Source organism: Nonomuraea sp. NPDC049625, assembly GCF_040675285.1.
GTDB lineage: Bacteria > Actinomycetota > Actinomycetes > Streptosporangiales > Streptosporangiaceae > Nonomuraea > Nonomuraea angiospora_A.
Map to the genome: position 1 here is coordinate 339,458 of NZ_JBFAOQ010000008.1, position 217,190 is coordinate 556,647.

General features: G+C 70.5%; 177 protein-coding genes and 1 pseudogene (1 of these 178 cut by a window edge). 71 read left to right on the forward strand and 107 right to left on the reverse strand.

Features of this window, described 5'->3' with window-relative positions:
• The 7 genes from AB0J87_RS33585 to AB0J87_RS33615 all read left to right on the forward strand — a co-directional run.
• Positions 1 to 48, forward strand: the end of a protein-coding gene (locus tag AB0J87_RS33585) for a LacI family DNA-binding transcriptional regulator (protein WP_363971642.1). It extends 924 nt beyond the left edge of the window; the window shows 48 of its 972 coding nt (coding positions 925–972); its start codon lies off the left edge, out of view; it ends in the stop codon at positions 46 to 48.
• Between the two features lie 131 nt (positions 49 to 179).
• Positions 180 to 1,547: an extracellular solute-binding protein gene (locus tag AB0J87_RS33590; RefSeq protein WP_363971644.1), complete on the forward strand. Its 1,368-nt coding sequence runs from the start codon at positions 180 to 182 to the stop codon at positions 1,545 to 1,547.
• A 77-nt stretch (positions 1,548 to 1,624) separates the two neighbouring features.
• Entirely contained in the window at positions 1,625 to 2,470 is an 846-nt protein-coding gene (locus AB0J87_RS33595; RefSeq protein ID WP_363971646.1) for a sugar ABC transporter permease, read from the forward strand.
• Positions 2,467 to 3,318 carry a carbohydrate ABC transporter permease gene (locus tag AB0J87_RS33600; RefSeq protein WP_355200511.1) on the forward strand — a complete coding sequence of 284 codons (852 nt, stop codon included), beginning with the start codon at positions 2,467 to 2,469 and terminating at the stop codon, positions 3,316 to 3,318. Before AB0J87_RS33595 ends, AB0J87_RS33600 begins: the two co-directional genes overlap by 4 nt.
• Positions 3,319 to 3,337: 19 nt before the next feature.
• The gene (locus tag AB0J87_RS33605) at positions 3,338 to 5,590 is read left to right on the forward strand and encodes a hypothetical protein (RefSeq protein ID WP_363971649.1); all 2,253 of its coding nucleotides are present in this window, start codon (positions 3,338 to 3,340) and stop codon (positions 5,588 to 5,590) included.
• On the forward strand, positions 5,587 to 7,785 hold the full coding sequence (locus AB0J87_RS33610) for an FAD-dependent oxidoreductase (protein ID WP_363971651.1): 2,199 nt from the start codon (positions 5,587 to 5,589) through the stop codon (positions 7,783 to 7,785). The genes AB0J87_RS33605 and AB0J87_RS33610 overlap by 4 nt, the downstream gene beginning before the upstream one ends.
• A gap of 8 nt (positions 7,786 to 7,793) precedes the next feature.
• Positions 7,794 to 8,624: an NAD(P)-dependent oxidoreductase gene (locus AB0J87_RS33615; protein WP_363971653.1), complete on the forward strand. Its 831-nt coding sequence runs from the start codon at positions 7,794 to 7,796 to the stop codon at positions 8,622 to 8,624.
• Between the two features lie 579 nt (positions 8,625 to 9,203).
• Here AB0J87_RS33615 and AB0J87_RS33620 read toward each other — a convergent pair.
• From AB0J87_RS33620 to AB0J87_RS33670, 11 genes are all read right to left on the reverse strand, one after another.
• Entirely contained in the window at positions 9,204 to 10,226 is a 1,023-nt protein-coding gene (locus tag AB0J87_RS33620) for a LacI family DNA-binding transcriptional regulator (RefSeq protein ID WP_363971655.1), read from the reverse strand.
• Positions 10,227 to 10,638: 412 nt separating this feature from the next.
• A complete protein-coding gene (locus tag AB0J87_RS33625) occupies positions 10,639 to 11,889 on the reverse strand; it encodes an alpha-L-fucosidase (RefSeq protein WP_363971657.1) in 1,251 nt (416 codons plus the stop codon).
• A complete protein-coding gene (locus AB0J87_RS33630) occupies positions 11,882 to 13,480 on the reverse strand; it encodes a hypothetical protein (protein WP_363971659.1) in 1,599 nt (532 codons plus the stop codon). Before AB0J87_RS33630 ends, AB0J87_RS33625 begins: the two co-directional genes overlap by 8 nt.
• A 3-nt stretch (positions 13,481 to 13,483) precedes the next feature.
• A complete protein-coding gene (locus AB0J87_RS33635) occupies positions 13,484 to 14,344 on the reverse strand; it encodes a carbohydrate ABC transporter permease (RefSeq protein ID WP_363971661.1) in 861 nt (286 codons plus the stop codon).
• A 29-nt stretch (positions 14,345 to 14,373) separates the two neighbouring features.
• Positions 14,374 to 15,303, reverse strand: a complete 930-nt coding sequence (locus AB0J87_RS33640) for a sugar ABC transporter permease (protein WP_363971663.1) — start codon at positions 15,301 to 15,303, stop codon at positions 14,374 to 14,376.
• On the reverse strand, positions 15,303 to 16,613 hold the full coding sequence (locus AB0J87_RS33645; protein WP_363971665.1) for a sugar ABC transporter substrate-binding protein: 1,311 nt from the start codon (positions 16,611 to 16,613) through the stop codon (positions 15,303 to 15,305). The genes AB0J87_RS33640 and AB0J87_RS33645 overlap by 1 nt, the downstream gene beginning before the upstream one ends.
• Positions 16,614 to 16,951: 338 nt before the next feature.
• Positions 16,952 to 17,239, reverse strand: a complete 288-nt coding sequence (locus tag AB0J87_RS33650; RefSeq protein WP_363971667.1) for a transposase — start codon at positions 17,237 to 17,239, stop codon at positions 16,952 to 16,954.
• A gap of 131 nt (positions 17,240 to 17,370) precedes the next feature.
• Positions 17,371 to 17,871 (reverse strand): S26 family signal peptidase, encoded by a 501-nt coding sequence (locus AB0J87_RS33655; RefSeq protein ID WP_363971669.1) that lies wholly within the window; start codon positions 17,869 to 17,871, stop codon positions 17,371 to 17,373.
• The gene (locus AB0J87_RS33660) at positions 17,868 to 19,712 is read right to left on the reverse strand and encodes an ABC transporter ATP-binding protein (RefSeq protein ID WP_363971670.1); all 1,845 of its coding nucleotides are present in this window, start codon (positions 19,710 to 19,712) and stop codon (positions 17,868 to 17,870) included. Before AB0J87_RS33660 ends, AB0J87_RS33655 begins: the two co-directional genes overlap by 4 nt.
• On the reverse strand, positions 19,709 to 20,221 hold the full coding sequence (locus AB0J87_RS33665; protein WP_363971672.1) for a hypothetical protein: 513 nt from the start codon (positions 20,219 to 20,221) through the stop codon (positions 19,709 to 19,711). The genes AB0J87_RS33660 and AB0J87_RS33665 overlap by 4 nt, the downstream gene beginning before the upstream one ends.
• A 204-nt stretch (positions 20,222 to 20,425) precedes the next feature.
• Positions 20,426 to 20,584 (reverse strand): hypothetical protein, encoded by a 159-nt coding sequence (locus tag AB0J87_RS33670; RefSeq protein ID WP_185067519.1) that lies wholly within the window; start codon positions 20,582 to 20,584, stop codon positions 20,426 to 20,428.
• Between the two features lie 338 nt (positions 20,585 to 20,922).
• Here AB0J87_RS33670 and AB0J87_RS33675 point away from each other — a divergent pair, with 338 nt between their 5' ends.
• Complete coding sequence (locus AB0J87_RS33675; RefSeq protein ID WP_363971675.1) at positions 20,923 to 21,096, forward strand: hypothetical protein; 174 nt, start codon at positions 20,923 to 20,925, stop codon at positions 21,094 to 21,096.
• On the opposite strand, the gene AB0J87_RS33680 is transcribed toward AB0J87_RS33675, so the two are convergent.
• Positions 21,075 to 24,368, reverse strand: coding sequence for a BTAD domain-containing putative transcriptional regulator (locus AB0J87_RS33680; protein ID WP_363971677.1), 3,294 nt, complete (start codon positions 24,366 to 24,368; stop codon positions 21,075 to 21,077). The genes AB0J87_RS33675 and AB0J87_RS33680 overlap by 22 nt on opposite strands.
• A 562-nt stretch (positions 24,369 to 24,930) precedes the next feature.
• Positions 24,931 to 26,514 (reverse strand): ABC-F family ATP-binding cassette domain-containing protein, encoded by a 1,584-nt coding sequence (locus AB0J87_RS33685; protein WP_363971679.1) that lies wholly within the window; start codon positions 26,512 to 26,514, stop codon positions 24,931 to 24,933.
• 807 nt (positions 26,515 to 27,321) lie between these two features.
• Between AB0J87_RS33685 and AB0J87_RS33690 the strand changes: the two genes are divergently transcribed.
• Positions 27,322 to 30,447 carry an amidohydrolase family protein gene (locus AB0J87_RS33690; RefSeq protein WP_363971681.1) on the forward strand — a complete coding sequence of 1,042 codons (3,126 nt, stop codon included), beginning with the start codon at positions 27,322 to 27,324 and terminating at the stop codon, positions 30,445 to 30,447.
• Between the two features lie 258 nt (positions 30,448 to 30,705).
• Positions 30,706 to 31,542 (forward strand): alpha/beta hydrolase, encoded by an 837-nt coding sequence (locus AB0J87_RS33695; protein ID WP_363971682.1) that lies wholly within the window; start codon positions 30,706 to 30,708, stop codon positions 31,540 to 31,542.
• Positions 31,543 to 31,874: 332 nt separating this feature from the next.
• On the opposite strand, the gene AB0J87_RS33700 is transcribed toward AB0J87_RS33695, so the two are convergent.
• On the reverse strand, positions 31,875 to 33,068 hold the full coding sequence (locus AB0J87_RS33700) for an SGNH/GDSL hydrolase family protein (RefSeq protein ID WP_363971684.1): 1,194 nt from the start codon (positions 33,066 to 33,068) through the stop codon (positions 31,875 to 31,877).
• A 134-nt stretch (positions 33,069 to 33,202) separates the two neighbouring features.
• On the opposite strand from AB0J87_RS33700, the gene AB0J87_RS33705 reads away from it, so the two are divergent.
• Positions 33,203 to 36,532, forward strand: coding sequence for a BTAD domain-containing putative transcriptional regulator (locus tag AB0J87_RS33705; protein WP_363971686.1), 3,330 nt, complete (start codon positions 33,203 to 33,205; stop codon positions 36,530 to 36,532).
• Between the two features lie 250 nt (positions 36,533 to 36,782).
• Positions 36,783 to 37,991 (forward strand): cytochrome P450, encoded by a 1,209-nt coding sequence (locus tag AB0J87_RS33710; protein ID WP_363971688.1) that lies wholly within the window; start codon positions 36,783 to 36,785, stop codon positions 37,989 to 37,991.
• A gap of 6 nt (positions 37,992 to 37,997) precedes the next feature.
• On the opposite strand, the gene AB0J87_RS33715 is transcribed toward AB0J87_RS33710, so the two are convergent.
• Positions 37,998 to 39,005, reverse strand: a complete 1,008-nt coding sequence (locus tag AB0J87_RS33715) for an NAD-dependent epimerase/dehydratase family protein (RefSeq protein WP_363971690.1) — start codon at positions 39,003 to 39,005, stop codon at positions 37,998 to 38,000.
• A gap of 88 nt (positions 39,006 to 39,093) precedes the next feature.
• Positions 39,094 to 40,716, reverse strand: coding sequence for an FAD-dependent oxidoreductase (locus AB0J87_RS33720; protein WP_363971692.1), 1,623 nt, complete (start codon positions 40,714 to 40,716; stop codon positions 39,094 to 39,096).
• A 261-nt stretch (positions 40,717 to 40,977) separates the two neighbouring features.
• Between AB0J87_RS33720 and AB0J87_RS33725 the strand changes: the two genes are divergently transcribed.
• On the forward strand, positions 40,978 to 41,181 hold the full coding sequence (locus tag AB0J87_RS33725; RefSeq protein ID WP_363971694.1) for a 2TM domain-containing protein: 204 nt from the start codon (positions 40,978 to 40,980) through the stop codon (positions 41,179 to 41,181).
• 4 nt (positions 41,182 to 41,185) lie between these two features.
• On the forward strand, positions 41,186 to 41,779 hold the full coding sequence (locus AB0J87_RS33730; RefSeq protein WP_363971696.1) for a methyltransferase domain-containing protein: 594 nt from the start codon (positions 41,186 to 41,188) through the stop codon (positions 41,777 to 41,779).
• On the opposite strand, the gene AB0J87_RS33735 is transcribed toward AB0J87_RS33730, so the two are convergent.
• From AB0J87_RS33735 to AB0J87_RS33760, 6 genes are all read right to left on the reverse strand, one after another.
• Positions 41,737 to 43,905, reverse strand: a complete 2,169-nt coding sequence (locus AB0J87_RS33735) for an AAA family ATPase (protein ID WP_363971698.1) — start codon at positions 43,903 to 43,905, stop codon at positions 41,737 to 41,739. The two genes, AB0J87_RS33730 and AB0J87_RS33735, sit on opposite strands and share 43 nt — an antisense overlap.
• A 131-nt stretch (positions 43,906 to 44,036) precedes the next feature.
• The gene (locus tag AB0J87_RS33740) at positions 44,037 to 44,849 is read right to left on the reverse strand and encodes an alpha/beta fold hydrolase (RefSeq protein ID WP_363971700.1); all 813 of its coding nucleotides are present in this window, start codon (positions 44,847 to 44,849) and stop codon (positions 44,037 to 44,039) included.
• Between the two features lie 72 nt (positions 44,850 to 44,921).
• On the reverse strand, positions 44,922 to 47,597 hold the full coding sequence (locus AB0J87_RS33745) for an AAA family ATPase (RefSeq protein WP_363971702.1): 2,676 nt from the start codon (positions 47,595 to 47,597) through the stop codon (positions 44,922 to 44,924).
• A gap of 69 nt (positions 47,598 to 47,666) precedes the next feature.
• The gene (locus tag AB0J87_RS33750) at positions 47,667 to 49,184 is read right to left on the reverse strand and encodes an RtcB family protein (protein ID WP_363971704.1); all 1,518 of its coding nucleotides are present in this window, start codon (positions 49,182 to 49,184) and stop codon (positions 47,667 to 47,669) included.
• A gap of 249 nt (positions 49,185 to 49,433) precedes the next feature.
• Entirely contained in the window at positions 49,434 to 50,885 is a 1,452-nt protein-coding gene (locus tag AB0J87_RS33755) for a GH25 family lysozyme (protein ID WP_363971706.1), read from the reverse strand.
• 72 nt (positions 50,886 to 50,957) lie between these two features.
• Positions 50,958 to 52,304, reverse strand: a complete 1,347-nt coding sequence (locus AB0J87_RS33760) for a CHAP domain-containing protein (RefSeq protein WP_363971708.1) — start codon at positions 52,302 to 52,304, stop codon at positions 50,958 to 50,960.
• A 129-nt stretch (positions 52,305 to 52,433) separates the two neighbouring features.
• Between AB0J87_RS33760 and AB0J87_RS33765 the strand changes: the two genes are divergently transcribed.
• Positions 52,434 to 55,442, forward strand: a complete 3,009-nt coding sequence (locus AB0J87_RS33765) for a BTAD domain-containing putative transcriptional regulator (RefSeq protein ID WP_363971710.1) — start codon at positions 52,434 to 52,436, stop codon at positions 55,440 to 55,442.
• Between the two features lie 102 nt (positions 55,443 to 55,544).
• Positions 55,545 to 56,201, forward strand: a complete 657-nt coding sequence (locus AB0J87_RS33770) for a M15 family metallopeptidase (protein ID WP_363971712.1) — start codon at positions 55,545 to 55,547, stop codon at positions 56,199 to 56,201.
• A gap of 60 nt (positions 56,202 to 56,261) precedes the next feature.
• Here the strand turns inward: AB0J87_RS33770 and AB0J87_RS33775 are convergent, their stop codons facing one another.
• Entirely contained in the window at positions 56,262 to 56,822 is a 561-nt protein-coding gene (locus AB0J87_RS33775; RefSeq protein WP_363971714.1) for a hypothetical protein, read from the reverse strand.
• A 187-nt stretch (positions 56,823 to 57,009) separates the two neighbouring features.
• Here AB0J87_RS33775 and AB0J87_RS33780 point away from each other — a divergent pair, with 187 nt between their 5' ends.
• Entirely contained in the window at positions 57,010 to 57,618 is a 609-nt protein-coding gene (locus tag AB0J87_RS33780; protein ID WP_363971716.1) for a TetR/AcrR family transcriptional regulator, read from the forward strand.
• Here the strand turns inward: AB0J87_RS33780 and AB0J87_RS33785 are convergent.
• A complete protein-coding gene (locus AB0J87_RS33785) occupies positions 57,594 to 57,920 on the reverse strand; it encodes a hypothetical protein (RefSeq protein ID WP_363971718.1) in 327 nt (108 codons plus the stop codon). The genes AB0J87_RS33780 and AB0J87_RS33785 overlap by 25 nt on opposite strands.
• On the opposite strand from AB0J87_RS33785, the gene AB0J87_RS33790 reads away from it, so the two are divergent.
• The 5 genes from AB0J87_RS33790 (at position 57,858) to AB0J87_RS33810 (ending at position 64,116) form a co-directional block, all read left to right on the forward strand.
• On the forward strand, positions 57,858 to 58,226 hold the full coding sequence (locus AB0J87_RS33790) for an aldo/keto reductase (protein WP_363971720.1): 369 nt from the start codon (positions 57,858 to 57,860) through the stop codon (positions 58,224 to 58,226). The two genes, AB0J87_RS33785 and AB0J87_RS33790, sit on opposite strands and share 63 nt — an antisense overlap.
• Before the next feature lie 28 nt (positions 58,227 to 58,254).
• Complete coding sequence (locus AB0J87_RS33795) at positions 58,255 to 59,481, forward strand: MFS transporter (protein WP_363971722.1); 1,227 nt, start codon at positions 58,255 to 58,257, stop codon at positions 59,479 to 59,481.
• Between the two features lie 605 nt (positions 59,482 to 60,086).
• Positions 60,087 to 60,323, forward strand: coding sequence for an SDR family NAD(P)-dependent oxidoreductase (locus tag AB0J87_RS33800; protein ID WP_363971724.1), 237 nt, complete (start codon positions 60,087 to 60,089; stop codon positions 60,321 to 60,323).
• 380 nt (positions 60,324 to 60,703) lie between these two features.
• The gene (locus AB0J87_RS33805) at positions 60,704 to 62,524 is read left to right on the forward strand and encodes an NAD(P)/FAD-dependent oxidoreductase (RefSeq protein WP_363971726.1); all 1,821 of its coding nucleotides are present in this window, start codon (positions 60,704 to 60,706) and stop codon (positions 62,522 to 62,524) included.
• A complete protein-coding gene (locus AB0J87_RS33810) occupies positions 62,521 to 64,116 on the forward strand; it encodes a hypothetical protein (protein ID WP_363971728.1) in 1,596 nt (531 codons plus the stop codon). The genes AB0J87_RS33805 and AB0J87_RS33810 overlap by 4 nt, the downstream gene beginning before the upstream one ends.
• Positions 64,117 to 64,240: 124 nt before the next feature.
• Here AB0J87_RS33810 and infA read toward each other — a convergent pair whose 3' ends face one another.
• From infA to AB0J87_RS33840, 6 genes are all read right to left on the reverse strand, one after another.
• On the reverse strand, positions 64,241 to 64,465 hold the full coding sequence (gene infA / locus AB0J87_RS33815) for a translation initiation factor IF-1 (protein WP_350734166.1): 225 nt from the start codon (positions 64,463 to 64,465) through the stop codon (positions 64,241 to 64,243).
• Between the two features lie 53 nt (positions 64,466 to 64,518).
• Positions 64,519 to 65,307, reverse strand: coding sequence for a GNAT family N-acetyltransferase (locus AB0J87_RS33820; protein ID WP_363971730.1), 789 nt, complete (start codon positions 65,305 to 65,307; stop codon positions 64,519 to 64,521).
• A gap of 232 nt (positions 65,308 to 65,539) precedes the next feature.
• Positions 65,540 to 67,186, reverse strand: a complete 1,647-nt coding sequence (locus tag AB0J87_RS33825; RefSeq protein ID WP_363971732.1) for a RecQ family ATP-dependent DNA helicase — start codon at positions 67,184 to 67,186, stop codon at positions 65,540 to 65,542.
• 133 nt (positions 67,187 to 67,319) lie between these two features.
• Entirely contained in the window at positions 67,320 to 68,225 is a 906-nt protein-coding gene (locus AB0J87_RS33830; RefSeq protein WP_363971734.1) for a carbohydrate ABC transporter permease, read from the reverse strand.
• Positions 68,222 to 69,136 (reverse strand): sugar ABC transporter permease, encoded by a 915-nt coding sequence (locus tag AB0J87_RS33835; protein ID WP_363971736.1) that lies wholly within the window; start codon positions 69,134 to 69,136, stop codon positions 68,222 to 68,224. The genes AB0J87_RS33830 and AB0J87_RS33835 overlap by 4 nt, the downstream gene beginning before the upstream one ends.
• Entirely contained in the window at positions 69,133 to 70,491 is a 1,359-nt protein-coding gene (locus AB0J87_RS33840) for a sugar ABC transporter substrate-binding protein (protein ID WP_363971738.1), read from the reverse strand. The genes AB0J87_RS33835 and AB0J87_RS33840 overlap by 4 nt, the downstream gene beginning before the upstream one ends.
• Before the next feature lie 177 nt (positions 70,492 to 70,668).
• On the opposite strand from AB0J87_RS33840, the gene AB0J87_RS33845 reads away from it, so the two are divergent.
• Genes AB0J87_RS33845 through AB0J87_RS33855 form a run of 3 tightly spaced genes read left to right on the forward strand, consistent with a single transcriptional unit; the run spans position 70,669 to position 73,398 of the window.
• Positions 70,669 to 71,343, forward strand: a complete 675-nt coding sequence (locus AB0J87_RS33845) for a GntR family transcriptional regulator (protein WP_363971740.1) — start codon at positions 70,669 to 70,671, stop codon at positions 71,341 to 71,343.
• Complete coding sequence (locus AB0J87_RS33850) at positions 71,330 to 72,265, forward strand: dihydrodipicolinate synthase family protein (protein ID WP_350734155.1); 936 nt, start codon at positions 71,330 to 71,332, stop codon at positions 72,263 to 72,265. The genes AB0J87_RS33845 and AB0J87_RS33850 overlap by 14 nt, the downstream gene beginning before the upstream one ends.
• The gene (locus AB0J87_RS33855; protein WP_363971743.1) at positions 72,262 to 73,398 is read left to right on the forward strand and encodes a mandelate racemase/muconate lactonizing enzyme family protein; all 1,137 of its coding nucleotides are present in this window, start codon (positions 72,262 to 72,264) and stop codon (positions 73,396 to 73,398) included. The genes AB0J87_RS33850 and AB0J87_RS33855 overlap by 4 nt, the downstream gene beginning before the upstream one ends.
• 209 nt (positions 73,399 to 73,607) lie before the next feature.
• On the opposite strand, the gene AB0J87_RS33860 is transcribed toward AB0J87_RS33855, so the two are convergent.
• Together AB0J87_RS33860 and AB0J87_RS33865 are read right to left on the reverse strand one after the other, a co-directional pair.
• The gene (locus AB0J87_RS33860) at positions 73,608 to 74,033 is read right to left on the reverse strand and encodes a DUF4267 domain-containing protein (RefSeq protein ID WP_363971744.1); all 426 of its coding nucleotides are present in this window, start codon (positions 74,031 to 74,033) and stop codon (positions 73,608 to 73,610) included.
• A 42-nt stretch (positions 74,034 to 74,075) separates the two neighbouring features.
• Complete coding sequence (locus AB0J87_RS33865) at positions 74,076 to 74,717, reverse strand: hemerythrin domain-containing protein (protein ID WP_363971746.1); 642 nt, start codon at positions 74,715 to 74,717, stop codon at positions 74,076 to 74,078.
• A 102-nt stretch (positions 74,718 to 74,819) separates the two neighbouring features.
• Between AB0J87_RS33865 and AB0J87_RS33870 the strand changes: the two genes are divergently transcribed.
• A complete protein-coding gene (locus AB0J87_RS33870; RefSeq protein ID WP_363971748.1) occupies positions 74,820 to 78,032 on the forward strand; it encodes a BTAD domain-containing putative transcriptional regulator in 3,213 nt (1,070 codons plus the stop codon).
• 235 nt (positions 78,033 to 78,267) lie between these two features.
• Here AB0J87_RS33870 and AB0J87_RS33875 read toward each other — a convergent pair whose 3' ends face one another.
• The gene (locus AB0J87_RS33875) at positions 78,268 to 78,594 is read right to left on the reverse strand and encodes a peptidase inhibitor family I36 protein (RefSeq protein WP_363971750.1); all 327 of its coding nucleotides are present in this window, start codon (positions 78,592 to 78,594) and stop codon (positions 78,268 to 78,270) included.
• Positions 78,595 to 79,103: 509 nt separating this feature from the next.
• On the opposite strand from AB0J87_RS33875, the gene AB0J87_RS33880 reads away from it, so the two are divergent.
• A complete protein-coding gene (locus AB0J87_RS33880) occupies positions 79,104 to 79,787 on the forward strand; it encodes a WD40 repeat domain-containing protein (protein WP_363971752.1) in 684 nt (227 codons plus the stop codon).
• A 34-nt stretch (positions 79,788 to 79,821) separates the two neighbouring features.
• Here AB0J87_RS33880 and AB0J87_RS33885 read toward each other — a convergent pair whose 3' ends face one another.
• The gene (locus tag AB0J87_RS33885) at positions 79,822 to 83,313 is read right to left on the reverse strand and encodes a WD40 repeat domain-containing serine/threonine-protein kinase (RefSeq protein ID WP_363971975.1); all 3,492 of its coding nucleotides are present in this window, start codon (positions 83,311 to 83,313) and stop codon (positions 79,822 to 79,824) included.
• Positions 83,314 to 84,010: 697 nt separating this feature from the next.
• Complete coding sequence (locus AB0J87_RS33890) at positions 84,011 to 84,337, reverse strand: hypothetical protein (protein WP_350734145.1); 327 nt, start codon at positions 84,335 to 84,337, stop codon at positions 84,011 to 84,013.
• Positions 84,338 to 84,935: 598 nt separating this feature from the next.
• On the opposite strand from AB0J87_RS33890, the gene AB0J87_RS33895 reads away from it, so the two are divergent.
• Positions 84,936 to 86,009 (forward strand): glycoside hydrolase family 43 protein, encoded by a 1,074-nt coding sequence (locus AB0J87_RS33895; RefSeq protein ID WP_363971754.1) that lies wholly within the window; start codon positions 84,936 to 84,938, stop codon positions 86,007 to 86,009.
• Between the two features lie 416 nt (positions 86,010 to 86,425).
• On the opposite strand, the gene AB0J87_RS33900 is transcribed toward AB0J87_RS33895, so the two are convergent.
• From AB0J87_RS33900 to AB0J87_RS33920, 5 genes are read right to left on the reverse strand one after another with little or no spacing between them, the layout of a single operon-like run.
• The gene (locus AB0J87_RS33900; RefSeq protein WP_363971756.1) at positions 86,426 to 86,812 is read right to left on the reverse strand and encodes a hypothetical protein; all 387 of its coding nucleotides are present in this window, start codon (positions 86,810 to 86,812) and stop codon (positions 86,426 to 86,428) included.
• Positions 86,806 to 88,620 (reverse strand): sugar-binding domain-containing protein, encoded by a 1,815-nt coding sequence (locus tag AB0J87_RS33905; RefSeq protein ID WP_363971758.1) that lies wholly within the window; start codon positions 88,618 to 88,620, stop codon positions 86,806 to 86,808. The genes AB0J87_RS33900 and AB0J87_RS33905 overlap by 7 nt, the downstream gene beginning before the upstream one ends.
• Positions 88,621 to 88,642: 22 nt before the next feature.
• The gene (locus AB0J87_RS33910; protein WP_363971760.1) at positions 88,643 to 89,521 is read right to left on the reverse strand and encodes a carbohydrate ABC transporter permease; all 879 of its coding nucleotides are present in this window, start codon (positions 89,519 to 89,521) and stop codon (positions 88,643 to 88,645) included.
• Positions 89,518 to 90,444, reverse strand: coding sequence for a sugar ABC transporter permease (locus AB0J87_RS33915; protein ID WP_363971762.1), 927 nt, complete (start codon positions 90,442 to 90,444; stop codon positions 89,518 to 89,520). The genes AB0J87_RS33910 and AB0J87_RS33915 overlap by 4 nt, the downstream gene beginning before the upstream one ends.
• Positions 90,441 to 91,493 carry a LacI family DNA-binding transcriptional regulator gene (locus AB0J87_RS33920; protein ID WP_363971764.1) on the reverse strand — a complete coding sequence of 351 codons (1,053 nt, stop codon included), beginning with the start codon at positions 91,491 to 91,493 and terminating at the stop codon, positions 90,441 to 90,443. The genes AB0J87_RS33915 and AB0J87_RS33920 overlap by 4 nt, the downstream gene beginning before the upstream one ends.
• Positions 91,494 to 91,638: 145 nt before the next feature.
• On the opposite strand from AB0J87_RS33920, the gene AB0J87_RS33925 reads away from it, so the two are divergent.
• The 3 genes from AB0J87_RS33925 to AB0J87_RS33935 all read left to right on the forward strand — a co-directional run bounded on the left by AB0J87_RS33925 (position 91,639) and on the right by AB0J87_RS33935 (position 96,250).
• Positions 91,639 to 93,099 carry an extracellular solute-binding protein gene (locus AB0J87_RS33925; RefSeq protein WP_363971766.1) on the forward strand — a complete coding sequence of 487 codons (1,461 nt, stop codon included), beginning with the start codon at positions 91,639 to 91,641 and terminating at the stop codon, positions 93,097 to 93,099.
• A gap of 17 nt (positions 93,100 to 93,116) precedes the next feature.
• Positions 93,117 to 94,577 carry a sulfatase-like hydrolase/transferase gene (locus AB0J87_RS33930; RefSeq protein ID WP_363971768.1) on the forward strand — a complete coding sequence of 487 codons (1,461 nt, stop codon included), beginning with the start codon at positions 93,117 to 93,119 and terminating at the stop codon, positions 94,575 to 94,577.
• A gap of 230 nt (positions 94,578 to 94,807) precedes the next feature.
• Positions 94,808 to 96,250, forward strand: coding sequence for a sulfatase-like hydrolase/transferase (locus tag AB0J87_RS33935; protein WP_363971770.1), 1,443 nt, complete (start codon positions 94,808 to 94,810; stop codon positions 96,248 to 96,250).
• A 59-nt stretch (positions 96,251 to 96,309) separates the two neighbouring features.
• Here AB0J87_RS33935 and AB0J87_RS33940 read toward each other — a convergent pair whose 3' ends face one another.
• From AB0J87_RS33940 to AB0J87_RS33950, 3 genes are all read right to left on the reverse strand, one after another.
• Positions 96,310 to 97,485, reverse strand: a complete 1,176-nt coding sequence (locus tag AB0J87_RS33940) for a hypothetical protein (RefSeq protein WP_363971772.1) — start codon at positions 97,483 to 97,485, stop codon at positions 96,310 to 96,312.
• A gap of 106 nt (positions 97,486 to 97,591) precedes the next feature.
• Entirely contained in the window at positions 97,592 to 98,629 is a 1,038-nt protein-coding gene (locus AB0J87_RS33945; RefSeq protein WP_363971774.1) for a LacI family DNA-binding transcriptional regulator, read from the reverse strand.
• 40 nt (positions 98,630 to 98,669) lie between these two features.
• Entirely contained in the window at positions 98,670 to 100,175 is a 1,506-nt protein-coding gene (locus AB0J87_RS33950; protein ID WP_363971776.1) for a sulfatase-like hydrolase/transferase, read from the reverse strand.
• A gap of 257 nt (positions 100,176 to 100,432) precedes the next feature.
• Between AB0J87_RS33950 and AB0J87_RS33955 the strand changes: the two genes are divergently transcribed.
• The 14 genes from AB0J87_RS33955 to AB0J87_RS34020 all read left to right on the forward strand — a co-directional run bounded on the left by AB0J87_RS33955 (position 100,433) and on the right by AB0J87_RS34020 (position 116,297).
• Complete coding sequence (locus AB0J87_RS33955; RefSeq protein ID WP_363971778.1) at positions 100,433 to 101,923, forward strand: extracellular solute-binding protein; 1,491 nt, start codon at positions 100,433 to 100,435, stop codon at positions 101,921 to 101,923.
• Between the two features lie 22 nt (positions 101,924 to 101,945).
• A complete protein-coding gene (locus AB0J87_RS33960; protein WP_355209310.1) occupies positions 101,946 to 102,890 on the forward strand; it encodes a sugar ABC transporter permease in 945 nt (314 codons plus the stop codon).
• Entirely contained in the window at positions 102,887 to 103,810 is a 924-nt protein-coding gene (locus AB0J87_RS33965; protein WP_363971781.1) for a carbohydrate ABC transporter permease, read from the forward strand. Before AB0J87_RS33960 ends, AB0J87_RS33965 begins: the two co-directional genes overlap by 4 nt.
• Before the next feature lie 49 nt (positions 103,811 to 103,859).
• Positions 103,860 to 105,476 (forward strand): alpha-L-arabinofuranosidase C-terminal domain-containing protein, encoded by a 1,617-nt coding sequence (locus tag AB0J87_RS33970; RefSeq protein ID WP_363971783.1) that lies wholly within the window; start codon positions 103,860 to 103,862, stop codon positions 105,474 to 105,476.
• Positions 105,473 to 107,302, forward strand: coding sequence for a sugar-binding domain-containing protein (locus AB0J87_RS33975; RefSeq protein WP_363971785.1), 1,830 nt, complete (start codon positions 105,473 to 105,475; stop codon positions 107,300 to 107,302). The genes AB0J87_RS33970 and AB0J87_RS33975 overlap by 4 nt, the downstream gene beginning before the upstream one ends.
• A 129-nt stretch (positions 107,303 to 107,431) precedes the next feature.
• A complete protein-coding gene (locus AB0J87_RS33980; RefSeq protein WP_363971787.1) occupies positions 107,432 to 108,394 on the forward strand; it encodes a DUF6772 family protein in 963 nt (320 codons plus the stop codon).
• 8 nt (positions 108,395 to 108,402) lie between these two features.
• The gene (locus AB0J87_RS33985; RefSeq protein WP_350734139.1) at positions 108,403 to 108,735 is read left to right on the forward strand and encodes a hypothetical protein; all 333 of its coding nucleotides are present in this window, start codon (positions 108,403 to 108,405) and stop codon (positions 108,733 to 108,735) included.
• 13 nt (positions 108,736 to 108,748) lie between these two features.
• On the forward strand, positions 108,749 to 110,266 hold the full coding sequence (locus AB0J87_RS33990; RefSeq protein WP_363971789.1) for an ABC transporter substrate-binding protein: 1,518 nt from the start codon (positions 108,749 to 108,751) through the stop codon (positions 110,264 to 110,266).
• Between the two features lie 21 nt (positions 110,267 to 110,287).
• A complete protein-coding gene (locus AB0J87_RS33995) occupies positions 110,288 to 111,343 on the forward strand; it encodes a LacI family DNA-binding transcriptional regulator (protein WP_363971791.1) in 1,056 nt (351 codons plus the stop codon).
• Positions 111,340 to 112,266 carry an ABC transporter permease gene (locus tag AB0J87_RS34000; protein ID WP_363971793.1) on the forward strand — a complete coding sequence of 309 codons (927 nt, stop codon included), beginning with the start codon at positions 111,340 to 111,342 and terminating at the stop codon, positions 112,264 to 112,266. Before AB0J87_RS33995 ends, AB0J87_RS34000 begins: the two co-directional genes overlap by 4 nt.
• Positions 112,266 to 113,120 (forward strand): ABC transporter permease, encoded by an 855-nt coding sequence (locus AB0J87_RS34005; protein ID WP_363971795.1) that lies wholly within the window; start codon positions 112,266 to 112,268, stop codon positions 113,118 to 113,120. Before AB0J87_RS34000 ends, AB0J87_RS34005 begins: the two co-directional genes overlap by 1 nt.
• Positions 113,121 to 113,122: 2 nt before the next feature.
• Positions 113,123 to 114,103: an ABC transporter ATP-binding protein gene (locus AB0J87_RS34010; RefSeq protein WP_363971797.1), complete on the forward strand. Its 981-nt coding sequence runs from the start codon at positions 113,123 to 113,125 to the stop codon at positions 114,101 to 114,103.
• Positions 114,096 to 115,115, forward strand: coding sequence for an oligopeptide/dipeptide ABC transporter ATP-binding protein (locus AB0J87_RS34015; protein ID WP_363971799.1), 1,020 nt, complete (start codon positions 114,096 to 114,098; stop codon positions 115,113 to 115,115). The genes AB0J87_RS34010 and AB0J87_RS34015 overlap by 8 nt, the downstream gene beginning before the upstream one ends.
• Positions 115,116 to 115,118: 3 nt before the next feature.
• Positions 115,119 to 116,297 (forward strand): phospholipase D-like domain-containing protein, encoded by a 1,179-nt coding sequence (locus AB0J87_RS34020; RefSeq protein ID WP_363971801.1) that lies wholly within the window; start codon positions 115,119 to 115,121, stop codon positions 116,295 to 116,297.
• Between the two features lie 29 nt (positions 116,298 to 116,326).
• Here the strand turns inward: AB0J87_RS34020 and AB0J87_RS34025 are convergent, their stop codons facing one another.
• Together AB0J87_RS34025 and AB0J87_RS34030 are read right to left on the reverse strand one after the other, a co-directional pair.
• Positions 116,327 to 117,238, reverse strand: a complete 912-nt coding sequence (locus tag AB0J87_RS34025; RefSeq protein WP_363971803.1) for an aminoglycoside phosphotransferase family protein — start codon at positions 117,236 to 117,238, stop codon at positions 116,327 to 116,329.
• A gap of 43 nt (positions 117,239 to 117,281) precedes the next feature.
• Positions 117,282 to 117,725 (reverse strand): ester cyclase, encoded by a 444-nt coding sequence (locus tag AB0J87_RS34030; protein WP_363971805.1) that lies wholly within the window; start codon positions 117,723 to 117,725, stop codon positions 117,282 to 117,284.
• Positions 117,726 to 117,950: 225 nt separating this feature from the next.
• Here AB0J87_RS34030 and AB0J87_RS34035 point away from each other — a divergent pair, with 225 nt between their 5' ends.
• The 3 genes from AB0J87_RS34035 (at position 117,951) to AB0J87_RS34045 (ending at position 120,229) form a co-directional block, all read left to right on the forward strand.
• Entirely contained in the window at positions 117,951 to 118,442 is a 492-nt protein-coding gene (locus AB0J87_RS34035) for a hypothetical protein (protein WP_363971807.1), read from the forward strand.
• A gap of 93 nt (positions 118,443 to 118,535) precedes the next feature.
• The gene (locus AB0J87_RS34040; RefSeq protein WP_363971809.1) at positions 118,536 to 118,976 is read left to right on the forward strand and encodes a cupin domain-containing protein; all 441 of its coding nucleotides are present in this window, start codon (positions 118,536 to 118,538) and stop codon (positions 118,974 to 118,976) included.
• A 188-nt stretch (positions 118,977 to 119,164) separates the two neighbouring features.
• On the forward strand, positions 119,165 to 120,229 hold the full coding sequence (locus AB0J87_RS34045) for a class I SAM-dependent methyltransferase (RefSeq protein WP_363971811.1): 1,065 nt from the start codon (positions 119,165 to 119,167) through the stop codon (positions 120,227 to 120,229).
• A gap of 13 nt (positions 120,230 to 120,242) precedes the next feature.
• Here the strand turns inward: AB0J87_RS34045 and AB0J87_RS34050 are convergent, their stop codons facing one another.
• A complete protein-coding gene (locus tag AB0J87_RS34050) occupies positions 120,243 to 122,129 on the reverse strand; it encodes a hypothetical protein (RefSeq protein ID WP_363971813.1) in 1,887 nt (628 codons plus the stop codon).
• Positions 122,126 to 123,082, reverse strand: coding sequence for a TIGR02996 domain-containing protein (locus AB0J87_RS34055; RefSeq protein WP_363971815.1), 957 nt, complete (start codon positions 123,080 to 123,082; stop codon positions 122,126 to 122,128). Before AB0J87_RS34055 ends, AB0J87_RS34050 begins: the two co-directional genes overlap by 4 nt.
• Positions 123,083 to 123,276: 194 nt before the next feature.
• Here AB0J87_RS34055 and AB0J87_RS34060 point away from each other — a divergent pair, with 194 nt between their 5' ends.
• Positions 123,277 to 124,479, forward strand: coding sequence for a DUF6745 domain-containing protein (locus tag AB0J87_RS34060; RefSeq protein WP_363971817.1), 1,203 nt, complete (start codon positions 123,277 to 123,279; stop codon positions 124,477 to 124,479).
• Between the two features lie 32 nt (positions 124,480 to 124,511).
• Positions 124,512 to 124,916 carry a hypothetical protein gene (locus AB0J87_RS34065; protein ID WP_350734113.1) on the forward strand — a complete coding sequence of 135 codons (405 nt, stop codon included), beginning with the start codon at positions 124,512 to 124,514 and terminating at the stop codon, positions 124,914 to 124,916.
• Positions 124,917 to 124,976: 60 nt separating this feature from the next.
• Here the strand turns inward: AB0J87_RS34065 and AB0J87_RS34070 are convergent, their stop codons facing one another.
• The 3 genes and pseudogenes from AB0J87_RS34070 to AB0J87_RS34080 all read right to left on the reverse strand — a co-directional run.
• Positions 124,977 to 125,108: a hypothetical protein gene (locus AB0J87_RS34070; RefSeq protein ID WP_350734111.1), complete on the reverse strand. Its 132-nt coding sequence runs from the start codon at positions 125,106 to 125,108 to the stop codon at positions 124,977 to 124,979.
• Between the two features lie 134 nt (positions 125,109 to 125,242).
• A complete protein-coding gene (locus AB0J87_RS34075) occupies positions 125,243 to 126,817 on the reverse strand; it encodes a choice-of-anchor I family protein (RefSeq protein ID WP_363971977.1) in 1,575 nt (524 codons plus the stop codon).
• Positions 126,818 to 127,099: 282 nt separating this feature from the next.
• Positions 127,100 to 127,288, reverse strand: a pseudogene (locus tag AB0J87_RS34080) (helix-turn-helix transcriptional regulator); the annotation flags it as partial.
• Between the two features lie 39 nt (positions 127,289 to 127,327).
• On the opposite strand from AB0J87_RS34080, the gene AB0J87_RS34085 reads away from it, so the two are divergent.
• Entirely contained in the window at positions 127,328 to 128,551 is a 1,224-nt protein-coding gene (locus AB0J87_RS34085) for a cytochrome P450 (RefSeq protein WP_363971820.1), read from the forward strand.
• Between the two features lie 34 nt (positions 128,552 to 128,585).
• Here the strand turns inward: AB0J87_RS34085 and AB0J87_RS34090 are convergent, their stop codons facing one another.
• The 11 genes from AB0J87_RS34090 to AB0J87_RS34140 form a co-directional block, all read right to left on the reverse strand.
• Positions 128,586 to 131,702 carry a BTAD domain-containing putative transcriptional regulator gene (locus AB0J87_RS34090; protein WP_363971822.1) on the reverse strand — a complete coding sequence of 1,039 codons (3,117 nt, stop codon included), beginning with the start codon at positions 131,700 to 131,702 and terminating at the stop codon, positions 128,586 to 128,588.
• A gap of 147 nt (positions 131,703 to 131,849) precedes the next feature.
• Complete coding sequence (locus tag AB0J87_RS34095) at positions 131,850 to 133,763, reverse strand: beta-L-arabinofuranosidase domain-containing protein (protein WP_363971824.1); 1,914 nt, start codon at positions 133,761 to 133,763, stop codon at positions 131,850 to 131,852.
• Positions 133,760 to 134,395 (reverse strand): DUF624 domain-containing protein, encoded by a 636-nt coding sequence (locus AB0J87_RS34100; RefSeq protein WP_363971826.1) that lies wholly within the window; start codon positions 134,393 to 134,395, stop codon positions 133,760 to 133,762. Before AB0J87_RS34100 ends, AB0J87_RS34095 begins: the two co-directional genes overlap by 4 nt.
• Positions 134,395 to 135,294 carry a carbohydrate ABC transporter permease gene (locus tag AB0J87_RS34105; RefSeq protein WP_363971828.1) on the reverse strand — a complete coding sequence of 300 codons (900 nt, stop codon included), beginning with the start codon at positions 135,292 to 135,294 and terminating at the stop codon, positions 134,395 to 134,397. Before AB0J87_RS34105 ends, AB0J87_RS34100 begins: the two co-directional genes overlap by 1 nt.
• Positions 135,291 to 136,241 carry an ABC transporter permease subunit gene (locus tag AB0J87_RS34110; RefSeq protein WP_355209366.1) on the reverse strand — a complete coding sequence of 317 codons (951 nt, stop codon included), beginning with the start codon at positions 136,239 to 136,241 and terminating at the stop codon, positions 135,291 to 135,293. Before AB0J87_RS34110 ends, AB0J87_RS34105 begins: the two co-directional genes overlap by 4 nt.
• On the reverse strand, positions 136,241 to 137,836 hold the full coding sequence (locus AB0J87_RS34115) for a hypothetical protein (RefSeq protein ID WP_363971831.1): 1,596 nt from the start codon (positions 137,834 to 137,836) through the stop codon (positions 136,241 to 136,243). The genes AB0J87_RS34110 and AB0J87_RS34115 overlap by 1 nt, the downstream gene beginning before the upstream one ends.
• Positions 137,837 to 137,976: 140 nt before the next feature.
• Positions 137,977 to 138,996, reverse strand: a complete 1,020-nt coding sequence (locus AB0J87_RS34120) for a LacI family DNA-binding transcriptional regulator (RefSeq protein WP_363971833.1) — start codon at positions 138,994 to 138,996, stop codon at positions 137,977 to 137,979.
• Positions 138,993 to 139,991: a LacI family DNA-binding transcriptional regulator gene (locus tag AB0J87_RS34125; protein WP_363971835.1), complete on the reverse strand. Its 999-nt coding sequence runs from the start codon at positions 139,989 to 139,991 to the stop codon at positions 138,993 to 138,995. The genes AB0J87_RS34120 and AB0J87_RS34125 overlap by 4 nt, the downstream gene beginning before the upstream one ends.
• A gap of 29 nt (positions 139,992 to 140,020) precedes the next feature.
• Positions 140,021 to 141,190, reverse strand: a complete 1,170-nt coding sequence (locus AB0J87_RS34130; RefSeq protein WP_363971837.1) for a cellulose-binding domain-containing protein — start codon at positions 141,188 to 141,190, stop codon at positions 140,021 to 140,023.
• 139 nt (positions 141,191 to 141,329) lie between these two features.
• On the reverse strand, positions 141,330 to 142,163 hold the full coding sequence (locus AB0J87_RS34135) for an SGNH/GDSL hydrolase family protein (protein ID WP_363971839.1): 834 nt from the start codon (positions 142,161 to 142,163) through the stop codon (positions 141,330 to 141,332).
• 73 nt (positions 142,164 to 142,236) lie between these two features.
• Complete coding sequence (locus tag AB0J87_RS34140) at positions 142,237 to 142,638, reverse strand: hypothetical protein (RefSeq protein WP_363971841.1); 402 nt, start codon at positions 142,636 to 142,638, stop codon at positions 142,237 to 142,239.
• 186 nt (positions 142,639 to 142,824) lie between these two features.
• Here AB0J87_RS34140 and AB0J87_RS34145 point away from each other — a divergent pair, with 186 nt between their 5' ends.
• From AB0J87_RS34145 to AB0J87_RS34155, 3 genes are all read left to right on the forward strand, one after another.
• Positions 142,825 to 143,073 carry a helix-turn-helix transcriptional regulator gene (locus AB0J87_RS34145; RefSeq protein ID WP_363971843.1) on the forward strand — a complete coding sequence of 83 codons (249 nt, stop codon included), beginning with the start codon at positions 142,825 to 142,827 and terminating at the stop codon, positions 143,071 to 143,073.
• Between the two features lie 264 nt (positions 143,074 to 143,337).
• Positions 143,338 to 146,055 carry an AAA family ATPase gene (locus tag AB0J87_RS34150; protein ID WP_363971845.1) on the forward strand — a complete coding sequence of 906 codons (2,718 nt, stop codon included), beginning with the start codon at positions 143,338 to 143,340 and terminating at the stop codon, positions 146,053 to 146,055.
• 392 nt (positions 146,056 to 146,447) lie between these two features.
• Positions 146,448 to 147,416, forward strand: coding sequence for a sigma-70 family RNA polymerase sigma factor (locus AB0J87_RS34155; RefSeq protein ID WP_363971847.1), 969 nt, complete (start codon positions 146,448 to 146,450; stop codon positions 147,414 to 147,416).
• Between the two features lie 2,510 nt (positions 147,417 to 149,926).
• Here AB0J87_RS34155 and AB0J87_RS34160 read toward each other — a convergent pair.
• On the reverse strand, positions 149,927 to 150,298 hold the full coding sequence (locus tag AB0J87_RS34160) for a DUF1772 domain-containing protein (protein WP_363971849.1): 372 nt from the start codon (positions 150,296 to 150,298) through the stop codon (positions 149,927 to 149,929).
• A gap of 330 nt (positions 150,299 to 150,628) precedes the next feature.
• On the opposite strand from AB0J87_RS34160, the gene AB0J87_RS34165 reads away from it, so the two are divergent.
• Positions 150,629 to 151,216: a hypothetical protein gene (locus AB0J87_RS34165; RefSeq protein WP_363971851.1), complete on the forward strand. Its 588-nt coding sequence runs from the start codon at positions 150,629 to 150,631 to the stop codon at positions 151,214 to 151,216.
• On the opposite strand, the gene AB0J87_RS34170 is transcribed toward AB0J87_RS34165, so the two are convergent.
• The 16 genes from AB0J87_RS34170 to AB0J87_RS34245 form a co-directional block, all read right to left on the reverse strand.
• Positions 151,190 to 151,702: a carboxymuconolactone decarboxylase family protein gene (locus AB0J87_RS34170; RefSeq protein WP_363971853.1), complete on the reverse strand. Its 513-nt coding sequence runs from the start codon at positions 151,700 to 151,702 to the stop codon at positions 151,190 to 151,192. The genes AB0J87_RS34165 and AB0J87_RS34170 overlap by 27 nt on opposite strands.
• Positions 151,703 to 152,010: 308 nt before the next feature.
• A complete protein-coding gene (locus AB0J87_RS34175) occupies positions 152,011 to 152,463 on the reverse strand; it encodes a hypothetical protein (protein WP_363971855.1) in 453 nt (150 codons plus the stop codon).
• Between the two features lie 88 nt (positions 152,464 to 152,551).
• Positions 152,552 to 153,778 carry an MFS transporter gene (locus AB0J87_RS34180; protein ID WP_363971857.1) on the reverse strand — a complete coding sequence of 409 codons (1,227 nt, stop codon included), beginning with the start codon at positions 153,776 to 153,778 and terminating at the stop codon, positions 152,552 to 152,554.
• Positions 153,775 to 155,010, reverse strand: coding sequence for an ATP-grasp domain-containing protein (locus AB0J87_RS34185; protein WP_363971859.1), 1,236 nt, complete (start codon positions 155,008 to 155,010; stop codon positions 153,775 to 153,777). Before AB0J87_RS34185 ends, AB0J87_RS34180 begins: the two co-directional genes overlap by 4 nt.
• A complete protein-coding gene (locus AB0J87_RS34190) occupies positions 155,007 to 155,567 on the reverse strand; it encodes a cupin domain-containing protein (RefSeq protein WP_363971861.1) in 561 nt (186 codons plus the stop codon). The genes AB0J87_RS34185 and AB0J87_RS34190 overlap by 4 nt, the downstream gene beginning before the upstream one ends.
• Positions 155,567 to 156,505 carry a hypothetical protein gene (locus AB0J87_RS34195; RefSeq protein WP_363971863.1) on the reverse strand — a complete coding sequence of 313 codons (939 nt, stop codon included), beginning with the start codon at positions 156,503 to 156,505 and terminating at the stop codon, positions 155,567 to 155,569. Before AB0J87_RS34195 ends, AB0J87_RS34190 begins: the two co-directional genes overlap by 1 nt.
• 4 nt (positions 156,506 to 156,509) lie before the next feature.
• Positions 156,510 to 156,965: a GNAT family N-acetyltransferase gene (locus AB0J87_RS34200; RefSeq protein ID WP_363971865.1), complete on the reverse strand. Its 456-nt coding sequence runs from the start codon at positions 156,963 to 156,965 to the stop codon at positions 156,510 to 156,512.
• Positions 156,966 to 157,880, reverse strand: coding sequence for a hypothetical protein (locus AB0J87_RS34205; RefSeq protein ID WP_363971867.1), 915 nt, complete (start codon positions 157,878 to 157,880; stop codon positions 156,966 to 156,968). It lies immediately after the preceding gene.
• Positions 157,881 to 158,159, reverse strand: a complete 279-nt coding sequence (locus AB0J87_RS34210) for a hypothetical protein (RefSeq protein WP_350734068.1) — start codon at positions 158,157 to 158,159, stop codon at positions 157,881 to 157,883.
• Positions 158,152 to 159,063, reverse strand: a complete 912-nt coding sequence (locus AB0J87_RS34215; RefSeq protein ID WP_363971869.1) for a chlorinating enzyme — start codon at positions 159,061 to 159,063, stop codon at positions 158,152 to 158,154. The genes AB0J87_RS34210 and AB0J87_RS34215 overlap by 8 nt, the downstream gene beginning before the upstream one ends.
• Complete coding sequence (locus AB0J87_RS34220; protein WP_363971871.1) at positions 159,060 to 159,983, reverse strand: amidohydrolase family protein; 924 nt, start codon at positions 159,981 to 159,983, stop codon at positions 159,060 to 159,062. Before AB0J87_RS34220 ends, AB0J87_RS34215 begins: the two co-directional genes overlap by 4 nt.
• Positions 159,980 to 160,210: an acyl carrier protein gene (locus AB0J87_RS34225; protein ID WP_363971873.1), complete on the reverse strand. Its 231-nt coding sequence runs from the start codon at positions 160,208 to 160,210 to the stop codon at positions 159,980 to 159,982. Before AB0J87_RS34225 ends, AB0J87_RS34220 begins: the two co-directional genes overlap by 4 nt.
• Positions 160,207 to 161,709, reverse strand: a complete 1,503-nt coding sequence (locus AB0J87_RS34230; RefSeq protein ID WP_363971875.1) for an AMP-binding protein — start codon at positions 161,707 to 161,709, stop codon at positions 160,207 to 160,209. The genes AB0J87_RS34225 and AB0J87_RS34230 overlap by 4 nt, the downstream gene beginning before the upstream one ends.
• Positions 161,699 to 163,051, reverse strand: a complete 1,353-nt coding sequence (locus AB0J87_RS34235) for a hypothetical protein (RefSeq protein WP_363971877.1) — start codon at positions 163,049 to 163,051, stop codon at positions 161,699 to 161,701. Before AB0J87_RS34235 ends, AB0J87_RS34230 begins: the two co-directional genes overlap by 11 nt.
• On the reverse strand, positions 163,048 to 164,646 hold the full coding sequence (locus tag AB0J87_RS34240) for a GMC family oxidoreductase N-terminal domain-containing protein (protein WP_363971879.1): 1,599 nt from the start codon (positions 164,644 to 164,646) through the stop codon (positions 163,048 to 163,050). Before AB0J87_RS34240 ends, AB0J87_RS34235 begins: the two co-directional genes overlap by 4 nt.
• Positions 164,647 to 165,483: a TauD/TfdA family dioxygenase gene (locus tag AB0J87_RS34245; RefSeq protein ID WP_363971881.1), complete on the reverse strand. Its 837-nt coding sequence runs from the start codon at positions 165,481 to 165,483 to the stop codon at positions 164,647 to 164,649.
• A gap of 326 nt (positions 165,484 to 165,809) precedes the next feature.
• Between AB0J87_RS34245 and AB0J87_RS34250 the strand changes: the two genes are divergently transcribed.
• From AB0J87_RS34250 to asnB, 5 genes are read left to right on the forward strand one after another with little or no spacing between them, the layout of a single operon-like run.
• Entirely contained in the window at positions 165,810 to 166,505 is a 696-nt protein-coding gene (locus AB0J87_RS34250) for a class I SAM-dependent methyltransferase (protein ID WP_363971883.1), read from the forward strand.
• A gap of 21 nt (positions 166,506 to 166,526) precedes the next feature.
• Positions 166,527 to 167,750, forward strand: coding sequence for a diaminopimelate decarboxylase (locus AB0J87_RS34255; RefSeq protein WP_363971885.1), 1,224 nt, complete (start codon positions 166,527 to 166,529; stop codon positions 167,748 to 167,750).
• Positions 167,747 to 168,571, forward strand: coding sequence for a 2,3,4,5-tetrahydropyridine-2,6-dicarboxylate N-succinyltransferase (locus AB0J87_RS34260; protein ID WP_363971887.1), 825 nt, complete (start codon positions 167,747 to 167,749; stop codon positions 168,569 to 168,571). The genes AB0J87_RS34255 and AB0J87_RS34260 overlap by 4 nt, the downstream gene beginning before the upstream one ends.
• A 12-nt stretch (positions 168,572 to 168,583) precedes the next feature.
• A complete protein-coding gene (locus tag AB0J87_RS34265; RefSeq protein ID WP_363971889.1) occupies positions 168,584 to 169,783 on the forward strand; it encodes an aminotransferase class I/II-fold pyridoxal phosphate-dependent enzyme in 1,200 nt (399 codons plus the stop codon).
• Positions 169,780 to 171,606 (forward strand): asparagine synthase (glutamine-hydrolyzing), encoded by a 1,827-nt coding sequence (asnB, locus tag AB0J87_RS34270; RefSeq protein WP_363971891.1) that lies wholly within the window; start codon positions 169,780 to 169,782, stop codon positions 171,604 to 171,606. The genes AB0J87_RS34265 and asnB overlap by 4 nt, the downstream gene beginning before the upstream one ends.
• Here the strand turns inward: asnB and AB0J87_RS34275 are convergent.
• The 8 genes from AB0J87_RS34275 to AB0J87_RS34310 form a co-directional block, all read right to left on the reverse strand.
• Positions 171,530 to 172,297 carry a polyprenol monophosphomannose synthase gene (locus tag AB0J87_RS34275; RefSeq protein ID WP_363971893.1) on the reverse strand — a complete coding sequence of 256 codons (768 nt, stop codon included), beginning with the start codon at positions 172,295 to 172,297 and terminating at the stop codon, positions 171,530 to 171,532. The two genes, asnB and AB0J87_RS34275, sit on opposite strands and share 77 nt — an antisense overlap.
• Positions 172,298 to 172,306: 9 nt before the next feature.
• Entirely contained in the window at positions 172,307 to 173,785 is a 1,479-nt protein-coding gene (locus AB0J87_RS34280; RefSeq protein ID WP_363971895.1) for a glycosyltransferase family 39 protein, read from the reverse strand.
• Between the two features lie 58 nt (positions 173,786 to 173,843).
• Complete coding sequence (locus AB0J87_RS34285) at positions 173,844 to 174,521, reverse strand: response regulator transcription factor (protein WP_363971897.1); 678 nt, start codon at positions 174,519 to 174,521, stop codon at positions 173,844 to 173,846.
• Positions 174,518 to 175,618, reverse strand: coding sequence for a histidine kinase (locus AB0J87_RS34290; protein ID WP_363971899.1), 1,101 nt, complete (start codon positions 175,616 to 175,618; stop codon positions 174,518 to 174,520). The genes AB0J87_RS34285 and AB0J87_RS34290 overlap by 4 nt, the downstream gene beginning before the upstream one ends.
• A 334-nt stretch (positions 175,619 to 175,952) precedes the next feature.
• Positions 175,953 to 176,555, reverse strand: a complete 603-nt coding sequence (locus tag AB0J87_RS34295) for a hypothetical protein (protein WP_363971901.1) — start codon at positions 176,553 to 176,555, stop codon at positions 175,953 to 175,955.
• A 32-nt stretch (positions 176,556 to 176,587) separates the two neighbouring features.
• Positions 176,588 to 177,064 carry a GntR family transcriptional regulator gene (locus tag AB0J87_RS34300; protein WP_363971979.1) on the reverse strand — a complete coding sequence of 159 codons (477 nt, stop codon included), beginning with the start codon at positions 177,062 to 177,064 and terminating at the stop codon, positions 176,588 to 176,590.
• Between the two features lie 81 nt (positions 177,065 to 177,145).
• A complete protein-coding gene (locus tag AB0J87_RS34305; RefSeq protein WP_363971903.1) occupies positions 177,146 to 177,679 on the reverse strand; it encodes an OsmC family protein in 534 nt (177 codons plus the stop codon).
• A gap of 157 nt (positions 177,680 to 177,836) precedes the next feature.
• A complete protein-coding gene (locus AB0J87_RS34310) occupies positions 177,837 to 178,745 on the reverse strand; it encodes a glutathione S-transferase C-terminal domain-containing protein (RefSeq protein ID WP_363971905.1) in 909 nt (302 codons plus the stop codon).
• Positions 178,746 to 178,855: 110 nt separating this feature from the next.
• Between AB0J87_RS34310 and AB0J87_RS34315 the strand changes: the two genes are divergently transcribed.
• Positions 178,856 to 179,806, forward strand: a complete 951-nt coding sequence (locus tag AB0J87_RS34315; protein ID WP_363971907.1) for a sulfotransferase — start codon at positions 178,856 to 178,858, stop codon at positions 179,804 to 179,806.
• Here AB0J87_RS34315 and AB0J87_RS34320 read toward each other — a convergent pair whose 3' ends face one another.
• The 5 genes from AB0J87_RS34320 to AB0J87_RS34340 all read right to left on the reverse strand — a co-directional run bounded on the left by AB0J87_RS34320 (position 179,807) and on the right by AB0J87_RS34340 (position 183,230).
• On the reverse strand, positions 179,807 to 180,706 hold the full coding sequence (locus AB0J87_RS34320) for a hypothetical protein (protein ID WP_363971909.1): 900 nt from the start codon (positions 180,704 to 180,706) through the stop codon (positions 179,807 to 179,809).
• A 77-nt stretch (positions 180,707 to 180,783) separates the two neighbouring features.
• Positions 180,784 to 180,948, reverse strand: coding sequence for a hypothetical protein (locus AB0J87_RS34325; RefSeq protein WP_350734028.1), 165 nt, complete (start codon positions 180,946 to 180,948; stop codon positions 180,784 to 180,786).
• 32 nt (positions 180,949 to 180,980) lie between these two features.
• Positions 180,981 to 181,586, reverse strand: a complete 606-nt coding sequence (locus AB0J87_RS34330; RefSeq protein WP_363971911.1) for a transporter substrate-binding domain-containing protein — start codon at positions 181,584 to 181,586, stop codon at positions 180,981 to 180,983.
• 19 nt (positions 181,587 to 181,605) lie between these two features.
• Positions 181,606 to 182,367 carry an amino acid ABC transporter ATP-binding protein gene (locus AB0J87_RS34335; protein ID WP_363971913.1) on the reverse strand — a complete coding sequence of 254 codons (762 nt, stop codon included), beginning with the start codon at positions 182,365 to 182,367 and terminating at the stop codon, positions 181,606 to 181,608.
• Positions 182,364 to 183,230: an amino acid ABC transporter permease gene (locus AB0J87_RS34340; RefSeq protein WP_363971915.1), complete on the reverse strand. Its 867-nt coding sequence runs from the start codon at positions 183,228 to 183,230 to the stop codon at positions 182,364 to 182,366. Before AB0J87_RS34340 ends, AB0J87_RS34335 begins: the two co-directional genes overlap by 4 nt.
• A 519-nt stretch (positions 183,231 to 183,749) precedes the next feature.
• Here AB0J87_RS34340 and AB0J87_RS34345 point away from each other — a divergent pair.
• Complete coding sequence (locus AB0J87_RS34345; RefSeq protein WP_363971917.1) at positions 183,750 to 184,151, forward strand: hypothetical protein; 402 nt, start codon at positions 183,750 to 183,752, stop codon at positions 184,149 to 184,151.
• On the forward strand, positions 184,144 to 188,637 hold the full coding sequence (locus AB0J87_RS34350; protein WP_363971919.1) for a hypothetical protein: 4,494 nt from the start codon (positions 184,144 to 184,146) through the stop codon (positions 188,635 to 188,637). Before AB0J87_RS34345 ends, AB0J87_RS34350 begins: the two co-directional genes overlap by 8 nt.
• A gap of 11 nt (positions 188,638 to 188,648) precedes the next feature.
• On the opposite strand, the gene AB0J87_RS34355 is transcribed toward AB0J87_RS34350, so the two are convergent.
• The 10 genes from AB0J87_RS34355 to AB0J87_RS34400 form a co-directional block, all read right to left on the reverse strand.
• Complete coding sequence (locus AB0J87_RS34355) at positions 188,649 to 189,173, reverse strand: hypothetical protein (RefSeq protein ID WP_363971921.1); 525 nt, start codon at positions 189,171 to 189,173, stop codon at positions 188,649 to 188,651.
• 92 nt (positions 189,174 to 189,265) lie between these two features.
• Positions 189,266 to 191,077: a DUF1996 domain-containing protein gene (locus AB0J87_RS34360; protein WP_363971923.1), complete on the reverse strand. Its 1,812-nt coding sequence runs from the start codon at positions 191,075 to 191,077 to the stop codon at positions 189,266 to 189,268.
• A 513-nt stretch (positions 191,078 to 191,590) separates the two neighbouring features.
• Positions 191,591 to 192,397: an alpha/beta fold hydrolase gene (locus AB0J87_RS34365; protein ID WP_363971925.1), complete on the reverse strand. Its 807-nt coding sequence runs from the start codon at positions 192,395 to 192,397 to the stop codon at positions 191,591 to 191,593.
• A gap of 15 nt (positions 192,398 to 192,412) precedes the next feature.
• Positions 192,413 to 193,240 carry a carbohydrate ABC transporter permease gene (locus AB0J87_RS34370; protein WP_363971927.1) on the reverse strand — a complete coding sequence of 276 codons (828 nt, stop codon included), beginning with the start codon at positions 193,238 to 193,240 and terminating at the stop codon, positions 192,413 to 192,415.
• The gene (locus AB0J87_RS34375) at positions 193,237 to 194,166 is read right to left on the reverse strand and encodes a sugar ABC transporter permease (protein ID WP_363971929.1); all 930 of its coding nucleotides are present in this window, start codon (positions 194,164 to 194,166) and stop codon (positions 193,237 to 193,239) included. Before AB0J87_RS34375 ends, AB0J87_RS34370 begins: the two co-directional genes overlap by 4 nt.
• Positions 194,163 to 195,458, reverse strand: coding sequence for an extracellular solute-binding protein (locus AB0J87_RS34380; RefSeq protein WP_363971931.1), 1,296 nt, complete (start codon positions 195,456 to 195,458; stop codon positions 194,163 to 194,165). The genes AB0J87_RS34375 and AB0J87_RS34380 overlap by 4 nt, the downstream gene beginning before the upstream one ends.
• Before the next feature lie 197 nt (positions 195,459 to 195,655).
• The gene (locus AB0J87_RS34385) at positions 195,656 to 196,657 is read right to left on the reverse strand and encodes a LacI family DNA-binding transcriptional regulator (protein WP_363971933.1); all 1,002 of its coding nucleotides are present in this window, start codon (positions 196,655 to 196,657) and stop codon (positions 195,656 to 195,658) included.
• 167 nt (positions 196,658 to 196,824) lie between these two features.
• On the reverse strand, positions 196,825 to 197,820 hold the full coding sequence (locus AB0J87_RS34390; RefSeq protein WP_363971935.1) for a LacI family DNA-binding transcriptional regulator: 996 nt from the start codon (positions 197,818 to 197,820) through the stop codon (positions 196,825 to 196,827).
• Between the two features lie 119 nt (positions 197,821 to 197,939).
• On the reverse strand, positions 197,940 to 198,617 hold the full coding sequence (locus AB0J87_RS34395; RefSeq protein ID WP_363971937.1) for a family 43 glycosylhydrolase: 678 nt from the start codon (positions 198,615 to 198,617) through the stop codon (positions 197,940 to 197,942).
• Positions 198,618 to 198,629: 12 nt separating this feature from the next.
• The gene (locus AB0J87_RS34400; protein ID WP_363971939.1) at positions 198,630 to 200,393 is read right to left on the reverse strand and encodes a cellulose binding domain-containing protein; all 1,764 of its coding nucleotides are present in this window, start codon (positions 200,391 to 200,393) and stop codon (positions 198,630 to 198,632) included.
• A 682-nt stretch (positions 200,394 to 201,075) separates the two neighbouring features.
• Between AB0J87_RS34400 and AB0J87_RS34405 the strand changes: the two genes are divergently transcribed.
• Complete coding sequence (locus tag AB0J87_RS34405; protein ID WP_363971941.1) at positions 201,076 to 202,365, forward strand: SpoIIE family protein phosphatase; 1,290 nt, start codon at positions 201,076 to 201,078, stop codon at positions 202,363 to 202,365.
• Positions 202,366 to 202,377: 12 nt separating this feature from the next.
• Here the strand turns inward: AB0J87_RS34405 and AB0J87_RS34410 are convergent, their stop codons facing one another.
• The 4 genes from AB0J87_RS34410 to AB0J87_RS34425 all read right to left on the reverse strand — a co-directional run bounded on the left by AB0J87_RS34410 (position 202,378) and on the right by AB0J87_RS34425 (position 208,088).
• The gene (locus AB0J87_RS34410) at positions 202,378 to 203,103 is read right to left on the reverse strand and encodes an alpha/beta hydrolase (RefSeq protein WP_363971943.1); all 726 of its coding nucleotides are present in this window, start codon (positions 203,101 to 203,103) and stop codon (positions 202,378 to 202,380) included.
• Between the two features lie 40 nt (positions 203,104 to 203,143).
• Positions 203,144 to 204,100, reverse strand: a complete 957-nt coding sequence (locus tag AB0J87_RS34415) for an alpha/beta hydrolase (RefSeq protein WP_363971945.1) — start codon at positions 204,098 to 204,100, stop codon at positions 203,144 to 203,146.
• Between the two features lie 103 nt (positions 204,101 to 204,203).
• The gene (locus tag AB0J87_RS34420; protein ID WP_363971947.1) at positions 204,204 to 205,190 is read right to left on the reverse strand and encodes an alpha/beta hydrolase; all 987 of its coding nucleotides are present in this window, start codon (positions 205,188 to 205,190) and stop codon (positions 204,204 to 204,206) included.
• Positions 205,191 to 205,238: 48 nt separating this feature from the next.
• Complete coding sequence (locus tag AB0J87_RS34425; protein ID WP_363971949.1) at positions 205,239 to 208,088, reverse strand: AAA family ATPase; 2,850 nt, start codon at positions 208,086 to 208,088, stop codon at positions 205,239 to 205,241.
• A gap of 191 nt (positions 208,089 to 208,279) precedes the next feature.
• Between AB0J87_RS34425 and AB0J87_RS34430 the strand changes: the two genes are divergently transcribed.
• A complete protein-coding gene (locus AB0J87_RS34430; RefSeq protein ID WP_363971951.1) occupies positions 208,280 to 208,891 on the forward strand; it encodes a hypothetical protein in 612 nt (203 codons plus the stop codon).
• A gap of 66 nt (positions 208,892 to 208,957) precedes the next feature.
• On the opposite strand, the gene AB0J87_RS34435 is transcribed toward AB0J87_RS34430, so the two are convergent.
• Positions 208,958 to 209,407 (reverse strand): nuclear transport factor 2 family protein, encoded by a 450-nt coding sequence (locus AB0J87_RS34435; RefSeq protein WP_363971953.1) that lies wholly within the window; start codon positions 209,405 to 209,407, stop codon positions 208,958 to 208,960.
• A 676-nt stretch (positions 209,408 to 210,083) separates the two neighbouring features.
• Between AB0J87_RS34435 and AB0J87_RS34440 the strand changes: the two genes are divergently transcribed.
• The 6 genes from AB0J87_RS34440 (at position 210,084) to AB0J87_RS34465 (ending at position 216,825) form a co-directional block, all read left to right on the forward strand.
• Entirely contained in the window at positions 210,084 to 211,280 is a 1,197-nt protein-coding gene (locus AB0J87_RS34440) for a hypothetical protein (RefSeq protein ID WP_363971955.1), read from the forward strand.
• Between the two features lie 58 nt (positions 211,281 to 211,338).
• Positions 211,339 to 212,175: an SGNH/GDSL hydrolase family protein gene (locus AB0J87_RS34445; RefSeq protein ID WP_363971957.1), complete on the forward strand. Its 837-nt coding sequence runs from the start codon at positions 211,339 to 211,341 to the stop codon at positions 212,173 to 212,175.
• A 139-nt stretch (positions 212,176 to 212,314) separates the two neighbouring features.
• Positions 212,315 to 213,259, forward strand: coding sequence for an RNA polymerase sigma factor (locus AB0J87_RS34450; protein WP_363971959.1), 945 nt, complete (start codon positions 212,315 to 212,317; stop codon positions 213,257 to 213,259).
• Between the two features lie 86 nt (positions 213,260 to 213,345).
• Positions 213,346 to 214,056, forward strand: a complete 711-nt coding sequence (locus AB0J87_RS34455; protein WP_363971961.1) for an alpha/beta hydrolase — start codon at positions 213,346 to 213,348, stop codon at positions 214,054 to 214,056.
• A 347-nt stretch (positions 214,057 to 214,403) separates the two neighbouring features.
• Positions 214,404 to 215,963 (forward strand): alpha-L-arabinofuranosidase B, encoded by a 1,560-nt coding sequence (locus tag AB0J87_RS34460; protein ID WP_363971963.1) that lies wholly within the window; start codon positions 214,404 to 214,406, stop codon positions 215,961 to 215,963.
• A 214-nt stretch (positions 215,964 to 216,177) separates the two neighbouring features.
• Positions 216,178 to 216,825, forward strand: a complete 648-nt coding sequence (locus tag AB0J87_RS34465) for a hypothetical protein (RefSeq protein WP_363971965.1) — start codon at positions 216,178 to 216,180, stop codon at positions 216,823 to 216,825.
• Positions 216,826 to 216,856: 31 nt separating this feature from the next.
• Here the strand turns inward: AB0J87_RS34465 and AB0J87_RS34470 are convergent.
• Positions 216,857 to 217,190, reverse strand: a 334-nt coding sequence (locus tag AB0J87_RS34470) for a D-alanyl-D-alanine carboxypeptidase family protein (RefSeq protein WP_363971967.1), incomplete at its 5' end; no start/stop codon positions are given.

The following is a 217,190-nucleotide window of genomic DNA, read 5'->3' on the forward strand; positions in this document are numbered from 1 at the left end:
GGCTCCCGGCTCATACCCAGATCCTCGACCGGTCCCGTCCACAGCTGACCGAAGACCTCGCGGTACCGTCCGCCCCTCAACGAAACCGACAACCCCGTGGTACGGCATGCCGTACCACCGCCCCGCCCTGCCGTCTTTAACACCCTTTTTAATGCTATGACCTGAACGCGGGAGTTCAGATGAAGAAGATCACCGCCTCCCTCGGCGTGGCCGTCCTGGCCACGGCCGTCGCCGCATGCGGATCGTCCTCCGGTGCCGGGCAGGAGTCCGGCACCATCACCCTCAGGGTCCAGGGCATGCCGCCGGCGACCGACAAGCCGAGCCTGGCCGCGTTCGAGAAGATGGTCGCCGACTTCGAGAAGCAGAATCCCGGCATCGCCGTTGAAGGCTCCTCGGCCGCTTACGACCCGCTGACGTTCTCCGCCAAACTGGCCGGCGGCAAGGTCGAGGACGTGATCAAGGTGCCGCTCACCGAGCCGCAGGGGCTCATCGCCCGCAAGCAGGTCAAGCCGCTGGCCGCGGAGCTGGCCAAGTGGCCGCACTACAAGGAGTTCAACCCGCAGGTCCTGCGGCCGCTGAGCGACTCCGCCGGTGAGGTGTACGGCGTGCCCCAATCGCCCTTCGCGATGGGACTCGTCTACAACCGGGAGCTCTTCACGAAGGCGGGCCTCGATCCCGACAAGCCGCCCACGACCTGGGACGAGGTTCGGGCCCAGGCCAAGCGGATCGCCGAGAAGACCGGCAAGGCCGGATTCGTGCACGAGTCCAAGAACAACCAGGGCGGCTGGCAGCTCACGAAGCTGACCTACACCTTCGGCGGCGACATGGAGAAGCCCGCCGGCGACACGTGGGTGGCGGCCTTCAACGCCGACCCGACCAAGCGGGCGCTGGCCCTGCTCAAGGAGATGCGCTGGACCGACGACTCCATGGGTGACAACCAGCTCAACGACCAGAACGACGTGATCAAGCGGTTCGCCGCCGGCGAGATCGGGATGTACCTGGGCACGCCTGGCACGTACCGGCTGGCCAAGATGACCTACGGCATGCCGGACATCGACGCGTTCGGCATCGGGCCGCTCCCGCAGGCGGGCGGGAACGCCACGCTGACCGGCGGTGACGTCTACATGGTGCCCAAGTCGGCCTCCGCCGGGAAGACGGCCGCGGCCGTCAAGTGGCTGCTGTTCGCCTACGCCCAGCCGCAGTACGACACCGGCGCCGCCGCCGAACGGGCCAAGGCGCTGGCGGCCGACCCGAACGCCGCCGTGGGCGTGCCGACGCTGCCGATGTTCGACGAAGCCCAGCAGGCCAAGATCGACGAAGCCGTCAAGCCGTACGTGAACGTCAAGCTCGAGCACTTCCGGCCGTGGATCGAGGGCACCCCCAAGCTCCAGCTCCGCGCCGAACCCCCGGTGCGGGCCCAGGCCGTCTACGCCGTGCTCGACAGCGTGGTGCAGGCCGTACTGACCGACCGGGACGCCGACGTCGACGCCCTCCTCACCAAGGCCGAAACCGACGTGAACGCCAAGCTCGCCGCGAGCCGGCAGTGACGCTCGCCCCGCGCCTCGCTCGCCGCGGACCGGCGGTGACGGTGGCCCCACGCGCCGGCAGGCGGGGGAACTCCGTCATGGCGTTCCTCTTCCTCGTCCCGGCCTTCGTCGCCTTCGGCGTTTTCTCCTACTGGCCGATGATCCGCGGGCTGCTGATCTCCTTCCAGGAGACGAACCTGGTCGACCCGGCCACGTGGGTGGGGCTGGGCAACTTCACCGCGCTCGTCCGGGACCCGCTGCTCTACACGGCGATGGCGAACACCCTGCTGTTCGTCGGGCTGGGACTGCTCATCGGGTTCCCGGCGCCGCTGATCCTGGCCACCGTCATGTCGACGGTGCGGAAGGGCGCCGGGGTCTACCGCTTCCTCGTCTATCTCCCGGTGGTGATCCCGCCGGTGGTGGCGATCCTGCTGTGGAAGTGGTTCTACGATCCCGGGCACGGCCTGTTCAACGAGTTGCTGGGCCTGATCGGCGTGGGCCCCTTCCCCTGGCTGGAGTCGCCCAGGACCGCGATGCTCAGCCTGGTCATCCAGTCGACCTGGGCCTGGATGGGCAGCACGGTCCTCATCTACCTCGCCGCCATGGTGACCATCCCCTCGGAGCTCTACGAGGCGGCGCAGACGGACGGCGCGTCGATCGGGCGCAGGCTGTGGCACATAACCCTGCCCCAGCTCCGCCCCACCATCGGCCTGCTGCTCCTCCTCCAGCTGGTCAGCACCACGCAGGTGTTCACCGAGCCCTACGTCTTCACCGACGGCGGACCGGAGAACAGCACGCTCACGATCCTCCTGCTGATCTTCAGGTACGCCTTCCGGGACGGCGCCTACGGCCAGGCCGCCGCGCTCGCGTTCCTCCTGGCGATCTTCCTGGGCCTGATGTCGGCGATCTACCTGCGGGCCACCCGCGCCTGGAGCTCCTCATGAGCCTGATCTCCCCCGTCGAGGAGCGCCGCCCGGCGGTCAGGGCGGCCGTGCGCGCGGTCCAGTGGCTCACCCTCGCGCTCCTCCTGGTGATCGGCATCGGCCCGCTCTACATGACCGTCAAGGGCGCGGTCTCCCCCGCCACCGACCTGATCGCCAAGCCGCTCGAACTCTGGCCGGGCGACCCCCGGCCGGAGAACTTCGGCACCGCCTGGAACGATCTGGGCATCGGCCACTACCTGCTCAACACGCTCCAGGTCGTCGGCGGCTCATGGGCCGTCCAGCTCATCGTGGCGATCACCGCCGGCTACTCCCTGTCGGTGCTGAAGCCCAGGCTCGGCAGGCTGATCTACGGCGCGATCCTGGCCACGATGTTCGTCCCCTACACGGTCTCGATGACCAGCCTCTTCCTGACCATCATCGACCTGGGCCTCGTCGACTCCTACTGGTCGATCTGGCTGCCCGCGGGGGCCAGCGCCTTCAACGTCCTGCTGGCCAAGCGCTTCTTCGACGCGCTTCCGCCGGAGCTCTTCGCCGCCGCCAAGGTGGACGGCGCCAACTCCTGGCAGCTCCTGACCAGGATCGTGCTGCCGATGAGCCGCCCGATCCTGGCCGTCATCAGCCTGATCGCGATCATGCACAGCTGGAAGGACTTCATCTGGCCGCTCGTGGCCATCACCGACCCGGACAAGCAGCCCGTCAGTGTGGCCCTGGCCACGCTGGCCGACCAGGCGCCGCAGGACGTGCTGATCGCCAGCATGGCGATGGCGCTGGCCCCGCCGGTCCTGCTGTTCCTGGTCTTCCAGAAGTACGTCGTCGCCGGGCTCGGTTTCACCGGTGTCAAAGGCTAATCACGAAAGGCAGACCCCCGTGCCTGAAGTCTCCCGTCGTACCCTCCTCCAGGCCGCCGCACTGACCGGCGCACTGACCGGCGCGGCCTCCGCGCTCACCGCCGCCCCCGCCCGGGCGGACGGCCTGTCGATCTCGGCCGACGGCATCGCTCTTGTCGCCGAGGCCGACGGCTCGATCGTGGTCCGCGACGGTTCGGGAACCGATCGTCTCAGGATCGGCCACTTCATGATCAAGGACAGCGTGCTCGGGCAGCAGCGTACGTTCGGCGGCACGCCGAGCCTGACCACCGTGGACGGGCAGCCCGCTCTCCAGGTCGTCTACAAGATGTCGGCGAGCGCCTCGACGGTGACCGTGCGCGGCACGTTCACCGTGGCCGCCCGCCGGGCGGGCCTGAAGTGGGAGGTTAGCGGCAGCGCCACGCTGACTCCCGCCGGCTACATGTTCGCCCGCACCCTGATCGGCAACACGGCGCCCGAGAAGTACGTGCCCGCCACCGCCTGGACCAAGGACGCGCGTGGCGGCGTGCCGTACGAGGTCAACGCCGGCTCGCTCTATCAGGAAACCTGGGCGGACACCCGAGCCTACTTCCGGCTGTGGAGCTCAAGGCCTGCCTTCACCAACGCCACCTGGATGCACGCACCCGCGGGCGAGGATGGGGCGACCCAGGTCGAGCTGGTCCTCGGCGACATGCGGCCGGGCGCGGCCAACGCCGTGGCGACCGCCGCGCCGCTCGGCGTGGACGTGTGGAGCGACCAGCCTTTCGGCCTCTACGAGCCGGGCGCGGCCCTGGCCGTGAACGCCCAGGTGGTCAACGGCGGCGCGGCGCCCAAGCCGGTGAGCCTCACCTGGTGGGCGCGCGACTTCAACGGCGCCGTGCTCGGCGGCGGCCGCCTCGACAGGACCGTGGAGCCCAGCGGCGCCTGGACCGAGGCGCTCACCGTGCCGGCGCCCTCGCAGGGCATCGTGTTCGTCGAGGTCAAGGCCGCCTCGGGCGGCGAGGAGGCGTTCGCGCGCACCAACCTGGCCGCGCTGAAGCCGCACGCCTACCAGAGCGAGGGCATCTTCGGCATCTCCAACTACACCTGGCTGCTCGTCCCGGGCAAGGAGCAGGTCGGCCGGTTGATGCAGAAGATCGGCGTCAAGTGGGTGCGCATCGCCTACGACGGCGCGCCGGGCATCCCGCCCGCCGAACTCGACGCGCTGGGCATCGGGCACAACGTCCAGCTCGGTGGGGTGATCTACAACGGCACGGCGGAGCAGGTCGCCGCCTGGGCGGACGACCGCGCCAGGATCGCCCGTGAGTCCGGCGCGACCTACTTCGAGGTGGCCAACGAGCTGAACCAGCCCTGGATGTCGGGGCAGAAGGCGGCCGAATACGTGCGCGACGGTCTGAAGCCGATCCACGACCGGCTCAAGGACTCCGGCATCAAGCTGATGAACTGCGGCCTCGGCGGCATGGACTACCGGTGGACGGCCAACTTCCACGCGGCCGGCGGCTGGGACCTGATCGACGCGTTCGCCTTCCACCCGGGCCGCGGCAACTTCACCGCCGACCACGCCCCGCCGCCGGAGGAGTGGGAGCAGGGCTCCAACGGCTCCTACTGGAACTTCCTCGGCTCGTTGCGCAAGGCCAGGCAGACGTTGGACGAGTACGGCGGGGACAAGGAGCTGTGGCTGACCGAGGCCTACGCCTGCACCCGGCCCAACGCCTGGTGGAACGACACGATCCGCCAGGCCGCGGAGAACACGCTCCTGCAGCTCGCCCTCTGCCTGTCGGAAGGGGTGGACGGGGTCAACTGGTACCAGCCGCACGACAGCACCATCCATCACCCGCAGGAGGCGGACCCGAACAACGCCGAATACCACCACGGGCTGCTGAACCGCGACACGAGCATCAAACCCACCCTGCTCGCCTTCGCCACGGCCACGCGCCACCTGGAGGGCGCGACCTTCAAGCGCTGGCTCACCTTCGCCGACCCCGATCTGAAGGGCCTGCTGTTCGACACGCCGCGGGGCAAGCTGGCCGTCCTGTGGAGCCGCAAGGACGGCTACATCCTCAACCGGGACCATGGTGAGGACCAGTGGTATCCGCATCCCGAGGCCTGGGAGGACCACTGGCCGACCAAGACCTGCCTGTCGCTGAAGACCTCCGGGCAGACGGTCCGGGAGATCGACTGCATCGGGCAGGAACGCACCATCACCGCCACCGGTCGCCGCGTGCGGGTCACCCTGGACGGCGCGCCGCGCCTCTACTACGGGCTGGAGCTATGAGATCGGAAACCCTTTCCCGCGACGTGACCGTGGTCGGCGGCGGCCTGGCCGGCGTCAACGCCGCCGTCGCCGCGGCCCGGCTGGGCCGTACGGTCGCCCTCGTCACCAACCGGCCCGTGCTCGGCGGCAACTCCAGCAGCGAGGTACGGGTCTGGGTGGTCGGGGCGACCGGACACGGCAAGAACCACAACGCCCGCGAGGGCGGCATCATGGGCGAGCTCTTCCTGGAGAACCAGTACCGGAACCCGCACGGCAATCCGTACTTCTGGGACACGACCGTCCTCGACCTGGTGCGGCAGGAGCCGAACATCGCGCTCTTCCTCAACACCGACGTACGGGAGGTGTCGTGCTCGGCGGGGCGGATCGACTCCGTGGCCGGTTGGATGATGGGCTCCGAACGGCTGATCACCTTCGAGTCGCCGATCTTCCTGGATTGCACCGGGGACGGGCTGGTCGGCCACCTGGCCGGCGCCCGCCACCGGATCGGCCGTGAGGGGCGCGCGGAGCACGGCGAGCCGTGGGCGCCCGAGGCGCCCGACGACATCACGCTCGGCAGCACGCTGCTCTTCTACACCAAGGACGCGGGCGAGCCGGTCCGTTACGTCCCGCCGGGCTTCGCCAAGGACATCACCGAAACCTCGATCCCCGAGCGGCGGATCATCAGGGCGGGCGACAACGGCTGCGCCTACTGGTGGATCGAGTTCGGCGGCGAGCTGGACACCGTGCACGACAACGACCGCATCCGGGACGAGCTGTGGTCGGTCATCTACGGCATCTGGGACTACATCAAGAACTCGGGGAAGTTCGACGCCGAGACCATGACCCTGGAGTGGGTGGGCGCGCTGCCCGGCAAGCGGGAGTACCGCCGCTTCCTCGGCGACCATGTGCTCACCCAGCATGACGTGCTGGGCCAGACGCCTTTCGAGGACCGGATCGCCTTCGGCGGATGGTCGATCGACCTGCACCCGCCGCAGGGCATGTACGCGAAGGAGGACGGCGCGAGGCAGCGCTACGCCGACGGGATCTACCACATCCCGTACCGGTCCATCTATTCGCAGAACGTGCCCAACCTGCTCATGGCCGGGCGGAACATCTCGGCGTCGCACGTGGCCTTCGGTTCGACCAGGGTCATGGCCACCTGCGCCACCATCGGCCAGGCAGCCGGCACGGCGGCCGCATTGTGCGTCGCCGACGGCGTCTCCCCCCGGGAACTGGAGGTGCGCGCTCTGCAGACGACCCTCCTGCGGGAGGACGGCTCGATCATCGGCCTGCCGTACGAGGACCCCGCGGATCTCGCTCGCGCCGCCACCGCCGCCGCGTCGAGCACGTTGTCCCGGCTGGAGGTGGAGACCTCGGCCGAGACCTGGCCGCTGGAGGCGGACGCCGGCCTGATCCTGCCCGTCGACCCGACCCTGGACTCGGTGGAGCTCATGCTCGACGCGGCGGCCGGGGCCGAGCTGGTCGTGGACCTCTACGATCCGATGCTGGGCCAGAACTACGTGCCGCGGGACCTGATCGCCTCGCACACCGTTCCGGTGGAACCGGGGAAGAACCAGTGGGTCCGCGTGGATCTGTCGTTCCGGCCTGCTCGGGCGCAGAACGCGTTCCTCCTGATCCACGCGAACCCCGACCTTGCCCTCCACGTCGCCGACCGGCCCACCCCCGGCGTGCTCTGCCTGACCCGGGTTCCGCTGCGCCCCCAGGACGAGGCACCCCAACTGCTGCGGGAGTGGTCCGACTCGGGCCTGCTGCGCCGTACGTTCTGCCATCGGACCGGCCCGACCGATGCCTTCGCGCCGTCCAAGGCGCTCGACGGCTTCCAACGCCCGCACGCGGGGCCCCACATGTGGGTGTCGGACCGGCTGCCCGCCACCCTCGAACTGTCCTGGCCCTCGCCGGTGACGATCGGCCGCGTGGACGTGCTGGCCGACGACGACGTGAACGAGGACCTGATCAACCTGCACCACCACCGCACGCCGTTCGAGGTCATGCCCACGCTGGTCCGCGACTACCGGTTGGAGGTGCGGCAGGGCGGCGGCTGGCGGACGGTGTCCGAGGTGCGCGACAACCGGCGGCGCCGCAACGTCCACGACCTCGAGCCGGTCACCACCGACGCGCTGAGGATCGTGGTGGACGCCGGCAACGGGACCCCGTACGCCCATGTCGTCGCGGTTCGCGTGTATTCGCCGGTATGAGTAGACCCATGAAGCGTGTCCTGGTCACCGGCGCTGCCGGCCGTATCGGCCGGGCCGTCCTCGACCTGCTCGGGCAGCAGGGGATCACGGCCAACGCCCTCGTGCTGGAAGATCCGGGAGATCTGAGGGCCGAGCTGGTCGTCGCGGGATCCGCGACGGACTCGCACGCCGTACGGAAGGCCCTCAAGGGGGCGGACGCCGTGATCCATCTCGCGGCGATCCCCACCCCCGAACGGCATCCGGCCGAGGAGGTCTTCGCCACCAACACCCGGGCCACCTTCACCGTGCTGGAACAGGCGGGCCGGGCCGGGATCAGGCAGGTGTGCACGGCCAGCAGCACGGCGATCTCGGGCCTTCCTTTCGCCGCGCGCACCCTCCACCCGCGATACGTCCCGGTGGACGAGGAGCAGCCGTCCCTTTCCGAGGATCCCTACGCGCTGTCCAAGCAGGTCGACGAGCTGACCGCCCGGATGATGTCGCGACGCCACCGCATGTCGGTGACCGCCCTGCGCCTGCCGTATGTCGGCGGCTTCGGCGAGCGCCTCCTCGACTTCGCAGGGAGGTGCGAGCTGGACCCCGGCCTGCACGCGGCCGGACTGTGGGCCTACCTCGAAACCCGGGACGCGGCCCGGGCGTGCCTGCTCGGCCTCGCCGTCGGCGGCTGCCACGTCATCACCGTGGCGGCCCCGGAAACCCTCGTCTCCCACCCCACCGAGGATCTGCTCCGCCGTTTCCATCCCACGACCGAGATCCGCCGTCCGCTGCCGGGCCGCACGGTCCCCCTGAACCTGGCCAGGGCGACCGGCGTCCTGGGCTTCAGCGCGGAATTTCACGTGTGACGGTGACCTGTGCGCAGATGGCCAGCGTGGGCCACCGTTGTGCTCTTCCGGGCCGACAGGGCGCGGGCGTCTTCGCGGGCGCGTCGGAGGTCAAGGTCCCACAACCTGACCGTTCCGTCGACACCGGCGCCGGCCGGCATCGCTTCGCGGGGGTGGAATGCGATGCCGACGGGCCACGCTGTGGGCTTCGCGGGTGAAGCGGGCGAGGGTCCGAAAGGCCAGGCTCCGTACGGCAATGGTGTGGATCCCGAGGAGCCGGTAGCCGACCGTGGGAGTCCCCGGCGGCGATGACGTTTCCGCTGCGGCTGACGGCCAGCTCGCAGACGCCGTTCCGGCCGGCCCCGGCCGGTGTGGGCTTCAGGAGCGCTTTCCGTGGCCGCCGAGTGACGGGGTCCCACAGGCGCAGGCTGCCGTCCCAGCTCGCGGTGGCCAGGACGCTGCCTCGGGGCGTCGCCGACCACGCGATATACCCCGTCGGTGTGGCCTTCGAAGGGTCCCTCGTGTTCCACATGCGCTCAGGACATGGACGTGGTGGCCGAGTTCGACCGGGCCATGGCGCACCTGGAGGCCGGGCTGCCTCTATGAGCCCGGCCTCCGGGCGGTGCTCTCGCGGACGATCAGCCGGGTCGCCAGCTCGACCCGCAGCGTCTCCGGCTGCTCGCCGTTGATGAGCTGGACGAGCAGCCTGACGGCCATGCCGGCCATGTTCTCCAGCGGCTGCCGAACGGTGGTCAGCGGCGGGGCGATCCACTGGGCGAACGGCAGGTCGTCGAAACCCACCACGCTGACGTCCTCAGGCACCCTCAGGCCGCACTCCTTCGCCGCCCGGTACGTGCCCAGCGCCTGAAGGTCGTTGCCCGCGAACACGGCCGTCGGCCGGTCGGGCAGCCTCAGCAGCTCCAGGGACAGCCGGTAGGCGGGCTCGTGGGAGTAGTCTCCGTGCCGGATCAGCTCGGGGGCGGGCTCGATCCCGGCCTGATCGAGTGCCGCGCGGTAGCCGTCCAGCCGCACCCGCGAGGTCAGCCGCCCCGCCGGGCCGGTGATCATCGCGATCCGCCGATGACCCAGCTCGATCAGGTGCCGCGTGGCCGAGAAGCCGCCCTGCCAGCTCGTCGAGCCGACCGCTGGGGTGTCCGGGCTCTCGTCCTCCGACGGCTGCACCACGACGAACGGGATGCCCATGCGTCCCAGCTCGCGTTCCTGCTCGGCGGAGAGCTCGGAGACGACCAGGATCGCGCCGAGCGAGCCCCGGTTGCCGAGCGCGTCGAGCCAGTGCCAGCTCAGCTTGCTCCGCCGGTGCACGGCCGACACGACCAGGCCCATGCCCTCGGCCTGCGCGGCCTCCTCGGCGCCGCGGATCAGCTCGATGGCCCAGGGGTTGTCCAGCTCGTTGATGACGAACTCGATCAGGCCGCCGGAGTGCTCGCCGTGGCCGGTCAGCGTGTAGCCGTGCTGGCCGAGCAGCCGCTGGATCCGGCCGCGGGTCTTGGGGGAGACATCGGACCTGCCGTGAAGAACTTTCGACACCGTCGAAGGTGAGACCCCCGCCTGGACGGCGATGTCCGCCATGGTGCTGCGGCGGGGGACGGTCACGTCGTCCACTTCAAGCCCTCCACTGGAACGCCTTCCCGATCAGAAATCTGCCTGCCCGCCGGACCCTTGACGACCTCCGACGCTCGTTTCGCAACGCTTCGTAACCTCTCGGGAACGGGAATGCGCAGTGCACCAGCCGCCGGACCGCACCCGTCACACGTACGACGCCGGCACCGGCGAGTGCGACATCAAGGTCGCGGCCGGCGCCCACGCCGTCCGCGTGATGCAGGTTTTCGGCGGCTCCGCCTGGGCCACGGTGTTCATGAGGCCGGCCATGAACACCGACGCCCTACGGGCCGATCTTCAACACGCACCTGCGGCTGAACATGGTGCACGAGAACGGCCGCGCCGGCATGGCGAGCAGGAACGACGTCCGCATCAAGAACAGCCAAAAGTCCTCATCGGAGGCTCGCCGGGAACCTCAGAGGAACAGCTCGATCACGGGGACGGCGACGTCCGGCGGCTCCACGGGCAGTTCCAGGGTCAGCGTGTCCTCGGGGATCGCGATCGAGTGCACGTGCCCGTTGTCGTACGCCGGGTCCGGCTCCCAGGTGCGGATCTCGGACCCGTCGTTCAGCAGTTGCGCGTACCGTACCTTGCCCGCCAGCCCCGGCAGGTGCAGGTGCCGGAACGGCCACGAGAAGACGTGCACGTACAGCCGGTCGCCGCGCTGCGTGTAACGGCAGTCCGCGGGCGCCTCGAACTCGCTGACTCCCGCCCCGTAGATCGACCGGCTGTGCGACCGCATCCAGTCGCCCATCTCGCGCAGCGTCTCCAGCGCCCGCGGCTCGAACTCGCCGCGGCCATTCGGTCCCACGTTGAGCAGCAGGTTGCCGTCCTTGGACACCGAGTCGACCAGCATCTTGATCAGCATGTCCGGTGACTTCCAGGTGTGGTTGTCCCGGTAGTAGCCCCAGCTCCCGTTGAGGGTCTGGCACGCCTCCCAGACCGCCCCGATGGGGCCGGTCGGCTGGTATGCCTCGGGTGTGGTGAAGTCGCCCGGCAGTTCCAGCCGGTCGTTGAGCAGGATGTCCGGCTGGAGGCCGCGGATCTTCTCGATGAGCTCCGCCGAGCGCCACTCGGCCTTGCCCTTGCCGCCGTACACCGGCTTGCCCTGCCTGATCCGCTTGCTGTAGGAGAAGTCGAACCACAGCGTGTCGATGGGGCCGTACCGGGTCAGCAGTTCCTCGACCTGACCGTGCAGGTAGTCGGCATATTTCGTGACATCGCGTTCGGGGAGGTTCCCGCCCTCGACGTACGCGGGGTGCAGCCCGTCGATGGGGAAGTCCGGGTGATGCCAGTCCAGCAGCGAGTAGTAGAAGCCGACGCCCAGCCCCCTCCTCCGGAACGCCTCCACGAACGGCCCGATCAGATCCTTGCCGTACGGCGTGCCGCTGACGCAGTAGTCGGTCAGCTCGGAGTCCCACAGGCAGAACCCGTCATGGTGCTTGGCGGTCAGCACCGTGTACCGCATCCCGGCCCGGTCGGCCGCCTCCGCCCAGGCCTCCGGGTCGTACAGGTCGGGGTCGAAGTGCTCGAAATAGCGCTGGTAATGCTCGTCGGAGAGCCGCTCGCGCTGCTTGACCCATTCGTGCCGGGCGGCCAGCGCGTACAACCCCCAATGGACGAACAACCCGAAACGCCGCTCCCTGAAGGTGTCGGTCCTAGACATGGCGGAAACCTCTTTCGTGGAGTTGGGCCGCGTACAGCGACGGGATCTGCAGGTCGGCCTCGCCGACGCCCTCGACGTGGCCGATCGGCTGCGCGAACGGACCGTTGGCGTTCACCACGGCGTTCCTCGCGCCGACGACGTAGTTCTGTGCGGTGGGCGGCTTCTGCACGACGATCTGGGTCCCGGACATGTCGCACCCCCAGGCCACGGAATGGGCCGCCGACCAGCCGTGCGACGTACCCCACCAGCCCCGGTTGTACAGGCCGAGCGTCAGCGTGCGATGCGGGTTGACCTCGCGGTGGCCGTCGAAGAGCAGGCCCGTGTTCCAGCGCCGATGACCCTCGCTGGTGTTGTAGGTCTCCTCGGAGGTCCCGCGCAGGAAGACGATCCCCGAGTTCGAGGCGGCGCCGTTGCAGATGAACGCGTGCCTGGCCTTCGTGGCGTGGCAGTCCTTGAAGAGCACGAGCTGGGCGAACGGATGGGCACAGAAGTTGTAGCGGTTCCCGCCCGCGGAGGTCGCGCCGGTCGGCTCCAGCGCGCGGCAGTTGTCGACCGTGACCCGGGTGGCTTCCCACGCCTCCATCCCGACCTGCCAGAACCGCAGTGCCGTGCAGTCGCGGATCCAGGCGTCCTCGGCGCGGAAGGCGCGGATGGCGTTCTGCACCGCCGACTTGTCCACGAACGGGTCGCCGGTGAACTCGACGTCCACCCGCAGCCGCTCGACGCCTACCTGGGTGACCACGCCGGCCCGGTCGGTCTTGTAGAGGTACGACTGAGACAACGACCGGTCCAGGTGGTTGTAGACCGGCGCGTCGACGGTCACCTGATTGCCCCGGATGTCGGTGATGTAGCGGTTGTAGAGGATGGGCTCCTCATCCACGTTCCACGGCCGGCCGGTGTCGTGCCCGCCGTAGCCGATGGCCTTCAGCCACCCCTCCGAGCAGGGGTGGAAGATGATGACGTTGTCGCCGGGCCGCAGCCCGCGGGCGTCGGCGACCTCGAACGAACGCTCCCCCACCTGGACGAAGCCGGAGACGATATCGGTACGGGTGCCCGGCACCTCGCCCCGCCAGGCCGACCAGTTCACCGGCCCCTCGCCACCCGCGACGATCACGGTGCGGTTCGCCGCTCCCGCCGCGGTGGCCATGATGACCGAGTTCTCCGCCGGATCCTCGCCGTCTCCCGAACCACGCAACACGGTCCTGCTGGAGCGCACGTAGATCGTCCCGGACACCAGGTAGCGGCCCGGCAGGAGCAGCAGCGCCCCGCGCCGGTGCTCAGGCAGCGCCGCGATCTCGTCCAGCGCGGCCTGGATGTGGGCGGTGTTGTCGCCCTCGATCGGCCTGATCGTCTTGACCACGGGCAGGCGCGGGAGCGGCCGCTCACCGTTGCGGTAACCGGCGTGGCTGAAGTCGGGGACGCGGTTGCGCTCGGCGTCCTCAGCGTAGACGAGCCTGCCGTGCCTGCGGTACACGAGCGTCGAGCGCCAGGAGCCGGCCTCTGCGTGGGCGGACGGCGCCCCGGCCATGCCGGTCAGCGCGAGTGCGCCGCCTGCCGCCAGCAGGGTGCGGCGGCTGAGATCGTGAGTCATGAGCTATCCCTTCACAGCCCCGGCCACCAGGCCGGACAGGAACGTACGTTGGAAGGCCAGATAGACGATCAAACTGGGCAACATGGCGACGAGCGCCCCGGCGAGCAGCGGGCCGGGCCCGATCTCCGGATTGGTGCGCAACATCGACAACCCCACCCCGATCGGGTAGTTGTCCGGGGTCTCGGCCACGATCAGCGGCAGCAGGTACTGGTCCCAGACCATGTTGAAGCCGAAGATCGTGATCACGCCGAGCGCCGGACGGCACAACGGCAGGATGACCTGCAGGAAGATACGCAGCTCACCGGCGCCGTCAACGCGGGCGGCCTCCTCCAGTTCGGCCGGGATCTCCTTCATGAACTCACTGATCACGAAGATCGAGAACCCCCACGCGCCCAGCGGCACGATCATGCCCAGCAGCGACCCCCTGAGCGAGACGCCCAGCAGCGGCAGATCGTTCAGCACCAGCGACAGCGGGATCGCGATGACCTCGTCGGAGATCATCATCGTGGCCAGGATGGCCACCAGCACGAACGCCTGCCCGCGAAACCTCTTCCGAGCCAGCGCGTACCCGGCGAAAACGCTCACCGTCACCTGCAGCAGCAGCCCGCCACCGGTGATGAACAGCGAGTTCATGAAGAACCGCCACAGACCCTGATCAGCCGCCACCTGGAAGTTCACCAGCGTGGGGTTCGACGGGAACAACGACATCCGGCTGGGGTCGTTGCTCCGGTCGAACGCCCCCGTGAAGATCGCCAGCAGCGGCCCGCAGAAGACGACGAGCACGACGGCGTAGATGAGGATCCGGGCCGCGGACGCCAGAGGGTGCTGGCGCCCCCAGGCCCAGCCGAGCGTGGTGTCAAACATCGAGCTCCCTCACCTGGGCGAGCGTGGTCTCAGACATTGAGCTCCTTCCGCCTGCGGTAGAGCGTGACCGCGGCCGTGAGCAGCAGCGTCGCCACGAACAGCACCACCGAGGCGGCGGTGGCGAAGCCCATGTCGCCCGTACGGAAGCCGGTGGCGAAGATCCGCGTCATGATCACGTCGGTGGCGCCCGCCGGACCGCCGCCGGTGAGCACGTAGATCTCGGTGAACACGCGCAGGCTGCGGACGCAGGCCAGGATGATGAGGATCGTCACGACCGGCCGGAGCGCGGGGATCGTGACGTACCTGATCCGCTGCAGCAGGCCCGCGCCGTCGATCGCGGCCGCCTGGTAGAGCTGCCGGTCGATCCCCGCCAGCCCGGCCAGGATGATCATCATGTCGTACGGCGCGCCCTTCCAGATCCCGACCAGGATCACCCACCCCAGAGCGCCGTTCGGGTCGTCCAGGAACTTCTGGGTGTCACTGCCGAACCAGCCGAGCAGGGTGTTGAGCATGCCCTCCTCGCCGGGGAAGTACAGCAACCGCCACACTTCCGCCACCACCGCGGTCGCCGTGACCACCGGCAGGAAGGCCGCCGTACGGACGAACCACAACGTCCTGGCCTTGCCCTCCAGCAGCAGCGCGAGCACGAACCCGAGGAGGATCGAGCCGCCGGTCTGGCCGACCGCGTACACCAGGGTGTGGGCGGTGGCGTCGCGGAAGGCCTCCTCGGCGAAGACCCGGCGATAGTTCTCCAGCCCCAGCCACTCATTGCCGAGGAACGGCTGCACCTTGAAGAAGCTCAGCCACATGCCCTCGGCCATCGGGATGTACTTGAAGTAGAGGAAGAGGATCAGCGCGGGCGCCAGGAAGAGCCACGGCACCAGGGCCGCGTTCCGCCTGCGCGCTGTTCCGGTCCGGCTCGCCGGGGCGACGGCGGCGCGCTCCGTGGTGAGCGTCATCAGCCGACCTTCTGTGTGGCCAGCTCGGTCTTGAAGCCCCCGGCCAGCTCGGTCAGCGCCGCCTGCACGTCGGTGCCGCAGTCGGCGAAGACCTTGTTGAGCGTCTCGGCCGACTTCTGCCGGAACGGCTGCCAGTTCGGCACGTTCGGGAAGTACTTGCCGTCCTTCTCGTAGATCTCCTTGATGGCCGTCCAACGGTCGTCCTGGCGTTCGGTGAACACGTCCACGCTCTTGTTCACGGGCAGCTTGACGATCGCACCGTCGGAGTTGCCCGCCATGCCGATCTTCTGCGCCTCAGGCGTAATGAGGTACTCCGCCAGCTTCTTCTGCTGGTCCTGGAGCTTGGAGCCGGCCATCAGGTAGACGTTCTCGCCCTCGGCCATCGAGGTCGCCCCAGCCGGGCCGGCCGGCGAGGGGATCACCTCGTACTTGTCCTTGCCCAGGCTCTTGTCGAACCGGCCGAACATGTACGGGCCGGTCAGGTAGATGCCGGCCTTGCCGGTCTCGAAGAACGGGTGGGCGTCCTTGGTGACCAGGGTGAGCGCGCCGGGGATGACGAGCTTGTCCTTGCAGAAGAGGTTCTGCAGCCACTTGACGGCTTCGACGGACTTCGGCTGGTCGATGGCAGGCGTGAACTTGCCGCCCGACTCGGTCAGGAACTCCCCGCCGGCCTGCCAGATGTAGGTGGAGGCCCACCAGGACGCGTACCCGCGCTCGGTGGAGGCCGGGACGACCATCCCGTACGTGTCGGCCTTGCCGTTGCCGTCCGGGTCCTTCTCCTGGAACGCCTTGGCCAGGGCGACCAGGTCCTCCCACGTCTTCGGGACCTCGGCGCCGACCTTCTCCCGCCAGTCCTTCCTGATGAGCGTGGCGACGGTCTGCACGGTGTACGGCACCGCGTAGTACTTGCCGTCGTACCCCTTGGCCTGCTCCCACGCGCGTTCGTGCAGCTCGCCCTGGCCCGCGATCTGGTTACGGTCCACCGGGCCGATCAGCCCTTGGCTGACGTTCGTCCCGAGCATGCCTGAGTCGTTGATGATGATGTCGGGCAGGTTGCGCGCGGCGACGGCCTCCTGCACTTTGCCGTCCCAGTTGTCGAGGACCGGCACGTACTTGGTCTTGATGCCGGTCTTGGCGGTGAACGCGGCCAGCACCTTCTTGGTCACCTCGGCGGACGCGGGCGAGGCCCGGTTCCAGACCTCGAGCAGATCGTCGTCGGCGGCCGATGAGGAACCTCCGCAGGCTGACGTCGAGGCGATGAGACCGGTGGTCAGTGCGAGGGTGGCGAGCGAACGGCGGGGGGAGGGCATACGGCACTCCATACCTCAAGCGAAGGGAGTTGCGAAAGCTTTCGCAACTTCGAGATGCCCGGTAACGTAGAGGAAACATCGGATGTAGGTCAAGATCTGGCGGCTCTGGATGGTGGTGAACCACATGCGCGCGGGACGGAGGTCGGATGTATTTCGCGCCGAAGGCCCGGCTACGCCGCCGCCCGCCGCCCGCCGGCCGCCCGCCCGCGTCACCGTGCGCATCGGCGCCGGCCGCCCGGGGGTCGCCTGCCGCGCCCAACGGCGCCGGCTCACCGCTTACCGGTGCCTGGCCTCGAAGCGGCGCCACCGTGTGCCGTCATGCCCAGCCGCACCTGCCATCACCAGGCGCGGCTGGTATCAGGGCGCGCATCACGCGGGCCCCGTACACCTACATGCCGGATAGCCCCGGTCTGCTCCACCACGGTGCGAACGGTCTGGAAGATCCGGTCCGGGTCCGACGAGCGGGCCAGCCGACGCCGGAAATACGTCAGCAGCGACGAATCGAAGCCCTGGTCATACAGCCCGAGCCCGCAGGCGGCCTTCCACCGCAGATCGAACCGCAGCGCCGCAACGGCCTTCTCATCCGACAGGCCGTGCAGCGCTTGCAGCATCACCACCGTCGCCAACAGGCCCGGCCGGAACCCTCCGACAGCCCATCATGACCTGAGTCTGAATCCCCGATCCCAGTCTGGCCAGACCAGCAAGATCTTCAGGACCCTCCTAGGGCTGACCACTTCCCGCGCCGTGACCGAGGCGGTCAGGGCGGTGCCAGGCGGCGCACCATCACGCCGACGAACTCGTCGCCTCGCACGAAACCGAAGTCCCGGGAGTCCCAGCTGGCGTCCGGATTGTCGCCCAGCACGACCAGGGCATGCCGGGGCACGACGGTCTCGGGCGCGTCGCGAAACGCTGGAAAGCCCTGTCTCGGTACGGGGTCTCCGGGAACCGCGACTGCCCGCTTTACGAGCAACCGCCAACCGGGATGATCCGGCTTCTCCGGCAACTCGTCCTCGCCACCCGGTTCCAGACCCGGCGGCAGCCCATCGATGGGCGGTGGGTCCTCGATCCGGACGACCACGATCTGACCCGCGTGGACCAGCTTCGTCCTGCGGACGAGCAGCGTGTCCCCGGAGCGCAGGGTGGGTTCCATGCTCGGCCCGTCGACGGTGGCGACCAGGTAGCGTCGGCGGATCCACCACAGCGAGGCTCCCAGCGCCAGCACGCCGCCTGCCAAAAGGAACAGCCTGCTCCAGGTCATCGCGACTCCTGATATCCCGCGGCTTGGAGCCGGAACAGGCGGGCGTAGTGGCCGTCCGCGGAGAGCAGTGCCTCGTGCGGCCCCAACTCGGCGATCCGCCCATCGTGGAGTACGGCGATGAGGTCGGCATCCCGAACGGCGCTGAGCCGGTGGGAGATCAGCAGGCTCGTACGACCCTGCCGGTACTCCCGAATACGGGTGTGGACCTCGTGCTCGGCCTCCGGGTCGAGGCCGGAGCTGGGCTCGTCGAGGATCATCAGATCCCTGCCATCGCGGACAAGGGCCCTGGCCAGTGCCAGACGCTGCCACTGCCCGCCCGAAAGCACCACCCCCGTTTCCGGATCGCCCTTGTCCGCCTCGGAGAAGAACATGCGCGTGAGCAGCGTGTCGTAGCCGCGCGGCAGCCCCGAGAGCGTGTCGTGCACTCCTGCGCGGACGGCTGCCGCTCTGATTCGGGCCGGCTCGTCCAGAGCGGACAGGTCGCCGAGCCCGATGTTCTCGGCGGCGGACATGTCGAAGTTCATGTGGTCCTGGAACACGGCGCTGATCCGCTCGCGGAGCGCGGGAGGCGGGATGTCCCGCAGATCCACGCCGTCCCACAGGATCTGGCCGCGCGTCGGATCGTACATCCTGCACAGAAGCTTGATGAGGGTGCTCTTGCCCGCGCCGTTCAACCCGACGAGGGCGGCCGAACGGCCGTGTGGAATCGCCAGATCGACGCCGCGCAGCACCCACGGATGATCGTCGTCGTAGCGGAACCAGACGTCTCGCAGCTCCAGGCCCCGGCGCAGCACGGGAGCCGTCCCCTCCGACACGCTCGGCAGATCAGGCTCGGCCCTGGTCACCGCGACGTAATGAGAGAAGGTGAGGAGCTGCTGGTGGAAGGACGCGATCGAGGAGACCAGCGTGTCCAGCGCGGCCTGCACACCACCGACGGCCGCGACGAACATGGCGACGTCGCCGACGCTGAGTGAGCCCTGACGGGCGGCCATGATCGCCCACCACAGCCCGGCGCCCGCGACGGCCGCGCTCAGTACCGTCAGTCCGCCCTGAGTGAGCAGTTCCCGGCGGTCCATCCGGCTCTCGGCGGCGTCGGCCTCGCGCCGCTCGGTCATCATCCGTGCGCGAAGGAACGCGCCGATGCCGAACAGCCGGATCTCCACGGCGGCCTGCACGCCGGTGAGCAGCCGGCTGTAGAAGAACTCGCGGCGGTGGATCTGCTCGGTGTCCCACTGCATGGCGGCCCGTCTGCGCGACAGGAGTAGTTCGGCGACAAGCGCCGGGATGGCGGCCAGCAGCACCAGCGCGGTCATGACGGGGCTGAGGATCAGCAGGGACCCCACGAACCCGATGAGGGACAAGACGCCGTGCAGGCTTCCACACAATCCGCTGACGAGATCGGCCGTGATCCCGGCGCCCTCTTGCGCCAGGCGCAGCCGGTCGAGGAACACCGGATCCTCGAAACGCCGGAGACCGACCTGCCGCTCGGCCGCCGCGAAGAGCCGGTCGGTCGCGACGGCTCCCGCACGGCGGCCGGTCTGAGCGCGCAGGTAGCGGCTGACCCCCGGAAGCGCGGCGGCGGACAGCCCCGCCGCCGCGAGCCCGAGCGCGAGCCCCGCGACCGCGCCTTCGGAGGTGGCCAGCCGGTCGATGACCGATTTGGTCAGCCATGCGGTGACAATCGGGGCCGCCGCCCCAGCGAACGTCACGAAGACATAGCCGGTCACCCCTCCTGAGGCTGACCGCCAGGTCAGAGACACGGCCTCCACCGCGGCCGAGACCAGTTCCCGCAGTCCAACCGGGCTGCGCGCCCCGGGCACCCCGATCTGGCCGCCGCTCATGCCGGCGACACGACGGGGAGGTCCTCCAGGCGACCGCCTGCGGCGACGACGCGATGATCGGAGCCGAGAAGGTAGACCGCCGGCGTCCATGTGTTCTGGAACGCGCCGGCCACCGGGCCGTCGAAGTCCTCCTCGAGCACCCGGGCCACCGGCGTGAGTGCTGCCACCATTTCGGCGTCGTCCCCGGCGACCACCGCCAGCACGTTCTGCCGTCCGAGGGCGCGGGCGTGCGTCACGAACTGGGGAAGGAGCTTGTGGCAGGGTTCGCATCCGGCGGAGAAGAACCCGACCAGCCCGGCGATCGAGTCGTGGGACACCGGTTCGCCGTCGACGGTGACGGCGGCGAACTCTCCGATGGTTGAGCCGGGACCCAGCACGAGCGGAGGCCCGGCATGCTGGACATTCTTCTCGCTCAGCTGTCGTATCCGGCGGACGAGGCCCAGGGTGAGCAGCAGGTTCAACACGCACAGCACGCCGATGAGAACGACAGCGGCGGTCAGGTAGGGCATCAGGGGTTCCTCACGAAGAGATCGACGATGTCGTCGAAGGGCGCGATCAGGTTCGCCCGGATCTGTCCCGTGGCGGCTGCAGCGGCCGTCCCATCGAGCGCTGGCGAGCCACCGGGCACCAGCAGGCCAAGCGAGGCGATCCGCGCGCCTCAACCGGTGCGCGGGCGGCGGCCGGCCGCCGCCCGCGGTGCTATGCCGACCGCGTCAGCAGGTGCCGACCCTGACCGTCTGGCACCCCTGGTCGAGGCAGCAAGAACGGAGGTACTTGACCCCGTCCTTGCAGTAGTAGGTGTTGGTGCAGGCGGCTTCCACGGTCACCTTGTGGGCGACGCGTGCAAGCAGACGATCTACGAGACCCATCATGATGTCTCCCTCTCCAGCCCTGCGGCCGAAACGATGATGATCACGATGATCTGGTCTTCCGAATTACGGCGCAACGGTCGAAATTAAATTCCCACCCAACGATAAGAGGGGCCAGGTTTCTGATATTTCAGACACAAAGCAATGTTCTTTGCATGGCCCGAAAAGGGCGTCCATGCGGATCGGGAGCATGATCGGGGGGACGTTCCACGACGATGGACGGGACCTTGTGCCTGCCGATAATTGCATCCGTCCAGGTCATGCCTCTGTGAGGGCTTCGAGTGGCGTACGCGAGCTTCTCCTCCCAGGATAGGGAGGCCGGTGCGGCATGATGATCGGCCATGCTCCTTCGCCTGGCCTACCTGACCGTAACGAACGCCTTCGCCGCGCTGTGGTTGCCGCCGATGGGCGATCGGGACAAGGACGTCGAGATCCTTGCCGTGCGCCACCAGATCAGCGTTCTTGAACGACAGCCCGGCGCGATGAGGCCGTTTCAGAGGGCCTCGGGCGCTTGACCCAGCAGTGCCGCGGACGTGGACCGCTCCGGTGCGCCGATGTCCGTGAACAAGGCATGGGCCCGTCCCCAAAGGCGTCGGGACTCCTCGCGCTCCGTGCCTTTCACGACATGGCCGAGTGTCATCAGGGCGCGGGCGTAGTCCAGCCGCTGTCCGGATCGCCGCGCCTCCTGCAGGGCCTGCTCGCACGCCTCGACGCACTGCTCCACGTCACCCACCGCCAGGTGGATGGCGGCGAGCAGGCCGTGCAGCCGCGGCACGTTCAGCAGATTGGACGTAAGCGCCAGCGTCAGCGACCGGTCCGCCTCGTCCCACGCTGTCGCGTACCTGCCTTGGCGGTAATGGAACTCCGCGCGGCCGAGCAACACCTCGTCCAGGTCGATGCCCGTGTGCTGGGCGAGGTCCAGCGCGGCGTCGAGGCGGGTGAGCGCGCTGTCCGCGCTGTCCGCGTTGCCGAGCTCCAGCTCCGCTCCCGCCATGCCGGTCAGCGAGGCGATCTGGCACCGCCGATTCCCGACTTCCCCGGCGATGGCCAGGCTCCGGCCGAAGACGTCGATCGCCCGCTCGTAGTGGCCGGCGTCGCGGTGCACCAAGCCGAACGTCTCGTACGTCACCGCCTCGGCGTACCTCAACCCGTCGGCCTCGGCCAGGGCCAGCGCTTCCTCCAGGGATTCCAGCGCCTCGGGGAACCGGGCCTGCCTCTTGCGCACCAGAGCCAGATTGACCAGTGTCAGCGTCTGGAGATGCCGGTCGCCGGACTCCCTGGTCAAGGGAAGGGAAGCCCGCAGGCATTCCTCGGCGCGATCCAGCCGCGCGAGGATGAGGTAGGCCGAGGCCAGGTTGTTCAGCCCGCCCGCCTCGCCGCGCACCGACCCGAGCGCGTGATGGATCTCCACCGACCGCCGATAACGCGGGATGGCCTGGTGCGGCTCACCCTGCTGTTTCAGCACCACGCCGCAGCCTTGGAGCGCCCTGGCCTTGCCCAGCGGCCAGCCCGCCCGGCGCGACAGCGCCAGCGCGCGCTCGTAGTGATCCATGGCGTCCTTGAGGTCGGCCATGCGCCATCGGGCGAGTCCGAGCGAATGGTGCATCGCCGCCTGCCCTCTGAAGTTCCGCTCGTCCTCGGCGGCGGCCAGCGCGATCTGCGCGAGACGCAGCCACTCCCCACGGGTCCGCCGGTGGTGCAGGATGTCCGTCAGGACCTCGACCAGCAACCACGCGTACGACCGCGGCCCGTGCGCGGCGGCGTACGACACGGCGGCCACGAGGTTGTCCCACTCGGTGTCGAGCCAGTCGAGGGCGTCGGCCGCGGCGTCGAAGGTCGTCGGCGTGGCCTCCGGCTGAGCCCCGTCGTAGGCGAGCTCCGCGACTTCGAAGGTCGTCGGCGTGGCCTCCGGCTGAGCCCCGTCGTAGGCGAGCTCCGCGACTTCGAAGCCGGCCGCCGCGGTGGCGCCGATGACCGTGGTCAGGTAGTAGTCGAGCAGCCGCTGGACGGCGGCCCGCCGCTCGCTCGCGGCGTCCTCGGCGAGGCTGCGCTGTGCGGCGTACTCCAGCACCAGGTCATGGGCGGCGAAACGGTGCGGCCCCGTTTCCTTGATCAGGTGGATCCGCACCACCGTGGCGAGCAGGTCCTCCGCGCGCTCGCGGCTGGTCCTCGTCAGGGCGGCCGCCGCCGCAGGAGAGATACCGCTCCCCCGCGCCAGTCCGAGCAGGCGGAACATCCGCTGCGCCGCCGGCGGCAACGCGTTGTGCGACAGGTCGAGGGCCGCCTGGACGGCCACGCTCTCGTCGCCCTCCACACGCAACCTCACCAGCCGCCCCCGGTCCGCGAGCTGGTGGACGTAATGGCCGATCATCCGGTGCCCGTGGTCGCCGATCCAGGACACGGCTATGGACAGCGCCAGCGGCAGCCGGCCGCAGAGCGCCACGAGCTCTTCGGCGGCGTCCGGCTCCCGCAGCAGGCAGTCCTCGCCGATGCCGTGGGCGAGCAGTTGGTGCGCCTCCTCGTGGTCCAGCACGTCCAGTGTGAGGCGCTCGATCCCGTCCATGGCCACCAGGCCGCCCAGCCGGTTGCGGCTCGTGATGACGGCCCGGCATCCGGGGTCCGCGGGCAGCAACGCGCGTACCTGCTCCGGGTCGGCCACGTCGTCCAAGACCACCAGCACCCGCCGTCCCGCCAGAAGCGAGCGGTAGAGCGCGATCTGAGCGTCCAGCTCGACCGGTATGTCCTTCACCGCCGCGCCGAGCCCCTGCAACAGCAGCTGCAGCGCCTCGGGGAGAGACATCGGCTCCCGCTGGTCGAAGCCCCGCAGGTCGAGGAACAACTGCCCGTCGGGGAAGCGATCGCTCGCGCGGTGTGCCCACCGGATCGCCAGCGCGCTCTTCCCCACGCCGGCGGGACCGACCACGAGCGTCACCCGGCCGGCCTCCATGCGCCGCAGCTCCGCGGAACGGCCCACGAAGCGGCTGGTGACGGGCGGCAGCTGGCGCGGCACGGGCGCCCGCCTGACCGTCTCGGCCGTCGGCTCCTGCTCCTCGAGCAGGCGCTGGTGAAGCCGCTGCAGCTCTCCGCTCGGTTCCACCCCGACCTCGTGTACGAGCCTCGTCCGGAAGTCCCGGTAGGCCTCCAGCGCGTCGGGGAGCCGGCCGTCGTCGCGCAGTGCCCGCATGAGCAGCGCGTGGGGCCGCTCACGGAGCGGCTGTTCGGCGACGAGCCGCGTCAGGCCGGCGATGGCCGCCCGGCTTCGCCCCATCCCGAGCAGCGCGGCGGCGTGGCCCTCGGCCGCCTCGCATCTGAGCTCCTCGAGCCGGTGCCGCTCGGCCTGGGCGACCGGGTCGGCCAGATCGGCGAAGGGGTCGCCGCGCCACAGCGCGAGAGCCTGATCGTACAGATCCAGCGCGGCCTGGTGCCGGTCGTCCCCGGCCGCGTGCCGTGCGTTCTCCACCAGCGAGGCGAACTCCTCGGCGTCCACCGCGGCCGCTTTGGCGGGGATCATGTATCCCGGGCTCCGGGTGAGGACGACGTCGCGTCCGTGGGGGCTGAGCGCCCGGCGGAGCTCCGCGATCAGCGCGCGCAGCCGTGCCGGGGCGGAGGGCGGCAGATCGTCGCCCCAGAGGCGGTCGGCCAGCCGTTCCACGGACACCACACCGCCGGTGTCCAGGAGCAGGGCCGACAGCAGCGCCCGCTGCCTGCCGGTCAGGTGGACGGGCCGGCCCTCGACGATGATCTCCAGAGGACCGAGGAGGAGGAATCGGACACCGGACAAGATCACGAGTTCGAGGCTAGTCCACCCCTCCGACAGCGGCAATTTGCTTCCGTGCGAGATCCATGCACACAGCTGCCATTGTGTTGCCAAAACCCATCTCCGATGAGGCCACAACTCAAAGGCATCTCCTGAGAGCGGGTCGGGGATGAGCTGCGGCTGGTCTATGACCCCTGCGACCAGCTGCTCCTGACCGACCCCGACGGGATCGTGGAAAACCTCGTGGGCGGGCTCATCGACTGGTGACGCCGGCCACCCTGCCGGCGCTTGGACGGCCCAGCAGGCCCGTAACCTGCTCACGGACCTCGGCGAGCGGCTCGACTCCTTCCGCTTCCTCATCCGCGATCGAGATGCCACGTACATCAGCATCTTCGCGGGCGCGGGCATGACGGTGGCCAAGACCCCGCCGCGCACACCGTCCTGCCGCCGGAGGGGCGGATCGAACGTCGGAAGGTGCCCTGCGGATTGACGGCAACCGCCGCCCCGGCCGGTCGTGTACCGGCGGGACGGCGCCTTCACAGCCGAGGTGCCCAGGATGGCGATCGAAACCGTGACCGAGGAGCCGGCGTGATCAGGCCAGGGCGATCAAATCGGCGTAGCCGTCGTTCCACAGGTCTTCGACCCCGTCGGGCAGCAGCAGCACCCGGTCCGGCCGAAGCGCTGCGACGGCCTCCTGGTCGTGCGTGACCATCACCACGGCACCCCGGTACGCGGCCACTGCCGCCAGCACTTCGGCCTTGGAGGCCGGGTCGAGGTTGTTGGTCGGCTCGTCCAGCAGCAGCACGTTGGCCTGGGAGCTGACCAGCCCGGCCAGCGCCAGCCGGGTCTTCTCCCCGCCCGACAGCACCCGGACGGGCTTGTCCACGTCGTCGCCGCTGAACAAGAACGACCCCAGCACCGTCCGGGCCTCGCCGTCGCTCAGGTGCGGGGCGGCGCCGGCCAGGTGCCGCCCGACCGTGTGCGCCGGGTCGAGCGTGTCGTGCTCCTGGGCGAAGTAGCCCAGCCGCAGCCCGTGCCCGTGCACGACCCGTCCCGAGTCGGGCCGCTCGTACCCGGCCAGCAGCCTGAGCAGCGTGGTCTTGCCCGCGCCGTTGAGCCCCAGGACCACGAGCCGGCTGCCCCGGTCGACGGCCAGGTCCACCCCCGCCAGCACCGGCCGCCCGCCGTACGACTTGGCCAGGCTGATCGCGCCGAGCGGCGTGCGGCCGCTCGGCGCGGGCTCGGGCAGCCGGATGCGGGCGACCTTCTCGGCGACGCGGGGCGGGGGAGTCTCGGCGAGCATGCGTTCCGCGCGCCGGGCCATGTCCCTGGCCCGGGTCGCGGTGGCCACGTTGGAGCGCATGCGGCCGGCCTGGGCTTGAAGCGCTGCGGCCTTGCGCTCGGCGGTGAACCGCAGGCGCGTCCTGCGACGGTCGTCGGCCTCGCGGTCGGCGAGGTAAGCGTGCCAGCCGGTGTTGCGCGCCTCCAGTGCGCCGTGCTCAACGTGCCAGACGCGGTTGACCACGTCGGCCAGCAGCCCGGTGTCATGGGTGATGAGGACCAGGCCTCCGGAATGGCCGGCCAGGAAAGAGCGCAGCCAGGCTATGGAGTCGCCGTCGAGATGGTTCGTCGGCTCGTCGAGCAGCAGGACGCCGGGCTCGGCGAACAGCACCCGGGCCAGCTCCACGCGGCGGCGCTGCCCGCCTGACAGGTCGCCCACCGGCCGGTTCAGCACCCGGTCGGGCAGGCCGAGCCCGGCGGCGACGCGGGCGGCCTCACCCTCAGCCGCATACCCGCCGCGGGCCTGGAACTCGGCCTCAACCCGGACGTAGCGGGCCATGGCCCGCTCGTCGCCGTGCTCGGCCAGGGCGGCCCCGGCGGCCCGCAGGTCGCGGACCGCCTGGTCGAGGCCGCGAACGGACAGGACGCGGTCGAGGACGGTGACGGCCGGGTCGGCGGCGGCCGGGTCCTGCGGCAGGTAGCCGACGGGGCCGGTGCGGACGATCTCGCCGGCCGCAGGCGGGAGCGCTCCGGCAAGGGTCTTCATGAGGGTCGTTTTGCCGGCGCCGTTACGGCCGACCAGGCCGACGCGGTCGCCGGGGGCGACGTGGGCGGTGACGCCGGACAGCAGGAGGTGGGCGCCCGCACGTACGTCGACGCCACGTAGGGTGAGCATAGGACTACACTCCGGATTTGCTAGAGGACACACGGGTGGCGTGGAAGCGGGTGTCCTGGCTAGGAAATTCGGGGCGTAGACATGAGGCCGAGTGTAGGGACAGGCCGTGATGGTCCGCCATCCATTTACCGGCCGTCCGTTCCCTCAATGGGGTAGCGATCTTTGGTCGCAAGGTCGACCATCACGAACCGTCATCACCTGCTGGCGAACCCATGCAGCGCGGGCATCTGCCTGAAAATACGCGGCAACCTCACCCGCATCGAACGTCCGGAACCCTCGGCTCAGGACCTGACCACGCAGGAGCGGACACGCCGACGACGGGAGTCGCCTACCGCCGGGTGGTTGACCATTCAGCGCGGTGTGTGCGCCGTGATGGTTGCAGCAGTGGCGGTCGTCGATCCAAGGTGCGCAGCCCGATCGAGTTCAGCCCGGCCGTCCGGTCCGACGCAGACCCACGACGCGATCCCGTCCCACCCGCCCCTCTTGACCAATTCTGTTGACCGACGTATGTACATTCCTATGCACATACTTTAGTCAAGCAGGTCCCACTGCCCTCAATGAGCACATCAGCCCGCCTCTGCTCGATGAGTTGGCGGGTGGTGGCGATGATCAACTGGACGAACGCCAGGCAGATAACGCGTTTCGCCTCGGACCATGAACAGCGCGTCATCACGTTCAGCCGTTCACTGACGCCTTCTCCGAAGGAGGGTGTCAGCTCGATGGCTGTCTGACCATGTGTGAATAGTGGAGTGAAAAGCCCCGATGTCTCACTCACCGGTTCCCCCCAGCGCCTCCACCTCCGGATCGATGTCACGCCCGTCCCGCCGGGCCGTCCTGGCAGGTGGCGGTGCCGTCCTCGCCACCGTGCTCGCCCCGGCCTCACCGGCGAGGGCCGGCGTAGCGGGGGACACCGGTAAGACATCCGTCGCCTCCGGCACCGACTTCGGCGTCGCGCCCTCGCCCGACGGCCGCCTGCTCGCCCTCGACCTGCTCGGTGTTCTGTGGGTCTGCTCCGCCTCCGGGGGCACCGCCCGCAGGCTCACCAGCGATCTGTACGACGTCGCCCAGCCCGACTGGTCCCCGGACGGATCCACCATCGTGTTCCAGTCGTACCGCGACGGTGTCTTCAACCTGTGGACGATCCGGCCCGACGGGTCCGCGATCACGCAGTTGACCACCGGCCCGTTCGATCATCGAGAGCCCCGCTACAGCCCGGACGGGCGCACCATCGCCTACTCCTCCGATGCGGGGGGCAGCTACGGGATCCACCTGCTCGACGTCGCCACCGGAGCGAGCCGCGTCCTGACCGACAGCTCCGCCGAGGAGTACGAGCCGGCCTGGTCACCCGACGGGAGCAAGGTCGCGTTCGTCGTGGCCGACACCAGGATCGACGTCATCGAGGTCGCCACCGGAACGCGCAGCACCGTGGTCACGGTGCCCGCCGGTCAGGTCATTCACCAGCCGTCCTGGCTGCCGAACGGCACCGACCTCGCCTACCACCTCTTCCACTCGGGCGCCAATGATCTGGCCGGCACGGCGGGCGCCCTCGTCACCGGCGAGGAGGTGTTCCCGTTCCGTGCCCGGTTCGCCCCGGACGGACGCTATTACTACACCTCCGCGGGCACCATCAAGGTCCGCCGCCTCAACTCCGCGTCCGTCGGCACCATCGGCTTCACCGCCGCGCTGACGACGACGACGCCGAAGTACAAGAAGAGGGTCCGCGTATTCGACGAGCCCGGGTCGTTCCCCGTCGTCGGAATCGGCAGCCCGGCCGTGTCCCCGGACGGGTCCGCCGTCGCCTTCCGCGCGCTCAACGACATCTATCTGATGCGCATCGGCGGCACGCCGGAACCGCTTTTCCGTGACCGCTGGTGGAAAGCCGACCCGGATTTCTCCCCGGACGGGCGGCAACTGGCGTTCGTCACCGACCGTACCGGCACCCTCAATGTCTGGATCCGCGACCTGAACACCGGCGCCGACCGGCAGGTGACCCATCTGACCGACTCCGCCGCCCTGTCGGTCCGGTGGTCGCCCGACGGGAGGGAGATCGCCTACCTGGACCAGGACGGCGCCCTGTGGGTCGTGGAAGTCGCCACCGGAGACATCCAGAAGGTCTTCGACGCCACCTTCGAACCAGGCCGCCCGACCTGGTCACCCGACGGCAGAACCCTTGCGCTGGCCGCGGTGGTGCCGTACTCACGACGCTACCGTGAGGGACTGTCCAAAATCCTGCTCGTCGACCGGGCCACGGGTGCCGGCACGTACATCGACCCCGCGCCGCACCGATCCCTGCAGACGCGTGGTGACGACGGCCCCGTCTGGTCCCCTGACGGCACCATGCTCGCCTTCGCCATGGAATCGCTCCTGTGGGTCCTGCCCGTCGACAGGACCGGACGGCCCACCGGCAGCGCCCGTCAGGTCACCCGGGAGGTCACCGACGCCCCCGTCTGGGCAGGCGACTCGGCCACCCTCCTCTACCTGAACGAGGGACGTCTCAAGAGTGTGCGCCTCGACGGCAAGCCCGCCCGGTCGATTCCGATGCGGCTGACCTGGCGCAACGACACCGGCCCCGATCAGGTCGTCATTCACGCCGGCCGCATGTGGGACGGCGTCTCGGGCAGCGTCGTCCGTGACGTCGACATCATCGTACGAGGCCAGCGCATCACCGCGGTCGAGCCGCACCGGGACGGAAGGCCCGGCACCCGGATCGACGCCCGCGACAGGTTCGTCATGCCCGGCCTGATCGACATCCACCATCACCGTGAAATGCAGGGCTACGCGTACGGATCGCGGCAGGGTCCGCTGTGGCTCGCCCTGGGCGTCACCACGACGCGCTCACCTGGCTCACCTGCGTACCACATGGTCGAGGAGCGCGAGTCGGTGCAGTCCGGCGCCCGGCTCGCACCGCGCTACCTGGGCACCGGCGAGGCCATCGACGGGGCGCGCATCTACTACAACTTCATGCGCCCGACGTACTCCCACGACCAACTGCGGCTCGAACTGCAGCGGGCCGCCGCCCTCGACTACGACATGATGAAGTGCTACGTGCGGCTGCCGGTCGCCTGGCACAGGGAGGTCATCGACTGGGCCCACCGCCAGGGCAAGCCGGTCAGCTCGCATTACCACTACCCGGCGATCGCCATGGGCGGCGACCAGACCGAGCACGTCGGCGCCACCAACCGGTTCGGCTACTCACGCACCGTCACGAATGTCGGCTCCGCCTACTCGGACGTCATCTCCATGTTCAACGCCTCGAAGATGGCCAGAACCCCCACCCTGTTCAACTCCTCGACCCTCTACAGGGAGGACACCTCGCTGGTCACCGACGAACGGGTTCGCCGGCTCTACCCGAACTGGCGGATGGCGCAGCTCCGGGCGACGGTCACCACGGCGCAGACCGCCGACCCGACGGCGGTCCAGGTGGTCCGGACGAACCTCGCCAACCAGGTCGCGCAGCTCACGGCGATGATCCGCGGCGGCGGCGTGGTCACCGCCGGCACCGACGCGCCGATCGATCACCTCGGGATCAGCCTGCACATGAACCTGCGCGCCATGGTCAAGTACGGCCTGACCCCGCGCGAAACTCTCACCGCCGCGACCAGCACGTCCGGGGCCTACCTCGGCCTCCCGCTGGGCAGGATCGCCAAGGGCATGTACGCCGACCTGGCCATCATCGACGGAGACCCGCTGTCCCGCATCGAGGACGCCGCCAACGTCACCGCCGTCGTCGTCGGCGGGAGACACCACACCGTCGAGCAGCTTCTCGCGCCTTACCCGTCCTCCACCACCACCGGCCAGGCGACACCTGCGGCCTCCGCACCTGCCGGCAAGGTCAAGGATCGCGTCCCCGTCCACCAGAGCACGGCGAGCCACTGGTGGAACGACCCCGCCCAGCTCGAGGGAGCCCGAACTGCCTGCTGCGACGATCACTGAGCACGAGTTCCCGTGTAACAGGGGTGCGAACGTCGACCGGATGAACGGCCTGGCCAAGCTCGTTCGACGCGGTCTCCTGGGCGGCCTCGTCCATCGCGCCGATCTCGGTGGACGCACTCGCACAGATCAGCACACCCGGGCGGTACCTTGTTGCGCGCGAACCTGATGGTCAATCCGATCATCCTGGGTGTCCTTCCGTACTACCGCCCGCAGGGCTGAGGGAGGGCGGCGAGCGTTGACCGCGGACAGGAGGATGAGATGATCGAGCTGGACGTCCAGGTGGGTGCGGGCCGCACGCTGCACGTCTACGACACCGCTTCGAAGGGGAGCGGGCGGCTGCCTGTTCTGTGGCATCACGGTACGCCCAACGTGGGGGCGCCTCCGGAGCCGCTCTTCGCCGCGGCCGACAGGCTGGGGTTGCGCTGGGTGTCGTTCGACCGGCCGGGCTACGGTGGCTCCAGCGTCGCACCGGGGCGCACCATCGCGTCGGTCGCCGCTGACGCGGCAACCGTCGCGGACGCGCTCGGCATCGATCGGTTCGCCGTCGCGGGGTACTCCGGCGGCGGGTCTTATGCTCTGGGATGCGCGGCGGTTCTGGGTGATCGCGTCCAGGGGGTGCTGAGTCTGGCCGGCATCGCCCCGTACGGCGCGGATGGACTGGACTGGTTCGCCGGGATGGTCCCGTCCGGCGTGGCCGCGCTGGGGACGGCGGCGGCGGGCCGCGAAGTGAGGGCGGCGCTGCAGGCGTCGGGCTTCGCCTACGATTGCCAGTTCACCGCGGCCGATCTGGCCTTGTTCGAGGGGCCGTGGGGGTGGCTGGGTAAGGTCGGCGAACCGGCTCTCGCCGCCGGACCGTACGGCCAGATCGACGACGACGTCTCCTACACCCTTGCCTGGGGCTGTGATCCCGGCACCATCAGCGCCCCCGTCCTGCTCCTGCACGGCACCGCGGACCGGATCATCCCCGCCGCTCACGGGTCATGGCTGGCGGCCCATTGCCCGACCGCCGAGCTGCGGCTCTGCGCGGGCGACAGCCACTTCACCATTGTCAACCACGCCGAAGAGGGCCTGGAGTGGCTTCGCCGGCAGATCTGACATCTCGGACCGCGCGGAGCCGCATCGTGGTCAGCGGCGGCTTCGGCCGCCGCTGACCTTGGCGTGGGCCCGCTTGAGCCCTCTCGGACCGCCGGCCCTCGCCACGGTGGGGCGCGCCCCCGCGGCAGGACCCGTCGCCGGCTTCCGCCACGGCGCTGCCCCGGTACGGCGGACCGCGGTCTCAGAGGGCTCCGGGATCCTGCCGAGATCGATACAGCCACCCCCCGACGGGCAGCACGTCCGACTCCCCTGCTCGCTGGTACTCGTCAGGATCTGCCGCCCAGCGCGCGAGGTCATGCGCCCATGGCATTCTCAGCGGCCGGCCGGCTGACTCAACTGAACAGCGACAGGTCTATGGAGTCGGCCAGGGCCCGGTAGCCCGCGTCGTTGCCGTGCAGATGGTCACCGGCGTGGAAGTCCGCCCTGATCCGGCTGGGGCGGCCCGGGTCGCGCCAGACGGCGTCGAAGTCCAGCACGGCGTCGAAGGCGCCGCCGGTGCGGATCCATTCGTTGACCGTCTGGCGCGCGCTCTCGCCCGCCGGCGTGTAGATCTCCGCACCCTCGTAGGGCGGGATCGTGGTGGCGTAGACCCTCACGCCGCGTTCGCGCGCCCGGGCGATCAGCTGCCGGTAGCCCGCGATGACGTCGTCCGTCGTCACCGGCGCGCCAGGGAACATCTTCAGGAAATCCGCCAGCGGACCGTCCTGTGGGGCGAAGGAGATGCCGAGGTCATTGCCGCCCACGGAGAGCACCACGTAGCCGAGGCCGGGCGTCGCCAGCACGTCACGGTCGAAGCGGGCCAGAGCGGCGGCGCCGATGCCGTCGTTGAGCATCCGGTTGCCGCTGATGCCCTGGTTGGAGACGTAGCCGGCGGCCGCGCCCCGCTCGGCGAGACGCTCGGCCAGCAGCTCCGGCCAGCTGTGGTTGGTGTCCGGGGTCGAGCCGGCGCCGTCGGTGCGGGAGTCGCCCACCACGACGATGGCCTTGGCCGGGGCGTCGGGGAGCAGCTCGACGGCGGAGATCAGGGCCCGCACCGGCAGGACCTCGGCGTTCTCCGGCAGGGTCGGGGCGGCGACGGCGTCGCCAGGGATCGTCCAGCCGGTCTCCAGGGCGGGGTCGTGGCAGGTGCAGGTCTCCACGCGCCCGGGGAGGTAGAGGCTGATGGACAGCTTGGCGAGGGCGGGCAGGGGCAGGTCGACCGGATCGCTGAGGATCGGCGCCCCCGCCGGGACGGTGACGGCCGACGCGCCGGAGAAGGTCAGCACGCGCTCGCTGCCCGGCCGCACCCCGCCGCCGGGCACCGCGAGGCCCACCTGCGCCGCGCCGATGGTGAAGGGCGCGGTCCCGAACTCGTTGGTGAAGCGGACGCGCACCCGGCGCCCGCCGCCGCTGATGCGCACCACCTGGCGCAGGGTCACGTCGGCGAGGGGCGGGTGGTCGTCGAGCGAGCCGAGCCCGTCGTGGGCCGCCTGGGGCGAGGCGCCCCAGCTCCGGACCCAGCTGCCGGCGTCGTTCGTCATGGTCATCTGTTGCCTCCGTTGTTCGTGATGGTGGTACGGCATGTCGAAGACTGGGGCGGGTCTCTGACACGGGACAAACACGGCGCTCACACGGCGGCCCTGCTTTGGGGTCTTGCGGTGGAGCGCGCGAAGATTGGGGAATGGACGGGGTTGCACGGCTTCGCGTCACGCTGCTCGGCGCGTTTCAGGTGTCTCGCGGTGACGCCGTCCTGCCCGTGCCGGGCGCGCGGTTGCAGGGCCTGCTCGTACGGCTGGCGCTCGCCGGCGGCCGGAGGGTCGAGCCGGGCGTGCTGGTCGACGCGATCTGGGCCGAGGAGCCGCCGTCCGGCCCCGCCCCCGCCCTGCAGACCCTCGTCTCCCGGCTGCGCCGCGCCCTCACCCCGGCCGACGCGGCCCGTGGCGTGGTCGTGCAGGTCGCGGGCGGCTACCGGCTGGCGGTGGACGCGGCCGACGTGGACGCGCTGCGCTTCGAACAGCTCACCGCTGCCGGCAGGGAGAGGCTGCGGGCAGGTGACCCGGAGGCCGCAGGCGCCGCGCTCGCCGAGGCCGTGGCGTTGTGGGGCGACCATCCTGGCGCCGAACCCGCGGTCATCGCCGCGGTCGCGCCCACGGTCGCGACACGGCTGGCACGTGTGTCGATCGAGGCGGTCGCCGACCTCGCCGACGCCGAGTTGTCGCTGGGGCGGGCCGAGGTGGCCGCTGCCCGGCTGACCGGGTTGCTGGCCGAGCACACGGTCCATGAGCGGGCGGCCGCGCTGCTGATGGACGCGCTCGCCGCTCAGGGGCGTCAGGCCGAGGCGCTGGCCGTCTACGAGCGGGTCCGCCAGACCCTGGCCGGCGTCCTCGGCGCCGACCCGGGCACCGCCCTGCGGGAGCGCCACCTGCGCCTGCTGCGCCCCGACCGGCCCGTCCAGGCGCCAGACGCCTCGGCTGGCGGTGCTCCGGCCAGGAGCCCCGCAGTTGTAACCGTGTCGCAGGCGGCCACCGAACCCGACCCGATCCGGCCGACCAACCTGCCCGCGCCGCTGACCAGCTTCATCGGCCGCGACGACGATCTCACCCGCGTCGCCGCCCTGCTCACCACCGGACGCCTGGTCACCGTCCTCGGCCCCGGCGGCGCCGGGAAGACCCGGCTCGCGCTGGAGGCCGCCCGCCGCCACCGCCACGAATACCGCGACGGCGCCTGGCTTATCGACCTCGCGTCCGTCACCGAGCCGGCGAAGATCGCCACGGCCGTGCTCGCCGGGACCGGGCTGCGGGGCGGCGCGATGCTCGACACCCGCAAGCGAGTCGAGGGTAACGAGCTGGACGTCCTCGTCGGCGAGCTCGGCGGCCGGGAGAGCCTGCTGCTGGTCGACAACTGTGAGCACCTGATCGACGCCGTGGCCCACCTGGTCGCGGCGCTACTCCCCCGCTGCCCCGGGCTGCGCGTGCTCGCCACCAGCCGCGAACCCCTCGCGGTCGACGGCGAGGCGCTCGTCCCGCTGGCCCCGCTCGCGCTCCCCGACCCGGACGACAGCGTCGAACAGGCCCGGAGAGCGGCCTCGGTGCGCCTGTTCACCGAGCGGGCCGCCGCCGTGCGACCCGGTTTCGACGTCGACGAGATCACGCTGCCGGACATAATGCGCGTGGTGCACGGCCTGGACGGCATGCCGCTGGCCCTCGAGCTGGCCGCCGCCCGGTTGCGGACGCTGTCCCTGCGCGACCTGGCCGACGGGCTCTCCGACCGGTTCCGGCTGCTCACCACCGGCAGCCGTACCGCACCACCCCGGCATCGCACCCTGCGCGCGGTCATCGCCTGGAGCTGGGAGCTGCTCAACGAGCACGAACGCACCGTCGCGGAACGGATCTCCATCCTGGCCGGCGGCGTCACACCCGCCTCGGCCACCGCCGTCTGCGCCGGCACCGCCGTACCCACCGCCGAAATCCCCGAACTGCTCGCCACCCTCGTCGACCGGTCACTGCTGCAGCTCGCGCCCGGCACCGGCCGCTACCGGATGCTCGAAACCATCCGCGAGTACGGCGCCGACCGCCTGACCGACACCGGCGACCTCGGCACGGCCCGTGGCCTGGCCGCCGCACACTTCACCGAGCTGATGGCCCGCCACGACCCTCAGCTGCGCGGGCCCGGCCAGCTGACTGCCATGAAGGTCATCAGCGCCGAGTACGACAACACGCTCGCCGCTCTGCGCCACCTGTGCGCCACCCGCGACTCCCCCGGCGCGACCGCCCTCGCCCTGCCCCTGACCTGGTACTGGCAGATGTTCGGCCGCCACCTCGACGCCGCCTACTGGCTGGGCGAGGCCCTGGCGGTGCCCGGCGGCGGGCCGACGCCCGAGCGCGACTGCGCCCGAGCCGTCTACCTGCTCAATCGGGCGGACATCCTGTCGGGGATCACCGCCGGGGAAGCCGCGGACGACCGGGCGGAGATGCGCGAGCTGGCCGACCGGCTGCTCGCGCATCCGGAGCTGCCGAGCCACTACCGCGTGTTCGGCCCGATCCTGCTCTTCCTGCAGGAGGAGCAGGCCGCGCTCGCGATCTTCCAGCGCCTGGCCGACGGCGACGACGTGTGGCTGTCCGGGCTGGCCCACATGTTCCAGGCCGAGATCGCCGAGAACGCGGGCGCGCTCGACCGGAAGCGTGTCCACGTGAAGGCGGCCCTGGCCCGCTTCCGGCAGGCCGGCGACCGCTGGGGCCAGGCCGCCACGCTGGCGATGCGCGCCCAGCTGCGACGGTACGACGACCTCGACGGCGCGCTGGCCGACCTGCTCGAGTCCCGGACGCTGGCGGGCGAGTTCGGCTCGCTCAGCCTCGGCGACCAGCTCTACAGCGACCTGCGCTGGATCGACGTGCACCTGCGGCGCGGCGACACCGACCGGGCGATGGCGATGATCGACTCCGCCCGGGAGCGTGCGCTGCACGCGTCCTCGGCGGAGATGCTGGTCCTGGTCGACGCGCGGGAGGCCGGTTTGCGGGTGCGGCTCGGCGACCTGGACAGGGCGGGCGACCTGCTCGATGACGCCGAACGGGGTCTGCGCGGCGACACCGCGTTCCCCGCGAACCATGCCCGGACCCTGGTCGGCAGCGCACGGGCCGCGCTCTGCCTGGCGCTGGGTGACCTGCCCGGCGCGGACAAGGCGCTGCGGGAGGCGTACGCGGCCGCGCTGGCAACCCGGGAACTGCCGATCCTGTCGCAGGTGACGGTGAACACGGCCGCGCTCGCCGAGACGCGCGGGCGGCAGCACGAGTCAGCCGTGCTGCTCGGGGTCGCCGCCCGGCTGCGGGGCGCGCACGACCACACCGATCCGCAGGTCCGCGAGCTCACCCGCCGGGGTCAGGCCGCGCTGGGTGGGGAAGAGTTCGCCGCGGCGTACGCGAAAGGCTGGGAACTGGACGCGAAGACGGCCGTGACCGCGGCCGACCCGGACGGCGAGGCGGCGCATGGGAATCTTCGGGACCTTCCAGTATGAGCGCCCATGTCTAGCAATTTTGAACCGCCCGATTTAGCATCGGCACTACCTGAACAGACGCATCTGCCAACACACGAGAAGCAGGACCGCGCTCCGGCCACTGTGGTCGGCAATCCGATGATTCTCCCAGCAAAGGTAGGTATGGCACAGGTCGCGGCACGGCGCGGGTACGCGGAGCCGGGCCAAGGTGTCGGCTCGTCGTTTCCGATCACATCGCCAGGGTGGCGTCCGGCTCGAACGGGGAAGCGCAATGAGTACATCCGAGCAGGAAATGACCGCGACGCCGACCTTCCCCATGGAGCGGACCTGCCCGTTCGCACCACCGGACGAGTATCAGCGGATGCGTGCCACCGCGCCGGTCGTCCGAGTCGCCCTGCCCAACGGCGCACCGGTCTGGGCGGTCACCCGCCACGCCGAGGCGCGGCAGATCCTCAGTGACCCGAGGATCAGCTCGAACACCGGACGCCCCGAACGGCCTCGCGGACCCGACGACGATCGCCCCGACGACGGCTTCTTCGTCGACATGGACCCACCGGAACACAGCCGGTTCCGGCGGTTGCTGATCTCGGAGCTCGGTGCCCGTCCGATGGACGCCATGCGGCCGGCCCTCCAGCGGATCGCCGATACGGCGATCGACGAGTTGCTGGAGGCCGGGGCACCCGCTGACCTCGTCGGTTCGTACGCGCGCCGCGTTCCGTCGCGAGTCCTCTGCGAGTTGTTCGGCATCCCGGCCGGCGACCACGAGTTCTTCGAGTCGCGGCTGCGGATGCTGTCGGTAACGAGTATGGATCCGAGTGTGGCGGCCCAGGCGTCCAGGGACGTTCGCGGTTATCTGCGAGAACTTATCGGCAGCGCCGAGCGTGAACCGCACAACGGAATGATCCGTCGGCTGGCCGCCAGGCACCTGCCCACCGGTGAGCTGACCACGGACGAGCTGATCAACATCGGTTTTCTCCTGCTGCTCGCGGGCTATGACTCGCCTGCGAACACGATCTCGCTAGGCGTACTCACGCTGCTGCGGCACCCGGCGCAGCTTGCCGCGCTGCGCGACGACCCGAGCCTGCTGCCGGGTGCGATCGAGGAGCTGCTGCGCTTCCACTCGGTGCAGGACTGGGTCAGCTTCGACCGGATCGCGACCGACGACATGGATATCGGCTCCGCGCGGATCCGCGCCGGTGATCGCCTGACGGTGCTGGCCGCATCCGCCAATCGTGACGAGCGGGCGTTCGAGGATCCCGACGAGTTCGACATCCGCCGGTCCGCCCACCACCACGTTGCCTTCGGCTACGGGGTACACCAGTGCATCGGCCGCAACCTCGCCCGCGCCGAGCTGCAGATCGCCTTCGGCACGCTGCTGACCCGGGTACCGACGCTGCACCTGGCGACCGGGTTCGAGGAGTTGTCCTTCGCCGACGATGCCCCGTTCTTCGGGCTGCACGCGATGCCTGTCGCCTGGTAGTGCCGCCTATGCGCCGGCGACGTACGCGTCCTCGGCCGCATAGGGGAACCAGACGTCGGGGCCGTGGCGATCGACGAGATCGGGGAAGACGTCCTGCCAGCCTCCGCCGCCCGCCTCGGCCTCGGACACGGCGAGGGCGGCCCATTCGATGTCCTGGCGCAGCGCGTCGTCGTAGGAGACGGCAGGGCGGTATCCGAGCTCGGCACGGGCTCTGTCCATACTGAACACGATCGGCTCCGGCACATTCCACGGATGGAAACCCAGGCCGTCCGGACGCGACGGGCCCGCGAAGGTGACGATCTCCGCCTCGTGGCCCATGACAGCGAAGATCCTGGCGCCGATCTCGGCGACGGTCAGCGGGTCGTCGGCGATGTTGAGGACCCGGGCCGCCGGGTGCTGCCCGCACAGATAGATCAGCTCGGCGACGTTCGCGACCGCCGTGGTGGGGAACCGGCTCCGCCCGTCCTGGGCGAGTACGACGTGCGGCCGCTTGTCCAGCGCCCGCTTGATGAACGACCAGTGATCCAGCGATTTGCCGTACGGGCCGTGCAGCACGCCCGTCCGCAGAATGCTGACCGGCAGGCCGGGCGTCGCCAGCAGGCAGCGCTCCAGCGCCGCCTTCCCCGCCGGATAGTCGTGGGCGTCGCGCTCGACCGTCGGCCACGTCTCCGGGATCGGCACCGGCAGGCCGGGAGCCTCGTAGACCGCTCCCGACGAGATGACCACCAGCGAGCCGACGCGGCCGGCCAACTGGGCGAGCTGCGCACCGTGGTAGGGGGTGAACGCGACCGTGTCCAGGACCAGATCGTGGCCGTCGAGGGCTTTGAGCAGCGCCTCGGTGTCGGCGCGGTCGACCTGGACCGACACCACCCCGTCCAGCTCCGCGTCGTCCGGACGGAGCCGGCGGTGCCCAAGGGTCACCGCATACCCGGCCGCGGCGAGCCGGGCGGCCGTGGCCCGGCCGATCTGCCCCGTGCCTCCGATGATGAAGGCGCTTCGATCTTGGACCGTCACGAGCCGATATTAACCCGCCACAAAGGAAACCGCCCGGCGGGTGGTGGCCGCCGCAGCCGCGCCCGGCCGGGACCTCAGCGCTGGACCGTCAGTCGCTCGCGAGCGCCGCGTGGACGGATGAGACCGCGCTCGCACCGTCGCCCACGGCGGTGGCCACTCGTTTCGTCGAGCCTGAGCGGAGGTCGCCGACCGCGAAGACCCGGGATGCGCTCGTCTGGAACGGCAGGGGCGTACCGGACGATCCGGCAGGCAGCCGGCTGTCCGTGAGGATGAAGCCGTCGTCGTCCTTGGCCACGCCGGTCAGCCAGCCCGACACCGGGTCAGCGCCGATGAAGCAGAACAGGCCGCGGCAGGCCAGCCGCTCCCGGCGTCCACCGGACCTCTCGACGGCGATCGACGCGAGAGTGCCGTCGCCCGCCAGTTCGCGGACCGTGCTGGCGGCGTGGACCTTGATCCGGGAATGCGCCTGGATTCGGTCGGCCAGGTAGGACGACATCCGAGCCCCGAGATCGGCACCGCGAATGATCAGATCCACCGTGGCGCCGCGGGCGGCAAGGGACAGGGCTGCCTGCCCGGCCGAGTTGGCGCCCCCGACGACCGTCACCGGCTGATTCTCGTACTCCCGGACGTCCAGGTCGGTCGCCGCGTACCGGATGCAGCCCGACTTCTCGAACGTCGCCCATCGCGGGATGTCGAGGCTCCGGTAGTGCGCCCCGGTGGCGGCGATCACCGCACGGCACTCGATGCGCGAGCCGTCCTCCAGCAGGACGGCCGGCCGTCGATCATCGGAGAGATCGAGGCCCGCCGCCGCACAGGGCGAGTAGATCCGCACGCCGAACTTGAGCGCCTGGACCATCGCCAGCCGGGTGAGATCCGCGCCGCTGACCCCGTGCGGGAAGCCCAGGTAGTTCTCGATCCTGGCGCTCTTGGCGGCCTGGCCGCCGAGCCCGCTTCGATCCAGCAATACGGTGACAAGGCCCTCGGACGCCCCGTACACGGCGGCGGCCAGGCCCGCCGGGCCCGCGCCCACCACGACGAGATCAACGGGACGTCCGTCGGGCCGGTAGGTGAGGCCGAGCACCTCCGCGAGCGTTCCCGGCGTCGCGCGTCGCAGCACCGAGCCGCCGGCAATCGCCGCCGGAAGTTCGTCCTCTGCGAGCTCGGCAGACGTCATCAGCGAGCGCCCGGAGTCCGAGGTCGCATCGAGCCAGGAATGCGGCAGGAGCAACTGCGTCACATAGGTGCGCAGCGCGAGTGTCTCGGCGGCGTCCGGCCGGCCGACGATCTCCAGGGCGTTGCCGGCCACCGAGCGGATGAACTCGCGCCGTTCCCGGAACGCCTCAAGCAACAGGTCGGCGATGTCGACCTGCTCGGCGAGGACCCGGCGCAACATCGCCGCACCGATCCGGACGAGTGTCCCGGCGGTCACCACTCGAGCGGTCAGGTAGACGTACTGACCGGTCAGGAGATTGAGCTCGCCGAGGTAGTCGCCGGGGCCGCCGTGGTAGATCAGACGTTCCGGCTCGATCGCCGTCGCGTTCCGGACGATGTCCACGCTCGCCGTCAGGAGCAGGAAGAAGTCGTAGGAGTCGTCGCCGGACGCGTACAGAACCTGGCCGGCCTTGACGTGCTCCACCTCGCCGTACTCGGCGAGCCGGCGGGACTGCTCGTCGTCCAGGACCGGACCGCGCTGCGCCGCACCGTCGCTCACGTGGTTCCTCCGTGTGGTCGCGCTGCCCTCGCCGGGACGGCATGGGCCCTTGTGGACAGGGATCTCATTCGGGCGGCCTCCTCTCTCGGCAGGTTCGATCGCGGGTCAGCGTAGGGCCGGGCACTTCACGAGTACTGCATGAAAGATCCACGGACAGTTCCGTCGTCGTCAAGTTGGCCGATCTAGCCTGGCACCGTCGTAAGGTCGGCATGGGAAACGGGGCGGCTGGTCGGAATGAGCACGAGAAGAAGTCCACAGCAAATGAAGCGGGGCTTGGCGGCTCACGTCATTTCCTATGTCGTGGTCAATCTGGCCCAGGTCGTGGTGTGGAGGCTCTTCACCCCGAAACACTTCTTCTGGCCTTTGTACTCGCTGGGCGTCTGGGGCGTCGGACTGGCGTGGCACATCTGGGCGGTCTGCTCGCCGTCCCGCCGGGTCCGGCACAGCCCGTCCCAGCGGGATTGACGCGATGTCGTTCTTCCTTGAGTTCGTACGCGATCCTCTGACGGTCGGCGCGGTCGCGCCGAGCGGCCCGGCACTGGCCAGGGTGGCCACCGCGGCCGTGCCCGGAACCGGCTCCCCGGTCGTCGTGGAGCTCGGCCCGGGTACCGGCTCGTTCACCGAGGCCATCCAGCGGCGCCTCGCCGGACGCGGCCGGCACATAGCGGTCGAGGTGAATCCACGATTCGCGCAGCAGCTGGCCGCCCTCTATCCGGCGGTCGACGTCGTACGTGCGGACGCGACCGACCTCGTCACGGAGCTGGCGCAGCGTGGGCTGCACCAGGCCGATGTCGTGGTCAGCGGCCTTCCCTGGGCGGCGTTCACCGAGGACCATCAACGCGACGTGTTGTCCGCGGTGGTGGAGAGCCTGTCGCCGCACGGCGCGTTCACCACGTTTGCCTACGTGCATGCTCGATGGGCGCCACCGGCCCGGCGCCTGCTGCGCTCCATGCAGTCGCGATTCGAGGAGGTGGTCATCAGCCGGACCGTGTGGGCCAATCTCCCGCCTGCTCTGGTCTACTACTGCCGTCGCCCTTTACGCGAGGCCGGCGATCGAGGTTGACCTGACATCACCCCTCCGCTGAACCCGATCAGCGGCCGGGCGTCCCTTCTGCCGGCCACATTTCCTCCTCGCGCACCCGCGGTCCGGCGCGACTCCACCAGGGGGCCGGCAGCCCACAGGTGACGGCTGAGGCGCTCGGCGACATGCTCGTCGTCCTGGGCGGCGGGCGCCAGTGCGTCCGCGACGCGCAGATGCAGCCGAGGCGCGTGCCGCTGTGGCATGGTCCTGACGACCGACTCGCGGACCAGGTCGTGCGGGAAGCGGAACGAGAACGGGTCGCCGGGAAAGGGCTCGAGCAGGCCGAGGTCCTGCAACGGCTCGAGACGGTCGAGACAGGTCTGCACGTCAAAGCCGGCGGCGCGCGCGAGCAGAGCGAGGTCGACGTCCCGGCCGATGAGAGCGGCGATCCGCAACACCTCTCGGGCAGCGTCGTCAAGGCCGGCCATCCGGTCCTTCACGACATCCCGCACGGTGAACGGGATTCCGGCCCGCGCCGCGGCATCCTCGGTGAGCTCACCGCTGTCGGCAAGGAACCGGGACAGCTCCCGTACGAAGAACGGGTTACCGGCGGTACGGGCGTGGATGCCGCGAGCGACGCCGGCCCCGGGCGTCCGGCCGGTCTCGTGGCGGACGAGTTCCGCCACCTCGGCCGGTCCGAGCGGGCCGAGCCGGACCCGGCGATGACGAGGCAGCCGGCTCGCCGCGGCGAGCATCCGCGCCAGCTCCGCGACCGGCATCGGCGCGCGGTCGCGGAGCGCGCCGATGACCACCGTGCCGCTCGGTAGCCGGGCCGCCAGCTGCCCGAACAGCTGCAGCGAGGCGACGTCGGCCCACTGGAGGTCATCGACGACAAGCACCACCGGCCGCAGCGCCGATACCTGGCCGACGAGGGCGATAGCCTGCTCGATCAGACGGAACCGGGCTCCGCTGTCCGGCGGCGGCTCCACGAGCCGGCCGAGCTCGCCCGACCGCCACTCCTCCCGCGCCGCAGCGGGCAACTCCTCAAGGACCGCGCCGACGGCCTGCACCCACAGCCACATCGACGGCGCGCCGTCTCCCTCGAGACAGCGCCCCCACACGACCAGCGCGCCGCGCCGGCCCGCCTCGGCGCTGATCTCCTCCAGCAGGCGGGTCTTTCCCACTCCCGGCTCACCCTCGACGAGGACGAGCGCCGTGCCTCCGGCACGTGCCGATTCCACCGCCTGCCGCAGCACCGCGAGCTCCTCCACCCGGCCGACCAGACCGCCGGTGGGCGGCTCCCCGAGGGTGGGGGCCGGCCGCTGCTCGGTGTGCGTCTCCTCGGCGCGGCCGGCGAGCGCGGCCCGTTCCTTCGGCGCGGTACCCGGCAGTGTGATGCTCGCCGTCCTCGCGTGCGCGTCGTACCCGCCGGCCGAGGTCAGGGGCTGACGCAGTACCCGCTGGTACGCCTCCAGCAGCGCCGGGCCGGGACCGATGCCGAGCTCTCCGGCGAGCCGGGCGCGAACCGTCCGGAAGACCTTCAGCGCCTCTGACCGGTGACCGGCGGCGCCCAGGACGGCGACGAGCCCGGCTTGCACGGTTTCGTGCAGCGGAGCCATCCCGGCGGCCAGGTACAGGGGCTGGAGCACACGCGCGGGCCGGCCCCGCGACACTGCGAGCTCGGCCGCCGCCGCACACGCGTCGAAGAACTCACCGTCCAGTGCGGCGAAGATCGACATCGCGGTCGATCCGTGGAAGAGCCCATCACCCGCCGGCCCGTGCCAGTACCCAAGCGCACGTACGTAAGAGTCGAGCGCCACATCGGGGCGCTGCTCCGCGAGGCTGACTCTGGCCGCCTCGACGAACTCCCGGAAGGCGAGGAGGTCCAGCATGTCGGCGCCGCCCGCGAACAGGTAACCGCTGGCGCGGCGCTCCAGGTACGTGCCGTTCGTGCGAGCCGGCAACGCCGGTTCGAGTAACCGCCGGAGCGAGCCCACGTACTTCTGGAGAATGTTGACGGCCGTGGCCGGGACGTCATCACCCCAGATCAGATCGATCAACTCGCTCGTGCTGATCGGCTTGCCCGCGCGTGCGAGGAGCAGCGCGAGCAGGTAGGACTGTTGCCGAGGCCCGGTGGCCAGCTCGACGCCCTCCCGCCACAGCCGCAACGGACCGAGAATCTGTAACCGCAGGTTTCCGCCGGAGGCGGACGACCGTCCTTCGCCATCGGCGTCACGAGGCGACGACGTCGCCATGCCTGTTCCCACCCCCGAACCGTCGATCAGATTGCCGACCGCGATCAACGGCCGACCTCCATCGGGCGGCGGGCCAGCCATTCCAGGGCATAGTCCGCGACCCGCCGCCACCCGCTGTCCACGACGAGCGAGTGCCCGCGCCCGGGGAACTGCTTGAGGTCGGTGATCGCGGGTGAGTCGCCATACAGTTTGTACGCCGCACGCGTGACCACGTCCGGCACCGTGTGATCCTCCTGACCGGAGATGAACAGCAACGGCCCCCGGGCGGCGTTGCCGGTCTCGACCGCGGCCGGCGACGTGCGGGTGAAGTTCGCCAGCGCGGCCTCGAAGAGCGGGCGGCCCGGTGAGGGGATGGTCCACCTGCCGAACAGTTCGTCGGACTCGTTCCGGCTGATCGCGTTCCCGAAGCCGTAGCGGAACTGGGCCGCGGTCAGCGACACCGAGCGGCGCCGGTTGGCCGGGTTGCCGAGCACCGGGAAGGCAGAGCGTAGCTGGGCGAACGGCAGTGGCTTGACCCCCTTGACCGGCGCCGGGTCGATGGCCACGGCGGCGCGCCCGAGGCCGAGACCGAGCAGCTTCTGCGCGAACAGCCCGCCGAACGAGTGGCCGACGAGCACCGGCGCCTCCGGCAGGTCACGGATGATGGCCGCGTAGTGGCCGGTGACGTCGTCGATGCCGAGCCCGGCCACGGCGAGCGGGTCGCGGCGGGCCGCCTCGACGGTGCCGGGTTCGCCGGGCCAGCCGGGCATGAGCGGCGCATAGCCGCGGGCGGCGAACCGGTCGGCCCATGGCTGCCACGAGCCGGCGTGCAACCAGAGGCCGTGGATGAAGACGACAGGGATTGCGGTGATGGTCATCGCGGGCTCCTTCATGGGGGCGATACGGCAAATATCGCCGGACAGCCGGTGCCCGCTGATCTGTCAGATGACCTAAGTCGTGTCCATCCGCAGCGCGTCGCGCAGAGAGGCGCGGGAGGTGATGCCGAGCTTCGGGAAGATCTTGTACAGGTGCGCGCCGACCGTACGCGGAGACAGGAACAGCCGCGCCCCGATCTCCCGGTTGCTCAGCCCGGTGGCGGCCAGCTCGGCGATCTGCCGTTCGTGCGGGGTCAGCGTGGCCACCGCGTCGCGGTGGGCCCGGGTCGGTTTGCCGGCCGCGCGCAGTTCGGTGCGGGCCCGCTCGGCCCAGGTCACGGCGCCGAGCCGGTCGAACGCGCCGAGCGCCTCGCTCAGCGCCTGGCGGGCCAGGACCAGCTCGCGGGCGCGCCGCAGCCACACGCCGTACGCCAGCCGGATGCGGGCCAGCTCGAACGGGAACGCCGCGCCCGCGGGGTGTGCGACCGCGGCGGCGAACAGCGCACCGGCCTCCTCCTGCGGCGCGGTGATCGCCAGCGCCCCTGCGGTGAGCAGCGCCAGGCGTGGGGAGAGTGCCGGCAGGCCCGCGTCCCGGGCGGCTTCGGCGTGCGCGCGGGCGGCGGCGTGCCGGCCCGTGTGCGTGGCGGCCTCGACCAGGTCGAGCAGGGTACGGGTGGCCTGCTGCGAGTACCGGGTGAACCCGCCAGGGGTGGTGATCCCGGCAGCGTAGGCGTACGCGGTCTCGTACTCACCCTCGCTGAGCGCGGCGGCGGCGCCGATCGCCTCCGCGTACTCGGTCAGGAACCCCACCCCGCGCGGCCGCCCCCAGGCGTCCACGGCCGCCTGCAGCTCGCGGGCCCGGGCCAGGTCGCCTCGGTACGCCGCCAGCAGCCCGAGGAATGCCCGGAACGCCTGGGCGAACAGCCCGTACCCGTGCTCGGTGGTGAGGTCCAGGCCGCGGCGGCCGGTCTGCTCGGCCTCCGCCCACGCACCGGTGGCGATCTGATCGAGCATCACCACCTGGAGCAGGGTCATCACGCTGGTGACCGCGCCGGACTCCGCCTCCCTGTCGACCATGCGCCGCAGCAACGCCCGATGTTCGCCCAGCACTCCCAGGTAGAACGCGGAGACCATCAGCCGCATCGCATGCCACGGCGCGACGGCGGCCGGCCCGGCGAGCACCTCGGCGATCCGCTCCGGCACACCGTGGCCGCGGTTCACGACGTCACCCCACGTGTCCCGCACGATCGCCGTCGACGGGCTGACCCCGTCACCGAACCGGTCGAAAAGCGCGTCGGTGCGCGCCCAGCGGACCGGGTCGACGGCGAACTGGCTGATCGCCAGCAGCAGGCTCAGCGCGCGTTCGGTCAGCCGGGCGTCGTCGATCCCGGACTCGAGCAGTGCCGAGATCCGCCGGTGATTCGCGGCGACATCGCCGTCGCGGTACAGCGCCACGAATCCGGCGGTGATCACCGCCGCCGGGCCGTCCACCGCGGCGTCCTCGGCCAGGCCCTGCGCCGTGTCGAGCAAGCCGGCCTGCCCGGCGACGAACGCCGCGTCGGCCAGCAGCCGGGACCGGTCGGCGGAGCGGCGGCTCAGTTCCGCGGCACGGGTCAGCCAGGTGATCGCGATCGCGGCGCCGCCGCGCCTGGTCGCCGAGACAGCCGCCACTTCGAGGGCCGCCGCGACGTCGTCGTCCGGGTCGACGGTGGCGGCGGCCAGGTGCACGGCCCGCCGTTCCGGGCTGTCGCGGTGCAGCCGGGCGAGGTCGGCGTGGGCGGCGCGGCGCTCGTTCGGCGTCGCGGCCTGGACGACGGCCGACCGCACGAGAGGATGCCGGAACACCGGCTCCCCGCCGGCCGGGTCCGGGGCCAGCAGGCCCGCCTCGACCGCCCGGCCGACGCCGCGCATCCGGTACCGGACCGCACCGACCCTGCGGGCCGATCCGGCACCCGCGCCGTCCAGCGCCGCCCGCAGCAGCTCGCCGCGCTCCTGCTTGGGCAGCTCGCGCAGCCGCCCGCCGTAGACCTGCTCCAGCCGCCGCGACAGCGTCATCGTGCCGGAGTCCAGCAACGTGGATCGGGGCAATTCGAGCAGCGCCAGCGGATTCCCGGCCGCGGTCCGCAAGATCAGATTCCGGCGGTACGGGTCGAGCCCGGCTTGCCGCAGGTCGAGCAACTCGGCGGCGGCGTGCTCGGTCAGCGGCTCCAGAACCAGCTCCGGCAGCCCGGCCCCGTCGAACGGTGACGGCACCTCCGCGCGCACCGCGATCGCCACGCGCACCGCGGTACCCGCGAGGCGCCGCGCGGTGAACGCGAGCACCTGCGCGCTCGGCGCGTCCAGCCATTGCCCGTCATCGACGACCAGCAGCAACGGCGTGGCCGCCGACACGAGCGTGAGCAGGTCCAGTACGGCGATGCCGAGCGCCATCACCTGCGGCGCGGCACCGGTGGTCCCGGTGAAGGCCGCGTCGATCGCCGCCCGGTGCCCGGGATCCAAGCCGGCCGAGTCCGGCAGCAGCGGGGAGATCAGCTGATGCAGCCCGGCGTACGCCAGGTCCCGCTCCGCCTCCGCCCCGGCGCCGCGCACCACTCGGAACCCGGCGGCCGCCGCTGCCAGCCCGTCCAGCAACGCCGTCTTGCCGAGGCCGGCCTCACCCCAGAGCACCAGGACCGGGCCGGCCTCGTCGCCCAGCAGCGCCACGAGCCGCAATCGTTCCTCGTCCCGTCCGACGAGCTCACCGTGGCGCACGCACGAACCCTATCCGGACGTCGGCAACCCGGGTCGTCGAGGTGCCTGTGCCGTGCGCGGGGAAGGCGGTCAGCCCTTGACGGTGAGGAGCGGGCGCAGCTCGGCCACCGGGTCCGCCACACCTCCCGCGTGCAGGCTCGACACCACGGGTCCGATGTCCTTGTACGCCCACGGAGCTTCCTGCTTGAGGTCGCGCCGCCAGGCCGCCATCACGTCCGCGCGGCGCGCCACGGTCGGATCGCGGTGGTCCAGCGGCGTGACCACGCGGAACTCCCGCAGGAACGCGTCGAGATCATGGTCGCCGCCCCGTGCGGTGGCGCCGCGCGGGACGCGCCGTCCGGCGCCGTGGCAGGCGCTGGCCAGCGTGCGGGCGTTGCCGTGGCCCCGCAGCAGGTAGCTGGACGCTCCCATCGACCCGGGCACGATCACGGGCTCGCCCCACATCGCGTACGGGCCGCCGGTCATCTGCTCGTGACCACCCGCCGGCGTCGCCCCTTTGCGGTGGATGACGCGGTCCTCCTCCTGCCAGAACAGGTTGTGCGGCGCGTCGTAGACCAGCCGCGCCGTCATCCGGCCGCATTCGGCGGCGAGCCCGGCCCGCATGGTGAGGGCGAGGAAGAACCGGTTGCCTGAGGCGAAGTTGGCGGCGTTGCCGAACGCGTCCAGGTAGCGGCGCCGGGCGGCGGCCGTGCGCTCGTTCAGCAGGAACGGCAGGATCTGGTTGCGGGGTCGCGACAACCCCGGCGGCCAGGTCTGACGCAGCCGGTCCAGCGCCGTGGCGTTGGCCTGGTGTCCCAGCGCCAGTGAGCCACTGTGCACCATCAGGACGACCGCGCCCGCTGTCAGGCCCCACGCGTACGCGGCGGCGGGATCGTGGATCCGTGCCACGTACTGCAGTTCGGCGAAGTGGTTGCCGCCGCCGATGCTGCCGATGAGGCTGTCGTGGCTGGCGGCCTCGGTGCCGCCCGCGCTGGTGATCCAGTCGGCGAACGCCTCGGCGGTGCCGGTCGGGTACGCCGGAGCGTGCATGCGGTCCAGGCAGTCCTCGGTGTCGGTCGGCTGGTGGCCCTGCCAGGGGGCGTCGCCGGTGAGCAAGAGCCCCGGGAGTCCGTCGCGCAGGAGTGCCTCCCGCTGGGCGGGGGTGAGGGCGATGCGGCGGCTGCCCTCGAAGAACAGGTGCCGCAGCCGCCGTTCCAGGGCGTCCAGGCGCGGCCGTACCTGCTCCACGGTGAGTGAGGTGACCTCCAGTCGCATGCCGCAGTTGACGTCGTTGCCGACTGCCTGCGGGAGCAGCGCGCCCTCGGTCTCGATGACCGTGCCGATCGGGATGCCCGCGCCCTTGTGGAAGTCGGGGGTGAGGACGAGGCGGATCAGGCGGGGCTGCGGGCCGTCGTGGCCGGGTACGGCCTCGGCGAGGCGGGCGAGGGTGTCGGCGGTCTCCAGGACGGACAGCACTTCGTCGACGGCGGCCGGTTCGAGAGGCACACGTTCGTCGGCGCAGATGTCGACGGGGACGTCCCAAGGGTTCGGGAGGGTGAGCCACTGCTCGTCTCGGCGCATGAGACGGCGGTCCTGACGGGTGCGCATGATGGTGAAGTCCTTCGGGCTGCTGAAAGCGATGCAAGAACGGGCGCGGTCGAAAGCGCGCCGGAGAGGGCGACGGATCGGGGCCGTCGCCGTGGGCCTCGTGGTTCAGCAGCCGCGAGGTGAAGGCGTGTCCGACTGTAGTACGGCACGCGCCGCCCACACCACGGATTTACGTCTCCGCTCACGGCGGCGGGGCGTGCCGCCTGCTGGCGGCACGCCCCACGCGCTATCCGGATCACCGGCTACCCGTTAGCGGACGATGCCCTGGGAGTCGATGTGGTTGCCGTCCCAGTCGCCGATGAGGGGCAGGTCGGAGGGGTCGCCGTAGCCGATGGAGGTGGTGGTCTCGGTGGCGCTGGTGACGGGGCTGGTACGCATGTAGAAGGTGCCGTTCATGCGGACCCCGACGTTGTCCTTACCGTCGCCGTCCCAGTCACCGACCAGCGGGGCGGCACCGGCGTCGCCGTAACGGAAGGTGTAGGCGGCCGCTCCGGTCTGAGGAGTGTTGGACAGGTAGAACGTGGCATTCGTGGCGCTGTAGGCGCTGACGGTGTCCTTGCCGTCACCGTCCCAGTCACCGACCAGCGGGACCATGTCGGCGTCACCGTAGGCGACGGAGGTCGTCGTTTCGGTGCCACTGGTGACGGGGCTGGTGCGCATGTAGAAGGTGTTGCCCATACGGACCCCGACGTTGTCCTTACCGTCACCGTCCCAATCACCGACCAGCGGGGCGGCACCGGCATCGCCGTAACGGAAGGTGTAGGAGGCCGCTCCGGTCTCGGGGGTGTTGGACAGGTAGAAGGTGGCCGTGGTCGGGTCGAAGCTGCTGACCGTGTCCTTGCCATCACCGTCCCAGTCACCACGGATCGGGACCATGGGACTGTTGCCGTACGCGATGACCGGGCGGGTGGCCACGTTCGAGCTCTGGCTGTCGGACAGGTAGAACTCCAGGACACCGAGACTCGGCGAACCGGCGAAGGCGGCCAGGTCGGCCAGGCTGCCGTTGAACACCGTCGGCGAGCCCGGAAGGGTGCTGGAGGAGCCGGCGTACTGCCAGGCGGTGAAGCGTGACCAGCCCGCGGGCAACGCCCCGGGGGACCCGCTGTAGTTGGAGGTCTCCAGAGGGTTGGCCGAGAACGACTTGTTGCTCCCCGTGCACTGGTTCCACCAGTTGGGATTGGTGTAGATGGCCGCTTCCCGGCCGGTCTGCGCCTTGACCTCGTTCACGAAGTCGCGAATCCAGGTCACCATCTGAGTGGTCGACAACCCGTAGCAGGGATACATCGGGGCGGACGTGGTCCACCAGGGCCACTCGATGTCGAGCTGCAGGGGGAGGGTCTTGCCGTCGTTGACGTACTGGGCATGGGAGATCAGCCAGTCCGCCTGGGCCTTTCCGGTGTTCACGCCCTTGTCCGGGCGGCCGAAGGCGTAGGCCCCGATGTAGACGCCGTTGGCCTTGGCATTGTGGTAGTTGGCGTTGTACGTCGCATCGACGAAGTCGAGGCCCTCAGTGGCCTTCGCCCAGCCGAACTTGACGCCCTTGGCCGCCGTCTGCGCCCAGTCGATCGTTCCGGCGTGGTTGGAGACGTCGGTGCCGCCGACCGTGTATCCCGCCGGGACGGCGGCCTGCGCCGGCTGCACCCCCAGGGCGATCACCGATACGAACGCGGCCACTCCGGCCATGACACGGACGGCCCGCATGGATCTGATCATGAGATTTCTCCGGTTCCAACGGGGGCGGGATTCCTGTCCGCCCCCGTGTCGGGGGGTTGGTCAGCGGACGATGCCCTGGGAGTCAATGTGGTTGCCGTCCCAGTCGCCGATGAGGGGCAGGTCGGAGGGGTCGCCGTAGCCGATGGAGGTGGTGGTCTCGGTGGCGCTGGTGACAGGGCTGGTACGCATGTAGAAGGTGCCGTTCATGCGGACCCCGACGTTGTCCTTGCCATCACCGTCCCAGTCACCGACCAGCGGGGCGGCACCGGCGTCGCCGTAACGGAAGGTGTAGGCGGCCGCTCCGGTCTGAGGAGTGTTGGACAGGTAGAACGTGGCATTCGTGGCGCTGTAGGCGCTGACGGTGTCCTTGCCGTCACCGTCCCAGTCACCGACCAGCGGGACCATGTCGGCGTCACCGTAGGCGACGGAGGTCGTCGTTTCGGTGCCACTGGTGACGGGGCTGGTGCGCATGTAGAAGGTGTTGCCCATACGGACCCCGACGTTGTCCTTACCGTCACCGTCCCAGTCACCGACCAGCGGGGCGGCACCGGCGTCGCCGTAACGGAAGGTGTAGGAGGCCGCTCCGGTTTCCGGGGTGTTGGACAGGTAGAAGGTGGCCGTGGTCGGGTCGAAGCTGCTGACCGTGTCCTTGCCATCACCGTCCCAGTCACCACGGATCGGGACCATGGGACTGTTGCCGTACGCGATGACCGGGCGGGTGGCCACGTTCGAGCTCTGGCTGTCGGACAGGTAGAACTCCAGGACGCCGAGGTTCGGCGAACCGCCGTCGATGCCGACCGGTGAGGAGTAACCGACGATGTCGATGTCCGATCGCGAGTAGCTGTGGGCCTTGATCGCGTCGCCGCTGTTGCCCTCGATCGTGTAGACGGTGCTCGCGTTGGACGAGGTGACGATGCCGACGTGGTCGATGTCCCCGCTCTGGTCCCAGTCGAACACCAGCGCGTCCCCGGGCTGAGGGGTGTAACCGCTGGAGCGGGCGTGCCAGGTGCCGTACGTGGTCCCGTAGTCCTTGAAGGAGGAGGCCCAGCCGGTCAGGATGCCCCCGCTGGTCTCGGCCACGTCCGCGTAGCGCACCCCGGCGGTCTTCCAGACGTACTTGGAGAAGTCGGCGCACCAGTCGCTGTTGCGGAACTGCACGCCGTCCCCCGAACCGCAGCCGGAGGCCGACTTCCACGTGCGGAAGACCCCTGTGTAGTAATTGCACCCGCTACCCATGGGGTTCTCCTTGTTGCGGGCCGCCTTGCCGGCTTCCGCCTGCGCGACCGAGACGATCGTGTCCCGGCTCGCCGCGGAGGCCGGGGCGGCGACGGCCGCCTGCAGCCCGACCACCGAGATCGTCGCCGACAGCAGGCAGGTGGTGGCGCGCTTGGCCATCGAGTTCTTCATGACGTCCCTCTCGCTTGCGTTGCTTGACGAGAACTGAGACTGGTCGGGGTCTCTCCAAATGGACTGCAATAGCGCTGTACCGGTCCGTACTGGCATGATCGGTGCGGGCACGAAACCTGGGAGATTCACATGGAGTTACGGCTCCTGGGACCGGTGGAAGTGTGGACCGGGGGACGGCAGGTGCTCCTCGGGGGCGCCAAGCCGCAGTCGCTGCTGGCCGCGCTCCTGCTGGAGGCGGGCCGCCTCGTCACGGTCGACAGGCTGATCGAGGCGATCTGGGAGGACGATCCGCCGACGACCGCCCGCGGCGTGCTGCAGACCTACGTCGCCTCGCTGCGAAGAGCCTTCACCGGCGCGGGGCTGCCCGACGTCATCGTCTCCCACCGGCTCGGCTACCTGGCCGAGATCCCCCCGGACGTCCTGGACCGGGACCTCTTCCAGCGGCTCGTCACCCAGGGCAGGCAGTCCTCCCAGCAGGGGCGGCACGAGGAGGCGGCCGAAACCTTCCGTACGGCTCTGCGGCTCTGGCGCGGCGAGGCCCTGGGCGGGATCGGCGGCGCCTACCTGCGCGCGGAAGCCGTACGGCTGGAAGAGCTGAGACTGGCGGTCACCGAGGAGCGGATCGCCGCGGACCTCGCGGCCGGGCAGGACGAGCGGCTCATCGACGAGCTGGCCGAGCTGGTCGCGCTGCACCCGACGCGCGAGCGGCTGCGCCGCGACCTCATGGTGGCCCTGTACCGCGTGGGCAGGCAGGCCGACGCGCTGGCCGTCTTCCAGAAGGGCCGCCGGGTGCTGATCGAGGAGATGGGCGTCGAGCCCGGGCCCGAGCTGCGCCAGGCGCAGGAGGCCATCCTGCGTTCGGACCCCGCGCTGGCCAGGCCGGTCAAGGCCGCGCCCCGCATGCCGCGCCAGCTGCCCTCCCCCGTGCCCGACTTCACCGGGCGCGAGAAGGAGATCCTGGCGCTGCGTGACCATCTCACCGGCTCCGGCGCCACCCCGATCTGCGTCATCTCCGGCCAGGGCGGCGTCGGGAAGTCCGCCCTGGCACTGCGTACGGCACACGAGATCGCGCACCACTATCCCGACGGGCAGCTCCACGTCGAGCTGCGCGGCACCACAGGCACGCCGGCCGGTGCCGAGGAGGTGCTCGGGCGGCTGCTGCGCGAGCTTGAGCCCACCGGCGCGCCGCTCCCGCTCACGCTGGAGGAGCGCGCCAGCCGCTACCGGACGCTGCTGGCCGACCGGCGCCGGCTGATCGTGCTGGACGACGCCGCCTCGGAGGCTCAGGTACGCCCGCTGCTGCCGGGCAGCGAGGGCTGCGCGGTGATCGTCACCTCCAGGAACCGGCTCGCCGGGCTGTCCGGCGCCATGCTCGTCGACCTCGGCATGCTGCCACCCGAAGCGGGCATCGACCTGCTCATCCGCATCGCGGGCGAGGAGCGGATCACCGGCGACCCGGAGGCGGCGGCGCGCATCGTCGGCCAGTGCGGGGGCCTGCCGCTCGCGCTGAGGGTCGCGGGCGCGCGCCTGGCCTCGCGGCGCCGCTGGTCGGCTCAGCGGCTGGCCGACCGGCTCGCCGACGAGCAGCACCGGCTCGACGAGCTGGCCGCCGGCGACCTGGAGGTACGCGCCAGCATCGCCCTCAGCTACGACATGCTCTCCGCCCAGGAGAAGCGGGCGCTGCGCCGGCTGGGCCTGCTCGGGCTGCCGAGCTTCCCCCTCTGGGTGGCCGCGACCGCCGTGGACATCGGCCCGCGCGAGGCCGACCAGCTGCTGGAGCAGCTCGTGGACACCTCGCTGGTCGACGAGGTGGACCCCGACGAGACCGGGCAGGCCCGTTACCGGCTCCACGACCTGGTCAGGCTGTTCGCCGGCGAGCGCGCCCGGGCCGAGGAAGGGGCCGAGGAGCTGACGGCGATGACCAGAAGGGTGCTGGGCGGCTGGCTGTGGCTGGTCGAGCAGGTCAGCAAGGTCGTCCCGACCGGAGCCGTACCCATGCGCGTCACCCCTGGGCTGCCGCACCCGGTCGGGGATGAGGCGGCCCACCCGGCGCTGGCCGACCCGCGGGGCTGGTTCCGGAGCGAGGAGGAGTCGCTGATCGCCGCCGTCGAGCTGGCCGCCTCGATGGACCTCGACCAACTGGCCGTCGACCTCGCCTCCGCGCTGTCCCTGGTGGCCCTCGGGAGCAGCCAGTACGTCGTCGACGACCCGTTCACCTCCTGGCACCGCACCCACGAGGCGGCGCTGGCCGCGGCGCGCCGCACCGGCAACGTGCTCGGCGAGGCGAGCCTGCTGGCGGGCCTGGGGCAGCTCTACTACGAGCGGGACTTCTACGCCGAGTCCCGCCAGTACCTCAGCCAGGCGCTTTCACTGTTCCGCGAGGCCGCGGACGTACGGGGGGAGGCCTCCACCCTGGCCGCCCTCGGCGCGGCGTGCCGCGAACAGGGCTACCTGGCCGAGGCGCTGCACTTCCTCGGCGAGGCCGAACCGCTCTGGGAGCGCCTGGCCGACACCGCCGCCATCGCCCACGTCAAACGGCTGACCGGCACGGTACGCCTCGAACGCGGCGACTACGCCGCCGCCTGGACCGACTTCACCACGGCGCTGACCCTCTACCAGGAGGCCGGCAGCCAGCGCGGCGCCGGGCTGACCCTGCGCAACATGTCGCTGCACCACCGCGCCAGAGGCGAGTACGACCTGGCCGAGAAGGTGTGCGAGCAGGCGCTGGAGATCTTCCGGCAGCTCGGCGACCGGCTCATGGTGGCCTACTGCTCCCGTTCGCTGGCCAAGGTCAGGCTCCGGCTCGGCGGGCACGAGCAGGCCCGGCGGCTGCTGGAGGAGGCGCTCGGCGTCACCCGGACCCTGCACGACCGCTGGGGCGAGGCCTGCACCCTGCGTACACTCGGCGAGCTCAACCTGGCCGAGGGTCGCCTCTACCAGGCCAAGGCTGATCTGGAGGAGTCCGTGCGGCTGTGGGAGGCGCTGCGCCTGGGCCTGTTCCGGGCCCGTACCCTGCGGGACCTGGCGCTGGTCCACGAGGCCCTCGGCGATGACGCCACCGCCCGTACGACCCGGGCCGAGGCGCTGGAGGTGTTCCGGCTGCACGGCGCCCGCGAGTACGAGGAGATGTCGCAGTAAAAACCGTTTCAGGGGGATTACAGCGGTCTTGGATCCCGCTCGTGAACCATGGCGACGGCACGCCTCATGTGGCGTGTCCATGGTTCACAACGGAGGGCTTCCATGCCGAAGATCGTGCTCCTGTCCGACCCGCGGATCGCCGCGGTTTCCGTCAAGGAGTGCGGGGAACCGCTCGTGGACCTGCGCACCGTGGAGGCCATCCGCGTCGATCCGAGGCTGGCCGACCGCGAGGGGGCCTACGCGCACGTACGGCTGAGCGTGGCCGACCGGCTGGTGGCCGCGCAGACCCGGTTGCCCCGCGAGCTGCGCCTGCTGATCACCGAGGGGTACCGCCGGGTGGGACTGCAGCAGCAGTACTTCGACTCATCGGTCACCCGTCACCGCGCCGCGCACCCCGACTGGGACGAGAACCGCGTTCGCGTCGAGGCCAGCAGATACGTCTCCCCGCCCGACGTGGCCCCCCACGTCACCGGCGGCGCGGTCGACCTGACCCTGTGCACCTCCAACGGCGACGAGCTGCCGATGGGCACGCCGGTCAACGCCACCCCGCCGGAGGACGGCGAGGCCTGCTACACCGCCTCGACCGCCATCTCCGCGGAGGCCACGGCGAACCGGCACATCCTGGGCACCGCCATGACCTCCATCGGCTTCGTCAACTACCCGACCGAGTGGTGGCATTGGTCCTACGGCGAGCGCTATTGGGCCTTCACCACGAGCGCTCACCACGCGCTGTACGGCGCCTGGGAGTTGCCGTCCTGAAGTGGACGGCGTGGCCGGCGGCAGCACATGACGACGACGTCGTACGTGTTGCCGTCCAGGTCAGTTTCCCTTCGCGGCGCGGCCGAGACGGAAGGCCGAGATGAGGAAGAAGATACCGCCGGGGATGGCGTAGCCGGCGGCGTTGGTCAGCGTCGGGCTGGCTGCGGAGGCGCCGAGGATGAAGGACGCACCGGCGAGTACGGAGATGCCGCCGCTGATGATCATCGGCCACTGGCCGCCCATCTTGCGGCGGGTGACGCCCACGATCAGCTGGACCAGCCCGGCCACGACCGCCCAGGCGCCCCACACGCGCAGCACGGCCGGGATACCGGACGCGCAGGCGACGGCCACGCCGACGGCGGTGATCAGGCTGACCGCGATGTTCACGTACAGCAGGGCAGGTGAGCCGGTGGCGCGCGACGCGCGGGCGTCGACGACGGCGGCGGCCACGTCGAACAGCGGGTAGAGCACGAGCAGGGTGACCGCGAGCGGACCCAGGTTCGAGGCGGTCGTGAACATCGCGAGGGCCCAGACGATGGCGAACGCGAACCGGACGAAGTACAGCCGCCGCAAAGCGGACGCGGTCCCGGAAAAACCGGGCGAAGCAGCGATCGTGCTCATGATGATCCTTTCGGTGGATGAGCGATGTGGGGAGCGGCCCGTGGCCGGCCTTCTCGTCCGGTGGGGGGTCCTGCCAGGCCGCCGCCTCGCTCGTGCCTAGCTAGACCGAACGTTCTGTCTCGGCACAGCATGGCAACCTGCGGCGCAGAAAGTCAAGACCGAACGTTCTACCCACTAAGATGGCCGTATGCCCAGCCAATCCGAAGGCCGACCGTCCGAAGCGCGGTCCCGGCTGCTCAACACGGCCACCCGGCTCTTCTACGCGGAGGGCATCCACGCCGTCGGCATCGATCGCATCGTCGCCGAGGCGCAGGTGACGCGGGCCACCCTCTACCGGCACTTCCCCGGCAAGGAAGACCTCGTCCTCGCCTACCTGAACGAGGTCGACCGGGCCATGCGAGGTCAGGCCGACGAGGCCGTCGCCGCCGGACTACCGGCCGACGGCACCATCCAGGCCCTCAGCGAGTCCATCGCCCAAGGCATCCGGTCCCCCGGCTTCCGGGGATGCGCCTTCCTCAACGCCGCCGCCGAGTATCCCGACCCCGAGTCCCCGGTGCACAAGGCCGTGCTCGCCCACCGCCAATGGTTCCTGGAAACCGTCACGGAGCTGCTGGCCAGGATCCAGGAGACCGGCGCCGAGCCCGCCGCCCGCCACTTCGTGATGATGCGCGACGGCGCCATGGCCGCCGGCTGCCTGTTCGACCCGGTGCTGATCTGCGAGACCTTCCTGCGCGGAGTCGAGAGACTCCTGCAGGTTTATGCCGTCACCGACTACAGCGGACCGGCGGGCGCCTGAAGCCGCAGGCCTCCGCCGGCGAACGCTCTCAGCGGAGGGAGGCGGAGGGAGCCGGGCAGCAGGTGCTCGTGCGCCGCGAGCAGCTCGTCGCAGAGCGCGGCGATCTCGGGCATCGGCGGCGTCGCCGAGGTGTTCGGGTCGAGCATGGCCCCGTGCCGGACGTGGTCCCGGCTGCCCGACAGCACGGCACGTACGGTCAGCTCGGTCACGTTGAGGAAGGTCCGGCAGAGCGCCGCGAGTTGCGGCGGCATCGGTCCGATGGCCGTCGGCGTCGCGCCGTCCGCGCCGACCGTGCAGGGCACCTCGACGCGTGGTCGGCCCGGTCCCGTAACTTCTTCACCCGAGCCGATCCTTCGGACCGTACGGACGCGACGCTGGTGCGGTGCTTCTACGGGCCGGAGAACTTCGAGCGGAAGCAGCGAGCCGAAAAGCTGGCCCGCGACCATGGCGTCTCACCCTCGGCGATCGCCATGGGCTACGTCCCGCACCAGCCTTTCCCGACGTTCGCCCTGTACGGGCCGAAGACGCTGGAGGGGTCGAGAGCCGGCTTCAGGGCCGGCGAGATTCACCTGTCCGCCGAGCAGGTCGCCTGGCTACGTGGCGGGTGAGTAAGATCGCAACCAGGATGATACTCTCGTGACGATTCCGGCGAACGGCAGCCGGCGGATGCCCGCCGGGCTCATCGCGCTGACCCTCGGCAGCTTCGGGATCGGCCTGACCGAGTTCGTGATCGCGGGCCTGCTCCCCCAGGTGAGCCTGAGCCTGGCCGTGTCCGAGGCCGCGGCGGGGTGGCTGATCTCCGGATACGCGCTGAGCGTCGCCGTCGGCGCGATCGTGGTGACCGCCGCCACCAGCGGGCTGTCCCGCAAGTCGGTCCTCATCGGGCTGGTGGCGCTCTTCGTCGCCGGCAACCTCCTGTCCGCCGTCGCGTCCGACTATCCGGTGATGCTGCTCGGCCGCGTCGTCGCCGCCCTGTGTCACGGTTCGTTCTTCGGCATCGGCTCGCTCGTCGCCCGGCGCATGGTGCCGCCGGAGCGGGCGTCGAGGGCGGTGGCGGTGATGTTCGCCGGGCTGACCCTCGCCAACGTCCTGGGCGTGCCGTTCGGCGCGCTGGTCGGCGAACGCTGGGGCTGGCGCGCCACGTTCTGGGCGATCACCGTGATCGGCGTGATCGCCCTGCTCGCCATCGCGGCGCTGGTGCCGGGCTGGGCCGGCGCGGTGGACCGTACGCATCCCTCGGCGGCTTCCGGCCTGAACGGGCTGCGCGTCCAGCTCCGCGCGTTCCGCTCCGCGCAGGTCTGGCTGACGCTGGCGGCCACCGCGCTCGGTTACGGCGGCATGTTCGGCGCGTTCAGCTACATCGCCTACACCTTCACCCAGGTCACCGGCTTCTCCAGCGCCGACGTGGCCTGGCTGCTCGTCGTGTACGGCACCGGCCTGGTGATCGGGAACCTGGCCGGCGGGCGGGCCGCGGACCGCAACCGGGACCGCACGCTGATCGCGTCCCTGGCCGGCCTCGCCGCCACGCTCATCGCGTTCGGCCTGCTGGCCGGCAGCCCCGCCGCGTCGGTGGTCCTGGTCTTCCTGCTGGGCCTGTTCGGGTTCGCCGCCGTCCCCGGCATGATCACCCGCGTCACCGACTACGCGGACGGCGTCCCGCTCGCCGCCAGCGCCAACGTCTCGGCCTCCAACGTCGGCAACGCGCTGGGCGCCTGGCTCGGCGGCCTGGCCATCAGCGCCGGCCTCGGCTACACCGCTCCCCTGTACGCCGGCGCCGCCATCGTCCTGGCCGGCCTCGCGGTGATGACGATCAGCGCACGACGGGCATCGGGCGAGCGCGAACAGACCGCCGTGCCTGGGTGAGCACCCACCGGTCGGCGTGACGCCGAGGAGTGGTGGCATTTCGACTACGGCAACCAGATCTGGGCCGTTCACTACAAGAGACCGGTTGCCCTCTACGGCGAGATCGACGATTACGGCTGATATTCGCCGGTTGGGTTGTGGTGCGTCCGCAGGATGGCCGTCATGGCGCGAAGACGGCCCTGGTCTGCCTGCCGCCGGTTCGGTGGGCCGGGCTTCTAGATCGGCGATCATCTGGGTCGGCAGGCTGTCGTTCTCGTGCCGGACCGCCTGCGGGCCGAGTGTGCCGACATGCCTTCCGCCATCCGGACCGGGTCGGAGCCGACTCCCGCAGTGCGAGCGAGCAGGCTGAGCGGCGCGTCGTAGCCGACGTTCGCGGACACTTCGCGGGCCGCCACGATCAGTGCCGCGCGATTGCGAGCGGCGACGCGGCGCCCCTTGCCCGCCGGACGTGCCACGGACATGGCTCTCACACCACCAACCGGACACCAGCGTCCGCATGCTCAACATCAGCATGCCCCGCATTCGACAATGATCAGTCAGACGGGCTACATTGTTACCGGACAGCATTGTCCGGTTGTGATACTCGCTCCTGACAGGAGAGGACGTTGAGCGCTTTCGACAGCAAGATCTGCCTGGTCACCGGCGCGGGCTCCGGCATCGGCCCGGCGGTCGCCTTCGCCAAGGCCGGCGCTCGCGTCGCGGTCTGTGATGTCAACGAAGAGAGCGCTCATCGCACCGCTGCTGCTGCCGCACTTGCTGAGGCAGGGCGGCGGCGCGATCGTGCCGGTGGGCGGCGGCTGGTCGGCGGCCTGACTCGATGCCGAGAAAGAAGCACGAGCTGACTGAGACCTTCCAGCAGGCACCGGAACTGGAGCCGCGCGAGGGCTGCCCGGTGGCGCCGATCCGGCCGACCAGTGCTGACCCGCTGGCAAGTTCGCGTACTGGTCCGACATGCTGGTCAGCCTGGCCGAGTTCACCTCTGAGAAGAAGGACGCCGCTCGGGCCGAGTTCGCCGCGTACATGAGCGCCCACGCCAAAATGATCGGGCATGCTGCTGGTCAACCGCGCCAAGCGGGACCGACTAGCCACCGGCCGCTCGCTCATTCGTACGGCCAGGAGCGCAGCCTGCCTGCCGCCGATCGCAACGAGAACGCCTTTGAGCACGCCGCCGAACTGAGCTTCACCCGCTCCCCACCTGATCACCCGAATCGGAAGGGCATCCATGGAACACTCTCCGACGCCGCCTGCCCGCCTCACAGTCGCGGACCTGGGCTTCGACCCGGACGTGCTACGCGCCAGGTACCGCCACGAACGCGACCGCCGGTTGCGGCCCGACGGCAACGCCCAGTACCAGGGCGCCCGTGGCGAGTTCGGCTACTATGCCGCCGACCCGTACACCGAACGCGCCGAGCGGGAACCGGTCCGTGACAAAGTCGAGGCGCTGGTGGTGGGTGGCGGCTTCGGCGGGCTGCTCACCGGCGCCAGGCTCCGCGAGGCCGGCGTGGACGGCATCCGGATGCTCGACGAGGCCGGCGACTTCGGCGGCACCTGGTACTGGAACCGCTACCCGGGCATCCACTGCGACATCGAATCATCAGTCTACCTGCCGCTGCTCGAAGAGGTCGGTTACCTGCCCACCATGCGGTACGCGCCCGGCGAGGAGATCCGCCGGCACGCCGTCGCGATCGCCGAACTCTACGACCTGTACCGCGACACGCTGTTCCACACCCGCGTCACGGAGCTGCGCTGGGACGACGCCGCGGCCGAGTGGCAGGTGCGCACCGACCGCGGCGACGACTTCCGTACCCGCTACGTCGTCATGTCCTCCGGCACCCTGACCCAGCCGAAGCTGCCCGGCATCCCCGGCATCGAGACGTTCCGCGGGCACACCTTCCACACCAGCCGCTGGGACTACGGCTACACCGGCGGCGACCAGAGCGGCGGCCTGCACCAGCTCGCCGACAAGCGGGTCGCGGTCGTGGGCACCGGCGCCACCGGGATCCAGGTCATCCCGCACCTGGGGCGGGACTCGCAGCACCTGTACGTCTTCCAGCGCACCCCCTCGTCGGTCGACGTGCGCGACAACCGCCCCACCGACCCGGCCTGGGCCGCCTCGCTCAAGCCCGGCTGGCAGCGGGAACGGATGGCGAACTTCCTCACCGTCGTCACCGGCGGGCCCGCCGGACAGGACCTGATCAACGACGGCTGGACCAGCACCGCACGGCTGCAACGCCACCTGATGGCCGGCACCGTCGACACCGACCTGTCACCCGAGCAACGCGAGTACCTCGACGAGATCGCCGACTTCCAGAAGATGAACCAGATCCGCGCCCGCGTCGACGAGATCGTCGACGACCCGGCCACCGCGGAGCTGCTCAAGCCCTGGTACCGCTATATGTGCAAGCGGCCCACCTTCAGCGACCACTACCTGCAGACGTTCAACCGGCCCAACGTCACCCTGGTCGACACCGCCGACCACGGCGGCGTCACCGCGATGACCGAATCGGCGGTCGTGGTCGGCGAGCACGAGTACGAGGTCGACTGCGTCATCTTCGCCACCGGCTTCGAGGTCGGCGTCTCCGGCATCCTCTCCGGCGCCCTGCCGGTGTACGGCCGGGACGGCGCGCCCCTGCTCGGCACCTGGCGGCAGGGCCCCCGCACGCTGCACGGCTTCTACGGCCACGGCTTCCCGAACCTGTTCCACCTGGGCCCGCTGCAGAACGCCTCCGCGGTCAACTTCGTGCACATCCTGCAGGAGCAGGCCACCCACATCGGCGCCGTGGTCGCCGAGGCCCGCCGGCGTGGCCTCGGTGTGGTCGAGCCGACCAAGGACGCCGAGGACGCGTGGGTCGCCACCATCCGGGAGCTGGCGCCGGACCACAGCCGGTTCCAGGCCGAGTGCACTCCCGGCTACTACAACAACGAGGGCAAGCCCCGCCGGGCCAGCCAGACGTACGGGCCCGGTCCGGTCGCCTTCCACGACCTGCTGCGCCGATGGCGTACCGAGGGCGGCATGGACGAGATCCTGGCGGGCAACCGATGAACCGCCGCAAGGCCGAGCTGCTGGTCCGGGCGAGTCCGCTGTGGGGGTCCAACGGCATGGCCTTCGGACCCGACGGGCGCCTGTACGTGGCCCAGTTCCTCGCCGGTCAGATCAGCGCCGTCGACCTGGCCACCGGCGACGTCGATGTGGTCGTGCCACCGGACGGGCCGCTGCACTCCCCCGACGACCTCGCCTTCGACAGCGACGGCGCGATGTACGTGACCGACCTGGTCCCGGGCCGGGTGTGGCGGCGGGGCCCAACCGGGGACTTCACGCTCGTCACCGGCGAGATCACCGCGCCCAACGGCATCGCCTGCGTCGGAACCAGGGTGTTCGCCAACGAGATGATCCCGGGTGGACGTCTGCTGGAGCTGTCCCCGGCCGGCGGCGAACCCACGGTGCTCACGGCGGGCCTCGCCATGGGCAACGCGATGCAGCTCGGCCCGGACGGGCAGCTCTACTACCCGCACATGCTCACCGGCGAGGTGTTCCGCATCCCGCTCGACGGCGGCGAGCCGGAGCTGGTGGCCGCGGACGTCCCGGATCCGGTTGCCGTGCGCTTCGACCGCGCCGGCGCCCTGCTGGTGCTCGCCCGCGGGGCGAGCGGGATCGTCACGCGCGTCGACCTGGCCGGCACCGGCGACCGGTCGGAAATCGTCAGCGAGCTCAACGCCCTGGACAACGCCGCCTTCGACGCCGACAACCGGATGTTCGTCTCCAGCTACGCGCATGGCGGCGTCGCCGAGCTCGCGGCCGACGGACGTACCCGCCAGATCGTGCCCCGCGGCCTCGGCGGCCCCTTCGGGGTGACCATCGATCTCGGCGGCGGCGTCCACGTGGCCGACCACTACCGCCTCACCCAGCCCGCCGACCGGCCGGACGAAGACGTCACCACCACCGAGCAGCTGACCTTCGTGCACGGCATCGCCGCCGACGGCGACCTGCTCCACACCACCTCCCAGTACGGGCACGTACGCACCTACGACCGCCGCTCCGGCACGGTACGCACCCGGGCCGACGGCCTGAACCGGCCGCTGGGCATCGCCGTGCGCGCCGACGGCACCCTGCTGGTCGCCGAATCCGGCGCCGGCCGCATCGTCGCCATCGACCACGACGACCAGGTCAGCGTGCTGGCCGAGGGCCTCGGCCGCCCGGTCGACGTGGCCGTCGACGCCGGCCGGCGCTGCTACGTCAGCGACGAGCAGCTCGCCGCGGTCTACCGCGTCGAGCACGGCGTGCCCGTGCTGCTCGCCGACGGGCTCGGCACCCCGCAGGGCATCACCGTCCACGACGGCACCATGTACGTCGTCGAGACCGCCCACCGCCGCCTGCTCGCCATCGACCTCGCCACCGGCGAGGTGGAGGTCGAAGCCGGCTCGCTTCCGGTCGCGGCCGCGGCCGGCCTGACCGGCCCGGAACCCGGCCTGTTCATCCCGCCCGGCCTGCCCGGAATGCCGCGGCCGTTCGCCGGGATCGCGGCCACGGCGGACGGCTCCCTGATCATCGCTGCGAACGGCGACGGCAGCGTCCTGCTCCTGCACCCCGAAGAAGCCGCACCTGGCCGGAGTGACCGCTGCGCCCGCGATGCCTGAACGCGGCTCAGATCCTGCGCAGGAGATCGCGGCCCTGGCCGTGAAGCGATGGCGGGGCATGACGGCGGGCGGCCGACGCGCGTGAGCGCGGCCGCCCGCCGATATCCGCTGCCCCGGGCGGTGACTACGTCCTGTAGCGGTACAGGATCCGGCCGCGGGTCAGGTCGTACGGGCTGAGCTCCACGAGCACCCGGTCGTACGGCAAGATCTTGATGTAGTTCTTCCGTATCTTCCCGCTGATGTGTGCCAGTACCTTGTGCCCGTTCTCGAGCTCCACCCTGAAGGTGGCGTTACGCATGCACTCGATGACCGTGCCCTCTATTTCGATACCGTCTGGTGATCTTGCCATCGTTCTCTCACCTCTTCATTACGAATGCCGTTGACGCGAGCCGCAGTGCCGTCTCAGCGGAGCACCAATTCCAGATTGCTGCTCGTATGCCGGGCCCCGACGCCCTCGAACAGCGCCATGGCCGCCCGGTTGGACTCGTTCACTTCGGCCGAGGCCGCTTCGGTGCCGCTGTGGTGCAGGGCACCCAGGACGTGGGCGAGCAGCGCCCGGGCGATGCCGCGGCGCCGCCGGTCGGACCGGACCGCGACCAGCCCGATCCGGGGCCGCCTGGTCACCGCTGCCAGCCGGACCAGGCCCACGTACTGATCGGGCCGGGCGGCCACCGCGTACTTCGACGGATCCAGCACGATCGGGCCGGGCACCACCTCGGCGGGCATCTCCTGCCAGCCGACGGTGGCCTCGACCTCGTCGCGAATCGCGCGGTCCAACGTACGCAGAGGGGCCTCTTCCACCCTGCCCGCGGCCACGATCGTCACGCCCTCCGGTGGTGGCGCCGAATCGAGACCCGTGATCCGCGGGTCGGTGGGCACGAGGTACTCCCACTCGCGGCGTCGGATCGCGAACCCGGCACGCTCCCACTGCGACGTCAGGTCAAGGTCGGCCTCGTCGACCACCGTGTGCAGCGGCCTCGGCAGGTCCGCCAGCATGGCGTCGGCGAGCCGGTCGAAGACCTCGCCGACCCACGCGTCGATGCTGAGGAACATCCGTCCGTCGGGCCTGCGTGACACGTCGCCGCGGCCGACCACCCGGTCGCCCTCGACGGCGTGCCATTGCCGCTCCGCCACCCGGCTGATCGCTACGGCATGCTCGCCGGTGCCTGACGGGAAACCATCAGAATTCATAGGTTGTCGCCTTTCGGGATCGCCTTGTCGAGGCGCTCCCGGCGACATCTATGTCAGTCGCCCGACCGTGACGACGAGGGGAGCACCCACATCGATACAGCGTTCATGGGTCTCACCTCCTCGTGCGGTGTCACGGTTCGCAGGACCCTATCAGCGCGCGGATCGTCCCGTCCAACCATTTTCCCGGGCCGCCCGGGCCATGGCCGAGCGGATCCACGGGACGGTGCGGAACCTACCCGCGGTGGAGGACGTCACCCACCGCGGCCAGCGACAGCGTCTTGTAGCCGACCGAGTCGAACAGCACGGTGATCCGGTCATGTTCGCGGCTCATGACCGTCCCCGCACCCCACATCTTGTGCGTCACCCTCGCCTGCACAGGTAGCTCCCCGCCGTCCGAGGCGGGCGCCGGTCCGGGTGCCGGGCCGTTCTCGCAGGTGTCGCAGGTGCCGCAGGTTCCGGTGTACGGTTCGCCGAAGTATGCGAGCAGGAACCGGCGGCGGCAGCCCCTGGTCTCCGCGTAGCCGCGCATCATGTCGATCCGCGAGTCGTCCACGCGTCGTCGCGCCTCGTCCAGCTCGGACGCCCGCGCGGCGGCCTGCTCCGGCGTCAGCGTGCGGGAGGCGTACCGCAGGTCGCCGGTGTGGGTCACGGTGAGCGCGCCCGCGCGTTCCAGCAGGTTGACGAGCCTGTCGAGGTTGGACGTGCTCACCTTGAGCAGCGCGGCCAGTTCGCCCGCGGGCACCGTGCCGGCGTGCTCGCGGACCAGGGTCGCCACGCGCAGCAGCGCCTCGGCGTCGGCTCGCCCGCCGGTGAAGAACCGGCGCAGGCCCAGATCCTCCTGCCGGTAGAACAGCACCGCCGAGGCCGGAGCGCCGTCCCGTCCCGCCCTGCCGATCTCCTGGTAGTACGCGTCGGGCGACTCCGGCGGCTCGGCGTGCAGCACGTAGCGCACGTCGGGCCGGTCGATGCCCATGCCGAACGCCGACGTCGCCACGACGGTGTCCACCTCGCCCCTGGTGAACAGCTCGTGCACGCGGGTGCGTTCGGTGGCCCGCATGCCGCCGTGGTACGGCTCGGCCCGGCGTCCCTTCCGCGTCAGCGCGGCCGCGTACTGCTCGGTCTCCTTGCGGGTGGCGACGTACACCAGGCCGAGACCGCTCAGGGAAGCGGCGTGCTCGACCAGCGCCCGCTGCTTGTCCTGGGCGGAGACGAAGCGGCGGACCTCCAGCGAGATGTTCGGGCGGTCGAACCCCCTGATGATCTCCACCGGGTCGGTCAGCCCCAGCGAGCGGATGATCTCCTCGCGGACGTTCGGGGCGGCGGTGGCGGTCATCGCCACCACCGGCGGATGCCCCAGGCGCTCGATGACCTTCCCGAGCCGCAGGTAGTCGGGCCGGAAGTCGTGGCCCCAGGACGAGACGCAATGGGCCTCGTCGATGACGATCAGCGAGGGCCCGGCCTGCGCGAGGCGTTCGACGACGTCGGCCTTGGCGAGCTGTTCCGGGGACAGGAACACGAACGCCGCGTCCCCGGCCGTCACCTTCTCCAGCCCGGCCGCTACGGAGGAGGTCGAGTTCACCGCCACGGCGCCGCCCGCGTCGGCCTTGAGCAGGTGGGTCACCTGGTCGCGCTGGAGCGCGATCAGCGGCGAGACGACGATCGCGGGGCCGTCGAGCAGCAGCGTGGGCACCTGGTAGACCGCTGACTTGCCGCCGCCGGTCGGCATGACGAGCAGCACGTCGCGGCCCTTGAGTAAGTGCTCCATCGCCTCCTGCTGGCCCGGGCGCAGCTCTGTCCAGCCGAAGCGCCGCAAGGCCGTGGCCCGCAGCTTCCGCCCCTGCCGCCCGAACCGGCCCTTCAACCTCGTCCACAAGCCCATGCCGCCCAACCCTCCGCTCGGTGGCGGTCATTACCCGCACTGGCGGGCCGCATGCCTGCGACCGATCGGGCCGCAGCTTACGGCAACTCGCCCGCCGGGCCGGGCGCTCCCCACATCGAACCGCACACCGGCGTCAGCCCTTGACCGCGCCGGCGCTCAACCCCTGGATGAGGAAGCGCTGGACGTACGCGAAGAGCACGACGACGGGCGCCACGGCGATCAGGCCCCCGGCGGCGAGAGCGCCGAAGTCGGTGCCGAACTCCCCCAGCAGGTAGCTCAGCCCGACGGGCACGGTGAACCGGTCCTGCGAGCTGATGAACATGATGGCGAACAGGAAGTTGTTCCACGCGCTGATGAACGCGAAGGACCCGACGGCGACGATCCCGGGCTTCAGCAGCGGCAGGACGACCGCGCAGAACGCCTGGATCCGGCCGCACCCGTCCACCTGAGCCGCCTCCTCCAGGGAGACCGGCACATTTCTGATGAAGCCCGCCATGAGGACGAGGGAGAGCGGCAGGTGGAAGACGGTGTCGGCGATGATCAGGCTCCACAGGCTGTTCGTCAGATAGAGCCCGTTGAAGATCTGGAAGAGCGGGATGAGCATCATGGCGCCCGGGATGAACTGCGTGCACAGCATGATGACCAGGAAGACGTTCTTGCCGCGGAAGGTGAGGCGGGCGAGCGCGTACCCGCCGAGCATGCCGATCACCGTCGACACGAGGAGGCTGGCGACCGCGACGACGATGCTGTTGCGGAAGTAGACGCCGAAGCCCGAGCCCTCCCAGACCCTGCGGAAGTTCTCCAGGGTGATGGGCCACGGCACGAGGGCCGTGGAACCCGGCGGCCGGAAGGCGAACAGCACCATCCAGTACAACGGGACGAGCGTGAAGAGCAGGAACAACGTCAGCGGCAACCACAGCATCAGGCGGCCGCCGGCCGAGCGCCGCCGCTTGCGGGCCGCGTGGGCGCCGGTCGCGTGCCCCCGGGTCGGTGGTGTCGCCGGGGCCCGCCCGACGTCGTCGCGGGTGGCGAGGCTCACTTGCCCTCCTTGGAATCGCCGGAGCTGATGCGCAGGTAGACCAGGGACGCGAAGGTCAGCAGCAGGAACGCCGTGACGGTGAGCGCGGAGCCGTAGCCGAAGTCCTGGTCGTGGATGGCGGTCTGGGCCACGTAGAGCGGCAGCGTGGTCGTCGAACCCGCCGGGCCGCCGGCGGTCATCGTGTACAGCAGGTCGACGTTGTTGAACTCCCACACCGCCCGCAGCAGCGTGGCGATGACCACGGCCCTGCGGATGTGCGGCCAGGTCACCGACGAGAACCGGCGCAGCGGCCCGGCGCCGTCGACGTTCGCGGCCTCGTACAGCTCCAGCGGGACCGACTGCAGGTCGGCGAGGATGAGGATGGCGAAGAACGGGATGCCCTTCCACAGCTCGGCGATGACCAGGGCCCAGAAGGTCGTGCCGGGATCCGACAGCAGGGAGGTCCCGTACTCGCCGATGCCCATGGACGCCAGGTAGTGCCCGATCCCGGTGGTGGGGTTGTAGAGCAGGATCCAGATCGTCGTCGTGAGGATGCCCGACACCGCCCATGGGCTGAAGGCCAGGGCGCGGGCCAGCCCGCGGCCCACGAAGGTGCGGTTCAGCACCAGCGCCAGCGCCAGGCCGAGCACGAACTGCAGCCCCACCTCCACGAACACCCACTGGGCGGTGAAGCGCAGGCTCCGCCAGAACCGCTCGTCGGCCAGCAGTGCCCGGTAGTTGTCCAGGCCGGCGAACCCGTCGTCGAGGGGCCGGGTGAGGTTGTGGTGGCGCAGGCTCTCCCAGAAGACGCTGAGCACGGGATAGAGCAGGAAGACCAGCACCAGCACGACGGCCGGCGCGATCAGCAGGTACGCGTGCCCGGCCCGGGACCCGGCCGGGCGGTGCACCGGTTCGGCGGTCGTGGAGCTCATCCGTGCTCCTTGTCGTACTTGCGCTTGGCCGTGGTCAGGGCCGTGGCCGCGGCGGTGAGGAAGTCACGGGGCGTCAGGCTGCCCTGCAGCACCTTCTGCCACTCCGGAAGCAGGTCGGTGACGGTGATGGAGGTGAATTCCGGCAGGTAGTAGGGCTGTTCCAGGGTCACGACGCCGGGCTTCGCGGCGGCGTCCAGCGCGGCCTTCATGGCGGCGTTCTCGGTCACCCACTTCTCTTTCGCGACCGTCTTGTTGCCCGGGAGGTATCCGGACTTCTGGGCCCAGAAGCTGTTGCCCTCGGGCTCCATCGTGTAGGCGAGGAACTTCCAGGCCTCCTCCTGGTGCTCGCTCTCCTGGAACATCGCGAACCCGGTCGTCATCCAGCCGGTCAGCACCTGGCCGTCCGGCCCGGGGAAGGGCGCGACGGCGCCGACCTTCTCGGCTCCCAGGGCGGCGACGTGGTTGGGGTAGGAGCCGATGCTGTGGCTCAACATGGCCGCGCCGCCGTTGCCGAACTGGGCCACCATGGTCTTGAAGTCTGCGGTCAGATCGCTGCGCGCGGTCTGCTTGCCGAACAGGGCCACGTACTTCTCGCAGGCGGCGATGACCGCGGGGTCGTCCAGCGTGGAGGACCCGTCCTCGCGGAAGAACGTGCTCACGCCCGCGCGTGGATAGACCATCTGCACGAACTGGCTGAAGAAGCCGTTGCCGCCGCGCAGCGTGTAGCCGAAGCGGCCGGAGGAGGCGTCGGTGAGGCGGCTCGCGGCCGCGTCGAAGTCCGCCCAGGTGGCCGGCGGCTTCAGCCCGGCCTCCTGGAACCAGTCGGCGCGATAGTAGATCACGTCGGCGAGGCTGGTGGTGGGCGTCAGGTAGAGCTTGCCGTCGGGGGCGGCGGCCCGGGTGGACTTGAGCATCTGCTCGGAGATGTGCTGTTCGAGGCCGGCCTTCTTCAGGCGTTCGTCCAGGGGGGCGAGCGCGTTCTGGGCCACCAGGGCCGCGAGGTCGGACGCCTTCGGGGTGAGCAGGTCGGGTGTGGAGCGCGTGGCGATCGCGGTGTTGATCTTCTGCATGTACTGGTCGGTGGGCAGGCCCAGGTAGTTGATGCGGATGCCGGGATTCTTGGCCTCGAACATCGAGATCAGCTTCTTGAGGTTGGCCGTGCGCTCCGGGCGGGTGTCGGTGTCCCACAACTGCAGCGTGACGCTGCCGCCGCTGCCGCCGCCTGAGCCGCCGCAGGCGCTCACCGCGGACGCCAGACCCATGGCGACGCCGGCCTGTGCCGCCGTCCGGATGAAGCTGCGCCGGGACAGGGCGTACCGGCCGAGGACCTCGGCCGGGTGGTGCTGACGGGTCATGGGTCTTTCCTCTCGTTCACCAAGAACTGCGCTCCGCTGTGCGGTTGCCATACGGTACATGAGATATGAGATTTAGGGTATGGTCGGTTCTATACAATGGGCCATATGCCCTCCGATCCCCCCGGCGGCCAGACGGAGCGCCGGTTGCGGTGGTCGATGACAAGTGAAGGAGCGCGGGTGAGTGAGACAGCGTTGGGCGCGATCAAAGCGTCTTCGAGGACGGCCCTCGTCCTCGAAGCGCTGCGTCGCGGCATTCTGAGCGGCGAGCTGCCGGCCGGGCGTGCCCTCGTGGAGGTGGAGCTCGCCAGCCGTTTCGGTGTCTCCAAGACTCCGGTGCGCGAGGCGCTGAAGACGCTCAGCGGGGCCGGCCTGGTCACCATCAGCGAATACACCGGGGTGACGGTCCGCAAGGTCGACGAGCGCCTCACCCGGAGCGTGTTCGACGCCCGGTGCCTGATCGAGCCGGCCGCGGTGCGGCGAAGCGTCGAGGCCGGGCTGAGCGACGGCGGCCGGCTAGCCCGCGAGGCCCTGCGCAAGTCGGACGAGGCCACGGACGAGGTGACCCGCAGCCTCGCCAATCGCGACTTCCACCGCGCCCTCTACGCCGACTGCGACAACGAGGTGCTGGTCGGCGTGCTCGACCAGCTGCGCGACCAGACGGCCCTCATCTCCGTCAACGTCTGGTCCCAGCGTCCCTCCTGGGAGGACGAGGCGCAGGAGCACCGGCAGATTCTCGAGGCGGCACTGAGCGGGCAGGCCGACGAGGCGGCCCGGCTCGTGTTGCAGCACATCAGCGTGTTCCAGGAGCGGGCGCTCCAGCAGATCAAGGAGGCCGGCCGTGAGGTTCGGTGAGCTCTCCCGGGCCCTGCGCGACGTCGTCGCCATCCCGGTCACGCCCTACGCCGGCGGCGTCCCCGACCTCGCGCTGTACCGTTCGCTGCTGCGCCGCCTGGTCGACGCGGGCGTCAACGTGCTCACCCCGAACGGCAACACCGGCGAGTTCTACGCCCTGAGCGCCGAGGAGCGGCTCCAGCTGATCACGGCCGCCGCGGAGGCCGTTCAGGGAGAGGCGCACCTCCTGGCCGGGATCGGCCTCGACGTCGCCACCGCCGTCGAGGAGGCCCGCCACGCGGCGGCGCACGGCATCCGGATGGTCATGGTGCACCAGCCGGTGCACCCGCACGTGTCGGCCCAGGGCTGGCTCGACTACCACAGGGAGATCGCCGAAGCGGTGCCCGACCTGGCCCTGGTCCTCTACCTGCGCAACGCCTGGGTGGACGGCCGGCTGCTGACGCGGCTGGGCGACCTGTGCCCCAACGTGATCGCCCTGAAGTACGCCGTCGCGGACGTGAACCGTTTCGCGCAGCTACGCGCGGAGACAGGCCCCGACCGGTTCGTCTGGATCGCCGGGCTGGCCGAACCGTACGCGCTCTCCTACGCCGTCCACGGCGCCGAGGGCTTCACCTCCGGGCTGGTGAACGTCAACCCCGCCTTCTCGCTCCGGCTCAGGGACGCCCTGCGCGAGGAGCGCTATCCGGCGGCGGAGCGGATGCTCCGCGACATCGCGCGATTCGAGCACCTGCGCGCGGTCGACGGCGGAGCCAACAACGTCAGCGTCGTCAAGGAGGCGATGCACCAGCTCGGCCTGTGCGACCGCGCGGTCCGGGCGCCGAGCACCGTCCTCGGCGAACCCGAACGGCAGGAGGTCGCGCGGATCCTCACCGAGTGGGCGAAGGCCGACGACCTCGGGCCCCTGCCCGTGGCGGCGTCATGAGGATCAGCGGCCTCCGCTCGTTCGTGCAGCGCGTCGGCGATCGTCCCCGGGTGCTGGTGCGCGTCGACACCGACGAGGGCGTCAGCGGCTGGGGCGAGGCCTACAACCATGGCCCCGACCTGGCGCTCGGCCCCCTGCTCGATTACCTCGGCGGGCAGATCGGGGGTGCGGACCCGCGGCGCGTGGAATACGTGTCCCAGCTCCTCCTCCGCACCGCCAGGTTCCCGCAGGGGGCGCTCGGGCTGGCGGCGATCGCCGCCATCGACCACGCGCTGTGGGACATCACCGCCAAGGCGCTCGGCGTGCCCGTCTACCAGGTGCTCGGTGGCGCCGTACGAGATCGGGTGCGCGTCTACTGCGGGCTCTACTCCGCGCCCGACCCCGACGAGTGCCGCCGCCAGACCACCGAGCTGCACCGACAACACGGATTCACCGCCTTCAAGCTGAGCCCGTTCCGTACGGACCTGCACGCCAGACGCTGGGGCCTCGTCGTCGCCGAGACGGCGGAATGGGCTCAGGAGGTCAGGCGGTGCTGCCCGGAGGAGTTCGACTTCGCCTTCGACGCGCACGCCAAGATCTTCGAGCCCTACCAGGCGGTTCAGCTCGGCAACGCCCTGGCGCCGATGGACCCGCTCTTCCTGGAGGAGCCGCTCCGCCCGGAGCACTACGCCTCCTGGGGCCACCTGCGCCAGCAGTTGGAGGTGCCCCTGGCCACCGGCGAGAGCCTGTACTCTCCCCACGAGTTCCTGAACCTGCTCACCCACGGGGGCGCCGACCTCGTCCAGCCGGACATCTGCGTGGTGGGCGGCATGTCCCAGATGCGGCGCATCGCGACCCTCGCCGAGACCTTCAACACGATGGTGGCGCCCCACAACCCGATGGGGCCCCTGGCCACCGCGCACAACGTGCACTTCGCCGCGGCCTGCAGCAACTTCTCGATCCTGGAGTACAAGCCGGAGACAACGAGGTGGTGCCCGGACCCGTACGTGCCGGTCGACGGGCACCTGGAGCTGCGGCCCGACCGGCCCGGCTGGGGGATCACCATCGACGAGGATGCCCTGGCGGAGGACGACTACGTGCACTGGGAACGCCGGGTTCCCGTCCGGCCGGACGGGTCCCTCGCGTTCTGCTGAAACGGCGGGGCCCTGGCAGGTGAGGGGCGTCTCCGGGTTGGTGATCATGTCGCCGCCGGCACCTGCCCCCACTTCACGCCCGCGCCCACCGGGCCACGCGCTCCCGCGCGGTCACCGTCATACCCGCCCGCCGCGCGTGACGCACGAGCGCCGACGGGGGTGCCGTGGATGCCGTAGGCGACCGTCCTGGGGACCGTTGCTGCGCGGCGTCAGGCGGGATGCGGGGCGGGCGTCGCCGGAGCGGCCGCGACCTTGCGGGTCTCGCGCATCATCAGCAGGCCGTTGATCACCATCAGCGTCGCGGTCAGGGCGTGGACGCCGAACGCGGTGGCCACGGAGCCGTGGTGGGCCAGCACGGTGGTCATGTCGCCGTACGCGGCGAGCGCCTCCACCAGCAGCACCCAGCCCAGCGCCCGGCGGTGGCCCGTCACCAGCAGGATGCCCAGGACCAGGGCCAGGACGACGTCGCGGATTCCCTTGATGATCAGGAAGCCGCCGCCGTCGCCGGACGGCCAGCTCGGCAGGCCGAACCCCGGCGCCGTCGTCTCCGGGCTCAGGATGAAATCCGTCCCGAACCAGAGGATGAAGAGGATGAAGGCGGCGGTCAGGACGGTGTTGATCTTCTTCAGTGACATTGTTCTTCTCCTGCGAGGGCTTGGGAGTTCTGTGGGGTCTGGTCAGGCGGCGCGGACGCGGCTGATGTGGCGGGCGTAGCGGGGGCGGCCGATGATGTGCCAGATGCCGCGTACCGGAGCGGGAAGGGCGGACAGGAGCGTGGCGCGCTCGGCCGGGTTCGCGTCCTCCAGGACGAGGCCGAAGAGGGTGAAAAGGGTGAGCTTGGGCGTGTTGGCCACCAGGTGGTCGCCCAGGGAGGCCCACTCCTTTTCGGTGATGTGCTCGGCCGCGAGCGGAAGAAGGGTGGCCTCCTCGTCGTCGAGGTGCTCGAGAAGCACGGCCCGGTGGTCGGCGAGGGCGGCCACGAGCGTGTCGCGCTCGTCCGCCCCGGCGGCGGCCTCCCACGCCGGGACCGCGGCGTCCAGCCTGGTCAGCGTGGCCGCGACGCGCTCGTGCTGTGCCTCCATGCGCAGGACGATGTCGCTCTCCAGATCGACCCGGGACAGCAGCGGCGGCCACAGCAGCTCGTCCTCGCCCTCGTGATGGTTCTTCAGTCCCAGCCGGTAGTCACGGAAATGGTCGGCGATCACCTTGGCGCGAGCGGTGTCACCCGGGGCGACCGCCGCGACGAGTTCCATCAGCAGCCGCGACTCGCGACGGAAGGCGCGGTGGACGATCTCCATGTCCTGGGTGTTGACGCTCATCTGTTCCTGCCCTTCATCGGTGGCGATGTGTTCAGGCTGCTCCCGGGTATTTGGAGGGGGCTTGGAGCCGATTTGGAACCGCCCACGTACGATGTGCGAATCATGGTTTTCATCCGGGTGCTGGGCTCGTTCGCGACCGAGGTGAACGGTGCGGCCGTTCACCTCGGCGGGCCGCGGCAGCGGGGCGTGCTGGCGTTGCTGGTGGCGGCGCGTGGGCAGGTCGTGCCGGTCGATCGGATGATCGAGGATCTGTGGCGCGACGAGCCACCCGCGCGGGCTCTGCTGTCCTTGCAGGCGTATGTGTCCAACCTGCGCCGGCTGCTGGAGCCCGGGCGCCCGCCGCGCACGTCGGCCCGGCTCCTGGTGAGCGCGTCGCCCGGCTATGCGCTGCGGCTGCCGCCGGAGTCGGTGGACGCGTGGCGGTTCGAGGACCTGCTCGACCAGGCCCGTACGGTCACCGACCCGCGTGCCGCCCAGTCCCGGCTCGCCGAAGCGTTGGGGCTGTGGCAGGGACCGGCGTTCGCCGAGGTCGCCGACGAGCCGTGGGCCGCCGCCGAGACGGCCCGGCTGAACGAGCTGCGCCTGCTCGCCACCGAGCTGCACGTCGCGGCGGGTCTGCGAATCGGCGACGCTGCCGCGATGGTCCCCGAGGCCGAGCGGCTCACCCGCGATGAGCCGCTGCGCGAGGAGGGCTGGCGGCTGCACGCCCTGGCACTGTGGAGCAGTAGCCGCCAAGCCGACGCGCTGGCGACGCTCCGCCGCGCCCGCGGTATCTTCGCCGAGGAGCTCGGGCTCGACCCCGGCCCGGACCTGACGGCGTTGGAGGAGGCGATCCTCACCCAGCGCACGGACGTCCTGCGCGAGACCGTGCCCCCGCCGCCGCCGAGCGCACCGCTGCCGCGGCCGGCTCCGATCACCGAGGCGCCGTTCGTCGGACGCGAGGCGGAACTGTCGGCACTGGTCACGGCCGCCACTGAGGCCGCCACCGACGGCGCCCGCATCGCCCTTGTCACCGGCGAGGCCGGGCTCGGCAAGTCGACGCTACTGGAACACCTGGGCAGGCGGCTTGAACGTGACGGATGGCTGGTCGCCGTCGGCCACTGCCCCGAGGTCGACAGCGCGCCGCCCGCGTGGGCCTGGACCGAGGCGCTGAGAGCCGTTGCCGCGGCCACGTCCCCGGGCGAGTTCGCCGACGGCCTCGCGCCGCTGCTCACCGACACCGAGCCGGTGAACGCCGACGCCACCGCGGGACGGTTCCGCCTGCGCCAGGCCGTGTGGAAATGGCTCGCCGCGGTCGCCGCGGAACGCCCGGTCGCCGTCGTGCTGGACGACCTGCACTGGGCGGACGCCGCCACGCTGGAGCTGCTCGGCGGCGGCCTCGGCATGCGGGCCCCGATCCTGGTCGTCGCCGCGTACCGCGCGGACGAGAGCGGGCACCTCACCGAAACGCTGGCCTCCCTCGCGCGCGCCACGCCCCTCCGCCTGGCGCTGTCGGGGCTGAACGACGAGGCCGTCGCGGAGCTCGTACGGACCGAATGCGAGGCCGACGAGGAGACCATCGCGGGGATCGCCGAGCGCACCGGCGGCAACCCGTTCTACGTGCGCGAAAGCGCCCGGCTGCTGAATGGCGAAGGCGCGCTGGTCGCCCTCTCCGAGGTCCCCGAAGGCGTACGGGACGTCCTCCGCCGCCGGCTCGCGCGCCTGCCCGAGGGAGGCGTGTCCATCCTCCGGCTGGCCGCGGTCGCAGGCCGGGAAAGCTCGGTGGACGTCCTCGTCAAGGCCGCCGACGCCGACGAGGACGGCGTGATGGACGCGCTGGACGCGGGCGTCATCGCCGGGCTGCTGAACGAGCCCGCCCCCGGACGCGTCCGCTTCGTCCACGCCCTCGTCAGGGACACGCTCATCGCCGACCTCAGCCGCCTCCGCACAGCCCGCATGCACGCCCGGATCGCCGCCGCTCTTGAAGGCACCCACGACATCGCGGCGCTGGCCCACCACTATGCGCGCGCCGGCTCACCAAAGGCCGTCGGCTACTGCGTCCAGGCCGCCGAGCTTGCCGAGGCCCGCTACGCCCACGACGTGGCGGCCGCCCTCCTCACCGACGCCGTCGCCAACTCGACCGGACCGGACGAACGCATCGAATTGCTCGGCAGGCTGCTGCGCGCGCAGATCCGGGCGGGAGCCGTCGGAGCCGCCCGCGAGACCCGCCGTGAAGCTGTGGAGTACGCGGAGTCCCTGGGCCGCGACGACCTGATGATCGCCGCATTCACCGCGTGGACGGAGCCGACCACCTGGCAGGCCCGTATGTACGGCACGGTCGACCGGTCCATCGTCGACCGCCTGAGCCGCCTGCTGAAGCGCGACCTGACCCCTTCGGTGCGGTCCCGGCTCCTGACGGCGTACGTGGACGAACTGGTCGGCGAGGACGACCCGACCGTTCTGGAGGCAGCGCAGGAGGCACTCGACCTCGCCACCGGCCCCCGGCTGCGGGCCGCGGCACTCCAGAGCCTGGCCCGGGTCCACGGCGACGCCGAGCTCTGCCGAGAGCTCGTGGCGATCGGCACCGAGCACGACCTGCCCGTCTACCGCGTCACCGGGCTGATCAACCTTGCCACCGTCGCCGCCGCCGCCAACGACCCGGTGACCATGCGCCAGGCGACCACCGAGGCCCTGGACCTCGCGCGCACCTACCGAATGCGCGAGGCGATCGCCGTCGCCGAGATCACGCTGGCGACCCTGGCGCTCGTCGAAGGCCGATTCGCCGACGCCGAGCGCCTCTACATCAAGGCCGACGAGGGCATGCAACGCGCCGGATCGGTGCACGCCACGGGCTTTCTCCAACTCGCCCTGGCCACGATCTGGCTGAACGGCGGCACGCTCGGCGCGCACCTGGACGACGTGCGCGCCCTCCACACCGCGCTCGGCGCCATGACCTCCGACCTGCTCGCGCTCGCCCTCCACGCCAACGGCCTGGACGCCGAAGCCCGCGAGGTCCGCGCGTCACCCAGCCCGATCCGCCCCGACTTCTTCTTCACCTTCCTCACCACGTTGCGGGCGATGGCCATCGTCGCCTTGAACGACCGCGACGCCGCCGAGGAGATCTACGCGACGCTGCTTCCGCACCGCAACGACCCCCCGGCGGGCGCCGCGAGCCTGGCGGTGGCGCTGCCCCCGGTCGCCCACACCCTCGGCGAGCTGGCCCTCTTCCTGGGCCGCACCGAGGCCGCCGCCCACTTCACCCAGGCCGCCACCATCGCCGACCAGTGGAACGCACCCCACTGGGCCGCCGAGGCCCGGTTGCGAACGACCACCTAGCCTCTGCCCAGCTCGGCCTCCGCCACGCCGCGGGCCCGTCAGGACGGGGTCGATCGTGCGGGTCCACAGGGCCACGTACGACTGGGCCCCCTAACCGGGTGCCGCGAGAAGTGGCTGAGAGGGAGAAGGCCGATCGGTCAAGCTCCCAGCCTGCGAGCGGCCGAAAGTGGCCTCCCCAGGACGGACTTCCGAGTTGAGAAGCGACGTGATCAGTGTCTCGGCGACGGCATGGTGGTCAGCAGTCGATCCGGATGGTGGTGGTCCGGTTGCGGATGTTGGTCGCCAGCGTCACACCGGCTCCGTTGTTGACGATGGAGGTCAGGTAGACCCTGCTACCGCTGCCACCGGTCCCCGTCCAGTAGCAGCTGTAGCTGCTCGGGCAGTCGCTGAAGGCCAGGATGCCGACCTCACTGGCGCGAACCGGGACGCTGAGGACGCTCTCCCCCTTCTCGTTGACGAGGACGACCGGTTTCTCGTCGGCCGGGGTTGTGGCGGACGCGGGGGCCGCCAGGCCGAACACCGCGAAGATTACCGCGGCTAACGTGATCAGGATCTTTCGCATTTGTCTCCTCACTTCGACTGGCATTACCTGCGATTTCCGAATGCGTGTTTCCGGCGATTCACGGGTTGTGCTCGTCGCCATTCCCCGCGATCTCACCCAGTTGTAGGTGACCCGTGGGTTGTCCAGCGAGGGCGCGGCGACTGGATAAACAAGGCGCAGCCCCGCCGAGGCCCGTGACCTGCGGCCGGATCTGATTCTGAGGCGTTGTCCAGAGCTCGGTGGTTCTCCTGGTCCGCCTCGCCGCAGGCCCCTGCGGGGCGGGCGATGGATCGTCAGGAGGAGGCGCCTGCATAGCGGACTGAGACTTATCTCGCGGTACGCGATTCCTGACTGCAATTTGTGATGACACAGATCTTTACTGTCACCGAGGATGAGGCGTTGGGACGTCCTGAACGCGTGCTGGATCCGGAGAATGACCCGCTCCACCGATTCGCGTACGAGCTCAGGCAGCTCCGGGCGAGAGCAGGAACACCCAGTTATCGGCAGCTTTCCAGGCGTGCGCATTAGGCATGGGGCTCGTTTCGGTGCTGCGCGGCCATGAGAAGGAGGTGTGGACGGCGGCCTTCGATTCGAGCGGCCGGCGGGTGTTCAGCGGAGGTGTGGACGGCGCCGTCCGGAGCTGGGACTGGTCTGCCGGCACCAATCGCGTGCTGGACCGGCACGACGGCGAGGTGGTGGGCCTGGCCGTGAGCCGCGACGGGAGGCGCCTGGCCAGCGCCGCCACCGATGGCACGATACGGGTCGCCGACACGGGCGGCGAGACGAAGCCGGTGGTGCTGCGTGGCCACGAGCGTGTGGTGTGGAGCGCCGAGTTCAGCCCGGACGGGCGCCGGCTGGCGACCGGCGGGCAGGACGGCACCGTGCGGATCTGGCCCGTATCCGGCCGAGGCGAGCCTCTGGTGTTACGCGGCCACCAGAACATGGTGTGGTCCGTCGCCTTCAGCCCCGACGGGCGATGGGTGGCGGGAACAGGACACGACGGGACGGCCCGCATCTGGCGCACCGACGTGGTCGCCCCTCCCATGACGGTGGACGGGTTCGCCGCCACCGTTGAAAGCGTCGAGTTCTCCCCTGAGGGACCGCTGCTGGCCACCGCCCACGGGGACGGCACCGTGCGCTTGTGGCGCTGCACCGCCTGCGAACCGATCGATGATCTGCTCACCCGCGTCGATCGGCGATTCGCCGGGGAATGACCCCGGACCGCCGGCCACGCTCCATCCGCGCAGGTCAGGTGGCGGGGCACACCGTGAAGGGCTCGATGCCCGCCAGGTAGGTCCGCCACTCCTCGGCCGACAGCGCGCGGCCGGCGCGGGCGCACACCTGCGTGACCAGCCGCCGCTCGTCGAGCTCGTGGGTGCGCAGCGTGCCGTCGGACGTCAGGCTGTAGATCTTCGTGCCGTCCGGGGAGAAACCCAGCCAGGAATTGTTGCCGACCGACTCTGTCAGGCCGTCGAACACGACGCCCAGCTCCCGCTTACCGGCCACGTCCCACAGCCGGATCCGGGGGCCGTCCTCGTACACGGCGATCGTGCGCGCGTCCGGCGACCAGGCGACCGCCGCGACCGGCACGGCCTCGGCCCCGTCCAGTGCGGCCGGGAAGACGGCGAGGCGGGTCTTGAGGTCGCGGTCCCACAGGGTGAGCCGGTTGAACCCGGCGAAGACCACCTGGCTACCGTCGGGACTGGCGGCGGCGGCGACGCTGAGCCGCTGGGCCTCCTTCGCGATGGGCAGGGCGGCCTTGTTCACCGTGTCGTACAGGAGCGGCCCGTTGCCCGCGACGAGCACCCGGCCGTCCGCGCCGGCGCTCATCGGCGGGAAGCCGGTCTGCCCGGTGGAGGTGGACACCCGGCGCGCGAGGTCGCGCACTTCCAGCCACTCATCGCCGCTGGAGGACTTGGTCAGGAAGGCCAGCGTGCGGCCGTCGCGGGTGAAGGCGAGCTCGCTGATCTGCTCCGTCCCCTTGGTGACGGCCGCGAAGTCGTCGACCGTCCGCCCGGTGGCGACGTCGAGCACGCGGACGCGCGCGCCGTCCCCGTAGGCCAGCCGCCTGCCGTCGGAGGTGAACGCCATGGCCTCGCCCCAGCCCTTCCAGGTGATCGGGCCCGCCAGGCGGCGGCCGGACGCCGCGTCCAGGAGGGTCAGGTCGTAGTCCCGTTTGGCCGCCACGACGCGGCCGTCCGGCGACGGCTGCAGGTTGTCCGCCTCGGCGCCGAGCGACGGGTCGAACAACATGGACACGTCGATCGTGAAGACGGTCCCTTCGCTGTCCAGCCCGCGCACGGCTTTCGCGGCGAGGTCGAACCGAACCTGCATGGATCCGGGCAGCGGCAGCTTCAGCACGGTCGACCAGTCGCTCCAGCGCGTCAGCACGAGCTCGCTGTCCTGGGCGTCCCACTGGGCGACGAATTCGTCGCCGAAGACGAAGTCGACCTCCTGCCCGGCCTTGCCGTCCTCGGCGAATTTGGTCGTGCCGGAGGTCAGGTCGTACACGTGGACCATGGGCTGGTCGCGGCCGGGCACGTCCTGGACGAGCGCCAGCCCGCTGCCGTCACTGGTGAACTTGGCCTCGGACACAGTGCCGGAGGCGGGCGGCCTGTCGACCTTCAGCAGGCGGCCCCGGCGCAGGTCCCACACCTCGGCCGCGTCCCGGCCGCGGGCCACGAAGCCGTAGCGGCCGTCCGCGCTGACGCCGTTCAGCACGGCGCCGCGCGGCGAGGTGAGCCACTTGTGCCCGGCGACGTCCCACCATCGCTCGCCCTCGTCCCCGTGGGGGACGGACAGCAGCCGGCCGGTACGGTCGAACTCCAGCTTCCCGAACGCGCCCGCGTTGCCCGCCTCGGCGCCGAACCGGTCCTCGAGCGGTCTGCCCGTGGCGGAGTCCCAGAGCCGCACCCCCTGGTCGTCCAGGACGGCCAGGGTGCGGGCGCCAGGGCTCACAGCGAGCGCGTTCGGGGATTGGGGCAGGCCGGAGAACTCGTGCAGCCGCCGCCCGCTCGTGACGTCCCAGATCCGGGCCGTGCCGCCGTCGGCGGAGGCCAGCATCCGGCCGTCCGGGCTCAGCGCCTGCGTGGTCTGGGCGCTGACGCCCGGGGCGACGAAGACGTCGCTCGTGTGCCGGGAGGCCGACTCGTACAGCGCGCCGCGCGTCTCCGTCAGCGCGGGCGCGAGCCGCCAGGCGGCCACGGACAGCAGCCGGGCCAGCCGCGGTTCCTGCTCCCGCAGGCCGTCGGCGCGCAGGGCCAGCTCCTTGGCCAGGGCCTCGTCGCGCTGCCGGTCGGACTGCCTGCGCAGGTACTCGGCGGCGCCCAGCCCGCCGAGCGCGGCGACCAGCAGGACCGCCAGGACCGCCGCGATCAGGTTGCGCGTCCTGGAGCGCCGGCGGGCCTGCCTGGCGGCCGCGTCGAGGAAGTCGCGTTCGCGGCGGGTGAGCGTGAGATCCTTGCGCTCGGTGGCCGCCCACTGCAAGGTCCGGTCCAGGTGTGTGCCCTGCAGCAGGTCGGCGGGTTTGCGGCCGTGGCCGTCCCACTCGGCGGCCGCGGCGGCGAGCCTGCGGTGCACGGGCAGCCCGGCGCTGTTGCCCGCCACCCACTCGCCCAGCCGGGGCCAGGCGCGCAGCAGGCCCGGCATGGCCAGCGCGTACGCCGTCCCGGCCCGCGTGACGATGCCCGCAGCGGCGAACACGTCGAGCAGCGCGTCAACGGCCGCCGTCTCGGGCAGCTCGTCCCGGCCGACCGGCCGGAGCGCGTCGCCGTCGATCATCCGCAGGAACACCTCGGGCACGCTGGCCCGCTCGGTCTCGGTGAGCTCGGCGTAGAGCTCCTCGGCGATCGCACCCAGGTCCGGTTCCGCCCGGCCCTTCAGCGTGCCGGCCAGCGTGCCACCGCGCGCCAGCGGGTCCTCCTCGGCGGCGCCGGCCGCGACGGTGTCGGCCGCGTCGGTGTCGTCGAGCAGGCGCAGCAGCACCTGCTTGGCGGCCGGCCGGTCGGCGGCGTTCCTGGACAGGGCGGCCGCCACGAGGGAGCCGAGCGGTTCGGGCAGCCCGGCCACGTCCGGCGTGAAGTCGAGCAACCGCCCGATGACCGCCATCGGGTCGCCGGGCTCGATCGCCTCAGCCCCCCGGGCCGCGAACAGCACGACCAGGCCCCACGCCCACAGATCGGCCGCCTCGGTCACGGCGCGCCCGTCGAACACCTCCGGCGACATGTAGTTCGGCGTGCCCATGACCGGACCGCTCGTGGTGGGCCCGACCTCCCTGGCGACACCGAAGTCGATCACCCGAGGGCCGTCGGGGCCGAGGATGATGTTGTCCGGCTTGAGGTCGTGGTGGACGATGCCGGCCTGGTGGATGGCGGTCAGCGCGGTCGCCACGCCGACGGCCAGGCGGCGCAGCCGGTCGCCCTCGTAGGGGCCCGACTCGGCCACGACCTGCCGCAGACTGAGGCCGGCGACGTACTCGCTGACGATGTACAGCGGCGCCACCTCGACCTGCGCCTCGATCACCTTGGCGGTGCAGAACGAGGCCACCCGCTGGGCCGCCGACGCCTCCTTGGCCAGCCTGGCCCGCGCCTGCGCGCCTTCGGACCTGGGCACCTTGATCGCGACCCGCTCGCCCGACTCGCCGTACGCCTCGTAGACGACGCCCTGGCCGCCCGCGCCGAGACGGCCGACCAGCCAGTACCGTCCCAGGCGGTGCGGGTCGGAAGAAGTGAGAGGAACCATCAAGTCCGCCATTCTGCTCGATCGGGGTCTTCCCGGACCGGCCTGGAGCTCCCGAAGCTACAGCGAGCCGCAAAATAGGGATCGTCGCGGTCAACCGGCCGGGAAGTTCGGCGCGAGCCGGTGACCGGGGGCGACCTTTGGGGCTGGTCGCACGGCCCCGAACGGAGGGCCTTTTGGAGCACTTACCGCCTACCTTGCTCTTCGACTTCGTCATGATCGTTTGCGGCCGGTTGATCCGGCCGTTGGGCTCTCTGATCCTGGCTTCTCGCTCGCGATCGTGTTCTCTGGTGCGGTCATGGACGCGGTCATCCGCCCCGTGCGACGGCGCCCGCCGGACCGGCAGCGCCGCGCGGGTTCCCCACATCCGACCGCGAAACAGGACGATCGCTTGCGGCAGAGCCGGGTGGATCTCCAGCAGTCGCGTGGGGTTGAACGGGCTCGGCTCGCGGGCGCGGGGCGCTGCCTGGCGGATCGGCCGGCCTGGGCGTGCGGCTCTCCGGCCGCTCCCGGCCGCCGCCCATCGGGCAGCGCTCCGCGATTTCCTCGAGGCGTCCGTGGACAGATGCATCGCGCGTACGCGAACCCGCTGCCGCCGGATCCCGTTCCGCATCACAGCGATCAAGCACACCTCGGCATGACACCCTGGCGGCCCGATCGCGCTCGCTTTCGAGGCGGGCGGTCAGTACCGCCGCAACGTCTAGCAGTAGCTGGCGCCGTTGAACCTGCGCGGCGCCTTGGGCACGGTGCTGGAGATGGTCTGGCCGGGGTCGACGGTGAAGCAGCGGCCGTCGGCCCCGTACGACCAGTCGATGCGGTAACGCATCCGGACGCCGCAGTCGTTGCGCGCGTAGCCGGTCTTGTTGACCCAGCCGCTCTTCTGCCAGATGGCGACGCAGGCGGGGGTGTTGCCCTGCGCCTTGGCGGTGTCGGCGACGGCACCGGTCGGGGCGGCCGTCAGCATGGCGATGGAGGCCGCGCCACCGATGGCCAGGGCGGTGAGCGACTTACGAAGCTTGATGCTCATCGTCGTCTTCCTCTCGTGTTGTGGCTGATGAGAGGAAGGTAGGTGCGGCTGTGTTGAGTCCATGTTGAGGATTCGTTCAGGCCCCTCCGGACCCCGAACGGGACCCGCATATGACCACAGCCGGCGCGGGAGGAGCACAACCGCGAGGGGACCAGGGGGCGGCGATGAACGCGTACACGGCGACGATGACCGTGCCGGGCACCAGGTGCAGTGCGATGGAGAACGGGACGGAGCGACGGTCGGCGGGGAGCTTCGCGACGAAGCCTTTCGGCTGGGCGCTTCGGGCGTCGGCCGGGGGCTGCATTGCTTTGTCCATGCCGAGAATCGTGGCCGCGCGTGCGGCAGGATGATCGGCCATGCTCCTTCGCCGCGCTGCGACTGCTGCCCATGAGCGATCGAGACAAGGACATACGCCGACGAGACCGGCTCGGCGGAGTCCTCCACGAGTACTCATATGCCGCATGACCTCTCCGAAGCCGGCGCCGACACCGTGCGTGCCTTGTCGTCGCGCCGTTCCGGCGAGCCGCTCGAATGAGCGGGTAATCTATTAATAAACTTTACTTTAAATTTCGGCCGGCTCGCAGGTAGAAAGAGCCCTATGAAAAGACATGCTCTTCGACTCGTGGTCATCGCCCTCGCCCTGACCGCCGTCGGCGGCATCCCCGCCAACGCCGGCACCGCCGATCAGCCCGTGCCTCTCGGCCGCACCACGCTGGGTGGCGCCGACCCCAGCGTCATCAAGGTCGGCAATCTCTACGTCGCGGCCAAGTCGGTGAACGGCGGCGTCGCTGTACGGACGGCGACCACTCTCGAGGGCATCGCCGTCGCGTCCCCGCGTCAGGTGTGGATGGACACCGGCAACCACGGTGAGGTGTGGGCTCCCGAGATCGTGCACCACGACGGCCGCTACCACATCTACTTCGCGGCGGGCCGCGGCGCCGCCCACCGGATGTACCACATCAGCTCCGCCAGCGCCGATTCCGGTTATTCCGCCGCGACGAAGGTCACTCTGCCCGGCGACAAGTGGGCCATCGACGGCGTGCCGTTCACCTTCAACGGCCAGCGCTGGTTCGTGTGGTCCGGCTGGGCGGGCGACACCAACGTCGAGCAGAACCTCTACCTCGCCCGGATGAGCAGCCCGACCACGGCCACCGGCGGCCGGTACATCATCTCCCAGCCGCGGGAGCCGTGGGAGCGGGTCGTCGGCAACCCGTTCATCAACGAGGGCCCCGAGCCGATCCTCGACCCGAACGGGCAGTTGCACATCGTGTACTCGGCGAACGGCAGTTGGAGCAGCAAGTACTGCCTCGCCGATCTGCGGCTGCGCTCCGGTGGTGACCCGACGAACGTGTGGGACTGGTACAAGAGCAACGGTTGCCTGTTCGGCTCGTACGCGGAGTACATGATGGCGGGCTGGACCCCGACGCTGCACGTGGACGGCCCGGGTCACCACACGTTCGTGCTGGAGCGCGGGGACATCGCCACCAGCCCGCCGTCCGGCAACCGGTTCCCGACCATGTACCACGCGGTTGCCAAGGGCACGCCGTACTCGTGGTCCAACCGGTACTGGTACACCGGCACGGCCGTGTGGTGGAGCAATACCACCTACCGGCGGGCGAACGTGCCCGGTGCCAATACCAACGTCGGGTACAGCCTCAAGTTCTTCGAATGACGCACGTACGACGCCTGATCTGCCGTCCCTTGGTGAGCGCCTCGACTGGTTCGTCGCGTCCGGGCCGATGTCGGTGTGGAACGGTGCCTCCCGTACGGGCGGCTGCCTGAATCACCCCGACGGCGCCCCGATCCCGCCGTCCGCGAGAGCGCGCTCGACGGCATGCAGGGCTCGGCGCACCACCAGGGTGACAGCTATCCGTGCACGATTGAGGCTATCCGTTTCTGGTGCGCATCGCCGAGCGCGCCGGGACCTCCCCGGCCGTGCCGGTGTTGTGGAGCTGCCGGCCGGTATGGGTTCGGCCGAGGGTCCCATCGAGTTGCGGGCCGTACCGGACGGCCAACGGGGCGGTCGCGGCGCTGTACCGGACCGCGACGGGAGCGGGCCGGTGACGATCAGGATCACCGGTCCCCTCCTCAGCCGGAGGCGCTGCGGCCTTCGAGGCGGCTGATCGCCTGGGTTCCGGCGTTGCCGCGCAGGCCCGCGGCGTAGTGCCAGCCGTTCAGCGCACCGGGCTGGGTGAAGTCGACGCGGCCCTGGGTCGGTCGCGTGATCCCGGACCTCGAGGCGTGCACGCCGGCCCCTGCGATCGGCATGCCGTCACGGGCGTCCACCACCCGGCCTCGTACCTCGATCGTCCCGCCCTGCACGGGGCCCACCGCCGCAAGCGCGGGCTCGGCGGAAGCGACGGCGGGGGCGACGGCGGAAGCGGCGGCGGGGGTGAGGGCGGCCGGGGACAGGAGCGTCAAGACGGTGACCAGCCCGACGGCGAACGCCCGCCGCTTCTTCGCGCCGGTTAACATCCCTCGGCCTCAGATCGCGCCTGCTCGATGGCGGCCGGACGTAGCTGTGCCGCGCGGATCCGCGAGACATCCAGCTTGCTGGAGCGGTCGAAGCGATAGATCCCGTTCTGTTCCTGGAAGACGTCGGTGAGCTGCGTGTAGCAGTAGCCGAACATCCGGGGGTCGTTCAGCAGGACCCCGACCAGGCCGGCGAACCGCTGCTGGAGCTCCTCCTCGCCGGCGGGGCGCTCGCCGTACCCCCAGGAGCTCTCATCGGAGCGCACGTCCGGATTCCACCAGATGCCGCCGAACTCGCTGCAGAAGTACGGCTGCCCCTGGTACGGCACCGACCACGCCGTGCCGTCGGGATCGGCGTTGACGTACGGCGTCCCGTCGGCCAGGCCCGCCATCAGCTTGCCGAACACCTCGGGATCCTGCTCGTAGCAGTGCGAGTCGTAGACGTCGGCGCCGGGGACCCGGTGCGCGTAGCCGGACGCGTCGATCACCGGGCGGGTGGGGTCGGCCGCCTTCGTGGCCAGGTACATGCCCCGGGTGACGTCGTCGAGTACGGTGATCCGGTCGTGCAGCCGCTGCCAGGTCTCGTTGAGCGGGCACCAGCCGACGATGCTCGGGTGGGAGTAGTCGCGCTCGACCGCCTCCAGCCACTGGGTCACGAACGACGCGGTCGGCTGCTGGTTGTCGCCGGGCGGCCCGCCGACGTTGGCCCCCCAGTCCCCGAACTCGCCCCAGACCAGGAAACCCGCCCGGTCGGCGTGGTACAGATACCGCTCCTCGAACACCTTCTGGTGCAGCCGCGCGCCGTTGAACCCCGCGGCCACGGCCAGCTCGATGTCGCGGCGCAGGGCCTCGTCCGTGGGCGCGGTCATCAGGCCGTCGGGGTAGTAGCCCTGGTCGAGCACGAGCCGCTGGTAGCGCACCTCGCCGTTGAGCAGGACGGCGTGCCCGTCGATGGCGACCGAGCGGAGCCCGGCGTAGCTGGTGGCGGTGTCGACCACGGCGCCGTCGCCGTCGAGCAGGTCGATGCGCAGGTCGTACAGGTGCGGGTCCTCGGGGGACCACAGCCGTACCCGGTCGTCCGGCAGCGGCAGCCAGACTTCGGCGGCCAGGTCGAGGTCGGCGCGAGCCTGCGCCTGCGCGAGGTCGCCGGCCTGGTCCGACACGGTCACCCTGACGGCGTGCCCGGGGCGGTCGCCCGACACCGGCACGGTGACGCGGAACGCGGAGGCCGCGACGTTCGGCGTGATCCGCGGCCGGCCGAGGTGCGTGCCGGGCACGGGCTCGCACCACACCGTCTGCCAGATGCCGGTGGTGCGCCCGTAGTGCGCGCCGCGCCCCTCGTAGTCGGTGGTCTGCTTGCCGCGCGCCTGCGGGCCGGAGCGGGCGTCGCGGGCGCGCACGACCACGGTGTACGTGTGCGCCGGATCGGCCGCCGCGGTCAGATCGCAGGTGAACGGGGTGAACCCGCCCCGGTGCCGGCAGGCCTCGACGCCGTCCACCCACACCGTGGTGTCGTGGTCCACCGCCTGGAAGTGCAGCAGCACCCGCTGCCCGGCCCAGTCCTGCGGCACCCGGACGGTACGGCGGTACCAGACGGCCGGATGGAAGTCCGGATCGCCGATGCCGGACAGCGACGCCTCCGGGCAGAACGGCACGACGATCTCGCCGGTCAGATCCCGGTCGAGCAGGCCCCGCTCCAACCCGGAGTCGCCGGGGTCCCTCTCGAACTGCCAGGTTCCGTTGAGGCACCGCCATGCGGGGCGGACGAACTGCGGACGCGGGTACTCGGGACGGGGAATGACGGTGTTCACAAGACTCGCTTTCTCCGGGGATTCAGGATTTGACGGCACCGGCGATGCCCTCGACGAAGTACCGCTGCAGGACGACGAACAGCGCCACGACGGGCAGCAGCGAGATCGTTGCCGCGGCGGCCATGCCGGACCAGTCGGTGGTGTTCTCGCCGACGAACGCCAGCATGCCGACGCTGACGGTGCGCAGGTCGGGCCGGGAGAACGTGAAGACCAGCGGCAGGAAGAACGCGTTCCAGGTGTTCAGGAAGGTGAGCACGGTGACCGTGGCCGTCACCGGCTTGGCCAGCGGCAGCATGATGCGGAAGAAGACGGTCAGGAACCCGGCGCCGTCGATGAGCGCGCTTTCGGACAGTTCCTTGGGGATGCCGCGGAAGTATCCGGCGTAGAGCAGGATGGCCGACACGTTCGCGGCCCCCGACATCGCCACGATCATGCCCGTCAGCGAGTTCAGCAGCCCGAGCCGCTGGGAGAGGTCGACCAGCGGGATGATGGTGTAGCCGGCCGGGACGAACAGCGTGGCGACCAGGACGCCCATGACGATCCGGCGCCCCCGGAAGTCGTGGCGGGCCAGGACGTAGCCGGCCATGGCGCACCGGACGAGCACCACCACGACCGTGCTCACCGTGACGATCACGGTGTTGAGCAGGTACTTCCCGAACTGCGCGCTGCTCCACGCGCGCTCGTAGTTCTCCCATGCCGGGTTGTCGGGCAGCAGGCCGAGCCCTTGGGTGAACACCTCCGCCGACGTCTTCAGCGACGCGGAGACCATCCACAGGAACGGGTAGATCCACAGCAGGCAGCCGATGGCGAGCGCGGCGGCGGCCAGCCACCAGGGCAGCCGCCGCAGCGTCGCGCTCCAGGTCCGTCGCGGGCGGGGGCGGGTCTGCGCGACCGTGCTCATGCGGCCCTCCTGGTCCGCCGGGCGGCGCGAACCGCGAGCAGCTGCAGGATGCCGACGAGGCAGACGAACAGGCCGAACAGGACGGCGGCCGCGGAGGCGTACCCGAGGCGGGGGATGGTGGCGGCGAAGGCCCACCGGTAGATGTAGACCTCGATCACCTCTGTCGAGTAGAACGGGCCGCCGCCGGTCATGGTCAGGACGAGGTCGAAGACCTGCAACGACGCCTCGATCGACAGCAGCGTGATGATGACCAGGAAGGGCTTGAGCAGGGGCAGGGTGATGTGCCGCAGGATCGCGGGCGCGCCGGCGCCGTCGAGGCGTGCCGCCTCGTACACCTCGTTCGGCACCGTCTGCAACGCGGCCAGCCAGTAGACCAGGGTGATCCCGAACCACTTCCACACGTACACGGCGATCGTCGTGCCCAGCGCCGTCGATGACTGGCCGAGGAAGTCGATGCCGTCCGTCACCAGGCCGGCCTCGCGTAACGCGAGGTTCACCGGGCCGCTGGCCGGGTCGAAGACGAACTGCATGACGACGCCGACGATCGCCGTGGTGGTGACCACCGGCAGGAACAGCGCGGTGCGGAACAGCTTGCGCAGCGGCATGCGGGGCGAGTTGAGCAGGATCGCGACCAGCAGGGTGACCAGCACCTGGAGCGGCACCGCGCAGACCATGAACGTCAGCGTCAGCCGGAACGAGCTCCAGAACATCGGGTCGGCGAGGACCTCGCGGTAGTTGGCCACGCCGATGAACGTCCGGCCCGTGTCGAACCCGTTCCAGTCGGTGAGCGAGTACGCGTAGCTGCCGATGATCGGGTAGACGGTGAAGGCGCCGTACAGCAGCACGGTCGGGGCCAGGAACAGCCAGACGTACGCGGTGCCGCGCGGTCGCGTTCCCGGCGCGGCGGGAAGTGCGACCGTCATCCGCGCGTCTCCGGAGCGCTCTGCCCGGTGCCGCCGGTGGTGCTCTGGTCGACCACCAGCCGCCAGGGCGCCTCCAGATGGACGGGCGGGCCCTGGTCCCCCTCGACGCGCTCCAGCAGGCGGGTCACGGCGAGCTCGGCGAGCCGCTTCTTGTCGGGCGCGATGGTGGTGAGCGCCGGATTGGCGAACCGGCCCTCCTCGATGCCGTCGAACCCGACGACGGCGACGTCCTCGGGCACCCGCAGCCCCCGGGACACCACCGCCCGCAGCGCCCCGATGGCGAGCAGGTCGTTGTAGCAGAACACCGCGTCCGGCGGCTCCGCCAGATCGAGCAGCTGGTCCATCGCGCGCCGGCCGTCTTCGCGCTGGTAGCGCCGCACCCGTACGGTGAGCTCGGGCCGGAGCGGCAGCCCCGCCTCGGCCAGCGCCTGCTCGTACCCGTCGGACCGGTGCGCCGAGGTCTGCCTCCGCGCCGCGGCGGTCTCCGAGCGCGGCAGGTGGGGCACGCCGATGGCGGCGATCCGGGTGCGGCCCAGCGAGATCAGGTGCGCGGTGGCGCTGCGGGCCGCGGCGGTGTCGTCGATGGCGACGTGGTCCATGCCCTCCACCCGCATCTCGCCCAGCATCACCGTCGGGCAGTTGCCGGCCCAGCGACGCAGCTCGTCCTCGGTCAGGCCGAGCGGGCTGAAGATGAACCCGTCGAAGAGGGCCGACCGGTCCCGCCGCATGACGATCTGCCGCTCCCGTTCGGCCACCCCCTCGGTGCGGTCGATGAGCACCGTGTACCCGCGTTCCTCGGCCCGATCCACCACGTGGGCGGCCAGTTCGGTGAAGTACGGCACGTCCAGCGGCAGCACGAGGGCCAGCAGGTTCGACCGCCCCCGGTTCAGGCTGCGCGCCGCGACGTTGGGCCGGTAGTCGAGTTCGTCCAGGGCGCGCTGGACCTGGGCGCGGGTCTCCTCCGACACGTAGGCGAAGTTGTTCACGACGTTGGAGACGGTCCGTACGGAGACTCCGGCCAGCCGCGCAACATCACGTTGTGTCACCACGGTCGTTCACATCCTCCGGTGGAAGCCGATGACATTGAGTTCATAGAAGAGTCTTGCCGCGCGGCATGCCGCGTGGCAAGAATGAATTTGCCGCGCGGCAACATTTTTACGCGACGTTCACAGCCGCCGGTGGGAGGCAGGACCGATGACCGCGATGACTCGGCGGGGATTCCTCTCCGCAGCAGGCACCCTGGCCGCCGTGGCGGCGACCGGCGCGTGCGGTGGCGGCGGAGGCGGTGGCGGTACCGCGGGCGGGTCGCTGACCTGGTGGGACCACCAGAACCAGCTGCAGAAGGCGAAAGCGGACATCTTCGCCAAATTCGCCAAGAGCGCCGGCGGCGTCCCCGTCCAGTACACGTACTACAACCCCGCGAAGATGGGCCAGGCGCTGCAACTGGCCAAACAGAGCAACCAACTGCCGGACGTCCACTCCAACGCCGGCCTCAACAACGTGCCGCCCGCGGCGCTCATCGCCGCCGGGTGGGCACAGCCGCTGGACCTCGGCGACGAGGCGACGGCCCGGGTCAAGGACTCGCTCATCGAGGGCCTGCACGTCTTCGACGGCAAGATCTACGCCTTCCCCGTCTTCAGCCACCAGGTCTACGTCGCGGCGTCGTGGTTCAACACGGAGCTGGTCACGCGCGCCGGGCTGGACCCGCAGGCCCCGCCCAGGACCTACGACGAGTTCCGGGCCGCGGCCCGGACGGTGCAGAGCAAGAGCGGCGGCCAGTCGTACGGCTGGGTGTGGAACGTCGGCATGCCGCAGCGGCTGGGCGAGCAGGTCCACGACCTGGCGCAGGCGGCCGGATTCGAGGGCGGCCTCGGCCTGCGGTACGCCACCGGCGAGTACGCCTTCCACGCCGACGAGTACCTCGACGTGATCGAGTTCCTGGTGTCGCTGAGCCGGGACAAGCTGCTGGTGCCGGGGGCGAACTCCTGGACCGACGACGTGGCGCGCGCCCGGTGGACCGCCGGGGTGGCGGCGTACTACTTCGACGGCCCGTGGTGCCCCGGCGTGGCGCTGCAGAGCACGCCCGACTTCGCGGACAAGCTCGGCGTGGGACCGATCCTGGTGCCCGACGCGGGCGACACCGTGGCCACGTACCATGTGCCGCAGCCCGGCGAATACTGGCTGTCGCCCGGGAGCAAGCACGCCGCGGCGGCGAACAAACTGCTCGGCGAGTACTTCACCACGGAGGACTACTCGCGCCGGGTCGCCGAGACCATGTCGCAGCCACCCCGCGACATCGCCGTCGTCGAACAGTCCCAAGCGCACCCCGCCTACAAGAAGCTGATCTCCTGGTTCAAGGAGAGCGTCTACCTCGCCCCCACTCCGGTCGCCGGGAACAAGGACGTCCAGCGGGTCCAGATCGAGTCCAAGCCGGTCACCCCCACCCTCGGGGACATCGTCCAGGGCGCGTTCAGCGGCGACGTCACCGACGTCCGCGCGGCACTGACCAAGCTGTCCAGCGACAGCGCCAAGGAACGGGACGCGGCGATCGCGGCGGCCAAGGGCAAGGGCGCGAAGGTCGGCCTGGACGACTACGCCTTCCCCAACTGGAAGCCGCGGGCGGACTACCTCAAGCCCATGTACGCCGAGCGCTAGCGATGGGGACTCATCCCGTGAACCGACCGAACATCGTGCTGATCATGACCGACCAGCAGCGTGCCGGCTGGACCGCCGCGAGCGGCTTCCCCCTGGACACCATGCCCTTCCTCGACGGGCTGATGGGCGGCGGCACGCGGTTCCAGCGGGCGCACACCACGTCCCCGCTGTGCGTGCCCGCCCGGGTCAGCCTGCTCACCGGACGGTACCCGTCCGCGCACCGGGTCCGGCAGAACAGCGCCGCACAGCACGTGCTGCGCGGCCCCGACCTGGTGGACGTGCTCCGCGACGCCGGCTACGCGCTGCACCTGGCGGGCAAGACGCACTTCCACCGCAAGCCCGGCGACTTCGACACCTTCGCCGCACCGTACTGGCACAACCGCGGCCCGGCCGGCGCGGCGACCGCCGACCAGGCGCGGTTCGAGCAGTGGCTCGGCGCGCTCGACCACTCGGTCAGCCACGAGCCGACACCGTTCCCGCTGGAGTGCCAGTTCCCGCACCGGATCGTCTCCGACGCGATCAGCGCCATCGACCGGACGCCCGGCGACCGGCCGTTCTTCGCCTGGCTGTCGTTCCCGGAACCGCACAATCCGTACCAGGTCCCGGAGCCGTACTTCAGCCTCTTCGGGCCGGACCAGGTGCCCGACCGGCTGGCCGGGCCCGAGGGCGCCGCGCGCAAGGGCGGCACCTACACCTGGCTGCGCAGGCTGATCGAGGAGAAGCGGCCCGGCTACGACGCCGAGTGGCGGCGCTACCGTGCCAACTACTGCGGCATGCTCCGGCTGATCGACGACCAGCTCCAACGGTTCTTCGCGCACCTGCGCGAACGCGGGCGGGACGCGGACACGCTGGTGCTCTTCGTCGCCGACCACGGCGACTACGTCGGGGACTACGGGCTGCAGCGCAAGGGCGCGGGCATGCCCGAGTGCCTGATGCGCATCCCGTTCGCCGTCACCGGGCCGGGCGTGCGGGCCGTGGACAACCGCACCGACTTCGTCTCGCTCGCCGATCTGTTCCCGACGATCTGCGACGCGATCGACGTCGAGATCCCGCCCGGCGTCCAGGGCCGTAGCCTGTGGCCCCTGCTCACCGGGGCTCCGTATCCGGCCGAGGAGTTCGCCAGCGGATACGGCGAACGCGGGTTCGGCGGGCTGTCCTACGACGTCGACGAGCGCCCGCCGTTGCACTTCCCGTACGAGGGCCGGACCTTCGACGAGCTCAACACCGTCACCCAGTCCGGCACGACGGTGATGCTCCGGCGCGAGCAGTGGAAGCTGCTCCTGGACGAGCGCGGCGCCGGCGAGCTCTACGACCTGGACGCCGACCCGGCGGAGCTGGACAACCGGTACGACGATCCCGCGCTCGCCGAGATCCGCGCCGCCCTCACCACCGATCTCGCCCGCTGGATGATCCGCGTCCGGGACGACCTGCCGGAGGCGGTCTACACCCTCAAACGCGCGCCACACAACTGGCACTAGGCCGGCGCGGAGCCTGTGGAGGCGCGGTAGACCATGGACACGGGGAGCACGACATCCTCCGGCGAGGTGCCTCCGGACGCGAACGTTCGCCTTGGGACTTGGCCCCTCAGTTCCGGCGAGGAGAGGACCTCCATGACGACGTTCGGCCGTCGCGACGATTCCTCGCGCTCCAGCGCTACTTCGTCGAAGGCGTCGCCGGGGCCGTGAAGTCCTGACCTCGAATGAGAGACATGAATCAACCGAACATCCTGCTCATCTGCACCGACCAGCAGCGCTTCGACGCGATGGGCGCCTACGGCAACGACGAGATCGACACGCCCAACCTCGACCGGCTGGCGGCCCAGGGCGTGCTCTTCGAGAACTGCTACGTGCAGAGCCCGGTCTGCGGCCCCTCCCGCGCCAGCCTGATGTCGGGCCGCTACGTTCACGCGCACGGCGCCTGGGCGAACGGCGTCGGGCTGCCCGCGCACGAGCACCTGTTCTCGCGCACCCTGGCCGACCACGGCTACGACTGCGGCCTGGCCGGGAAGTTCCACGTCGGCGGGGCGTGCTTCGGCGGCCGTCTCGAACCGCGGCTGGACGACGGCTTCCGCGTGTTCCGGTGGGCACACGACCCTTACGTCGGATCGTCCGAGAACGCCTACCACCGGTGGCTGCGGGCCGTACGGCCGGACCTGTACGAGGCCGCCGCCCAGGCCGATTCCGGGACCGGCTTCGACACGCTTCCCACGGAGTTCCACTACAGCCGGTGGATCGGCGACGAGACCATCGACTACCTGCGGCGCTCGCGCGACGCGGACAAGCCGTTCTTCTTCGTGGCCAACTTCTTCGACCCGCACCACGGGTTCGGCGCGCCGAAGGAGTACGTCGATCGTTACCGCGGAAAGGCTCTGCGGCGTCCGGTCACCCGGGACCAGGAGCTCGCCGGCAAGCCGCCCGTGCAGACCGAGGCCTCGCACCGCTCCTACGCCGGCCACGCACGCGGCTACACGGAGTACACGGAATCCGAGCTCCACGACGTCAGGGTCAACTACTACGCGATGGTGAGTCTCGTCGACGACGAGGTCGGCCGGATTCTCGCCGCCCTCGACGAGGCGGGCCTGGCCGAGGACACGCTGGTCGTCTTCACCAGCGACCACGGCGAGATGCTCGGTGATCACCAGCTCATGCTGAAGGGGCCGATGATGTACGAGTGCGCCGTCCGCGTGCCGCTCGTCATGCGCTGGCCCGCCGGGTTGCCCGCCGGCGAGCGGCGGGCCGGGCTGGTCCAGTGGATCGACCTGGCGACGACGTTCCTCGCGGCCGCGGGCGCACCGCCACTCCCCCGCGGGCAGGGGCTGAACCTCCTGCCGCCGGCCCGCGGCGAGCAGGACGCGCCGGCAAGGGACTGGGCCCTGTGCGAGTACCGCAACAGCGGCCACCCGTACGAGGAGCCCGTGCACACCACGATGCTCAGGCACGACCGCTGGAAGGTCGTCGTCTACCATGGCGCGCCGTCCACGACCCGAGCGCGCTCCGGCGAGCTGTACGACCTGGAGACCGACACGATGGAGCTGGACAACCTGTGGGACGACCCGGCTCATGCGGCGGTCCGGGCCGAGCTGCAGGAGCTGCTGCTCGACGTCCTGGTCGCCACCGAAGATCGTAGCCAGCCGCGGACGGCGCACTGGTGATCCCACCAGCGCGCCGGCGAGCCCGGCCGCCGCGGTTCGCGGCGGCCGGCGCGAACTGGTCAGTGGCGCTGCAGCGCGCGGAAGTCGTCGAGCCAGTAGCCGCGCCCCGACAGGGCGCCGCGGGGCTGCACGGTGTACGGGGCGTACACGCTGTTGAGCAGCCACGGGGCCTTGCCGGGGCCGAAGTTCTCGACCATCAGGTCGTCCTGCTTGAAGGCGTACGTGGCGACCGCCAGCCGCCCGGTGCCCCGGTACAGCTTCATCTGGTCGCGCAGGAAGCCCGACTGGCTGGTGAACCACGGGCTGCCGGCCAGGAAGTCGTCCCACTTCCGCTCGCTGAACGGCTTGTCGATGGCGGCCTTGATGACCTGCCATACCAGCGTGCCGGAGGGGAAGCCGTACTTCTGGGCGAACGTGGCCGCGACCGGGTCCTTCAGGTGCTGCTGCCAGTACCAGACGAGAGAGAACTCGGTGACCAGGAACGTCTGGTCGGGGCGCATCCTCGGCAGGATGTAGTCCAGGAACGGCTGCGCGTTCTCCGGCGCGGGGATGTGCGGGTGGATGTCCACGCCCTCGATCTCCGGCGTCTGGCGTACGAAGGTCATCCAGCGCTCGGCCGCCGGCGTGCGGCGGTCCGGCAGGTCGAGCCGGTTCAGCGCGCCCATGTAGAGCGCGGTGCCGCAGTCGGCGCCGCACCGCTCACGCCGGTAGTCGATCACGTGCCGGGCGACGGTCTCGTAGAACTCGTTGAGCCGCTGGTCACGCTCGGCGGGCAGGCTCTCGATGAAGGGCTCGTTGCCGATCGTGAGGATGTCCACCTTGCCCATCACCGTGGGGAGCACCTTGTCCAGCCGGGCCAGCTCCGCGGCCATCCTGGGGCTGCCCGGCGCGGGGAAGGACGCCGCGTCGTAGGGGAACTTCAGGCTGAGGACGGTGTCGTAGCCGCGCGCCGCCGCCTTGGTGATGGTGCTGATCGCGAAGTGCTCGGCGGGGTCGCCCTTGTCGGCGGCGGGCATCGGGAAGAACCCGCGGACCCAGCGGGCGCGGGCCTCGCGAAGTTCCCGGTAGTCGAGGGCGTCGAGGTTCTGGTTGAAGTTGGCGCCCAGAGCGCCGTACGCGCGGGCGAGCGGCTTGGCGTCGGGCACGGATTCGGCTCCTTCCGCCGCAGCGGGGTGGGTGAGGGACGAGACGGCGAGAACCGCGGTTAAGGCGATGATCGGCAGTCGGCGCAGCATGTGACCTGCTTTCTCGGAAGGGAAGGCCGATGCGTGTTCAGCTCAGCACATTCATGTTTGCGCTAACCTGAGTGGCCTGTCAACGGCCTGGGCGGTGGCGGTGAGGTCAGCGGCGCGGCGGCGCGGTGGAGGCCCGCACCACCAGCTCCGGCCGGACGAACCTGCTGGCGGAAGCGGACGCCTCGACCTTCTGCGGGGCCTCGATCTGCGTGATCAGGTGCTCGAGACAGCGGCGGCCCACCGTGGCGAGGTCCTGGCGGACGGTCGTCAGCGGCGGGATGAGGAACGGCGCGAAGTCGAGGTCGTCGAAGCCGACCACACTCAGGTCGTCCGGCACCTTGCGGCCCAGCTCGGCCGCCGCTTGCAGGACGCCCACGGCCATCTGGTCGTTGGCGGCGAAGACGGCGGTCACGTCGTCGTCGGCCAGCAGGCGGCGGGCGGCGTCGTACCCCGACTGCGGGGACCAGTCGCCGACGACGGGCGGCGGGACGGCGCGGCCCGACCGCTTCAGCAGCCGCTGCCACGCGGCCCGGCGCCGCTGCGCCGGGTTCGAGCCGGTCGGCCCGGCCACGTGGTGGACGGTGGCGTGGCCGAGCCCGAGCAGGTGATCCACGGCGGCGCGGACGCCGGCGGCCTCGTCCATGCCGAAGGTGGGGTGCCGGTGCGCCGCCCTGCTGTCGGCGATCACCACCGGCACCTCCTCGGGAAGCTGCAGGTGCGGGGTGTCGAGCACCCGGGCCTCTATCACGATCACGCCGTCCACCGCGCGGTCGGTGAGGCCGCGGACGGCGGCGCGGATGTCCTTCTCGGTCGGGCCGTTGACCATCGCGACGCTCACCGAGTAGCCACGGGCCTGGGCGCCGGTCACGACGGCCTCGAGGATGCGGACGTTGAGCACGGCGCTGAGGTTGAACATGACGACGCCGATCGTGCCGAACCGGCCGGTGGCCAGCGCCCGCGCGGCGATGTTGGCGCGGTAACCGAGCTGTCTCATGGCCGTCTCGACCTTGAGCCGCGTGGCGGCGGTCACCCGGTCGTTGCCGTTGACGACCCGCGACACGGTCTGTCCTGACACACCGGCGATCTTGGCGACGTCCGCCATCGACGGGCCGCCGGACGCCCCCGTCCCTGGTTGCCGAGCCACGCGGGGTGCTCTCCCTTCCTCGTAGCAGCGCTGAACAAGGTCAGGCCAGGCCCAGGTGATTGGTTCCTTCGAAGTCGCTCAAGGACGTGTCGTAGTCCTTGCCGCCGACAGCGTACATCGACGTCATCCAGTGGTGGAAATTATCGCCGGAGGCCCGAAGCCGCTGGTAGAGACGGCCGATCAGCGCCGACTGGACCTCGCCGAGCGCCGGGTCGCCGTAGCGGTTGGTCAGCTCGGACGGATCTTCTTCCAGGTCGTAGAGCTCGTTGACGCTCTCCGGGTTGACCACCAGCTTGAACCGGCGCGTGCGCAGCATGCGCTGCGGATAGGGGAAGTGGTGGCCGTGGAACTCCGCGGTGATGTCCTCGCGCCAGCCGGCGGGCTCCTCCCCCAGCGCGAACGGCACCAGGCTGCGGCCGTCGGCGCCCGGCTCGGGGCCGGCCCCCGCCAGGTCGAGTATCGTCGCCGTGAAGTCGACCAGGCTGACGAAGGCCCCGGTCGACGCGCCGCCCGGCGAGCCGGGGACGCGCAGCAGGCCGGGGATGCGGTAGATGTCGTCGTACATGGCCGGGCCCTTGTCGTGCAGGCGGTGGGAGCCGGTGAACTCGCCGTGGTCGGCGGTGAAGGCCACCGCCGTGCTGCCGGTCAGGCCGAGCCGCTCCAGGGCCTCGGTCAGGCGGCCGACCTGCTCGTCGATGAGCGTCACATACCCCCAGTACGCGGCCACGAGCCGGCGCGCGGTCTCCTCGCCGAGCGTGTCGTGCGTCCAGTGCTCGCTGTAGCGCCGCTGGACGGGCGGCTTGTTCTCGAACGTCTCCTTGATCGACTCGGGCAGCTCGACCAGGTCGGGCGAGTACATCTCCAGGTACTCGCGCGGCAGCAGGTAGGGAAGGTGCGGCCCGTAGAAGTGCACGGCCATGTAGAAGGGGCGGCCGTCGCGGTGGAAGTCCTCGGCGTAGCGTTCGAGCCGGTCGATCGTGCGGTCGGCGAGGAAGCGCTCGAACGTGGCCTCCCCCGGCTGGTGCAGGACGCCCGCGAGCAGGTTGCCGGGCTCTCCGTTGGGGAAGACCCCGCGCACCTCCTCGCTGATCTCGGGTCCCGGCAGGCCGTGGCGTTCCAGCCAGGCCAGGTAGTCGGGGTGCCCCACCGGGTTGTGCCAGCCCGGGTAGTGGGCGCCGTCGAAGCCGAACTCACCGGGGCCGCGCCGCCGCCCGACGTGCCACTTTCCCTCGATGCCGACGTTGTAGCCGTGCTCGCGCAGGCGGCGGGAGAAGGGCGTGAACTCGTCCGGCAGCTCCTCCGAGTACCCCACGTTGCGCTCGTAGTTGGCCAGCAGCCGGTGCCGGAACGGCAGCACGCCGGTCAGCAGGCTGGCCCTGGCGGGGGTGCAGATGGCCGACGGGGTGAAGCAGGCGTCGAAGCGGGTGCCCGAGGCGGCCAGGGCGTCCAGGTGCGGTGTGGACACGTGGGGGTTGCCGTAGCAGCCGAGGGTGTCGACGCGGTGCTGGTCGGTCATCAGGAAGAGCACGTTCGTGGGTTGGCTCATCGGGCCTCCATGCTTGTTTCCGCAAACATCGGAATCACCGTCAGCAGCGGGGATCATGGCGCCTGAGCTGCAGCTCAAAGAAACCTCACCGTCATGACCTTGACGCTGATAGGTGGCGGTCATAGGTTAGCGCAAACATGGAACCGCTTCACGGGGGGTCCCTGAAGGTTCAGGGCTGGGCGGGATCGTGACCGACTCGACGACGAAGAGGAGTCGCCATGGGGTCGCATCGCCGAATCCTTGGAACCCTGCCCGATGTGTCAGGCGCCGGGCGCCGTGACGTCAGCCGCCGCCAGTTCCTCGGCGGCACGAGCGCCGCCGTCCTGGCGGCGGCGCTGACCGCGTGCACCGGCGGCGGGCAGCTGAGCCGCCAGAGCCAGCCCGCCGGTAACGCGCTGCAGTGGTGGGACCAGTTCAGGCCGCTGACCAAGATGCTGGAGAGCGACCTCTTCAGCCCCTACGAGAAGAGCCACGCGGGCGTCACGATCGAACGGCGCCAGATGGACGCGCCCGACCTCGGCCAGGCGCTGCAGGTGGCGCGGCGCAGCAACCAGATGCCGGACGTGCACTCGCTGGCGGGGCTGGGCGCCGTATCCCCGGCCGCCCTGGTCAGCGAGGGCTGGTTCCAGCCGGTCGGCAAGCTCGCCGACTTCGCCGGCAGCCCGGTCGCCGGCCAGCTCTACGACGGCATCCACCGCTTCAACGGCGAGATCTACTCCTTCGCGCCGTTCTCCGGCCGGAATCACGAGGCGGTGCCGTGGTTCAACACGGCGCTGCTCAAGGAGGCCAAGGTGGACCCCCAGGACGAGCCGGCCACCTGGGACGACCTGCGCGACGTCGCCCGCCGCGTGACCAAGGGGAACGCCGCCGGCGCGTACGGGATGGTGATCCCGCTCAAGGACCCCGCGTACCTGGCGGCGCTGGTCCACCGGCTCGCGATGACCGCGGGCGCCCCCGGGCCCGGCGCCATCGACTGGAAGACGGGCGAGTACGTCCACGACTCCCAGCCGTACATCGACGCCGTCGAGTTCCTCGTCTCGCTGCAGAAGGACAAGGTCGTCCACCCGGCGTCCGCGTCGATGGGCCCCCGCGACGCCCGCGCCCGCTGGGCCGCCGGGCAGGCGGCCATCTACCCGTGGGGCGCGTGGTTCGTCGGCGGCCTGCGCGTGGACGAGCCCGAGGCGGTCGAGCGCGGGGTCGGCGTGTGGCACATCCCGTGCCCCGATAGCACCAGGAACTTCGTCTACAGCCCTCCGGCGCCCGGCACGTTCTGGGTGTCGAAACAGTCGAAGAAGGCCCAGACCGCGGCCGAGGTGCTGCTGCAGATGACCACCAAGGAGTTCCAGCTCAAGCTGGCCGCCGCCATGGACCAGCCGCCCGCGCTGGCCGAGGTGGTGGCGGAGGCGCAGGTGCACCCCGCCTACCGGCAGTGCGTCGCCAACTTCCAGGACGACGTGCGCATCGGACCGGTGCCCGAGGTCGGCACGCCGGGCGTGTGGCAGGTGCTCGCCGAGATGCGCGACATCCATCCCGACCTCGGCGACATCGTCCAGTCGGTGCTGACCGGCTCCAACTCCGACGTGGGCGGCCAGCTCCGGCGCTACAAGGACCAGCTCAGCACCGAGCGCGAGCGTGCCATCAAGGCGGTCAAGGAAGAGAAGGGGGTCGAGGTCGGCCTCGACGCCTGGGTCTTCGCCAACTGGGACCGCAAGAAGGACTACGAGCAGCAGGACTACGCCGGCCGCTGAGGGGCGGCCGGACAGGAGCACCATGACGACAACCCACGGGCAGACCTCCGCACACCCCCGGCCCGGACGGCTGAGGCGCCTGCGCAAGGACTGGTGGATCTACCTCTTCCTCCTGCCGACCCTCGTCGGGTACGGCGCGTACACCATCTATCCCCTGCTGGCGTCGTGGTGGTTCGCGTTCCTCGACTGGCCGGGCTTCGCCGACGCCGGGACGTTCATCGGCGTCGAGAACTTCGCGCGGCTGATCGAGGACGAGCTGTTCTGGAACGCGTTCTGGAACTCGATCGTGTTCCTCGTGATCGCCGTGCCGCTGCGGGTCGGGCTGGCGCTCGCGCTGGCGATCGTGCTCAACCGGAAGAAGACGCCGTTCAAGGGCTTCTTCCGCACGCTGTTCTTCCTGCCGGTCGTCACCACGGGCGCCATCGTCGGCATCGTGTTCACGCTGCTGCTGGACGCCGGCGGCCCGGTGAGCATGTCGCTGGTCTGGGCGGGCCTGATCGAGTCGCCGGCGAACTTCGCCGCCGACGCCGGCACCTCGCTCTTCGCCGGGATCGCCGTCTGGGTGTGGAAGTGGCTGGGCATCACCCTCATCTACTGGCTGGCCGCGCTGCAGACGATCCCGCAGGGCGTCCACGAGGCCGCGATGATCGACGGCGCGGGCCCCTGGGCGGAGTTCCGGCGCGTCACGCTGCCGCTGCTGGTGCCGTTCCTGGTGATCATCACGTTGATCGACACCGTGGCGGCGTTCAACGTCTTCGACCTGATGCAGACCCTCACCGGCGGGGGCCCGTCCTTCTCTTCCGAGGTGATCGAGATCTTCATCTTCCGTACGGCCTTCCAGGCCACCGTCCCCCAGCTCGGATACGCCTCGGCCGCGGCGGTGCTGTTCGGGCTGCTCACCATGGTCCTCGCGATCGCCCAGGCGCTGGGCATGCGCTGGGCCAGGAGCCGGATGGGGTCGGCATGACCGCGCCCGCGGACACCCGGCCCGCCCGCCGCCCGCTTGCCGGACGGCCGGCCCCGCGCCGCCGCCCGCTTGCCGGACGGGCGGCCCCGCGCCGCCGGGCGAGCACCGGGCAGGTGGTGACCGCCGTCCTGCTGCTCGTGCTCGGCGGCCTGTGGGTCTACCCGTTCGTCTGGCTGGTCTCGGCGTCGCTGAAGACCTCACCCGAGATCTTCGGCACGGGGCTCGGTCTGCTGCCCGAGGAGCCGGTCTGGGAGAACTACGCCCGCGCCTGGAGCGAGGTCGGCTTCGCCAGGTATCTGGTCAACACCCTCGTCATCACCGCCGGCACGGTGGTGCTCGTCGTCGTGCGCAGCGCCCTGGCGGGCTACGTGCTGGGCCGCTACGACTTCGCCGGCAAGAAGTTCGTCATCGGCCTGTTCCTGGTCACGTTCTTCCTGCCCGAGGGCTACACGATCATCCCGATCACCCAGCTCACCGACCAGCTCGGGCTGCTCAACACCCACGCCGGCGTGATACTCGGCCTGGGCGCGGGCGGGCAGATCGCCTCGACCCTCCTCTACGCCGGGTTCTTCAGGAAGCTGCCGAAGGAGCTGGAGGAGTGCGCCCGCCTGGACGGCGCGGGCCACTTCACCGTCTTCTTCCGCGTGATGCTCCCGCTGGCCTGGCCGATCACCGCCACGGTGGTCATCCTCACGTACCTGTTCGCCTGGAACGTCTACCTGCTTCCGCTGGTGTTCACGCTCAGCGACTCCGACCTGCGGACGCTGGCCGTGGGCATGACGGTCTTCGTGGGCGAGCGGGAAACGGACTGGTCGGGGATGGCCGCGGCCGCCGTGATCTCGCTGATCCCGGTGATCGCCGTCTTCGTCGTCCTCCAGCGGAAGTTCGTCGACAGCATCGCGGGAGCGGTGAAGCAGTGACAGGAACGGAGTTTTGAAACATATGTCTGTCCATGGCCGTGAGGCACTCGTGACGATCGACACTCGCCGCCCGGCGGGCCGGATCGACGACGACGTCTACGGACATTTCCTGGAATCGGCGTTCTTCGGCAACATCGAGGGCGGCGTGTTCGACGAGGGCTCACCGCTGTCCGTCGCCGAGCCCGGCCTGCTCAACGGCGTCCGTACCGACGTACTCGACCTGGTCCGCGAGCTGGGCCCGGGGCCGATCCGCTGGCCGGGCGGCAACTTCACCTCGGCCTACCACTGGGAGGACGGCATCGGCCCGCGCGAGACGCGGCCCAGCCGGCTGGAGCCGGCCTGGGGCGGGCAGGAGTCCAACCGCTTCGGCACCGACGAGTTCCTGGCCTGGTGCGAGGCGGCGGGCGCGGAGCCGTACCTGGTGCACTCCTGCCGGAGCGTGGACGACGCGGTGCGCTGGGTCGAGTACACCAACTCCGCCCGCGCCACCACGCTCACCGGCCGCCGCGCCGCGAACGGGCGGGCCGAGCCGTGGAAGGTGCGCTACTGGGGCGTGGGCAACGAGGTCTACGGCCCGTGGCAGATGGGCCACCGCACGGCCGAGGAGTACGCCGCCGCCGCCCGCGAGCACGCCCGGTTCATGCGCCTGGTCCACCCCGAGATCCGCCTGATCGGCGTCGGCATCCCCTGGCAGCAGGAGCAGTGGACGCGCCCGGTGCTGGCCCGCGCGGGCAAGCTGCTGGACTACCTGTCCCTGCACCTGTACGGAGCCGGCACCCACCTGTGGACCGGCGACGACTACGACGCCGTCGTGGCCCAGGCGCTGTACTTCGAGCGGGAGATCCACGCCTACTCGCGGCTCGTCACCGAGCTCGCCGCCGAGGTGGGCCTGGAGCGCCCGCCCGCGCTCGCGCTCGACGAGTGGACCATGCGCCACCTCGAACCCGAGGACTGGCCGCAGCCGCTGCCCGGCGACGACGGCGGCGTCGCCGAGCGCGAGCTGCCCGAGGCGGGCGACGGTCCGGGACGCCGGGTGCGGGTGAACCGGTGGAGCCCCCGCACGGTCGCCGACCTGGTCTTCTGCGCAGGAGTGTTCCATGCCGTCCACCGCTCCGCCGCTCTGCCCGCGCCCGTGTCCATGGCCAACCCGGTCAACCTGGTCAACGCCAACGGCCTGGTGGTCGCCCGCCCCGGTGGCGCGCTGCGCTCGGCGATCTACCACGTCTGGCACCTCTACCGGCACCACACCGGCAGGACCGTGCTGCCGTCCGAGGTGGACGGCCCGGCCAGGACGACCGCGGTCCGGCTCGGCGACAACTGGGGCCCGGACGGCCGGTTGCTCACCGCGCCCATGACCGTCCCGTACATCGACGTGTCGGCCACCCGCGCCGACGACGGCTCGGTGCGGGTGGCCGTCGTCAACCGGCACCGCGACGAGACCATCCGCGTGCGGCTCGTCCTCGACGGCAGCTCCGGCGCCACCCCCGCCCGCGCGCGGGTGCGCACCGTCGGCGGCGACGTCCCCGGTCTCGGCGCGGTCAACACGCTCGGCGCGCAGGACACGATCGCCGTGCGGGACCTGGGTGAGGTCGAGGCGAGCGGCGGGGCGTGGGAGATCGCGCCGCACTCGGTGACCGTGCTGACCCTTCTCGGGGAGCCTTCGTGACCCAGGATGCCGGCCACCCCCGTCCTCTCCTCGTCCGCCCGCACTGGCAGGACCTGTGCGGCGAGTGGGGCTACGCGACCGACGACCACGACCGCGGCCTGGCCGAGGGCCGGCACCGCGACGCCGGGGCCTTCACGCGCGCGATCACCGTGCCGTACCCGCCCGAGAGCGAGCTGTCCGGCGTCCACGAGCCCGAGCCGCACCCGATCGTGTGGTACCGCCGCACGCTGCGCCTGGAGCGCGAGCCGGGGCCGGACGAGCGGCTCCTGCTGCACTTCGGCGCGGTGGACTACCGGGCGCGGGTGTGGTTCAACGGCGAGTACGCCGGCGAGCACGAGGGCGGTCACACCCCCTTCACCTTCGACGTCACCGAGGCCGTCGTCCCCGGCGGGGAGCAGGTCGTGGTGGTCCGCGCGCAGGACGAGTGCGACGACGCGACCCAGCCGCGCGGCAAGCAGGACTGGCGCGGGGAGCCCCACGACATCTGGTACCACCGCACCACCGGCATCTGGCAGCCGGTCTGGGCCGAGGTCGTGCCCGCGCTGCACGTCCGGGAGCTGCACTGGACCCCGGATGTGCCCGGCGCCGCGGTCGCCGTCGAGGTCGAGCTCTCCCAGCGGCCGGACCCCGCCGTGGACGTCCACGTGGTCCTCACCCTCGGGGACGAGGTCCTGGCGGAGCAGACGTGCCGCGCCGACCGGCGGGACGGCCGGTGGGTGATCGCCGTCCCGGCCGCCCGGCACCAGATGGAGCTCAGCGGGCTCCTGTGGACGCCGGAGCGGCCGACCCTGCTGGACGCCCGCGTCGAGCTGCGCCGCGACGGCGTCCTGATCGACGCGGTGACCTCGTACGTCGGCCTGCGCAGCGTCGGTGTCAGGGACGGCAGGTTCCTGCTCAACGGCCGGCCCCGGTTCCTGCGCCTGGTCCTCGCCCAGAACTACTGGCCCGGCTCCCACCTGGCCGCCCCCGCTCCCGGCGCGCTGCGCCGGGAGGCCGAACTGGCCAAGGAGCTCGGGTTCGACGGCGTGCGGGTGCACCAGAAGGTCGAGGATCCGCGGTTCCTGGCCTGGTGCGACCGGCTCGGCCTGCTGGTGTGGAGCGAGATGCCCAGCGCGTACGAGTACTCGCCCCGCGCCGTCGAGCGGCTGACCCGCGAATGGCTGGAGGTCGTCGCCCGCGACCGCAGCCATCCGTGCGTGGTGACGTGGGTGCCGTTCAACGAGAGCTGGGGCGTCTGGCACGCGGCGGACGTGCCCGAGCAGCGGCACGCCACCGCCGCGCTCTACCACCTCACCAAGGCGCTCGACGGCACCCGGCCGGTGATCTCCAACGACGGGTGGGAGCACACGGAGAGCGACATCTGGGGTCTGCACGACTACGCGCCCACCGGCGAGTCGATCCGCGAGCGTTACGCCGGGCCCGAGGCGCTCGCGCGCATCCTCGGCGACCGCCCGCCCGCGCGGCGCGTCGCCCTGCTCGGCGACCCGGTCCGGCGCGGGCAGCCGGTCGTGCTGTCCGAGATCGGCGGGACCAGCCTCCGCCCGGCGCCGGACGAGGCCTGGCACGGGTACGGCACCGTCGGCTCCACCGAGGAGCTGACCGAGGGGTTCCGGCAGCTCGTGGACGCGGTGCTGGACAATCCGGAGCTGGCCGGTCTGTGCTGGACCCAGCTGACGGACACCGAGCAGGAGCGCAACGGGCTGCTGACCGAGGACCGAGAGCCCAAGGTGCCCGCGGAGACCATCCGCCGCATCCTCACCCGCCCGGCCCGGTCGGTGCCCGCCGAGGCCATCGACGCGGCCCGCCGCGCGGCCAGGGACCGCTGAGCGTGCTCGCGACCGCACACCCTTGACATCCGCGGATGTGACGAGTTAGCGTCCTCGAAACCCAGGATTAACGTTCACGTTAACGTTAATCCTGAGCCCGGAATTTCTATGGGAAGGACGCCTGCGAGCGTGGAGACCACCCATGTTCCGGCCGAGGACCTACGCCGCGCGCTGATCGCGGCCGATCCGAAGCTGTCCAAGTTCAATCCCCTCCCCCGCATCCTCGCCTTCGACGAGTTCAACACCGGAACGCACGGTTGGTGCGAGCTCATCGGCAATCACGACGGCCACGGAAATCTCGACACGGTGGACGTGCACATGCGCGACTTCCGGCCGCCGCAGCTCAGCTCGTGCGATTTCTTCGACATCGGCACGCACGCCGCGATGAGCGGCAATTACGCGCTCAAGGTCGCCACCCGTCCGGTGGCGGGCCACACGGCGGTCGCGATCCGCCGCCTCACCATGGCCAGGCGCGGCGTGGTGCAGTTCGAGACGTACTTCACCTACAAGAGCGAGGCGGCCACGGCCGAGTCCTCGCTCGGCAACAGCTTCGGCGACATCGAATGGGACGGGAACCTGCACCCGTCCGAAGCCCAGTTCGGGGCGTTCACCGTGGCCACGGACCTGTGCGACGGCGAGGGCATCCGCTATCACTGCGTCGCCCGCTACCAGAACACCGACCTGGACAACAGGTTCACCAGGCGCTGGATCTACCCCGTGGTGCCCGAGCCCACCCCCAGGGAGAACCTGCACAACCAGGAGAACCTGTCCCCGGTCGAGGACTTCACCGCCCCGAATCCGGAGGACTGGCGCCCGCTCGACGACAAACCGCAGTACCTCTGCTACAACGAGGTGCCGACAAAGGTCAATTGGCACTACCTGCGCTGGCAGTTCGACACCAGGACCCGCACCAATATCGAGCTCCAGGTGAACGACCGGGTCATGGACATGCGACATGTCCCGGTCCCGCAGTATCCCGACAAATATGACGGCCTGGAGAACCTGCTCAATTTCTACGTGAGCGTGCGCACCCATTCTCCGGTACGCAACTTCCTCTTCCTCGATTCCGCACTCATTTCCGTGGATTGGTGAACACCGGCATGAGGCATGCTCTTACCGCCGTTCTGGAGCGCAACACCACCTTCACCAAGGATTTCGTCACCGAGCCGTACGAGGCCGGATGGGCGGCCGAGGCGCGCTGGTTCGTGCGGACGCTGGAGCTGGAGGGCCAGGAACTGCGCCTGACCGCCCAGATCTCCCCCGACGGCCTGCACTGGTGCGACGACGACGAGACCACCGAGCAGATCGTGAAGGAGCCGGGCCTGGTGTCCCTGCGGGTGCGCGAGTTCGGCCACTGGCTGCGGCTGCGGGCCACGCTGGCGGGCGGCGACCCGCGGGCCAAGGTACTGATCTACCTGGCCCTGAAAAGCTGAGAAAGGTACGACCATGGCAACAAGCAGGCGCCAGTTCCTGACCCTCCTGGGAGCCGCCGGCGCCGCAGTCGCGGGGTGCGCCCCTGGCGGCCCGGCGACGGGATCGGCCTCGGGAGGCAACCGGCCGTTCAACGCGGCGTTCTACCAGGCGATCAACGATCTGGACCCGCACGGGGCGAGCGCCGTCGACGAGGCCTCGCTCCTCGCCAACCGGCAGATCTACGACACGCTCGTGGCCAGGGACGGCGACCGGCTCGTGCCGCGCCTGGCCACCTCGTGGAAACAGCCCGACGACACGACGTGGGAGTTCACCCTTCGCGAGGACGTCGTCTTCCACGACGGCACCAAGCTGACCTCGGCGGACGTCAAGGCGTCGCTGGAGCGGCTGGCCGCGTCCGACGGGCCGCAGAAGCCCCTGTGGTCCGCCGTGGACGCCGTCGAAGCCCCCGACGCGGGCACCATCAGGATCACCACCAAGGATCCGCTGGGCACGATGCTGGTGAACCTGACGCTCGCCTTCATCATCCCGGCCGCCCGGATCGGCAAGGCCGACCTGTCGCGCAGCCCGATCGGCAGCGGGCCGTTCGCCGTCGAGTCGTTCACGCCGTCGTCCCAGCTCCTGCTCAAGCCCGTGCCCGGCTACTGGGGCGGCGCGGCCAAGCTGCCCGGTCTGCGCCTGCCGTACATCCCCGAGGCCTCCACCCGCATCACCTCGCTGCAGAACGGCGAGGTGGACGTCACCTGGATCATCCCTCCCGACGAGCTCAAGCGGCTGGGCGGCGTGAACGGCGTGAAGATCGACAGCAAGCCGGGGGTGAACTACTTCCTCGCCTGGTTCAACTGCGGCAGGAAACCCTTCTCCGACCCGCGGGTGCGCCGCGCGCTCCATCACGCGCTCGACGTCAAGAGCATCGTCTCCAGCCTGTACGGCGACGCCGCCACCGTCATGGACGCCCCCATCCCGTCGGCCGTCTTCGGCCACGCGCCCCAGCAGCCGTACGACTACGACCCCGACCTGGCCAAGCGCGAGCTGGCCGAGGCCGGCCACGGCTCCGGCATCCGCACCTCGATGATGTGGTTCAAGGACACCGGCCCGCTGGCCACCGAGCTGGCGCAGTCGATCATCTCGGCCTGGGCCAAGGTCGGCGTCGTCGTCGAGCCGCAGCAGATCGAGAAGGCCGCCTGGCTCAAGCGCCTGACCGCGCTCGACTGGGACATCGAGCTCCAGGTCAACACCGTGACCACGGGAGACGCCGACTACACGCTCGGCCGGCTCTACACCAGCGAGGCCAACCGCATGGGCTACCGGAACAAGGAGCTCGACGGCATCCTCGCCAAGGCACGCTCCACGTCCGGCCAGGACGAGCGCAAGTCGTTGTACGCCCAGGCGTGCGAGATCATCTGGCGTGACGCGGTCGGCGTCTTCCCGGCGGCGCTGTCCAGCACGTACGGGCTGCGCTCCTCGGTGGCGGGATTCGTCCCGGCGGCCAACAGCCAGCCCGAGTTCCGCACGGTGTCGACCGCCGGATGATCCCTACGGAACGAGAGTGACATGCGCGAGGCACGCCGTACCACTCTGAAGGACATCGCCGAGAGCCTCGGCGTCTCGGTGAACACCGTCTCCCGCGCGCTGTCCGACAAGGACAGCGTCGGCGTGGAGACGAGGAACCGGGTCAAGGCCGAGGCCGAGCGGCTCGGTTACGTGCCGAACGTGACCGCCCGATCCCTGGTGCTGGGCTCGGCGAGCACGCTCGGCATGGTCATCACCAATCCGTCCAACCCGTTCTACGCCCAGCTCATCAGCGGCATGGAGCAGCGCTGCCGGGAGCACGGCTACTCCCTGCTGCTGATGGCGACGGAGGAGAGCCTGGACAACGAGCGGCGCGCGGCGGAGGAGCTGCTGCGGCGCGGCGTGGACGGCGTGCTCGTGGTGACCGTGCAGGAGGGGGCCGAGCACTGGCGGCGGTTCAGGGCGGCCGGGGTGCCTCTCGTCCTGATCAACCGGGACGTGCCCGAGCTGAACACCGACCTGGTGGGCGTCGACCACGTCCAGGGCGGCTACGAGGCCGCCAGGCACGCCGTCGCCCAGGGCGCCAGGAAGATCTACTTCCTGGAGGAGGACCTGCACGTCTCGTCCGTCGCCGACCGGGTCGAGGGCTACCGGCGGGCCATGGCCGACAGCGGCCTGCCCATCGAGCCGGACACCCTGATCAAGGTGCCGACCCGGCGGCTGGAGCAGAGCGCGATGCCGTGGGACCCGAGCGAGGCCTACCGGCTGGGCAGAGAGGTCGTGCGGACCGCTCAACGGCCGATGGCGTTCGTCGCCGGCAACGACTACTTCGCGCTCGGCGTCTACCGGGTGGCGAACGAGGAGGGCCTGCGCATCCCCGACGACATCCTGGTCGTCGGCTACGGCGGCCACCCGTTCGCGCCGTACGTGATCCCCTCGCTGACCACCGTCGAGCTGCCCGCCGCCGACATCGCCGTGTCCGCGGTCGACCACATGCTCCGGCGGCTGGGGCGGCCGGCGGCGGGGAGGCCTCCCGAGCAGATCCTGTTCCCGCCGCGGCTGGTCATCCGGGCGTCGAGCGGTGGGAGCGTCACATGACCGCCTTCGTCGGACGGCGGCTCGCCCAGGCACTGCTGCAGGTCTGGGGCGCCATCACCATCGTCTTCATCGCGCTGCGCGTGCTGCCGGGCGACCCGGCCGAGCTGATCCTCGGCAGCCAGGCCACGCCGGAGGCGCTGGAGGCGCTGCGCGACCGGCTCGGGCTGCGCGACCCCCTGCCCATCCAGTACGCGCACCACCTCCAGGACATCGTCACCCTCGACTTCGGCCAGTCCTGGCGGCAGGGCGTCAGCGCTCTGGACGCCTGCCTGGAACGGCTGGGGCCGACCCTGTCGCTGTCCGTCTGGGCCATGGTGATCACCATCGTGCTGGGCTTCGCCGCCGGCTCCTTCGCCGCCCGCCGCGCGAACACCTGGGCCGACCACCTCGTCTCGGTGTCCTCGCTGGTCGGCCAGGCGCTGCCGCCGTTCTGGATCGGCATCATGCTGTCGCTGATCTTCGCCCGGTGGCTGCAGATCCTGCCGAGCACCGCCGACGGGACCCTGGTCAGCCTGCTGCTGCCGGCGCTCACGCTGGCGCTGCCGTTCGTCGGCTGGCTGGGCCGGCTCGTACGGACCGGGATCCTCGAGGAGATGAACCAGGACTACGTCCGGACGGCCCACGCCAAAGGGCTGAGCCACCGGGTCGTCTTCTACATCCACGTGCTGCGCAACACCCTGGTCCCGGTGGTGACCATGCTCGGCCTGCTCATGGGCTACTTCATCGCCAACGGCGTGATCGTCGAGGTGATCTTCGCCTGGCCCGGGATCGGCTCGCTGCTGATCGACTCGATCACCTTCCGCGACTACGCCGTGGTCGAGGCCGTCCTCACCGTGATCACGGTCTGCTACATCGTGCTCAACCTGCTGGTCGACGTGCTCTACGTGTACCTCGACCCCAGGATCCAGTTGGAGAACGCCTGATGTCAGTGAAAGCCCCGAGCCGACCGGCCGCGTTGCCGCTGCGGGCTCGCTTGGCGCTAGGGACCGTGCTGGTGTTCGCGACGGCCGGCGTGCTCGGGCCGCTGCTGGCGCCGTTCGACGCCGCCCGCACCAGTCCCGTCGACCGCCTGCTGCCGCCGGGGACCCGGTTGTCCGACGGCGCCGTCGCCTGGCTCGGCACCGATCAGGTCGGCCAGGACATCCTTGCCGAGGTGCTGGCCGGGATGCGCACGTCGTTGACGGTGGCCCTGGTGACCGTGCTCGTCGGCGGGACAATCGGGCTGGTGCTCGGGCTGTTCGCCGGCTACTTCGGCGGCTGGGCCGACGGGATCATCTCCAGGGTCGGCGACATCCAGCTGGCCTTCCCCAGCCTGCTCCTGGCGATCCTGCTGGCAGGAGTGCTCGGCCCGAGCATGGTGAACGTGATCATCGCGCTGGCGGTCACCCGGTGGGTGATCTTCGCCAGGGTGGTGCGCGGCTCGGCGCTCGCCGTGCGCGACCGGGAGTTCGTCGACTCGGCCCGGGTGATGGGCGCCTCGCACGGGCGCATTCTCGTGCACTACATCCTGCCGTCGTGCCTGCCGCCGCTGCTCGTCGCGGCGACCGTGCAGGTCGGCCTGACCATGGTCGCCGAGGCGTCCCTGAGCTTCCTCGGCCTCGGCGTCCCGGCCTCCCAGGCGTCCTGGGGCGCGACGATCGCCGAGGGCCGCGACTACCTGGCGTCGGCCTGGTGGATCGCCGCCGCGCCCGGAGCCGCGCTGGCCCTCGTGGTGGTGAGCATCGGAGTCCTCGGCGACCTGTTGCGCGACGCCTCCGACCCGATGACGGAGCTGTGACGATGGCCAATCTGCTGGAGGTCCGCGAGCTGGCGGTGGAGTTCGACACCCCGGAGGGGCCGCTGCGTGCCGTACGCGGGGTGTCCTTCGAGGTGGGCGAGGCCGAGACGCTCGCGATCGTCGGCGAGTCCGGCAGCGGCAAGAGCGTCACCGCGCAGACGCTGATGGGCCTGGTGCCGCTGAACGCGCGGATCGCGGGCGGTCGCGTGGCCATCGAGGGCCGCGACGTCGTCGGCCTGTCCGACCACGAATGGCGGGAACTGCGCGGCGAACGCATCGCGATGATCTTCCAGGATCCGCTCAGCGCCCTGAACCCGTCGCTGACCGTCGGCTACCAGATCGCGGAGATGTTCCGCAGGCACCGCGGCACCCGCAGGGCCGAGGCCAGGCGGCGGGCGGCGGAGCTGATGACGCAGGTGGGCATCCCGGACGCCGAGCGGCGCCTGGACGACCACCCGCACCGCTTCTCCGGCGGCATGCGGCAGCGCGTGATGATCGCGATGGCGCTGGCGCTCGATCCCCTGCTGCTCATCGCCGACGAGCCGACCACCGCCCTCGACGTCACCGTCCAGGCGCAGATCCTGCGGCTGCTGCGGCAGCGCCAGCAGGCCCAGCGGCTCGGCATGATCCTCATCAGCCACGACCTCGGCGTGGTGGCGCGTGCCGCCGACCGCGTGGCCGTCATGTACGCCGGCCGCGTCGTCGAGACGGGCACCGTGGCCGAGGTGTACGAGCGGCCCGCGCACCCGTACACGCTGGGCCTGATGCGGGCGGTGCCCGATCCCCGCGACATCGGCGCCCCGCTGGAGGCCATCGAGGGTCAGCCGCCCGACCTCGCCGCGCCGCCCGCGGGCTGTTCCTTCCATCCGCGCTGTCCGTTCGCCAGGGACGTCTGCCGCACCGACGACCCCTTGCCGCGTGAGCTCGGTACCCGCAGGGCCAGCGCCTGCCACTTCGCCGAGGAGGTGGCGGCGCATGGCTGAGCCGTTGCTCGAGCTCACCGATCTGGTCACCACCTACCGCCTGCGGGCCGGGATCGGCCGGCCCGGCGGCGAGGTGCGCGCCGTGGCCGGCGTCAGCCTGACCGTCCACGCGGGAGAGACCGTCGGCCTGGTCGGCGAGTCCGGCTGCGGCAAGTCCACGGTCGCGCGGACCATCGTCGGCCTGGTGCGCCCGTCCAGCGGCAAGGTCCTGTTCGAGGGCCGCGACCTGGCCGCCCTGCCCGCCAGGGAGCTGCGCAGGCTGCGCCGGGAGATCCAGCTCGTCTTCCAGGACCCGTACGCCGCGCTGAACCCCCGCATGAAGGTCGCCGACCTCATCAAGGAGGCCTGGCGGATCCATCCGGGGCTGGTGCCGCGCGAGCGGTGGGACGCGGAGGTCGGCGTCCTGCTCGACCGCGTCGGCCTGCGCCCGGAGCACGCCGGACGCTACCCCCACCAGTTCTCCGGCGGGCAGCGGCAGCGCATCAGCATCGCCCGCGCGCTCGCCGTCCGCCCCCGCCTGATCGTCTGCGACGAGGCGGTCTCCGCGCTCGACGTCTCGGTACGGGCCCAGATCCTCAACCTGCTCGGGGAGCTCCAGCGGGATCTGGGTGTGGCGTACCTGTTCATCTCCCACGATCTGGGCGTCGTCCGTCACCTGTGTGACCGGGTGGCGGTGATGTACCTGGGCAAGGTCGTCGAGACCGGCTCCAAGGAGGACGTCTACCGGAGCCCGGCCCACCCGTACACGCAGGCGCTGCTGTCGGCGGCGCCGAGCGTGGACGACTGGAGGGACGGCGAACGCGGCGAGATCGTCCTGTCAGGAGATGTTCCCTCACCGTTGGACCCGCCTTCAGGCTGCCCTTTCCGAACACGCTGCTGGAAGGTCCAGGATCGGTGCCGCGACGAGGAGCCGGCGCTCATCGGCCGGGACACGGGTCATCCGGTCGCGTGCCACTTCCCCGACGCACCGGCGACACCCGCGGCCGATCATGGCCGCGTCCAGAAGGAGTGATCCATGCTTGGCAAGTCCCTGTCAGTGCCGGCCGTGGCCGCCGTCATGGCGGCGGCCACGTTGACGGGCGCCGCCCCGGCCTCGGCCGCGGCCTCCGCCTGCGCTGACGCCCCCGTTCCCGCGCACGTCACGACGACCGCCGTGTTCAACGACCCCGCGGGCGGGGACCCGGCCGCCCTCGTGCGTACGCTCTGCGGCCTCGTCCGGCAGACCCCCGCCGGAGCCCGCATCCAGGTCGCCCACTTCGTCATGTCGGGCGCCGCGGGCACCGAGTTCGCCGATGAGCTGATCAAGGCGCACCAGCGGGACGTGGACGTCCAGGTCATCCTGGACGGGGACACGCGCGGCGCGGCCGTGGCCGGCAAGCTCTCCGCCGCGCTGGGCACCGACACGGCGGCCGGTTCGTGGACGCACGTCTGCAGCGGGCCGCTCTCCGGCGGCACCGCCGCGTGCATCGGCAACAAGGGGCAGCACAACAAGTTCTACCTGTTCTCCCGCACGGGCGACGCCTCCGACGTGGTGGTCCAGTCGTCGGCCAACCTGACCGACCTCAACTCCTCCACGTACTGGAACAACGCGGTCGTCCTGCCCGGGAACCGGCGCCTGTACGACGCCTACGCCGGCTACTTCGGCGACCTGGCCGCCGAGCGCAAGAACCTCGACTACTACCGCGTCGTCCAGACCGGCGGCCCCGGCGGGTCGGTGCGGGCCTCCTTCTTCCCCAAGGCGGACGGCGACCCCATCGTGGACGAGCTCGGCAAGGTGTCCTGCCGGGGCGGCACCACGATCCGGGCCGGCATGTCCGAGTGGGACACCTTCCGGATCGCCATCCCCGCCAAGCTCCGCGACCTGGCCGCCCGCGGCTGCACGGTCCAGATCGTGTACGGCATCATGAGCGACGAGGTCAAGCAGCTCCTGCTGGCCGAGCCGCGCGTCGAGCTGCGCACCCTGGGCGACGGCGGCGCGCTGCCCGGCCGCGTGCACTCCAAGTACCTGCTGATCGAGGGCTCGTACGACGGCGACCGCGACGCCCGCTGGGTGATCACGGGCAGCCACAACTACATCGAGACGTCGCTGCGCCGCAACGACGAGACGCTGCTGAGGCTCAACAACAAGGCGATCTACCGGCAGTACGTCGCCAACTTCGAGCGCATGCGCGCCGTGGCGCCCCTGGCCGGTTGATCCTGGACGCCGGCCGGCGATCCCGATCGCTAGCCGGCGTCCTTGTGGTCGGCCAGGACCTCGTCGATGACCCGCCGCTGGACGGCGGCCTGCTCCTCGTCGGTGCCGAGCTTCTCGGCCAGCACGATCAGCGCCTTCCACAGTGCCCAGCCCCGGGCCCGCGCCCACATGGCGCGATCCTGGCCGATGGCCCTGCGGAAGGCCTCCCTGCTGTCGCCCGAGAACATCGTCCAGGCGATCACCAGATCGCAGGCGGGATCGCCGACACCCGAGGTTCCGAAGTCGATGACGGCGGCCAGCTTTCCGTCCCTGACCAGCAGGTTGCCGCCGGCGACGTCGCCGTGGAACCACACCGGCGGCCCGGACCAGGTCGCCTCCAGGGCGGCGTCCCAGACGGCCGAGGCCAGGCCGGTGTCGAGCTGACCGTCCAGCGCGGCGAGGGCGCGACGGGTGTCCTCGTCGTAGTGCGCCGGCGGCGCACCCCGGTAGAAGCTGTGCGCACCGGCCGCGGGCCCGCCCGTGGCGTCGACGCGCCGCAGCGCGAGGAGGAATCCGGCCACCGACTCCGCGAACGCGCACGGGTCGTCGACGCGGTCGAGGGTGGCCGTCCGCCCCTCCATCCACCTGCGGATCGACCAGCCGAACGGGTATCCCGCGCCCGGTACGCCCTTGGCCAGCGGCATGGGGACCGCGACCGGTAACGACGGCGCGAGGACCGGCAGCCATCGATGTTCCTTGTCGACCGCCGGCGCGTATCCGGCGGCGGTGGGGAGGCGCACCGTCATCTCCTCGCCGAGGCGATAGGTGCGGTTGTCCCAGCCATCGACCTCGACCGGCGTCACGGGCAGATCGCCCCACTGCGGGAACTGGTCCTCGATCAGCCGCTTGACCAGCGAGGCGTCGATTCCGGCACGTCCGTCGGGGGGCACACTGTCGATCACCCCGAGAGTGTGGCCGCCGCGACCGCCGCCGTGCAAAGGGTTTTCAGGCCGGGCTCTCGTCCTCCTCGAAGCGGAGCGCGCCGCCGATCTGCGCGCCCAGCTCCAGCTGGTCGTAGTAGATGCGGTGGCTGACGATGAGATCGTCCTCCACGGTCGAGACGCTGCACGCGCGCACGAGGATGGGACGGCCGGTCGCCGCGGCCACGCCCCCTCCGGGCATCAGGTAGGCGCCCTTGTGCGTGCCGCTCAGGGTGTACTCCGCCACCAGGGTGTCGCCCAGGACCGTGAGCGACTGAACGGTGCACCTCGAGTCCGGGAACGCCTCGATGAACGCGCCGTAGTAGGAGGCGATCTCGTCCCTGTCCTGGCCCACGCCGTCCGGCGCGACGAGGACCGCGCCGCGGCTGAAGGTGTCCGCGAGGCCGTCCAGGTCGTGGCGGTTGAAGGCCCTGCGCAGCCGGTCCAGCGGGCGTCGGGGATCAGACATCGACTCATTTTAATAGTCGAATGGGCAATTATTGGGCCAACCCTTAGTACAGAAGCCAATATCGGGCATAGGTCGTTTTCTAGAGATATATATGCCTGTCACAAGTTGCCGAGCTGTCCTGTCAGAGGAGGTGACCACCCTGGTGCCGGCATCGTCCCGGCCACTACCATCTCGGCCAGTTCGGAAAACGAGGAGTGCCTGCCCGGTGAAAGTCGAGACCGCCTGATGCAGGCCTTCCTCCACGCGGTGGGGATATCGGCCGGGTGCGCCCTGGCCCTCGCCCCGGCCCTGCTGCCCTCCGCGCGTCCCACCAGGAGGTGGCCGCACGTCGTCATGGCGCTCGGCATGGCGGCCGGGCACCTGGGCGGCTGGTTCCTGTCCGCGGCGGTGCTCGCGCTGCTGACCGCCGGCTGGCTCTGCGGCTCCCCCTCCCGCCGCGCCGAGACCGGTCATCACATCCAGGACTTCGTGGTCATGTCCATCCTCTTGGTGCTGACGGCGTTCGGCTCGCCCTCTCTCGCCGGCGCCACGGCCGGGCACCCGCACGGAGGCGGTTCGCCGGCCGTGCTGGCCCTGGTCATCGGGCTGGCCTGGACCTGCGCCCGGCTCCTCCGCGTCCTGCCCGAGCGGAGCGCGGACCGAAGGATGTTCGGTCAGGACGTGTGCTCGGCCGGAATGGCGGCCAGCATGGCCTTCATGGCCGCGCTGGCCCTCTGACGGGTCAGAGTGCTGTCACACATCGGGACGCTGTCTTGTCTGAGCTGGTGCACGGCCGGACCGAGCCGGCCGACGTCCCGTGAAAGGAACCTGATGAGCATCGACCAAGCTCACGCCCACCAGCTCGAGAACCCCGACCGGAGCGGGCCGCCGCCGAAGATCGAGATCGTCGCCACCGTGCCGGGGGCGCCGCGCGCACCGGAGGGCTCCGAGGCGATGACGATCCTGGTCACGTTGCCGCCGAACAGCCCGGGCGCGCCGCCGCACCGGCACTCCGGCCCCGCGTACGGGTACGTGGTCAAGGGCGCCATCAACTTCGAGCTCGAAGGCGAACCCGTGCGGGTCGTCCGGGCCGGTGAGGCGTTCTGGGAGCCCGGTGGGGACGTGATCCACTACCAGGACGGCAACCACCTGGCCGACGAGGAGTCGGCGTTCGTGGTGACGATGTTCTGCGCGCCCGGGCAGCCGATGCTGGTCCCGGTCAGCCCGCAGGAGCTGGAGGCCCGGCGGGACCGGCGCGCGCCGCGGTCATGACCATGGAGGACGTGCGGAACGGCACGTTCCTGTTCACCACCGCGCGCTGAAGGCGAAGAAGGCGGGAACCGGGTTCGGTTCCCGCCTCTTCGAACAAAGACGGGCGCTTGGGCTGGTTTTCACCGTTTATATAGCTGTGATTGTCACTGTTTATATAGATTTGCGATCGCAAAACAACGGGGGAAATCATGGAGAAAACGCTTGACCAGGATCGGGTGAAGGAGTTCCTGGAACGCGTGACGATCGACAGCGGTGCCGCCCTCGCGGGCCTGTGCACGTCGATCGGCACCCGGCTCGGGCTCTACGAGGCGATGGCCGGGGCCGGGCCGCTGACCTCCGGGGAGCTCGCCGCCCGTGCCGGCCTCGACGAGCGGTACGTACGGGAGTGGCTGGCCTCCCAGGTGGCCGGCCAGTACGTGTACTACGAGCCCGGCACGGACACCTACGTGTTCCCCGACGAACACGCCGCCGTGCTCGCGGACCCGGCCTCTCCCGCGTACTCGGCCGGCGCGTTCGCCATGCTCCAGCCGCTCTACGCCACCGAGGACGCGCTGGTGGACGCCTACCGGACGGGCGGCGGCGTGGGCTGGGAGGAGCACGAGTCCGCCTTGTACGAGGGGGTGGCCAGGTTCTTCCTCCCCGGCTACGCGGCGTCCCTGGTGCAGGAGTGGTTGCCGGCCATGGACGGCGTCGTGGAGGGGCTGGAGCGGGGCATGTCCGTCGCCGACGTCGGCTGCGGCTTCGGCCACAGCACGCTGCTCATGGCGCACGCGTACCCTGCCTCCCGCTTCCACGGCTTCGACTTCCACGGCCCGTCCGTCGAGAGCGCGCGGCGGGCGGCGGCGGAGCAGGGGCTGGCCGATCGGGTGACCTTCGAGGTCGCGGGCGCGGGCGACTTCCCCGGCGGCGACTACGGCCTGATCACCTTCTTCGACTGCCTGCACGACCTCGGTGACCCCGGAGCCGCGTTCCGGCGGGCCGCGGCGACGCTGGCCGCCGACGGCGCCTGCCTGGTCGTCGAGCCGAACGCCGCCGCGGCGCCCCGGGACAACATCAACCCGCTCGGCCGGGCGTTCACGGCAACGTCCGCGACGTTGTGCCTGCCCGGGGCGCTGGCCCAGAAGGGGCCGTACGCGCTGGGGAACCACGCCGGCGAGGACGCCCTGCGGCGCATCGCGCACGAGGCCGGCCTGCGTACCTGGAAGCTGGCCGCGGAGGGCCCCGCCAACCGCGTCTACGACGCCCGCCGCTGATTCCCCGGCCGCGTCAGTCGTCCTCGTCGTCCCAGTCGTCCTCTTCGTCGTCCCACAGGTCGCTGGGCGGCAGCGGGTGCTCGTCGTCGACGAGCGAGTCGTCCACGTAGCGCCGCCAGGCGCGGCTTCTCTCCTCCGGATCGGCCCACTGGTCCTCGGTGATCCTCGGGATGGGGATGGTGGCCCGCTGGTGGTCGACCATCCACGAGTTGCGGAAGAAGTCGAACGTGAGGTGGTAGCAGCCGTCGGACTCGGCGTAGATGATGGGCGGGACGAGGAACTGCGCCACGCCGACCTTGGCCGCGACGACCACGTAGTCCTCGGGGATGGATTCGTCGTTCCAGCAGGCGGCGAAGTTCACCGGCTGGAGGGCGCCCTTGCCGAGCACGTGGATGAGGTTGTCCTGGATGACGAACCGGTCCGGGTCGAGGGCCACGTCCTCGCCGAGCATGAGGATCGGCGCGGGCAGGATGTGCGCCTTGGCGAAGGACTGCGCGTCGGTGTAGAGATCGATGATCTCGCCGTGGCGCGTGGGGTCGTAGCCTCCGGAGGAGTGGAACGGGCAGCAGATGCTGTTGTTGGCCCGCTCCGGCTCGGGGAAGAACGCGGACTTGTCCACCCGCGTCATGACGGACCCGCCGCGCCGGGCACTCAGGAACTCCGGGATCCAGGCGGCGTCGTCGGACTCGATCACCTCCGTCTCGCACAGCGCCCGGAACGCGGTGTCGCCGAGCTTGCAGTTGAAGTAGTCGAGCAGGGTGATCGCGGCGCACTCCGCCAGCGACAGCTCCTCGCTCTTGGCGAACCAGAAGTCGTAGCCGTTGGCCACGAAGTGCACCCCGCGGAACTCCTTGTGCACGAAGGTCTCGCGAGTCGGGCCCTCCCCCAGGCCGTTCCAGTGGGCGGCGGCCACCTGGTTGTAGTACGCGTCGGCGTGCCGGGCCAGCTCCGGCGCGAACACGCTCTCACCGGTGAGGTAGCACGCCTTGCTGAACAGCTCGCCGATCTCCGGCGCCTCGGTGACCTCGTCGGCGGTGAAGATGAGCTCGGTACGCAGGAACACCTTGCGGCCGTCGCGGTAGGGGGCGCCCTCGTGCTCGTACCGCTGATCGAAGATCACACACGTGAAGTCGCCGATCTCGCTGAGCGCGGCGCCGCCGACCAGGTCCAGCGCCGGCGACCCCGTACCGCCGGTGAGGTAGAGCAGCACCGTGTACCGGGAGATGTGCCGCCGCGCCGCGTCGAAGTACGGCGTGTCCCGGTGCCGGTGGAAGTTCGCGTCACCGGGCTCGAACCGGTTGCACCTGAACACCGGGTTCACGTGCGAGAACCCCTCCGCCGTCGCCGGCGGCAACGCGTCGGCCACCGCCGCGCCCAACGCCTCGGCCAGCAGCGCCGAGTGGAAGATGAACCGTTCGCCGCCCCGGGACCCGGCGTTCAGCGGCGGCACGTACAGCTTCAGCTCGTCCAGCCGCTCCAGGCGGGCCCGGGCCTCGGCCGGCAGCCGCAGCGAGAACGAGAACACCCCGTCCGCGTGCTCCGCCCGCTCGGCCAGCTCCGCCTCCAGCGGCACGTCCTCGAACAGGCGGTCCAGCGGGACGATGTTCTCGAACGTGCGGAACGACAACTCGTGCGGATCCACGAACACCGCCGCCAGGTACGGCGCGTCCGCGCTCGGCCGGGCGAACAGCTCCCGCACCCGCTCGTCGATCCGCTCGGCGTCGATGAACCGCACCGCCTTGAACCGCGCCGACGGATGCCAGGAGATGTCCAGCCCGTCCACCGTCGCGGCCGGCTCGGCGTCGGTCGCGTCCACCTCCGCCCGATACCGGGCGGCCTCCTCGGCGGGCGCGTCCCCGGCCGACAGGACGAAGAAGCGATCCCGAAGTTCGATGCTCACATGGACCTCCACATGGTGCGCAGCCCGGACGGAAGGTTCGCGGCGTGCGCCAGTCTGCGCACGCCGTCCTTGCCCACATCGGAGCCGTACAGCCACAGCCGCGCGAGGGAGCCGGCGAACGGGGCCGCGATCAGGGCCTCCGCGCCCGCCTCGCCGATGTGGTTGTACCGCAGGTCGAGCTCGGTCAGCTCCGTGAACCGATGCAGGGAGCGCACGCCCTCGGCGCTCACCCTGTTGCGCTGCAGGTGCAGGCGGCGCAGTCCGCCGAGGTACGGGGACGCCGCGAGGGCCGCGAGACCGGCGTCGCCGATCCGGCAGTACCGCAGCTCCAGTGCCCGCAACCCGTCCGTGCGGAGCAAGGTGGCGAGGAGTTCGGCGCCGTTGGGACCGAGGTCCAGATAGGAGAGGTCGAGCCCGGTGAGCCGGCCGAGATCCAGCCCGTCGAGTGCCCGCATGTCCAGGCGCCCGGGGCGAACCCCGCCTCCCGGGCCGTCGTCCTCGTCGTCGTCCTCGTCCTCGTCGTCCTCGTCATCCTCGTCGTCGTCCCAGAAGTCGTCCTCGTCGTCCCACTCCTCGTCCTCGTCGGACGCCTCGTGGGACGTGATCCTCAGCGTGGTGACGAACCGGCCGCGCAGCACCTGCTCCACGACCTCGCGGACGTCGTCCGACCACGGGACGGCGACCTCCGTGGCGAAGCCGTACCGGCGGGCCAGCACGTGCGCCGTCGCCGGCAACCCGTCGTCCCATCCGCCCTCGTGCTCCGCGACGAGGTCGGCGATCTCCCGCTCCATGGCCGGGCGGTCGGCGGGACGGGTGCGTGCCAGGCGCTGTTCGAGGCGGATCAGCGTGCCTCTGGCGTCGCCCTGCTCCAGCAGCCAGTCACTGTAGGCACCCCACGAGGCGAGGTCGTCGGGATGAGCCCGTAACGCGTCTTCGACGGCGGTCACTTGCATTCGTACGAATGTACGGAGATCGACAGATGTGTCAAGGCGCCGCACATCATCTGTAAACGGTCCCCGAGTGACGGCGCGGGCAGGTATCGTGCTGCGCCGAGTACATGATCGCCGACGTGTCCCAGGCGGCACGGTGTCGTTTGCGGCGCTCTCGGGCGGAGCCAGGGGGCCCGCCTCAGTTGGAGGTCTCCACCGTGAATTCACCGGGTCCCGAGCCGGACGACGACGGCGCCATCGAGAGGCGGGCGTGGGAGTCCGCCGCCCGCGCCTGTTACCGGGAGATCGGGGTCCCGTTCCCGGAACGGGTCGTGTGGGTGTCCTCGCCGCTCGTCGGCGCGTTCGCCGCACCGATCGCGGCCTGCCTGAGCACCGGTCACCGCAACAACCGCGTCCTGGAGTCCGTCTATCGCGCGGTGGACGACACCGCCGGTGAGAGCGTCGGCCACGCCGTGCGTACCGCGGTCCGGGTCGCGGCCGAGGGGGCGGCGAGCGATCCGGTGCACGGCGCGGCGGCCACCGCCCTGCACGCCGAGATCGCCGCGAGGATGGGCGCCGCGCTGGCCTCGGCCGTTCGGGACGTGCCCGCCCGCGAGGAGAGCCGGAATGTGCCCGCCGGCGTGTTGAACCTGGTCGCCGACGCGTCGAACGCGGCCGTGCGGGCGGCGGTGGACGCGGCGGTGGGCGGCTCGCGGCAGGACACGATCCGCGGCGAGGTACGGCGGCTGTGGCGGGCCCACCTGGCGTTCCAGCGTTCCGGCACCTGGCTCCCCCTGGTCGACCGCTTCAGGCAGGACGCGGTCCCAGGGCACGACTCCGGCCAGGACCCGGCGCGGTCCGCGCCCGCCGGCTGGTGGTGGTGGCCCTTCCTCGACTTCGTCATGCTCTGCCCGCGCCCGGCCGAGCTGCACCTCGAGCAGGTAGGCGAAGGTGCCAGGGCCGTGCACCGGCCGCACCGCGCCGACGGCCCCACCGCCGGCTGGTCCGACGGGTTCGGGGTCTACTTCTGGCATGGCACCCACGTCCCCCGGGCCGTCATCGACGACACCCTCACCACCGACGAGATCCTCCGCGAGACCAACGCCGAGATCCGCCGCTGCGCCATCGAACGCCGCGGCTGGGACCGTTTCATCATCGAGGCCGGCCTGGAGCAGATCGGGCCTGCCGTCCCCGACCCCGGCAACCCCGGCCAGACCCTCACCCTGCACGACGTCCCCGAGGACATCTACGCCACGCACGTGCGGGTCCTGCTGTGCACCAACGGCACCGTCGAGCGGGACGGCACCCGCCGCCGCTTCGGCCTCACCGTCCCCGCCGACTGCAGCGACCCCATCCAGGCCGCCGCCTGGACCTACGGCCTCACCCCGGCACAGTACGCCGGCGCGCAACGACGATCCTGACCTCGCCCACCGGCAAAGGAGCCCGAGAGAAGATGCTAACCATCGAGCAGGCCATGGCCACCTTCGGCGTCACCGTCGACGAGCACCTCGACCGGCAGGCCGAGATCCCCATCCTGTCCGGCCTGCAGTTCCAGGGCGATGTCGCCGTCGTACCGGCCAAGCGGGACCCGGCCCGCACCCCAGTCCCCGAGGCCGGCGTCCCGATCGTCCGCGGCCAGGGCGGGGCGAACACCCACCTCCTGCTCTCCACCGGCAAGGCGTTCTTCACGCCGGAGCGCTTCGGCGGCGGAATGGTGCTCGGCGTCCTGACCGTGGCCGACGATGCGACCGCCTACCTCGCCCACCCCGAACACGCCTTCACCGGCATCGCACCGGGCACCTACGAGCTGCGGCGCCAGCGCGAGCAGGCCGACCAGACCCGCCTCGTCGCCGACTGAAGGCCGTCCGCCGTCGGGCCGGGAAGGGCGGATGCCGGACATCCGCCCTTCTGCCTTCTCTCAGGGCACCAGAGCGGCCATCAGCCCGTACTCGATGGCTGTCGCGGCGTTGGCGGGCCCGGCAACGGTGCCGGCGAGCAGCGCCAGCGCCGAGACGGCCAGGACGAGCAGGAGGGAGATTCGTCGGGCCATGAGGGACCTCCAGTCAGGTTTCTGCCGCGCATTCGAGAACGGGACGTGCGCGGATCACGGCGAGCGGCACCTGTGACGATGACGTTACCTCGCGAACCCCGGCGTACGGCGCGTCAGGAGCCGGTTGAGGCCACCTACCGGATCTCGTAGATGGCGGTGGTCCCGCTCACCTCGTTGCCCACGATCAGCAGCGGCCGGCGGGTCGGGCTGTCCCCGGCGGACACGAAGAAGACACCCTCCGGGCCGACGTCGCCGGCGGTCCCGTCCTCGACGGATCCGGCGAAGTCGCGCGTGTTGAGATAGTCGACGAGGGCCGGGCGCCGGGGGTCGGTCACGTCGTAGGCGACCACCCCGCTGACCCGCTCGAGCCCGGCGAACGCGTACGTCCTCCCCCGCACCTGACCCACCGCGACGCCCTCGGGCTCCGGGCCCTTGTTGTCGCTGCGGCTGTCGAAGGAGCCGTTCTCCTCGTTGTCGGCGTTGAACTCCTTCGGCAGCTCCCGGGCGATCAGCTGCTCGAGCTCGTCCCCCGAGTCCCAGACCAGCGCGCCCGTGGCCGAGCGTACGGAGATCGAGCGCGCGCCGAAGGCGTTCAGCTGCCGGTAGGCGCCCGAGGCGTCCTTCGGCGAGTCCGCGGCCACGGTCAGGCGGCCGAGCTCCGCGTCCTTCTTCAACGCGGCGGCGTTCGGGAACGCCTCGGCCGAGAGCGTCAGGTCCTTCACGCGCACCTCGTCCGTGTGGCAGTCCCAGTCACGGCCGTCGCCCTCGTTGGCGGTGACGAGGTACGTCTCCCCCTTCGAGCGGAAGTGCGCGACCGTGTCGGGCATGTACATCCCCTTGACGCCGGCCCGGGGACGGATGTCGATCTTCCCGTCCTTGTCGGAGGCGTCGAGGCCCACCGTGCCGAAGTCCTTCAGGCCGAGCGGCACGATCCGCTGGACCTTGGCGCGGCCGAGATCGACGATCGCCACCGCGTTGTTCTCCTGCAACGTCACCCATGCCGTGTCACCGGCCACGGTGATGTACTCCGGCTCCAGGTCCTGGGCCACCGTCGCGCCCGGACCGGAGATGCGCACGCCCGCGGCCCGGAGCGCGTCGGCCCGGTCGTTGAACGCCCGGAAGTCGGCGGTGCGTACGGTGCCGCTCCTCACGTCGATGACGCTCACCGACCCCTCGGGGTCGTCGACGGCGCCCGCGCAGTACGATTCCGGCTCGCCTTCGTTGGCGACGACCAGCCGGCGGCCGTCCTCGCTGAAGGTCACCATGTCGGGAAGCGCCCCCACGGGGAACTCCTTGAGCTTCTTGCCGGAACCGGCCTGGAAGAGCGTCACCTTCCCCTGGCCGGTCTTCTTCGCCGCCTGCTGCGCGACGGCCACCAGGCCTTTGCTCACCGCGACGCTGTTCGCTCCGGGAGCGGGCAGGGAGGTGACCCGCTTCGGGTTGCGCGGGTCGCGGATGTCGAGGACGTCCACCGTTCCCGCCTGCGCGTTCACCACGAAAGCGCGCTTGGTGGCGGGGTCGTAGGAGGTGATCTCCGAGGCCCCGGTGCCGGCCGACCCGGTCGAGAACCGGCCGAGGAACGCCAGGCTGACGCCCTTGGCCCCGTTGTCCTGCGAAATCGTCGCCTGGGCGGGAACGGCGAGCAAGGCGAGCGAGAGAGCGGCGCCGGCGGCGGCCGCGGTCATCCGGAAGGCATGTGAGCGGTGCATTCGCCGATCGTGACGACAGCCGATGACCGTTTGAGCGCCAGAGGATGTCTTTGCGGTGAATTGCACCTGGGAAGAGCATCGTCCACGCAGCTCAGGCGGCACGGAGGCGCGACGCCCGGTCCGGCCCGGGCCCTGGCAGTGCGCCGCCAGGGCCGGTCCGTGGCCGCGATCGGATGCCGGGGGCGGGATCATGCGGTCCTCGGTGGCCACCAGGTACCAGCTCGGCTTGTGCCGCCAGGCCGGTGCGGTGACGGTGCGGTGCCGGGGTCCCCTGCTGCGTCCCCGCTCCATGTCCGACAGCGTCCGGACGCTGACCCCCGACGCCTCGGCGAGCTGCTCCAGGGTCAGTCGTGCCGCATGCGATGACGGCGCAGCGCCTGATTGCTTGCGGAGGTTTGGCCGGTACCTGATGCAAGGCACAGGGTGGGGCGGGAAGGTTCCGGTGCGGCGGGCGGCGCACCGGGCAGCCACAGCGACCTTGCCCGCGCGGAGTTCACGAAAGGCATCGTCATGGCACAGGCCAGCCTCTACCAGCAGGTCCTCGACCCCGCCAACCGGGCCAACCCGTACCCGCTGTACGCCGAGCTGCGCAAGACCCCGGTGACGCGGGAGGCCGACGGCACGTACGTGGTCAGCACGTACGAGGAGATCGTCGCCTTGCTGCACGATCCACGGGTCAGCTCCGACCCCCGCAGCCGCCCCGGCGTGGCCGAGGCCACCGCCTCTCCCGAGGACAGCCTGCTCCTGCCCTTCATCAACCGCGACCCGCCCGAGCACGACCGGCTGCGGGAACTGGCGATGCGCCCGTTCGGGCCGCCTCAATCGCCCGGGCGCGTCGACGCCCTCCGCCCCTGGCTCGCCGGGGTCACCGACGGCCTGATCGACGGCTTCGCCGGCAAGAACCGCATCGACGCCGTCGCGGAGTTCGCCTACCCGCTGCCCGTGGCCGCGATCTGCCACCTGCTCGGCGTGCCGCGCGAGGACGAGCCGCGCTTCCACCACTGGGCCGACGCCACCGTGGAAGCCTTCGACCCGACCACCGGAACGTTCGAGGAGCGCCAGCGCAGGAGAAGCGAGGTCACCCGCGAACTGGGCGAATATCTCAACACGCTCGCCGAGGCCCGCGTCCGCCAACCGGGCGACGACCTGATCTCCGGCCTGCTCACCGACACCGGCCCGCACGGGCCGATGGCCCGTACCGACCTGCTCAACACCGGCGCGCTGCTGCTGGTCGCCGGCCACGAGACCACCGTCAACCTCATCGCCAACGGCCTGCTCACCCTGCTGCGCCACCCCGACGTGCTCGATCGGCTGCGCCACGAACCCGACCTGAGCATCCCGCTGGTCGAGGAGCTTCTGCGCTACGAGCCACCGGTGCACATGCTGACCGGCCGCAGCACCCTGGCCGACATCGACATCGCCGGCACCACCATCCCGCGAGGCTCACCCCTCGCGCTCGTCCTCGCCGCCGGCAGCCGCGACCCGCACCGCTTCCCCGACCCAGACCGCTTCGATCCCGGCCGCGCCGACAACGCGCATCTCGGCTTCGGCAACGGCATCCACTACTGCTTCGGCGCGCCGCTGGCACGGAGCGAGACGCAGGTGGCGCTCTCCGCGCTGGCCCGCCGGCTGGTCAATCCCCGGCTGGTCACGGACCCGCCGCCGTACCGGCCCAACCCGGCGCTGCGCGGCCCCCGCCAGCTCATGATCGAGTTTGACGCCGTCGCACCTTGAGGGGCCGGTCCGTGCGCATCCTGGGAGGGGAAACCTACCTCGCGTCCTCCAGCAGCAGCGCGAGCTTCTTCTCGCAGGGTGCGTGTCCGATCTGCCGGCACAGCCGCAAGGCCTCGCCGGCCCGGTGCTCCGCCGCCTCGCGGTCGCCTCGTCGCCGTTCCAGCTTGGCCAGCTCCGTCAGCGCGGCCAGCTCCGGCAGCCGGTACGTGCTCTCGGCCGCCACGGCGTGGCCCCGCAGCACGTGGCGGACGGCGCCTTCCTGGTCGCCCACGGCTTCGAGCAGCCGGGCGCGGGCGAGCAGCGCGTAGGCCAGATGCCAGTTCAGGCCGCCCGCGCCGATGAGGCCGTCGGCCAGGTCCAGGCTGTCCGCGGCCTCTGTCGTCAGGCCGAGGCGGACCCCGGCGTCGGCCAGGGCGACCAGCGCCGCCGCCTCCACCAGCCGGTCGCCCTGGCCGCGGCACACGCCGAGCGCCGCCAGCGCCTCGTCCCGCGACTGCGCCCACCGGCCGTTCTCCCAGTGCAGCCGGCTGATCCAGATCTGCGTCGTGGCCGCGCCGTGGCCGCCTATCGAGGTGATCAGGGCGACCGACTGCCGCAGGCAGGTCTCCGCCTCGCCGTACCGGCCCTGGTCGAGGAGCACGGCGCCCAGCTGCCGCAGATCGGCCCCCTCGGCGTAGGGCAGATCGTGGCGCCGGCTCAGCGCGAGTGCCTGCCTGCAGTAGTCCTCGGCCAGGTCCAGCCGGCCCAGGTGGTGGTACTGGTAGCCGAGCGCGTGGAGTGCCCGGACGTGGCCGGGCACCGAGCCGAGCTCGCCGAAGAGCTGCGCGGCCCGTACGTTGTCGGCCATCGCCTCGACGAGGTCGCCCGTCCACGCCCGCGCGAAGCTCAGCCCCATCCTGGCCGCCGCCTCGCCCTCCCGATCGCCGCTCTCGCGGGCGATCCGGACGGCCTGCTCCAGATGACCGACGGCCTCCTCACGGCGGCCGACGCGGAAGAGGCCGTCGCCCATGCCGGTGTGCAGCATGGCGGTCACGGCCGGCACGTCGTGCGCGGAGGCGGCCTCCAGCAGGGTCGGCGCGATCTCCATCCACTCACCGATGCGTCCGGTACGGGCGCAGATGGCGCGGACCATGTCGGCCAGGCGCCAGACGGCCGGGCCGGGATCCCGCTCGATCGCGCGCCTCAGCGCGGCCAGCAGATTGATGACGTCGGCCGCCTCGGGGGACGGCAGCTCACGGGCGTCCGGGCCCGGCTGCGGACCGGAGAGCAGGGACTCCCCGGGCGCGCACCGGGCGGCGATGGCCGCGCCCAGTTCCAGGTAGTGCTCGAACAGGCGCTGCCAGGCCGGCTCGCGCTCGGGATCGCGCCCGGCTTCCGCCACCGCGTACAGGCGGACCAGGTCGTGGAAGCGGTAGCGGTCGGTGATGTGATGTTCGAGCAGGTGGGCCGCGGCCAGGGCCTTGAGCGAGGCGCGGGCCGCGTCCCGCGGGAGGCCGGTGACCGCCGCCGCGGCCGCCACGGTGACATCGGGGCCGGGCACGAGCCCGAGCAGGCGGAAGACCCGCTGCTCGGCGGGGGCGAGCACGCGGTAGGAGGCGGAGAAGGCGACGGTGACGGCGTTGTCCTTGGCGCCGTCCACGGTGAGCCCCGCCAGCGGGTTGCCGGCGGCCAGCTCCGCCGCGACCGCCGCGGTGCCGTCCTCGGGCCGGGCGGCGGCGTTCGCGGCGGCGATGCGCAGCGCGAGCGGCAGCCCGCCGCACGCGCGTACCAGCTCGCCGCGCGCGTCCGACTCGGCCGGGCCGCCCGCCGGCCCGAGCACGCCGTCCAGCAGCGCCCGGCCGTCCGCCTCGGACAACGGGCCGAGCGAGTGCTGCCTGGCACCCGCGAACGCCACCAGCTCGCCCAGGCGGTGCCTGCTGGTCACGAGCGCCACGCCGTTCGGGGGCAGGAGCTGCTCGATCTGGGCCGCCGCGCGGGCGTTGTCCAGGAGCAGCAGGAACGAGTGCCCCGACAGCAGCGAGCGGTAGAGGCCGAGCTGGGTCTCGAACCCGCCCCGCACCCGTTCGGGATCGACGCCGAGCGAGACCAGCAGCCGGGTCAGCGCCGCCGTCGTGGTCAGCGGCTCGTGGTCCGGGTCGTAGCCGCGCAGGTCGATGTAGAGCTGCCCGTCGGGGAAGCGGTCCTTGGCCTGGTGCGCCCAGCGCAACGCGAGGGCCGTCTTGCCCATGCCGGCCGTGCCGCTCAGCACGCACACGCCGTCGCCGCCGGCCAGGCACTCGTTCAGCCACGCCAGCTCCGCGTCGCGGGCGGCGAACTCGGGCACGTCCCTGGGCAACTCGGCCGGTCGCGCGACGAGGGGTTCTCGTCGCGGCGGAGGAGGCGCCGGCTGCAGGCCCTCCCCCGGTAAGTCCGGTTCGTCGTCCCGCAGGAGCCGCTGGTGCAGCTCGCGCAGGGGGCGGCCGGGCTCGATGCCCAGTTCGTCGACCAGCCGCCGTCTCGCCTCCCGGTAGACGGCCAGCGCCTCGCCGCGGCGCTCGCACCGGTGCAGGGCCAGCATGAGCTGTCCCAGCAGCCGCTCGCGCAGCGGGTGCTCGGCCACCGTCGTGTGCAGCTCGCCGACGATCTCGGCGTGCCGCCCGGCCGCCAGTTCGGAGTCGTACAGCTCCTCCAGGGCGCAGATCCGCCTGTCCTCGAGGCCCGGACGTTCCTGGTGGATCAGCTGGGCGCCGGCCCCTGCCAGCGCCGGCCCGCGCCACAGCCCCGCCGCGGCGCGCAACCGGGCCGCGGCGTCGGTGTGGCGACCCTCCTCCGCGTCGGCGCGCGCGGCGGCTCTGTACTGCTCGAACAGCTGCAGGTCGAGCTCGTCCGCGACGGCGTGGATGCGGTAGCCGGCGCCGACGCGGCCGATGCGCTCCTTGCCGACCAGCGCTCGCAGCTCGTGGACGTAGACCTGCAGGCGCGAAACCGCCGTACGCGGAGGCTGCTCGCCCCAGATCAGGTCGACGAGCCGGTCGTCCGACACCGTGCGGTTCGCGTGGAGCAGCAGGGCGGCCAGCACGGTCCGCTGTTTCGGTGAGCCCAGCGCGATCGGCCCGTCAGGCCCGTCGACCGACACCGGCCCGAGCAGCGCGAAGCGCACCTCCGATTCCATGTGCCCCCTTCACGTCCCGATTCCCCCGCTGCGATGCCGGCGAGTGATGATCGTACGACGGGGGTACGGGAGTGATGGCAAGATCCCGCCCAATCACCAGGATCAGGCGGGATCCCGTCGGCCGGAGGCTACTTCAACGCTTCCCTTTCACTCCCGGATCCAGACGGTCATGTCGGAGAGGCCGCGGTTGGCCCAGGAGAAGTACGGCACGGCGGTCAGCGTGACGCCGCGCCGGGCGGGAGGACGGTCGCCGTACAGCGAGCCGTCGGCCTCGGCGTCCGCGGTGGCGTCGGCGTTCAGGATGACGACGCCGGTCCGCTCGTCCGGGACCGCGTGGACGGGGGTGTCGCGGGCGAGGGTGAGGCTGTGCACGGCGCAGTCGTGGTCGACGCCCTCCAGGCAGAACACGATCGGACCGCGCTCGAGAGCGACCTTGCCGGCGGTGGCGGCGACGCCGGGATCCGCCCAGGTCCGGCGGACCTCCATGCCGAGGTCGATCTCGACCACGTCGCCGGCCCGCCAGCGGCGGGAGAGGGCGCAGTAGCCCTCGCGGAGGACAGGCTGGTGAACGGGCTCGCCGTTGACGGTGACGGCCGGCTGCCGGCTCCAGCCGGGGATGCGGACGGCCAGCGTGAACTCCGCCCCGTCGTCGGCGTGGGTGACGGTGACGGCCAGGCGGCCTTCCCGGGGGTAGGCGGTGTCCTGGCGGAGGGTGACCTCGCCGCCGGCGAAGGTGAAGCGGGCGGTGCCGGCCACGTAGAGGTTGACGACGGCCTCGCCGGGTCCCTGGGCGTAGACGTAGCGGCCGAGCTCGCTGAGCAGCCGGGCGAGGTTGGGCGGGCAGCAGGCGCAGTCGAACCATTCCTGCCGGGTCACGGTGCCGTGGCTGGCGAGGGGGTTGCCGTAGAAGTAGCGGGTGCCGTCGGCGGAGGCGCCGCTGAGGACGCCGTTGTACAGGGCGCGTTCGAGGGCGTCGACGTAGTGGCCGTGGCCCGTGAGGTTGCTCATGCGCCGGGCCCACTGGACGAGGCCGATCGCGGCGCAGGTCTCGGCGTAGCCGTGGGCCTCGGGCAGGTCGTACGCGGGCCCGAAGCCTTCGATGCTCGGGTCGGAGCCGAGCCCGCCGGTGACGTACAGCTTCTTGTCCGTGACGTCGGCCCACAGCCGGCGCACGGCCTGGAGCAGCCGGTCGTCGCCGTACTCGCCGGCCAGGTCGGTCATCGCGCTGTACATGTACATGGCGCGGACCGAGTGACCGACGGCCTCGGCCTGGTCGGCCGCGGGCAGGTGGCTCTGGTTGTACTCGCGGAAGCGCCGCAGGTCCCTGGGCTTCCGGGGGAGCCTGGTGCCGAAGTAGCCGGGGGTGCCGCGCCGCCGCAGTTCGGCCTCGAAGTAGTAGGGCTCCTCCCCGCGCCAGTCGATGAACCGCCGGCCGAGGTCGAGGTAGCGGCGCTCGCCGGTCGCACGGTAGAGCTTGACCAGCGCGAGCTCGATCTCCTGGTGCCCGCAGTAGCCGCCGGCGCGGGGGCCGTCGGGGCTGAAGACGGTGTCGATCAGGTCGGCGTAGCGGCGCACGATGTCGAGCAGCCGGGTCTTGCCGGTCGCCTCGAAGTGGGCGACCCCGGCCTCGATGAGGTGACCGGCGCAGTACAGCTCGTGGGCGTCGCGGAGGTCGGTGAACCGCTCCCCCGGCTTGACGACGGTGAAGTACACGTTGAGGTAGCCGTCGTCCTGCTGCGCGCCGGCCAGCAGCTCGATCGCCTCGTCGACGGCCCGGTCGAGCTCGGGGTCGTCGGTGGTGGCCAGGCAGTAGCTGGCGGCCTCGATCCACTTGGCGACGTCGCTCTCCCAGAAGATGTGCGGCTCGTCCGGGTCCCCCGGCCGCCAGGACAGGCTCAGGGCGTCGAACTGCTGTCCGGGCCGGCGCAGCTGGCCCTCCTGGTGCCGCAGCGTACGGGTACGGATCAGCTCGCGGCGCGGCGCCCAGAACGCGTCGTCGATGGTGACCGCGGTCAGCGGCAGCGGCTCGCGACGCAAGGCGGCGGCAGAGGTCATGGTCATGGTGTTCCCAACGGGGTGTCGTGAAATGAGCCCGGGGCCCTGGGAAGGACCGCGGTGCCCCAGACGTAGGCGAAGGAGGCGAAGGCCGGTACGGCCACGCCGAAGACCGGGACCAGCCCGGGGACGACGTAGTACGCGCAGAGGATCACGCCGACGACGAGCAGCGTGACCAGCGCCTGGACCGGGCGGGCGAGGACGAGGATCGCGCTCCGGCGGACGAGCGCGCCCGGCCCCTCGTCGAAGTGGGCGGCGAGGATCCAGATGTTCGCGCTCATGCACGACACGAACAGCGTGACCAGCCAGAGCAGCACGCCGAGCAGCGGCTCGACGACGCCGAGGTCCGCGCTCTCCAGCAGCCGCCGGTCCACCAGGAGCACCGCCCAGGCCGCCGCGAAAACGTAGCCCACCACGTTGGCGGTGCGGAACTCCTGCCGCCAGAGCCGGCGGAACTCGCGAGGCGCTCCCGAATGCAGGAGCTCGCCGCGGATGACGCCGTACACCGCGGCGGTCGCGGGGAAGACTCCGAGCACGACGCCGCCGGCCAGGGTCCACACGACCCACAGCAGGTGCAGCTTGAGCAGCAGCAGGCCCACCTCGCCCGCCCTGGTGTGCCAGGTGAGGACGCGTCTCATCAGCCTTTCACCGACCCGATGAGCACGCCCTTCTCGAAGTAGCGCTGCAGGAACGGGTAGAGCACCAGGACCGGGAGGCTGGAGACGACGATCACGCCGTACTTGATCTGGTCGGCGTACTGCTGGTCGTAGGAGGTGCCGCTGCCGCCGGAGGCCCCGACGCCACCGGCGAACGCCTGGTTGGACAGGAGGATGTCACGCAGCACGATCTGCAGCGGTTGCAGCGCGTTGTCCCGGACGAACACCATGCCGGTGAAGAAGTCGTTCCAGTGCTGGACCAGGTAGTACAGGCCGATGACCGAGACGATCGCCTTGGACAGCGGCAGCGCGACCCTGGCGAAATACTGCAGGTAGGACACGCCGTCGATCATCGCCGCCTCGAACAGCTCCTTCGGCAGCGAGTGCTCGAAGAACGCGCGGGCGATGATGAGGTTGTAGACGTTCACCGCCGACGGCAGGACGAACACGAGCCAGTTGTCCAGCAGGCCGAGATCGCGATAGAGCAGGTACGTCGGGATCAGCCCGCCGTTGAAGAACATCGTGAACACGAAGAACAGCATGAGGATCCGCCGGGGGCGGAACTCCGGCCGCGACAGCGCGTACGCCGCGGGGATGGTCACGACGAGGTTCAGCGCGGTCCCGACGGCGCTGTAGAGCAGCGTGTTGCGGTAGCCCGTCCAGATCCGCTCGTCGTTGAAGATCTCCCGGTACCCGAAGAGGTTGACGCCCTTCGGCCACAGCCACACCTCGCCGGTGGAGATCAGCGACGGGTTGCTCACGGACGCGATCACCACGAAGTAGACCGGATAGACCACCGCGAACAGGACCGCCACGCAGATCGCGCCGAGCGCCAGCGTGAAGACGACGTCGCCCGGTGTCTTCTTGCGGAAGAATGTCACCACAGGCTCCAGTTCGACACGCGGCGGGCGATCGCGTTGGCGGCGATCAGGAACGCGAAGTTGATGACCGTGTTGAACAGGCCGATCGCGGTGGCGTAGCTGAACTGCGTGCTGAAGATGCCGATCTTGTAGACGTACGTCGCGATGACCTCGGACACCGGGAGGTTCAGGTTGTTCTGCATCAACCAGACCTTCTCGAAGCCGGTGTTCAGCACGCCGCCCATGGTGAGGATGAGCAGGATCACCATGGTCGGCACGATGCTCGGGACGTCGACGTGCCGGATGAGCTGCAGCCGGTTCGCGCCGTCCACCTTGGCCGCCTCGTACAGCTGCGGGTCGACCCGCGAGAGCGCGGCGAGGTAGATGATGCTGTTCCACCCGCAGTGCTGCCACACGTCGGAGATCACGTACACCGGCACGAAGGCCGCCGTGTCGCCGAGGAGGTTCACCCCGTCGAGGCCGAACAGGGCGGAGACCCGGGTGAGCAGCCCGGTGGAGGGGTTGAGGAACGCCTGCAGCATGCCGACGATGACCACGATCGAGATGAAGTGCGGCAGGTACGTCGCCGTCTGCATGACCCTTTTGCGCCGGCCGCCGGCGATCTGGTTGATCATCAGGGCCAGCAGGATCGGCGCGACGAACCCCACCACGAGCGTGGTGAAGGCGATGACGAACGTGTTCTTCAGCAGCGGCCAGAACAGCGGGCTGTCGAAGAACTGCCGGAAGTACTTCAGGCCGACCCAGTCCCCGCCGGTGAGCCCCGCGGTGAAGTCGAACTCCCGGAAGGCCAGCTGGATCCCGTACATCGGGACGTACATGAACACGGCGACGAACCCGACGGCCGGCAGGACCATGAGCCACAGTTGCCAGTACCGCCTGACGTGCCGGCCGGCGCCCATCCTTCGGGCCCCGGCCGGCTTGCGAGCCGCGACGAGAGACTCCGCCATCAGCGCGTCTTCACGTACTCGTCGTAGTAGCGCTGGTAGATGTCGATGTTCTTCTGCAGGCCGGCGTTCTGGACCTGCTGGACGTACTGCCCCCACTGATCCTCGACGCCGCCCTTGGTGATCCACTCGGCGAACTTCGTCATCGCGGTGTTGAGCATCGTGGTGTTGTTCAGCCCGAGCTGGTTGGTGTCGTCGGGCTTCATCTGGATGAACTGGAACGGGTAGACGTCCTTGTCCACGTCCATGTTCGCCAGCGCCTTCTGCAGCGGCTCGGTCTGCTCGACGGCCTCGTCCAGGTCGGCCGGCAGCTTCACCTCGATGTCGTCCCGGATCCAGACCGGGCCGGCGTCGGCGATGGTGACCGTCCACTTCCAGGTCGACGGGTCGACCTTGGGGTCGGCCGGCGGGAGCACCTCGTACTCCTTGTCGCTGACCTTCTTGACGTACTTGCCGAGGTCGCCCCACAGCACCTGCAGCGACATCTCCTTGTCGTAGAGGGCGTTGACGACCTTGAGCGCCGCCTGCTTGTTGCTCGTCTTGGCGGACATGAGGATCTGGTTCGACGGGAAGTTCTCGCCGTTGGAGTCGTACGTCCAGGTCACCGGGGTGGTCTGGCCGGCTTTGGCCAGCAGCGGCGCCATCGCGACGTACTGATCGGCCAGCTCGGCGCCGAACCGGTCGCTGGCCGTCCAGCCCCAGCTGAAGCCGACCTTGGCCACCTTGCCGGAACCGCGGCCGACCGCCTGGTAGGCCGAGTAGTCCTGCGTCATGACGTTCTTGCTGACCAGGCCGGCGGCGTAGCAGCGATGGAGGAACTCGATCACCTGCTTGTAGCGCTCGTCGACGAGGAAGTTGCCGACCTTGCCGTCCTCCAGGAAGTAGCCCTGGCCGCCGCCGCCCGCGATCGGCAGGCCGACGCTGCCGAGCAGCACGCTGGGCTGGAAGTAGCCGAAGCCGCCCGTGCCGACCGGTGACCAGTCCATCGGGATCTCGTCGTTCTTGTCACCGTTGCCGTTGGCGTCCTCCTCCTTGAACGCGACGAGCACGGTGTAGAGCTCGTCCCAGGTGGTGGGGACCTTCAGGCCGAGCCGGTCGAGCCACTGCTTGTTGATGTACTGGTGGGTCACGGTCGTCGGCCAGAACCGCTTGTAGCCCGGGACCGCGTAGACCTCGCCGCTGGTCAGCGTGGCCATCGACTTCAGCTGCGGCTTCGCCGCGAACAACGCCTTGACGTTCGGGAGAGCGTCCAGGTCGTCGGCCAGGTTCTCGAAGAGCGTCCGGTACGTGCCCAGGTCGGCGTTCGTGATCGCGTTCGTGCCGATGATCAGGTCCGGCACGTCGCCGGCCGCCAGCATGGTGGACTTCTTCTGGTCCCAGTCGGCGGAGATCTCCTGCCACTGGATCTTCACGCCCGCGATCTTCTCCAGCTGTTTGGGCCACTCCATCGTGCTCATCGGCTTGGTCAGCGGATGCTTGTTGACCAAGATCCGCAACGTGTTCGGATCGCCGGAGTTCTTGCCGGAGCAACCCGCGAGTGCGGTGAGGCCGGCCGCGACGACGAAGGCCCGGCGGGACAGAGCCGGTGAGGTGGCCATGCGGTCCTCCTGAGGGGGGACGGAGGGGTGTGACCGAGATCTCGGTGAATGTTTCAGCGATGTTAGGGGCCGTCATTCAGCGTTGTCAATGACAAGACAATCAGGGGAAGAAGTGACCGCGTCGAGGGGTGCGGAGTGGGTCAGGCCTGCCCGGACGAGTCGCGAATCAGCAGGTGCACACCGGTGTGCACCTGCCGGGCCGCGCCGTCGTACCCGTCGAGGCGCTCGATGAGCAGGTGGACGGCGGCGGCCACCATCTCGCCCTGGTCGGGGCTCACCGACGACAACGACGGGATGGTGAACTCCCCCTCGTCCGTGTCGTCGAAGCCGGTGACCGCGACGTCCTCGGGGATGCGGATGGCGTGCGCGCGCAGGGCTTTCAGCACGCCCACGGCGATCGTGTCGTTGACGCAGACCGCGGCGTCGAACCTGGGGCCGGAGCGCCGCAGCAGCCCCACCATCGCCTCGTAGCCCGAGGCTCTGCGGTCCCAGTCGGAGCTGTAGGCTACGAGCGAAGGATCATGCTCGATGCCATGCTCCTCCAGAGCGGCCACGAACCCGGAGTAGCGGTCCCCGGTCGGGACTGCGCCCGCCGGACCGTTCCACACGAACGCGAGCCGCCGCCGGCCGGTGGCCAGCAGGTGCCGGGTGATCGCCAGGAAGCCCGCGCGCTCCCCCATCAGCACACCGTCGAGCGTCTTGATCGGCGCGCCGCCCAGGGCCACCGCCGGGCGCCGCGGCGCCGCGCCGGCGAGCAACTCGTCCGACAGGTGGTGCGGGCAGATGATGACGCCGTCGACGTCGGCGGTCGTCACGCCGAGCACCGCGTCGCGCTCGCGCTCCCCGCCGTTGGCGATCCGCAGCGTGCTGGTGAACCCGCACTCGGCCAGGGCGAGGATGAGCCGCTCGGCGTTCTCCGCGAAGTACGGCTGGTAGAGGTTCGGCACGACGACGGCGATCCGGCCGGTCCGGCCGGAGGCGAGCCCGCGCCCAGCCTGGCTCGTGGCGTGTCCCGCCTCGTAGCCGACCTCCTCGACCGCGGCCTGGACCTTGGCCCGGGTGGCGGCCGAGACATGCGGGCGGCCGAGCAGGACGTTGGACACGGTCTTCGCCGAGACCCCGGCCCGCACGGCGACATCCGCCAGCGTCGGGCGCTTCACCGCGGGTCCCGGCCGAGCGTGGACTCACGCCGGATCAGCTCGACCGGGGAGACCACCGCGCGCGGCTGTCGCGGCGCCGTGCCGGCGAGGCGATCGGCGAGCAGCTCCAGCGCGCTGCGCGCCAGCCGGGCCGGTCCCGGGTCGATCGTGGTGAGCGACGGCGTCGAGAACCGCCCGTCCTCCAGGTTGCCGTAGCCGGCGACCGCCACCCGTCCGGGGACGTCCACCCCGTGCTTGACGAGCGCCGCGAGAGCCCCGAGCGCCACCTCGTCGTTGACGCACAGCAGCACGTCGACGTCCGGGTGCCGCTCCAGCACCTGTACGGCGGCCCGCGCTCCCGCGCGCCGGTCGGCCACCTCGCCGAGAACCGCGCACGGCACGGGCACCGGACCGGATCGGTCGAGACAGGCGCGCAGCTCATCCTGATGCGCGCCGAGCAACGCCGGGCGGGACCGGCCCATGACGGCGAGGTGGCGGGCCATCAGGGCCGCCGCCTCCGCGACGTCCTCCTGAACGCGATCCACCTCAACCCGGTCCACCTCGGCCGCGCCGCCCTGCACGACGACCACCGGGCGGTCGTCCAGCCCGTCGCCGACCGGCCCGACCGGCCCGATCAGCACCACGCCGTCGAACGTCTTCCCCCGGGCGGCGAGCACCGCCGCCACCCGGGCCGGATCGCCGTGCGTCGGCTCGACCGCGGCGAGCATTCCCCAGCGATCGGCCTCGGTGACCAGGGCTTCGACGAGTCCCGCGAGATACGGGCGGCGCAGCTCGGTGACGGCGATGCCGACCACCCCGACCTGCCCGGTCCTGAGCGTCCTGGCGGCCCGGTTGGGGACCCAGCCGAGCTCGTCGATCGCCGCATGCACCCGGCTCACCTTCTCCGGACGGATGTGCGGCTCGCCGTTCACCACACGTGACACGGTCTTGATCGAGACGCCCGCCCGATCGGCCACCTCCCGCATCGTCACGCGCATGCGAACAGCGTAGGTCACGGTAGGACTTCTCAGCATTCGGTTTGTGATCAGCAGGCCAGGGGTGCCGAGCCGAGCGCCACGTCGTCGTACCAGAGGGTGTCCTGGTCGCTGCCGTAGCTCTCCCAGCCCAGCCGCAGCGTGGCCGGGCGCGGCGCGGTGGCGCGGCGCAGCCACTGGGAGTCGATGTCCTGCGTCGGGGTGCCGTCCACGCGCAGGCCGGCGACCTCCTGGTTGTCCAGGTACGTACGCATCGACTGCTTGGTGGTGTCGATCTCGTAGCGCAGGCAGACCCAGCGGTTGACGGGAAGCACGGTGCTGAGCGCGACGCCCGCCGGGCTCTGCTCGGGCAGGGTGGCGTCGTCGGACTCGCGGTTCCACTGCAGGGCGCCGTTCTGGCCGCCGATGCGCAGGTCGCGGTTGCCGTCATTGGCGTCGGCCATGGTGATCATGCTGACGTGCGTCGCGGGCAGGGCGGTCGTGTGCCGGACCCACATCCTGGCGTAGACCACCGGGCCGACGCGGGAGACGTCGCGGGTGGTGCCGACGAAGAGGTGGTTGCAGTAGCCGCCGCCCCCGTTGACCCGCAGGGACTTGCCGCCGCTGTGCGTGATCGCGGTGTCGATCACGGCCGTGCCGGTGCCGGCGCAGTTGGGGGTGACGACCTGCCAGTCGCCGGACGGGCTGCCCGCCTGGTCCTCGAACCCGGAGCAGACCGTCGCCCCCGAGCAGCCGGGCGGCACCGTGGGGGTGACCGTGGGGGTGACAGTGGGCGTTACGGTGGGGGTCTGGCTCGGGGTGGTGGTGCCGTTGCAGGCCACGTCGTTGAGCGTGAAGTCGGTGGGCGCGGGGTTGGCCGCCGACCAGGTGGCCTGCAGGCCGAACTCGGCGCTGCCGCCCGTGGCCAGCGCGCCGTTCCACGCGACGTTGGCCGCCGTCACGACCCGGCCGTTCTGCTCCACCTGCGCGTTCCACGCGCTCGTCACCCGCTGGTCCCCGGTGTACGTCCACCGCAGCCGCCACCCGCTGAGCGCCGTCCCCAGGTTCGTGACCTTCACCTGCGCGGTGAAGCCGCCCTGCCAGGAGTTCACGGTGTAGTCCACTTTGCACCCGGTGTCCGCGGAAGCGGGGGCGGTCACGGCGGCGATGCCGCCGATCGCCACGGCGACGCAGGCGACGACTGCCCAGAGTCGGGCAGACAGCGTGTGGGGACCGGACATGACATCGCTCGCCTTCGGGGTCCGTATGGGAGCGCTCCCAAACCGTCTCTTGAAGACGATGGTTCGCGGGATCACGCCGAAGTGTCAACCCCGCACCCGCTCCCTACGCACCTGACCAGGGAGCTCACCGCTGAACCTTTCATCCCGGCCGCACGGGATCAGCCCGCGGCGAGGGCGGACAGGATGGAGTCGGCGATGACCCGATGTCCGGCGGCGTTGGGGTGGTCGCCGTCGGCGGCCAGCAGCGGGGTGTCGTCCCGGGAGCCGTCCCCTTGAACGGGCCGTAGACGTCGACGTAACGCGCGCCCTTCGCCGCGGCCGCACCGGCGAGGGTCCGGTTCACGACGCGCGTGAGGGCGTCGCTGTTCGACACGTACGCCGTCCCCTTGGCCCGGGCGCTGTCGCCGTCCAGGAACACGTTCCAGTAGCCGGTCACGACGATCCGGCTGCGCGGGCGGGTCTGCAGCGCGCGAACCTTGCCGAGGATGCCGTCCACGTTGGCGCGCAGCCGCGCGAGGTCGTTCTTGTAGCATGCCAGCCCCGCGCGGGGACCGCAGTCGTCGTCCTCGAGCGAGTCGCTGTCGAAATCGTTGGCGCCGATGGTGATGATCACCAGGTCGGCTTTCACGATGGCGTCCGTCGCCGACCCGCCGTCCATCTGATCGAGCAGCCCCTGCGAGGTGAGCCCTCCGGTGGCCAGGTTGTCGACGGCGACGCCGGTGCCTTGCCTGGTCGCCAGGGTCTTCCTGATCAGCGAGACGAAGGTGTCGCAGTCACACGCGGAGCCCGCAGGCACCGAATCGCCCAGCCCCACGATGGAGGTCACCGCCGCCGGGATGGGGTGCGGGGTGGCGACCGTCTCACCGGCTCGCGCGTCCCTCGCCACTCTCGCGACCGGGACGGTCTCGAGCGCGACGCTCCAGGCCACGGCGAGGACCGCGACCACCGCGACCCCTCTGAACCGCCGGGTCATGCCGGCATCGCGGCGGCCTGCTCCGTGACGCCCGCGCATGATGCCTGCCCACCGCACGCGATCGCCCCCTGCCCTACCGCCTCAGCCCCGCGTCACCGTACCGGCCGCCTGCGGCAGCGTGAGCGAGATGCATCAGCTTACGCTGGACACTCCACGCAAAACCCCATAACCACGGCAGAACCCACGGCCCGCGAGGACCCTTCAACAGGCGAGTCCCGTGCCGGATGGGTCTCATCGGCGCGACTGCCGGCCCCGGTGCCGCCGGATCAGGCGGCTCGGTGGCGCGGCCGACCGGACGGCCGATCCCGTTGATCACGTCACGCACGTACGCGGCGTCGCCCTCCACGCTACGCAGCGGGTTCGCCGCGGCGACGGCGGTCAACCGATGATCGTGCAGGCGCGGGATGACGCGGTTCCAGCCGGCCGATTCGGCGAAGGCGCCGTGGACCAGGACGATGACGGGCTGCTCGCTCATGAGTGGACCTTTCCGGTGTTCGGTACGTCGCGGCTTGTGACAGCCCCCGAGAAGTTCCTGGTCGATGTCCGGATTTTGGTGGGCCTACCAGTCATCGACGACGGTCACGCTAGGGACGTCACGGATGCGAAGGCGGCGCGGACAGGTGGATCCTGTCCCGGCAGAAGAGAAGGGGGCTGACGGGCGATGGCCGATCTGGACTATTGCTGGCGTCTTCGCGAGGTCATGGCGGAGCGCGGCATGTCCTCCACCGTGGAGCTGCGTCCCCTGCTGGCCGCTCGCGGTGTTGATCTGTCGCCGAGCCAGGTGTACCGGCTCGTGGTCGGCAAGCCGGAACGGCTCAGCCTCCGCACGCTGATGGCGCTGCTGGACATCCTCGGCTGCACGATGGACGACCTGATCGGGCCGCTGCCCGCCCGCCGTACCGGGAAGTGACCGCTCCTCCCCGCGATAACGCCTGACGAAGTCCGCACCCTCCCCGCCGAACACGCCGTTCGCCGCATCCATGCTCGCCGCCGCGCGGCGCCATCCAGCCGGTTCGTTGATCAGGCCGTCTGGATGAGATATTGCATTAGATGAAAGTCGGTCCCGGTATCGCCGGTGATGCGTGGTGCGGAAGATATGGCGTGGATGTCGGATAAGGCTGATCTTGGGGGTGGGTGGTCCGCGACAGGCGGAACCCCGCGGCCGGGGTGGCTGGTGGGCCGAGAGGCGGAGTGCGCGACGCTCGACCGGCTGCTCGCGGACGTCCGCGGCGGCGAGAGCCGGGTGCTGGTGCTGCGCGGCGAGGCCGGAGTCGGCAAGTCGGCGCTGCTGGACCACCTGATCGCGAAGTCCGCCGGGTGCCGGGTGGTGGCCGCGACAGGGGTCCAGTCGGAGATGGAGCTGCCCTTCGCCGCCGTCCACCAGCTGTGCGTGCCGATGCTGGACCTCCTCGACACCCTGCCCGAACCCCAGCGTGACGCGCTCGGGACCGCCTTCGGGATGCGCGCCGGGCCCGCTCCCGACCAGTTCCTCATCAGCCTCGCCGTACTCAACCTCCTGGCCCAGGCCGCCGACGCGCGTCCGCTCGTGTGCGTGATCGACGACGCCCAGTGGCTCGACCGCGCTTCGGCGCAGGTCCTCACCTTCGTGGCCCGCCGCCTCATGGCCGAGAGCGTGGCCTGCGTCTTCGCCGTCCGTGACTCCGGCGAGACCGGCGTGCTGCCGGGCCTGCCCGTGATGGAGGTCGGCGGACTGCGGGACTCCGAGGCGCGGACCCTCATCAGCCGGGTGGTCCCAGGGCCGCTGGACGAGGAGGTGCGCGACCGGATCCTGTTCGAGTCGCGGGGGAACCCGCTGGCCCTGCTCGAACTGCCCCGCGCCGCGTCCGCGGGCGGATTCGTGGCGGCGGCGAGCGGGCAGTCGCTGGCGGACCGCCTCGAGGACGGCTTCCAGCGCCGGCTGAACGGCCTGCCGGCCGCCAGCCGGATGATGCTGCTGCTGGCCGCCGCCGAACCCCTCGGCGATCCGGCCCTGCTGTGGCGCGCCGCCGACGTCCTCGGCGTCGACACCACGGCGGTCGACGAGGCCGACGAACTGATCGACTTCAGCGACCGGGTACGTTTCCGGCATCCGCTCGTCCGTTCCGCGGTGTACAACGCGGCCGTCCCGAGGGAGCGCCGGCAGGCCCACCGAGCGCTGGCGGAGGCGACCGACGCCGCCACCGACCCGGACCGGCGGGCCTGGCACCGCGCGCAGAGCGCCGCCCACCCCGACGAGAGCATCGCCGCCGAGCTCGAACGCTCGGCCGGGCGCGCCCAGGCCCGCGGCGGTCTGGCCGCCGCCGCGGCCTTCCTGGAACGGGCGGTCGGGCTCACCCCCGACGCCCGGCGCCGGGCCGAACGCGCGCTCGACGCCGCCAGGGCCAAGCACCTGGCCGGCGCGCTCGAGTCCGCGCTGGCGCTGCTGGCGGCGGCCGAGGCCGGGCCGCCGGACGAGCTGCGCCGCGCCAAGGCCGAATCCCTGCGCGCCGAGATCGCCCTGACCTCGAACCGCGGCACCTCCGCCCCGGCGATCCTGCTCAAGGCCGCCAAACAGCTCGAACCACTCGACATCGGCCTGTCCCGCGACACCTATCTGCAGGCGCTGCTCGTGGCGATCGGCGTCCTGCCCGGCTGGGACGGCATCATCGAGGTGGCGGCCGCCACCCGGGAGGCGCCACTCGCGCCCGGCGCGCCCCGCGCCGCGGATCTCGTCCTCGAAGCCCTCTCCCTGTCCTACACGCAGGACACCCTGACGGCCGAACCGGCCCTGCGGCGTGCCGTGGACGCCATCATGAGCGAGGAGACCCCGCCCGCCGAACAGCTCCGGTGGGTCTGGTTCGTCAACTTCTCCGTCATGAGCCTGTGGGACGACGAGGCCGGTCGCGACCTGACCCGGCACTACCTCCGCCTGATCCGCGGCTCCGGGGCGCTCGCGCTGCTGCCCCTGGCGCTCAGCCTGTCCACGATGCTGTTCCTGTTCGAGGGTGACCTGGCGGAGGCCGAGACCCAGAACGAGGAGGCGAAGGCGAACGCGGTCGCCGCCGACGTCTGGACCACCTCGGGAGCGATGGTGCAGACGGGCGGCGACCTCGGCCTCGCGGCGTGGCGGGGAGACGAGGAGGAGACCGAGCAGCTCGCGGAGATCATCGCGAAGGAAGGAGCGGTGCGCGGGGAGGGGAGGACGCTGGAGATCAGCCATTGGGTCCGGTCCGTCCTCTACAACGGGCTCGGCCAGTACGAGAAGGCTCTGGAAGCGGTTCTGCAGGCCGGCGTGGACCACCGGGCGCCGGGCGGCTGCGGGGTCCAGTGGGCTCCCCTCGAACTCGTCGAGGCCGCCGCGCGTACCGGCCGGCACGAGCTGGCCGCCCGTACGCTGGAGCGGCTCTCCCGCTCCACCCGGGCGGGCGGCACGGACTGGGGCCTCGGCCTCGAGGCCCGCTGCCGGGCGCTGCTCTGCGACGGAGAGCAGGCCGACCGCCTCTACCGCGAGGCCATCGACCGGCTCGGCCGCACCCGCATGCGCGTCGACCTCGCCCGCGCCCACCTGCTCTACGGCGAATGGCTCCGCCGCGAACGCCGCCGCGTCGAGGCCCGCGAGAACCTCCGAACCGCCTTCGACCTGTTCACCGGGATCGGCATGAAGGCCTTCGCCGACCGGGCCGCACGCGAGCTCCAGGCCACCGGGGAGACCGCCAGGAAGCGGAACGTCGAGACCACGGAGCAGCTCACCCCGCAGGAGGCGCAGATCGCCAGGCTGGCCCGGGCCGGCCTGACCAACAAGGAGATCGCGGAGCGCCTGTACGTCAGCCCGCGCACCGTCGAATACCACCTGCGCAAGGTCTTCACGAAACTCGGCGTCACCTCCCGCCACCAGCTCGACGACATCCTCTGAGTTCGCCCCTTCCCAACGGAGGCACGTCGCAGGCGGGCTCGTACGGCCCGGCCGCCCGGTGACTCCCGGGGCTGACCGGCTCCTCACCGGGGACCCTGGCCAGGCATCTCCCTGATGCGACCGGGGCACCCACCCGGCCACAGTTTGTGGTGTCGGCGACAGGCGCCCGCCGGCAGGCCGAACCGACAGCCCCTGCCTGACCACCCGTTTCCGGGACACCCGCACCACCCACGCCTGCTCAAGCGCGCCGAGATCACCGCCGCCTCGCCGAGGCGTGCCTCCCCATCACCAGCGTCCGCCGCGACTTCACGCTGCTCAAGCCCGCCTTCGGCACCCGTGCCGCGCGGGCCGCCGTCGCCCAGGCGATCGCGGTTCTTCGGAAAGGACAACTCATGAGCACCACCACGGCGGCTTACGGACCAGACCACTCGAGCTCCCTCGACCAGGCCGCCGCCACCTTCGTCGAGGTGCGTCCGCGCCTGTTCGGCATCGCCTACCGGATGCTCGCCGGCTCGGCGGAGGCCGAGGACATCGTCCAGGAAACCTGGCTGCGCTGGCAGAACACCGAACGCTCGGCCGTCGCCAACCCGGCGGCGTTCCTGACCCTGATCACGACGCGGCTGTCCATCAACGCCGTGCAGTCCGCCCGGTCCCGCCGCGAGACCTACGTCGGCCCCTGGCTGCCCGAGCCCATCGACACCGGCGCCGACCCCGCCGCCGGAGCCGAGCGAGGTGAGGCGCTCGAACTCGCCCTGCTGTTACTGCTGGAGAAGCTCACCTCGGCCCAGCGGGCCGCGTACATCCTCCGTGAGGCCTTCGTCTATCCCTACGAGCAGATCGCCGAGGTCATCCAGCTCAGCCCGGCCAACGTCCGCCAGCTGGTGAGCCGCGCCCGCAAGCACCTGAGCACCACCCGGCGCGGGTCGATCGGCACCGACGAACACCGCCGCCTCCTGTCGGCCTTCCTCGACGCCTCCCAGGAGGGGAACCTGACGGCCCTGGAGAACCTCTTCGCCGCGGACGTCGTCAGCTCCCCCGACGTCAGAGGCGCGGCGGCGAAGTCCGCCGGTCACCCCATCGCCCGCAGGACGTCACGCACCCGGCGCAGGTCCCGCATGCGAGCCTCGTACGTCGCCCCGACGACCACGAGCAGCACCCCGCCGACGGCGATCGGCACCCAGCGCGGCACCGCGAGGAACATCTCCGACACGTACGGGGCCAGTTCCCGCACCACGACCCCGGCGAGCACGACGCCCCCGATCACCGTGGGCGCCTGCAGCCGGGACCGGGCTCCGGCGAACAGCACCGCCAGCGCCAGCACGCCGAGCGCCAGCGACCGCCGCCATTCCGTGTCCGAGTAGACGACCACCAGGCTGGGGAGCATCGTGAAGGAGAGGCCCGTGCCGTAGGCCGCCCACGACGAGACCGGCCTGCCGCGCCGCCGCAACCAGCCGGATCCCAGCAGCACCAGCGAGCACGGCACCGTGTACGCCTCGACGACGGTGACCTCGTCCGCCCCCAGCCGCAGCCACGAGGCCAGCAGCAGCAGGGTGGTGCCGGCGTACCTGAGGCCGCTCGCACCGCCTGCCCACAGCGACATGAGCAGCACCAGCACTCCGGCCACGGCGAATCCCACGCTCGCCGCGACCAGGACGCGCAGGCCCAGCGAGAACCCTACCGCCACCGCTTCCAGCCCGAGGAACAGCGCGGCGAATCCCAGCCCCCAGACCCGCAGCCCCTTCAGCCTGGCCACCAGCGCCATGGCGGCGGCCACCAGCGCCAGGATCGGCAGCACGATCAGCGTCGCCGGCTGGCTGCCGAACGCGTACGCCGCCGCCCGTACCGCGGCCGGACCGGCGACGAGCGCGCAGGCCACCGCCCACCAGGGCGCCCTGCCGAGTGTGGCGGCCACCGCCGGCGCGACGGCCAGCCCCGCCAGCCCCGCCACCGCGGCCGGGTAGGGCATCGCGAAGGCTTGGGGTGCGACCGCGACCATGAGCATTCCGGCCACCAGCGCCCCGACCGCCAGCACCCGGAACACCAGCCCCCCGGACACCGGCGCACGGGACACCGGCGCGCGGGACACCGCTGCCTCGGACACCGCTGCCTCGGACACCGCTGCCTCGGACACTGCCCCCTTCATCGGCATCGGCCACCCGTCGATGCCGCGCACGGCCACCGCCAGGAGGCCGGCCGCCAACGTGCCCAGCACCGCCACGTCCGCCGGAGTCGCCATCTCGAACGGCGGCCACTGCCGCGTGTTCCACGTGCCCGTCCAGAGCACGTCCAGCCAGGCCAGCGGTGCCACCAGCGTGGCCACGAGCCGAGGCAGCACCACCAGCGTGGTCAGCAGCGCCACCAGCCCACCGGTGGCCATGCCCGCCAGCCGTACCCGCCGCCAGGGCAGCCAGGCGGCGGCGAGCACCACCACGAGTGCGGGAACGAGGTACGCCAGAGGACGCCAGTCCGTTCCCGGCCCGACCAGCACCGGCTGCGCCAGCGCCGCCGGGACGGCGATCAGCGTGAGCGCGGTCCCGACGGTGACCACGGCCGCCCAGGTCTGCCCCAGAGCCCTGCCCGGCCTGGCCAGCAGCCACGTCACGAACCCGCCGAGCAGAGCCAGCGCGACCAGCGGCGCCGACCTGACCAGCGCCTGACCGACGGAAGGGGACCCGAGCGCGTCCACCGCGCCCACCAGCAAGGCGAGGGTCGCGACCCCGCTGCCTGCCACGGCGGCCGTCACCCGCACCGCTCCCCGGCCATAACGGACCAGGGGGACGTCCAAGGCCGCCGTGGCCACCAACATGGCCACCAGCCAGGTCTCCGGCAGGTCGCCGGTCAGCAGCGGCAGGACCGGCTGCGCCAGCACCACGGCGACCGGAGCGGGCCCGCGCAGCCGGGTGACCCGGGCATAAGCCACCAGAATGAGCGCGGTAAGTCCGAACACCCCCGCCGTGTAGTGCAGCGCGTCGAGCGCGTCGACCCCGAGGAAGCCCACCCGCCTGGCCGCGTACCCGTCGAGCAGCAGCAACACGACCGCGAGCCCGGCCACGGTCTCAGCCGTCGCGGTGAGCCTGCGCCGGATCAGCACGACCGGCGCCAGCATGACCAGCGCGGTGAACGCGGCCAGCACGGCCGCCCGCCCGGCCATGCTCATCTGCCCCCAGCTCACCACGGTGAACACCACCGCCGCCACCGTCAGCAGCAGCCCACCAAGAATGAGCAGGACATTCTTCGCGGCACCCGGAGAGACCTCCCGCCCCGGACCACCGGGCCCCGCACCTCCAGGCCCGGCCGCCACCCCCGGATACGGCGGCAACCCGCCCGCGTAGGGAGGCGCCACCCCCGCAGCCCCCTGGCCCGCCACACCCGCGCCTGCCGCCCCCTGACCCGCCGCACCCGTCCCAGCCGCACCCTGACCCGCGGCGCCGGCGCGCAGGATGCCGAGCAGTTCCGTACGGCGGGCCTGCAGCCTGGCCTGCTGATCCCTCAGCCCGGCGAGAGCCTGATCCACCTGCCAGAGCTCGTGCGCGGCGGGCCCCTCCAGAGGCAGCTCACACCTCGGGCACCTGGACACCGGCCCTTGGGACCCGGTCCCGGACAACACCGCACCACAGTCCGGACATTTCATACTTCCACGCACCGATACTCCGTTTGAGCCTGTCGAGATGACCCATATTTCACCCCGACGCCCTTGCGAACCACTGTCACCGGCAACCACGAACGACGACCGGCCGACGCATGGGAGCAACCTCCGGAACCAAGGGCGCGTTCCGGGACGCTCAGCAGGCGGTCAGACACCTTGGTCCGCAAGAACGCAGCCGACACGGACCGTGGCGGCCGGACGTGACGTCCTGGGCGTGGGAGCGGATCACGATCCGGCCCCGGGCGACACCGCTTGATCAACGCGGGCCGGGCCCGCCTCGGACAGGGGGTCCGGCCCCCGGTCGAGGACCTGGGCGGTGATCAGGCATGCGAACGCCGCGAGGGCGAGCGCCGTACGGATGAGGTGCAGGTGCAACCACCGCCGGCGGCTCTCCTGCCAGTCGGCGGGCAGCTGATCGGGATCCCAGGCGTCCGCGATCCGGTTGAGAGACTCCAGACCTGTCAGGGTGAGGACGACGGTGAGGATCACCAGGATCAGCGCGGCCGAACTGACGCCGAAGACGAGCCATCCGCGGCGCCACGACAGGACCGAAACAACGACCATCGCCACGATCCCGGCCAAGAGGAGTGGCGGCATGGCGCGGCCGTAGTCGACGTTGAGGGCCGCGAAAGGCTGACGGGAAGCCGCGGACCGGCCGAACATCTGCACGCTCTCGGAGCCCTGCGCCCGGACCTCCCTCCGGCCAGGGCCGCCGAGCAGATCTATGTCCTCACCTCGACGGAGAACTTCGAGAAGCTGACCGAGGTGTGCGGGTGGAGCGAGGCCGAGTACGAGGAGTGGCTCGCCTCCATACTCGCGGCTGCCCTCCTCGGGCCCCCTCAGGAGTGAGATCCCCGGCGTGCTGAGGCGTCACAGAGCATCTGCGCCTGCCGCCACGACAGACCATCACGCACGCCGGAGGAGGTCATGACCGACGGCACGTCGGCGAGGCTGGGATCTGTCCGGACACTGCGCCCCGAGCTGGTCGGGCGGACCGGCGAACCGGCCAGGATCCAGGAGGCCGTCGTCGACGGACGCGGGCTGGTCCTCATCGACGGCCGCGGCGCGGTGCCGGCACTCGAGGACCTGCACTGGGCGGACGCCCCGTCGCTCGAACTGACCGAGTTCCTGCTTCGCCACCCGCCCGCCGCCGGATTCCTGCCGGCCATCGCCTGCCGCTCCACGATGATCCCGCCGGCGGTGGCCGACGCCGTCGCCCGCCAGGACGCGTACATCACCAGGCTGAGCCCGTCCCCGCTGGACGAGGAGACGGCGGCGACGCTCATGCCGGCGGTTGATGCATCGGATCAGCGGCGACAACCCCCTGAGAACCGGCGGCTCGGCGTCGGCACCGGGTGTGGCTCACCACCGAGAAGCGCGCCTTGCCGGCCGGCTCACGGAGAGCTGACCGCCCCGAGAAGCGCGCCGTTCTGGTCGGCGCGCCGAGACCGGGGATCGGGATCGCGCCCTCCACCGCCCGGGAGATCCTCAGGCGGGATTCGCCGCCCGGGCTGACGTCCACCACATGCTCCGGCTCCCTACGGACGCCGCTCCACGGGCGTCCGCGTCGGGCGGCGCGCCGCTGCCCTCCAGGCGGGTGGTGATCGCGATCCGGTTGTGCGCGTTGATCACTGTCGCGGCCCAGATCAGCGCCGCGAGCTGTGTCTCCTCGAACTGCCTCGCCGCCTCGGCGTACACCTCGTTCGGGACCTGCCCCGCGAAGACGAGGGTGATCGCCTCGGTCAGCGACAGCGCGGCGCGCTCCCTGCCGTCGAAGAGCTTGCTGTTCCGCCAGGCCCGCAACTCGCGGATGCGCTGCTCCGTCTCCCCCATGGCCCGCGCGTCCTGGGTGTGCCGGTCGAGCGAGAGGGAACAGCCGTTGATCTGGGACGCGCGAATCTTGATCAGCTGGAGCAGTCCCGGCGCGATGTCCGCCGCCTGCGCCGCGGCCAGAGCGGCCTCGTGCAGGGCGCTCATCGCGCTGGAGACTTCGGGGGTCACGTTCTTGATCGCAATCCGCGGGGCAATCGTGGCTACAGACATGTCGTGACTCTCATCTCGCTCGTTGAAGCTCTTTCAAGCAAGGACGGGCGCAGCGACGATGTGGCGATATGTCCCCCTCTCCGTCCCGCTCGAGAGCGCGCCCCCGGCACCAGGCCCTGCGCGCGCCCTCCGTACTGCATGGGATACGCGACATCGGCCGCCCCGGTTCGCACCACGGATCTCACCGAGGGCGCGCTCGGTCGGGAGCACAGGTCAGAGGTCGGGCCCGGCCGGGCGGGACCGTAAACGATTACCCGGAGTGCCGCTCAGCCGCACGCCTTCGCGGTGCCGCCGGAGCCGGTCTGGACGCTGCGGCGGCCGGGGTTCCACTCCACCTCGACCCTGCCCCAGGCGCAGGTTCTGGGGGCTCGGAGCATGTTGCCCCAGTGACGGCCGTTGTTGCCTGGCTTGAAGTCGTACGCGTCCCTCCTGTTGTCCACCGTGTACACGTAGATGGTGCCGCTCGCCTTGGAGTCGGTCCTGATCTCGACCCAGTTGGTCTTGCACCGGGGGGACCACCAGAGGTGGATCCGCCCGGCGGCCCCGCGGGGCTGATGCCTGGCGAGCGTGCCGGTCCGCACCACCTGGGCGGAGTTCCAGCAGCCCGTATCGGCCGGGTCTTGGTGGTCGTACGCAGTGGCCTGCGCGTACGCGGGGGCCTGCGCCGGCAGGACCGCCGTCATGGCGGCCACGGCGATGGCCGCAACTCGAAGCTGCACGAGGAGTCGACTCCTTACCTCGAACGACAGATGAAGAACGCCGAGGTTCAGAATAACAGAGCGCGTGCTCCAAAATTGCGGGCCGTGACTACCGCGGGACGAGGTCGCGGACGCCCGCGCGCATGCCGAGACAGGCGAGCACGCCGAGACCCGCGCACATCACCCAGACCGCGCCACCGACGTACTCGAACAGCGCCGTGCCGACGCTGGGGCCGACGGCCCAGCCCGCCGTCTGGCAGGTGGACAGCGCGCCGATGTAACGGCTCCGCAGGGCTGGCGTCGGGGCGGCGAGGGCCGGATACGCGCCGATGAACGGGGCGCTGATGATCTCTCCCAGCGTCCAGACGACGGCTCCGAGGATGAAGACCCACGGGCCGAAGGGCAGGCCGAACAGGCCCAGGCCGATGCCGAGGAGGAGGCAGCCGGCGGCGACGGTGGCCCGCATGGAGAAGCGCTGGATGAGGGTGGTCAGCGGCAGTTCGACGAGAATCACGAGCGCGCCGTTGAGCGCGACGACCGCGCCGTAGAGCACGGTCGGGTAGCCGCGTTGCTGCACCTCGAGCGGCAGCGTCGACTGGTACTGGACCTCGGCGACCGCCGTGATGAACATCCCGGCGAGGAACAGCAGGAACCGCCGGTCCCGCAGCAGGTCACGGTAACGAGCGGTGTCCTCGGGTGCGGCGGTGTCCTCGCTCGCGCGGTGGCCGGCCCCGGCCGGCATGACGAGCAGGACGACGACGGCGAAGAGCAGGTCGACGACGGCGTTGACGACGAAGACCACCTGGTACGAGAACGCGGCGGCCAGCCACACGCCGAGCAGCGGCCCGATGGCGGCGCCGAGGTTGAGCCCGAACCGGCTGGCGGCCGAGGTCATCACGAGCCGCTGCGGCGGCGTCAGCTCGGCGAGCATCGTCGCCGCCGCCGGGCGGTACATCTGCCCGAACGCGCCGGCCGCGAAGCTGACGATCAGCAGCGGGACGATGGCCGTCACGGCGGCGAGCCCCGCGGTGGAGAAGCCGCCCAGCAGCATCGACCACACGATCACCGCCCGCGCGCCGAACCTCCCTGTCACGCTGCCGCCGACGAACGTCCCCGCGATCGACCCCACCCCGAACCCGGTGAGAACGAGGCCGGCCTGCGCGGGGCTGTAGCCGATGCCGGTCAGGTACAGGACCAGGAAGAGCGCGACGAAGCTCCCCATCCGGTTCAGCGCGATGCCGAACAGCAGCACGATCGCCGGCCGCGGCAGCTCGCGCAGCGTGCGGATCACTCCGGCGGGAGCCTCGTCGGCGGGCGCCTTCGACACGTCGGTCATGCGGGGCTCCACGTGCAGCGCAACGCCGCCAGGGCCCGGTCGAGCGCGGCGGACAGCTCCTCACGGGTGGCCGCGGCGGCGGTGGCGAAGGCGACGCGGCCCTCCATGAGGTCCTTGTGCGGCAGCAGGACGACCTCTCCCGGGCGGACGAGCGGGACGGCCAGGTCCGCCTCCGGCGGCAGGCCGGACTCGTCGAAGGCGATCTCCTCGACGCGGGTCTCGTGCCACGGCGGGTAGGCGAACCTGATCCCCGCGCAGAGCGCGCGCGTCCGCGTGAGGTCGGGGACGTCGCCGCACGAGACCGCCGCCAGAGCCAGGCCCGGGTCTACCCCGGAGGCGCTGTGGCACAGGTACGAGATGAGGTCACCGCCGAGCCGGCCGTTGATCTCGATGAGCTTCGGGCCCTCGTCGGTGAGCTTGAGCTCGGTGTGCGTGGCGCCGGTCGCGTACCCGATGGCCGTGTGGACCTGGGTGAGGAAGCGGGTGATCGCGGGGTCGGCGAGCAGCGGGTCGTCCCCGCGCGTCCAGTGGCCGGTCTCCTCGAAGTACGGCGCGTAGCCCATCTCCTTGTGCGAGACGAAGACCGGCAGGACCCGGCCGTCCCGTACGACGGAGTCGACGCCGATCTCCTCCCCGGTCAGGTACTCCTCGATCATCACGGAGCGGTCCGGAGAGCGCAGATCGGCGGCCGGGAGGCGGTGCGCGGAGGCGAAGTGGTCGGCCAGTTCCTCGCCGTCGCGGACCAGCGCGACGGCCTGGCTCGCGACCCCGGCCCTGGGCTTGATGACGACCGGATAGCCGAACTTCTCCGCCACGGCGCGCGCCTCGGCCACGTCGGCGACCAGCACCGACTGCGGCTGCGGCACGCCGCGCGCGGCGAGGGCCGAGCGGGTGACGTGCTTGTCGCGGCAGGCGCGGGCCGCGTCGGGGCCCGGGCCGGGCAGGCCGACGGCGGCAGCGGCGAGCGCGGTGTCGACGACGTGGTCCTCGGCCCACGTCATGACCCCGTCAACGGCGCCGTCGGCGGCGCCTTGTGCCACGACCGCCCGGACGGCGGCCACGATGCCGTCCGCCGTCATGCCGGGTACGACGCTGACCCCGGTGACGTACGGCGCCTCCCACTCGGCCGGCCGGCCGATGACGAGGTGGACGTCGTAGCGCTCGCCGATCCGGCGCAGCATGAACTCCCGGTACAGGCGCGGCCCCGTCCCCACGACGACGAGCCGCTTCATGAGGGCCGCTCCGCGCCGATGCCGACGAACGCCATCAGCGCCGGTGTCTCGGCGCGGTTGTGCCAGGCGTGCCGGGTCCCCTGCTGAACGACGCACGCGCCAGGGGTGAGCCGGACCTCGTCGCCGGAGTCGAGTTCGAGCCAGAGCTCGCCTTCGAGGCAGATGCCGTAGTCGAGGGTGTCGGTGGTGTGCATCCCCGACGGGTCGCCGGGTTCGAAGACGTCCATCAGCCCGGGGAGCCGCTCCTCGACCTCGGCGTCGATCTCGGCCTGGTCCTCGGGCGACGGCGCGGCCGGCAGTCCGACGATCGAGGACGCGGGCGGGAAGCGTACGAGCAGCAGCCGCGTCCCGCCGGCTCCGGCGAAGAACGGCAGCGTGATCGGGTCGGCGGCCTTCGGTCCGACGGTCGCGCCGCCGTCGGGGCTGCCCCACAGCAGGTACATCTCCTGGCCGGGCAGCGCGCGGGCCGTGATCGGCGCGACGGGCGTGTCACGTACGATCACCGCCGCGCCGTCCGGGCCGAACCCGGTCACGACCAGGCGTGGATCGATCGCCATCAGGCTCCCCCTTGTCCCCGCAGCCGTTTCAGCGTGTCCTCCTCCGCCGCGCGGAGTTCCGCGCACGCGGCGGCCACGCGGAACGCGTCCACCTGGCCGATCGCCTTGCCGATCATCAGCTGGTTCCTGATGTCCTTGCACCGGCCGACGAGGTCCGCGAGCGCGGGCTCGACATCCGCGTACGCCGGTTGCCGCGCGGCGAACTCCCGCAGGCAGGCCCGTGACCCCTCATACACCGAAAAAGCGTCATAAAGCAGGGCGATCGTCCGCGCGGGCGTGATCCACCGCGTCCCCAGCAGGTCCGCGACCCCCTCCAGCAGCGCGTACGTGTCGTCGTACGTCCGCAGCACCTCGGAGAACGCCGCCGACGACCCGGTCACCGCCGCCGCCTTGTCGTACGGGCCGGCCGGGAACCAGCTGACGTGCCGCAGCTTCCCGTTGTCGTACGCCGCGGCGATGACGTCCTCGGGGTAGACGTACCGGCACAGCACGCTCGCCCGGTTGTCGTCGAGGATCGACCAGTGCCCGTCCGCGTACGAGGTGAGCGTGATCGTGTGCACGACGTGGTCGGTCCGGTACTCGGGGGTGTGCGGGAGGTAGTAGACGTCCACGAACAGGATCACGTAACCGGCGCGCCCGGCCGTGTCGATGACGAGCTCGCGCGCCTGCGCGTAGGTGTCGAACGGGACGTACTCGCGGGCGACCCCGACGCGGGCGAGGGCCGCGGGGTCGAGGAGCCTGCTCTGGAAGTCGTATTTCGGGCGGCCGAGGCGGATGACCTGGTCGGCGATGTCGTCGCCGCCGACCAGGCAGTTGTAGAAGACCAGCGGCAGGTCGGGAACCCGCTCGGCGAGCATGACCATGGCCTGCCGCTGGTAGCAGTTGAGGAACGACCGGTCGTATAACTGCTGGTCGTAGTCGTAGACGTCGTCCTTCATGCCGTCAGAGCGTCCGGGTCATGAAGGCGCTGTGCGGGTCGGGGCCGTAGCCCGCGAACGGACCGCAGGGCTCGAAGCCGAACTTCGCGTACAGCTTCCGCGCCTGCTCGAAGTGCTCGGTCGAGCCGGTCTCCAGGCTGAGCCGCTCGAGGCCCATCGCCTTGGCCTCCTCCAGCATGTGGGCGAGGAGCAGGCTCGCGATGCCGTCGCGCCGCCGCTCGTGGGCGGTGCGCATGGACTTGATCTCGCCGTGCCCGTCGTCGATGCGCTTGATGGCGCCACAGCCGACGAGCTGGTCGCCGTCGTACACCGACCAGAACGTGACCTCGGGGACGCGCAGCCCGTCGAGGTCGAGCGCGTACACGCTCTCGGCGGGGGTGATGGCGTGCATCTCCCGCAGGTGTTCCTCCAGGAACGCGGCGATCTCCGGTCCGCGCAGGTCGTCGACCACGATCTTCATTTACTCTGCCTCCAGTAGTGCGCACGCGAAGAAGCCCGGTGCGGAGGCCTGCGCGAGGTAGAGCGCTCCTCGCTCCGGGCCGGACTTGTCGGTGTGGTCCATCAGGTTGATCAGCCAGTCCGCGTTACCGCAGTGACCGTACCGGGTCATCGGCCCCTGGAAGTGCAGGAGCTCGCGGGCCTGGCCGGCGGCCATCGCGTTGAAGCTCACGATGGGAGCGAACAGGCTCGAGGTGAAGATCTTCGTGACGTCTCCCGGCGCGCGGCCCGCCTGGCGGAACGCCTGGTCCAGCGCGGACCGGGCGACCGCCTGCCGGGACGCGAACGTGTCCTGCCCGACCATGCCGGAGAAGTCCGCGGCCAGCCCGGTCCCGGCGAGCGTGAGGCCGCCGTGGTCACGGCTGATCAGGCAGCCCGCCACGGCGTCCCCGAAGAGCGCGAAGGACTTCACCCGGTCGCGGTCGTCCGGGGTGAAGTCCAGCGCCACCAGCACGACGTTGCGCGCGCCTGCGCCGACCTCTGGGCCGGCCAGGCCCCAGGCGTACCGAAGGGCTTCGAGCGAGCTGCAGCACTGCTGGAGCGACACGATCGCGGGAACGCACGCGGTCAGCCCGGCGGCGCGCATGACCTCGACGGCGACGTCCCTGCCGAGCAGGCCGAGCACGGCGTCGGAGGTCGCGAGCACGAGCCGGTCCACCTCCCCCGCGCGGACGCCGTGCGTGCTCAGCACCTTCGCCACGCAGTCCACGACGTACGGGACGAGCGGCCCGGTCATCTTCCGGTAGGTGCCCGTGCCCATCGCGGCGAACGCGGTGTCCGGCGACACCGCGCGCCACAGGTCCTCGAACCCGGGGATGTCCTCAGGACGGCCTTCGGCGTCGCCGACCACGTACGCGAAGGACCCGATGCCGCCCACTCAGACCTCGGCCGGCGCGCTCGCGTCGATTTCCTCGATCACCGACAGGATGCCGTCGATGTCCTCGAGCATCGGCACCCATTCGGGACGCAACGCGATCCGTCCGTTCGCCTTCTCCTCGATGTAGCTGTTGACGAGGATGAGGATGTTCAGCGAGCTGATCCCGAGCTCGGCGCGCGACCTGCTCTGCGCGACCTCGTCGTAGGTGAGGTCCGGCGCCATGGGCTGCGTGCCGAGGAAGTCGACGAAGTTCCGCAGCCGGTCGTCGATGTCAGGCATCGGCGGCCACCCGCTTGAACGCGAAGCCGTTGAGGTTCTCGGTGTAGATGCGGTTGTAGCCGTACCTGTCCTCGCCGGAGACCAGGACGCAGCCGTGGTAGTCGAGGGCGATCTCGTCGCCGAACTCGACCAGCCTGTCCACGTTCTCGTACACCTTGGTCTGCGGGATCACGTACCTGGAGGCGTAGCCGAGGCGGGTCTGGTCGCTGACGTTGGGCAGGGACCCGTGGACGCACTTCTCGACGAACAGGACGAACTGCCCTGGGCCCATCTCCATCTCGACGACGTCCTCCTTCTCCGGGTCCCAGTCGGGGTCGAGCTGGAGCTCGGAGTAGTCGTAGCCGAAGAAGTCGGTCTTGCGCTGCGGGCCCTTGGTGAGCCGCTTGTTCTCGTCGTAGAACCAGCGCTTCTGGCTGCCGCGGATGAAGCGCAGGCAGCCGTTCTCGCGCTGGGCCGGGGAGAAGGCGGTCCAGACGCTGACGTCCTGGAGGACCGCGTCGTCGTCGCGGTCGTACGCGAAGCTCAGCGACGGCGTGGCGGCGGTCGTGGTCTCTCCGACGATGTACTTCTCGACCTGGTGCCAGCCGGTGCCCGCGTCGCCCGGCTGCTTCTGGAAGATGTTGGACTTCCAGCAGATGATGTCCTCACCCAGGAGCGAGCGCAGCTTGTTCACGATCTCCGGCCGCGAGATGTGCTCGGAGAGCGTGTCGCAGTCCAGGTGCCGGTCATAGTTGATGACCGTCGAGTTGTGCGGCTTGTTCTTCGACAGCGCCATCTCGATCATGGCCTTGCTCCAGATCTTCTGAGCCTCGTCGGGCTCGTAGAGATCGAAGGGGCCGACGTAGCCGTTGTCCTTGAAGAACTGGACCTGCTCGGCGGTGAGGCCGTCGGTCAACGTGGTCATCTGCCTGTGCCCTTCTTGTCGAGGAGCCGTTTCGCGTTCTTCCCCATGAACAGGTCGCGATCGGTCTGGGTCATCTCAGCCGGGAAGGCTCCTTCGGCCGTGAGTCGTTCCACGAAGTTCGTCTGCTTGCCCTGCAGCCGGAAGATCGGCCAGTCGGTGCCGAACAGCACCTTGTGGTTGATGTTGCGGCGGAAGAACCGGTTGAGCCCGGCCACGCCGTCGGGGGCCTCGTAACCGCTGGCGTCGATGTAGACGTTCGGCCGGTTGTTGCAGAGCATCGCGCACTCGTCGGGGTAGTGGACGCTGCCGTGCGCGAGCACGAAGTCCACGCCGGGGAAGTCGCGCGCGGGCCGGTCCACGTAGATGGGCAGCGCGATCTCGAAGTCGAGCGCCGGGGAGGTGGCGCCGATGTGCGACAGCACCGGCAGCCGGTGCTGCGCGCAGATCTCGTAGTACGGGTAGAGCGCCTTGTCGTCGAGGCGGTAGCCGCACGGCGGGTAGAGCTTCATGCCGTCGAAGCCGTACTCGACGACGGCCCGCTCGAAGAGCGCGATCCCGTCGGCCCCCCAGCGCGGGTCGACGCCGGCCAGGACGCGGAAGCGGCCGGGATGCCGATCGACGACCGCCTTGTGGTGATCGATGATCTCCTCGATGGAGTGCGTGCTGTCCTTCAGCGCGTACGTGAAATCCGGCAGCAGCAGGACGGCCTCGTCGATCCCCGCGTCGTCCATCTCCTTCACGAGCTGGTCGCACAGCGGGTCCTGGAGGGTCGCGTCGTGCATGCGGCGCAGCCGTTCCTTCGTGGCGGGCAGGCCGCGCGCCTGCATGGCCGCGGCCATGTTGTCGATGACCCCGTCGCGGAACGACGGCGGGAAGCACATCTCGGCCGCGACGTGGCAGTGGAAGTCGATGATCGTCATGAGTTCGCTCCCAGGCAGATGCCGACGATGTCGTGCACGTACTCGGCCTCGATGAACTCCCCCATGCGGCTCATGGCGTCGATGCCGGTCTGCTCCTCGAGGACGAACACGATGCTCATGAGCCCGATCGAGTCGATGCCGAGGTCGTTCCTGAGGCTCATGGACGGCGCCACGTCCCTGCCGGGCAGAACGCTGGCGATGATCTGGCAGAGCGCGTCCTCGGTCACCTGTCGCCACTCCCCCAGACGGCGCGCGCGACCGCGCCACGGTCGATCTTGAAGTTCCGGGTCAGCAGACCGCTCTCCACGGTGAGCTCCTCCGCCGGGCGGACGAGAGTCGTCGCGATCCGGTGCGACGGCTCGCGGCCCGCGTTCCTCCGCTTGATGTACGCCTCGATCTCGCGCGCCCTGTCCGCGTCCTCGGTCCAGACGACGCAGGCGAGCAACGCGGCGCCGTCCGGCAGGGCCACCATGGCGCGGACGCCGGGAAAGGCGCGTTCGACGTCGGCTTCCAGCTCGGCCGGGTTGATCTTCACCCCGCTCCGGGTGATGATCACGTTCTTCTTGCGGCCGGTGAGCCTCAGGAATCCGTCCTCGAGGACCCCGAGGTCGCCGGTGGCGATCCTGCCGTCGGGGAGGAAGACCGCGTCCTGCGTGTCGACGCCTTCGTACACGTATCCGACGACCTGGGGCCGTTCGGCGCGCACGACGACTTCGCCGTCGTCGCCGAGTTCGACGGTGATGCCGTCCACGGGCCGTCCTGCGCTGCCGACCCTGGCCTGGCCCGGCACGTTCATGGCGATCCAGCCGATCTCGGTGCTGCCGTAGAGCTCGTAGAGCGGCGCGCCGAGCTCCTGGAACAGGGTGACCATGGCCGGCGGCACCGGCGCGGACCCGGTGTACATGAGCCGCACCCGCGACCCGTACATCGACAGCCACCCGCGGCCCTTGTCCATGCGCTCGGCCGGGGCGGCGGCCATGACCCGGTTGTGGAGCAGCTCGAAGAAGGACGGCGGGCCGAGGATGATCGTGGGTTCCACGGTCTTGAAGGCCTGGAACATGATCTCCGGCGGGACGACGGTGGCCGCGCAGCCCGTCCAGATCGCGAGGTAGGTGAGGTAGCGCTGCTGGAAGTTCGAGTACGGCATCACGATCGCGATGTCGTCGTCCGGCGTGACCTGCCACGCGCGGGCCGACAGCTCGACGGTGTTGGCGATGCCGTCGTCGGTGAGCAGCAGGCCCTTCTGCGTCCCCGCGGTGCCCGAGGAGAACGCGATCGTGCGCACGCCGGGCGGCAGCGCCGGAGCGTCGGCGTGCCGTACCGGGTCGAGCTTGACCGGCCGGTCGGAGAGGACCGCGGTGGCCGCGGGCAGGCCGGCCTCGCCCGGGAGTGCCCGGGTCACCAGCAGCGCGGCCAGCCGGTACGTGCCGACGAGCGCGCCGATCTCCGCGGGATCGTGACGGTTCTCCGCGGGGATGGCGACGGGGACGCAGCCGAGGGCGAGCAGCGCGAGGTCGGCGAGGATCCACTCATAGGAGTTGGGGCCGAGCACGCCGACGAGGTCGCCCGCGCCGAGGCCGCTGTCGCGCAACTCGGCCATCAGCCGGCGGGCGTCGTCGTGGATCTCGGCGTACGTCTTGACCAGCGTGCTCCCGTCGCGCGACAGGAACCGCATCCGCTGCCCGGGGTGCTCGGCGAGCCTGTCCACCAAGGAGTCAACGAACATGGAGGTGTTCCTGGACGTACTCGACGGACCGCATGGGCCTGCGGCGTAACTCCTCGACCAGCGGCTCGAGGGGCCCGAGGTCGGCCGGGCCGTACGCGGCGTGGAGGGCGAGCGCGGGGCCGGGGTCCGGCAACAACAGGGTCTCGGCGAGGACGCGGGCCAGCGACCGCAGCCCGGCGAGCACCGCGTCCGGCTCACCGGCGAGGGCGGGGCCGTCGAGCGCGAGCGCGCCGAGCTTCGCGAGGTAGGACAGCTGGAGGAACATGCCGTCGCTGTCGGGGAACGTGCCGAGCCCGCGGTCCACGTAACGCAGGCACTCGGCCAGGTAGTACGCGATGACGTCGGCCTGGTCCAGCCCGAGCGGCCGGGCCCACACCTCGGCGAGGACGAGGATGCCGAACACGTCGGCGGCCGTCTCCTGGAGCACCCCCACGACCCACGGGTCGGCGGTCCACAGCGGGGTGAAGTCCGTGGCGGGCCGGTGCACGAAGTGCCCGAACTCGTGGCTGAGCACCCCGAGCGTCGGAATCCCCGCGAACCGCTCGGCCGCCGGGTCGAACCCGTTCCCCACCCGCGCGTACCGGGCGGAGAGTGGCCCGGACACCGTGTCGAGGACCGCCCGGTGGGTGTTGCGGAAGTAGTAGGTCTTCTTGTACGGCGACTCGTCGACCCCTTCGTCCTCCGGCAGGAAGTACGCGATGTGCTTGGGGTGCAGGTTGCCCTCCCCGGCCATGAAGAACAGCCGGGTCGCGCCGAACGCCGGGAGGTCGCCGAGCCGGAGGTCCGCCATGAGCGTGCGCAGGTACGGCTCGACCTGGTGCCGCTCGGCGAGCGCGGCGGCCACGAACTCCTGCCCCACGTCGTCGCGGCGGCAGGCGAACGCCGTGGGCAGCCCGCCGGGGTCCTTGCCCGACCAGGTGCCGAGATGGCCCGCGACGAGCGTCACGTCCTCCCGCAGCTCCGCCAGCTCGCACAGGGCCTCGGCCGGGTAGCCGTGCTCGACGGCGTCGGCGCGCAGCGCGAGCGCGCGCCGGTCGGCGTCGCCGGGCAGGTGCTTGGCGATGTCACGCATGGCGGAGGCGACCAGCGCCGGAGCGTGGAAGCGCCGTCTTTCCCGCGCGTCCTCGGGCGGCCCCGCCGCCTCCTTGACCCGCTGCCAGTCGGCGTCGACGGCCGCCTTCAGCGCGGCCAGCCCGGCGAGGAAGCCATCACCGAGGTCCGGGGTCTCGGCCGCGAGGTCGAGGCAGGCCAGCTGGTAGCCGTCGGACGGCGGCCAGAAGGCGCTGCGCCAGTCACGGAAGGTTCCGGCGGCGGCCAGATTGCGTGCGTAGTCGAACCTCATGCGTTCTCCAGGAAATCGGCGATAACGAGCGCTGCGCCTTTTTCGCCGATCATCATGCTCGCGGCGTTCGTGTTGCCGGAGACCATGGTCGGCATCACCGAGGCGTCGATCACGCGCAGCCCGGACAGGCCGTGGACGCGCAGCCGGTGGTCGACGACCGCCAGCGGGTCGGCGCCCATCCGGCACGTCCCCACCGGGTGATAGGACGTGTCGCCGTTCTCCCGCGCGTAGGCGACCAGCTCGTCGTCGGTCCGGACGTCCTTGCCCGGGATCAGCTCGAACTCGCGGTACGCGTCGAGCGCGGGATCCTCGACGACGCGGCGCGCGATGCGCATCCCGGCGACCAGCCGCGCGCGGTCGGCCTCGGCGGCGAGGAAGCGCGGCCGGATCGCGGGCGGGGCCATCGGGTCGGCGGAGCGGATGTGGATGGACCCGGCCGACTCGGGCCGCAGCGGATAGACGCCGACGGTCATCCCGGGAGCCGTGTCCAGCCGCCGGGTCGCCCCCGCGCCGTAGCTGGCCGGAGCGAAGTGGAACTGGAGGTCCGGCCGCTGCTCGGCCTCGGACGAGCGGACGAACCCGTGGCCGAGCGCGATGGGCAGGCTGAGCAGCCCCCGGCGGCGCGTCACGTACGTGGCGACCTCGCGGGCCAGGCGCAGGCCGCGCGAGCGCTCGTTGAACGTGATGGGACGGCGGACCCGCCAGCGCAGCCGGGTCGCGTAGTGATCGCGGAAGTTCTCGCCCACGCCGGGCAGATGGTGCACGACCGGCACCCCGGCCGCGGCGAGCACGTCGGCGGAGCCGATCCCCGACAGTTCGAGCAGTTGCGGCGACTGGACGGTCCCGGCGCTGAGGATCACCTCGCGCCGGCAGCCGGCCTGCCGCGCCCGGCCCTGGTGGCGAAAGCTGACGCCGACGCAGCGCGTTCCCTCGAACCGCAGCCCGGTGACATGCGCCTCGGTGAGCACCATGAGGTTGGGCCGCCGCAGCGCACGGCGGAGATACGTCCCCGCGGCCGACGAGCGGCGGCCGCGGTCGTGGTTGACCTGGTAGTAGCCGAAGCCCTCCTGGTCACCGGAGTTGTAGTCGGGGTTCTCCCGGTATCCGGCTTTCTGCGCGGCCACCAGGAACGCGTCGCACAGTTCGTCACGCTCGCGCGGCAGGCCGACGCTGATCAGCCCGTCGCTCCCCCGGCTCGGCCCGCCGACCCCCGCGCTCTCCAGGCTCCTGAAGTACGGCAGGACACCGGCCCACGACCAGCCGGGGTTGCCGAGCCGCTCCCACTCGTCGTAGTCCTCGCGCTGGCCGCGGACGAAGATCATGCCGTTGATCTGGTTGGATCCGCCGAGCAGGCGCCCCCGGGGGATGCGCAGGGTCCGGCCGCCGATCGTCGGGTCGGCGTCGGTCTCGAAGCACCAGTCGTACCTGGGGTTGCCCATGAGGATGGTCTCGGCGGCCGGGATCGACAGCAGCGGGCTGCGCCGCCGCGACCCCGACTCCAGCAGGAGCACCCGCGTGCCGGGGTCCTCGGACAAGCGCGACGCGAGCACGCACCCCGCCGCGCCCGCCCCCACGATGATGTAGTCCGCCCGCATCTAACCGGCCGCCGCGAGGGTGGTCCGGTGCATCAGGCGCCGGTGCTTGACGTGGTCGTAGGAGGTGGCCCGGTGCATGGCGCTGCGGTTGTCCCACAGGACGATGTCGCCGGCCTGCCACCGGTGGCGGTAGGTGAACCGCGGCATCGTGGCGAACTCCTGCAAAAACGTGATGAGCGGCCGGCTCTCGTCCTCGGACATCCCCTCGATCCGCCACGGCACGTTGCCGCCGACGTACAGGGCCTTGCGTCCGCTCACGTCGTGCACCTTCACGATCGGGTGCGCGACGTCCGCCCACTCCTCGCGTTCCTTCGCGGTGGGCGGCGGCCGGTCCGGGTAGTTGTAGGGCCGTGACCGGACCCGGCTGATGACGACCCTGAGATCGGCGATCCGGTCCTTGACCTGGTCCGGGAGCGCTTCGTAGGCGGCGTACATGTTGCCGTACCAGGTGTCCCCGCCGACGGGCGGCACCTCCCGCGCGTACAGCATCGACCCCGCCGGCGGGGCGGTCAGGTACGCGCCGTCGCTGTGCCACACCCGGCCGCTGTACGCCGAGCCGATCGGCTTGCCGTCGCGGGTCAGATTCGACAGGACGAGGATCTCGGGATGGTCGTCGGCGTTGAACTGGGACCGGGTGTACGTGACCACCTGACCGAACCTGCGGCTGAACTCCACCTGTTCGGCCGGGGTCATTTCCTGACCCCTGATCAGCAAAATGGTGGTGTCGATCCAGGCGCGATAGATGCGCTCGAAATCATGGTCGGAAATATAACCGGTGACATCGATCCCGCGGACTTCGGTGCCAATACCCGCCGTGATGGGAATCAACTCAAGCACGGCGGGAGCATACGACCCGGCCGTCGCGCGGCGCAAGGACGCGGGAAACTTTCATTTTCCATAATCGGCCCGGCGGGCGACCCCGGTAAGTGTCGTGACAAAATCCACGCACCGGCACCGACCAGCGAGTTTACATGTTACAAACTTCTCACACCCAACGAATGAGCGCGCGCCGGCCTTTGCTCCGGCCGGAATTGGACAGGGGCCTTTGCCCGCCGTCGGCCGCGTGTTACGCTCCTGCCGCTCGTCCGACGACCGGAAACTCAACGGCGAGAAATCCGCCCCGCCGGCACGGCTTCGACACCGTCAACCCAGGGAGGGAAAGGGTGCCGCAATCCAGACCGGAGCTGGCGCGCATTCACGACTATTACTGCCTGCCTCGCTCCGTCGGCTCCGCCTCGCAGAGCATCTATGACATTTGGGAGAGCGGTGGCGCCTTCAACGACTCCATCACCCCGTCGACCTACGTCCCCGAATACCGTGCGCACATCGTCCTCAAGATCCTGATGCTGACCGCGCCCGGGGCGGCGGTGCTGTCGCTCGGCTGCGGCAACGGCTTCGTCGAAGGCGACCTCGTCGCGCACGACCGCGACGTGCGCGCCATCGACTGCAACGCCGAAGCCGTCGAGCTGACCAGGAAGAAGGGGGTCGACGCTCGCACCGTCGACTACTTCGACCTGCGTCCCGCCGACGCCGCCGACGTCTCGGCCGTCTACGCCGACGGCCTGCTGGGCCACCTCTTCGACGCGGCCGGCGAACTCGCCCCCGCCCTCGGCAAGCTGCGCGACCTGGACCTGCGGCCGGGAACGTACCTGGTCCTGTCCAACGACGCGCCCCGCGACGCCAAGGCCGACTTCGCGCCGCACCAGCACGTGGACGGGTTCTGGTTCATCGCGAAGGACTATCTGCACAAGAGCCTGATTTCTTTCGGGTTCGAGCCGGTGGAAAGCTATTATTTCCCGTATTTGCGGCCCGTGAGCGGAATACGCAACCGCACGATCTGCGTCGCGCTCGTACCCTGACGATCGGATCCCGCCTTGCCAATGTCGGCTGAATTCGCCGAGCGACTGCTGCCGTTGCTCCCCGATCTCGTCGCGGATTACGGCACGCCATTCCACCTCTACGACGCGCGCGGCATCGTGGCCACCCACGAGGCGATGACGCGCGCATTCGGCGACACCTCGTACCGGCAATATTTCGCGGTGAAGGCGTTGCCGAACCTGAATATCCTGGCGTTGCTGCGCGCCGCCGGAAGTGGTTTCGACTGCTCCTCGGCGGTGGAACTGCGCCTTGCCGGGACGGCCGGCGCGCAGACGGGTGACATCGTGTTCACCTCCAACAACACCGCGCTGTCCGAATATCGCACGGCCCGCGCCGCGGGAGCGCTGATAACGTTCGACGACAGGTCGTTCGCGGAAAAGGTCGATGAACTTCCCGAGACCGTCGCCTTTCGCATCTCCCCCACCGGCCTGGCCGCCGGTTGCGCGCTCATGGGCAACGCGGCGCACAGCAAGTTCGGCGTGCCCGTGCACGAGCTCGCGGACGCGTACGCGGACGCCGTCGCCCGTGGCGCGCGACGGTTCGGCATCCACGGCATGACCTGCGCCAACGAGCTCGACACCGGCCGCGCCGCGCGGGCGGCCGCCGACGTCATCCGGCACGGCGCGCGGGTCGCCGACGCCGTCGGGATCGAGCTCGACTACGTGAACGTCGGCGGCGGGCTCGGCATCCCGTACCACGAGGACGACAAACCCATCGACTTCGGGGCGTACGCGGACGAGATCCTCGCCGCCCGGGAGGAGTTCTTCGGCCCCGGCGGGCCGCGCATCCTCACCGAGATCGGCCGGTACGTGACCGGCCCGCACGGCGTCCTGGTCACCCGTGTCATCAACCGCTGCCGCAAGGGCCACGAGATCGTCGGCCTGGACGCCTCGATGTCGTCACTGATGCGGCCCGCCATGTACGGCGCGTACCACCACATCTCCCTCCCCTACGCCGAAGGCAGGGAGATCGGCAGATTCGACGTCGTCGGCGCGCTCTGCGAGAACCTGGACAAGTTCGCCGTCGACCGCGAGCTGCCCGAGCCACGCGACGGCGACATCGCGCTCATCCACGACACCGGAGCCCACGGCCACGCCATGGGCTTCACCTACAACGGCCGCCTGCGTCCCGCCGAGCTGATGCTCACCGACGGCGGCGACGTGGTGGAGATCCGGCGGGCCGAGACCTACGACGACTACATCGCGACCGTCCGCTGGGGAGCGTGACCTTGAACAGGAGCTTGGTCGAGACCGCCTTCGAGCGGCGGGAGTCGTTGTCCGCGGACGAGCTGGCGGCCCTCGCGCCGCACGTCACCGCCGGGCTCGCGGCCCTCGACCGTGGAGAGCTGCGCGCGGCACGGCCGGAGGGGCCGGAGTGGGTGGTCGACACGTTCGTGAAGAAGCTCATTCTGCTGTCGTTCCTGATCGGCCGGAACGAGGTCGGGTCCGGCGGCCCGCGGCAGCCGAAGAGCTTCGACAAGATCGCGCTCAAGTTCGAGACCTGGGACGACGCCGTCTTCCGCGACGCGCGCCTGCGCGTGGTCCCCGGCGGGGTCGTCCGCCACGGCGCGTACGTGGCGCCCGGGGTCGTGCTGATGCCGTGTTTCGTCAACGTGGGCGCCTTCATCGGCCCGGGCACGATGATCGACACCTGGGCCACCGTCGGCTCCTGCGCGCAGATCGGCGCACGCTGCCACATCTCCGGCGGAGCCGGCATCGGCGGCGTGCTCGAACCCATCGGTGAGCAGCCCGTCATCGTCGAGGACGACGTCTTCGTCGGCGCACGCTCGGAAATCGCCGAGGGCGTGGTCGTACGGCGGGGGGCCGTGATCGGCATGGGGGTCTTCCTCGGGAGGTCCACCCCCATCGTCGACCGCGCCACGGGAAAGGTCACCTACGGCGAGGTCCCCGAGAACGCGGTCGTCGTCCCGGGCTCCCGCATCGACGCCAACAATCCCGATATATCGGTGTATGCGGCGATCATCGTCAAGCACGCCGACGACCGCACCCGCGGCAAGACGGCCCTCAACGACCTCGTCCGCGACTGAGCCCCTTCATCGATGCCGTCAACCTCATCGCCGAGCGCCTTCGACCGGCTGCGTGCGCTCCTGGCGGGAATCCCCGCACCCGCCGGCGTCACCCCGATCCCCCTCCACCTCGGGGAGGCTCGCCTCGTCACGCCGCCGGTGGACGGCCGGCTCCTGGCTGACGTGGCCGGCTGGACGCGGTATCCCCCGCTCGGCGGCACCCCCGAGCTCCGCGCCGCCTACACGGGCTGGCTCGAACGCCGCTTCGGCACCCGCGTCGGCGCCGCCGTACGTGAAGGGTCGCTCGCGATCGAGCCGTCCCCCGGTACGAAGCAGGCCGTCGCGGCCGCCATCGCCCTCGCCGTCTCCGGCAGCGTCCGCTCGCCCGCTCCGGCGGTCGTCCTGCCCAATCCGTTCTATCCCACGTACCACGCGGCGGTGTCGGCGGCGGGCGGCCGGGCGATCTTCTACGGCCACGCGTCGGAGGTCGCCGCCGCCGTGGCCGCTCGGCGGGACGTCGCCGCGGTCGTCGTCTGTTCACCGGGCAACCCGCGCGGCGAGACGCACACCCCCGGCACGGTACGCGCGATCAGCGCGGCGACGCGGGCGGCCGGTGCGCTGCTCGTCGTCGACGAGTGCTACATCGACCTCGTCCACGGCGCGTCCGCGGGCGGCGGATTCCTGACGTCCGGCACGGCGAGCGAAGCGGCCCGCTTCCTGGTGCTCCACAGCCTGTCCAAGCGGTCCGGGATGCCGGGCCTGCGGTCCGGGTTCGTGATCGGGGATCCGGGGAGCGTGGCGGCGTACGCGAACCACAACCGCACCTGCGGGGTCTCGCTCGCGGAGCCGGTGTGCGCGGTGGCGGCGGGGTTGTGGGCGGATGACGCGCATGTCGCGCGCCTGCGGTCGGCTGTGAGCGCGAACTGGGATATCGCGGACGAATTGTTCGGCGATCTCGCCGGTTATCGGCGGGCCGAGGCGGGATTCTTCCTCTGGTTCCCCGTACCGGACGACGAGGAGGCGGCGCGCCTGCTGTGGCGGGAGGAAGCGGTGACGGCGATGCCGGGCCGCTACCTCGGCGCGGCCACCGACCGCGGGGCCAACCCCGGCGCGGGTCACCTGCGCATCGCGCTCGTCCACGCGCCGGACCGCACCCGCGAGGCGCTGACCCGCGTACGGCGGGTGCTCGCGGAGCTGAGACCTACTACTACTGCAGGGGAGCTGGCCAGATGAGCGGCGGCCTCGTCGGATGGATCGACCTCGAACGCGACCTCATGGAACGGGCGGACGTCGTGAGCGCCATGACGGACACGATGAACGATCGCGGGCCTGACGGAGGCGCGGTCCACATCATCAGGCACGCGGCGCTGGGCCATCGCCGCCGCACGACCCCGGGCGCCGGTGAAGGGCGTCAACCGGCGCTGTTCGCCACGCGCGGCGGCCCCTCGCCGGACGACGGGGCCGTCGTGCTCGTATACGACGGCGCGATCTACAACCTGGCCGCTCTCCGCCGGTCCCTCGGCCTGTCCCCCGTGGCCACCGACACCGATGTGCTGCTCCACGCCTACCTGACGCACGGCGCGGACTTCGTCGGCCACCTCGTCGGCGCGTTCGCGATCGCGATCTGGGACGGGCGGGACCGGCGGTTGCTGCTGGCGCGGGACCACATGGGGCTGAAGCCGCTCTACTACCACCCTTATCCGGGCGGGATCCTGTTCGCCTCCCTCCCGAAGGGGATCATGGCGAACCCGCTGTTCACACCGCGTCTCGACCGGTCGCTGATGACGATCGCGCTGCAGCCGCGCCTCACGCTCGCCGGTGAGACGCCGCTCGTCGGGGTGCACGAGGTCAAACCCGCGCACGTCATCACGTACACCCCCGACCACGGGCCGGTTTCGCGCGCGTACTGGCGGCTGACGAGCGAGCCGCACGACCACACGCCCGCCGAGACCGCCGAACGCGTGCGGGAGCTGCTCCATGACGCCGTGGCGGGCCAGTTGCCCGCGTCGGGGCCGTGCGGCGCGATGCTGTCCGGCGGCGTGGACTCGACGTCGGTGGCGGCGCTGGCGGCTCGGCTGCTGCCGCACTCGCTCGATACGTACTGCGTCGAGTTCGACAGCGACAAGGCGCACTTCGCGCCGACCGAGCTGCGCCCGGACGTGGACGCGCCGTACGCCGCGGCGGCGGCCGAGTACATGGGCAGCAGGCACACCACGCTCACGGCGACGATGCCGGACCTGCTCGCCGCGATCCCGGCGACGCGCCGCGCGCGCGACCTTCCCGGGTGGGGGCAGTTCGACGCGTCGATGTATCTGCTGTTCCGGCGGATGCGGCAGGACACGACGGTGGCGCTGTCCGGCGAGGCGGCGGACGAGTTCTTCGGCGGGTATCCGTACCTCTTCAAGGCCGAACTGATCCGGCGCGACACCTTCCCGTGGCTCGGGGACGGGCCGAAACTCGCCGACTTCCTCGTGCCGGAGCTCGCGCGGGACGGTGACGAGAAGGCGCGCTACGCGCAACTCCTCGGCGAGGTGCCGCGCCTGCCGGGTGAGGCGGGGCTGGACGCGCGGATGCGGGAGGTGCTCTATCTCGGGATGGCGGGGCCGCTCGCCGTCGTGCTCGACCGCAAGGAGCGGATGAGCGCGGCGCAGGGGCTTCACGTGCGGCTGCCGTTCTGCGACCACCGGCTCGTCCAGTACGTCTGGAACGTCCCCTGGTCGATGAAGTGCTCGGGCGGGTTGAAGAGCCTGCTCAAGGACGCGATGGCCGACATCCTCCCGCCGACGACGCTGACCCGGGAGAAGAGCGCGTACCCGCACGTCCAGAACCCGGCCCACGATCAGGCGCTGGTACGCGAGGCGACGTGGATCGTGAACGCGAGCGAGTCGCCGCTGCGCGCCATGTTCGACGCGCCGCGGCTCAACGACCTGCTGAAACGGATCGGCGCCGACGAGCTGCGCGCGCAACTGCCGGGCGGGGCTAGCGCCGCGCAGCTGCTGGTGCAGCTCGTCGAGCTGAACGCGTGGGTGCGTGAGTATCGGGTGTCCCTGTCCTGAGGGCCCATACGGTCACCCGCCAGAGCGCCTCGAAGAGGACACCGGCGCTCATCTTGCTCGCCCCGCTCGTACGGTCGACGAAGGTGATCGGCACCTCCGCCACCGTGCACCCGTGACGTACGGCTCGCAGCGTGAGATCCACCTGGAAGCAGTACCCCCGTGACTCCACGCTTCCGAGGAGGATCTTCTCCAGCGCGGCGGCCCGGTAGACGCGGAACCCGCCGGTGGCGTCGGCGACGGGAAGCCGGAGCGCCAGCCGTACGTAACGGTTCGCGAGTCGTGAGAGGAGCTCCCGTCTGCGCGGCCAGTTCGCCACGCGGCCGCCGGCCACCCAGCGGGAGCCGATGACGAGGTCGGCCCGCTCGGCCGCGTCCAGCAGGGCGGGCAGCCGCTCGGGAGGGTGCGAGCCGTCGGCGTCGATCTCCACCAGCGCGTCGAAGCCCCGGTCGAGTCCCCAGCGGAAGCCCGCCAGGTACGCGGCGCCCAGCCCTTCCTTGCGTTCCCGGTGCAGGACGTGCACGCCGTCGAGTTCGGCCGCGAGCCTGTCCGCGATCAGGCCCGTCCCGTCGGGGCTGTTGTCGTCGACGACGAGAATGTGGGCGGCGGGTACGGCGGCGCGGATCCTGCCGACGATGCCGGGCAGGGTGTCTCGTTCGTTGTAGGTCGGCGTGATGACCAGGACGGTGTTCATGATCGCTCCTCAACTCGCGTGCCGGAAGTCGGGCCAGGCGGTCTTCCACGAGGTCCGCGGTCCTGAGCAGACCGTGACGGGCAGGCCCTGCTCCTCGTTCGCGACGCCGGTGCCGTGGTCGATGGCCCCGGCGGACTTGCAGCGCGTGAAGCGCAGCCGCAACCGCTCCGGCGGCAACCCCACGGCGACCACCGTCTGAGCCGTTTCCGGCGGTGGGCCTTGGAACCACAGCTCGTTGTGCCCGCTGTAGACGGGGATGTCCGGCGCGAACCGGTCCAGCGCGCCGGCTTCGCCGTAGTTCGCGGTGAGCACGACCGTTCCGGACGGCAGCGTTCGGTACACCCCGGCCACCTGGGCGGCGAAGCGCGGCCAGCCCACGGACTCCCTGGACACCTCGTTCGGCGAGGAGCCGAGCGCCGACAGCGGGAGCAGCGGCAGCGCCACGGCGATCCCGATGACCGAGGTGCCGAGCAGCCCCCACCACACCAGCCGACGCCGGGCGACCCGGCTCTCCGTCCACGCGGCGGCCGGCACGCAGCCGGCCACGAAGGCGAAGATCAGGCTCCCGGCGACATAGTCCGCCCGTCCTCCCGACGCCCAGCCGAGCAGGATCGTCACCAGGGACGCGATGGCCAGCGGCCGGGTCTCCGGCCGCCCGCGCAGCCAGAGCCACCCGGCGACGGCGATCGCGAAGGCTCCTATGCTGAGCAGCACCACCAGCATGGGCACGAACATGATCCGGTTCACGGATTCGCTGAGCGTGGCGGCCATGGTGAGCTGGGGCCAGCCGTTGGTGGCCTGGTAGAGCAGGTTCGGAGAGGCGATGAGCGCGGCCAGGAGCGCCCCGGACCAGAACCACCTGTCGCTGAAGACGGCACGCGGCCCCTTCACCGCCATGCCGACCGTGATGAGCAGCCCGGTGGCCAGCCCCGTGATCAGCAGGACGATGAGGTGCTTGTTGAACGTGGCGGCTCCCGCGACGGCGCCGGCCGCCAGCCACCATCGCCCGTCGCCGCGCAGCAGGGCACGCAGCACGCACAGGATGCAGGCCGTCCAGAACACGAAGTCGGCCGACTGGGTCAGCAGGGTGTGCCCGGCGAGCAGGGGGAACATCCCGGTGCCGAGGCCGGCGGCGGCGAGCTTCTGCGCGTTCGCGCGGCCGCCGAGCTCCCGCGTGATCGCGGCACCGAGGAGGATCAGCAGGCCCGCGCACAGTGCGGGGACGACCCGCAGGCCGACGATGGTGTCCCCGAACAGCCCCGTGGACAGCCGCGCGAGGAGCGGGGTCAGCGGGGGCTGGTCGAAGTACCCCCAGGCGGGAGTCCGGCCGAGCATGCGGAAGTAGAGCTCGTCGCGGTGGTAGCCGTACCACGGGCTCAGCATCAGCAACGTGACCACGACGACGCCCGCGATGGGACCGATGGTCCGCCAGGCGATCGCCGGGAGCGAGGGAGCGGTGTTCCGGAATCGGGGGGCTTGAAGAAGCATGCCTCCACGGTTTCCGATGGCCCGCTGTCTGTCGTCTGGCCGGGAACAGAACCTGGGGTCAGACCCCAGGCATAGGCGGCGACTCCCCAGGGCGGACGACGCCGTGGTCGAACGCGAAGACGACCGCCGCGGCCCGGTCGCGCACCGCCAGCTTCGTGAAGATCCGGCCGATGTGAGTCTTGATCGTGCCCTCGCCGATCACGAGCCGGTGGGCGATCTCGGCGTTCGTGAGCCCCCGGCCGATGAGCTTGAGCACGTCGAGCTCGCGGGCGGTGAGGTCGCCGAGCCGCCGGACCGCGTCAGGGTCGGTCACCGGATCCGCGCGGTAGCGCCGCAGGACCCGCCCGCAGACGGCGGGGTCCAGCCAGCCGTCGCCCGCCGCCACCGCGCGTACGGCCCGCTGAATATCCTCGGCCGGAGCGTCCTTGAGGCAGAACCCTGACGCGCCGGCCCGCAGAGCCGCCGCCAGAATGTTGTCCTCGCCGAACGTGGTCAGCACCAGGATGCGGGACGCCGGATCCGCGGCCAGCAGCGCGCGGGTGGCCTCGACCCCGTCCATGCGCGGCATGCGAATGTCCATGACCACGGCGTCGGGCCGGACGCGCGCGACCTCCGCCAGCGCGGCCTGGCCGTCGGCCGCCTCGCCGACCACGTCGAACCCGTACGGCTGGCGCAGGATCGTCCGCAGTCCTGCCCTGGCGAGCTCCTGGTCGTCGACGAGCACCACCGAGATCATGCGGGCAGCTCCGTCCGTACGACCCACCGGTCGTTCTCGACACCGGCGGTGACGTGGCCACCGACCATGCGCACCCTGTCGGCCATCGCGCGAAGTCCCATGCCGCCATTGTGCCGAGGTGGGCTGCCGGGCAGGGAATTGGTGACCGTGGCCCGTACGGCGCCTTCCTCCGATATGCGCAGCCGTACCTCGACGGAACTCCGCGGCGCGTGGCGGCTCGCGTTGGCCAGTGCCTCCTGCATCAGCCGGTAGAGCACCATCCCGGTCGTCGGGCTCACCACCGTCAGCTCACCGTCGACGCTCGACTCGAGTTCCAGGCCCGCCGTCCGGTATTCCTCGAAGAGCTCGGGTAGCCGGGGCGCGGTGGGCTGGGGGGCGACCACGGCCGGGTCGGAGCCTTCTTCGGCGAGAACGCGGACCACCTTTCGCAGCTCCGCCATGCTCTGCCGGGCAAGGCGCTCGGCCTCGGCGATCCCCGCCGCCGCTTCCCCGGGATCGTGCTCGAGCGCCAGCCGCGCACCCCCCAGATGCAGCACCGTCACGGCGAGCGTGTGCGCGACGATGTCGTGCAGATCGGCGGCGAGCCGCTGCCGTTCGGCCAGGGCGGCGGCAGCGGCGGCGGTGCTCTCCGCGCGGTGCAGCCGCTCGCCCACCTCGATGCGGTAGCGCGCGGCCCAGCCGCTCCAGAAGACGAGCGTCACGGCGGCCAGCCAGTTGGGCCACCCGGGGTCCGGCGTGGTGAACGCCGCCGCGACCACCACGGCAAGCGAGGCGAGCCACATGGCGATGCCCGGCCAGAGCCGCAGGTTCAGCGCGACGAACGCGATGTAGATCACCAGGACGAACCAGCCGATGCTGTTGACCGCGAGCCCCGTGAGCGCCGCTATGGCCGCGGGGGCCAGGAGACCGGCCACCTCGGCGAGCCGGCCCGGCGCCGTACGCACGATGACGAGACAGAGAACGATGAAGGCGCCCCCTCCGGCGAACGGCCACCCGCAGCCGCAGCCACGCGTGATCGTCTGCGCCCACGACAGCCCGACCAGCAGCATCAGCAGCCCAAGGCCGGCCGGTAACAGCCAGCGGGGAGTCACCACCACCCGCCCATCGTAGGAACCGCCGGTTCCGCACGCATCCACCCGGAGTGGTACCCGCCATCTGCCCACGGTCAGAGGACAGAGGCCCCTGGCGAGCACGCCCGCGGGCGATCGGCAGTCGAGACTCCGGAACTCGCAGTCATCGAGCAAGGCCGTAATGCCGTGCGAGCCATGGAAGGCGACGGACGAACTCTGCCTCGTCGCCGGGCACCGCGTGGTAGGTCAGGAAGGGAAACTTTCTGCGGACGCCTCGCGCGCGAACGGCATCGCCCAGGCTGTCCACTTCCAGACCGGTCGCCTGCCTGTAGGGATCGAAGGCGACGTATCGGCGTTCTTGTCAAAGGCGTTCGAGTTCTTCGGCGCGGCGCAGGTCCTTGGGGCGTCCCAGGGCGCGACGCATCAGGATGAGGTCGTCCCGGCGCAGGTAGCTCACCCGCAGACCGTCCGTGTCGACGGCGGTCAGTGCCCGGTCGAGCAGAGGGCGTACCGGCAGTGTTCCCCACGGCAGGTCGGGCGTGCAGCAGTCGCCGCTCACCTGCGGGGAGTCGAACTGCACCTTGGGATGCAGGAACGCCTGCGGCCTGGGTGGGATGGGGCGATGTTCGTCGTCCAGCAACGTGCAGCCGGCGGCGGCGAAGGCGTGCGCCAGGGGGTCGGCCTGCTCCGGTGCTCCGTCCCACAGCAGGTCGAGGTCCCCGGTCAGCTCCGTTGAGCCGTGCAGGATCCCGGCGACCTGGCCGATCACCACGGCCCGTGCTCCGGCCGCGTCCAGAGCCCGCAGCAGCGGGAAGGGGTCGAAGCGCTGCGCGCTGTCGGTCGCGAGGCTGCCGGCGACGGGATCGGCGTCATCGTGGGTGCGACCGGTGGCGGGGCGGCTGCGGGTCAGGGCCCTGGTTCGGTCGACGGCCTCGTGCAGCAGCTCCAGCGGTCCACGGTTCACCGCTTCATCCAACACCACGCGTACGATCGTGATCAATCTCGGCGCCGACGGCTGTGCGCAAGCGCCGCCCATCGCAGCGGCGGCTCTCGGTACAGCGGCCCTGGTCGTGCTCGGTTTGCGACTGGCCACCCGCCGCGCCAACGGATGACGTCGGCGTCGAGCAGGTTCCACCGCTCGCGGGGCAGCACCACGGTTCCACGGTGCTGCCGCGCCTCGAGCAGGCCCTTCGCGGTCAGCACCTTGAGCGCTTCACGTAGTGCGGTCATGCTCAGATCCAGCTCCGCGCCGAGCGACGAGAGGTCGAGGACCGCGCCCTGGGGAAGAACTCCCGACACGATCCGCATACCGAGCTCGGTAACCGTGTGACCGTGCACGCCCCGCCCGTTGTAGCCGGCGAGAAGGTGCTCCGGCGGCCCGCTCGGCCCGTAGGCCACGGCCAGGGTCGCGATCTTGGGCCCGAGACGGTACCGGTGCGCGGAGTCGCGGGTGAGAAAGCCCTCCGCCGGCATCACTCGCCCGGGCCTGTCGTGGGCCGTTCACCCTGTCGCGCCGACGAGCTCCGAGACCGAGCTCGGCCGGCGGTCCCGGCATTAGAGGGCCGGCGCGCCGGCCCGGGTCCGGACCACCGTTCCGCTGACCGGCTGTGGGTTGCGGATCAGGTTGAGGATGGGGCACACCCGCTCGACCTCGGCGTGCAGGTTCGCCAGCTCCTCGTCCGAGGCGGGCGAGTCGATCAGCACCTCATAGGTGAAGTTGTGCGGGTACACGGGAATGTCGCCGTCGCCCGGCTGCTGGGCTCTGGGGTCGTATTCGGCCTGTACGTCCACTTCCAGCGCGTCGATCGGCACCGCCAGTTCGGCCGCCTTGATCAGGAAGATGTGCGTGACGCAGCTGCCCAGAACGCCGGCCTGCAGTTCGGGCGAGGTAGGGCCGAGGTCGTAGCCGGCGAAGTCGGACCCGCTGTCGCTGATGATCTGGAAGTCCCTGATCCTGATGCGCCGGATCCCGCTGCGGCCTTCGGCGGTGACGTGGGCATGCAGCGGGACCGGCCCGGCGGCGGGTGCCTGCCGGCGGGCCAGCAGGGCGGTGCGTTTGTGTGACAGGTACTCGCGTAGGGTGCTCATGGTCTTTCTCGTCTGATCAGCGCTGGTCACGGGGCCGAGCGGGGTCGAGCGGGGTGCCGAGCGGGGTGCCGAGCGGGGTGTCGATGACGGCGCGCGGCGCCGGTTCGGTCCTGGTGGGATGTCGAACGGGACACCGCCGGATGGACCTGCTCGCGCGTCATCGGCCCCGCCCGTGCGGCGAGTCCCAGGCGGCGGGCAGCCCCTCGATCGTCTCCCTGAACGCCGGCCGCTGGTAGAGGTCGCGCGCGTACGGCCACAGGTGCTCGAAGTCGGTCAGCGTCCGCTCGCTGATGAGGTCGCCGCGGTTGTACTCGGAGTCGAACCTGGCCAGCGTCACCCACAGCCGCACGTCCGCCTCGGTGATCGTGTCGCCGGCCAGGAACCGCTGCCCGGACAGGCGCTCGTCCAGCCGCTCCAGGGCCGCGACGACGCGGTGGCGCTCGCTTTCGCGGTCTTCCTCGGTGGCGGCGCGGGCCACCCGGGAGACGCCGGCGTTGATGTCGTAGTAGATCCAGCCGTTGAGTTTGTTGATCTCCGGGCGGAGCGAGTCCGGGTAGAGGTCGACGGAGGTGTCGGCCCACTGCTCGAACTGGGTGGCCAGGTCGATGGTGATGTCGGGGAAGTTGTTGCTGACGATCCGGCCCGTCCGCCGGTCCCAGAGCACGGGGACCGAGATGTGGCCGCCGTACGCGTGCTCGGTGGCCTCGTAGGCCTGCTCCAGCAGGGTGAAGCCGTTGACCGGGTCGGGGCCGCGGCGCTCCCTGAACGCCCAGCCGCGGCCGTCGCGCTCGTCGTCGACGTACGACAGCGAGACCACGTCCTCCAGGCCCTTGAGCTTGCGGACGATGGCGGTGCGCTGGGCGTACGGGCAGACCCAGGCGACGTAGAGGTGGTAGCGGCCGGGCTCGGCGAGGAATCCGCTGGAGCCGTCGGCGGTGACGCGGCCCTGGAAGGGATAGATCGGACGGTTCCAGTCCGGCGAGAGGTGCAGACGGCCGGGGCCGTAATGACCGTACGCGGCGTGGTCGACGGGACTTGCGTAGACCGGCGTCTGGGTGATGGACACGGGCTCTCCGGGTTTCAAGAGTTATTTCCTACTCGACTTATAGGGTACTTGATATCCCATACTTCTGGTAGGAAAATGGGGATACTTTGACGAGCGCCAGGAGGAACACGGTGTCCCTGCCTGATTTCCTGATCGCCGGTGTGCCCAAAGCAGGGACGACGGCCCTGCACAGCGCGCTGCAGCAGCACCCGGAGCTCTATCTGTCCACCGTCAAGGAGCCGAAGTTCTTCCTGACCGACGGCCCGCCGCCCGCCAGAGGCGGTCCCGGCGACGCCGCCACCTATCAGGAGCACGTCTGGCGGCGCGCGGACTACGAGGCGCTGTTCGCCGAGGCGCCCCCGGGCGCCCTCACCGGCGAGTCCACGCCCTTCTATCTCTACGACCTGGCCGCCCAGCGGCGCATCCGCGCCGCCGTCCCCGGCGTCCGGCTCATCGTGACGCTGCGCGACCCGGTCGAGCGGGCCCACTCCAACTGGACGCATCTGTGGTCGGCCGGGCTGGAGCCGATCGGCGACCTGGTACGCGCGTGCGAGGCCGAACAGCGGCGGATCGCCGACGGCTGGGGGCACTTCTGGCACTATGTCGGGCTCGGCCGGTACGGCGAACAGCTGGAGCACCTGTTCGGCCTCTTCCCCCGCGACCAGGTGCTGATCTTCCGTTACCGGGACCTCGTCGACCGGCCTGCCGCCACGCTGGATCGGATCTGCGCCTTCCTCGGCGTACGCGAAGGGCTGCTCACCGAGGTTCCCCGCGAGAACGTGACGGCCCACCCCGTCGCGGGCGCCCGCCATCTCATGCTGTCCACGCTGCGCCGGCGCCTGCCCGCCGCCCTGACCGAGCCGGTCGAGGCCCTGCTCCAGCGCCGCGGCCCGGCCCGGCGACCCCTGTCCTGGGAGCAGCGCCAGCAACTCATCCCCTACTTCGCCGACGACATCCACCTGCTCCAGCGCGTCACCGGCGAGGACTTCAGCGACTGGCTCCGCCCCCGCGAGCGCTCCGGCGGGCTGGTCGGCGCCCGGCCACCGGGCCAGCGGCAGTCACGTAACGGCCGCCGGTCCTGATCACCGCAGCTCGGTACGCAACTCGTGGGCGCCGTCCGGGCGGGTGAACTCGTAATACAGCCGGACCCCGCCACCCGGCAGGTCCACGAGCTCCAGATAACGCAGGCCCCGGCCGCGATACGGCGACTCCGCCGCAGGCGCCTCGCCCAGCGCGACCAAGGCGCCCGGGTCCGTACCGACGGCGATGCCGGTGCGCTCCTCGTAGTTCTCCGCCGCACTCGCCCGCCCGTCGTAGAACGCCACCACGCGGTCGCCGTCGAAGCGCACCGCGCTGATCCGGACGCCGCGAGCGTCCCACAGCCCGGGCCGGCCGCTCAGCGCCGTGCCGTGCCAGGTCCACTCCAGGCCGTCGGCGCTGGTGGCGTAGTCGGTGACCATCTGGTCGGCCTCGTCGGGGTCGGCGAGCGGGTGGCAGGAGGCCCACAGGTGCCAGACGCCGTCGCGCCGGACGATCACCGTGTCCTTCACCCCGGTCTTCGGATCGCCCGGCAGGACGGTGACCCGCGAGCGCGCATCGAACGCCGCCGGGTCGGCCGCCTCCAGCACCTCCACCCGCCAGTGCTTGGTGCCGGTGGTGGCGCAACTCAGATACAGCCGCCAGCGCCCGTCCGGCAGGCGGACCAGCGCGGGCCGCTCCAGGGACTCGGCGTCCATCTGCTCGCGGGTGACGGTGGTCAGCGTCTCGAAGCGCTCACCGTCCGCCGACCGCGCGACCACGACGGCGTACCCGCGCCCCTGCCCGACCGGGCGGCGCAGCCGGTAGGCAAGGTAGATCAGCCCGTCCGCGGCCACCGCGCTGGGCGCGCCCGCCCAGTGCCCCTCCCCCGCGACCGGCGGCTCGACAGCGACCACGGCGCGATCGGGGTCGGGGAGCAGGGCGGCCTTCTCGTCGATCGACATGTCCGCGACACTAGGCGACGGCTCGGGGCTGGGCACGGACGATGACCTTCCTTTGCACGTTTCCTCTGTGGCCGTCGTCACGCCTCGGCGGCATCGGTGAACGCCGACCGACGCCACCAGGGCCGCCGCGGCGCGGAGGGCTGCTCCTCCTGCTCGAGCTCGGCCTCGTCGTCCGGGAGGTCGTACCAGTGCATATCCCCCGGGAGGTCCGTGCGGACGGCCACGTCGCGGTCCTCGTTCATGCCGGTAATGTACGATCACACGTTGCGGATAGTCAACTTTCCCTACTCGCTTTACAGGAATCCATGCAGATCCTTGACGAAGGCGAGCGGGCCCTGCGCGGGGCGGTCGGCTTGGCGATCTGCTTGATCGGGCTGTTGCCGGGGACCTGCCAGCCGAGCTGGTCGACCCGGTACGTCGCGAAGTCGTAGGTGTCCTTGCGCTCCTCGGTGACCGTGACGTTGTTGAAGACCACCTCGTCCTTGCCGGACTTGGCGGCGAGGAAGAGGTTCTCCCACGAGCTGATCCGCGGGGAGATCTCCAGGCCCAGCACGTCGGCCACGAGCTGGGCGAGGTCGGTCTCCACGCCGATCAGGGTGGTGTCGTCGTCGGCGCGGAACACCAGCGGCGCCGCGCCCTGGCCGCTGAAGCCCACCGCGAGCTTGCCGTCGGCGGCGATGTCCTTGGGCACCTGGGCCGCGATCGCGTTCACCTTGTCGGCCCGTACCCGGTTCTGGTCCGGGCTGAGGTTGATCTTCTTGCCCGCCACCACGGGAGCCGTGGCGGCCGACGGCGCGGTGACGGCGGGCTCGGCACCGCAGGCCGCGGTCAGCAGGAGGAGCGCGGGCACGGCGAGGGCCCGCGCGAGCGAAGCGCGCATGTCATGGTGTCCTTCGGGATCAGAGAACCTTGCTGAGGAAGGTGCGGGTACGTTCGTGGGCCGGGGTGTCCAGGAGCTGTGCGGGCGGTCCGAGCTCGACGATGCGGCCGGCGTCCATGAAGGCCACGATGTCGGCCACCTCCCGGGCGAACCCGATCTCGTGAGTGACCACGATCATCGTGGTGCCGCCGCGGGCGAGGTCCTTGATGACGTCCAGCACCTCGCCCACCAGCTCGGGGTCCAGCGCCGAGGTCGGCTCGTCGAACAGCAGCAGCTTGGGCTCCAGAGCGAGCGCCCTGGCGATGGCGACCCGCTGCTGCTGCCCGCCCGACAGCGTGCGCGGGTAGGCGTCGGCCTTGTCCGCCAACCCCACCCGGGCCAGCAGCCGCTCGGCCAGCGGCGCCACCTCGGCCCGCGGCCGGCCCTGGGCCGACAGCGGCGCCTCCATGAGGTTCTGCCTGACGGTGAGGTGCGGGAACAGGTTGAACGACTGGAAGACGAACCCGATCTGGGTGCGCTGCCGCAGCACCTCGCGTTCCGGCAGCTCGTACAGGCGGTCGCCGGCCTGCCGGTAGCCGAGCAACTGGCCATCGACGCGGACCGAGCCGCGGTCCACCTTCTCCAGGTGGTTGATCGTCCGCAGGAGCGTGGACTTCCCCGACCCCGAGGGGCCCAGGATCACCAGCACCTGACCCTGGCGGACGTCCAGGTCCACTCCGCGCAGCACGTGCAGGGCGCCGAAGCTCTTGTGCACGCCGCGTAACCTCACCATGGCGCTCATCCGCGCCCCCTGCCGTAGTGCCGCTCCACGTAGTACTGCACGATCGACAGGGCGGTGGTCAGGATGAGGTACCAGATGGCCGCGACCAGCAGCAGCGCCATGACCCTGCCGTTGCGGTTGTAGATCACCTGCACCTGGTAGAACAGCTCCGGCAGCGCCATGATGTAGACGACCGAGGTGCCCTTGACCAGTCCGATGATCTCGTTGCCCGCGGTGGGCACAATGGTCCGCATGGCCTGCGGCAGGATGATCCTGAAGAGCCGCCGCGCCGGCGGCAACCCCAGGGCGGCCGCCGCCTCCCGCTGCCCGTGGTCCACCGACAGCAGGCCGCTGCGGACGATCTCGGCGGCGTACGCGGCCTGGTGCAGCGCCAGCCCGAGCGCCGCCGCGGTCAGCGGCCCGATCAGGTCCATCGTGCCGAAGTCGAAGAACGCCGGCCCGAACGGCACGCCCACCGACAGCCTGGGGTAGAGCAGCGCGAGGTTGTACCAGAACAGCAGTTGCAGGATGAGCGGCACCGACCGGAACAGCCACACGTATGCCCAGGCCACCGACGACAGCAGCCGGTTGGGCGAGAGCCGCATGAGCGCCAGCAGCGTGCCCAGCACGAACCCGAGCACGATGCCCAGCGCGGTCAGCTCCAGCGTGAGCAGCACCGAGCGCACCACCGACGGCGCGAACAGGTACTGCCCGACGATGGGCCACTCCCACGCGGGGTTGGTGATCAGGGCGCTGGCGACCATGGCTAGCAGGACGAGTACGCCTGCCGCGGCCAGCCACCGCAGCGGGTGCCGGGCCGTGACCACCTCCAGGGGCCGCTCCGCGTCCTGGCGCGAGACTTCCTGCACCTCCGGCAGCGTCACGAGCCGCCTCCACTTCTGATCACGAAATCACTCCTCTGGAGAGGGGGGTCGATGGATGAGATCTCGTGATCAGCGACACTGCGCGCTGGCGACGTGGCCGTGGTCCACGTGCGGGCGCCGGGTCAGGTTCGCGGCCTGGCTCATGCCCACGAAGCTACGAGCCGGATCACCTAAAGTCAACATTTCCTACTGGGTATACATAGTTATCCACCGCCCCACACTGCGGACGAGGCCGTGCTGGAAGCCCCCATCGTCGCGTCCACCCATCCCCCACCGGCGCGCTGAGGCCGGCGAGCCGCGACGCCACCCACGGATACGGTCGCAACAGCCAACCGGCTCGTCGAGATGCCCTGCGGCGTTGGCCGTTCGGACATCTTGACATTTCAGCCGTCTGATGTTTCTGCATAATACAAATGGACGTAAGTTACGCGCTTCGGACTCGAGTTATTTGATCTTATGATTTCCGTGTACTTTCGCTCTATCTTAGGTACGCGAACGTGACCCGCCAGGAGGGACGTCATGGACGTACGCGTATCGATCGAAGATGAAGAAGATTCACGCCACCTGGAGTCGTTGCGCCACTGGATCGGAGGCACGGCCGAGCTGAAAGGCCGTGTCAATGACGTTACGGCCCCGCCGCCTCCCGGCACTTTGGGGCCGTTTCTGGAAAGCATTGTCGTTGCTCTTGGTTCTGGTGCGGCGGGCACCGCATTCGCTTCTGCTCTGCTGTCCTGGGTACGGCAACAAAGCGGCGCGGTCAAGGTTCGAGTAGACCTGCCCGACGGGCATCAAATCCATGTCGACGCGACTCAGGTCAAAGCACTTTCACCCGCGGAATTGCGGGAGCAAGTGAAGTCGGTCCTGCGTGAACTCCGCGAAGCGGAGGAGAAACACGATCAGGGGCGGACGACGGATGAGTGACCTGTCGGGTGAGGGTGTGCGTGTCCTGTTGATCGGCACCGCCGACCACAGCGACTCTCAGCTGCCGGCGGTGCCCGCCGTCGAACGGACCATCACCGCACTATGGGACCGCCTGGTGAACAGGTGTGGTGTGCCGGACGAGCATATTCGCCTGCTGCTGAACCCGCCCGATGCCTTGGCCATCGGATCCGCAGTGACCGAAGAGGCAAAAAAGGCCAAGACCATACTGCTGGTCTACTACATCGGCCACGGGCTCTGGAGCTCGGAAGGACAGCTCTATCTGGCAGCGTCTTCCACCAGCACGCTCACGCCTGGCCTCGCGGAACTCCAGGCCTACTCGACGTCGATGTTGCGGCAGGCCATCGCCGGCTCGCCGACCGCCTCGACCGTGGTCGTCCTGGACTGCTGCTTCTCCGGACGCACGGACCTGGGGTCCTGGGCACCAGAATCAGTTTTTCAGCCGTCCCCGACCCATGGGTTGTATCTCCTCGGTTCCGCCGAACAACTCGCGCTGGCACCGGAAGACCAGGAATACACCACATTCACCGGTGACCTGATCTCGCTGCTGGACAACGGCGATCCCCTCGCCGGCAATTTCCTGACCCTTGACGACGCCTACCATTTCATCCTCCGCAGAATGTGGGAGAGAAGCGGCCCGCTGCCTCACCGGCAGGAAGGAGGACGAAGCGGCCATATCATCCTGTCGTCAAATCGATCCGCTTCACCAGAGATCTCTCCCATGCAGAAGGAGGCCCAGTTACCGGGGCGCAGCCCTTATCTGAGCCTCCAGCCGTTCGGCGAGGAGGACGCGAAGATCTTCCACGGACGCGACGAGCTGACTTCCGCGATTCTCCAGAAGATCGCCGATCGGCTGAGCACTGCCGGGGTCATGCTGTTGGTCGGCGCGTCAGGCAGTGGAAAGAGTTCGCTGCTGCAGGCCGGCCTGCTCGCGAGAATGCGTCGTGGAGATCTCAACATATCCGGCACCAGCGGCTGGCCCTGCGTCAGCATGACCCCGGGATCGTCTCCCGTTCAAGCGCTGGCCGCGCGACTGGCCCCTGATGACCCGGCAGCCTTCAATCGGGTGTTCTCCGACCCCGACCACTCCTGCCGCCTGGCCACAGACCTGCTCGCCGACCGCCCGGGCGTGCGCCTGATCCTCCTGGTCGACCAACTGGAAGAGATATTCACTCTGTGCGAGGACGAAGGACTGCGTAGCAGGTTCATTCGCTGCCTGCACGCCATGACCCTTCCTGATCCCCGGACCGGTCGGCCTCCGGCAGTCGTCATCGGCGCACTCCGCGCGGATTTCTACAGCCAGGCGACCCGGCATCCGGAACTGTCCGCTGCCCTTCAGGACAGGCAATTCGTGATCGAGCCGATGAAGCCGCCAGAGCTACGTGCGGCCATCGAGCAACCTGCGACGATGCTGGGCCTGGAACTGGATGAAGGGCTGGCGGATCTGGTCCTGCACGAACTAGGCGCCTTTCGCCCACAAGGTCCTGAACCCGGATCTCTGCCGCTGCTCTCACACTCGCTCTGGGAGACGTGGAAACGTCGGGAGGGCAGACGGCTGACAGTGCGAGGCTACCGGGAGAGCGGAGGCATAGAGCGGGCGATCGAGCGATCAGCTGATGACACCTACCAGGCGCTCACCCCTTCGGCGCAGCTGGCCACGCAGAGCATCATGCTCAGGCTCATCAAAATCAGTGGCGATGTCTCGAACATCGACACCGAGCCGATCGTCACAGCGCGACCGGTGAACCAGGGCGACCTTCTACGAGGCCTGGATCCCGAGGCGGCCTTGCAGTCCGTGAAGGCGCTGGACGCGGCCCGATTGATCACTACCGATCGAGAGATCGTCCGTATCAGCCACGAGAGGCTGCTGCAGGCCTGGCCGCTCCTTCAGGACCTGGTGAAGGAGAATCGAGAATGGCTGATCCTGCGCGACGAGCTCGCCGCGGACGCGAAAGCGTGGATGGTCGACCGTGATCCCTCTCTGCTCTACCGGGGCGGCCGGCTCGACGCGGTCAGGGAACGGGTGGCCAAGGCGATCGACCACCACCAGCTCGAATCGAACTCGGAGCAGTTCTTCGAGGCGTCCGTCGCCTACGAACGGCAACGCGGCAGAATCAGGCGCGGTGCGATAGCGGCGCTGGTCGTACTCACTCTCATCGCTTCGACGGGCGCGTTCGTGGCATGGTCGCAGAGCAGGGCGGCACAGCGCCAGGCACAGGTGGCGACCGCCCGAAGCATGGTCGCCGGTGCGGAGGCGGTCCGGGAGTCCGACCCACGCCTGGCGCTGCAACTGGGGGTCGCCGCGTACCGGCTGGACCCCAATCGAGCCACGAATGCAAGCCTGTTGCAGACTTTGACGACCTCGCGCTACGAAGGCACCATTCTCGACTTCAAGGGTCGTGTGGAATCTGTGGCGATGTCACCCAAGGGCGCCGTCATGGCCAGCGGTGACGACAATGCCACGCTCAAACTCTGGGATGTTTCCGAGCCACACCGTCCGCAATTGATCGGCCCGCCTCTCACCACGTTCAAGGACGTGGTATCCGCACTGGCCTGGCGGCCCGATGGCAAGATGCTGGTCGTCGGAGACCGGGATTCCGTGTCGTTCTGGGACATGTCAACCCGGGACAGGCCAAGGAAGCTGGGCCAGATCCCTGGGCTCGGCAGCAATGTGACCGACATCGTCTGGGCGGCCGACGGGCAGAAACTCGTGGTCGGCAATCCTGCCAATGCCGCACTCCTGCAGGTTCGGCCCGACGGGGATCTGAAGGTCGCCGCCAACTTCAGATCTCGAGCAGGGAGTCATGACAACCCGCCTCTGGCAATGTCGGCGGATGGCCGCCTGCTGGCGGTCGCGGACGGCAGCTCACAGAAAATGCAATTGTGGGACGTGGCCGACCCACAAGCCGCCCATCGACTCGGGAAACCCATTCCGGCCCCGTCCTCACTTATCAGCGATCTAGCCTTCTCTCCCGATGGCGACGTCTTGGTGATGGCGACCGAGGACGTCGGCCTGACCATCTGGAATCTGACGGATCCAGCGTCACCGCGAAAGGTCAGCGACACGACGTCGGCCACCAACCAGACCGACAAGATCACATCCATGACCTTCACGCCGGACGGCACACGCCTGATTTGCAGCAGCCAGGACGGCACGGTTCAAATATTGAAGTTTCCGGTCGGCGTCAAGCTTTCCGAGCAAAGATTCTTGGCCCCCGATCGAACCGACATTCCACTTACCGGCCACCGTGGGCCGGTTCTCGGAATATCGCTGTCCAAGGACGGATCGCTGCTGGCCACCGCCGGACAGGACGGTTCGGTGATGCTGTGGGACATGTCGGACGCCAGGATTCGCCCTCATCTCCTGGGTGTTCCCTTGCCCGGGCAGCAGAAATTGCCGGGAAGCGCTCTGGGACCGACCTCGGCGACGCTGTCCGCTGGAGGCGACATCCTGGCCGACGGCGCGGAGAACGGTCAGGCCATGCTGTGGGATGTCGGCGACCCGGGCAAGCCGGTGGCTTTGCCGACGATCAGGTTCTGGACGCCACCGGACAAGAACTCCGAAGGCGGTCCGTACGCTTCGGCTCTCTCGGCGGACGGACGCTTCCTTGCCACGCCGAGCGGCCCAGGCGACTTCGGTGTCAAGATTTGGAAAGCCTCCGGGCGGAGCGGCTTCGTACCACTGCCCACCGCGGTTTCCGGGCACACGGGCACTGTCGTGTCCCTCGCCTGGAGCGCTGACGGGGCCATGCTTGCCAGCGCGGACGTGCGTGGCGCGGTGCGTCTCACCGACATGCGGCGGGTGGAGACTCCTGCCGAGTTGGTGACGATCCACCATGGAGGCGAACTCAGGGATGTCCTGCTGGCTTCGAGCAAGCGGATTCTGGTCAGTGTGGGCGTGGATGACAGTGCCAAGATCTGGGACATCTCCAATCCTCGTTCGCCGCGGCAGGTCGGGACCGTTCCCACCGGCCTCATCGGCTCTTTCCGTTCGTCGGTCGGCCTCTCGGCTGATGGGCGATTCTTCGTCGTCGGACACACCACCGCTTCGTTCAGTCTGTGGGATATCAGCACGCCGGAAGCACCAAGGAAGATCGTCACCGGCCTGACCGGGAAGGTCGGACCCGTTTCCGCGGTGGCCTTTTCGAAGAATGCCGACCTGTTGGCCACGGGAAGTGTGGACGGCAGCATCATCCTGTGGGACATCTCCGATATCGGGCGTGTTCATCGGATAGGGCCGGCCATGGACACCAACGAGCTGCTGGTGGTTTCCCTGGTCTTCCTGCCCGGAGACGGGACTCTTGTCGCGCACACGAACTCCTCGTTCTCGTTGTGGGACGTCTCCATGGTCGGACGGGTGCGCGACAACGTTGCGCAGTTGGCGTGCGAGAGGTTGAACGGCGAAGGAATGACGCGCGCGCTCTGGTCTTCCTACGCTCCGGAACTGCCATATCCCGGCAGATGCTGAAGAGCGCGCTGTCATCTCGGGGACGGGGCAGTGCCGCCAGGGCCATGTTCCTCGACCTTGCCCCCGAGTTTCCTGCTCAGTTCCTGCATGAAGGACTTCGACTTGGCCGACAGCGCCCATCGATCGCCGACGAGGTAGAGGCCGCCGTACATCTCGGCGTAGTCAAGCCACTCACGCTGGCCTTCAACCGTGACGAAGTCAAGGAACACGTACGGAATCCCGTCGCTGGTGCATTCCCCTTGTCGGTAGTCCAGTGCCTTGAGGGTGATCTCGGCGGTGCAGCCGATGGCGGCCGCCAGTTGCTCCACGGTGTACGTGCGGGGTGCGTTCCCGCCGGAGGCGGCAGTGCTCCTGGCCGATTTCGGCCCATCGGCCGCCTCGGCCTGCACACCGCATCCGGTGAGCGTGAGCGCCGAGGCGATGGCCAGCGACAGGACGATGCCGCCGTGATCTCGCCTCCTGATGGCGCCGGTCAGACGCACAACAGCCGCTGGCGCGGCGCCTTGAGCGCGCCGCGGGCGGGAGAAGCCAGCCATGATGTTGCCCTTTCTCGCACCTGATGTGGTCTTGCTCCTGGCGATGAGGACGGCGTGGCCGGTCGCCCGGCCACGCCTTGCCCAATTCAGGGTCAGCGGCAGCGTCTGCCGCTGTTGATGCAGTCGACGACCCGCCCCATCTGCTGCTCATTCATCAGGTTGATGAAGTCGCTGTGGTCGGTGACCGGCTTGTGCAGTTCCTCGGGAAAGGTGTCGACGGCGAAATTGGGGCCCTGCGGCACGTTGTAGACGAGCCGGTGTTCCAGCGCGGGAATGGGCTGGAAGCCCTGCGGGCAACTCCCGTCGGCCTGCGGGAAGGTGGCATGGGTGCGGTGGTTGGCGCTGTCGACGTTCTGGCCGTCCCAGCAACTCTGGAAATCGAAGACCCGCACCAGCCTGCTACCTCGCGGGCAGAGCGGGTACTTGTCCGTCAATTGGCGGTTCTCGAAGCCGGTGCAGGTCCACCCGGCGTTGGCTTCGGCTCCACCGACCCGGGCGTTACCGGTGATGATGCGCAGGAACTGCGGAGCCGCCACCACCTTGCCGGTCGGGTTGCCCTTGAAGGTGATCTGCACCGAGACCGGGGTGAGGATTTTGCCGACGTTCAGGTCAAGCCCGCCGCCTCGCCGGTTGGCGTCGAATTCCTCCTGCCCCAGTGCCCTCAGCACGGGCCAGTAGTGCGTGGACTTGTCGCCGTTGCGGCAGGTGGTACTGGCCGCCAGCAGGCTCTCATTGGTGGACTGGTTGTTGGTGGACTCGTTTCCCACGTAGTCGTGCGTGTGCTGCGCGCCGTTGGACACGCCGGGGGCCACGATGACGTTGTCAGAGTTGAAGATGCGCTTCTCGTTGCGTCCGCAGTCCACGCTGAAGGTCCCATTGGAGCCGTCCTGCTGGGTGCGGGGCGTTCTCACATTCGGTTGTACAGAACGGATGTCAACGAAGTCCTCCGGAACGGGTCCCCTGGCCTGGCCTCCGCCGTTCCCATTGTTTCCGTTGTTCTCGCCGTCTCCGCCATCTCCGTTGTTTTCGCCGCCTCCGTTGTTCCCGTTGTTTCCGCCGTTCCCGTTGCCCGGATTGCCGTTCCGAAGCTCACATGCCGCCAGGGTTCGGAGGCTGGCCGGCGCTTGGGCGCCGGCGCGCTGGAAGGCGATCTGGATCCGTTGAAGGGTCGCCGCCCGCTTGTCCCGCAGCGGTCCGAGGATCGCATTCTGGACGAAGTTCGGGCCGCCCTGCCCCGCCGAGCTTGCCAGCCGCCGATTCGCCTCAGCGATCTGGTTCTCCAACTGCTGCAGATTCCGCTCAACTTCCGCTTGAGCGCGAGCGGGGACTTGGCCCAGCCTGTCCGCCACATCAGGACAGGAGATTTGACCAGCGGCACCACCATTGTTCTGGCCACCGATGCCCTGGTCGCCGTTGTTCTGGTCGCCGTTGCCCTGGTCGCCGTTGTCCTGGCCACCGTTGTTCTGGTCACCATCGCTCTGATCGCCGTTGCCCTGATCGCCGTTGTTGTTTCCAGCCTCATCGTCCTGCACAGTGCAGCCGGACAAGCCCTGGAGGCCGGTCGGTGCTTGGGCGCCGGCGCGCTGGAAGGCGATCTGGATCCGTTGAAGGGCCGCCGTCCGCTTGTCACGCAACGGTCCGAGAATCGCATTCTGAACGAAATTCGGGCCGCCCTGCCCCGCCGAGCTTGCCAGCCGCCGATTCGCCTCAGCGATCTGACTCTCCAACTGCTGCAGATTCCGCTCAACCTCCGCCTGAGCGCGAGCGGGGACTTGGCCCAGCCTGTCCGCAACGGGAGGGCAGGAGATGGCCGGCGCGAAAGCCGTTCCGGATGCCCCGCTTGCCGCCGCATTTGCAGCGCCGGCCGTGAGACCGCTGCTCATGACAGCCAGGGCCGTGAGCATACCCGCCGTCCTTCGGCGGACGCGGGAACCATGTCGATGTCTCATAAATCCCTCTCTCCGTCTGTGGATGCGGCCCGGCCTTGAGAGTCATCAGGCGGCATCCACAGAGGGGGTCGCGGCCGTCGTCAGAACGAGATACGCGCACCCGACGCTTCAAGTTCGACATCACGTAGAAGTTGGTCAGACGTGTATGGCCGCGCTTACGCGCCAGCCCGCATTGGGTGGCAGGGCGATCGGCTCGTGATCACGCCGCTGTCCGGGGCCGCCTGCGAAGTCGTTCGGACGCACTGATGATCGACGTCGAGGTGGGAACCGTTCGTGATCGCCGATCAAGCGGCGGGCGGTCTCCAGCAGCCGGGCTGCCGCTCATGTGCAGGGTCGCCTACGCCGCCACCGTCCGTGACGATGATCAGGAGAAGCGCCGCGCATCCGACCGCCGCTACCTGGGCGTGATGCTGCCGGGCGGACCTGCCGGCTTTCGCGAGCACGCGCATGCACTCGCCCCGGAGCGGGTCATGCGGAGGGTTCCAGATGCTCGCCGAGGAACTGCAGCGTCGACTCGTGCAGCCGGGTGCGGTGGGGAACGGTGCTCCATCCGTGGTCGGCTCCGGGGACGACTTCCAGTTCGGCGTTGCCGCCGTAGTGGTCGAGATAGCGGCGGGCGTAGGCGACAGGGGCGATGTCGTCCTTGCCACCATGGATGATGCGCACCGGCCCGGCATAACCGCAGGACCGGCCATAGACGTCGAGCCCGGCGATGTCCTCGACGAGGGCGGGGCTCATGCGGTGGCTGTCGGCGTCGAAATAGCCCTTCTCCCTGATCTCGGCGGCGATGTCGCGGCCTTTGAGGTGGCCCGAGCCCACTTCGAAGGGGGCGACCGCGGCCGGCGACCACAGGCACGCGGCCCGGATTCCGGGTTCCTCGGCGGCGACGATGCCCGCGACCACGCCGCCCATGCTCATCCCGACCAGGGCCACACGCTCGGGGTCGGCGAAGTCGAAGGTACGGACGGCCCGCACGACCGACCTGGTTTCGGCTATTTCGTTGGTGATGGTGACGTCGAAGAAATCTCCGTCGCTTTCCCCGTGCCCGGACAGGTCGAACCGGACCGACGCGATACCGACGCTCTCCAGCAGCCGCGCCATGAGGACGAAGGAACGATTCTCCATACGGTTGTTGGAGAACCCGTGGACGAACACCACCGTGGGCCTGCGGGCGGTGGCCTGGCCCTCGGGAATGTGCACGCTGGAGCGCAGGGTCAGCCCTCGGTGCTGGAACTCGTGGTGGTGGATCATCAGGCGGCCTTTCCGGGCACGCACTGCCCCCAGGTCATGTCAGCCCTTGATGGCGCCGGCGGTCATGCCGGCGACGATCTTGCGGTTGAAGAAGATGAAGAGCAGCAGCGGTGGGATCGTGATCAGGACGATGTCCATGAACAGCAGGTTCCACTGGGTGTTGTACTGGCTCTGGAAGTTGTAGAGGGTCACCTGCACGGTGGCGTTGTCGTCGCCGGGGGTGAAGTAGAGCGGGTTGACGAAGTCGTTGAAGATGGCCACCGAGCTGGTCAGGATCACCGTGATGGTGACCGGCTTGAGCAGGGGGAAGATCACCCGGAAGAAGAGCGCGAGCCCGCTGCAACCGTCGATCATGGCAGCCTCGTCCAGCTCGCGCGGGATGGCCGCGATGAACGCCCGGAAGAGCAGCACCGCGTACGACAGCCCGAAGGCCACCTCCACCAGGATCAGCCCGGGCAGGGTCTTGAACAGTCCCAATCCCTGCAGCAGCCAGATGGTGGGCACGATCGCCGGTGGGATGATCAGCCCGGTCAGCACCAGGAAGTCGGCCACCCTGCCGACCTTCCCCACCCGGCGTTGCAACACGAACCCGGCCATCGCGGCGAACACCACGATCAGCGCGACCGAGGTGACGGTGAGGATCGTGGAGTTCAGGTACGCGCGCAGCAGCACGTAGTCGCGGGCCTCGATCACGTCCACGAAGTTCTGCACGATCGGCCAGTTGGCCGGCCAGGCGAAGTCCAGGTCGGTGGCCTGCGTCTGGTCCTTGACCGCGGTCAGCAGCATGAGCGCGAACGGGATCAGGAAGATCACCCCGGCCAGCACCAGCGCGATCGCCTCGGCACCGAGCCTTCTCAGCGCGGTCATGCGGGCACCTGCCTTTTGCCGAGGAAGTAGTTGAGCGGGACGACGATGGCGGTGACCACGACGAACAGCAGCACGTTGCCGGCGGTGGACAGGCCGAAGAAGCCGGCCTGGTACTGCTTGTAGATGATCGAGGCGATGGTGTCGCTGGTGAAGCCGGGCCCGCCGCGCGTCATCGTCCAGATCAGGTCGAAGGAGCGCAGGCCGCCGATGAACGACAGGATGATCACCGAGTACGTGGCCGGCCAGGACAGGGGCAGGGTGACGTGGCGGAAGCGGTGCCAGGCCCCGCCGCCGTCCACGGCCACGGCCTGGTAGTAGTCGCGGGGGATGGACAGGATGCCGGCGATGTAGATGACGGTGGCGATGCCGACGCCCTTCCACACATCCACCAGAGCGACCGACAGCAGGGCCGTGCCGGCGTCGCCGAGCCAGTCGGGGCCGTCGATGCCGACCACGGCCAGGGCCTTGTTGACCAGGCCGGTGTCGGGCCGGAGCAGGGCGCTGAAGGTAATGCCGACCGCGACCGTGGAGACCAGGACGGGGAAGAACACCACCGAGCGCAGGAATCCGCGCAGCCGCAACTTGCTGGTGAGCAGCACGCCGAGCAGCAGGCCGAGGACCACCTTGAGGCCGCTGGTGACGACGGCGTAGAACAGCGTGTTGGTGAAGCCGATGCGCAGGTTCTGCTCGGACAGGAAGTCGCGGAAGTTGTCCAGGCCCACGAAGGTGCTGTCGAACAGGGTCCAGCGGGTCAGCGCGAAGTAGAAGGCCATCACCGTCGGCACCAGGAAGATCACCAGGTAGACGACGGCGGCCGGCAGGTAGAGCGCGTACGGGTAGGCCGACTTGCGCCTGGCCGGGCCGGCGGGCGGCCGCGCGAGTGCCGGGCCGGGCCCCGAGCGGGGCCCGGCGTCCTGCCTGGTCACCACCCCGCGAGCCCCAACTGCTTGGCCTGCTTCTCGACATCCTTGTCGTACTGGGCCGCCCCCTCGGCGGCCGGCGTCAGCCCCGAGCCGACGGCGACGGTGATCTGCTCCAGCGACGGGCCCTTCACCGGGGACAGGAACTCCAGGGCCGGCGAGGTGGAACCCTTGTCGATGTACGCCTGCACGTCCTTGGCGACCTGGATGGCGTTGTCGGGCAGCTTGGCGCCCTTCACCCGGTACGGCCCCGTCGGCTGCACCACCTTGCTGATGGCCTCAGCGGCGGCAGGCGAAGCGACGAACGCCGCGAACTTCTTGGCCGCCTCCAGGTTCTTGGTGCTCTTGGGGATGTAGATGGCCGGTGGCTCCCACACGGTGGCGCCGTTCTTGGCGGCGTCGGTGCCGGGGACGCCGAAGAAGCCGATGTCCGTTGCGGCCTGCGGGCTCGTGGCCAGCACCGGCGGCAGGATAGCGGTGAGCATCGGATAGTGCGCGCCTTCGCCTTCGGCGAGCATCTTCAGCCCCTGGTCCAGGGTGGCCGAGCCGAAGCCCTTGTTGAGGTAGCCCTTGACGTCGGCCAGGTGCTGGAAGCTCGCCAGCGCCGCCGGCGTGGTGGCGAACTTGGCCTTGCCCGCGGTGTAGTCGGCGGCGAAGCTCGGGACCGCGGCCTGGACGTTGTAGAAGTCGGCCAGGACGAACAGCTGCGAGGTCCAGGTGTCCTTGAACGTCGAGATCACCGGCGTGATCCCGGCCGCCTTGATCCTCTCGTTGTTGGCCATGAACTCCGCCCAGGTCGTGGGCACCTTCAGGCCGAGCTTGTCGTAGACCTTGCGGTTGTAGAGGATGCCGCCGCCGGACGCTGCGGTGGCCGGCACGCCGTACACGTGGTCCCCTTGGGTCACCACCCGCAGGTAGTCCGGCTGGACGTTCGCCACCACCGGGTCCCCGGTGAGATCGACCAGGCTCTGGGCCGGGTTGAGCGCCTGGAGCAGCGACCCGGAGTTGTACCAGAACACGTCCGTCATCTCGCCGGTCGACAGGCGCGTCTTGACGATGTTGTCGCCCTCGCTGCCGCCCGGCTGGTTCTCGATCTTGACCTTGATCTTGGGGTTGGCCTGCATGAAGGCATCGGCCAGCGCCTTGGACGTGTCCACGGTCGACTGGTCGCTGCCTGTCATGAAGGAGAGGGTGACGGTGCCGTCGGCGGCGGGCTCCGAGCCGGAACCGCAGGAGGTCAGAGCCGCCAGCGCCAGGACGGCCGTAGCCGTCGCGAGCGTGCGGTGGGAGGTCTTCACACACCCCTCCAGGGTTATTGAATCGTTTTAAGCGACTCCCCGATGCGGTTAACGTAGGCGTTACGTGAAGGAAGTGTCAAGAATGTTTTGGGTAACGGTACCCAGCTTTTTCCCAGGTTGAGTCGCTGTAATCGGGTCTAAATCGGTAACGGTTTCTACGGCGGGCAGCGCGAGACCCTACTTGGGCAGATGGAAGCTCAGCTGACGGACTCTCCCGGCGCGGCCGTGGAGCCGCGGACGACCAGGCTCGGGGTGACCGAGAAGCGAACGGGCGTCATGCGGCCTTCGATGCGTTCCAGCAGGAGCTTGCCCGCGGCCCGGCCCATCTCGGCGCCGTCCTGATCGACGCTGGTCAGCGCGATGTTGGGCAGAGCGGCCAGGTGGATGTTGTCGTAGCCGGCGACCGAGACGTCCGCCGGGACGGCCAGGCCGGCCTCGTGGACCGCGGCGAGCGCGCCGAGCGCCGCCTGGTCGGCTCCGGCGAAGATCGCCGTCGGCGGGGTCGAGCGGCTCAGCAGCTCGCGAGCCCCCTCGTAGCCGCCCTGCTCGTGGTAGAAGCTGGTCGCGATGGCGATCTCGTCGCCGAGCCCGTGCTCGCGCATCACGCGTTCGTAGGTCGCCGACCGGATGTTGTGCAGCAGGTCGGCCGGCCGCGCCTGGCTGTCGTCCTGGTGCGTGATGTGCGCGATGCGGCGGTGGCCCAGCTCGATGAGGTGCTTCACGACGAGTTCGGCGCCCGCTTCGTCGTCGTCGAACACCGAGTCGTAGTACGACGAGCGCTCGTGCCGGGCGAGCACCACGGTCGGCTTCTCCTTGGCCACTTCCTCCAGGCGCGCTTTCGAGGCGAGCGGGGCGACCATGATGATGCCGTCCACCTGGCGGTCCATGAGGGCGTCCACCGCCCGGATCTCGACCTTGCGGGTGGCGCCGCCCTGGATCATGAACGCCTGGTAGTCGGTGTTCTCCAGATATTCGGTGAGGCCGTCGAGGATGTCGGCGAAGAACGGGTTCCTGATGTGCGGCAGGACCAGCCCGATGGTGAAGGTGCGCCCGCGCATACCGCGGGCCACCGCCTGCGGCCGGTAGCCGAGCTCCTGGATGGCCGCCTTGACCCGGTCTTTCATGGCAGGGCTGACACCATAGGCGTTGCGGATCACCTTGGACACCGCTGTGACGGAGACCTGAGCGTGAGTCGCCACATCGGCGATGGTCACTCGTCGTCGACCAGGCGCGGCCATGGAACTCCCATTCCCGAGACGTGGTCCGATTCTACGAGCTCAGAGCGTTGCTCCAGGGACGTCGGCCGGGCCGGAGGCCGGACCGGGATCCGCCGTCACGTACGGTCCACGACTGGTGAGGCCTTCCCTCATCCCCCGGCGCCCTCGCGGTCGGCGGGTGGAGCGGTGCTCTCCCGGACCGTGAGGGTGGTGGCCAGCTCGACCCCGGCCTGCGGCGTCTCCTCCCCGCGCCCCAGGGCGAGCGCCAGCTCGGTGGCGGCCGCGGCCATCTCGGTGAGTGGTTGGCGAACGGTGGTCAGCGGAGGATCGACCAGGGCGGCGATGGGCAGATCGTCGAAGCCGACCACGCTCAGGTCCGCCGGGATCCGCAGCCCCATCGTCCGCGCGGCCTGGTAGACGCCGATCGCCTGCAGGTCGTTGCAGGCGAAGATCGCCGTAGGCCGCTCCGGGCGGTTCAGCAGCTCGAGCGCGGCGGCGCGGCCGTCCTCGGTGGTGAGCGGGGTGCGTACGACGAGGTCGGCCTCCACCGGGAGGCCGGCGGACTCCCGGGCGGAGCGGTAGCCGTCGAGCCTGGCCTGGCAGTAGAGGGTCCGGTCGGGGCCGCCGATCATCGCGATGCGGCGGTGTCCCAGCTCGATCAGGTGGCGGGTGGCCGACCGCCCGCCGGACCAGTTCGTCGCTCCGACGAAGGGGACGTCGTCCGGCAGCTCGGTGGCGGGGTCGAAGACCACGAACGGGATGCCTTTGGCGCGCAGCTGATTGCGCTGCTCAGCCGACAGCTGGGCCACCGTCACCACGCAGGCGGGGCGGCGGGCCAGGGTGTCCTCGCTCGGATAGTGGACCGCGTTGCGCTCCGGGCCGAACTCCGTCAGCACGACGGCCACGCGGTGCTCGCGGGCCACCCGCTCCACCCCGCGGATGATCTCGGTGCCCCACATGTGCTCGAGCTCGTCGAAGACGAGCTCCATCATGTTGCTGCGGTTGGTCCTGCGGTATCCGTACTCGCTGATCAGCGCCTCGACGCGGGCACGCGTGTCGGCGGACACGCCGGAACGGCCGTTGATGACCTTGGAGACCGTGGGGATCGACACTCCGGCGGTCTCCGCGATGTAGGAGATCGTCACGGGTCTCGACGAATCGCCTCGCGAGCCTTCCCGGTCAGCCACCGGTTCGCCCGACTCGGCGTGTGACAACCTGGCTCCCCTCCTCATCGGCCCCGTCCGGTCGCCCGTCGAGGGCCCGTTCACGGCGCAAGGATAACCTGCCCCGGCCCTGTGTCGTGATCGAGAGGCTCGTAATCGAACCAGTCGAACCGCACCGTGCCGGACGCGGCGTACATGCCGATCACCCGTCCGGTGAAGCCACCGGACACCTCCGTCGACAGGTACCGGCCGTCGGGCTCGGCCGGCACGTCGAACGCTCCGTCCGCCGCCTCGACGCCGAGGCGCAGGACGTCGGGCTCCTTGCGGGGATGCCGGTCGGCGGGCAGCGCGGCGAGCACGTCGATCCGCAGCCTGATCGGCCCGGCCGGCGCGGGCCGGGAACGTACCGAGATCCAGCGCGGGTGCGGCCGATCCGCGTCGAAGTCGTCCCGCACCGGTGGCGTGGCCACCGGGTGCGGCGGCCACGCGGGCGCCTCCATGACTGGTGCCGGCTCGCCGACCACCGGCCGGCCGTCGTCCCAGGTGACCGGCGCCAGGAACGTCCCCCGCCCCAGCACATGCCGGCCCGGGGCGCCGCCGCCCGGCCGTACGCCGAGCAGCACCATCCACCAGGACCCGTCGGGCGCCTCGACGAGGTCCGCGTGGCCGGTGTTCTGGATCGGCCGATCGGTGCTGCGGTGGCTCAGGACGGGGTTGGCCGGGCACGGCTCGAACGGCCCGTCGGGTGCCGGCCCGCGCGGCGGAGGCTCGGAGACCACCGAGTGGTCAGGTCAGCCGGCGGAGCAGGCGGACCCGTTGAGCGCGAAGCCGGTGGGGTTCGCGTCGTTGCCGGTCCAGGTGCCCTGGAACCCGAACGACTGGGAGCCGCCCGCCGGTATGGCGCCGTTGTACGACGCGTTGGTGGCCGTCACCGCCGCGCCGCTCTGCGTCACGCTCGCGTTCCAGGCGGTGGTCACCTTGGTGTCGCCGGGGAACGTGAAGGTCAGCCGCCATCCGTCGACCGCGCTGCCGCCGGTGTTCCTGATCGTCACGCTCGCGGTGAGCCCGCCCTGCCACTCGTTCTTGGTGTAGTCGACCCGGCAGGCGCCGGTCCCGCCGCCGCTTCCCGCGCGCAGCTGGACGACCACGACGGAGTAGGCGGGCACGGTCTGTACGGCGGCGCTCCCGGTGGAGGCCGAGCCGATCGACGAGGCGTTCTTCAGGTACGAGTACACGGTCGGCGTCGCCGAGGACGGGGTGAAGCCGCTGTAGGAGAGGTTGACCGTCGTGGCGTTGTTCGGGTCCTTGTTGATCAGCATGACGCTGACGTCGCCGTTGGCCCGCTTGACGGCGTGCGTGGACAGCATCGCGGTGGAGGAGGTCGTCCGCACCAGCGCGTCGCCAGAGGCGCCGAGCCTGGTCATCATCTGGATGCCGTAGTACGGCGGGAACGGCGTGTTGGCGGCCGGTTCGCAGGACGCCCCGCTGGACACCACGCCGCCGTCGTTGTAGTCCGTCGCCCCCTGGATGGTGGTGACCTTGCTGCAGTCGGTGCCGTTGCGCAGGTTCCACCAGTCGATGTTGAACGCGCCGTTCTCCATCCAGGTCAGGTAGACGTCCGGCGCGTACAGGCCGGACGGCGAGGTGTTCAACGCGTAGTTGGAGCTGTCCTCGGTGACGGCGATGCCGACGTTGGGGGCGTTGCCGCCCGCGTACTGGTTGATCAGCGCGCGCAGCGCGCTCGTCATGCTCGGGACCTCGGCCTGCGGCTTGGTCACGAGCTCGGCCTCGTTGGCGCTGTTCGGGTAGTGGTGCACGATCACGAAGTCGATCCGCGAGCCGGCGATGGACATGACGGTGCGGTTCCAGTCCATCGTGTCGCCGGGGCCGACGACGCCGTCCGGCCAGTTGCCCGGCGTCGTCAGGACCGCGCCGATCTTGATCGTGGGGTCGACCGCCTTCATCGCGGTGATGTAGTCGAGCAGGTTGGTGGCGTACGTGGCGGGGCTCTTGCTGGCGTGCTTGTCCGTCTCCCATTCGGCACCGTAGTGGCCGTTGCCGTACATCTCGTTGCCGATCTCCCAGTACTTGATGCCGTAGCCCTTGGTGACGTTGGCGTACCGCACCCAGTCGGCGGCCTCCTGCGCCGTGCCCGAGCCGTAGTTCGCGGTGACGATCGGCTGCGCGCCGGCCGCACGGGACGTGGCCACGTACGCGTCGAACCCGGTGTTGGGCGCCACGTACCCGCCGCCCTCGACCGTGTGCGTCTGCCAGTGGTAGCCGTCGGCGTAGCCGCCACCCGGGTACCGGACGGCCTTGACACCCGCGTCCTTCAGCAGCGTGGATGTCACCGGATCGTTCATCCGCCCGTCCCACACGGCGACGTTCATGCCGACGCCGGCGGCGGGGATGGTGGCCAGCGTCTGACCGGCGTCGACCGAGACGGTGGCGGTCGTGGCGGCGGCTGCCGGCAGGGTGGGGAGCGGGGATAAGCCGGCGATGACCGCGACCGTGGCTCCGGCCAGAGCGATCAGACAGGTGGCGCGTCTCCTCATGGACCCTCTCATGAGCCCTCCTGGGGGCGAGAAAGTTTTCCGAGATTTGGTGAGATAATTTCTCGGCGGAGAGTAGTAAGCGTTAACCATGACGTCAATGGGCACCAGCAACGGCGGGCAGGAGTCCAGCTTTACCGCTGGATGAGGTCGACATCCTCCTTGAAACTTTCAGGGACAGGACACTGAAAAGTTTCCTCCAGCAGGATGAGCGCGCGCCACGCCTACACGCTTGATCCAGTACGAGGGACAACCGGCCTGCATGATGTAGCTTGGAGTAACTAGATCATCACTCTGAGTGAAAAGGCGGTGTTGTCATGAACGCCCTGGCGTCGCTTCTTAACGCGCTGTTGCATCAGGTGCAGCAGCTCCTCGCGAGCCTGCACGTGGGCTGACGGACGAGGGGCGATCGGCTCCAGCCGAACGTACGGCTGGAGCCGATCGCCACCAGGCGAGGCCCCACCGCATGACAACCTTCGCCTTCGGCAAGTGGATATCGGCGTACCTGTCCCCTCAAGATGACGGAGGTCTCCATGCCGGAAGGGCACCAGCCAACCGTGAAAGCTCCGGATCGCCCGGACACGGCGATCCGGCGCCTTCACGTCCGGCAATCCCCCGCACCCCGGGCCATCGAAAGGCGAACCTCTTACTCCGAGCAGGCAGAACACCTCGTAGAGTGGATGGCGTGGGCAGGATCGCCGGCCCGCATAGGCAGGGCGCACGCAAGCCGGGCGCGCCGCAGATCGATTACGCGGCGCTGTTCGCCGCCACGCCGAGCCCGTGCCTCGTACTGGATCCGGGCCTGACGATCGTCGACGTGAATCGCGCCTACCTGCGCGCGACCGGCCGTACGGCCGAGAATCTGATCGGGCGGCACATCTTCGACGCTTTCCCCGACAACCCTGACGACCCCTGCGCAGAGGGCGTGAAGAACCTGCGCGCCTCGCTGCACCGGGTGCTGGCCTACCGGGAAGCGGACACGATGGTGTTGCAGAAGTACGACATCCCGCTCGCCGACCACCCCGGAGCGTTCGAGGAGCGCTGGTGGTCCCCGATCAACACCCCCGTCCTGGCGCCGGACGGGACGGTGTCGTGGATCCTGCATCGGGTGGAGGACGTGACGGAGTTCGTCCACTCCTGCTCCGCTCAGCAGCCCGCCGTCCGCCTTTCGGCGGGACAGGAGGAGTCGATGGAGGCCGAGCTGTACGCACGGGCGCAGGAGTTGCAGCGGCTGAACGAGGAGCTGCGCCATGCTCACGCCCGCGAACGTCAGGTGGCGCTCGCGTTGCAGGAGGCCATGCTCCACTGCCCTGACCTGGACCTCCACCCCGACGACATCGCGGTGCGCTACCTGCCCGCCGTCGGAACGCTGAACGTCTGCGGCGATTGGTACGACGTCGTGGACCTGCCGGACGGCTGTTTCGCCGTCGCGGTCGGCGACGTCGTGGGCCAGGGTCTGGAGGCCGCGACGGTCATGGGAATGCTCCGCAGCGCGCTCAGCGCGGCGATCCGCGCGGTCAAGGAGCCGGGCCCGGCGCTGGAGGTGGTCGGTCTGTACGCCCGTTCCCTCGAGGGTGCGCTGGCCACCACGGCGGTCCAGGCCGTGATCGACACCGCGGGCTGCCGCATCACCTACAGCAGCGCCGGGCATCTGCCGCCCGTCCTGCTCCACTCGGACGGCTCCTGCGCGCTGCTGGACCAGGCCACCGACCCTCCCCTGGGCACCCGCCCCGACCACGTCACCCGCCCCCACGCCGAGCTCCCCTACACCGCGGGAGACACCCTCGTCCTGTACACCGACGGTCTCATCGAGCGCCGCGGGGAGGACATTGACGTCGGCTTGGCGCGCCTGACCGCCGCGCTGGCCCGGTGCAGCCGGCTGACCCCCGACTGCCTCGCCGACGTCACCCTGAGCTCCCTGGGCATCAACAGCGGCGCCGGCGACGACGTCGCCCTGCTGGTCACCCGGCTGTGAAACCCGGGTACGTCAGGCCGAGACGGCTCGGACCGCCTCGCGGATCAGGTCGGCCACGTCCTTGGGACGGGACACCGCGACGGCGTGCGAGGCCCCCTCGACCTCGACGACGGTCGCGCCCGCCCGCTTGGCGCCGAACCGCTGGACCTCGGGGTTGATCGCCTGGTCTGCGGTGGCGACGAGGGCCCAGGAGGGCTTGGTCCTCCAGGCCGCCGTGGCCGCGGTCTCGGTGAACGCCCCCGCGGCCAGCGGCCGCTGCGCCACCGCGAGAATCTTGGTGACCTCGGCGGGGACGTCCGCGGCGAAGATCTCCGGGAACGCCTCGGGGGCGATCGTGACCTCGACCGCCGGGTCGGCGCCCTCGACCGGGTAGGCCGACTGCCGCAGGTTGGCGCCCAGCGGCGACTCCGGGAAACGCCCCTGCAGTTCGCCGAGGCTCTCGTCGTCCTCGAGCACGTACGCGGCGACGTAGACGAGGCCGACGACGTTGGCGGTCGCGCCGGCCACGGTGATGATCGCGCCGCCGTAGGAGTGGCCGACCAGCACGACGGGGCCGTCGATCTGGGCGGCCACCGAGGCGATGTACGCCGCGTCGGAGGCCAGGCCGCGCAGCGGGTTGGGCGGGGCCACCACGGGAACGCCGTGCTCCTGCAGTTCGGCGATGACGCCGGTCCAGCTGGCGGCGTCGGCGAACGCGCCGTGCACGAGAACGACCGTGGGAGTGGTGCTGTCCGTCATGAGGAGGGCTCCTTGATCAGGGGTGGGCTGTCCGGGGCGCTCAAGGGCGCAGGGCGTCGCGGAGGAACTCGCCGCCCTGCTGGGTGGCCGCCTTCGCCGCGTACGTGTCGCGCATCGCGTTGACCATGACGAAGTCGTGGATGATCCCCTGGTAGCGCACGGCCGTGGTCGGCACGCCGGCGGCGCGCAGCTTGGCGGCGTACGCCTCCCCCTCGTCGCGGAGCACGTCGGCCTCGGCCACGATGACCAGCGCCGGCGGCAGCCCGGCGAGCTCGTCCAGGCTCGCGCGCAGCGGCGACGCGGTGATCTCCGCGCGCTGGGCGGGGTCGGTCGTGTACTGGTCCCAGAACCACTTCATGCCGTCGCGGCTGAGGAAGTAGCCGGTGGCGAACTGATCGTAGGAGCCGGTGTCGAAGGCGGCGTCGGTGACCGGGTAGAACAGCAGCTGCGCGGCCAGCTTCGGCCCGTTGCGCCGCTTGGCCAGGATGGTGGTGGCCGCGGTCATGTTGCCGCCGACCGAGTCGCCGGCCACCGCGATGCGGGCCGGGTCGAGATCGTGCTCGGCCCCGTGCTCGGAGATCCACTGGAGCGCGGCGTAGATCTCCTCGATCGCGGTGGGGTACTTCGCCTCCGGGGAGAGGCTGTAGTTCACGAAGACCGTCGCGGCCTGGGCCCGTACGGTGAGCTCGCGGACGAGCCGGTCGTGGGTGTGGGCGTTGCCGAACACCCAGCCGGCGCCGTGGACGTACAGGATCACGGGCAGGGTGCCCTGGGCGCCGGCCGGCCGGAAGATCCGGATGGAGACCTCGCCCGACGGGCCGCCGGGGACGGTGAGGTCCTCGATGTCGGCGTCCGGCACGGGGACGTCGCCGTCCTGGACGCCGTCCACGGCCTTGCGGCCCTCGACCGGGCCGAGGTCGTAGAGGTACGGCGGGTTCTTGGTCGCCTCGGCGAACGCCTGTGCGGCCTCTTCGAGGACGGGCTTGATATCGGACATGCTGCCTGATCTCTTTCCATGCGCATACGTGCCGCCGGTGGGCGGCTCACGCAGGTCAGCATCGCAACCCCGCCGCCCGGACGCATCAGTAAGTTGACTGGCGTCAGCGCCGGGCGGCCAGGGCGTCCTTGAGGAAGAGGGCCCCCTGGCGGACGGCGGCCAGCGCCGGCGGGCTGTCCCGCAACGGGTCAAGCGACGCGAAGTCGTGGACGGTGCCCAGGTATCGGACGGCGGTGACCGGCACACCCGCCGCCAGTAGCCGGCGCGCGTACTGCTCGCCCTCGTCCCGGACGACGTCGGCCTCCGCGGAGACGATCAGCGCGGGCGGCAGCCCCGCGAGGTTCGCCGTGCTCGCCCGTGCCGGCGCGGCGGTGGGTTCGTGCTCGTCGTCGGTGTACTGCTGCCAGTACCACTCCAGCGCGGCGCGGGTCAGGAGGTAGCCGGAGGCGAAGCGCCGCTGCGAGGCGGTGTCGCAGCGCGGGTCGGTCATCGGGTAGTACAGCAGCTGGGCCCGGATGCGTGGCCCGCCGCGCTGCTTGGCCATCATGGCGAGCGCCGTCGCCATGGTGGCGCCCGCGCAGTCGCCGGCGACCGCCAGCCTCCGGCCGTCCAGCCGCAGGTCGGCGGCGTGCTCGGCCACCCAGGTCAGCACCGCGTACGCCTCCTCGACGGCGACCGGGTAGCGCGCCTCGGGCGTGCGGGTGTACTCGGGGACCACGAACGCGGCCTCACCGGCGGCGGCGAGCTCGCAGATCATCCGGGCGTGGGTCCGCGCGTCGCCGAGCATCCAGCGGCCCCCGTGGAGGTAGACGACCACCGGGAGGGGGCCGGTCGGCCGGACCGGCCGGAACACCCAGAAGCCGGCGAGCCCGGACGGCCCCACCGGCGCCACCAGGAACTCGGCCGCCACGTCGAGGTCGTCGCGCCGGTGGTCCTGGGTCTCCAGCAGCGCCTGCCGCCCGTCGACCGGGCCGAGCTCGTGCAGGTACGGCGGTGCCGCCGACGCGTCGACGAGCCTCTGGACCAGGGGATCGAGGACGATGGCGGGCCCCTCGCAGGCGCCGCCGTCCGTGGCGGGGTCAGTTCCCACGTCCCTCACCTTTCGCTCGCCGAGTGTGCCGATCGTACGCGCGGGTGGTCACAGGTCGTCGAAGAGGTCGCGGAGCTGGTGACGGCTGCTGACGCCCAGCTTCGGATAGACGTTGTAGAGGTGGGAGCCGACCGTGCGGGGAGACAGCATGAGCTGCTCGGCGATCTCCCGGTTGCGCAGTCCCCGTGCCGCCAGCCGGACGATCTGGCGCTGCTGGGCGGTCAGCTCCGCCAGCGGGTCCGCCTGGGCGGGCGCGGCGGCGACGCCGCTGGCCCGCAGCTCCACGCGCGCCTCGTCGGCCAGGCCGCGGGCGCCGAGCCGGGTGAACGACTCCAGCGCCGTGGTCAGGAGCGGCCGGGCGTCCAGGGGCCGCCGTTTCCTGCGCAGCCACTGCGCGTAGTGGAGCCGGGCCTGCGCCCGGGCCAGCGGCCACTGCTCCCCCGCCGGGTTCACCGTGGCGAGCCGGAAGTGGTGCTCGGCGTCCTTGGGCTCGCCGGTCAGCGCGGCGGCGTGGTGCACGAGCAGCGTCATCCGGGTGGTCGGGCGTTCCCCCAGCGCGGCGCGGACCGCCGCGACGATGCGCGCCCCCTCCTCCTGCCGGCCCGTCCGCTGGGCGGCTGCGGCCAGGTCGACGACCGACCGGTTCGACAGGAAATAGTGCAGGGGTACGCCGTCCTCGCCGAACAGCAGCCGGAAGTGGCGGAACGCTCCGTCGAAGTCGCCCGCCGCCGCGGCGCTCGTGCCGGCGGCGCGCAGCAGGCGGGCGTGGGTGGCGCGGTTCTCCTCCAGGCCGACGGCCGTCCAGGCGGGATCGGCCGGCATGTCGGCGGGCTGCCCGCGCAGGGCTCGCAGGGTCGTCCGCAGCGCCTCGACGTCGATCTCCAGATGCCTCAGCTTCTGAACGGCAGCCAGCGTCGCGGTCTCCTCCAGATGCTCCTCGGCCTCCGCCCAGCGACCGGTGTCGATCAGCGCCGAGCCCATCGCCGCGAGCGTGGGCGCGGCACTGCCCATGGAGCCGTACGCGGTGAGCAGGGCGAACGCCTGCCGGAAGGACTCCACGCACAGTTCGGACTCGTCGGCGTACCAGGCGACCGCGCCGGCCGCGTGCAGGCGGGTCACGTCCGCGATGCCGGTCGGCAGCTCCGGGGTGCCGGGCCGGCGGCGGATCCGCCGCAGCAGCTCGGGGGCGTTGACCGGGTCGGCCCCGGCCAGGGCCACGGCCCGGACCGCCTCGAAGGCGTCGCTCGTCGTCAGCTCGGAGTAGGGCGTCTCGCGGCTCCCGGCCTCGAGCCCGTCGAGCAGGGCCGCGATCGGCCGCCGCACCTCGGGCAGGCCGGACTGGAAGGCGACCGCCTGGAGCACGGCGGCCAGGGCGAGCACCGTCATGCCGTCCTTGGGCGGATCCGGCTCCAGCGCGCTCAGCAGCACCTGGAACCCCTGCCGCTGGTGGCCGGACAGCGACAGGGCGATGCCGGCGCCGCAGGCCGCGACGCCCAGCAGGTCCCGGTCCTCGGTCAGCGCGGTGACCTTGTCGTACAGCTCGCGTACCCACGAGGGGTCGCCGGCGTTCTGGGCGGCTCGCAGCGCCTTGGCGTAGCGCCGCGCCCGGTCCGCGGCGCCCGGGCTGCACTCGGCGGCCCGTTCCAGCGCGCGTGCCGCCGCGAAGAAGCCGCCACGGCGTTCGGCGAGCTCCGCGGTGTCCTCCAGCGCCGCCGCGACGGACTCGTCCTGCCGCAGGCACGCGGCGGCCAGGTGCCAGGCCCGGCGCGCGGGGTCGGCGTCGAGGGCGGCCGCGAGGTCCGTGTGCACCTGCCGGCGCAGGTGCGCCGGGGCTCCGTCGTACGAAGCCGTGCGGACGAGCGGATGCCGGAAGGCGACCCGGCCGCCGGCGATGGTCATGAGACCGGCGTCCTCCGCGGGCGCCCACACCCCGAGATCCGATCCGGCGCCCGCCGCGGCCATGATGGTCTCCAGGTCCTCGTGGTCCGAGGAGGCGGCCGCGTAGAGGATCAGCCGCTGGGTGCCGGCCGGCAGGGAGCGCAGCTGGGCGGCGAACATCTCCTGGATGCGGAGGGTCTGCGGCAGCCCGCCGCCGGGCACCGCCCGCCCCGCTCGTACGGCGCGGGACAGCTCGATGATGGCCAGGGGGTTTCCGGCGGCCTGTTCGAGCAGGTCGATCCGGGCCCGGCCGGTGGGCGGCTCCGGCTGGGCGTCCAGCAGGTGCGCGGCCGCCCGGCGGCCCAGCGGTGCCAGGGACAGCACCGGCAGGTCCGGATTGAGGCCGTCCGGAGGCGTCTGGCCCCGTGCCGCGAGCAGCACCGTCACGGCGTGGGCCGCCAGGCGGCGCATCACGAACCCGAGGACGTCGCGCGTGTCGCGGTCGAAGTGCTGCACATCGTCGGCGATCAGCAGGACGGGCCGGCTTCGGGAGACGCGGGCCAGGAGGTTCAGCACTCCGACGCGCAGCGGCATCGGGTCGTGCTGCCGGGTGGCGGCGACGATCCCGAACGCCGCTTTCAGCGCCTCCCGCTGGTGTTCGGGAAGATCGTCCGTCTCGGGCAGCAGCGGAAGAAGCAACTGGTGCAGGGCGGCGAACGACTGCTCCACCTCGGCCTCACAGCCGCGGGCGGTCAGCACCAGGCTTCCGATCCCGCGCGCGTGGTCGGCCGCGGCCTCCAGCAGCGCCGTCTTCCCCGTGCCGGCCTCCCCGAGCAGCAGCATCGTCCGCGGCTCGCTCCGGCGCCCGTCGATCGCGTCCACGATGTGGGCGAGCTCGGTCCCCCGGCCTGTCAGCGTCGTGGTGGGGCCGGGCGGGGTCCCGCGTTCCTCGCTCCCGCCGTCGATGCGCGCCCCCGGCCAGGAAGAACCCGGACCGGCGGCGACCATCGGCTCATCCATGGTGTGTGTCCCCCGTCGTACAGCTAGGCGACCTCATTGTGCCATTTACTTATTGTTTGGGCGGTTTCCGGATCGGAGGGCCGACGCTTCAGGCCACCGCCGAAACCAGCGCGACCCGGAAGACAGCAAACGTTTACGGTCCCGCCATTCAAGATCATCCGATTGGTCACCGGCACCCCGGCCATCAGGTCGTGTCCGAGATCGTCGAAGAGGCGCGGACGACCCCGCCCACCGAGATCCCGGACGGCGACGTCCAGCGGCCCTTCGCCATCGCGACGGACCCCGACCGTACGCTGGTCGCGACCGTCAGCGAGACCGACATCGGCATCGGCCTGCCGGAGACCGACGGCGCCGGCAGCCAGCCGCTGCCCGGCCTGGTCACCTACGCCGCCAAGCAGCCCGGCGTCACCTTCGCCCACCAGCGCACCGGCCAGATCGCCCGCGCGCTGACCATCATCAAGGACGCCTCGGCGCCGACCGAGTACCGTTTCCCGATCTCCGCCCCCGAGGGCAGCATGCTGGAGGTCGAGGAGGACGACGGCACCGCCCTGATCCACAACAACGACTTCTACCTCGCCGAGATCGACCTGCCCTGGGCCAAGGACGCCAACGGCAACCCGGTGCCGACCTCGTACCGAGTGGAGGGCATGACGCTCATCCAGACGGTCGAGCACGCGGGCGGCGTCTCGGCCATCTACAAGGTCCGGGACGCGGCCAGGAAGAACCAGTGCTTCGCGATCCGGTTCCAGGCTCCGGGCATCGTCTGGTACGAGGTCCGCAAGAAGAGCTGCCAGAGCAAGTAGCCCCCACACCATCCCGACGCCCCCACCCGAACCGGCGGGGGCGTCGGCCCACGCGCACCTCGTGGATCACCCATGCCCGCCTTCACGCGACGGGCCCTCGCCGGTGGCTTGTCGGTCGCGGGCCGGAATCGGCTCGGCCAGCGCGGCACGCCCGGGAGCCGCTGGGAACGGGTCGGCGAAGTACTGGGTCTCGTGCGTGACGAGACCGTCGGTGATCTCCATGACGCTGAGCGAGTAGGTGGGCACGCCGTCATAGGTGATCACGCACTCGCTCACCCAAAGGTCGCCGCGGCCCAGGATCCGGCGGACGGCGAAGTGGCGCTCGGCCGGGTGCCCGCCGCGTTGCGCCCGGATCTTTGACCGGCCGGTGAAGCGCTCACCCGACTGCGGGTAGTCCAGGATCGCGTCCGCGGCGTAGATCGCATGCTCGGCGTCGACGTCCCCGCGTTCGGACGCCTCCCAATGCTCCTGGAGCCGAGCCCGGATGTCGGCTGCCGGATCCGTTTCGCTGTTCACCCGTCGGCCCCTCATGACCAGAAGATCGCAGGACAGATGCTACCTGAAGGTCCTCCCGCGGCCCGGGACCGCGGGAGGGCACGGGGAGGCCGGCGTCGAGGGCCTCCCCGCCCACGTCACTGGAACGAGAGGGACGCCCGCCTCTTCGGCGTGGGCCTGCTCGCGCCCGTCGCCCCGCGCGCCTGATCCCCCGCTGACCCTCCGGCCGGCAGAATGTCGGCTACCACCAGCCCACGAGTTTCTCTCCGGATTCAATTCTTCCGTCTGAATGCATTCATCAGCACAACCGTTCTCGGCGTATTCGCGCCCTGCCCGCACTTCCTCCGGAGCGACTGCGGCGTCCCGCGATCGTGCAGGTGGCGGGGCCATCACGGCCGTCCGTGCCCACCTGCTCCCATGGAAATTCCGAACCGCCGGCCGATTGCCCTGCGCCGCCATCTGACTGACTGCTTGACACGATCGCCATCCATATTTAAGGTCACGTTGACCAGGCGGCTTGAAACGTTTTTATCGATGTCAGGCGCGCCTGGCGGCGAAGCGCGGCCGCCATCTCCCCACCCCCCATCAACGGGAGAAACATGCGTACCAGGAAAGCGCCAACGCTCCTCACCGCAACGGCCACCCACAGCGCCTCGACGGACGGCATCACCAACTGGGCACCCCCACGGAGAATCCCATGACAACAGCCCCCACCACGGCGCCACGCCCGCTCAAGGGACGACGTCGTCGGTTCGCCCGCATCGTCGCCGCGCTCGCCATCCTGTCGGCCGGCGCAGGGGCCGGCATCGTGCTCGGCCCGCCCCCGGCGTCCGCCGCCGCCTGCGGAGAGGGCACCTTCCAGTCGCAGGTGACCGTCAGCGGCAGCACCTGGACCGCCCGCAACAGCGCCGGCGGCAGCGTCTACACCGGTACCGACTTCCGGGCGGCGGTCCAGGCCGGCATCGGCAGTCTCACAGCCGGGCGCACCTCGATCCAGCGGGTCGTCGTGCGCGGCAACGGCACGATGAGCGCCGGCAGCCGGATCTCGCTGCCGAGCTACACCTCCCTGTCGGTCTGCGGCACGATCAACGTAACCGGCTCCGGCTCCGGCGACTACGCGCCGATCTATTCCCGCGGCACCGCGAACATCGAGGTCCCGTACCTCAACGTCACCGGCACCCCGATCTACGGCATCTTCCTGCGCAACGTCACGAACGTCTGGCTCGGCCAGATCGACATGCGGCTCGGCGCGGGCCTCGGCGTACGCATCGACAACCGCGGCGACACCAGCCAGTGGACCCGTAACGTCCGGGTCGACACCGTGTACGTGCAAGGGGCCAGTTCGCACGCGATGGAGACCTACGGCGTCGACGGTCTCACCGTCGGCACCGTGACAGCACGCAACGTCGGCGAGTCCGGCCTGCTGCTCAACCAGACCATCAACGCGACGGTCGGCACCGTCGACGCCGACAACGCGGGCGCCGGCACCGGGTACGCGGCCTTCCGCATGGCCAACCGCAACGGCCGGGTCGGCAGCGCCTACCCGAACAACATTCGAGTCGGCACCGTCAAGGCACGCGGCGGTGGCCGGGGCATCTTCTGCGTCTCGGAGAGCGGCGGCGCCACCATCGACCGGGTCGACATCGCCAACACCGGCAACAACTCGGTGCTGGTGGAGAACTGCTACAACGTCGTCATCGCCGGAGTGTCGGGCACGGTCAGCGGCGGCGGCGAGGTCCGGATCGCGGCCCGTACGGAGTTCGCTCCGTCGTCGGGCATCAGGTTCCAGAACCTGACGGTCACCAACACCGCCATCAGGTGGAGCCCCTGCACCGGCAGCGACAACACGATCAGCAACGTGACCCGTGTCAACTCGACGCTGACCTGGTGCTGACCCATCCGCCGCGGCTGTCGGCGCAATTCCCCTCGCTCCCGGACTGGCAGGAGAGACCATGCGAAAGGTCCACTTCTCAATCGTCTCCGTTCTGATGCTGTCCCTGTCGCTGGTCGTCCCGAGCGCCGCTTCGGCCGCGGTGATCGGCCCGGCCGGGTGCAGCGCCCGCGTCGGCACGGCGGCCGCCGCGACGACGACCGTCTGGATGGCCGGCGACTCGACCATGGCAAACCCCAGCGCCACCTGCCCCGTGGGCTGGGCCACCGAGTTCGACTCGCTGTTCCACAGCAACATCGTGGTCAACAACCTCGCCGTCGCCGGGCGCAGCATCCAGACCTGGCTCTACGAGGGCAACGTGACATCCACCATCGGCTCGAACGGCGAGTGCGTTCTCAGCTCCACCGCCTACTCGTCCCGATGGCAGCAGGTGCTCACCGGCATGAAGGCCGGTGACTACCTGTTCATCCAGTTCGGCATCAACGACGGCTCGACGACCTGCCCGCGCCACGTCGGCACCGCGCGCTACCAGGAGCTGATGACGACGATGGCGCAGGCGGCGCTGGCCCGCGGCGCCCACCCGGTCCTGCTCACCGCCGTCGCCGCCATCACCTGCTCGGGCAGCACCGCGGTGAAGAACCGCGGCTTCGTCACCCAGACCAACGCCGCCGGCGCCGCCACCGGCTCCCCGGTCATCGACCTGCAGACCCTCAGCGTCGACTACTACAACTCCCTGGGCCTGTGCCCCAACAACGGCGACTACACCTCCGGGCCGCTCGGACAGTTCTTCTGCAACGACCACACCCACTTCGAGGCGTACGGCGCCCGGCGGATCGCCCGGCTGGTGACCGGCGCGCTCCGGACACAGAAGATTCCGCTCGCCGACTCCCTCCTGTAGCACCCGCAGGCCGTCCCGTCGCTGGTGGCCCTGGCAGCCGTGATGACGCAGGCACCCGCCTCCTCGGCGCGCTCGACGTCGGCGGGGGCCCGTCATCGCAGCCACCGGGTGTTGGGACGACGTGTGGCAGAGTGACCAAGTGCGCATTTCCTCGCGGGCGTCGACCCTCGACGAGCCCATCGACCGTGAGCTGGTGCTGCTCGCCCAGTCCGGCGACTCGGCCGCCCTGGGCACGCTGCTGGCCCGGCATCGCGCGGGAATGCTGGCGGTGGCGGTGAGCGTGCTGCGCGATCCGGCCGAGAGCGAGGACGCCGTCCAGGACGCGTCGCTGACCGCGCTGGCCCGGATCGGCGACCTGCGCGATCCCGCCGCCGTGGGCCCGTGGCTGCGGATGATCGTCCGCAACCTCTGCCGAAAGCGGCTGAACGCCACGACCGCGATCCCGGCCGGGGACCTGCCGCCGTCCGCCGAGCGGGCAGCCGATCCGCAGGAGGTGCTGGAGCGGCACGCGCAGCGCGACTGGGTCTGGCACGCCGTCGGGCTGCTGTCCCCGCCCCTGCGTACGGTGACCCTGCTGCGGTACTTCTCCTCGGTCACCCGCTACGACGAGATCGCCGCCGCCTGCGGCGTCCCGGTCGGCACCGTCCGCCGCAGGCTGCACGAGGCGCGGGGCATCCTCTCCCGTACGCTGCCGGCCACCTTGCACAGCGCGTACGACGACATGGCCGCGGTGACGGCGGCCCGCCGCCGGGAGGCGGAGGAGGCCGTCGCGGCCGGGCATCAGGGCACGTTCGAGGCCTTGCTGCGGGAGCGCTGGTGGCCTGACGTGGAGATCGCCTGGGGCAACGGCCGCCGCACGCGCGGTATCGGTCATCTGGCGCAGGTGATGGACGTCCGCATGGCGGCCGGGACCCGGCAGCGCCTCACCGGCGTGGCCGCGAGCGCCGACGTCGTGGTGTGGGAGACCGACGTGTCCAGCCCGCCCGACGCCGGGCCGGGGTGCGCGCCGTCCATGTGCTGGCTGCTGTCCTACGACGCCGACCGGGTGCGTCGGGTGCGGATGATCCACCGGGCGGCGGCCTGAAAAGAATCTTGGCGCCGGAGCGAACTTTCCGGCGCGCCACCGGATCGTGTCAGTGATTTCCACACGACCGGAAGGTAAAGCTCTTCATGTCCGACATCTCGACGACGTTCGTTCTCGTTCCCGGCGCCTGGCAGGGCGGCTGGTCCTGGCAGCCGGTGGCGCAGCGGCTGCGTGCCGCGGGCCATGCCGCCGTGACGATCACCCTGCCCGGGCTGGCGGGCGGCGATTCCCGCTCCGGCCTCCACCTCTCGGACGCGGTCGACCATGTCGTCGGCGAGATCGAGCAGCGCGACCTGAGCGACGTGGTGCTGGTCGGCCACAGCTGGGGCGGCTATCCGATCACCGGGGCCGCCCACCGGGTCGCGCGCAGGCTCGCCAAGATCGTGTATTTCAACGCCTTCGTCCCGGCTCGCGGCGTGCCGTTCGTCGACGAGAACCAGGACTACGCCGCCATCCTGCGGGCGGCCATCGACGCCTCGCCCGACGGCAGCGTCTCCGTCACGTTCGAGCAGGTCCCGATGCTGGTGCCGGAGCTGCCCGAGGCGGCACAGCGGCTGTTCCACGAGCTTCTCGTGCCGCAGCCGGGCGCGTACTTCCTGCAGGCGCTCGACGTGGACGACGTGACGACGCTGGGGTTGCCGGCGGCGTACGTCCTCAGCGAGAACGACCTGGCCCTGGCCCGGCCGGGCGACGAGCTGGCCGCCCGGATCGGCCTGACGCCGTTGATGGTGCCCGGCGGTCACCAGTCCATGCTGACGCACCCCGACGAGGTCGCCGAGGCGCTGCTCAAGTGTTGATCGGTGGTGCACGGGCGGTCCGCCCCAGTGCTCTCCGCCGCGCCGGCCAGCGCGGCCTGGCGCGGCGGAGGGCGCCTTCCCCGTTTCGTGGCTGCGGCGTTTTCATGGTTGCCGTGAAAACCTTGACGAACGATCACTTCCGATTCATAGTGAGCCCGTCAACCCACAAAGCTGCGCACCTCCAGGGGTCGCCCAGCGCATAAAATGTTAACGCTAACATATGATCATATTGCAGCTCAGAAGGCACATCTCCATGCGATGACCACGCTTCATGATCCTTTGACCAATAGCCCACCCGCGGAAATTCCAGCATTCGCGGTGCCCCCCGAGAAAGGCACAGGTTCATCATGATCGTCGGGTCCGGATTACGGCACGTGAAAAAGGCGATGCTGTCCGCCGGGGCAGCCGTCGCGCTCGCCGCCGGCCTGCTGGCCGGCATCCCCGCCCCGTCGCAGGCCGCCGCATCGCAGTCGTGCGACATCTACGCCTCGGGCGGCACGCCGTGCGTGGCGGCGCACAGCACGACCCGCGCCCTGTACGCCTCCTACAACGGCTCGCTCTACCAGGTACGGCGCTCCTCGGACAACGCCACCCAGAACATCGGCCTGCTCAGCGCGGGCGGGTACGCCAACGCCGCGGCACAGGATTCCTTCTGCGCCCGTACGACGTGTGTGATCACCGTCATCTACGACCAGTCAGGACGCGGCAACAACCTGACCCAGGCGCCTCCCGGCGGCTTCTCCGGCCCGGCTCCGGGCGGGTACGACAACCTCGCCGTGGCGACGGCGGCGCCCACCATGGTCGGCGGGCACAAGGCGTACGGCGTGTTCGTGGCCCCCGGCACCGGCTACCGCAACAACAACACCAACGGCGTCGCCAAGGGGGACCAGCCTGAGGGGATGTACGCGGTCTTCGACGGCACGCACTACAACGGCGGCTGCTGCTTCGACTACGGCAACGCCGAGACCAACAGCCGCGACAACGGCAACGGCACGATGGAGGCCATCTACTTCGGCAACATCAAGGTCTGGGGCTACGGCACGGGCAACGGCCCCTGGGTCATGGCCGACCTGGAGAACGGCCTGTTCTCCGGGGTGAACCCGGGCTACAACGCCAACGACCCGACCGTCAACCACCGCTACCTGACCGCCATCGTGAAAGGCGAGCCGAACCACTGGTCGATCCGCGCCGGCAACGCGCAGTCGGGCAACCTGTCCACCTACTACAACGGCGCACGTCCCAACGTCGCGGGCTACAACCCGATGAAGAAGGAAGGGGCCATCATCCTCGGCATCGGCGGCGACAACAGCAACGGCTCCGCCGGCACCTTCTACGAGGGCGTGATGACCTCCGGCTATCCGACGGACGCCACCGAGAACGCGGTCCAGGCCAGCATCGTCGCCGCCGGCTACACGACGGCCGCCCGTCCCAGCGGGACACCCGCCGCCGGAACGTCGATCTCGCTGCGCGCGACGACGGCCTGCTGCACCGGCCGCTACATCCGCCACCAGAACGACCAGGCCGTCACGTCCGTGATCACCTCCAGCAGCTCGTCCCTGGACAAGAACGACGCCACATGGATCGTGCGCAACGGCCTGGCCTACAGCTCCTGCGTGTCGTTCGAGTCGAAGAACTACCCCGGCAGCTACCTGCGGCACAGTAACTACCAGCTCTACCGCAACGCCAACGACGGCAGCGCCCTGTTCGCCAACGACGCCACCTTCTGCCCGCAGCCCGGCATGAACGGCCAGGGCCTTTCGTGGGCCTCCTTCAACTTCCCGAACCGCCTGCTGCGTCACTACAGCAACATCGTCTACATCGGCAGCGAGGGCGGATCGAACACCTTCGACAGCGCGACCTCGTGGGCCGACGACGTGAGCTGGGTCGTCGCCTCACCCTGGGCGTAGGCGCCCCGGGCGGAGCTGTCCCCTCGAGGACGGCTCCGCCCGCCGCAGCACCAGCCGGCCGCTCGACCCGGACCCCTGGTGGGCGAGGCGGCCGGCTCACACGCAGGCAGATGAGTAGGGGCTACTCATGCCATTTCCGCCGTCGCCAGGAAGCATCCATAGGACTGCCTCCGGTGCCGGAAGGACTCCCATGTCCCGTCGCTCCCCCTTGAGCATGCTGCTGACCGCCATCCTCGCGCTGAGTTTCGTCACCGCGTGCGAGGACTTCCCTCTACAAGACACACCCCCTCAGGCAGCCCAGACGAAGGCGCCGCCCAAGAAGGGCTTCTGTCCCGCAGCAGGCCCGATCACCCGGTCGTTGCTGCCCTCCCCGGAGGGAGTCGAGCGGATCGCCACGAACCCCTGCCTCGGTGTGAACGGCCTGATCGGCATGGCTCTGGATGTCATCCCGGAGCAGAAGATGGCCGAGGAAGCGGAACTGCGCTCGTTCCGTCAGGGGCTCAGGACCTTCGCCACCCGCGTGACCGTGGCCGCCGACGCGGTGGACTGCGCCTACGAGAACGACCACCTGGCGGTGTCGATCTACCAGGACCCGAACTACGGTTGGTCGGTGGGCCTGGTGGCAGTGGTGCGCGGGGATCTGGAAGCCGCTGCGGAGGAGGCCATCTGCCTGCTGCTGAAGCAGGTGCCGTTTCTCCCGGACGTCGGCATCCGCGCCGACGGCCCGCCGGCACCGAAGTTCTGCGCCGACGCCGAGTCCAGAGAAGCCCGGGGATACAAGTTCATGATCTTGTGGATCGCCGACTCGGACGCCATGTGCCGCAGCCTGACGCACAGCATCCGCGCGACCGGCGCTGCCTGATCCCAGCGAACCTGACGGGTCTGGAGTACGTCTAGTCCTCGTTGTCGATGTCGTAGCCCACGCCGGGGTGGGGCCGTCGTCGTGGTGGCCTGCCGCGGCGGTCGGGGCGGTGTTCGAAGTGCCACCACTCGTTGTCGTACATGCGGTACAGGTCGTAGCGGGCGCCGTGGTCCTCGAGCCAGCGCGCGCCTTCGTGGGGGCGCACGTCCAGCGCGATGCCCTTGACGTGGGAGGATTCCGCCGGTGGGAGCACGAGCATGCGTGCCAAGCTCGCGGAGCCGCGGCGGCGCACCTCTTCCTCGAACAGCTGTTGCTGGACGAGGGGGTCGCGGTAGCCCGAGGTGAGGCCGAGGAGCTGGCCGTGA

Coding starts and splice junctions, on each gene's coding strand:
- AB0J87_RS33890 (WP_350734145.1), bottom strand. CDS start 84,337: ATGAGCATCAAGCTTCGTAAGTCGCTCACCGCCCTGGCCATCGGTGGC.
- asnB (WP_363971891.1), top strand. CDS start 169,780: ATGAGCGGCGGCCTCGTCGGATGGATCGACCTCGAACGCGACCTCATG.
- AB0J87_RS34400 (WP_363971939.1), bottom strand. CDS start 200,393: ATGAGGAGACGCGCCACCTGTCTGATCGCTCTGGCCGGAGCCACGGTC.
- AB0J87_RS34425 (WP_363971949.1), bottom strand. CDS start 208,088: ATGGATGAGCCGATGGTCGCCGCCGGTCCGGGTTCTTCCTGGCCGGGG.
- AB0J87_RS34255 (WP_363971885.1), top strand. CDS start 166,527: ATGTCGGCTGAATTCGCCGAGCGACTGCTGCCGTTGCTCCCCGATCTC.
- AB0J87_RS33875 (WP_363971750.1), bottom strand. CDS start 78,594: ATGCGAAAGATCCTGATCACGTTAGCCGCGGTAATCTTCGCGGTGTTC.
- AB0J87_RS34135 (WP_363971839.1), bottom strand. CDS start 142,163: ATGACCCGGCGGTTCAGAGGGGTCGCGGTGGTCGCGGTCCTCGCCGTG.
- AB0J87_RS34465 (WP_363971965.1), top strand. CDS start 216,178: ATGCTGCTGACCGCCATCCTCGCGCTGAGTTTCGTCACCGCGTGCGAG.
- AB0J87_RS34360 (WP_363971923.1), bottom strand. CDS start 191,077: ATGCTCACGGCCCTGGCTGTCATGAGCAGCGGTCTCACGGCCGGCGCT.
- AB0J87_RS34070 (WP_350734111.1), bottom strand. CDS start 125,108: ATGGCCCGACGAATCTCCCTCCTGCTCGTCCTGGCCGTCTCGGCGCTG.
- AB0J87_RS34350 (WP_363971919.1), top strand. CDS start 184,144: ATGAGTGACCTGTCGGGTGAGGGTGTGCGTGTCCTGTTGATCGGCACC.
- infA (WP_350734166.1), bottom strand. CDS start 64,465: ATGGCAAGATCACCAGACGGTATCGAAATAGAGGGCACGGTCATCGAG.
- AB0J87_RS34115 (WP_363971831.1), bottom strand. CDS start 137,836: ATGGCCACCTCACCGGCTCTGTCCCGCCGGGCCTTCGTCGTCGCGGCC.
- AB0J87_RS34015 (WP_363971799.1), top strand. CDS start 114,096: ATGGCTGAGCCGTTGCTCGAGCTCACCGATCTGGTCACCACCTACCGC.
- AB0J87_RS33915 (WP_363971762.1), bottom strand. CDS start 90,444: ATGACGGTCGCACTTCCCGCCGCGCCGGGAACGCGACCGCGCGGCACC.
- AB0J87_RS33685 (WP_363971679.1), bottom strand. CDS start 26,514: ATGCTCACCCTACGTGGCGTCGACGTACGTGCGGGCGCCCACCTCCTG.
- AB0J87_RS33755 (WP_363971706.1), bottom strand. CDS start 50,885: ATGCGGGCCGTCCGTGTCATGGCCGGAGTGGCCGCGTTCGTATCGGTG.
- AB0J87_RS33825 (WP_363971732.1), bottom strand. CDS start 67,186: ATGGGCTTGTGGACGAGGTTGAAGGGCCGGTTCGGGCGGCAGGGGCGG.
- AB0J87_RS34195 (WP_363971863.1), bottom strand. CDS start 156,505: ATGAAGGACGACGTCTACGACTACGACCAGCAGTTATACGACCGGTCG.
- AB0J87_RS34185 (WP_363971859.1), bottom strand. CDS start 155,010: ATGAAGCGGCTCGTCGTCGTGGGGACGGGGCCGCGCCTGTACCGGGAG.
- AB0J87_RS33780 (WP_363971716.1), top strand. CDS start 57,010: ATGCCCAGCCAATCCGAAGGCCGACCGTCCGAAGCGCGGTCCCGGCTG.
- AB0J87_RS33775 (WP_363971714.1), bottom strand. CDS start 56,822: ATGAGCACGATCGCTGCTTCGCCCGGTTTTTCCGGGACCGCGTCCGCT.
- AB0J87_RS34355 (WP_363971921.1), bottom strand. CDS start 189,173: ATGGCTGGCTTCTCCCGCCCGCGGCGCGCTCAAGGCGCCGCGCCAGCG.
- AB0J87_RS33665 (WP_363971672.1), bottom strand. CDS start 20,221: ATGCCCTACCTGACCGCCGCTGTCGTTCTCATCGGCGTGCTGTGCGTG.
- AB0J87_RS33910 (WP_363971760.1), bottom strand. CDS start 89,521: ATGAGCACGGTCGCGCAGACCCGCCCCCGCCCGCGACGGACCTGGAGC.
- AB0J87_RS33625 (WP_363971657.1), bottom strand. CDS start 11,889: ATGTCTAGGACCGACACCTTCAGGGAGCGGCGTTTCGGGTTGTTCGTC.
- AB0J87_RS34235 (WP_363971877.1), bottom strand. CDS start 163,051: ATGAGGTTCGACTACGCACGCAATCTGGCCGCCGCCGGAACCTTCCGT.
- AB0J87_RS33730 (WP_363971696.1), top strand. CDS start 41,186: ATGTCGTTCTTCCTTGAGTTCGTACGCGATCCTCTGACGGTCGGCGCG.
- AB0J87_RS34055 (WP_363971815.1), bottom strand. CDS start 123,082: ATGCAAGTGACCGCCGTCGAAGACGCGTTACGGGCTCATCCCGACGAC.
- AB0J87_RS33990 (WP_363971789.1), top strand. CDS start 108,749: ATGGCAACAAGCAGGCGCCAGTTCCTGACCCTCCTGGGAGCCGCCGGC.
- AB0J87_RS33635 (WP_363971661.1), bottom strand. CDS start 14,344: ATGTTTGACACCACGCTCGGCTGGGCCTGGGGGCGCCAGCACCCTCTG.
- AB0J87_RS34230 (WP_363971875.1), bottom strand. CDS start 161,709: ATGTTCGTTGACTCCTTGGTGGACAGGCTCGCCGAGCACCCCGGGCAG.
- AB0J87_RS34140 (WP_363971841.1), bottom strand. CDS start 142,638: ATGAGCGAGCAGCCCGTCATCGTCCTGGTCCACGGCGCCTTCGCCGAA.
- AB0J87_RS34445 (WP_363971957.1), top strand. CDS start 211,339: ATGCGAAAGGTCCACTTCTCAATCGTCTCCGTTCTGATGCTGTCCCTG.
- AB0J87_RS34035 (WP_363971807.1), top strand. CDS start 117,951: ATGCAGGCCTTCCTCCACGCGGTGGGGATATCGGCCGGGTGCGCCCTG.
- AB0J87_RS33615 (WP_363971653.1), top strand. CDS start 7,794: ATGAAGCGTGTCCTGGTCACCGGCGCTGCCGGCCGTATCGGCCGGGCC.
- AB0J87_RS33675 (WP_363971675.1), top strand. CDS start 20,923: ATGCTCCTTCGCCTGGCCTACCTGACCGTAACGAACGCCTTCGCCGCG.
- AB0J87_RS33835 (WP_363971736.1), bottom strand. CDS start 69,136: ATGAGCTCCACGACCGCCGAACCGGTGCACCGCCCGGCCGGGTCCCGG.
- AB0J87_RS34410 (WP_363971943.1), bottom strand. CDS start 203,103: ATGACGGACAGCACCACTCCCACGGTCGTTCTCGTGCACGGCGCGTTC.
- AB0J87_RS34320 (WP_363971909.1), bottom strand. CDS start 180,706: ATGTCGATCGACGAGAAGGCCGCCCTGCTCCCCGACCCCGATCGCGCC.
- AB0J87_RS33765 (WP_363971710.1), top strand. CDS start 52,434: ATGGAGTTACGGCTCCTGGGACCGGTGGAAGTGTGGACCGGGGGACGG.
- AB0J87_RS34440 (WP_363971955.1), top strand. CDS start 210,084: ATGACAACAGCCCCCACCACGGCGCCACGCCCGCTCAAGGGACGACGT.
- AB0J87_RS33870 (WP_363971748.1), top strand. CDS start 74,820: ATGGTTTTCATCCGGGTGCTGGGCTCGTTCGCGACCGAGGTGAACGGT.
- AB0J87_RS34460 (WP_363971963.1), top strand. CDS start 214,404: ATGATCGTCGGGTCCGGATTACGGCACGTGAAAAAGGCGATGCTGTCC.
- AB0J87_RS33600 (WP_355200511.1), top strand. CDS start 2,467: ATGAGCCTGATCTCCCCCGTCGAGGAGCGCCGCCCGGCGGTCAGGGCG.
- AB0J87_RS33670 (WP_185067519.1), bottom strand. CDS start 20,584: ATGATGGGTCTCGTAGATCGTCTGCTTGCACGCGTCGCCCACAAGGTG.
- AB0J87_RS33880 (WP_363971752.1), top strand. CDS start 79,104: ATGGGGCTCGTTTCGGTGCTGCGCGGCCATGAGAAGGAGGTGTGGACG.
- AB0J87_RS33705 (WP_363971686.1), top strand. CDS start 33,203: ATGGACGGGGTTGCACGGCTTCGCGTCACGCTGCTCGGCGCGTTTCAG.
- AB0J87_RS34110 (WP_355209366.1), bottom strand. CDS start 136,241: ATGGCGGAGTCTCTCGTCGCGGCTCGCAAGCCGGCCGGGGCCCGAAGG.
- AB0J87_RS34275 (WP_363971893.1), bottom strand. CDS start 172,297: ATGAACACCGTCCTGGTCATCACGCCGACCTACAACGAACGAGACACC.
- AB0J87_RS34370 (WP_363971927.1), bottom strand. CDS start 193,240: ATGACCGCGCTGAGAAGGCTCGGTGCCGAGGCGATCGCGCTGGTGCTG.
- AB0J87_RS33770 (WP_363971712.1), top strand. CDS start 55,545: ATGCCGAAGATCGTGCTCCTGTCCGACCCGCGGATCGCCGCGGTTTCC.
- AB0J87_RS33985 (WP_350734139.1), top strand. CDS start 108,403: ATGAGGCATGCTCTTACCGCCGTTCTGGAGCGCAACACCACCTTCACC.
- AB0J87_RS34085 (WP_363971820.1), top strand. CDS start 127,328: ATGGCACAGGCCAGCCTCTACCAGCAGGTCCTCGACCCCGCCAACCGG.
- AB0J87_RS33660 (WP_363971670.1), bottom strand. CDS start 19,712: ATGAGCGGCGGCCAGATCGGGGTGCCCGGGGCGCGCAGCCCGGTTGGA.
- AB0J87_RS33895 (WP_363971754.1), top strand. CDS start 84,936: ATGAAAAGACATGCTCTTCGACTCGTGGTCATCGCCCTCGCCCTGACC.
- AB0J87_RS33820 (WP_363971730.1), bottom strand. CDS start 65,307: ATGAATTCTGATGGTTTCCCGTCAGGCACCGGCGAGCATGCCGTAGCG.
- AB0J87_RS34300 (WP_363971979.1), bottom strand. CDS start 177,064: ATGCCGGCGGAGGGCTTTCTCACCCGCGACTCCGCGCACCGGTACCGT.
- AB0J87_RS34215 (WP_363971869.1), bottom strand. CDS start 159,063: ATGACCACGTTGACCGACGGCCTCACCGCCGAGCAGGTCCAGTTCTTC.
- AB0J87_RS33840 (WP_363971738.1), bottom strand. CDS start 70,491: ATGACCCGTCAGCACCACCCGGCCGAGGTCCTCGGCCGGTACGCCCTG.
- AB0J87_RS33740 (WP_363971700.1), bottom strand. CDS start 44,849: ATGACCATCACCGCAATCCCTGTCGTCTTCATCCACGGCCTCTGGTTG.
- AB0J87_RS33640 (WP_363971663.1), bottom strand. CDS start 15,303: ATGACGCTCACCACGGAGCGCGCCGCCGTCGCCCCGGCGAGCCGGACC.
- AB0J87_RS33960 (WP_355209310.1), top strand. CDS start 101,946: ATGACGACAACCCACGGGCAGACCTCCGCACACCCCCGGCCCGGACGG.
- AB0J87_RS33995 (WP_363971791.1), top strand. CDS start 110,288: ATGCGCGAGGCACGCCGTACCACTCTGAAGGACATCGCCGAGAGCCTC.
- AB0J87_RS34145 (WP_363971843.1), top strand. CDS start 142,825: ATGGCCGATCTGGACTATTGCTGGCGTCTTCGCGAGGTCATGGCGGAG.
- AB0J87_RS34090 (WP_363971822.1), bottom strand. CDS start 131,702: ATGGAATCGGAGGTGCGCTTCGCGCTGCTCGGGCCGGTGTCGGTCGAC.
- AB0J87_RS34155 (WP_363971847.1), top strand. CDS start 146,448: ATGAGCACCACCACGGCGGCTTACGGACCAGACCACTCGAGCTCCCTC.
- AB0J87_RS34330 (WP_363971911.1), bottom strand. CDS start 181,586: ATGCGCGCTTCGCTCGCGCGGGCCCTCGCCGTGCCCGCGCTCCTCCTG.
- AB0J87_RS33655 (WP_363971669.1), bottom strand. CDS start 17,871: ATGACCTGGAGCAGGCTGTTCCTTTTGGCAGGCGGCGTGCTGGCGCTG.
- AB0J87_RS33610 (WP_363971651.1), top strand. CDS start 5,587: ATGAGATCGGAAACCCTTTCCCGCGACGTGACCGTGGTCGGCGGCGGC.
- AB0J87_RS34280 (WP_363971895.1), bottom strand. CDS start 173,785: ATGCTTCTTCAAGCCCCCCGATTCCGGAACACCGCTCCCTCGCTCCCG.
- AB0J87_RS34005 (WP_363971795.1), top strand. CDS start 112,266: ATGTCAGTGAAAGCCCCGAGCCGACCGGCCGCGTTGCCGCTGCGGGCT.
- AB0J87_RS33725 (WP_363971694.1), top strand. CDS start 40,978: ATGAAGCGGGGCTTGGCGGCTCACGTCATTTCCTATGTCGTGGTCAAT.
- AB0J87_RS34285 (WP_363971897.1), bottom strand. CDS start 174,521: ATGATCTCGGTGGTGCTCGTCGACGACCAGGAGCTCGCCAGGGCAGGA.
- AB0J87_RS34190 (WP_363971861.1), bottom strand. CDS start 155,567: ATGGCGATCGATCCACGCCTGGTCGTGACCGGGTTCGGCCCGGACGGC.
- AB0J87_RS33630 (WP_363971659.1), bottom strand. CDS start 13,480: ATGACTCACGATCTCAGCCGCCGCACCCTGCTGGCGGCAGGCGGCGCA.
- AB0J87_RS33700 (WP_363971684.1), bottom strand. CDS start 33,068: ATGACCATGACGAACGACGCCGGCAGCTGGGTCCGGAGCTGGGGCGCC.
- AB0J87_RS33855 (WP_363971743.1), top strand. CDS start 72,262: ATGAGGATCAGCGGCCTCCGCTCGTTCGTGCAGCGCGTCGGCGATCGT.
- AB0J87_RS33645 (WP_363971665.1), bottom strand. CDS start 16,613: ATGCCCTCCCCCCGCCGTTCGCTCGCCACCCTCGCACTGACCACCGGT.
- AB0J87_RS34200 (WP_363971865.1), bottom strand. CDS start 156,965: ATGAAGATCGTGGTCGACGACCTGCGCGGACCGGAGATCGCCGCGTTC.
- AB0J87_RS34040 (WP_363971809.1), top strand. CDS start 118,536: ATGAGCATCGACCAAGCTCACGCCCACCAGCTCGAGAACCCCGACCGG.
- AB0J87_RS33695 (WP_363971682.1), top strand. CDS start 30,706: ATGATCGAGCTGGACGTCCAGGTGGGTGCGGGCCGCACGCTGCACGTC.
- AB0J87_RS33950 (WP_363971776.1), bottom strand. CDS start 100,175: ATGAGCCAACCCACGAACGTGCTCTTCCTGATGACCGACCAGCACCGC.
- AB0J87_RS33865 (WP_363971746.1), bottom strand. CDS start 74,717: ATGAGCGTCAACACCCAGGACATGGAGATCGTCCACCGCGCCTTCCGT.
- AB0J87_RS33940 (WP_363971772.1), bottom strand. CDS start 97,485: ATGCTGCGCCGACTGCCGATCATCGCCTTAACCGCGGTTCTCGCCGTC.
- AB0J87_RS34075 (WP_363971977.1), bottom strand. CDS start 126,817: ATGCACCGCTCACATGCCTTCCGGATGACCGCGGCCGCCGCCGGCGCC.
- AB0J87_RS33760 (WP_363971708.1), bottom strand. CDS start 52,304: ATGAAGAACTCGATGGCCAAGCGCGCCACCACCTGCCTGCTGTCGGCG.
- AB0J87_RS33810 (WP_363971728.1), top strand. CDS start 62,521: ATGAACCGCCGCAAGGCCGAGCTGCTGGTCCGGGCGAGTCCGCTGTGG.
- AB0J87_RS34010 (WP_363971797.1), top strand. CDS start 113,123: ATGGCCAATCTGCTGGAGGTCCGCGAGCTGGCGGTGGAGTTCGACACC.
- AB0J87_RS33860 (WP_363971744.1), bottom strand. CDS start 74,033: ATGTCACTGAAGAAGATCAACACCGTCCTGACCGCCGCCTTCATCCTC.
- AB0J87_RS33590 (WP_363971644.1), top strand. CDS start 180: ATGAAGAAGATCACCGCCTCCCTCGGCGTGGCCGTCCTGGCCACGGCC.
- AB0J87_RS34030 (WP_363971805.1), bottom strand. CDS start 117,725: ATGTCTGATCCCCGACGCCCGCTGGACCGGCTGCGCAGGGCCTTCAAC.
- AB0J87_RS34345 (WP_363971917.1), top strand. CDS start 183,750: ATGGACGTACGCGTATCGATCGAAGATGAAGAAGATTCACGCCACCTG.
- AB0J87_RS34265 (WP_363971889.1), top strand. CDS start 168,584: ATGCCGTCAACCTCATCGCCGAGCGCCTTCGACCGGCTGCGTGCGCTC.
- AB0J87_RS34020 (WP_363971801.1), top strand. CDS start 115,119: ATGCTTGGCAAGTCCCTGTCAGTGCCGGCCGTGGCCGCCGTCATGGCG.
- AB0J87_RS33925 (WP_363971766.1), top strand. CDS start 91,639: ATGACCGCGATGACTCGGCGGGGATTCCTCTCCGCAGCAGGCACCCTG.
- AB0J87_RS34160 (WP_363971849.1), bottom strand. CDS start 150,298: ATGCCGCCACTCCTCTTGGCCGGGATCGTGGCGATGGTCGTTGTTTCG.
- AB0J87_RS33935 (WP_363971770.1), top strand. CDS start 94,808: ATGAATCAACCGAACATCCTGCTCATCTGCACCGACCAGCAGCGCTTC.
- AB0J87_RS34100 (WP_363971826.1), bottom strand. CDS start 134,395: ATGAGACGCGTCCTCACCTGGCACACCAGGGCGGGCGAGGTGGGCCTG.
- AB0J87_RS34455 (WP_363971961.1), top strand. CDS start 213,346: ATGTCCGACATCTCGACGACGTTCGTTCTCGTTCCCGGCGCCTGGCAG.
- AB0J87_RS33965 (WP_363971781.1), top strand. CDS start 102,887: ATGACCGCGCCCGCGGACACCCGGCCCGCCCGCCGCCCGCTTGCCGGA.
- AB0J87_RS33750 (WP_363971704.1), bottom strand. CDS start 49,184: ATGCGCACCCGTCAGGACCGCCGTCTCATGCGCCGAGACGAGCAGTGG.
- AB0J87_RS33690 (WP_363971681.1), top strand. CDS start 27,322: ATGTCACGCCCGTCCCGCCGGGCCGTCCTGGCAGGTGGCGGTGCCGTC.
- AB0J87_RS33900 (WP_363971756.1), bottom strand. CDS start 86,812: ATGTTAACCGGCGCGAAGAAGCGGCGGGCGTTCGCCGTCGGGCTGGTC.
- AB0J87_RS33710 (WP_363971688.1), top strand. CDS start 36,783: ATGAGTACATCCGAGCAGGAAATGACCGCGACGCCGACCTTCCCCATG.
- AB0J87_RS34305 (WP_363971903.1), bottom strand. CDS start 177,679: ATGAGCACCCTACGCGAGTACCTGTCACACAAACGCACCGCCCTGCTG.
- AB0J87_RS34415 (WP_363971945.1), bottom strand. CDS start 204,100: ATGTCCGATATCAAGCCCGTCCTCGAAGAGGCCGCACAGGCGTTCGCC.
- AB0J87_RS33805 (WP_363971726.1), top strand. CDS start 60,704: ATGGAACACTCTCCGACGCCGCCTGCCCGCCTCACAGTCGCGGACCTG.
- AB0J87_RS33595 (WP_363971646.1), top strand. CDS start 1,625: ATGGCGTTCCTCTTCCTCGTCCCGGCCTTCGTCGCCTTCGGCGTTTTC.
- AB0J87_RS34045 (WP_363971811.1), top strand. CDS start 119,165: ATGGAGAAAACGCTTGACCAGGATCGGGTGAAGGAGTTCCTGGAACGC.
- AB0J87_RS34325 (WP_350734028.1), bottom strand. CDS start 180,948: ATGAACGAGGACCGCGACGTGGCCGTCCGCACGGACCTCCCGGGGGAT.
- AB0J87_RS34130 (WP_363971837.1), bottom strand. CDS start 141,190: ATGTCCGGTCCCCACACGCTGTCTGCCCGACTCTGGGCAGTCGTCGCC.
- AB0J87_RS34165 (WP_363971851.1), top strand. CDS start 150,629: ATGACCGACGGCACGTCGGCGAGGCTGGGATCTGTCCGGACACTGCGC.
- AB0J87_RS34240 (WP_363971879.1), bottom strand. CDS start 164,646: ATGCGGGCGGACTACATCATCGTGGGGGCGGGCGCGGCGGGGTGCGTG.
- AB0J87_RS33885 (WP_363971975.1), bottom strand. CDS start 83,313: ATGGTTCCTCTCACTTCTTCCGACCCGCACCGCCTGGGACGGTACTGG.
- AB0J87_RS34065 (WP_350734113.1), top strand. CDS start 124,512: ATGCTAACCATCGAGCAGGCCATGGCCACCTTCGGCGTCACCGTCGAC.
- AB0J87_RS34095 (WP_363971824.1), bottom strand. CDS start 133,763: ATGACCATGACCTCTGCCGCCGCCTTGCGTCGCGAGCCGCTGCCGCTG.
- AB0J87_RS34335 (WP_363971913.1), bottom strand. CDS start 182,367: ATGAGCGCCATGGTGAGGTTACGCGGCGTGCACAAGAGCTTCGGCGCC.
- AB0J87_RS34220 (WP_363971871.1), bottom strand. CDS start 159,983: ATGACGATCATCGACTTCCACTGCCACGTCGCGGCCGAGATGTGCTTC.
- AB0J87_RS34210 (WP_350734068.1), bottom strand. CDS start 158,159: ATGCCTGACATCGACGACCGGCTGCGGAACTTCGTCGACTTCCTCGGC.
- AB0J87_RS34180 (WP_363971857.1), bottom strand. CDS start 153,778: ATGACCGACGTGTCGAAGGCGCCCGCCGACGAGGCTCCCGCCGGAGTG.
- AB0J87_RS34000 (WP_363971793.1), top strand. CDS start 111,340: ATGACCGCCTTCGTCGGACGGCGGCTCGCCCAGGCACTGCTGCAGGTC.